This window comes from Plantibacter sp. VKM Ac-2876 (genome assembly GCF_015350715.1).
Classification (GTDB): domain Bacteria; phylum Actinomycetota; class Actinomycetes; order Actinomycetales; family Microbacteriaceae; genus Plantibacter; species Plantibacter auratus.
The window spans coordinates 169,911-398,957 of sequence record NZ_JADKSI010000004.1; the positions used below are offsets into that span (position 1 = coordinate 169,911).

Consider the following 229,047-nt stretch of genomic DNA (forward strand, 5'->3'; position numbering starts at 1 on the left):
GCGGACGCGGACATCGCGCTCCAAGCGGCCAAGGGCATCCAGGACGGCCTGCTCGACCACCCCGTCGAGACGACGCCGCGCCTGCGCCCGACGGCGAGCATCGGGATCGCCTTGACCGACTACCTCGGATACGACGTCGCCGTCCTCACGCGTGCCGCCAGTGATGCCAGCCTGCGTGCTTCGGCGGACGGCGGGAACCGTACGGTCCTCGCCTCGTCGTCGCCGCCGGCGGGCCGCTGACGGCTCGGATCGAGCCCGGTCAGGCGGGCGGGGCGATCGCGATCGTGAGCGTGTCCACCGCCGTCTGCTTGGCATACTCGGCAGACGTCGGCGTCGCCTGCACCAGCAGCTCGTAGGTGATCGTCAAGGTGACGCCCGTGGCGGCACTGTCCACCTCGGGGAGGACGAACGTCTGGCTGTAGCTGTACGGAGCCTTGATGAGGTACCCCGGAGCCACCGTCGACTGGTCGGTGAACGGCGCGGGCGATTCCAGTTGCCCCTTGGGCCCGTGGACGGTCGTGGTGAGCGTCACCCGCGACAGGTAGAGCGCCTGGAGGTCGTCGGGGTTGAGGACACCGCTCAGCGAGAAGCTCACGGGCTTGTTGACGTCGGCCGTCCACGCATCCATCGACAGCGTGGACCAGTAGTCGACCGTGAGGGTCGCGGAGCCGGCCGTCAGCGTGTGCTTGGCGCTCCCGCTGGCGAGTTCGTTCGTGATCGCACTCACGGTGGGCCTCGGCGTCTTCGACGCACGCGGCGAGCTGGTCGGCTGCGCACCCGGCTCCTCCCACGGAGGCGTGCCGCAGGCGCTCAGCCCGAGGACGAGAGCGGCGGCGGTCGCGGCCTGGAGGGCGTGCCTGACGTGCCGGTTCCGGACCGGGCTGGGGTGGTTCGACATGAGGCTCCTGGCGGGTTTCGGAGGGATGATCGAGTGGCCCTCGAGGGTCCGCATGACCCACGAACTGGGGCCAGCGCGAATCTTGAGGAAATCCTGAGGCGACGCTATCGCATTCACGCGCGAAAGCCGCGCCCAACGCGGCAGAGTTGCAACTGCAGCGCGACCCGCTGCGATCGGCCTACTCGGAACAGGACCCCTGATGTCAGAACTCGAAGCGCGACCGGACGACGTCCGTCCCACCGCCAAGCAGGCCGACCCTCGGTACATTCAGACGCAGCCGCTTCTCGCGCCCGAACTTGAAGCGTATGCCAATGAATTCATCGACTCGGTCAACTCGCTCCCCGAGTACCGGGCGACCATCGGGTGCATCATTCCCGCCTACAACGAGGAGGAGTCGCTGCCGGCAGTGCTCGCCTCCCTCCTCGAGCAGACGCGGATGCCCGACGTGATCCATGTGGTCATCAACAACACCACGGACCGCTCGGTCGACGTCGCAGCTCCCTACGCCGGCCCGCACTCGCGAGTCGACGAGGACGGCTACGAGCAGTTCACCGAGGTCTTCATCCACGACATCGGGAAGAACCCCGACAAGAAGGTGGGCGCGCTCAACTACGGCTTCACGCTCGTCGAAGGCTACGACTACCTGCTCGGTGTCGACGGCGACACGGTCGCCGATCCGACCGCGATCGAATCGCTCGAGGCGGAGATCGTCTCCGACAGTCGCATCGGCGGTATCTCCGCGATCTTCTCGATCGACGACGAGCCGTTCAAGAAGCAGATCGTCCCGGCGTTCCTCATCGCCGGCCAGCGCACGCAGTTCGCCGCGTTCAACATGCAGAACATGCTCCGAGGCCGCAACATGGCCGTGCTCGGCGGGCAGTACTCGATCTTCTCCGTCCAGGCCCTGCGCGACGCCATGGAGCAGAACCACCAGTCCACCCCGTGGGTCAAGGACTCCGAGGTGGAGGACTCGCTCCTGTCCCTGCAGATCAAGAGCGCCGGCTACCTCACCAAGATCAGCGCCCGTGCCCGTGCCGACGTCGGTGGGATGACCACCGTCCGGTCGCTCGACGCCCAGCAGGTCAAGTGGAACTACGGCGCGATCGAGCTCATGTGGCCCGGCCAGCGCGGCGACACCAAGGGCCAGCCGTTCCACCCGAACCTGCGACTCCGGTGGCTCGAGAACGCGGAGATGCTCCTCAACATCGTCACGCGCATCCTCTTCGTCGTGCTGCTCGCCGGCTCGCTGTCGATCCACGCCTTCGTGTTCAGCCCCGTGTGGCTCATCCCGCCGCTGGTCGCGATCTTCCTCAACCTGCGCATCGCACTGTCGATGAAGAAGCGGAACGCACGCGACATCCTCTTCGCGGTCCTCATCTTCCCGGCCGAGTTCTACATGTGGATCCGCATGGGGCACTTCATCCGCGCCTGGTCGAAGTTCGCCTCGAACAAGAAGGTCGACAACTGGGCCGAGCAGGCGAAGGCAGAACGAGGCTCGGGCAACGCGCACCTCGCACCGCTCCTGTTCGTCCTCGCCGCCATCATCGCGATCGTCGCGGTCTGGACCCAGCTCTCCCCCGTCGTCCAGTCCACGATCCTCTGGGCGGGATGGCCGGTGCTCGGGGTCATCACCGTGCTGCAGACACTCAGCATGTTCGGCAAGCTCATCCGTCGTCAGCGCGGCTACCGGGTGTGACGTCCCCCGACCCGGGCACGGTCGACGCCGACGAACTGCGCAGGTTGCTCCGAGAACTCTCGGGCGACCTGCGCAGTCGTCGTCGGTTCGTCCAGACCTATGTCGAGATGTGGCCCACCCGTCTGGCTCGCCTGGGAGCGGCGCTCGACGCCCACGACGTCGACGAGTCCAAGGTCGTCCTCCTCAGCATCCGCTCCTCCAGCGTCATGCTCGGCGTGATCGGGGTGGCCGGACTCGCGAGTGCAGGGCTCCAAGCGATCGAGCTCGGGCAACTCGAACGCGCGCGGGAGATCCACACCGCCCTCCAGGAGGCCGGCCGTCGCAGCTGCGAACGCCTGCTCGAACTCGACGCGGCGGACGCGGCGGAATCCTGAGCTCCGGCCACCGGGCGACCTTCGTCGCCGGTGAGGCTCCGTCCCGGTCGGGACCGCGGCGGTCTCAGTCGTCGGAGGTCATGCGGTAGCCGACGCCGCGCACCGTCTCGATGAACCGCGGGGCCACGGTGCTGTCCGCGAGCTTCCGTCGCAGGTTGGCGAGATGCACCTCGATCGCGCGCTTGTCGGCTTCGCTGACGTAGTAGGCCGTGATGTAACTCTCGCCACGGAGCATGAGCGCGAGGTCCGCCTTGCTGCGCACCCGCCGGCGGGACTCCATCAGTGCCTGCAACAGGTCGAACTCGCTGCGCGTGAGGTCCACCTCGGTGCCGTCCACCTCGACGATGCGGGTGGCCGAACTGAGCTTCAGACCGCGGTGGACGAGCCACCCCTCGCCGTCGTCGGACGCTGCGGCGGCCGGTTGCATGATGATCGGGACGACCGACTGACCGACGGGCGCGACATGACGCGCGACGGTCTCGTGGACGATCGTGGGGTCGGGCGACGACACCTGCTGCTGCAACGGCGGTGCGGGGACCTGAGCCTGGGCGACGGGAGCCGGCGCGATCGCGGTCGGAGCCGGCTGCGCCGGAGCCGCCGGGGCGTCGGCCGGAGCCTCACCGTTCGCGCGAGGCCGACGGAGCATCGCCTCGATACGGGCACGGAGCTCGCGCGGACGGAAGGGCTTGGTCATGTAGTCGTCGGCGCCGGAATCGAGGCCCTGCAGGGTGTCGATCTCGTCGCCGCGGGCGGTGAGCATGACGATGTAGGTGGAGCTGATTGCTCGGATGCGCTTGGCCGCCTCGAACCCGTCGATACCCGGCATGCTGACGTCGAGGGTCGTGACGAGCGGGTTGTGCGTCCGCACCGCCTCGACGCCGTCGAGACCGTTCGCCGCGGACACCGTTTCGAAGCCGGCCTGCTCGAGGACGGTCTCGAGGAGTTGGCGGATGTCCGCGTCGTCTTCGATGACGACCGCGGTCCGACGTTCGCTCAGCTGTTCGGTCACGATGCCCCTACCCGTTCCACCCGTCAGCGACGTGCCGGATGTGGCCGTTCCCGACTCACCACGCGCTGAATCCCTTGGCCAGTTGCACGGCCTGCTCCGGCCACCATACCCCAGCAAGGGGGCCACCGTTGCACGCTCCGTCGCTCTCGCCGGGGGCTTTCACCCAGAGGTTCGCGTCGAGGTGTTCGGCCTGCGCGGTGAGGGGCTGCTGCCCCACCGTCCGGCCGGACGGGTTGCACCATTCGCCGTTCGAGCCGCTGCCGTTCCGAGAGGTGTCGATCACGTAATGAGCGCCGTCGAGGAGGCCACTCAGTTCCTCCGCATAGGCGATCTCGTCCTCGGTCGTGTTGTAGTTGGAGACGTTGGTGGCGAAGCCCGTGGCGTCAGCGACACCGGCCTCCCGGAGGAGCTCGGCCATCTCGGCGGGCGGTCGCCAGTCGGAGTGCCCACCGTCGAGGTACACGGGGACGGATGCGTCCGCGAACTGCTCGGTCGCGGCTGCCAGTTGCCGCATCCGCGCGGTGCGGTCACCACAGTCCGGCGCGAGCGCGACGGCGTCCGGTTCGAGGATGACGGCGACGCGATGATCCGCGACGGCGGCGACGATCTCGGCGATCCAGTCCTGGTACTCGTCACTCGACAACCCACCTGCGGACTGGTTGCCGCAGTCCCGCTCCGGGATGCCGTAGACGGTGAAGACCGGCATGGAGCCTGCACGCTCGGCTGACCGGACGACCTCGGAGACGGTGTCCTGGACCGTGTTCATGGGATAGCGCTCCGGGACGAGCCAGATCGCCGTCGGCTCCGCGGCGAGCCGTGACGCTGCCGCGAGCTGGTCGGCGACATCGGCCGGGTCTCCGTCTGACCCACCACTCGTGCCGGTCGTGGCGGAGCTCGACGGTTCCTCGGTCGTGGCGACCTGATCGGCCGTGGCGGCGCGGGCGGCCAGTGAGGAGGGATCGACGTACAACTGCGCTCCGTCGAACGGCCCGGCGGCGGCGTTCGGGACGCGGCTCACGAGCGACACCGCGAGCGCACCACCGGCGAGGAGGACGGCGACGACGCCGAGGGCGACGGCCGTCCGGGTACGTCGTCGGTCGCGGGGCGTTCTCGGCACGGATCCTCCTGCATGGTCATCCGCAATTGTGCCCGACAAAGTCCCGCCGCGGTGCCGATTCCCGCGAATCCGTGCCCCGAGTGGGGGACGTGTTCGCTCAGTGGCCGCACTGACGGCCCGGGGACGCGCCGAGCTCCGCCAGCGACACGCGACTGGGACTGCACACCAGGGCCCGCTCCGCAACGTTGTCCGGATCGCCGCGGCTCCCTACCCTTGATGATCGGAGCGACGCAGGGTCGCCCCAGGGCCCGAGGAGCGCACACGTGAGCACGAAGACCATCCCCACCTCCGACGCGGCCGCAGGTGGTGCGCCCGCGAAGGTCATCCCGTGGGTGCTCGGGCCCTCCCTCGTCGTCATCCTCGGCGTCGCGCTGTTCTCGATCCTGCTCCCGAAGCAGGCCGAGTCCGTCTTCGGCTCGATCCAGTCCGGCATCATCGGGAGTCTCGGGTGGTACTACGTCCTCCTCGTCGCGGCCTTCGTCATCGTCGCCATCGTCTTCGCCGTGTCGAAGTTCGGCGACATCAAGCTCGGCAAGGACGACGACGAACCGGAGTTCTCGCTCCTGTCCTGGTTCTCCATGCTCTTCGCCGCCGGCATGGGCATCGGGCTCGTCTTCTACGGCGTCGGTGAACCGCTGACGCACTTCCTCGAGCCGCGCCCCGGCGTCACAGGGTCCGAGCAGTCCCTCGCCCAACAGGCGATGAGTCAGACGTACCTGCACTGGGGACTCCACGCCTGGTCGATCTATGCGGTCGTCGGTGTGGCCCTGGCCTACGCCGTGCACCGCAAGGGACGGCCGATGTCGATCCGCTGGGCGATCGAACCACTCCTCGGCAAGCGCGTGCAGGGCGGCTGGGGCAACGCGATCGACACCATCGCCGTCATCGGCACCGTCTTCGGCGTCGCGACCTCGCTCGGGCTCGGCGTGCTGCAGATCTCCGCAGGACTCGGCTACACGGGCATCGCCGAGCCGAACATCCTCACCCAGGTCATCCTCATCCTCGTGATCACCGGTGTCACGATCTTCTCCCTCGTCTCCGGCGTGCACAAGGGCATGAAGTGGCTCTCGAACACCAACCTGATCCTCGCCGGGCTCCTCCTGTTCTTCGTCCTGTTCGCCGGCCCGACGCTGTTCCTGTTGCGCGAGTGGGTGCAGTCGATGGGCGCGTACCTCCAGAACGTGGTCGGACTGACCTTCAACGTCTCCGCGTACCAGGGTGCTGCCGGCGAGGCCTGGCAGTCCTCGTGGACGACCTTCTACTGGGGCTGGTGGATGTCGTGGGCACCCTTCGTCGGCGTCTTCATCGCCCGCATCTCGAAGGGGCGCACCGTGCGGCAGTTCGTGCTCGGCGTCCTCCTCGTCCCGACCCTCGTGACCTTCCTCTGGTTCGCCGTGCTCGGCGGCACCGCCATCATGCAGTCGCTGGAGGGGCGTGACTTCAGCGGTGCGGACGGTCCCGTCGACCTCAACACCGCCCTGTTCAACATGCTCGCCGGCCTCCCCGGTGGATCGATCGCGACCGTCGGCGCCCTGCTGCTCATCCTCCTGTTCTTCGTGACCTCGGCCGACTCGGGATCACTCGTGATGGGCATGCTCACGACCGGCGGGACCGAGCCGAGGAACCGGGTCCGGATCGCCTGGGCACTCGTGACGAGCCTCCTGGCCATCTCGCTCCTCATCGCGGGTGGTCTCGCGTCGATGCAGACGGCGGCGATCATCACCGCGCTGCCCTTCAGCGTCGTGATCATCCTCATGTGCGTCTCGTCGTTCAAGGCCTTCGGCATCGAGGTGCGACGGGAGCAGCGGGCGAAGCGCCGCCTGTTCGCCGCAGAGCTCACCGAGAGCGTCTCAGCCGACGTGAGCGAACAGCTGTCGGACCAGGTCTCGGAGCAGGTCACGGAGCACTTCGGCACGATGACCGCCCAGCTCGACCTCCGGCAGCTCGCGTCTCCGGACGCCCCGGGATCATCGGCCGTGTCCTCGGACCCGAAGCAGCAGGACCCGAAGCAGCGCCGCTCGAAGGACTGACCGGGCGGCTCAACCGACGGGGAAGCGGTCCGAGATCCAGGCCGCTTCCTCGGCGGTCGGCGACCACCCCGAACCGGCCGCGGCGTTCGCGCGGATCTGCTCCGGAGTGGTCGCGCCGGCGATGACACTCGTGAGCCCGTCTTGGGCGAGCAACCAGCCGAAGGTCGCCTCGAGCATGGAGATGCCGCGCTCGTCGCAGAAGGCCTGGTAGGCCTCGATCGCGTCCCAGGGCGCCGTGTCGAGCAGGTGCTTGCGCTGGCGCATGATGCGGCTGTCGGCCGGCCCGCCGTCGCGGGAGAACTTCCCCGTGAACAGGCCGTTGTAGAGCGGGAAGTACGGGAGGAAGCCGACGCCGGCGGCGCGCATGGCCGGGAACAGCTCGCGCTCCGCGCCCCGGACGAGCAGGCTGTACTCGTTCTGGGCCGAGATGAAGGCGGGGTGGCCGGCGGTACGAGCCGCCCAGTCCGCCTCGGTCAGCTGCCAACCGGCGAAGTTCGAGTGGCCGGCGTAGCGGATCTTCCCTTCGTGGACGAGCTCGTCCAGGGCCGCGATCGTCTCCTCGATCGGCGTGAACGGGTCTGGCGTGTGCAGCTGGTACAGGTCGATCCAGTCGGTGCCCAGGCGGCGGAGCGAGCCCTCGACCGCCAGCCGGATGTAGCGACGGGAGCCCTTGGCCCCCCAGTTCGGGATCGGGCTCTCGTAGTCCACATGGCCGAACTTGGTCGCGAGCACGATCTCATCCCGCCGTCCGGCGATCGCCTGCCCGAGGAGTTCTTCGCTCAGCCCGTACTCCCGGCCGTAGATGTCGGCGGTGTCGAAGAGGGTGACCCCGGCGTCGATGGCCGCGTCGACGACGGCTCGCGTGCCGTCCAGGCTCTCGGTGACCGTGCCCTCGCGTCCGAAGTTGTTGCAGCCGATGCCGACCGCTGAGACGAGGAGGCCGCTGCGACCGAGTGGGCGATAGCTGAGATCAGACATGCATCCAGGCTAGCCCGAGCGTCCTCCACAGGCACCCGTCGGCCCCCGACGCCGCGGCCAGGCCCACGTGACGCATCGCGCCGATCACGGGCTTCCTACGCTCGGTGCATGACCACACACCTCACCATCAGCGATCCCGTACTCCCCTGCTCCGTCATCGCCGACCCGACCGCCGAGTGCTTCCTCAGGATGCCGACACCGGTGGGGCGGATCGAGCTCCGCTCCGTCGACGACGCGGTCTCAGCCGTGCGCTTCGAGCACCACGGGCGACTCCCCCTCGACGGAGTGGACGAACGTCCCACCGCGGTCCTCCTCGACGCCGCGGAGCAGATCGACGAGTACTTCCGCGGACGACGCACCGTGTTCGACCTCCCGCTCGTCACGACCGGCACGCAGTTCCAGCAGGCGGTCTGGTCGGCGCTCGGCGAGGTGCCGTTCGGCGACACCATCGGGTACGGAGCCCTTGCGGCCGCGGCCGGTGCCCCGCAGGGCGGCCGGGCGGCCGGCCAGGCGGTTCGGGCGAACACCATCGCGCTCCTCATCCCGTGTCATCGCGTCCTCGGAACCGGGCGGATCGTGACGGGCTATTCTGGCGGGGACGGACCGGCCACCAAACGCTGGCTCCTCGACCACGAAGGGATCCCGTACCGCCGATGAGTCCAACCTCCCCGACCATCGTCGGCACCGACGGCCTGACCCGCTGCGCGTGGGCCGGGACGGACGCGGAGTACCAGCGCTATCACGACGAGGAGTGGGGCGTGCCGCTCCACGGACAGCGGCAGGTCTTCGAGAAGATCAGTCTCGAGGGGTTCCAGGCCGGGCTCTCCTGGATCACGATCCTTCGAAAGCGACCGGCCTTCCGGGAACGGTTCCACGGCTTCGACCTCGAAGCCGTCGCAGCCATGACGGAGGCTGATGTCGAGAGCCTGCTCGATGACGCCCGGATCATCCGGCACCGCGGGAAGATCAGCGCGGTCATCGGCAATGCCCGCACCGCCCTCGAGCTGGGCGACGACCTGGACGAGCTCCTCTGGAGCTTCGCTCCCCCGCCACGGCCCGCACGGTTCGCTCAGTGGACGGAGGTCCCCGCGGTGACCCCCGAGTCCACCGCGCTCAGCGCCCACCTGCGGAAGCGCGGCTACCGGTTCGTCGGCCCGACGACGATGTACGCCCTCATGCAGTCCGGAGGGCTCGTCGACGACCACCTCGTCGGCTGCTGGCGCTCCGAGAGCGCTCCCTGATCCGGAGGGGTCAGACGACGAGGGCGAGCTCGGTCACCCGACCGTCGTCGGCACGGGCGTGGACGTCGAGCACCCATCCGGTCGATCGCGCCCAGTCGAGCAACGAGTCGACATCAGGGTGGTCGACACCGGCCTCCAACAGCGCGCGAGTGAACCGGCCCTTGCCCTGCTTGTTGAAGTGGTTGAGCGCGCGACGGCGGCCATCGTCGCCGACCGTGAGCACGCGCAGGTAGACGGCACCGACACGGTCCGGCAGCGGTCCAAGCGCCGCATAGCCTTCCGAGCGCAGGTCCAACAGGACACCCGGGACGGCGTTCAACTCGCGGGCGACGGGCCCCGCCCAGTGCCGCTTGAGCACGAACCCCGGGAGCCTGGAATCGTGGGAGAGCCGATAGGCCGGAATGGGATCGAGCGCGCCGACCGGGCCGAGCAACGCCGAGTGCACGACCAGATGCCGAGCGGCGAACCGTCGGGCGTCCGGCGCGAGCGTGGCCGCGTCGAGCGCGTCGTACAGCACCCCCGTGTACCGGTCGATCGCCGGCATCGTCGAGGACGTCGCCGCCACACGGTTGCGCTGGACCTCACCGAGCTGCTTGGGGCCGAGCTTCAGAGCCTTCACCGTCGCGGTCTCATCGGCAGCGAGCGACACCAGGGCGTCGACGACATCGTTCCGGGACGAGGAGAGCCCTGGAAACCGCAGCAGGGCGGTGTCCAGGGCTCGTCCGTCGCCGCCGTCCCGCTTCGTCTCCGAAGGGGGAAGGAGGATCAGCACCGAATCAGGAGCTGGTCACGAGCGTGGCGTTGCCGGCCACGACGGTGACGGTGTTGTTCTCGACCGACAGGAAGCCGTCTTCAGCGTTCGCGACGATCTTCGAGCCGTCTTCGAGCGTGACACGGACCTCACCGGCGGCGAGGATGGCCAGCATCGGCTCGTGGCCGGGCAGGATACCGATCTCGCCGTCGACGGTCTTGGCGATCAACTGGCGTGCCGGGCCCGACCACACTTCGTGGTCGGCCGCGACGACGCTCACGGTCAGAGGAGCGGAGGCCATGACTAGCCGTTCTCCTTCTGGATCTGAGCCCACTTCTCTTCGACGTCGGAGATGGCACCGACGTTGAAGAAGGCCTGCTCGGCCACGTGGTCGAACTCACCCTTGGCGATGGCGTCGAACGACTCGATCGTCTCCTTGAGCGGAACGGTCGAACCCTCGACACCGGTGAACTTCTTCGCCATGTAGGTGTTCTGCGAGAGGAACTGCTGGATCCGGCGCGCACGCGACACCGTGATCTTGTCTTCCTCGGAGAGCTCGTCGACACCGAGGATGGCGATGATCTCCTGCAGTTCCTTGTTCTTCTGGAGGATCTGCTTGACCGTGGTGGCGACGCGGTAGTGGTCGGCACCCAGGTAGCGGGGGTCGAGGATACGGCTCGTCGAGGTCAGCGGGTCGACGGCCGGGTACAGACCCTTCGACGCGATCTCACGGGAGAGCTCGGTCGTCGCGTCGAGGTGCGCGAAGGTGGTCGCCGGTGCCGGGTCGGTGTAGTCGTCGGCGGGGACGTAGATCGCCTGCAGCGAGGTGATCGAGTGACCACGCGTCGAGGTGATGCGCTCCTGGAGGAGACCCATCTCGTCGGCGAGGTTCGGCTGGTACCCCACGGCGGACGGCATACGACCGAGCAGGGTCGACACCTCGGAACCGGCCTGGGTGAAGCGGAAGATGTTGTCGATGAAGAGCAGCACGTCCTGCTTCTGGACGTCGCGGAAGTACTCCGCCATCGTCAGCGCGGAGAGGGCGACGCGGAGACGCGTTCCCGGCGGCTCGTCCATCTGGCCGAACACGAGGGCCGTCTTCTCGAAGACACCCGCCTCTTCCATCTCGTGGATGAGGTCGTTGCCCTCACGGGTGCGCTCACCGACACCGGCGAACACCGACACACCACCGTGGTCCTGCGCGACGCGCTGGATCATCTCCTGGATGAGGACGGTCTTGCCGACACCGGCACCACCGAAGAGACCGATCTTGCCACCGAGGACGTACGGCGTCAGGAGGTCGATGACCTTGATGCCGGTCTCGAACAGCTGCGTCTTCGATTCGAGCTGGTCGAACGACGGCGGCTGGCGGTGGATCGGCCAGCGCTCGGTGATCTCGATCTGCTCGCCGGGCTCGGCGTTGAGCACCTCGCCGATGACGTTGAAGACCTTGCCCTTGGTGACGTCGCCGACGGGCACCGAGATGGGCGAACCCGTGTCAGTGACCTCCTGGCCGCGGACGAGGCCGTCCGTCGGGTTCAGGGCGATGGCGCGCACGAGGTCGTCGCCGAGGTGCTGTGCGACCTCGAGCGTGAGGACCATCGTCTGCTCACCGATCACGACGCTGGTCTTCAGGGCGTTGTAGATGCCCGGGATCGCGTCGTGCGGGAACTCGATGTCGACGACCGGGCCGGTGACGCGGGAGATGCGGCCGACGGCGCCGGCCTTCACCTCTGCAGCGCCCTGCTCGGCAGTTGCGGTGGGAGTCATGTTCTTCTCTTCTCTGTCTCTACAGATACGTGTGCGTGTTGCGATGACTAGGACGAGAGCGCGTCTGCGCCGCCAACGATTTCGGAAATCTGCTGGGTGATCTCGGCCTGCCTCGCGTTGTTGCGGAGGCGGGTGTAGTCGGTGATGAGCTTGTCGGCGTTGTCGCTGGCCGACTTCATCGCCTTCTGCGTCGCGGCGTGCTTCGCGGCGGAGGACTGCAACAGCGCGTTGAAGATCCGGCTCTCGATGTAGTTCGGGAGCAGTGCATCGAGCACGCTCTCGGCATCCGGCTCGAACTCGTACAGCGGCAGCACAGCGGTGTCGGTGGGCTCCTCGACGCCTTCGACGACCTCGAGCGGCAGGAGACGGACGACCTCGGGGGTCTGCGTCATCATGCTCACGAGGCGGTTGTAGACGATGTGGATCTCGTCGACGCCACCCTCGGAGGCGTCCGTGAGGAACGCCTTGAGGATGGACTCGCTGATCTCCTGCGCCGTGGCGAAGTCGGGGTTCTCCGTGTTGCCGACCCACTCCCCTGCAGCCTGCATCCGTCGGAACGTGAAGTAGGCGACGGCCTTCCGGCCCACGAGGTAGTGCGTGACGTCCTTGCCCTGGCTGCGCAGGAGCTCGGTCAGCTCGGCGGCCTCACGGAGGACCTGCGAGTTGAAGGCGCCGGCGAGGCCTCGGTCGGATGCGAACACGACGACCGCAGCCCGCTCAACCTTCTCCGGCTCGGTCGTGAGCACGTGGTCGACGTTGGAGTACGTCGCGACGGCGGACACGGCACGAGTGATCGCACGAGAATAGGGTCCGGAAGCCGCCACCCGCGCCTGCGCCTTCTGGATGCGCGACGCGGCGATGAGCTCCATCGCCTTCGTGATCTTCTTGGTCGTCTGCGCAGACTTGATCTTCTGCGTGTAGACCCGGAGTTGAGCGCCCATGGACTAGCGGCGACCCTTCACGATCTTCTCCTGGTTGACGTCTTCAACCGGGAGCTCCTCGACCTGCTCCGAACCGAGGGCAGCGCCCTCGCCCGTCTGGAACTCGAGCTTGAACTGGTCGACAGCGGCATCGAGCTTCGAGACGGTGTCGTCGTCGAGCACGTTCGTGTCGCGCAGCGTGGTGAGGACCTCGGTGTTCCGACCCAGGTAGTCGAGCAGTTCGCGCTCGAAGCGGAGGACGTCCTCGACCGGGACGTCGTCCAGCTTGCCCTTGGTTCCGGCCCAGATCGAGACGACCTGCTCCTCGACGGGGTACGGCGAGTACTGCGGCTGCTTGAGCAGCTCGGTGAGGCGGGCGCCACGGGCGAGCTGACGGCGGCTGGCCGCGTCGAGGTCGGAGGCGAACATCGCGAACGCCTCGAGCGAGCGGTACTGCGCGAGCTCGAGCTTCAGCGTTCCGGAGACCTTCTTGATGCTCTTCACCTGAGCATCGCCACCGACGCGCGAGACGGAGATACCGACGTCGACCGCGGGGCGCTGGTTGGAGTTGAAGAGATCGGACTGCAGGAAGATCTGGCCGTCGGTGATGGAGATCACGTTGGTCGGGATGTACGCGGAGACGTCGTTCGCCTTGGTCTCGATGATGGGCAGACCCGTCATCGAACCGGCGCCGAGCTCGTCGGACAGCTTCGCGCAACGCTCCAGCAGACGGGAGTGCAGGTAGAAGACGTCACCCGGGTAGGCCTCGCGTCCCGGCGGACGACGGAGGAGCAGGGAGACGGCACGGTAGGCCTCGGCCTGCTTCGACAGGTCGTCGAAGATGATCAGGACGTGCTTGCCCTCGTACATCCAGTGCTGGCCGATGGCCGAACCGGTGTACGGAGCGAGGTACTTGAAGCCGGCCGGGTCGGACGCAGGCGAGGCGACGATCGTCGTGTACTCGAGCGCGCCGGCCTCTTCCAGCGCACCCTTGACGGAGGCGATGGTCGAGCCCTTCTGGCCGATGGCGACGTAGATGCAGCGCACCTGCTTGTTGACGTCGCCCGACTCCCAGTTGGCCTTCTGGTTGATGATGGTGTCGATCGCGATCGCGGTCTTGCCGGTCTGGCGGTCGCCGATGATCAGCTGGCGCTGGCCACGGCCGACGGGGATCATGGCGTCGATCGCCTTGATGCCGGTCTGGAGCGGCTCGTGAACCGACTTGCGCTGCATGACGCCGGGAGCCTGGAGCTCCAGTGCGCGGCGGCCGGTGCTGGCGATCTCGCCGAGGCCGTCGATCGGGTTGCCGAGCGTGTCGACGACACGGCCGAGGTAGCCGTCGCCGACGGGGACCGAGAGGACCTCGCCCGTGCGGGTGACGTCCATGCCTTCGACGATCTCGTCGAACTCACCGAGGACGACGACGCCGATCTCGTGCTCGTCGAGGTTCAGCGCGAGGCCGAGGGTGCCGTTCGCGAAGCGGAGGAGCTCGTTCGCCATGGCGCCCGGGAGGCCCTCGACGTGGGCGATGCCGTCAGCGGCATCGATCACGCGTCCGACCTCGGTGGCCGCGGCGGTGCCGGGCTCGTAGGCCTTGACGAAGTCCTTGAGAGCATCCCGGATCTCGTCTGGGCTGATCGTGAGTTCTGCCATCATGTTCCTTTTGGTTGTGGAACCCGGGGGTTCCGAGAGGTGCGATCCGTCAGGATCAACGTCTTGAGTTGTGGAGACCGTCGGGCCGGTCCCCGCGCTGCACGGGCCGTTATCCGGCCAGTTGCAGACGGAGGTCGTTCAGTCGGGCAGCGAGGCTGCCGTCGATGACGTCGTCCCCGAGCTGCACGCGCAGTCCACCGACGACGGCGGGGTCGATCACCTGGTTGATCTTCACCTGACGGCCGTAGGCCGTGGCGAGGTGGCGCTCGAGGCGCTGGAGCTGCGACGCCTCGATCGGTGCGGCTGCCGTGACCGTGGCGACCGCGAGGCCCTGCTGGTCGGCGACGATGCCTGATGCGTACCGGAGCAGTTCTCCGATCCGACGGTCTCGCGGCTGCTGCACGAGCTGACCGACGATGCTGACGGTCTGCGGGCTCGCCTTGCCCGCGAGGAGGGACGCCGCGAGGGCGCCCTTCGCAGCGGACGAGCCGAGCTTGCTGCTGAGGGCGAGTTCGAGTTCGTGGTTGCTCGACACGAGCTTCCCGAACTCGAACAGCTCGGCCTCGATGTCGCCCTGAGCGCCGGCGGAGATCGAGGCGGCCCGGAGGCCGAGCTCCTCGATGCCTGCGAGTAGGTCGGCCTCGCTGGACCAGCGGCCGGAGACGACGGTCTGCAGCAGGCCGAGCGCCTGAGCGCTCAGCTGGGTGCCGAAGATCCGCTCGACGACGGTGCGCTTGGCACCGGCGTCGGCTGCGGGGTCGCTGAGCGCCGCGCTCAGGTGGCTCGAGCCGCCGATGGCCCGGCCCGCTGCGAACAGTCCGTCCGCGGTGGCCAGATCGGCCCCGGCGCCGAGGGCGGCGAGGGCCTCCTTCGACGAGGCGAGTGCTTCTCTGGTCGCGCTTCCCATTACTTGGCTGCCTTCTCCGACGCTTCGAGGTCCGCGAGGAACCGGTCGACGACCGCCGTGGCCTTCGCGTCGTCGTTCAGCGTCTCGCCGATGACGCCGCTGGCCAGGTCGAGTGCGAGCGTGCCGACCTCGGCACGCAGCGACACGACGGCCGCCTGACGCTCGGCTTCGATCTGTGCCTGAGCGCTCGCGGTGACGCGAGCGGCTTCGACCGTGGCCTGCTCCTTGAGCTCGGCGAGGATCGTCTGACCCTCGACACGAGCCTGCTCGCGGATGCGGCCGGCTTCCTGACGGGCCTCGGCGAGCTGAGCGTTGTACTGCTCGAGCGCCGCTTCGGCCTGCTTCTGCGCTTCATCGGCCTTGGCGATGTTGCCCTCGATGGCCGCTGCGCGGTCGTCGAGGAGCTTCTGCACCTTGGGCAGGACCAGCTTCCAGAAGAAGCCGAGGATGATGATGAAGACGACGGCAGACCAGAAGATGTCGTAGAACGCTGGGATGAGAGGGTTCGTCGGAGCGCCCTCTTCAGCAGCGATGATCACTGCATCAAACATCTTGCCTCCTTCGGAGATGTGAAAGGGGGCTTAGACGAAGATGAAGTAGGTCGCGATGCCGATGAAGGCGAGCGCCTCGGTGAAGGCGATACCGATCCACATGAGGACCTGGAGACGACCACCCAGCTCGGGCTGACGCGCGGTGCCTTCGATCGTCTTGCCGACGACGATACCCACACCGATGGCGGGGCCGATGGCTGCGAGACCGTAACCGACCGTCGCGATGTTTCCTTCAAGGGCGGCGAGAACGGTAGTTGCGTCCACGTTTGTTTCCTTCCGTTGGGTGAGACCTGGCGGGTGCCGGGCTCGATTAGTGCTCTTCTGCGACCGCGAGCTGGATGTAGACCGCGGTGAGGAGGGTGAAGACGTAGGCCTGGAGGACTGCGACCAGGAGTTCGAAGAGGGTGAAGACGAGGCCGAAGGCCAGCGTCCCGACACCCATCAGGGCGAACCATCCGCCGAGGTTCACGATGAAGAACTGCGTCGCCGCGAAGAACAGGACGAGGAGCAGGTGCCCGACGATCATGTTCATGAGGAGTCGGAGCGTCAGTGTGAGCGGGCGGATGACGAAGGTCGAGATGAGCTCGATCGGCGTGACGATGATGTACACCGGCCACGGCACCCCGGAGGGGAAGAGGGAGTTCTTGAAGAACTTGCCCGGGCTCTTCTTGATACCGGCGTAGATGAAGGTGACGTAGGACACCAGCGCGAGCACCAGCGGGACACCGATGACCGAGGTACCGGCCAGGTTCAGCCCGGGGATGATGCCCGTCAGGTTCATCGCGAGGACCATGAAGAAGATGGTCGTCAGGATCGGCAGGAACCGGAGGCCGTCCTTCTTGCCGAGCAGGTCTTCCGCGATGTTGACGCGGACGAAGCCGAGCCCCATCTCGGCGAGGCTCTGCGCGCGGCCGGGCACGAGGCGCATCTTGCGCGTCGACAGCCAGAAGAACAGGAGGAGGGCGATCACCGCGATGAAGCGGATCAGGATGACCCGGTTGATCGCGAAGGGCGTGCCCTCGAAGAGGATGATGTCAGGGAAGAACTCGTCGATCGACGGACCGTGGAACTCGCCATCTTCGGCGGCCATCGGTGCGATCAGGTGCACGGCGTTAGCGAACAGCACGTATCTCCAGTTTCGGGGGCGTGGAGCAGAGCTCTCGCGGCGACGAACAGGGGGGATGTCTCCTCGCCGCACGCCGAAGCGGTGCTAGTGGGAGGATTCGTTGACGAGTCTAGCAAGGAAACCGGGCGCCGACGAACCCAGGGGTGGTATTCCACGACTATATTCCGAGCCGCGACCTCGGGTGCGCCTGGGATACCGGTTCCGGCATGCTCCCGCGCGACCTGGATGCGTCCGCAGCGTCAGCCCTGGTCGGAGTCCTGTGGCGATGCCTTCGGAAGGATGTCGTCCGAGACGTAGGGCACCCGCACCTTCGCCGCCACGACGGCGTCGATCACGAGCGAGCCGACGACGCCGACGATGACGCTCCCGAACAGGATCGGTGCGTTGACCCAGGGCTGGTCCTTCAGGATGAAGCCCAGGACGAGGAAGATGACGAACTTCACGAGCCAGCTGCCCATCACCACCCCGAACAGGATGCCGACGAAGAACTCCTGGCCGGACCAGCGGTTGGCGAAGAGGATGCTCACCGAGGTGATGCCGAGGAACACGAGCGCCATCGCGGTGCCGATGAGCGCGCTCGTCAGCCCGCGGGAGCCGTCGACGCTCCAGCCGACCACTCCCCCGACGACGGCGATCACGAGCGCGAGGAGCGCGCTGTACCGGAGTGCCGTGCGGAAGACCCGGTTGGCGCTCGCGTGCGAGCCGGCCTGGGCGGGAGGAGTCATGGGTGCTGGTCCTTCTTGGCGAGAGAGTCGAGGGTGTCGAGGGTGTCGCCGCTCACGGGCGCCTCGGGGTCGCGCTGCCCGGAGGCCTCGTCGAGCCGATCGTACAGCGCCGACCCGGGAGCCCCCTCCGTGCCGACGTCCACGCGCTGCGCGAGCCGGTCGGCCCGCCTGCGGCGACCGATCGGCAGGAGGGTGAAGGCCGTGCAGGTGACGACGCCCACGGAGACGAAGAGCACGGCCAGCCAGGTCGGGGCCGCGAAGAACGCCAGGCATCCGACGGAGATGACGACCGTCCAGCCGTAGAAGATGAGGACGGCGTGCACCTGGCTGTGACCGAGGTCGAGCAGCCGGTGGTGGAGGTGCATCCGGTCGGCGCTGAACGGCGACTTGCCGGCGCGGAGACGACGGAGGACGGCCAGCACGAAGTCGGCGAGCGGCACGACCAGGATGGCGAACGGGAGCAGGATCGGGATGAACGCTGGCAACAGTTGCGTGCGGCCGAGGGCGGCCGGGTCGACCTGGCCGGTCACGGCGGCTGCGGAGGTCGCCATGAGGAGTCCGACGAGCAGGGCACCGGCGTCGCCCATGAACAGCCTTGCGGGGTGCCAGTTGAGCGGGAGGAAACCGAGGCAGGCACCGACGAGGATCGCGGCGATCAGCGAGGCCAGGTTGAAGTAGTCGCTCGCCCCGGTGGAGGTCACGAGCAGCTGGGTGTAGACGAAGAACACGGTGTTCGCGATGACGGCGACACCGGCGACGAGCCCGTCGAGCCCGTCGACGAAGTTGATCGCGTTCATCACGAGCACGATCGCGAAGACCGTCATCGAGAAGGACACCCACGACGAGCCGACCGTCAGGCCGCCGATGGGCAAGGAGTAGATCTGCACACCGAGCCAGGCGACGAGCCCTGCCGCCATGAACTGCGCGGCGAGCTTGATCATCCAGTCGAGGTCCCACAGGTCGTCGGCGACGCCGATCCCGACGATGAACAGGGCGGCTCCGAGGATCGCCAGCACCGGCTCAGGATCGGCGAACACGAGGTCGAAGAACGGCAGCTGCCAGGCCACGCCGAAGGCGACGAGGATGCCGATGAACATCGCGACCCCGCCGAGGCGCGGCGTCGGCGTCTGGTGGACGTCGCGTTCGCGGATCGGTGGGTGGAGACCGTACTTCACGCCGACCCGCCGCGCGAGGTGCGCGAAGCCGAAGGTGATGCCCGCGCTCACGACGAGCACGATCAGGTACCCGGAGAACTGGTTCATGGCTCGCGAGGCTCGGGGAGCAGATCGCCCACCACGTCGCGGATCGCCTCGCGGGAGACGGCTCCGTCGCGCAGGACGACGATCCGTTCGTCGGCCGTGCCGAGGCGGGTCGCGTCGATGATCGTCGACGACTGCTCGCCGCTCTCGCCGCCGTCCAGGTAGACCGAGACCGAGTCGCCGAGCATCTCGAGCGCGGCGGCGGCGGAGGTGGCGGCCGGTCGCCCGGTGAGGTTCGCCGAGGAGACCGCGAGCGGGCCGGTGTCCTGCAGGAGTTCGAGGGTCACCGGGTTCGACGGCATCCGGAGCGCGACCGTACCGGCGGTCTCGCCGAGGTCCCAGGCGAGGGAGGGCTGGGCCTCGAGCACGATGGTCAGGCCGCCGGGCCAGAACGCCTCGACGAGCCGGTGCACGGCATCGGGCACGGACGCCGCCAAAGCCTCGAGCGTGTTCACACCCGAGACGAGGACGGGCGGCGGTGATTGCCGGGTCCGACCCTTCGCGTCGAGCAGGCGCTGTACCGCGGCCGGCGAGAACGCGTCGGCGGCCACACCGTAGACCGTGTCGGTCGGGAGCACGACCAGCTCACCCCGGGCCAGGGCCGTCCGAGCCAGGCGCATCCCGGCGAGCAGCTGCGCGTGATCCTGGCAATCGAAGGTCTGCGGCATGTGGTGGGTCCTGGCTGAACGGGGCCGCCGATCGGTGATCAGTCGGCCGGATGATCGGGGTGACGACGCTCAATCATAGCCTCGGGCGTCTTCCGAGCAGTCTGGGCAGGCACAGGTAGACGGCGAGGACGAGCAGGATGCCGAGGACGGCGAGGACCTGGAGGGGCCAGGCGCCCGTCGCGACGACCACCCCGAGGAGCCCGGTGGCGAGGGTCGCGACGCTGACGACGGCGGTGGACCCGAGGTGACCGAGTCCGCCGGCGGCGAGACGCTGGTACACGTGGCTGCGATGCGCCTCGTGCAGCGGCTCCCCCCGCCGCCAGCGCGCGATGATCGTCGTCCCGGTGTCGGCGACGTACACGAGGACCGGGCCGATCAGCGCGACGAAGGAGATACCGCTGAAGGCCGCGTAGATGGCGACCGCGACGAGGGAGCCGCCGAGGAGGTAGCTGCCGACGTCGCCGAGGAACATCCGGCGCCGAGCGAGGTTCCACGGCAGGAACCCGAGGAACGCGGCCGCCACGACGAGGCCGGCTGCCGTGACGCCCGGGAGTCCGGCCACGGCGCCGAGGCCGGCGTAGAACCCGCCGACGACCGTGCCGTGCATCGAGGAGATGCCGTTGACGCCGTCCATGAAGTTCGCGATGTTCGTGTAGGCGACGAGCGCCACGATCCCGAGCGGGATCCACCAGAAACTCGCGGCCATCGAGACGACGAGCACCCAGGTCGCCACGAGTCCGAGCACGACCTGCAACCCGAAGCGCACCCGGACGGGGAGTCCGCGGACGTCCTCCACGGCTCCGATGGCCGCGTTCACGATCGACACGGCGGCGACGATCCAGAGCGGCAGGCTGTGGAGCAGGACCGCGGCCGTACCGAGACCGACGGCGACCGCGACGGCGACGCCGATCCCTCCCCCGCGGATCGTCGGGGTGACGTGCATGGATCGGTGGTTCGGCGTGTCGACGACCGCCCGACGGATGAGGATCGGGCGGATGGCGAGCTGGGACAAGAGGCTCACGACGAGCGCGAGCACCCCCGCCAGGATGGCAACCGTCATTGCACCAGGTGGTGGGTGCCGGCGCCCTCGTCGGCGATCGTCTCCCGCCAGACGTCGATGTCGAGCAGTGCCGGGTCGAGCGGCTGGATCCGCGTGTGCGAGACCTTCGGGTGCTTCGAGCGGTCGGCGATCTCGTCGGTGTCGATGAGGACCTCGTGCAGCTTCTCGCCGTGCCGGAGACCGGTGTACACGATCTCGACGTCCTTGCCGGACGCGGCGATCATGCGCTTGGCGACGTCGAGGATGCGGACCGGACGGCCCATGTCGAGGATGAGGACCTCGCCCGGGTCGCCGATCGCGCCGGCCTGGATGACGAGCTTCGACGCTTCGGGGATCGTCATGAAGAAGCGGGTGACGTCGGGGTGCGTGACCGTGACCGGACCGCCGGCCTCGATCTGGGCGGTGAACGCCGGGATGGCGGAGCCGCGGCTGCCGATGACGTTGCCGAACCGGACCGAGAGGTAGCGCGCGTCGGTCTCCTGGGCGCTCATCCAGGCGGTGAGCTTCTCGGCGATGCGTTTGCTGTAGCCGAGGACGGTCGTCGGGTTCGCGGCCTTGTCGGTCGAGATGTTGACGAAGGTGCCGACGCCGACGGCCCGCGCCGCGTTCAGCACGTTCAGGGTGCCGAGGACGTTGTTCTTCCAGGCCTCGTCGGGGTACTGCTCGAGCATCGGAGCGTGCTTCAACGCTGCCGCGTGGAAGACGACGTCGGGACGGCGGTCCTCGAAGATCTCCATGAGCGACGGGAGGTCGCGGATGTCGGCGAGCACGACCTCCTTGGTGTCGAGCAGACCGTGTCCGGAGATCGAGAGCTGCGTGGTGTGGAGCCCCGTCTCGTCGCGGTCGAGCAGGACGAGCTCCGCCGGGCCGAACTGGTTGACCTGACGGGCGATCTCGGAGCCGATGGATCCGCCGGCACCGGTGACGAGCACGCGCTTGCCGGTGAGGTACCCCGCGATGCTCTCGACCTGCAGGTCGACGGTGTTGCGGCCGATGAAGTCCTCGACGTTGAGGTCGCGCAGGCTCGGCGCGCTCTCGCCCGTCCCGGGAGCCAGCATCGTGTCGATGGGAGGGACGACGAGCACCCGGAGCTTCGCTTCGTCGGCTCGCTCACTGACCTGGCGGATGAAGTCGTTGTCGACGTCTGCGATGCTGATGATGAGCGCCTGCGCCCCAGTGCGTTTGACGGCCGCGACCAGGTCGGCTCCCGTGCCGACCACGGCGACGGAGGCGATGCGGAAGTTGCGCTTCGAGGGGTCGTCGTCGATGACACCCACCGGGAGGTAGGGCGACTGCGGGTCGCGCATGAGCCGAGGGATGATCGACATCCCCAGCGCACCGGCTCCGTAGACGAGGACGCGCTGCGCCTCGATCGGCCGGCTGCGGCTGTCGACGAAGAGTCGCTTGACGTAGCGCGTGATGCCCATGAAGACGATCGCGAACGGGAACGCGATCACCGTGGTGGACCGTGGAACCCCCCACGCGACGCCGAACACCGCGTTGACCGCGATGAGGATCGCGGTGACGATCAGCGCGACGACGATGAGCTGTTTCGCCTCGTAGAAGCTGCCGAAGCTGTGCAGGCCGTGGTAGTAGCTCCACAGGTAGGCCACGACGAGCTGGGCGACCACGGCGATGACGCACAGGAGGACCGTCCCCACGAGGGCCACGCGCTCGTACTCGAGCTCGAACCGGACGAGCTGGGCGACCACGATGGCGAGCACCCAGCACAGTGCGTCGAGGGCGGTCTTCGCGGCGAAACGAGGACCGGGCGCCTGCGTCCATCTACGGGGGGCGTCGGGGAGCGTGGAGGTCATAACGTGTCGATCCTACCGATCGCCGGCTTCGCGTTGGCTGCGCACGGACTGCGCGTCGGGGCCGGGCGCACCGCGCTCCGCCGCGAGGGCTGCGATCGAGGACCGGAGACCGTCGTCCGTCGCCGTCGGCATGCGCTCGTGCCCGAGTGCACCGAGCAGTCGGGCACCGGAGACGCGGTAGTCCTCGGTGAGCTTCGCGAGACGCCCGGAGTTGAGCGGCACGGCGGAGACGCGATCGCCGACGGCGGCCGCCAGCCGCACGAGGGCCGGTGGGAGCGCCAGGCGACGGACACGGCGACCGGTGACCTCGGCGATGAGGCTGACGAGGTGCCCCGTCGACACGGGCTCGTCGTCGGCGACGAGGTAGACACCCGTCGTGACGGCGGGCGTGTCGATGATGCTCGTGATCGCCCACGTGAGGTTGTGGATCGACACGAAGCTGCGCTCGTTGCGGAAGGCGTCGAGCGGGTACGGGATACCGCGGGACAGCAGGCCGAAGAGGAGGCGCAGGTTGCCCTTGTCCCCCGGCCCGTGCACCATCGTCGGACGGAGGACGATCGTCCGGCGACCGGCGGGCGGTTCGACGGCGAGCAGGAGCCGCTCGGCTGCGAGCTTCGACTTCCCGTACGGGGTCACCGGGTGGGGCTCGGCGGACTCGTCGAGCACGCCGTCGACCGTCGCCTCGTTCACCGCGGCGACGCTGCTCAGCTGGATGAAGGTGGTGGCGTCCGACGCGAGGAAGGCGACGTACGCGCGTTCGGCGAGGTCGGTGTTGATCCGGCGATACACCTCGGGAGAGGCGGTGCCGTCGAGGTCGTGCGCCTTCCCGGCGAGGTTCACCACGACGTCGACGTCCGCGGGGAAGGGCTCCCCTGTCCACCCGCGCAACGAGAACGGCACGACCTCGTGGCCGGCCGCCTCGAGGACGGGGACGAGGTTCGTCCCGATGAAGCCGGTCGCACCGGTCACGAGCACTCGGCTCATCGTCCGAACCATCCCCACGTGCGGAAGTACACGAAGGCCCCCTGGATCGAGTACCACATCAGCTTCCGGTTGTGATGCGAGCCCTTCGCGAAGTGGTGGTGGATCGTCGCGCCGGGGTAGTACGCGGTCCGGGACACCTGGAGGAAGCGTCGGGTGAGGTCGGCGTCCTCGATGTACATGAAGATCCGCTCGTCGAAGAAGCCGACGCGGTGCAGGGTCGAGGTCCGGAGGAACATGAAGCACCCTGAGAGGTAGGGCACGTCGAACATCGTCTTGTTGTAGTCGTGCGCCGGGTTCTCGTCGATGTCGCGGTACTCGTAGCGGGCCATGCGCTTCGCGACGAGCGGCTTCAGCGGGCCGGGCAGGAACCGGCGGGCGAACAGGTCGAAGACGGAGGGGTTCCGCTTCACCAGGTACTGGAGGGATCCGTCGGGGTACAGCACCTTCGGCATGACGTGCCCGACCTCGGGGTGCTCGAGCATGAACTCGTGGAGCTGCTCGATCGCCTCCGGCTCGAAGTACACGTCCGGGTTGACCACCATGTGGAACTTCGAGCGCCCGAGGACCTTCGCGATCGCGAGGTTGTGTGCGGCGCCGAAGCCGGGGTTCGAGGGGTTGTGCAGGTACTCGACCCGCGGGTCGTCCGCGAGGTCGCGGAGCTCGTCCGTCGGCGAGTTGTCGACGAGGTAGAGCGTCTCGACGAGCGGACTCCCGAGGGTCGAGTCGATGGCCGCACGCAGCTTGTCGCGATCGTTCCGGTACATGACGATGCAGGCGGTCACAGGACGGTCCACGGTTCACCCTCTCCGGCGGCGGGGACGGCACCGCCGAGGCACGACGGACGTGGGCCCGACGCGCCTGGTCAGTCTACGTGCTGCCCGCGTCCGGTCCTGGGAGCCCGGGGCCGCATACTGGAGTGGTGCCAGAGCGTGTGTTCTTCTTCGACTGCGACAAGACCCTGTACGACTACGACTTCCGGAAACGCCTCCCGGCGCTCTCCCGGTTGACGGGCGTGAGCCAGTACCGGCTCGCGAAGCTGTGGTGGGTCGGCGGGCATGAGGCCGCGGCCAACATCGGCGAGTACCCCACAAGCGACGACTATCTGGCGGTGTTCGCCGAGGTCACCGGGTACCCGCTGTCCCTCGAGGAGTGGCGCGAGGCCCGCGCGGCGGCGATGACGCCGGTTCCCGGCGTCCTGGCCACCCTCGCCCGTGCCGCGACCCTCGGCACGGTCTCCCTGCTGTCGAACAATCCGATCCCGTTCCGGGACTCCTTCGCGCAGCTGGCTCCCGAAGCCGCAGCCCTCCTCGGCGAGAACGACCTCGTGTCCGCCGTCCTCGGAGCGGAGAAGCCCGAGCCCCGTGTCTACACCCGCGCGCTCAGCCGGTACGGCGTCGCACCCGGCCGCACCATGCTCATCGACGACTCCGCAGCGAACTGCGCGGGCGCCGAGGCCGTGGGAATGCACGCGTTCCGACTGACGAAGGACGCCTCAGGTGCCTTCGACGTCGCGGGACTCGACGCCGCGGTCGACGCCTTCGTGGCGGCCACCGGGTAACACCCGCCCGCCGCTGAGATCGGCGATGCCGGGACCGACGGGTCAGCGGATCGCGATGGTGGTGCGGTCGCGGGTGGTGAGGTCGCGGTGCGTCGCCGCCGCGTGCCAGCCGTCGGCCGTGAGCAGCTCGCGGATGGCCTGCCCCTGGAGTTCACCGTGCTCGATGATGAGCGTGCCGCCCCGGTGGAGCAGGCGCTGCGCGGTGGCGGACACCTGACGCACCACGTCGAGACCGTCCGGCCCGCCGTACAGCGCTGCCGAGGGGTCGTGGAAACGCACTTCGGGATCGCGCGGGATCGCGTCGTCCGGGACGTACGGGGGGTTCGAGATCACGACGTCCACCGAGCCGTCGAGCTCGTGGAAGGCGTCGGCGAGGTGCTCGAAGACGACGGTGGCGTTGTCGGCACCGGATTCGGCGAAGTTCCGTCTCGCCCAGATGAACGCCTCGACCGAGTTCTCGGTCGCGTAGATCGCCGCGTTCGGGACCTCGGTCGCCATCGCCAGCGCGATCGCTCCACTGCCGGTGCCGAGGTCGACGCCGATGGGCCGAGGGATCGGAACGGCTCGGAGCGCGTCGATCGCGAACTGCACGACCGACTCGGTCTCGGGGCGCGGCACGAAGACGCCTGGTCCGACCGCGAGTTCCATCGAACGGAACGCGGCGCGACCCGTGATGTGCTGCAGCGGTTCGCGCGCGGCCCGACGCTCGACCAGCTCGGCGAACACGGTGCGCTCCTCGGCGTCGAGCACGCGACCGGTGATCGCCGCGGCCTGCACGGCACCACGACCGAGGCCGAGCACGTGTCCGAGGAGGAGCTCGGCGTCGACGTCGGGTGACGGCACGGCCGCACGGGTGAGGATCTCGACGGCGTGTTGGCGCGCGAGTTCGACGGTCGCAGGGTGGCCGGCGGACGGGGTGTCTGCGGCGGCGGCGGCGGAAGGGGTGCTGGGCATGAGCGAGGTCATCATCTGGGGCGGCCTGGTCGGGTGGGCCGCACCGAGCCTACCCCACCGCCTCGGTGCGGCCGCGGGCCGGCAACCCTCGTCGTCACACGGGACACCGCCGATCGACCAGGTCGTAGGCTGAACCGAGCCCCGTTCGAGGAAGAGGAACACCGTGACCGGCACCGTCTACACCGACATCACCCAGGCCTACGGCCGCACCCCGCTCGTCCGTCTGAACCGCATCGCCGAGGGTGTCGGCGCGACCGTCCTGGCGAAGCTGGAGTTCTACAACCCCGGATCGAGTGTCAAGGACCGCCTGGGCATCGCGCTCGTCGATGCGGCGGAGGCCTCGGGCCAGCTGCAGCCAGGAGGGACCATCGTCGAGTCGACGAGCGGGAACACCGGCATTGCGCTCGCCCTCGTGGGAGCCGCGCGGGGCTACCGGGTCATCCTCACGATGCCCGCCTCGATGAGCAAGGAACGCCGGACCCTCCTCCGCGCCTACGGTGCCGAGCTCGTCCTCACCGATCCGACGAAGGGGATGGCGAACGCCGTGCAGGAGGCGCAGCGCATCGTCGCCGAGAACCCCGGTGCCGTCTGGGTCAGGCAGTTCGAGAACGAGGCGAACCCCGCCATCCACCGGCGGACGACCGCACCCGAGATCTGGGAGGACACCGCGGGCACGGTCGACGCGTTCGTCGCGGGCATCGGGACGGGCGGGACGATCACCGGCGTCGGGGGCTGGCTCCGCGAGCACAACCCCGACGTGCAGATCATCGCCGTGGAACCCGCGGACTCCCCGCTGCTCAGCGAGGGTCGCGCCGGTGGACACAAGATCCAGGGCATCGGCCCGAACTTCGTGCCCGACATCCTCGACACCTCGTTGTTCAGCGAGATCATCCCGGTCGAGACCGACACGGCCTACGCGACCGCACGACGCCTCGCGACCGACGACGGCATCATCGGCGGCATGTCCTCCGGCGCCGCGGTGTGGGCGGCCCTCGAGGTCGGACGCCGTCCGGAGATGGCCGGCAAGACCATCGTCGTCATCATCCCCGACGCGGGCGAGCGCTACCTGTCGACGACGATGTACGACGACCTGCGCGACTAGGCTCGACGCATGGGAATGCTGTCGCGGGTCCGCGAGGACATCGGTGCCGCACGCGCACACGATCCGGCGGCCCGCGGCACCATCGAGATCGCACTCAGCTACTCCGGGCTGCACGCCGTCTGGGCCTACCGCGTGAACCACCGACTGTGGCGCCGCGGCTTCCGCACCCTCGCCCGGTTCGGCTCGCAGTTCACCCGGTTCCTCACGGGGGTCGAGATCCACCCCGGCGCCCGGATCGGCAGGCGGTTCTTCATCGACCACGGTATGGGCGTCGTCATCGGCGAGACGACCGAGGTGGGCGACGACGTCATGATCTTCCACGGTGTGACCCTCGGCGGGAAGAGCCGCGGCGTCGGCAAGCGCCACCCGACCATCGGCGACGGCGTCGCCGTCGGTGCCGGGGCGAAGATCCTCGGGCCCATCCGGATCGGTGCCGGCACCATCGTCGGCGCGAACGCCGTCGTCACCAAGGCGTGCCCACCCCGCAGCCTGCTGCTCGGCGTCCCGGCGGTCGAGCGCCCGCGCGGGAGCGGTACGCACGGTCTCGCGTTGCTCGATCCCGAGTACCACATCTGATCCGCGCGAGGTGAGGCGATCCGTCGCCCACGCCTCCCCCGGACGACGATCTCCCGCATCCCACCCGCATCCCGCTCCTCGAGAGGTCCCCATGAGTCTCATCCGCCTGCACGACGTCACCGTCCGGTTCGAGGAGCGCCCGGTGCTCCGCGACGTCTTCTTCCGGCTCGAGCCAGGCGACCGGGTCGGGCTCATCGGCCGGAACGGCTCCGGCAAGTCCACCCTCCTGAAGCTCGCCCTCGACCAGCTCCAGCCGGACTCGGGCACCGTGACCATCGAGGACGGGACGCGGATCGGGTACTTCTCGCAGTTCTCGGAGCTCGACGGCAGCGCCACCATCACCGAGGTCCTCGAAGGACTCTTCGGCCACATCCACGCCATCGAGGCGGAACTCGCGTCCATCGACGCCGCGATCGCCGCCGACCCGAACGACCTCGACGGGATGACGAAGCTCATCGAACGGCAGGCCGAGCTCTTCGAGGAGATGGAGCGCCAGGACGGCTGGGACTACCAGCGCCACATCGACACCGCCCTCACCACGCTCGGCTTCGACGCCGCGCGCCGCGTGCTCCCCATCGACTCCCTCTCCGGCGGCTGGCGCAACCGCGCGGCGCTCGCGAAGATCCTCCTCGAGCGCCCGGACGTCCTGCTCCTCGACGAGCCGACGAACTTCCTCGACGTCGCGGGGGTCGAGTGGCTCGAATCCTGGTTCGGCTCGTTCCGCGGCGCGGCCATCGTCGTCTCGCACGACCGGACCTTCCTCGACGCCGTGGTCACCCGCATCGTCGAGGTCGAGAACTTCCACCTCCACGAGTACCCCGGCAGCTTCGACGAGTACGTCGTCCAGAAGCAGTTCCGACTCAAGAGCCTCGAGGCGCAGTTCGTCCACGAGTCCGAGCTGCTCGCCTTCGAGGCCGAGGGCATCTCGGACCGTCGCGAGGCGGCCAAGGCCGCCGGGAAGAAGGACCTCTCCTCACAGCTGGCGAAGATCAAGAAGGCCAGGCCGCCGCGCCCGGTCGACGACATCATCACCGACATCTACGGCGGCCTGCACATCAAGGACACGCTCTGCCGGATCCAGGGGCTCACGAAGGCCTACGGCGAGCACACGCTGTTCGACGGGCTCGACCTCGAGATCGGCCGCCGCGAACGCATCGTCGTCCACGGACCGAACGGCGCGGGCAAGTCCACCTTCCTCCGGATCCTCGAGGGCGACGAACGCCCCGACGCCGGTCACGTCACGTGGACCGGCGGGGTCCGATACGCGTCCTACAACCAGATGGTCGACGAGCTGGACCTCACCGACACGGTGGCGCACGCCGTCGGTGCCATGCCCGACAGCCTCGCCTTCGCGGCGACGAAGAAGTCGGTGAACCGCTTCCTCGGCATGTTCCAGTTCTCCGACGCCGACCTCAAGCAGAAGATCGGCATGCTCTCGGGTGGGCAGCGCGCCCGCGTCGCCATGGCCCAGTGCCTGCTCTCCGGAGCTTCGGTGCTCCTCCTCGACGAGCCGACGAACCACCTGGACCTCGCGAGCACGCAGGTGATGGAGCGCGCTCTCGTGCACTTCCCCGGCGCCATCGTCGTGGTCAGCCACGACCGGTTCTTCGCCGACAAGGTCGCGACGAAGCGACTGCGCATCGGCTGAACGAACGAGAACGCAGTCGTGGTCGTCATCCGAGCGGGATGACGACCACGACTGCGTTCTCGAGTCCTAGTCCTGGTCGCCGATGTCGGCCAGGCGCGCTTCCTCGTCGGCGGTGATCGCCGATTCGATGATCGGCCCGAGCGCGCCGTTCATGACGCCGTCGAGGTTGTACGCCTTGTACCCGGTCCGGTGGTCGGCGATGCGGTTCTCTGGGAAGTTGTAGGTGCGGATGCGCTCGGAGCGGTCCATCGTGCGGATCTGCGTCTTGCGGGCCGCGCTGTCGAGTGCCGCCTGCTCCTCCTGCTGACGCGCGAGGATCCGTGCGCGGAGGACGCGCATACCGGCCTCACGGTTCTGCAGCTGGCTCTTCTCGTTCTGCATCGACACCACGATGCCGGTCGGCAGGTGGGTGATGCGCACCGCGGAGTCCGTGGTGTTGACCGACTGACCGCCGGGGCCGCTCGACCGGTAGACGTCGATCTTCAGGTCGTTCTGACTGATCTCGACCTCCTCCGGCTCATCGACCTCGGGGAAGACGAGGACACCCGTGGTGGAGGTGTGGATGCGGCCCTGGGACTCGGTGGCCGGCACACGCTGCACGCGGTGCACGCCGCCCTCGTACTTGAGGTGCGCCCAGACCCCCTGCGACGGGTCGGTCGCGTTGGACTTGATCGCCACCTGGACGTCCTTGTAGCCGCCGAGGTCGCTCTCGGTGCGTTCGAGGAGCTCGGTCTTCCACCCCTTGGACTCCGCGTAGTGCAGGTACATCCGGAGCAGGTCGGCGGCGAAGAGCGCGCTCTCGGCGCCGCCTTCGCCACCCTTGATCTCCATGATGACGTCGCGGCCGTCGTCGGGGTCGCGCGGGATGAGGAGACGGCGGAGCTTCTCCTGGTTGGTCACCAGCAGCTCTTCGAGCACCGGCACCTCCTCGGCGAACGCCTCGTCCTCCTTGGCGAGTTCCCGAGCGGCGTCGAGGTCCTCCTGCGTCGCCTGCCAGGTGTGGTAGGCCGCGATGATCTTCGACAGCTCGGCGTAGCGGCGGTTGATCTTCTTCGACCGTGCGGGGTCGGCATGGACCGCCGGGTCGGCGAGCTGATCCTGGAGATCCTTGTGCTCGGCGACGAGCGTCTCAACTGATTCGAACATCGTTCTCTTCCTTCATCACCATCATGCGGCACCGGGGGCGAAACGGGACCGACCCCACCCGTTCCCGATGCCGGAGCGGCGCGGGTACGGATGGGGTCGGTCGGGACCGCTAGCGGTGGTTGTTCTCGTGTCCGTGGCTGTGCGAGGTCGGTGCGGGCATCGACTTCTGCATCTGGACAAGGAACTCCACGTTGGACGTGGTCTCCTTCAGCTTGCCGAGGACGACCTCGAGGGCCTGCTGCTGGTCGAGGCCGGCGAGGGCACGACGCAGCTTCCAGGTGACCTTGACCTCGTCGGGGGCGAGCAGCATCTCCTCGCGGCGGGTCGAGGACGCGTTGACGTCCACGGCCGGGAAGATCCGCTTGTCGGCGAGCTGGCGCGAGAGCCGGAGCTCCGAGTTGCCGGTGCCCTTGAACTCCTCGAAGATGACCTCGTCCATCTTGGAACCGGTCTCGACGAGCGCGGTCGCGAGGATCGTGAGGGATCCGCCGTTCTCGATGTTGCGAGCGGCACCGAAGAAGCGCTTCGGCGGGTACAGCGCCGCGGCGTCGACACCACCGGAGAGGATCCGACCCGAGGCGGGTGCGGCCAGGTTGTAGGCACGACCGAGACGCGTGATCGAGTCGAGCAGCACGACGACGTCGTGGCCGAGCTCGACGAGACGCTTGGCGCGCTCGATCGCGAGTTCGGCGACCGTCGTGTGGTCCTCGGCCGGCCGGTCGAAGGTGGAGGCGATGACCTCACCCTTCACCGTGCGCTGCATGTCGGTGACCTCTTCGGGACGCTCGTCGACGAGCACGACCATGAGGTGGACCTCAGGGTTGTTGATCGAGATCGCGTTGGCGATCTGCTGCAGGACGATGGTCTTCCCGGCCTTCGGCGGGGCGACGATCAGGCCGCGCTGGCCCTTGCCGATCGGTGCGACGAGGTCGATGATGCGCTGCGTGAGCTTCGTCTGCTCCGTCTCGAGACGGAGACGCTCCTGCGGGTACAGCGGGGTCAGCTTGCCGAACTCGACGCGTGCGCCGGCCTCGTCGACGGACAGGCCGTTGACGGAGTCGACCTTGACGATCGCGTTGTACTTCTGGCGGCTGCTGCTGTCGTTGTCGCGCGGCTGACGGATGGCCCCGACGACGGCGTCGCCCTTGCGCAGGTGGTACTTCTTCACCTGGCCGAGGGAGACGTAGACGTCGTTGGTGCCCGGGAGATAGCCGGAGGTGCGCACGAAGGCGTAGTTGTCGAGGACGTCGAGGATACCGGCGACCGGGATGAGGACGTCGTCCTCGGCGATCTCGGGCTCGACGTCGTCGTTCTGCACGGATCCGCGACGCTTGCGGTCGCGGTAGCGGCTGCGGCCGCCACGACCCTCGGACTCGTCGCCCGGTGCGCCCTGGTTGCCCTGACCGCCCTGGTTGCCGCGGTTCTGCCCCTGCTGCTCCTGCTTGGCGTCGGCCTTCTGGCCGGCGTCGGCGTTCTGGCCACCGTTGTTCTGGTTGCCGTTGTTCTGGCCGCCGTTGTTCTGGTTGCGGCCACGGCCGCGACCGCGACGCCCGCCGGACGACTGGCCGTCCTGCTGCTCGCCGTCCTGGGTGTCGTCGGCGTCCGTGTTGGCGGCGTCGTCGTTCGAGTCCTGCTCGGAGGCGTTCTGTGCTGCGCGGTGCTGCTCGCCGCCGGCCTGCTCGCCGGCGCCCTGCTCAGCCGTGTTCTGCTCGGCGTCGTCGGCGTTGCGGTCACGATCGCGTCCGCGACCACGGCGGTTGCCTCGTGAACGCCTCGGGGTCTGCTCGGGGGTCGTCTCGTCGGCGCTCTGCGTCTCGGCGGTCGCGGCGGCGTCGTCGGACTGCTCGGCGGGAGCCGCGTCGGCCGGAGCGGACGGTGCCTCGGCCTCGACCGGGGCGGGTGCGGCAGCCGGCGCAGCCGGTGCCTCGACGACGGGAGCGCCGACGATCGGGGTCGCGTTCGGGGCGACGGTGGCCGTCGTGGCCCGGCGGGACTTGCGTCGCGCCGGCGGGGCCGCCTTCTCGGCGCCGAAGGCCTGGTCGAGCGCGAGGTCGAGCTCGGGCAGCTTGGACTGCACCGGTGCCTCCGGCGCGACTTCGAGCGCGGAGACCGACTCGATGACGTCGGCGGTCTCGGTGGCCGCGGCGTCGGTGTCGGTGTCGGTGCTGTTCTGGATGGTCTGGATGGCTTCGACCAGCTCGCCCTTGCGGAGCTTCGAGGCTCCGGCCACTCCGAGAGCGGCGGCGAGACGCTGCAGGTCGGCGACCTTGAGCGTCTTCGGGTCGGCATCCAGCGAGACGCCTGAGGCGCCTTCGTTGACGTCTGTCACGTGTGTCTTCCTTCCCTTGCGTCGAGACAGAGCTGTCTCGCGCAGGCGGCGATCGCACCGGAATCCTGTGCGGCGAGTGGGTGATGTTCACACGACGCAGAGCCTGTGCGGATAGCCCGGTGCGACGACCCGGCGGAGCGCTGCTCAGCAGGATGGAAACACGGTGGGACCCGAACAGACGCGATCAATTGGTGCGAAAGCGATGATTGTGCGGAATTGCCCCGGAAGCCGGTTACGCCGGAGAGGCGGGGTGGGCCGGGTGCCCTCCCACTGTAGCACCCTTGAAGTCGACCGCGAGCATGAGCGACTGCCACGGGGTGGTGGCGTGCTCGGCGACCAGCGCGGTGGCTTCGAGGCGTCGTCCGGGATCGTCCGCGAGGACGAGGATCGACGGGCCGGCGCCGGACACGACGGCGGCGAAGCCGTGCTCGCGCAGCAGCGTGATGAGGGTGTTCGTCTCGGGCATCGCGGCGGCGCGGTAGCTCTGGTGGAGCCGATCCTCGGTGGCCGCGAGCAGGAGCTCGGGGCTCTGCGTGAGCGCGGCGACGAGGAGCGCCGAACGGGAGACGTTGAACGCGGCGTCGGCGTGCGGCACGTTGGCGGGCTGCAGGCTGCGGGCGAGTTCCGTGGACATCGTGTGCTCGGGGACGAGCACGAGCGGCGAGACCCCGCGGTGGACGATGAGCTTCTTGTGCTGTGGACCTTCGTCCGTCGTCCAGGCGATCGTCAGACCGCCGAACAGCGCCGGAGCGACGTTGTCGGGGTGACCCTCCATCTCCGTCGCGAGCCGGAGGAGGTCGTCCGGACCGAGCTCGACCCGACCCTCGAGGAGCCCCTTCGCCGCCATGATGCCGGAGACGATCGCGGCGCCCGAGGAACCGAGGCCGCGGCCGTGCGGGATGACGTTCCGCGCGACGACGTCGAGACCGGGGAGGTCGTGGCCGTAGGCACGCAGAGCGTGTGCGATCGCGGTGATCACGAGGTTCGACGCGTCGGTCGGCACCTCGCCGGCGCCGACGCCGATGACCTCCACGAACACGCCCGGCTCCTCGCGGACCGTGAGGGTCAGCTCGTCGTACAGGGCGAGCGCCAGACCGAGCGTGTCGAAGCCGGGGCCGAGGTTGGCGGTGGTCGCCGGCACCTTCACGGTGACGGTGCGTCCGATCGCAAGCGGTTCGGTGTGACTCATAGGGATGCCTGCAATCTGGTGAGAGGTCGGCGAGCGACGCGGTCGGTGGTCGTGCGGTTCGGCACCTACTCGGCTCCTTCGACCCGGAGCACGGACACGACCCGCTCGACATGGGCGTTCGAGGCGAGCTGCTCGACCGTGGCCGCGAGGGCCGATTCGAGCGCCCGGTGGGTGCCGATGACCAGGGTAGCGGTCGACAGCGTCCCGTCCGAGGAGGCCACGGACTGCTGGAAGGTCTCGACCGAGACGCCGCCGTCGCTGAGGATCCCCGCGACCGCGGCGAGCACGCCGGGTTCGTCGGCCACCTCGAGGGTCACCTGGTATCGCGTCGTGACGCGGCCGATCTCGAGGACCGGCAGGTCGGCGTGCGTGGACTCGCCGACACCGGGACCGCCGGCGACGTGACGGCGGGCCGCCGAGACGAGGTCGCCGAGCACCGCGGAGGCGGTCTCCTTGCCGCCGGCGCCGGCGCCGTAGAACATCAGGCTCCCGGCGTTCTCGGCCTCCACGAACACGGCGTTGTTGCCGCCGTGCACTGCGGCGAGCGGGTGCTCCCGACCGATGAGCGCCGGGTAGACGCGGGCGGACAGGCCCTCCTCGCCGGTGGTCTCGTCGACGATCCGCTCGGCGATCGCGAGCAGCTTGATGACGTAGCCCTCGCTGCGGGCGAGGTCGACCTGCGCCTTCGTGATGCCGGTGATGCCCTCACGGTGGACGGCCTCGACGGGGACGGTGGTGTGGAAGGCGAGACTCGCCAGGATGGTCGCCTTCTGCGCCGCGTCGTAGCCCTCGACGTCGAGGGTCGGGTCGGCCTCGAGGTACCCGAGCTCGCTCGCGACGGCCGCCGCGTCCTCCATCGTGTCGCCGAAGCGGTCCATCCGGTCGAGCATGTAGTTCGTGCTGCCGTTGACGATGCCGAGCACCCGGTTGATGCGGTCGCCCGCGAGGCTCTCCCGCAGTGGCCGGATGATCGGGATCGCCGCGGCGACGGCCGCCTCGTAGTACAGCTGGGCGCCGACCTGCTCAGCGGCGTCGAACAGTTCAGGGCCGTGCGTCGCGAGCAGCGCCTTGTTGGCGGTGACGATGTCGGCACCGGCGTTGATGGCCTGCAGGATGTGACTGCGCGCGGGCTCGATGCCGCCGATGAGTTCGATCACGATGTCGGCGCTCAGGATGAGCTGCTCGGCATCGGTCGTGTACAGCTCCTTCGGCAGGTCGACGTCGCGAGGTGCGTCGACGTCGCGCACGGCGATGCCGATGAGCTCGAGGCTCGCTCCGGCGCGGGACGCCAGTTCGTCGGCGTGCTCGAGCAGCAGACGCGCCACCTGCGAGCCCACCGATCCGGCGCCCAGCAGGGCGACCTTCAGTCCGCGGTATTCGATCATTCCGTGTCCAATCCCGCATCGCGGCTGAGGAGGTCGTGCTCGGTCTCGCCCCGCACGATGACGCGGGCCGCGCCACCCGACACGGCGACGACGGCCGGGCGACCGAGGTAGTTGTAGTTGCTCGCGAGGGACCAGCAGTAGGCCCCGGTCGCGGGGACGGCCAGGAGGTCGCCGTCGCGGACGTCGGCCGGCAGGTAGTCGGCGTTCACGACGATGTCGCCCGACTCGCAGTGCTTGCCGGCGATCCGGACGAGCGCGGGGGACGCTTCGCTCACGCGATCGGCGATCCGGACCGCGTAGTCCGCGCCGTACAGCGACGGCCGGGCGTTGTCGCTCATCCCGCCGTCGACGCTGACGTAGCGTCGGACGGCCGTCTCGCCCTCGTCGTTCCAGGCGACCACGACGTCCTTGATCGTGCCGACCTCGTAGAGCGTGATGCCGGCGCCGCCGATGATCGCGCGTCCCGGTTCGAAGGCGAGCTTCGGGATCCGGACGCCGTGGAGGTCTGCCGCAGCCTGGACACCGGCGAGGATGTCCGCCGCGAGCTGCTCGATCGGCGTCGGGTCGTCGGCGCTGGTGTAGGCGATGCCGAAGCCGCCACCGAGGTTGAGCTCGGGCACGGGGCCGCCCTCGAGCAGGCGCGCGTGCAGGGCGAGCAGGCGAGCGGCTGATTCGGCGAACCCGTCGGACCCGAAGATCTGCGAGCCGATGTGGCAGTGGAGTCCGAGGAAGTCGAGCGAGGCGTGGGCCCGGATGCGCGCCACGGCGTCGGCGGCGTCCTCGAGCGGCAGGCCGAACTTCTGGTCCTCGTGGGCGGTCGCGAGGTACTCGTGCGTGTGGGCGTGGACGCCGCTGTTCACGCGCAGCCGCACCGACTGGACCCGGCCGGCGCGCTCGGCCGCCGCAGCGACGCGGTCGATCTCGGTGAGGCTGTCGAGCACGATCGCGCCGATCCCGACACCCACGGCTCGCTCGATCTCCGCGACCGACTTGTTGTTGCCGTGGAAGCCCAGCTGGGCCGGGTCGGTTCCGGCGGCGAGTGCGACGGCGAGTTCTCCACCGCTGCAGATGTCGATGCGGAGGCCCTCCGCCGTCATCCACCGCGCGACCTCGGCCGAGAGGAACGCCTTCCCCGCGTAGTAGACGGCGACACTCGTGCCGCGGGCCGCCGCTTCACGCTCGAACGCCTCCCTCAGCGTGCGGGCGCGGGCCCGCGCGTCGTCCTCGTCGACGACGTAGAGCGGCGTGCCGAAGCGCTCCTGGAGCGTGCGGACGTCGACGCCGCCGAGCCGCAGGAGGCCGTCGGTGTCGCGGGCGGCCGAGGCCGGCCACACGGCCGGATCGAGCGCGTTCGGATCGACGGGCTCGGCGAGCCAGTCGGGGGCGAGGGGGTTTCTGGCCACGGGGGTGTCCTGAGTCCTGTTGAGCGGAAAAGGAGGTTCTCGTTGGGCGAGCGGACCCGGTTTGGCCCCTGAAGCACCGATTTGCAGAGCACCGATGAAGGTGGATGCGCACGACCCGGTGGTTGGTGATCCCGGTCGTCCGCACCCATCGCCGCTCGGTTGGAACGACTGTGGTGGAACACGGGCCGGAGGGCCCGACGGCACACCTCACCGCCCGGTCGGAGCAGTGGGTGTGTGGAAAGTCTAGCGAGACGCGCGTGACCGTGCAGCATCGTGACGTCGGGTGGCCCGCTCCCCTCCCCCGCCGGGTGGCGGGGCGAGGCTCAGTCGCAGCTGCCGAGCGTCTGCAGCGACGCCTCGTCGAGGCGGAGCGTCGTCGACGTCAGGGTGGCGGTCGCCGCCTCCGGCGTCACCGCGAGTCCATCGAGGTCGACCCCCTCGGGCAGGTACTGGGCGACGCAGATGCTCGGCGGGTCGCCCTGCAGGAAGCCGGTCACGAGCGCCCGCAGGTCGATGACGCCGAGGAGGCCGGTGTCGACGTTGACGGACGTCGGCATGAGGTTCACGCGGTCGACCGTGGTGGTCGGCGCCACGGAGAAGTCGTACGGGATCGTGAACCCGAGGACGGTCGCCTCGCCCGCGTATCCGATCTCGTCGTCGCCGAGGGTGAGCGTGCCCTGGAGCCCGGCCGTCTTGGCGAGGTCCGCCGCTCCGGCAGCGTCGATCCTGATGGTCGCCACCACCCGACCGATGGTCTGCTCCGGGTCGAGGGGGACCCGGTCCGCACTGACCCGGAGGTCCAGCGGGACGCCGTCGACGCTCGCGTCCGGTGCACGCAGGTCGACGTGCTCGAATGTTCCGGTGAAGTACTGGGCGATGACCGAGGCACCGCCGATCGACACGGCGACGTCCGCGTCGACGTTCTCGGGCAGGCTCTGCTCGATCTGCGTCGCGACGCGCTCCTCGGCGACGCCGCGCACGATCGTGTCGGCGATCAGGAACGCGCCGACGAGGACGACGAGCACCCCGACGACGATGACGATCGGAAGCCAGGGACGCCTGCGCTTGCCCGACGGTTGCTGCTCACTCATGTTCCGAGGGTAGCGAACCGTCGTCTCCGGGGCCGCGTCAGCAGGCCTGGTCGAGCTCGACCTCCGGCATGTCGAGCACCCTGCCGCTGAATCGCTCCCAGTCGGCAGCAGAGGTGGGGTACAAGGCAGCCAACGTGAACCCTTCCAGCTCGGTGAGGTTCGAGTCCTCCAAGGAACTCTTCGTCAGGACCTCCGGGGAGGTGAACGCCGCACGAACCGGGTCACCGGGGATGACGAACGCCGGCGCGACGGTCTTCCCGCCCTCGCCCCGGACGACGACGGAGAGTGCCCCGTCGATCTGCAGCGTGCTCGTGCCCACCTCCTCGAGCTCGATCTCGAACAGCGCGCACTGCACCGGGGGCGAGACGATGTTCTGGAGGTAGTCCATGGTGCCGACGCTGCCGGCGTGCAGGCCGTCGGGGAACCGCAGGCGGATCGAGACGCCGGACCCTTCCGTCCCGAAGGGTGCGAACGCTCGGAGGTCCACGGCCGACGCGGAGGTCGCGCTCGGCGTCGCGGTGCCGGGAACGCCCGAGCCCTGGCCGACACAGCCGGAGAGCGACAGGGCCGCCGCGATCACGACGACGACGAGGGACGGGCGGGAGGTGAGGCTGCGCATCCTGTCACGCTACCGAAGGACTCACCGCTCGGACAGCGCACACCGGAGATCGGCGCGAGCGCAGGACCGTTCCCGAGGGACCGTCCTGCGCTCGCGCCGTTCTCCTGCTGCGGGGAAGCTACATGCGCTCCGGCGCGGAGACGCCGAGGAGCGCCAGCCCGTTGCGGATGACGGTGCCGGTCGCCTCGTTCAGCCAGAGACGCGTGCGGTGCAGGTCGGTGACCGGCTCCTCCCCCATCGGGACGACGCGGCAGCTGTCGTACCACTTGTGGTACAGGCTCGCGGTCTCCTCCAGGTGCCGGGCGACGCGGTGCGGCTCGCGCAGCTGTGCGGCCTGCGCGACGATCCGCGGGAACTCCTGGAGGACGCCGAGGAGCGCCGACTCCGTCTCGTGGACGAGCAGCTCCGGTGCGAAGGCGCTGCGGTCGACCCCGGCCGAGGCGGCGTTGCGCGCCACCGAGTTCGTGCGGGCGTGCGCGTACTGGACGTAGAACACGGGGTTGTCGTTCGTCCGGCTGCGGAGCTGCTCCGGGTCGAGGGCCAACGGCGAATCGGCCGGGTAGCGACCGAGCGAGTACCGCAGGGCGTCCGTCCCGATCCAGGCCTGCAGGTCGTCCAGCTCGATGATGTTGCCAGCGCGCTTGGAGAGTCGGGCGCCGTTCACGCTCACGAGCTGCCCGATGAGCACCTCGATGTCGCGGTCCGGGTCGTCTCCGGCCGCACCCGCGAGCGCCTTCAACCGGTGGACGTACCCGTGGTGGTCGGCACCGAGCAGGTAGATCTTGTGCTGGAAGCCGCGGTCGCCTTTGTTCAGGTAGTACGCGGCGTCGGCGGCGAAGTAGGTGTAGACGCCGTTGGAGCGACGGATGACGCGGTTCTTGTCGTCGCCGAAGTCCGTCGTGCGCACCCAGACGGCGCCCTCCTCGTCGAACACGTGCCCCTGCTCGCGCAACCGGTCCACGGCCTGGTCGATGAGGCTCGTGCCGTCCTCGCCCGTCGCGTGCAGGGTGCGCTCGCTGAACCAGACGTCGAAGTGGACGTTGAAGCGCTCGAGGGACGCGCGGATCTCACCGAGCTGCAGGGCGTAGGCGCGTTCCCGCGCGACCTCACGGGCGTCCGGACGCTCGAGGAGGTCGGGGATCTCGGCCAGCACGGTCTTCGCGAGGTCGCCGATGTACGCCCCGGGATAGCCGCCCTCAGGCGTCGGCTCACCCTTGGCCGCGGCGAGGATCGAGTCCGCGAAGGTGTCCATCTGGTTGCCGGCGTCGTTGATGTAGTACTCGCTGACGAGCGTCGCACCGGACGCGCTCAGCACGCGGGCCAGGGAGTCGCCGAGCGCGGCCCAGCGCGTGTGGCCGATGTGCAGCGGGCCGGTCGGGTTGGCCGAGACGAACTCGATGTTGATGGTCTGACCGGCGAGGCTGTCGTTGCGGCCGAACGCGTCGCCGGCGTCGACGATCACCTTCGCGAGCGCACCCGCGGCAGCGGCGTCGAGACGCACGTTGATGAACCCGGGGCCGGCGACCTCGACCGAGGCGACACCGTCGACCTGCACGAGCGCGTCGGCGAACTCCTGCGCGAGCTCGCGCGGGTTGGCCCCCACCCGCTTCGCGAGCTTCATCGCGATGTTGCAGGCCCAGTCGCCGTGATCGCGGTTCTTCGGACGCTCCAGCACCACGTCGTCGACCGACACCGCGACCTCGTCGGTGATGCCCGCCGCCTCGCGTCGTCGTTCGACGATCGGAACGACGATGGCGTGCAGGGCGGAGGCGAGGTCTTCAGGAGTCACGAGGAGCGATTCTACCCGGGCGCGTCGCACCGGCGACACGGTGGGCCTCGGGGGCGACCGTCAGGCGAGCACGACCGCCTGCGCCGGGTCGTCGGCGGGCAGGACGTCGATCAGGGCGTCGATCCGCATGTCCTCGACGGTCACGTTGCCGTGGTGGTTGCTCAACCAGGCCACGTCCGCGGCGTCGCGTCCGGTGGCGATGCGGACGAGCGACTGACGCGGTGCCAGGCCCGTCGCGTCGACCACGTGCCAGGCGCCGTCGACGAAGCCCTCGGCCACCGCGTGGAAGTCCATGGGGACGAGACCCGGGGCGTAGACCGCGGCGTACCGGGCCGGGATGTCGAGCGCCCGCAGCATCGCGATGGTCAGGTGCGCGAAGTCCCGGCACACACCACGGCCCGCGGCCAGGGTCGACACCGCACTGTCCGACACGGTCGTGGAGCCGGAGACGTAGGAGAGGTGTCGTCCGACCCAGGCCGCCACCCACGGCAGCACCTGCAGACCGCCGGAAACCGTGCCGTCCTCGTGCAGGCGACGGTGCTCGAGCAGGTAGCCGAGCTCGGAACGCGCGAGCGAGAACAGCGCGTCCGACTCGCAGTACCGGCTGGGACGGAGGTACGTCACGGTCTCTAGTGCGTCCACGGGACGCGGCACGGCCTGCCCGACGACCACCGCCTCGTAGTCGACCTGCAACCGGCCGGGCTCGGCGATGACCCGGTGGAGTCGTGTGTCGTCCGGGCCCACGATCTCGGTGACGGCGCACGGGCCGTCCGAGGAGTGCACCTGCAGTCGCTCGCTCGCCAGCGGGGTGCCGCCGGCTGCAGCGATGGAGAAGATGAGGTCGGCTCGATCGTGCACCCGCAGATCGAGCGACGCGGTCAGGGTGCGCTGCATGACCTCATTGTCCCACGCGACCGGGGACGCTGATCCCGCACGCCTCCGGTACCGGCGTGGGTCCCGACTCTGGTAGCTTGGACACGTTCCGCCTTCGTAGCTCAGCGGAAGAGCGCTTCCCTCCGGAGGAAGAAGTCGCTGGTTCGAATCCAGTCGAGGGCACCATCACCATCTCGCGAGGTCCTGCTTCGCGTCGCTCCGACTCCGGGACGCGGGGGCCATGCACCGAGCCGATCCCCTCCCGAAGCCGACGACCCGCTTCCTGCGCTGGGCCAGCGCCGCTGAGCTCGACCTCGCCGGCACGGCCGCCCGGCTGGACGCGTCCGCCCGCGACCGCCTCGACGCCTCGACCGCGACCGCGGCCCGTCGGTTCCTGTTCGGTCGCGCACTGCTCGTGCGCACCGTCGCGGAGACGATCGGCACCGACCCCGAGCGGATCGAGGTCACGGCGGTCTGCCCGGACTGCGGTCTCGCGCACGGACGACCACGGGTGCGCTTCGGAGACCGGACCGTCCACGTGAGCGTCTCCCACACCGCCGACGCCTCCGCGGTCGCGGTGTCGATCGAGCACCCTGTCGGTGTCGACGTCGAACGGCTCGACGCGGCCCGGTTCACCGGGGTCGAGGACGTCGCCCTCACCCCCGCGGAACGGGAGCAGTGGCAGCGGCTGCCGGACCGACGACGCTTGCGGGCGCTCGCCGAGCGCTGGACGGCGAAGGAAGCCGTGACGAAGGCTCTCGGTACGGGCCTCATGACCGATCCGGCGACGATCGACCTCGGGCCGGATGCCGCACCGCACGTCACCGAGACCGCTGGCCGCCGCTTCGTCGTCGACCACCCGGATACCGCGCCGGGATTCGTCGTCGCGACGGCCCTCCTGCTCCCCTGACCCGGTTCAGCCGACGGGGAACGGCGGGAGCGCCTCCTGGAAGAGCCACGCGTCGAGGAGCGGCTCGACCGGTGCCGGCGCATGTCGATCGGCCGTCCGGACGAAGTCGTCCGTCGACACGCTCGAGTGCCGGAAGGATGCCACCCAGTCACGCAGGAGGTCGAAGAACGCCTCGTCACCGAGCAGTCGACGCACGGCGTGCAGGGCGATCGCGCCCCGCTTGTAGACCCGGTCGTCGAACATGTCCGCGGGTCCCGGGTCGCCGACGACGAGGTCCTGCGGTGCCCGTCGGAGCGCTGCGTAGTGCGCCCGGGCACAGGCGTCGGCGCTCTCGGCCCCCGACTCCTCCGACCACAGCCACTCGGCGTAGCAGGCGAAGCCCTCGTGCAACCAGATGTCCCGCCAGGTGGCGATCGTCAGGCTGTTCCCGAACCACTGGTGGGCGAGCTCGTGCGCGATCAACCGCTCCGAACCGCTGACGCCGTCGACGTGGTTGCGGCCGAACACGCTCATCCCCTGCGCCTCGAGGGGGATCTCCAGCACGTCGTCGGTGACGACGACGCCGTAGCTGCCGAAGGGGTAGGGGCCGAAGGCACGCTCGAAGCACGCCAGCATGTCGACCTGGTCGGCGAAGTCGTGTCGGAACCGCGCGGTGAGGTCGCGCGGCAGGTGTGCGACGACCGGCACCGTGCTCGTCGCGACCCGAGCGCTGACGGCGAGCCGCTGGTACCGGCCGATCTGCACCGTCGCGAGGTAGGCGGCCATCGGTTCGGGCTGCTCGTAGACCCACGTGGTCCGGCTCGCGCGGGCGACCCGCGACACCAGCTCCCCGGGGGCGACGACCGTGTACGCCGACGACGCCGTGACACTGATGCGGTAGGACGACTTGTCCGAGGGGTGGTCGTTGCAGGGGAACCAACTCGATGCGCCGCACGGCTGGGACGCCACGATGACGCCGTCCTCGAGTTCCTCCCAGCCGATCTCGCCCCAGGGGCTGCGCACGGGACGGGGCGCACCCGAGTACCGGACGAGCACGGAGAACTCGGCGCCGTCCGCGATGGTGTTCCGGGGCGTCAGCGTGAGCTTGCCCGAGCCGTGCGTCCGCTTCGCGTCGACCCCGTCGACCTGGACACGGGTGACGCGCAGCGCGGCGAGGTCGAGCGAGAACCGCGTGAGCTCCTCCGTCGCGACGGCGGTGAGTCGAGCCGTCCCGGACAGGGCGTTTCGGTCGACGTCGTAGTCGAACTCCAGCTCGTACCGGACGACGCGGTAGCCACGGTTCCCGCTGGAGGGCGTGTAGGGGTCGCCTGCGCTCCGCAGACGGGCGAGAGCCTCCCCCATCAGGACGCGACCTGGGGCTCCCGGTACTCCGCCGTCGTCACCTCGCGCCACGGGCCGATCGGGTTGCCGCTCCACCGGGTGCCCGCGGGGACGCGTTCGCCGCGCATGACGAGCGAGGCCGGTCCGACCGTCGCGTCGTCGTCGATCCGCGCTCCGGGGAGGATGACGCTGTGCGGCCCGAGCGTGGCGCCCGATGCGAGTTCGACCTGATCCATACTCATGATTCGATCATGGAACAGGTGCGTTTGCACAACGCAGCCCCGGTTGACCGTCGCGCCGTCGCCGAGTCGGACGAGGTCGGCCTCCGGCAGCCAGTAGCTCTCGCACCAGACCCCACGACCGATGCGGGCACCGAGCGAGCGCAACCACCAGGTGAGGGCGGGGGTGCCGGTGGCGGGGGCCGCGAACCAGGGTGCCGCGACCATCTCGACGAAGGTGTCGGACACCTCGTTGCGCCAGATGAACGAGGACCAGAGCGGGTGCTCCCCTGTGCGGATCGGGCCGACGATCACCCATTTGGCGACGGTCGTGATCCCCGCCGCGACCGCGCCGGCGGCCAGGAGCACGGCTCCGCTGACGGCGATCGCGACACCGAGACCCCAGGTGTCGGCGAACCAGGCGAGCGCGAGGAGCACCAGGAGCGCGATGCCGGTCGTCACCATGACGGGGACGATGCGGCAGAGTTCCCACAGTGCGCGGGCGATCCGGAGCCGGAGCGGCGGGTCGTAGGTCCGGTCGAGATCGGCGTCGGACACCTGCCGCCGGAGTCGCATCGGTGGGCTTCCGAGCCAGGACGAGCCGGACTTGGCCTTCCGCGGTGCGGCCGACAGCACGGCGACGAGCCCGTTCTTCGGAACGTGCATGCCGGGGCCCGCCATGCCGGAGTTGCCGAGGAAGGCGCGCTTGCCGACGGACGCACCGGCGATCCGCATCCACCCGCCACCGAGCTCGTAGGAGGCCACCATCGTGTCGTCCGCGAGGAACGCACCGTCGCCGACGGTCGTCATCCGCGGGAGGAGGAGGACCGTCGACGCCTCCACGTTGCGCCCGACCTTCGCCCCGAGCAGGCGGAGCCAGACGGGCGTGAAGAGGCTCGCGTACAGGGGGAAGAGGAGGGTGCGCGCGGCGTCCAGGAGCCGCTCCGTTGCCCACACCTGCCAACCGACCCGACTGCGCACCGGGAAGTAGCCCTCGCTGAGACCGAGGCCGAGCAGCCGGACGAGGCCGATCGTGCTGATCGCCAGGACGACGAACCACACGAGGGTGGCGACGGGCACCCAGAGGAGCGCGCGCCAGGAGAACTCGAGCAGACTGGTCGCGCCCGACGCGCCGGCCGCCACGACCGCCGCCGCCAGCACGAAGGCGAGGAACGGCAGCACCGACAGCAGCGCCGATCCCGCGCCGTACGCGAACAGCCAGCGTCGGCGACGCGGGGGTCGTTCGGTCGGCCACACCGGTTTCGCCTTGCCGACGCGGACGGCGGGCGACCCCGACCACAGGTGTCCGGAGGGGACGCGGCCGAAGACGGACGATCCCGGCGCGATCTCCGCACGCTTGCCGATCCGGGTGCCGGCGAGCAGGGTGCTGCGAGCGCCCACCGTGCTCTCCGCGCCGATGTGGACGTGGCCGAGCCGGAGTGTGTCGCCGTCGACCCAGTAGCCGCGGAGGTCGACCTCGGGCTCGATCGATGCGCGCGCCCCGACGGTGAGGAACCCGGTGACGGGCGGCACGCTGTGGAGGTCCGTGTCGGCACCGATCTTCGCGCCGAGCGCCCTGGCGTAGCCCGAGATCCAGGGGGCTCCGGCGAGACTCACCGCGCCGACCGTGTCGGCGACGCGTTCGGCGAGCCAGAGTCGCACATGGACCGAGCCGCCGCGCGGGTAGTCGCCCGGGCGGACGCCGACGAGGAGGAGCTTCGCCGCGACGACGGAGATCGCCATGCGTCCGATCGGGGTGATGACCACGAGGAAGCCGAGGGCGATCCACCACCAGGAGACCTTGGGGAGGTACGGGACGTCCGCGACGAGGCCGAGGACCCGACTGCCGGCGAGCAGGTACACGAGCCACCGGAGTCCGACGAGGATGAGGAGCGGGACACCCAGGAGGGTCTGCGCCCACTGGGTCGCGAGCGGCGTCGGGAGCACGGGGTCCGCGACGGCCGCCCGACTGCGACGCTCGGGGCGTCGGCCGTCGAGTTCGGCGGCCATCGCGCCGAGTCGGGGGTGGCCGTAGATGTCGGCGACGGTGAACTCGGCATCGCGGGTGCGGATGAGTGACACGAGCTGCGCCGCGGCCAGGCTGCCGCCGCCCAGGCTGAAGAAGTTGTCGCTCTCGGCCGTGACCCGGACGCCGAGGACGGCCGTCCACTGCTCGGCGAGCCACGCGGCGGTGCCGGACAGGGTCGAGGCGTCCTCCCCGTCGGCGGCGCCGAGCGGCCACGGCAGCGCGGCCCGGTCGACCTTGCCGGAGGTACGGGTGGGCAGCTCGCCGACGACCGCGAGGAGCGGGACGAGCGGTGCCGGGAGCTGCTCACGGAGGGTGTCGAGCGCCCGCTCGACGGAGAACCCGTCGCGGTCGGGCACCGCGAGGTACCCCACGAGGACGGCGTTCCCGGCGGCGGTGCGCTGGACGGCTGCTGCCGCACCCGAGACGCCCGGCAGCGCCTGCAAGGCGGCCTCGATCTCCCCGAGTTCCACGCGCCGACCGCCGATCTTCACCTGATCGTCCGCGCGCCCCTGGAACACGAGTCCTGCGGCCTCGTAGCGGACGAGGTCGCCGCTCCGGTACGCCCGCGACCACCCGATGCTCGGCATGGGCGCATACCGTTCGGCGTCCTTGGCCGGGTCGAGGTACCGGGCGAGTCCGACGCCGCCGATGATGAGTTCGCCGACGCCGCCCTGCTCGACCGGGACGCCCTCGGCGTCGACCACGGCGAGGTCCCACCCGTCGAGTGGCAGCCCGATGCGCACGGGCTGCTCGCCGGTCAGCAGCGCGGCGCAGGCGACGACGGTGGCCTCGGTGGGTCCATAGGTGTTCCAGACCTCGCGACCGTCCACGGCGAGCCGGGCGGCGAGCTCCGGCGGGCAGGCCTCGCCGCCGAAGATGAGCATGCGGATGTTCTCGAGGGATTCGGCGGGCCACATCGCCGCCAGCGTGGGCACCGTCGACACCACGGTGATGCCCTTCGCGGTGAGCCAGGGTCCGAGGTCCATGCCGCTGCGGACGAGCGAGCGCGGCGCCGGGACCAGGCACGCGCCGTGTCCCCAGGCGAGCCACATCTCCTCGCAGGACGCGTCGAAGGCGACGGACAGGCCGGCCAGCACACGATCACCGGGGCCGAGCGGTTCGGCCTGGAGGAAGATCCGCGCCTCGGCGTCGACGAACGCGGCGGCAGAGCGGTGCGAGACGGCGACGCCCTTCGGCGTGCCCGTCGAGCCGGAGGTGAAGATGATCCAGGAGTCGTCGTCGAGTCGCGGTGGTTCGAGGACCGGGATCGCGCGGGTGCCCGGGTGGGGTGCCGCGCCCGTCGCGAGTTGCACCCGGTCGGGATCGGCGCCGTCATCGGCCGGGTCCTCCGTTCCGCGGCGCGAGCGTTCGAAGACACCGCCGTCGACCAAGACGCCGACGACGGCCGCCTCACCGAACACGAGTCGTGCCCGCTCCTCCGGGTCGTCGGCGTCGACGGGGACGTAGGCCGCTCCCGTGAACAGGATCCCGAGGATCCCGAGGTAGAGGTCGCGGGTGCCCGAGGCGATCCGGACACCGACCCGGTCACCGCGGCGGACCCCGGCGGCGAACAGCCCGGCCGCGACCCGCTCGGCGCTGAGGACGAGCTCGCGGTAGCTGAGCGCCCCCTCCGCGTCCTCGATCGCCGAGGCTTCGGGGTGCGACGCGGCGACGTCACGGAGGACGTCGAGGAGGGTGCGCTCGGCCGGTGCGCGCACGCCACCGAGCAGCGCGGGCTGCCGCTCGATGAGGAGGGCGGTGCTGGTGTCGGCGTCCATACGCGATCCCCTGTCGTCCGGCTGTTCAGCGCCGCCAACGGTAGGCAGCGCGCATGGACGGTTGGTGAACACCAGTCAACCGCCAGATGTCGTGGAATCGTCGGCGACGCTCCGTCGGCCCCCGGCATCCTCGGAGGACGCGCGCCTACCATGGCCTGCATGACCATCGACTACTCCGTGCCCCAGGAACGCCAGCTCGTGACCGCCATCCCCGGCCCCCGATCGCTCGCCCTCACGGAACGGCGCCGCCGGGCGGTGTCGCGCGGTGCCGGCAACCTCGCGCCGGTGTGGATGGACCACGGCTCCGGCGGCATCCTCGTGGACGTCGACGGCAACCACATCATCGACCTCGGAACGGGCATCGGCGTGACGACCATCGGGCACGCCAACCCCGACGTCGCCGCGGCGGCAGCCGAGCAGGCCACGAAGCTCACGCACACGCTCTTCACCGTGACGCCCTACGAGAACTACCTGCGCGTCGCGGAGAAGCTGTCCGAGATCACGCCGGGCGACTTCGAGAAGCGCTCGATCCTCCTGAACTCCGGTGCCGAAGCCGTCGAGAACGCGGTGAAGATCGCGAAGAAGTACACCGGACGTCGCGCGATCGTCGCCCTCGACCACGCCTTCCACGGGCGCACGAACCTGACGATGGCGATGACCTACCGGCCTGCGCCCGAGCGCCTCGGGTTCGGCCCGTTCCCGGGTGAGATCTACAGTGTCCCGCTCTCCTACCCCTTCCGCGACGGACTCGACGGAGCGGCGGCTGCCGAGGTGACGATCGACTACATCGAGCGGCACATCGGTGCGAGCGAGGTCGCCGCGTTCTTCGCCGAACCGGTCCTCGGCGACGGCGGCATCGTCATCCCCGCGCCCGGCTACTTCGCGCGCATCAGCGAGTGGTGCACCGAGAACGGGATCGTGTTCGTCGCCGACGAGATCCAGGCCGGCATCGGACGCACCGGCGCCTGGTACTCGATCGAGCACCACGGTGTCGTGCCCGATCTCATCACGAGTGCCAAGGGCATCGCCGGCGGCTTCCCGCTGTCGGCCGTGACCGGGCGCGCCGAGATCATGGACGCCGTCCAGCCCGGTGGTATCGGCGGCACCTTCGGCGGCAACCCGGTGTCCACGGCGGCCGCGCTCGCGACGTTCGAGGTCATCGAGCGCGAGGACCTGCTGGGCGAGGCACGTCGGGTGGAGGCGACCCTGCGATCGCTCATGGGTGACTGGGCCGAGCGGTTCGACATCGTCGGCGAGGTCCGGATCATCGGTGCGATGGCCGGCGTCGAGTTCGTCGTCCCCGGCACGAAGCAGCCGCACCCCACGGCGCTGCAGACCGTCATCGACGCGGCGATCGCCCAGGGGGTGCTCGTCCTCGACGCCGGCTCCTGGGACTCGGTGCTGCGACTCCTCCCGAGCGCGGTCATGTCCGACGAGCTCCTCCGCGACGCGGTGTCCGTCCTCGAAGACGCCCTGGGTCAGGTCTCCTCCTAGCGGCAGCGGTCGCGCGGGCGGCTCAGTCGACGGTGACGAAGTCGATGAGCTGCTCGACGCGACCGAGGAGCTCCGGCTCGAGGTCGTTGAAGGTCCGGACCTGACCGAGGATGCGCTTCCAGGCACGGGCGATGTCGGCCTGCGAGTCGTGCGGCCAGCCGAACGCCTGACAGATGCCCTTCTTCCACTCGATGGAGCGAGGGATGGTCGGCCACTCGCGCAGGCCGACCCTGGCGGGCTTCACGGCCTGCCAGACGTCGACGTACGGGTGCCCGACGATGAGGACGTTCCGGCCGTTCGGTCCGGCCATGACGGCGTCGGCGATCCGCTGCTCCTTCGAGCCGGGGACCAGATGGTCGACGAGGACGCCGACACGACGGTCGGGGCCCGGCCGGAACTCGGCGAGCGCGGCGTCGAGGTGGTCGACGCCCGCGAGGTACTCGACGACGACGCCTTCCACGCGGAGGTCGTCGCCCCAGACCCGCTCGACGAGTTCCGCGTCGTGGCGGCCCTCGACGAAGATCCGGCTCGCGCGAGCCACCCGAGCAGTCGTCTCCACCGCGAAGGAGCCGGAAGCGGTGCGCGCCCGCCCCGTCGGTGCACGCTTCGGCACGACGAGGACGACGGGCTCGCCCTCGAGGAGGAACCCCGCCCCCATCGGGAACACGCGCCGCTTGCCGCGGTAGTCCTCGAGCTCGACCGTCTTCGCCTCGACGCGCGTGATCGCGCCGCAGAAGCCGCCGAGTTCCTCGACCACGAGGTCGGTCACCGCCTCGACCTCGCGGGCCACCACGCGGTTCTTCTTCCGCCAGTCCCCCGCGAGGACGTCCTGACCGTACCTGTCTTCGAACACCCGTCAACGCTAACCAACCCTCCGACCTTTCTCAGGACGGCCTCGGCGTGGCGCGGCCGACACGCCGCAATCCAACCTCGACACGCCGACGCCGTCCTGAGTTGGGGACAGGTCGAGCGGTGGGTCGCCTGCAGCGGGAGGGCCTCCTGGCATGCGAAGCCGCCCGGCGCGGAGACACGCCCCGACTACGCTGCGGCGCGCTCGGCCTCGCGGGCGAGACCGCCGAGCAGGAGCCCGAGCTGGTCGTCGACGGTGCCGGGGTCCTCCGGGTGCCACTGCACACCGGTGATCGGCAGGGTGCGGTGCTCGACCGCTTCGACGGTGCCGTCGGAGGCCCAGGCGACGGCGCGGAGGCCTTCGCCCAGTTCGCCGACCGACTGGTGGTGGGCGCTCTGCACCTGGAGGTGACGGGCACCGAGTCGGAACGCGAGAGCACTCGAGGGGTCGAGCTCGACCTCGTGCGGGGTCATGCTCTCATCGACCGGGACGCCCTCGTTGCGGTGGGCGCTGTGCTCACCGAGGTCCTGCACGAGCGTCCCACCGAGGGCGACGTTGATGATCTGGTGACCGCGGCAGATCCCGAGCAGCGGTGTGCCCCGCTCGGCGGCGCGACGGGCGACCGCCAGCTGGGCGCGGTCGGCCTCGGGGAAGTGCTGACCCTCGGCGCGGTAGCCGGTGGTTCCGCCGTACTGGGCGGGATCGATGTCGGCGCCGCCCATGATGACGACAGCGGAAGCCCCGTCGGTCGAGGCGAGGAGCGCATCGGTGCCGAGGTCGTGCGCGGCCAACCGGGTCACGCGCCAGCCGGCCCGTTCGGCGGCGGCGATGGTCCGTCCGACGAGGATCTGCACGTACTCGTGGTACGCCTGGTCGTCCTCACGGAACCTGGTGACCTCGACGAGCGCCAGCATGGGTGAGACGTGTCCTTGCATGATGCTCCTTCCAGGGGTTCCGTGAGGTGACTCGACCAGTCTCGCCGGGCAGACGCCCTCGCGCGAGTGGCCGCGTCACGGTCGGTAACAGAGTCCGTCACGGTCGGTGACAGCGTCACGTTCGGTGTCGCCGAAGCACCGTCACCGCTGTATAGCACAGCTCCGGTTCGGTGCGCCTGCTGGGAGCCCGCTGTAGAGATGTCGGGGGCCCGGACCTAGACTCGGAACCGAGCCGCGGGGTGGGGCTCCAGGGTCCGAACGAGTGACGAGGTGGCCGATGCGGGTTCGCTGGGCGGTATCGATCTGGGCGTTCTGCGTGGCCGTGCTCCTCGGAGCGGGAGCCACCGCCGCCTGGGCGGAGAGCCCGGTGCAGCTCGGCGCCGGGCGCGTGTCCGACAGCGCGGGTGTCCTCAGCAGCGGTGAGGTCTCCGAGATCACGACGGCCGTCGACGACCTGGCCGCGGATCACGGCGTCGACCTCTGGGTGGTCTACGTGCCGACCTTCACCGACCCGAGTGACGCCGAGTCCTGGGCGAACCAGACCGCCAAGGACAACAACCTCGGACCGAACCAGTACCTGCTGGCCGTGGCGACCGAGGACCGCGCCTACTACCTCTCCGGCGACTCCAGTGGACCGGTGAGCGGCGATCAGCTGACCGATATCGAGCAGCAGCGCATCCTGCCGCAGCTGCGTGACGAGAACTGGGCCGGCGCCGGCGTCGCTGCCGCCGAAGGCCTGGGTGCCGCCGTCGGCGGCGGGTCGATCGGGGGCACCGGTAGCGGATCAGGCGGCTCGACCGGGTGGCTGACCATCCTGCTGATCGTGGTCGTCGCCGTCGTGGCCGTCGTCCTCCTGGTCGTCTTCCTCCGCCGGCGACGCGCTGCGGACGGCGACGGCGCGGTGACCGCGGGCCGGCAGGGGGCACCGGTCGACCCGCTGACCATCGCCCCGATCCCCGAGCTCGAACGACTCGCCGGCAGTGCGCTCGTCCAGACCGACGACGCCGTCCGGACGAGCGAGGAGGAGCTCGGCTTCGCCACCGCCTCCTACGGCGAACCGGCCACGGCCGCGTTCACCGCCGCGCTCGCAGGAGCGAAGGACGACCTCTCGCAGGCCTTCGCACTCAAGCAGCGGCTCGACGACGCCGAGCCGGACACGGAGCAGCAACAGCGCGACTGGAACCTCCAGATCATCCGGCTCTGCGAGCACGCGAACCACGTGCTCGACGAACAGGCCGCCTCGTTCGACGAGCTCCGCGCGCTCGAGAAGAACGCGCCCGCCGCGGTCGAGGAGCTGCGAGCCAGGGCGGCCGCGGCCGGACCGACGGTGACGGCCGCGCAAGACGCGGTGCACGCCCTGCAGACGCGCTACAGCCCCGACGCCCTCATCACCGTGATCGACAACCCGGCGCAGGCGACCGAGCGACTCGCCTTCGCCACCGCGGCGATCTCCGACGCAGCTGCACGGCTCGCCGCCGGTGACTCCGGCGAGGCCGCCGTCGGCATCCGCGCCGCGGAGGAAGCGCTCGACCAGGCCACCCAGCTCACCGGGGCCGTGAAGCGGCTGCAGGCGGATCTGACGACCGCCGAGCAGCACCTCGCCGCCAGACTGGCCGAATTGGACGGGGACGTCGCCGCGGCGGGCGGCCAATCCGACCCGACCGGCACGCTCGCCGCAGCGGTCGCGAGCACCACCGCGACGGTCTCCCAGGTGCGCGGCGCGCTCGGCGCACCGAACAACCCGATCGCCCTCCTCGCCCGCCTGGATGCGGCGAACACGCAGATCGACGGCGCGCTCCAGGGGGTGCGCACCGCGGCGGAGCAGCGACAACGCGCTGCAGCCGCCCTCGGGCAGACCCTGCAGACGGCGGGCGCGCAGGTGTCGGCTGCAGAGGACTTCATCGTCTCGCGGCGCGGAGCCGTCGGCCCGGAGGCCCGGACGCGCCTCGCCGAGGCCGGCCGCACCCTCGTGCAGGCCCAGGGCCTCGCCGCCACCGACCCGACGCAGGCGCTCTCCCTCGCCCAGCGCGCCAACTCGCTCGCGAGTCAAGCGGTGCAGCTCGCCCAGGCCGACCTCGGGCAGTTCCAGAGCCAGTCGGCGGGCGGACTCGACGGCGTGTTCGGCGGCGGCCAGGGGCAGCAGGGTGGCAACGGGATGCTCGGTGCCGTCCTCGGCGGCATCCTGATCAACTCCGTCCTCGGCGGCGGCGGTTCCCGTTCCGGCGGCGGCATGTTCGGTGGCGGAGGATCGAGCGGCGGCATGTTCGGCGGCGGCTCCGGTCGCTCACGCAGCGCCGGCAGCTTCGGTGGCGGCGGCACCCGTTCCCGACGCGGTGGCGGTCGCTTCTGATCCGCTGCACCACCCACCTCATCACCAGACACCGACCGACACGACCCAGCAGGACACGAGAGAGGAACCACACCATGGCAGAGAAGCAGTCCATCTTCGGACGCATCGCCCAGCTGACCAAGGCCAACATCAACGCGCTGCTCGACTCCGCCGAGGACCCGCAGAAGATGCTCGACCAGATGGTCCGGGACTACACGAACTCGATCGCCGACGCCGAGAGCGCGATCGCCGAGACGATCGGCAACCTCCGGCTCCTCGAGCAGGACCACCAGCAGGACGTCGAGGCGGCCTCCGAGTGGGGCACCAAGGCGCTGGCCGCGAGTCGCAAGGCCGACGAATACCGTCAGGCGGGTAACGCCGCGGACGCCGACAAGTTCGACAACCTCGCGAAGATCGCGCTCCAGCGCCAGATCGGCGCCGAGAACGAGGCCAAACAGGCCGAGCCGCAGCTGGCCTCGCAGACGAAGGTCGTCGAGCAGCTGAAGAACGGCCTCAACGGCATGAAGACGAAGCTCGAGCAGCTGAAGACGAAGCGCAGCGAACTCGTCGCCCGGGCCAAGACCGCGGAGGCCCAGCGCAAGGTCGCGGATGCGGTCGGCAGCATCGACATCATGGACCCGACGAGCGACCTGAGCCGCTACGAGGACAAGATCCGCCGCGAGGAGGCGAAGGTGCTCGGCCAGCAGGAGCTCGCCGCGTCGAGTCTCGACGCGCAGTTCAACGACCTCGAGGACCTCGGCGAGTTGACCGAGGTCGAGGCCCGGCTCGCCGCACTGAAGGGTGGAGGTTCCACGTCACCCGCGATCGAGTCCTCCGGCCCCGAGTACACGCCGAACGCCGGCCAGTAGTGCCGATCCGGCGGGCCCTCGGGACCTCCCGAGGGCCCGTCGCCCTCGCATCCTCGCACCACCTCCAGGAAGGCACCGCATGACGAAGTTCGTCGTCGTCCCTCAGTGGCAGGGCTCCGGCTCGTCCAGGGCCATGCAGTTGATCGATGGAGCCGAGGCGATCCGTGGCGACCTGCCCACGACGGCCACGACACTCGTCCACGTGCCGACCGAGGCCGGCGAGGCCCTCGACACCGACATCCGGCGCGCCAGTTCCCTCGTGACGACCGCGGAACTCCAACGTCAGGCGCTCGTCGGGATCGACGAGCCCGTCATCACCATCGGTGGGGACTGCGGCGTCGAACTCGCGTCGGTCGGTGAGGCCCTCCGACGCGACCCCGGCATCGCCGTCGTCTGGTTCGACGCCCACGGCGACCTCAACACCCCGCTCAGCTCGCCGTCCGGGTCGTTCAGCGGCATGGTCGCCCGGGCACTGACCGGCGAAGGTGCCGCGATGCTGCTGCCCGAGGCCCCACTCGATCCCGCCCGACTCGTCCTCGTGGGGGTGCGTGACCTCGACGACGGTGAACTCGCCCACATCGAGGAGCGTGGCATCCCCATGGTCTCCTCGGTGATGACGAGCGCCGCGGAGGTGGTCGCCGCCGTCGAGGCGACGGGCGCCGACCGCGTCTACCTGCACGTGGACGTCGACGTCCTCGACCCCGCCGTCATCGCCGGCGTCAGCTCGGCCGTCCCCTTCGGTCTCGAACTCGACACCCTGCTCGACTGCATCACCGCCCTCCGCGCCCGGTTCGGCTTCGCCGGGGCCGGGGTCACGGGCTTCTCGCCCGGCTCCCCCGACGCCGCAGCCGACGACCTCGGCACCATCCTCCGCATCATCGGCGCGATCAGTCGCGAACCGAAACCAGACAGCACCAACCCGACAGGAGTCACCCCATGAGCCGTACCGTCGATCTCGTCGTCATCGGAGCCGGACCCGTCGGCGAGAACGTCGCCGACTACGCCCACAAGAGTGGTCTGAGCGTCGTCATCGTCGAGAGCGAACTGGTCGGCGGTGAGTGCTCCTACTGGGCCTGCATGCCGTCCAAGGCCCTCATCCGCTCGGGGGCCGCCCTGCGGGCCGCCAAGCGCACGGGTGGAGCCATCCCCGAGGACACCGCGCTCGATCCGCTCAAGGTCCTCGCGCGACGGGACTCGTTCACGAGTGACTGGTCGGACGACGGCCAGGTCGAGTGGCTCGAGGGCGCCGGCATCGAGCTGGTGCGTGGGCACGGTCGCCTGACCGGCCAGCGGGAGGTCACCGTGACGGCCGCCGACGGCTCGACGACCGTGCTCACGGCGACGCACGCCGTCGCGGTCTGCACCGGCTCCGCCGCGCTCCTTCCCGACATCCCCGGGCTGTCGGCGGTGGAGCCGTGGACGAGCCGCGAGGCCACGAGCGTCCAGACCCTGCCCGAGTCCGTCGCCTTCCTCGGTGGCGGCGTCGTCGCCGTCGAGCTCGCGACCGCCTACCGGTCACTCGGGGTCGACGTCACACTCGTCGCCCGCAGCGGCCTGCTCGGCAACACCGAGCCGTTCGCCGGCGAGTTCGTCGAGTCCTCCCTGCGTGAACTCGGCGTGACGATCGTGCACGCCTCCCCCACCGCCGTCTCCCGGGCCGCCGACGGTGCCGTCACGCTCGAGTTCGACGACCGGGACGCGGTGACGACGGCGGAACTCGTCGTGGCCACCGGCCGGACGCCCCGGACGGACGACCTCGGGCTCGAGACCGTCGGCCTGGAACCGGGTGCCTGGATCGAGGTCGACGATCAGCTCCTCGCTCACGGCAGCGACTGGCTCTACGCCGTCGGCGACGTCAACCACCGGGCTCTCCTGACGCACCAGGGCAAGTACCAGGCACGCGCCGCGGGCGCGGTCATCGCGGCACGGGCGAACGGCGAGGACGTCGACACCAGCCCGTGGGGCGACCACGCGGCGACCGCCGACCACCGTGCCGTGCCGCAGGTCGTCTTCTCCGAGCCCGAGGTCGCCGCCGTCGGACTCACGGCCGCGCAGGCGGAGGCGGCGGGGATCGACCACCGGGTGGTCGACTACGACCTCGGTGGCATCGCGGGCTCGAGCCTCCACGCCGACGGCTACACCGGGCAGGCGAGGATGGTCGTCGACGAGGAGCGCGGCGTGATCATCGGGATGACCTTCGTGGGTCAGGACGTCGCCGAACTCGTCCACGCCGCGACGATCGCCGTCGTCGGTGAGGTGCCGCTGCACCGCCTCTGGCACGCGGTGCCGTCCTACCCGACGATGAGCGAGATCTGGCTGCGACTCCTCGAGACCTACCGGAGCGGTGCGTGACCCGTCCCGGCGACGTCGACGAGCCGCGGAGCCGTCGTTCCGGCGGCCCGTGGCTCGACTCACCCCTGAGCCGCATCGGGTACTGGTACGCCACGCTCACCGGGCTCGTCTGGGGCGCACTCTGGAGCACCGGCCCGGTCGAACGGCGGGGCGGGATGATCGTCTTCCGCGGGATGCCGTCGTGGACGTTCGGCCGAGGTGGCTCATGCGTCGGCGGGGTGTACCTCACCGACCGGAACGTGTCGACCCGGGTGCTCGAACACGAGGCGGTGCACAAGCGGCAGTGGCAGCGGTACGGCATGCTCTTCCCGCTGATGTACGCGATCGCCGGTCGAGATCCGCTCCGGAACCGGTTCGAGATCGAAGCCGGTCTCGAAGCGGGAGGCTACCTGCCGAAGCGCAGCTGACGAGCGTCGCGGCGTCCGCGCGATGCCGAGCCGGTTCGAGGCCGTGTCAGTGCGATGCGCGCTCGACCGAGCTCGAGCGCTGACGCGCGCCGATGCTCGCCAGCGTCATCCTGAGGTCGTTCCGGAGACCCGTCAGGTGCTCCGTCTCGCCGCCGATCCACACGTGGTAGTCGGCCGCGTCGTGTCCGTCGACGTCGAGCATCTCGCTCGCCCAGGCCCGGGTCGCTCGCGCGACGGCCTGACCGCGTGCGCACCGGCTGCCCGTTCCGGGTTCCCCCGAACGCGCTGCACGGACGAGCCACGTCACGACGACGCGTCCCGGCGAATCGAGCGTGGCGATGGATGCGGCGTCGTCGACCTCGACGAACACCTGACCGCGGGCGCAGATGGGGAGCAGCGCGAGGACCTCCGCCAGCTCGCCGACCGACGACTCGTCGCCCGCGAGCAGCACGTGGCGTGCGTCCGCGACGGCGAACTCCGCCGGATCTTCGAAATAGCTCACGCGATCAGTATAGGCGAGCCTAAGCTCACTTCGATCCCCTGCGCAGGGTCTTCCAAGGCGGCGGAGCACATCACGATCCGATCACTCTGTGACGCCCCCTGACACCGTGGCTGGCACCACACACGTCGACTGGGTACGCTCGCTGGAGCCCCAGCGATGCGGCTTTCCGGACGCGGTCCAGTATTCACGCGGCCCAAGCGGGAATGCCCGCTGCCCGGAACCGGTTGTGCGTCTCCAGATGCCGGCCACTCCAGCATCCCCGAAAGGACCTCCATGCGTCATCGTCAGCTGCGTCGTCAGCTCCTCACCGCCGCGATCGCGGTCACCGGCGCCGCCCTCGTCCTCACCGGCTGCGCAGGCCCGACCGCGACGCCGACGCCCGACGCCGACGCGACCCTGCGGGTCGGTCTCGTCCTGGAGCCCTCAGACCTCAACATCCGCACCACCTCGGGCGCCGCGCTCGACCAGATCCTCATCGACAACGTCTACCAGGGCCTCGTGTCCCGCACCGAGGACAACCAGATCGTCGACACGCTCGCGAAGAGCCACGACATCAGCGCCGACGGTCTCACCTACACCTTCGTCCTCCGCGACGGCGTGACCTTCCACGACGGCGCCGCCCTGACCGCGGCCGACGTCGTCGACTCCATCACGCAGGTGCAGCAGGACCCGACGTTCGTCGACAACGTGGCGCTTCAGAAGGTCGCCTCGATCACGGCCGTCGACGACTCGACCGTGCAGTTGCAGCTCACCTCGCCCGACTCCAACCTGTTGTGGACCCTGACCGGACGCGCAGGACTCGTGCTGGAGTCGGGCGCCACCAACGACCTGTCGACGACCGCCAACGGCACCGGGCCGTTCACCCTGAAAACGTGGAAGCAGGGCGACAGCATCACCTTCGACCGGAACGCGAAGTACTGGGGCGACGCTCCGAAGGTCAAGGAGGTCGTCTTCAGCTACATCCCCGACGCCTCCTCCGCCGTCAACGCCACCCTCGCCGGCGAACTCGACGTGCAGACGGCGCTCGACGCGAACCTCAAGGACCAGATCACCCGCGCCGACGGGTTCAGCATCACCGAAGGCAAGACGACCGACAAGTACACCCTCGCGTTCAACAACCAGCGCGCTCCCCTGAACGACCCCCTCGTCCGGCAGGCGCTCCGCTCCGCCATCGACCACGCCGCGATCGTCGAGGCCGTCGGCGGCGCCGCGGTCGAGCAGTATGGACCGATCCCCGAGCTCGACCCGGGCTACGAGAACCTCAGCGAGCTCGTGAAGTACGACCCGGACCAGGCGAAGGCGCTGCTCGCCCAGGCCGGCCAGGAGAACCTGTCGCTGACGCTCACGATCCCGAGCTTCTACGGCACCTCGGTGGCCAACGTCCTGGTGTCCGAGTTCAAGGCCATCGGCGTCACCCTCACGGTGAAGAGCGTCGAGTTCCCGACCTGGCTGAACGACGTCTACACGAACAAGGACTACGACCTCAGCTACGTGAACCACGTCGAGGCGCGCGACTTCCAGAACTGGGCGAACCCGAACTACTACTTCGGCTACGACAACGCGCAGGTCCAGTCGCTCTATGCTGAATCCGTAGCGGCGACCGACCCGGCCGTCGCAGCCCAGAAGCTCAAGGAGGCGGCGTACCTCGTGTCGAAGGACAACGCCGCCGACTGGCTCTACACCGCGATCACCCTCACGGTGGTGCGCGACGGCGTGACCGGCTTCCCCGTGGACTCGGTCAACTCGCGCATCGACCTGGCGAAGGTCGCCGTGACCGGGTGACCCGCTTCATCCTGACGAGGCTGGTGCTCCTCCTCGTCGGGCTCCTCGCCGCGAGCGCCCTGATCTTCTTCACCATCAGGGTGCTCCCGGGCGACGTCGCCCAGGTCATCGCCGGAACGGACGCGACGCCCGAAGCGGTCGCCGCGATCCGCGAACAGTTGGGACTCGGCCAGCCCGTCCTCCTGCAATACCTCGACTGGATCGGCGGGTTGCTCCGCGGCGATCTCGGGAACTCGCTCATCACGGGCACCCCCGTCGCCAGCGAACTCGCCCAGAAGGCGCAGGTGACCGTCCCGCTCGGCATCATGGCCCTCGCGATCGCCCTCGCGTTCAGTGTGCCGCTCGGGGTGCTGGCGGCCGTCCGGCGCACCCGCGCGACGGGCGTCGTCATCTCCTTCGCGTCGCAGGGGCTCGCCGCTGTCCCGGTCGTCTGGGCCGGCATGATGCTCGTGCTCCTCTTCGCCGTCGTACTCGGTTGGCTCCCGGCGCAGGGCTTCCCGCGCGCGGGCTGGAACGATCCGCTGGCGGCGATCCGCGCCCTCCTCCTCCCGGCACTCACGATCGGCGTCGTCGAGGGCGCGGTCCTGCTGCGCTTCGTCCGTTCCGCCGCCCTCGACGCGATCGGCCAGGACTACGTCCGGACGGCGGCGGCGAAGGGGCTGACCCGTTCGCAGGCACTCATCCGCCATGGGCTGCCGAACGTGGCGCTCTCGGTCGTCACCGTGCTCGGGCTCCAGATCGCCGGGCTCATCGTCGGCAGCGTCATCATCGAACAGCTCTTCACCCTCCCGGGCATCGGGCGCATGCTCGTCGCCGACGTCGGCAACCGTGACCTCGTGAAGGTGCAGGGCGAGCTCCTCGTCCTCACCGGGGTGGTCCTCGTGATCGGTGCCGTCGTGGACGTCGTCCACCGTCTCGCAGACCCCCGACTCCGAGAACGGGAGCGGACCACATGACCGCCCGTCAGGATCACCCGCGCCGGCGCGCGGGATCAGGCGGACTCCGCACACTCATGTCCGGCCCGGCCGGTGTGTTCGGACTCGTCGTCGTCGCCCTCCTCCTCCTGAGCGCCGGCGTCTCCTTCCTCTGGACGCCGTACGACCCCCAGCTCACCGATCCGTTCGCGAAGTGGCTGGCTCCGTCGCCGGCCCATCTGCTCGGCACGGACGAGGTCGGTCGCGACATCTTCAGCCTGCTGCTCGTCGGTGCGCGGGTGACCGTGGCCGTCGCGATCGGTTCCGCAGTCGTCTCGACGGTCATCGGGGTCGCCCTCGCCGCCCTCGGTTCGCTCACGCGGCGCTGGGTCCGGGAGACGGTCGCGGTGCTGATCGACATCCTCATCGCGTTCCCGACCCTCCTCATCGCCATGATGATCGCCTCGGTCTTCGGCGGCTCGCTGTGGGTCGTCATCTGGGCGGTTGGTATCAGCTTCGGTGTGAACATCGCCCGGGTGACCCGCCCCGAGATCCGCCGGGTCTCGCACAGCGAGTACGTGCTCGCCGGCAAGGCCGCCGGTCTCGGACCGGTGAGGAACCTGACGCGGCATCTGCTGCCGAACGTCGCACCGGTGTTCATCGTCCAGCTGTCGTGGTCGATGGCGGTCGCGGTGCTCGCCGAGGCGGGCCTGTCGTACCTCGGCTACGGCGCCCCCTCCAGTGTCCCGTCCTGGGGTCGGATGCTCAGTGAGCTGCAGACCTACCTCGCCGTGCACCCGCTGTCGGTGCTGTGGCCGGGGCTCGCCATCACCATCACGGTCCTCGCCCTCAACCTGCTGGGCGACGCCCTCCGGGACGCGACCGATCCGACCCTCGGTCGCCGAGGGCCCGCCTCGACCCCCACCTCGCCGCAGGGGGTGACCGCATGAGTCTCGACGTCCAGGACCTCGTCGTCACGCTCGGCGGCCGCCGGGTCGTCGACGGCGTGAGCTTCAGCGTGCCGGCGGGCGCACGGTTCGGCCTCATCGGCGAGTCCGGATCCGGGAAGTCGCTGACGGCGCTGGCGATCCTCGGACTGCTCCCGGACGGCGCGTCGGTGAGCGGCAGCATCCGCTGGCAGGGCGAGGAGCTCCTCGGCCGTGACGACCGCGAACTCGCGCGGATCCGCGGGCGTGAGATCGGGATCGTGTTCCAGGAGCCTCGGACGGCGCTCAACCCGATCCGCACCATCGGACGCCAGATCGGCGAGCCGCTGCGCATCCACGAGGGGCTGTCGAAACGGGAGGCGCTCGACCGGGCCGTCGAACTCGCCGCGCGGGTCCGTCTGCCCGACCCCGAGCGCATCGTCCGGCGGTATCCGCACCAGCTGTCGGGCGGGCAACGCCAGCGGGTCGCGGCCGCCATCGCCCTCGCCTGCGGACCCTCCCTGCTCATCGCGGACGAGCCGACCACGGCGCTCGACGTCACCATCCAGTCGGAGATCCTCGGCCTCTTCGAGCGTCTCGTGAGCGAGACCGGGGCGTCCCTCGTCTTCATCACGCACGACCTCGCGGTCCTCTCCCGGATCGCCAGTGACGCCGTGGTGCTCGCGCAGGGGAAGGTCGTCGAGGCCGGGCCCGTCGCACAGCTGCTCTCGACGCCGGTGTCGCCCGTGACGCAGCGGCTGTTGGCCGCCGCGAAGACCATGAGCTGGAAGGGCGAGGACGATGACTGAGCCGCTGCTCCAGGCCCAGGGCCTCGGACGGGTCTACACCAACCCGCGAGAGTCGCTCTTCCAGCGACCGAGCCGCACCGTCGCGCTGCACCCGAGCGACCTCGTCGTTGCCCCCGGTGAGGCCGTCGGCATCATCGGTGAGTCCGGGTCGGGCAAGTCGACGCTCGTCCGCCTCCTGCTCGCGCTCGACACCCCGAGCTCGGGGTCCGTGGCGTTCGACGGCCGTCCCGTCAGCGCCACGGCGAGCGCCAGGAGTCTGCACTGGTTCCGTCGACAGACGGGCGTGGTGTTCCAGGACCCGTACGCATCACTCGACCCGCGCATGAGCGTCGGGCGGATCGTCGCCGAGCCGCTCTCGGCGCTCGGGATCGAGGGCGACCACCGTTCCCGGGTCCGCGCGGTGCTCCGGCTCGTCGGGCTCGACGCCGACGCGGCCGACCGTTTCCCGCACGAGTTCTCCGGCGGTCAGCGCCAGCGCATCGCCCTCTCGCGCGCGATCGTGCACCGCCCGCGCCTCCTCGTCGGCGACGAACCGCTCAGCGCGCTCGACGTCACCGTCCGCGCGCAGATCCTCGAGTTGCTCGGCGGGCTGCGTCAGGAGCTCGGGTTGGCGATCGTGCTCGTCTCACACGACATCGGCGTGGTGCAGCATCTCTGCGACCGGGTCGTCGTCATGCGCGACGGGGCGATCGTGGAGGAGGGCCCGGTCGCCAAGGTCCTCAGTCGACCCTCGCACCCGTACACGACCCAGCTGCTCGCCTCGGTCCCCCGCCTCTGACACCGTCCCGATCCCTGAGCCTGTCGAAGGGCCTCAGGCCGGCGGGTCCGCCAGGCGCCGGTGCCGGCGCAGGGCCGCGCGCTGGCTCGGCGACTCACCGTGCAGGACGAGCCCCACGATCCACAGGACCACCCGGGTCGCCGTCACGACCGGCAGCGGGATCGGGCCGAGATGGGCGGTGCGGAGCCCGAGGATGCGGCGGTACTCGGGTGGGATCGTCGCGACGGCTCCCGCGAAGAGGATCCCGTAGGCGGGGAGCAGCGAGCGGTCGAGCGGCGGTCGTCGGAGGAACGCCAGGGTCTCGTCCACCCGCGGGCCGCCGGTCAGCTCGCCCGCGTCGAGGTACCCGCGCAGCTGCCTGGCCAATTCCGCCTCGGAGCGGGGCGGGTCGACGACGCCCATGAGTTCGCCCGCGAGTGCCCAGTCGGCCACATAGGCGTCCGCACCACCGGGGATCCGACCGCCCCAGGTCTGTCGCACGCTCAAGAAGGCGTCGGTGAACGCCAGGTGCACCCAGCGCAGGAGGTCCGGGTCGTTGGCCGCGTACGGGCGCACCACGCCATGGGCGTCGAGGTACTCCCCGACGACGCGTTCGTGGAGCTTGAGCACGTAGTCGCTCGTCCGACGGGCCGTTTCGCGATCGCCGTAGGTGACGGTGAAGATCCAGCGGATGGTGCCGTCCAGCCGTCCGAGCGGGTCCTCCCGGTACCGGGACCAGTCGTGCACGCCGGCGAGCGCCCCGGGGTGGGCCGCCTGCAGGAGGAGCGCCCGGATGCCGGCGACCATGGTCTCGACACCGCCGTGCACCGTCCAGGCCGCGGAGTCGGGCGTGAAGAACCCTGCGTCGGTGCCGTCCTCGAGATCGAGCGTCCACTGCGGCGGGCGGTCCTGCTCCACCGCGAAGACCGCGAGGATGCGTGAGCGGAGCCCGGCGAGCAGGCGGGTGCGCAGGCGGGAGACCGGTCGCCGTCCGGTGCCGACATCCACCACTCGATCGTCCTCCACTCGCCGTCACGACGAGCCTACGTCGGGATGCCGGTGGCCCCACCCGTAGGGGGATCATCTCCTCCATCCCGGTCCCTGAGCCTGTCGAAGGGCGCCTCGGCAGGGCCTCGGTCACCGGGCGGGCTTGCGCGCTTCGATGAGGGTTCGGGAGGAGTGCGCGACGAACGGGCCGTCCTCCTGCAGGGACCGGTGCAGCTCCTGCAGGCGGTCGAGGTACCGCGCGGAGGTGAATCCGGGCACCATCCAGATCACTTTGCGCAGGAACCAGACGATCGCACCGACGTCGTGGAACTCGATCCGCAGCCGTTCGGTCCGCAGCTCCACGATCTCGAGTCCGGCGGCGCGGGCACCGTGGGCCTCGTCGTCAGGGTGACGTGCTCGACGGACGGCTTCGGGCTGCGGGCCGAGGAAGGCCTCGACGAGTTCGAACACGCTCGCCGGTCCGACGTGCTGGGCGAGGTAGCCTCCTCCCGGCGCGATCACCCGCGCCACGTCGGCCCAGTCCACAGCGACGGGATGCCGGCTCGACACGAGCGCGAACGAGTCGTCCGCGAACGGCAGTGGAGCACCCTCCTCCGTGCGAACGACGACGACCCCGCGCGGGTGCAGGCGGGCGGCGGCTCGGGCGAGGTTCGGTGGCCAGGACTCGGTGGCGGCCGCGAGCGGTGGGAGCACCGGCGCCGTGTCGAGCACCTCTCCCCCGCCGGTCTCGAGGTCGAGCGAGGACGGGACGTCGGCCAGACGTCTCCCGAGCAGCTCCGAGAACCGCCAGGAGGGGCGCGCCTCACTGGCTCGGCCGTCGAGCCACGAGAAGTCCCATCCGTCGACCGAGGCGGCGTCGGCCTCGGCGACGAGGTCGTCGAACGATCGTGACATGGTCTCCTCCGTGCGTGGCTCCGTGGTCGGTGCGCTCATCCGACGGCCTCGAACCGGCTCGGATCGAGCCGGTCGACGTCGAACCGCGGCACCGCGTCGAGCAGCTCCCGAGTGTACGCGTGCTGCGGATGCCCGAGGACGGCCGAGGCCGGGCCCGACTCGACGACGCGCCCGGTCGACAGCACCGTCACCTCGTCGGCGATCTGCCGGACGAGACCGAGGTCGTGCGAGATGAACAGGTAGCTGAGCGCGTGCTCGTCCCGGAGGTCGAGGAGCAGTTCGACGATCTGCGCCTGCACCGAGACGTCGAGCGCCGAGGTGGGCTCGTCGAGGACGAGCACCGACGGCGCGAGGACGAGCGTCCTCGCGAGTGCGACCCGCTGGCGCTGACCGCCCGACACCTCCCGTGCACGACGCCCCAGTGCACTCGCGGGGAGGGCGACCTGGTCGAGGATGGTCGCGACGCGGCGCCGGCGTTCGGCGGCGCTCCGCACCCCGTGGATCCGCAGTGGCTCCTCGATGATCTGTCCGACGGTGTACCGCGGATCGACCGCCGAGAGCGGGTTCTGGTAGACCAGCTGGAGGTCGCGCGCGAAGGGGTTGGCGACGGCGTTGTCCCGCGGGAGTTCCCGGCCGGCGACCCGCACCGAGCCGTCGTCGAAGGAGGTGAGCCCGGCGACGATGCGCGCGAGCGTCGATTTGCCCGACCCGGACTCGCCGACGAGCGCGTGGATCGAACGCGGACGGAGGACGAGCGACGCGCCGTCGAGTGCGGGCGGCGCCTGCGGATCGCGTCCGAACCGTTTGGACACGTGCGACACCTCGACCACCGCGGGCGCCGCGTTCGTCCCGCCGCGCTGCTCCGCCTGCACCTGCTCGGCCGCAGCGCTGATGCGTTCCCGGTAGCGCAAGGGCGAGGACGCGGGTGAGTCCGAGAGCAGCCCCACCGTGTAGGGGTGCCGCGGTGCGAGCAACACCTCCTCGGCCGGGCCCGACTCGCGGACGTTCCCGTCCTGCAGGACCACGATCGCGTCGCTGCGCTCCTGCGCCAGCGCCAGGTCGTGGGTGATGAAGAGGATCCCGAGCCCGAGCTCCTGCCGGAGGCCGTCGAGGAGGTCGAGGATGCGCCGCTGGACGGTCACGTCGAGCGCGGACGTCGGCTCGTCGGCGATGAGCAGCTTGGGGCTCGCCGCGATGGCGATCGCGATGAGCACCCGCTGCAACTGCCCGCCCGAGAGCTCGTGCGGGTAGGACCGCACGCGGACCGCGGCCTGACGGATGCCCACATGCTCGAGCAGCTCGATGACGCGCGCGGGGACCTCCGAGCGCGGGGTGTCGCCCGCCACCTGGACCGCGTGGGCGATCTGGACGCCGATCCTCTGCAGCGGGTCGAGTGAACTCAGCGGATCCTGCGGGATGAAACCGAGCGTCGAACCGCGCAGGGGGCGCCACTGCTTCCGGGAGAAGTCGGCCACCTCGTGTCCGGCGACGGCGACCCGACCCGCGGTGACCGAGCCGTTGCCCGGGAGGAGCCCCGCGACCGCCCGGGCGATCGTGCTCTTCCCCGAACCGGACTGGCCCACGAGCGACACCGTCTCGCCGCGCCCGACCTGGAACGACACGTCGCGCACCGTGTCGGTCGGCCCCCTCGAACCACGCGTCCGGTATCCGACGGCGAGTCCGTCGACGAGCAACGGCACCGGAGCCGCGTCGACGACGTGGAGTGCGCTGTGCTGCAGGGCTGCCTGGTTCATGCGGTGGTCCTCTCGCGGGTGAGTCGGCTGAGACGGCTGATGGCGAGCACGGTGACGGCGATCACGAGGCCCGGGACGACGACGAGCCATGGCGAGGACACGACGTACTGACGACCCTCGGAGACGAGCAGGCCCCACTCCGGGTCGGGCGGCGGAGCTCCGTACCCGAGGAAGCTGAGCGAGGAGATCCAGATGATCGCGAGGCCGAACTGGAGGGCCGTGAGCGACAGCACCGCGGAGTACGAGTTCGGGAAGACGTGCTTCGCGAGGACGTACGCCCGCGAACCGCCGAGATGGTGACTCGCCTCGACGAACGGCAGGTCCTTCACCGTCAACACCTCGGAGCGCATGATCCTGGTGAACCCCGCGATCGAGGAGATCCCCACGGCGACGGCCGCGTTCAGGGTGCCGAAGCCGAGCGCCACGACGACGACCATCGCGAGGAGCAGCCCGGGGATCGAGAGCAGCACGTCGACGATCCGGCTGATGACGGCGTCGACGAGACCGCCGAACGACGCGGCGACGAGCCCGAGGACCGTGCCGGCGCCGAGACCGATGAGGACGGCGACCGCCGAGCCGAGCAGGGTCCGACCGGTGCCGTGGATCACCCGCGACAGCAGGTCGCGACCGAGGGAGTCGGTTCCGAACCAGTGCGCGACCGATGGAGCGGCGAGCGCGTTGGCGTCGTCGGGCTCGAGCGGGTCGTGCGGCGTGAGGAGGCCGGGTGCGACCACGGACACGAGGACGAGACCGACCACGATGATCGCCAGGACGTCAGCGACCCCGAGGCGGCCGAGGAGTCGACGGAACGCGTCCGGTCCGTCGTCGGCCGCGGTGACGTCGCGGTCCGGTTGGAGTCGGAGACTCATGCGTCCACGCTCGCTTTCGTCGGGATACCGTCGGGCACCGCCGTCCCCGTCGCCGCCGCTGTCGCGACAGCCGGCCTGGCGAGGCGGGAGCGTCGGGACCGCCCATGCCCCGGGCGGACGATGCGCGGGTCGAGGACGGGGTAGACGAGGTCGGTCACGAGGTTGATGCCGACGTAGATGGAGGAGATGAGGATGACGACGGCCAGGATCACCGGGGTGTCCTGATCGCGCACGCTCTCGAAGGTGATGAATCCGAGGCCGGTGCGGGTGAACACGGCCTCGACGACGACGGCGCCGGCCAGCAGCTCTCCGACGACGAGGGCGAGCATCGTGATCGACGGGATCGCACCGTTCTTCAGGACGTGGCCGAGCGCGATCCGGACCTCGCTCGTCCCCTTCGCGCGGAGCACGGCGACGAAGGGTTCGTCCGCGGCCTTCCGGAGTCCCTGGATCAACACCTGCGTCAACGGACCGTTGACGGCGAGCGCCAGGGTCAGTGCCGGGAGCACGTAGGACACGAAGCCCTGATCGCGCACCGACGACACCCAGCCGAGCTGGAACGAGAAGATCGCGAGGAGCACGAAGCCGATGAGGAAGCTCGGCGCGGAGATCGAGGCGATGGGCGCCGAGGCCGCGATGCTCCTGATCGCCTTGACGGGGCCGTACACGGCGGTGAGCGCGATCGCGAGCGACAGCACGATCGTCATGACGAACGCCACGCCCGCGAGCACGGTCGTGTCCGAGAAGCCCTGCGCGACGAGGTCCGACACGGCACGACCGCTCACGAGCGAGTAGCCGAGGTCCCCGTGGAGGAGCCGACCGACCGTCAGCGCGAACTGCTCGATCGGCGACAGGTCGAAGTGGTAGTACGCCCGCAGCGCCTCGCCGGCGGACGGGGGCAGTGGGTTGAGCGGGCTCGTCAGCTTGTTCTCGATGGGGTCGCCGGGCAGGACGAAGAGGGTGAAGAAGACGAGCGTGTAGACGAGGGCGATCACGAGGAGCGCCTGGGCGACGCGCCTGATCACGTACTCGCGGTACTGCCGGCGTCGCGTGTCCGCCGCGCTGGCGTTCGGATGCTGGTTGGACATGTGGGGCCTCCTCTCGGAAGGGACGGGACCGGAGACGGGAGGGCCGTCCGATCGACGGCCCTCCCGCACGCTCAGTCCTCGATCGAGGTGTTGTAGAACTCCGGCAGGGCGCCGTCGGTGAGGGAGAAGCCCTTCACCCGCTGCTGGGTGACGAACACCTGGCTGTCGTTGAGGATCGGGACGACGTAGGCCTGGTCGATCAGGTGGTCCTGGATCTGGCCGAGGATCGCCGCGCGGGTGTCGTCGTCGGTCGCGGCGTTCTGCGCGTCGAGCAGCGACTGCAGGGTCGTGTCGGCGCCGGCGAGACCGAGGAGGTCGGAGCCGTCCTTGCTGTAGTACTCGCTGAGGCCCTTCGAGGGGTCCGGGTGCGGCCAACCGACCCGGAGCGCACCGACATCCGGGTCCGCGAACGCGGTCGCCCAGTAGGTGGAGTAGTCGAGCTCATTGAGCGACAGCTCGATCCCGACGTCCTTGAACTGGTTCTGGATCTGCTGGAAGAGGCTCTTCGCCGTGTTGTCGTAGACGTCGATGTAGGTCTTCACCGTGAGCCGCTCGCCGCCCTTCGTGCGGTAGCCGTCCGCGTCGCGCTCGGTCCAGCCGGCTCCGTCGAGGAGGCTGTTCGCCGCATCCGGGTCGTAGGCGAACTTCGCCGATTCGTCGACGTAGCCGAAGGTGCCCGGCGACAGCACCGACGTCGCGGGCGTCCAGCTGTCGGTGTACTGCGTCTCGATGATCTGCTCACGGTCGATCGCGTGCAGCAGCGCCTTGCGGACGTCGACGTCGTCGAGGAACGGCGCCTGGCTGCGGAGGAACCACTGGTTGCTGAGACCGACACCCGTCTTGGACACGATGTCGTAGCCGGCGTCGACGAGCCCCTGCTCCTCACTCGGCTGGACGTAGCGGATGACGTCCGCCTCGCCCGACTTCAGGGTGCCGAGCCGGACGCTGTCCTCTTGCACGGGGATGACCGTGACCGAGGCGAGGTGCGCCTCGCCCTGGTTCGGGGAGGACGGCGGGGCCCAGGCGTAGCCCTCACGACGGTCGAGCACGATCTCCTTGCCGTAGGTCTCGGAGGCGACGACGAAGGGACCGGAGCCGATGAGGTTCACGAACTTCGACTGCTCCTCCTTGCTCGCATCGATCGTGGCGTCGGCGACGAGCCCGGATCCCCACCCGGTGAGCACGTTGAGGAAGGGCGCGTACGGCGCGGCGAGGACGACGGTGACGGTGCTGGTCGCATCGTCCGGCGTCGCGACGAGACCGGGCGGGAACTGCGCGTTCGGGGTCGTCCCCTTCGCCTCGTCGCCGGTCGACTGCCAGTTCAGGTTCTTCGCGACGCTCGAGGCGTCGACGGCGGTGCCGTCGCTGTAGGTGACGCCGTCACGGATCACGAAGGTGTACGTGAGACCGTCGGGGCTGACGGTCCAGGAGTCGGCGATCCATGGTTCGAGTTCGCCCGTCTCCGCGTTCCGGTAGAGCAGGCGGTCGGTGATGTTCTGCTGGAGCGCACGGGTCTGCCACGTGCCCGCCTCCTGCACCTGCGCCGAGGTGGGGATCTCCGCGTCGAGGTAGGTGAGGCTGCCACCGTCCGCGTCGGACGAGGCCGACGCCGCCGAGCAGCCGGTCAGCGCGATGCTCACGGCGACGAGGGCTGCGGCGGCGAGTCGTGCTCGCCGTCTGGTGGTTCGGGTCATGACGGGTACTCCTGTGGGTCGGGGTGGTCCGGTGCTGTGCCGGTGTGGTTGCCCATCCTGGACGGCGCACCGGGCCACCCCGCCGCTCTGTTACGACAGGTTTCCCGCGGGTTCCCTCGATGACGCCGTGTGACCGTCGAGCGCCCTCTCGTGCTGGTCGCCGAGGTTCCGTCCACCGCGGTACCGCGCGGCCGGGTGGTCTGACGGGAGCCGGGCGGCTCCCCCGGTCAGCCGCTCACGGAGCGTCTCCCCCGGTCGATACGCGTCGCGCAGTCGCCCTCTGCGACGCAGCTCCGGCACGACGAGTTCGACGAAGTCGGTGAGCGTGTCGAGGCTGTGGTACTGCCGCAGGTTGATGCCGTCGATACCGACCTCGTCCAACCATCGCTCGATCTCGTCGGCGACGACCTCGGGGGTGCCGACAGCGAAGAAGTCCCGTTCGAGGTCGCTGCCGACCCGGCTGACGAAGTCGCCGACGGTGCCGGCCGTCACCTGGGGCGGGAGGGCGTCCGCCGGGACCCCCTCTGCGGCGAGCGCCTCGGCGACCGTCCGATCCTCCGGGTGCGCCTGAGGGTCGAACGGGAGGCTCGCGTGCACGAACCGGCCGACGAGGCTCGCGTGCTCCCGGTATTCCGCGGCCTTCGCCTCGGCCTCCTCCTGCGTCGGAGCGACGATGACGGCGGCTTGGACGACGATCTTCAGTGCGGCCCCGTCGCGTCCGTTGTCGGCCGCTGCCGCACGGAACCGCTCGAGGAGGGGTCCTGCACCACCAGGCCCCCGCACGCCCGTGAACACCGCTTCGGCGTGCCGTCCGGCGAACGCGATGCCGGCCGGTGAGGCGGTCGCGGTGTAGAGCAGCGGCGTCCGCTGCGCGCTCGGCTCGGACAGGTGCGGTCCGGCGACCTGGAAGTAGCGCCCGACGTGATCGATGTACCGCACCTTGTCGGGGTCGGAGTAGACGCCGGCCTCACGGTCACGGACGACGGCGTCGTCGTCCCACGAGCCCTCCCAGAGCTTGTAGAGGACATCGAGGTACTCCTCGGCGATCGCGAACCGTTCGTCGTGCGGGATCTCCTCGGCGAGGCCGAAGTTCCGTGCGGCGTTGGGCAGGTACGAGGTGACGATGTTCCACGCGACGCGGCCGTTCGTCAGGTGGTCGAGGGTGCTCATGCGACGGGCGAAGGCGAACGGCGGCTCGTAGCTCGTCGAGAAGGTGATGCCGAAGCCGAGGTGCTCGGTCACGGCGGCCATCGCGGGGACGACGAGCAGCGGGTCGTTGTTCGGGATCTGCAGGCCCTCGCGCAGGGCGTCGGCCGGGCCGCCACGGAACACGTCGTAGGTGCCGACCACGTCCGCGATGAAGATCGCGTCGAACCCGCCCGCCTCAGCCGTCCGGGCGAGTGTCGTCCAGTACCGGATGTCGGTGTACTGGTCGCGTCGGTTGTCCGGCAGGCGCCAGAGGCCGTGGGTGATGTGGCTCACGCAGTTCATCTCGAACAGGTTGAGGATGAGCTGCTTGGGGCTGGACTGCGTTGGGCTGGACTGTGCGCTGATGATCGACTCCTCCGGTGGAGCGGCGATCGGTCCGTCCGGACCGGGCCGCCTGAGCACCCTAGGCGCAGCGGGAGGGACGAGGTCCGGCCGCCGTGTCACATCCCGTCATACGCCACCGGGCGACGCGAGGGCGACGATCGGTCAGCGGGCGACGGACGGGACGCGGTCCTGCCAGCGCAGTCGCCGCTCCAGTTGCGCACCGAGGGCGAGCAGGGTCGCCTCGCCTCCGGGGCGCCCGATCAGCTGGACACCCATCGGCAGCCCCTCGGACGTCTCGTGCACCGGGAGCGTGATGGCCGGCAAGCCGGTCGCGTTCACGAAGGAGGTGTGCGGCGCGTAGCGCACCTGCTGCTCGAAGTTCAGCTCGGGCGAGCCCTGGTCGTACCACCCGATCGGCCGTGGTGTCTGGGCGAGGGCCGGCGTGATGATCGCGTCGAACGGCGCGAACTGCGCGAGGACGCTGCGCTCGAACCGGTGGAGACTGGCGAGCGTCTCCATGAGCCGGGTCGCCGGCAGCGCCCGACCGCGCTCGACGAGGGACCTCGTGATGGGTTCGAGGAGCGCCAGCTCCGCCTCCGAGGACGCCGGGACACCGGCCGCCGAGGCCTGCCAGATCGTCGTGAAGTCGGCCGGGTACCGTTCGGCGTCGCGGAGGGTGAGCTCCTCCAGGCCGTGCCCCATCGCGGTGAACGCCCGGGTGGCGACGTCGACGGCCGCGAGGGCCTCCGGGTCGACCGCCAGCTCGAAGGCGCTGTCCCAGGGTGAGCCGTCGAGGACCGCCAACTGGAACCGGCCCTCACCGCGCACGGCGTGCCCGAGCAGTGGTCCGTCGTCGGCGTCGGGTGCGCGCAGCGTGAAGTGGTGGTCGATGCGTCCGTGCACGCGCTCGATCATCGCGTCGAGCAGGAGCGCCGCGTCGGCGACGGTCCGGGCGATCGGCCCGGGGACGACGAGGCCGGCGAGTCGGTCGACACCGGAGCCCGCGGGGACGAGCCCCCTCGTGGGCTTCAGACCGACGAGCCCGCAGGCGGCCGCCGGGATGCGGACGGAGCCGCCGCCGTCGGAGCCGGGGGCGAACGGGAGGAGCCGCGCGGCGACGGCGGCTGCGGCCCCGCCACTCGACCCCGCCGCTCCGCGGTCGAGGGCCCACGGGTTCCGGGTCGGTATCCCGTGGAGCGGCTCCGTGTAGCCGTAGAGCCCGAACTCCGGGGTCGCGGTCTTCCCGAGGCTCACCGCACCGGCCCGGTCGAGGACGGTGACCAGTTCGTCGTCCGTCGTCGCCACGAGATCCGCTGTGAGCCGCGACCCGAAGCGGACGGGCTGACCGGCACGGGACACGAGGTCCTTGTCGCCGATCGGGAGTCCCCACAGCGGTGCGGTCCGAGGAAGCGCGTCGACCGCCTCCACGCGTTCGGCGAGCGATCCGGCGGCGACCGAGGTGAAGGCGCCGATCGCGTCGTCGAGGCGTTCGATCCGGTCGAGGTAGTGCCGGGCGAGCTCCGTCGGTGAGACCTCGTCCCGCTGCAACGCCTGCCACTGCTCGAGCGCCGTCAGCTCGTGGAGTTCCGCCATGCGACCAGCCTAGAGGCGGCGGTCTCCGGTGGTCCCCGTTCCCGGGCCGTTCCGGTCCCTGAGCCTGTCGAAGGGCGTCGACCGGTTCAGCGCTTCAGGGACTTCTGGAGGAGGACCGTGCCGATCCAGCGGCCGAACTTGAACCCGACTCGGCCCATGCGGCCCACCTCGGTGAACCCGAACTTCTCGTGCAGGGCGATCGACGACTCGGCGCCCTTGTCGGCGATGACGGCCAGCATCTCCTTGAGCCCGGCGGCCTTCGAGCGCTCGATGAGCTCACCGAGCAGATCGGTGCCGAGGCCCTTGCCGGTCGCCGCGGCTCCGAGGTAGATCGAGCTCTCCACCGTGAACCGGTACGCGCGCTTCTGCTTCCACGGCGCACACAGCGCGTACCCGAGGATCTGCCCGGTCGGGTTGACGGCGACGATGAACGGGAGCTGGAGCCGCTGCAGGTAGGCGAACTTGGAGCGCCACTCGGCGAGGGTCATCGCGTCCTCGTCGAAGGTGACCATGCTGTTGGCGACGTAGTGGTTGTAGATCGCCCGGATGTCGGGCAGGTCGGCCGCAGTGGCGTCGCGCATCGTGAAGGCGAACGGCGTCTCGGGGGTCGGCGGCTTGCGCAGGTGCGGCGGCAGCCGGCGCCTCGGCTCGTACTCCTCTTCCAGCATCCCCCAAGCCTAACGAGGGGGTGGGTCGGCGGACAGCCCTTGCGGCCGACGCCACGACCCGGTCGTCAGTCGAGCGACCAGTCGATCGGGTCCACGCCGCGGGAGACGAGGAAGTCGTTCGTGCGGCTGAACGGCTTGGAGCCGAAGAAGCCCCGCGAGGCGGAGAGCGGACTCGGGTGCGCCGAGACGATGACGTGGCGGTCGGGGTCGGTCGATGATTCGAGCAGCGGTGCCAGTCGTTCGGCGTCCTTGCCCCAGAGGATCGACACGAGCGGTGCGGGGCGTGCGGCGAGCGCGCGGATCGCCTGTTCCGTGATCGCCTCCCAACCGTGTCGGCGGTGCGACCCGGCGGAACCCGCCTCGACCGTGAGGACGCGGTTGAGGAGCAGCACGCCCTGTCGGGTCCACGAACTGAGATCACCGTGCTCCGGCGTCGGGACGCCGAGGTCCTCGCGGAGTTCCCGGTGGATGTTCGCGAGGCTGCGCGGCAGCGGGCGCACCTCCCGGTCCGCGGCGAACGACAGACCGATCGGATGACCCGGCGTCGGGTACGGATCCTGCCCGACGATGAGGACCCGGACCGCGCTGAACGGCGTGCGGAAGGCCCGCAGGACGAGCTCGGGTGCCGGCAACCATCGGGCGCCGGCCGCCGCTTGGGCCGCGAGCCAGTGGTCGATCGTCGTGAGGTCGTCCGCGACGGGTGCGAGCGCGTCGGCCCAGCCCTCGTCCATCGACCCCGCTGCGGCGAGCTGTGCCGGGCTGCCGCCGAGGATGCCGTCCGTCATGGACTACTGCTGCTGCGGCTGCTCGGCGCCGATCGTGCGGACGACGACCCCGTGCTCGGCGGTGAAGACCTGCCAGACACTGCCGCCACCGAGGACGGAGAGCGCCCCCTGCCCGACGACGAGCGCCGTGTTCTCGTCGATCGCGACACCACCGTCGACGACCCCGGCCTCCGTCGCGGCGACGAGGCGCCCGAGGGTGCCCCACTGTGCGGCGTGCGCCTCGACGGCGATGTCGACGAGCCCGAGACCGTCGCCGATCGTGACCTCGTCGAGTTCCTCGGACGCCGCCTCGGGGCTCACGGGGACCTCACCGACACGCCATCCGCCGATGATCGCGTGCTCGGCGGCGATCATCGCCCCGGCCGAGATACCGAGGTAGGGCAGACCGGACGCCACGAGGCGTCGGATGTCGGTGGCGACCGGCGCGACCGCCTCCGCGTAGGCCGAGGGCAGCCCACCGCCGACGACGATCCCGTCGACCTCGGCCAGCTGAGCCTGCGCGACCACGCCGCCCTCGCGGACGACCACGCGGATCGCCTCGATCTCACCGGAGCGTGCCACGGCGCGTTCCAGGGCGGCGGACTGCTCGAGCCCGTCGCCGTCGTGCACGACGACGATCGCGATGCGCGGGGCCAACCGACCGGCGACGACCGCGAGCGCGGCCGCCTCGGCGATGAACGCTGCGTAGACGGTCGACTCGGTCTCTGGGGCGGCCGGACCGCCGAGGAGGAAAACACTCACCCTGAGACCCTACCCGGCACCCCGGATCAGGCGGGGACGATCAGGCCGTGATCGTCGGCAGCGTCGACCAGGGGAAGGAGATCCAGCGGTCGACGCGCTTCCACACGTAGTCGGGACGGAGCACCGTCTGCGGCTTCTCGTACAGCGTCACCGTGCGGACCTCCGCACCGCTCGCCTGCATGAGTTCCAGCACCATCGCGAGCGTGCGACCCGAGTCGGACACGTCGTCGACGAGCAGCACCCGGCTCCCCGGCAACCCGGCCACGTCGAGCAGCGGCGGGAGCACGACGGGCTCGGGGAGACGCGCGTCGACCCCGGTGTAGAACTCGACGTTCAGCGCGCCGCACGCCTTCACGTCGAGGGCGTAGGCGATGGCACCGGCGAGCAGGAGCCCGCCGCGCGCGATCGCGACGACGGAGTCGGGCCGGAACCCGCTCGCGACGATCGCACTGGACAGTTCGCGGGCCGCGTCACCGAACGTGGGCCAGTCGAGGACCTCTCGCTCCGGGGACGCTGCGCTGGGGTTCTCGGTCGACATCCTCCAACGCTATCCTGCCGGCCGGGCCGCCTGTACCATCCCCACATGGCGCGAGACAGCACGACGACCGGCGGAGCCTCGGCGACCGGATGGCGGACGTCGATCCGTGGTTCGGCAGCGGGCATCACCGCAGGACTCATCGGCTGGTTGTTCCTCGTCGAGATCACGAGCGGTGTCCTGCAGGGCTACTACGTCCCACTCATCCCCGACCTCGTCGAGCACCTGGGCATCCACGACGCGGACTTCAACTGGTTCGAGGCCGCGCAGCTGCTGTTGTCGGCGCTCGTCGTGCCCATCCTCGCGAAGCTCGGAGACATGTTCGGGCACAAGCGGGTCCTCCTCGTCTCCACCGTGCTGACGGCCGGCGCCAGCTGGTGGCTCGTCGTCGCCGGGGACTTCTGGTCGTTCCTCGCGGCCTGGGCGCTGCAGGGCTTCTACGTCGTGTGGCTGCCACTCGAGATCGCACTCATCTTCGAGCGGGGCCGTCGCTCCGGCACCGGGGCCTCGCAGACCCGCCGGGCCGCCGGGCTCCTCGTCGTAGCGCTCGAGGCCGGGGCCATCATCGGTGCGCTGTCGAGTGGACGCATCCTCACCGCCCTCGGCGGCGACATCCCGCTCACGATGATGCTGCCGGCCGTCGCGGTGACCCTCGTCTTCTTCGCCATCCTCTTCGGCGTCCCCGAGTCCGAACCCCTGCCGGGCAGGACCCTGGACCTCGCGGGCTTCGTGCTCCTCAGCCTCGCGCTCCTCCTCATCACCTCGGGGCTCACCTTCCTGCGACTCAACGGTCCGCAGACGTGGTGGGTGTGGGGGCTCATCGCGATCGGCGTACTCGCGTTCCTGCCGTTCGGGCGACATGAACTGCGGCAGCCCGACCCGGCGATCGACCTCCGGGTGCTCCGGCAACCGAACATGTGGCCGGTGCAACTGACCGCAGGGCTGATCGGGATCAGCCTGCTCGGCGCCCAGGCCCCGCTCAGCACTTATGCGGGGACACCCCGGGAGAACGGGTACGGGCTGGGGCTCGACGCCGGCGACATCTCCACGCTCATCGGCGCCTACCTGATCTCGATGATCGTCGGTGCGCTCCTGTTCCCACTCGTGTCGCGCTGGGCGACGCCTCGGATCGCGCTCATCATCGCCGCCTCACTCGTCGCGGTCGGGTACCTGCTGTTCCTCCCGTTCCACCTCGAGACGTGGCAGGTCTTCCTGAACATGGCGATCGCGGGGCTCGGCTCCGGTGCTCTCGTCGGCGCCATGCCGGCCGCGGCCGCGGCCGCCGCACCTCGCGGGCAGACGGGTGTCGCATCGGCGCTGACCAACACGACGAAGACGATCGGCGGCTCCTTCGCCTCGGCCGTCTTCGGCGTGGTGCTCTTCGCCGGCGCCGCGCAGGCCGTCACCGCCGGGGCGTCGAGCCTGTCCGGCTACCTCACGGTCTGGGCGATCTGCGGGGCGGGGGCGCTCGTCGCCGCCGTCCTGCTCTGCTTCGTCCCGAAACTCGCCTTCGCGGACGCGGCCCCGGTCGACGCGGGACCCGAGCCACGCACCGATCCCGCTGCTGAGCGCCCGACCGGTCCCTGAGCTCCCAACCGGTCCCTGAGCCTGTCGAAGGGGTTCTACTCCGCGACGCGCAACGGTCCCTTCGCCAGGCGGTACGGGGCGGCCTGGGCGACCGGCTTGATCGTGATGAGGTCGAGGTTGACGTGCGGCGGCAGCGAGGTCGCGTGGACGATGGCCTCGGCGACGTCGTCGGCCGAGAGCGGATCCGGCACGTCCTCGTAGACGGCGTCGGCGCGGTCCTGGTCGCCACCGAAGCGCACGAGCGAGAACTCCTCCGTGTGCACCATGCCCGGCGCCACCTCGATCACCCTGATGGGTTCGCCGTTGAGCTCGAGCCGCAGCACCTCGAAGAGCGCGCGCTCGGCGAACTTCGCCGCGTTGTACCCGCCGCCACCCACGTAGGCGACGTGGCCCGCGATCGAGGTGACACCGATGATGGTGGCGGCGCCACCCTCCGGGATGCTCCGACGGAGGATCGGCAGGAGCGCCTGGACCACGCGCTTCGTGCCGAGGACGTTGATGTCGAACATGCGCCGCCAGTCCTCCGCGTCTCCGTCCTCGACGGACGCGAGGCCGAAGGCACCGCCCGCGTTGTTGACGAGCGCCTGGGCGCCGCCGAGCTCCTCCACCCGGGCGGCGAGCGCGTCGACGTCCGCCTGCACGGTCAGGTCGGCGACGACCGCAGTGCCGCCGATGTCCGCGACGAGCGCCTCGAGCCGCTCCGCACGGCGGGCCACCGCCACGACGTCCCAACCGTCGGCCGCGAAACGCCTCGCCGTCGCCTCCCCGATCCCTGAACTCGCACCGGTCACCACCACACGTCTCGTCGTCATGCCTCCAGGGTAGCCACCGGGCCGAGCCGTTACGCCGTGTGTCCGCGCGGTTGGCGCGTGCAGGTGGGGCCGGTAGCCTCGGGGTCACGACGGAGCACCACCCGGAGCCACGCCCGGCGACATCGCTGTCGGACCGAGCGGCCACACCGGCGACACCCATCACCCGAGCAGCACCGACCACCCGAGCAGAGGGGACCATCCACCATGAGCGATGCCACGAACGACTGGAAGTTCGAGACGAAGCAGATCCACTCCGGAGCCGCGCCCGACCCGGTCACGAAGGCTCGGGCCACGCCGATCTACCAGACGACGAGCTACGTGTTCGACAACGCCGACCACGCGAAGAACCTCTTCGCCCTCGCGGAGTTCGGCAACATCTACACGCGCATCCAGAACCCGACGCAGGCCGTCGTCGAGGAGCGCCTGACCGCGCTCGAGGGCGGCAGCGGTGCCCTCCTCCTCGCCTCCGGGCAGGCGGCGGAGGCCTCGGCGGTCCTCAACATCGCGCAGGCGGGCGACCACATCGTGTCGTCCTCGTCGATCTACGGCGGCACGTACAACCTCTTCAAGTACACGCTCGCGAAGCTCGGCATCGAGACCACCTTCGTGGAGAACCAGGACGACGCCGAGGAGTGGCAGCGTGCGGTGCGCCCGAACACGAAGCTGTTCTTCGCGGAGACCATCGGCAACCCGAAGATCAACATCCTCGACATCCGCCTCGTCGCCGACGTCGCGCACGAGGCCGGCGTCCCGCTGATCGTCGACAACACGATCGCCACCCCGTACCTCATCCGTCCCTTCGAGCACGGAGCGGACATCATCGTCCACTCGGCGACGAAGTTCCTCGGCGGTCACGGCACGGTCATCGGCGGGGTCATCGTCGACGGCGGCACCTTCTCCTGGACCGGGCACGCGGACAAGTTCCCGGGCCTCACGACCCCGGACCCCTCGTACCACGGCGCGGTCTACACGGACGCCGTGGGTGACGCGCTCGCCTACATCATCAAGGCGCGCGTGCAGCTCCTGCGCGACCTGGGTGCGGCCATCGCCCCGGCGAGCGCCTGGCAGCTCATCCAGGGCATCGAGACGCTCAGCCTCCGCATCGAGCGCCACGTGCAGAACGCCCAGCAGGTCGCCGAGTGGCTCGACGCCCACCCCGACATCGCGAGCGTCAACTACTCGGGTCTGCCGTCGAGCCCCTGGTACGCGGCGGCCAACCAGTACGCCCCGAAGGGTGTCGGAGCGGTCCTGTCGTTCGAGCTGAAGGGCGGGGTCGACGCCGGCCGCGCCTTCGTGAACTCGCTGCAGTTGTTCTCACACCTCGCGAACATCGGCGACGTCCGTTCGCTCGTCATCCACCCGGCGTCGACGACGCACTCGCAGCTCACCCCGGAGCAGCAGCTCACGGCCGGCGTCACGCCCGGGCTCGTGCGGCTCTCGGTGGGACTCGAGAACATCGACGACATCACGGCCGACCTCCAGGCCGGTCTGACCGCCGCGAAGCAGGTCGTCGAGGCCGCCCGGGTCTGATTCCGTCCCGAGGCGTCCCCCTCCCGGGTTGCGCCAGCGCGGTGCGCTGACGCGAGCGCACCCCACAACCGCGAGCGCGGGTCTCCAGAGACCCGCGCTCGCGTCGTTCGTCGCGCACTCGGGCCGGTCCCGCGTCACTCGAGCCCGTTCCCCGTCGCCCGAGCCCGTTCCGGCGCGCCGATGCCGGCGGGAGCACACTCGCGTCAGCGCACCGCGCCGACCACGACCGATCGGGTGACGTAACACGGCCGGTCGACGCCTCCGGGCACGCCACAATGGAGACCTATGGACTGGCAGACCCCGGAAGACAGCGTGCCCTCCCGCTTCGTGACCGAAGCCGAGGTCGGCGCCCTGCTCGCGAACCCGCCCTCGAGCGGCGCCTGGCGCGACGGCGACCGGCCGGGCGACCGGCTCTTCGCCCCGCTCGGCCGACTCGACTTCGAGCACGGCGGGAGCATCCCGCACGCCAGACTCGCCTACGAGACCTGGGGCACGCTCGACGACGACGGCGGCAACGCGGTCCTCGTCCTCCATGCGCTCACGGGAGACAGCCACGTCCTCGGTGGCGCCGGGAACGGACACGCGACCGCCGGGTGGTGGGCCGGCATCGTCGGTCCGGGACTCGCCGTCGACACGGACCGCTGGTTCGTCGTCGCGCCGAACATGATCGGCGGCTGCCAGGGCAGCACCGGCCCCTCCTCCTTCGCACCCGACGGCGTCGAGTGGGGTTCGCGGTTCCCGTACACCTCCATCCGCGACCAGGTCGAGGCCCAGCACCGACTGCTCGGCCACCTCGGACTCGACCGCTGGGCCGCGGTGATCGGCGGGTCGATGGGCGGCATGCACGCCCTCGAGTGGGCCGCCACCCACCCGGAGCTCGTCGACCGACTGGCCGTGATCGCCGCACCCCCGGTCACGACGGCGGACCAGATCTCGCTGAACTTCGTGCAGCTCGAAGCGGTCCGCACGGACCCGCATTTCCAGGGCGGCGACTACTACGACGCCCCGGACGGCGAGGGCCCGCACCGCGGCCTCGCGCTCGCCCGCCGGATGGCCCTGCTCAACTACCGCAGCCCGGGTGAGTTGAACGCCCGGTTCGAGCGCAGCTGGCAGTCGAGCGTGAGCCCGCTCGGGCACGGCGGACGCTTCGCCGTCGAGTCCTACCTCGACTTCCACGGCAACAAGTTCACCCGACGCTTCGACGCCGGGAGCTACGTGACCCTCGTCGAGGCGATGAACTCGCACGACGTCGGACGCGATCGCGGCGGCGTCGGCGCGGCGCTGCGGGCCTACACCGGTCCGTCACTCGTGCTCGGGATCGACAGCGACCGACTCTTCCCGGTCAGCGGGCAGGAGGAGATCGCGCTCCATCTCCCCGGCAACCTCGACGGCACCCGACCGTCGGTCCTCCGGTCCGACTTCGGACACGACGGCTTCCTCATCGAGAACGCGCTGGTCGCCCCGCATCTCAGCCGGCTCCTCGCCGTCTGACAGCCGCGCCCCGTCTGTCCGACACCCGTTCCGCGGCGGTCGTGTCACCCGATAAGGTGACTCCTCAGAGGAGCGTGAGCATGGATCGGGTGGCGAGGACCCAGCGACGGCTGCTGCTGCGTACGACGCGTCTCTTCGGACTCGCGGGGTGCGTCACGGCCGCGATGATCCTCAGCGTCCCGGGCGTCGTCTCAGGAGGTCGGTACACCGTCCTCCTCGTCCTCGTCGCCGCCCTCGCGCTCACCCACGTGGCCGCCGAGCAGTACGACGGCCGTCGGTGGGTGGTGCTGGTGTTCCTGGTCGGTGTCGGGGTCGTCATCGTGATCGGTCTGTCCGACGGGAACACCGGCCAGGTCGGCTCCGCCAGCGCGATCGCCGCGATCACCTCCCTCGGCATGGGCGCCGTCGCGGCCCGACTCGTGCCGCTCCGGCGCACCTGGCCGTTGCTCCTGACCGCGTTCGTCGTGACGGCGGTCACCAGCATCGTCGTCACCGGGCCAACCGCGCTCACGGTCCCGACCATCGGCCTGACCGCGGTCGTGTGGGTCGCGATCGGTGCCTTCGGCGGGTGGCTCGACACGAGCATCCCGCGGCTCATCCGCCGGGTCGACACCATCGGCAACGCCTACAACGCCGAGCGGCTCGCGAGCCAGGCCGAATCACAGCGACGCCAGGACGCACGACTGCTGCACGACACCGCGCTCGCGACCCTCACGATGCTCGCCCACTCCGGACGCGGCGTCGACGCCGCAGCCCTCCGTTCGCAGGCCGGGAACGACGCGCATCTGCTCCGCAGCCTCCGCCTCGGCGAGGAGCTCAGCCCCGTCTCCTCCGGCTCGTACATCCTCCAGCGGGGTGCCGACTTCACCCTCGACGAAGGTATCGAGGCGGTGACGGACCGGTTCGCCGGGCTCGGTCTCACGGTCAACGTCTACGGCGGTGGACAGGCGAACCTCGACCCACGTGTGCGGGAGGCCTTCCTCCTCGCGCTCGGGGAGTGCCTGGAGAACGTCCGGCGTCACTCCGGCGTCGACTCGGCCGACGTCACGGTCTCGATCGACGAGCTGACCGCCCGACTCCTCATCACCGACACCGGCACCGGGTTCGATCCGTCGGCCGTGCCGGACGGCCACCTCGGCGTCGCGGAATCGGTCGTCGCGCGCATCCAGGAGGTCGGTGGGCAGGCGCGCGTCTTCTCCTCCCCGGGGGCCGGGACGACCGTCATCCTGGAGGTCCCGCAAGCATGAGTGTCGACGCCTTCGTTGAGGCCACCGGGCCGACCCGGCGCTACCGCCATCGGCGCGCCATTGACCGGCAGCGCTCGTCACTCGGAACGACACAGCTCGGCATCGGACTGTCGGTGTCCGGCCTCATCCTCGTCGTCTACGCCGCGATCCGCTTCGTCGGATCGGTCCACCACTACCCGCGACCACTGCTCAGCGTCGTCGCCTGGCTCCTGCTCACCGCGGCGATCGCGTCGACCTTCCTCCTGCTCCGCCGTTCCGCGTTCCACCTCTCGGACCGGCTGTTCGTCGCGCTCCTGATCCAGCTGGTGGTGGTCGCCGCGCTCGACCTCGCGAGCGTCTGGAGTCGCGACGCCGTGGGGGTCTATCCGACGGCGGCAGCGGCGGTCGGCGGCGTCCTGCTCGCGGTCGTCACCCTCCGCCCGGTCCGCGACATCGCCGCCGCGACCGTGGTGCTCGGGCTGATGCTCGTGGGGTCGATCCTCACGGTCACGCGGACCCAGACCGCGACGCTCGGGGCCGAGCTGCTCTTCGCCGCGGTCGCCGTCGTCCCGCCGCTCATCGCCTGCGCGATCGTCTCCCAGTACCGCCGGATCGTCCGCCTCGAACTCGACCGGGTCATGGTCGCCTCCACCGTCGCGAGCGTCCGGGACGCACTCGGGTTCTTCGACTCGGAGGAACTCGTCACCCTCGACCTCGAAGCGGAGGAGCTGTTCGTCGGTGTCGCCGACGGCTCGGTCGACCTCCCGCTCAGCCCCGAGCTCGCCGCGCGGGCCTCGCGCCTGGCGACCGAGCTCCGACGTCATCTCATGTCCGAGGGCAAGGAGTCCTGGCTCGAGCACGCGTTCCAGGAGTCGTCCGTGTTGTCCGACAGCGCGACCCTGCGCGACCCTGAGCGACTCGCGACGTATCTCGCAACGGATCAGCGGGATGGACTGCTCTCTGCAGTATGGTTGCTCCTCGGGGAAGCAGATGCGCAGAGTGCCAGGGCTGTGCTGACGCTCGGACCGGTCGACCGCTCCGAACGACCGGGCCGATCAGGTGCGCTCGTCATCCCGATCGTCCTCGAAGCGGTCGGAGTGCAACGTGCCAAGGTGGATCCCGCGGTGTGGGAAGCGCTCGGACGAGTGGGCAGCTCTACGGACACGTACCAGAAATCCCGGATCAGGATCGAGATCGACAGCACCGTCGACAATCCTGCTGCGGGCCAGCGGAAAGGGGAACGCCAATGACGTCACAGGAGTCTCGCATCAGGGTCGGCATCGTCGATGATCACCGGATGCTGCTCGGTGCGCTCACCGAGTGGATCAGGAGCGTCGCCGACGACATCGAACTCGTCGTCGTGACCCCCTCCTGGCCGGAGCTGCTGACGCACCCCGCCTTCCCCGTCGACGTCCTGCTCCTCGACGTCGACCTCAAGGACAACGTCCCGGTCGCCGTGAAGCTCGCGACGCTGAAGACCACCGGCGTCACGACCGTGCTCATGAGCACCTACAGCGACCCGGCGGTCGTCCGCGAGGCGTTGGCTGCCGGCGCCCTGGGCTACCTCGCGAAGAGCGAGGACGCCGAGACCATCGTGCACGCCCTCCGTGCGGCGTCACGCGGTGAGTCCTACATCTCCCCCGAGCTCGATCTCGCACTCGCGAGCGGCGCCTCCGGCACCGGCCCCCGCCTCAGCGCGCAGGAGCGACGTGTCATGGCACTGTACGCCGCCGGTGAGCCCGTGAAGATGGTCGCCGAGAGCCTCGGCATCTCCGACGAGACCGCGAAGAGCTACCTCAAGCGCATCCGCGAGAAGTACCGCAACGCCGGCATCGACGTCGGCACCAAGGTCGCCCTGCGCAAGCGGGCGATCCTCGACGGCATCATCGTCGACTAGCAGCGCGGTGCGCCGACGCGAGCGCGCGGGGATCGGTGCCAGCGCGGTGCGCTGACGCGAGACCGCACTGTTCGGCGTGATCGCTACCCGGAGACGTCAGCGCGAGTCTCCGGAGACCCGCGCTGACGCGTGCGGGGCGCGCTCGCGCGAGCGCCCCGCGCTGGGCACCACGCCCACAACCCCACCCACGGGACGCGATCGGCGCCGGGAGGGGCCGGTCAGACGGGGATCGGTGCCGTCGGCGGGTTGCGGTCCGCGATCCGGCGCTCCTCGGCGTCGTTCGCCCGCAGGAGTTCGCGGCGGAGCTGCCGTCGTTCGACCGTGAAGCTCGTGATGACGATCCCGAGACCGATCACGGTCAGCGCCACACCGGTCCAGACCGGGGCGAGGTAGCCGAGGCCACCGGCGATGACCACACCGCCGAGGAAGGCGCCGAGCGCGTTGCCGATGTTCAGCGCCGAGTGGTTGAGCGCGGCGGCGAGCGACTGGCTGTCACCCGCGACGTCCATGAGCCTCGTCTGGATGGCCGGACCGAGGCCCTGCGACGCGAAGCCGACCGCGAAGACGAAGAGGAACATGGTCGGGGTCCACGTCGCGGTGAGCGCCAGGGCGGTCAGGACCACGATCATGAGCGCGAAGAAGACGATGAGGGCCCGCTTCACCCCGCGGTCCGCGAGATGCCCACCGACCAGGTTGCCGATCGTCATGCCGACCCCCATGGTCGCGAGCGCCCAGGGGACGAGCGTCGCCGACTCCCCCGCGACCTCGGTCACGAGGGGCGCGAGATAGCTGTAGACGGCGAAGAGCCCGCCGAACCCGATGGACCCGAACCCGAGCACGAACCACACCTGGCCGCGTCGGAAGACACGGAGTTCCCGACGCATCGTCTGCTGCGGGTTGCCCGCCTGCACCGGCACGGCGAACCAGATGGTCACGGTCGCGAGCGCGAAGATGCCGGTGACGATGAGGTAGGCGGAGCGCCACCCGAACTCCTGGCCCACCCAGGTCGCGAACGGCACGCCCACGACGTTCGCGATCGTCAGCCCGGTCATGACGAGCGCGACACCCTTGCCGCGCTTCCCGGGCCCCATGAGACTCGCAGCGACGAGGGCGGCCATGCCGAAGTACGCGCCGTGCGGCAGGGCCGCGACGAACCGGGCGAGGAGGACGAGGCCGAAGCTCGGCAGGAGCGCAGACGCGAGCGTGCCGACGGTGAACGCGACACCCAGCCAGAGCAGGACGATCTTGCGCCGGTATCGCGCGACGAGCGCGGCGATCGTCGGCGCACCGACCACGACGCCGAGCGCGTACGCCGTGATCAACCAGGCGGCTTGCGCGTTCGCCTGCTCCTGGCTGCGCGCGGCCAGCTCGGGCAGGAGATCGGTCGCGATGTTCGGCAGCAGACCCATCGCCACGAACTCGGTCGTGCCGATGCCGAAGGCCCCGACGGCGAGCGCGAGGATGGCAAGACGAACACGGGTCGGCGACAGCTGCGTCGACCCGTCCAGGATGGTGGGCATGGATCGAGTGTACGGGAATCCTCGAATCGATTCGAGTCCTCGACCGACGAAACCGGACGACCGCTGCCCGATGGGCTCAGCCGTCGTTCTCGAGCGCGGCGTCGAGGCGGTCGAGCTTGGCGGTCAGCTCACCCGTGTAGCCGGGACGGATGTCGGCCTTGAGGACGAGCGAGACCCGGCTGCCGTAGGCGCCGACCGCCTCGGTGGCGTCCTTGATGACCGCGAACACCTCGTCCCACTCCCCCTCGATGGTCGTGAACATGGAGTCGGTCCGGTTGGGCAGGCCGGACTCGCGGACGATCCGCACGGCCGCGGCGACCGCGTCGTGCACGGAACCGTCCGAGTTGCCGGTGCCGCTGGGGGCGACGGAGAAGGCGACGAGCATGGTCACTCCTTGTGGGTTCGAGCGGGGACGGGGATGGACGCCGAGGAGACGTCCTCGTCATGGTGTGACGGGGCGAACAGTGCGTGGACGGCCCAGCCGGCGAGGACCAGGTAGGCGAGGTTGCGGACCGTCAGCACCGTCACGAGGACCGGGTCGACGTTGAGCAACCACAGGTACAGATAGGGGTAGACGAGCTGCGTGAGCGCGGCGATCATCAGCGCGAGCACGGCCGGCGCGAGGAAGCGCCGACGCTGCAGGACGATCCCGAGGATGACCGGTGCCGCCAACCACATCGCGAACTGCGGCGACCCGACCTTGTTGAAGATGATGAGCGTGAGCACGAAGAGGAGCGACAACGGCGCGAGCACCTGCACGAGGGGGCGTCCGGACCGCACCGCGAGCACCCCGAGGAGCACCGCGCCGGCGACGGCGAGGCCGAGGAGCGGCGTCATGACGGCGATCGCCGTGTCGACGCCCGGGCCGGTCACCTGGAAGGTCAGGATGTCGCGGTCGTAGTAGACGAAGCTCTGCGGGACACCCAGGACGGCGAGCCACAGGTAGGCGTTGCCGATGGGCGACTCGATCTGGAGACCACGTCCGGTCTGCTCCGTCACGAAGCTGACCGCGTTCGCACCGCCGAGCACGAGGCCGACCCCGAGGACCACGACCGACGTCGCCGCCGCCGCGATCAGGACCCGTCCGCGATGGCGGTGCGCCAGGACGATCGCGCCGATCAGCGCAGCCGGCCAGATCTTCATCCAGGCGGCGAGCGTCAAAAGGACGGCGGCGACCCGCGGGCGGCCGGCGACCCAGAGGAGCCCGACGATCGCGATGGGGACGGTCACGGAGTCGATCCGGGCGAGCGCGATCGGTCCGAGCAGGAGGAGGAACGCGAGCCACCACCATGCCGCGATCAGCCGTGGGCGCGAGTGGCCGTTGCCGAGGAGGACCGCGAACGCCCCGGCGTTCATCGCGGTCACCAGCAGGAGCCAGCCGACGCCGTACCAGGCACTGCCGAGTAGCAGCGGGATCAGCATCGGCACGATCGCGAGGATCGGATAGACCCAGGGCTGGTCGATGGCGGGGATCGGGCCACCGGACGTCGCCTGTTCGACCCACGGCCGGTACACGAGGACGACGTCGCCGAGCGGGAGACCCTCAGCCACGAGGCACAGCCACCCGACGAGGAGGTGCACGAGGCCGAACCCGCACCAGAGGAGCCAACGCCGCATCACGTGGACCATCCTAGGCTCGTGCCGCCGATGGAACCGGTCCGCCACTCGCTCGACGCCCGAGCTGGTCGGCTCCGCGAGCCTGCTGATCAGTACCCGCTGAAGGCGTCGGTGCGGACGTGTCCGACGCCGATCCCGCGCAGGGCGGGCTTCAGGGCCTCGATCATCGCGGGCGGACCGGAGATGAAGACCTCCCGCTCGGCAAGGTCGGGGACGGCCTCGGCGAGGCGCTCGTGGTCGAGGCGCCCGGGTCCGAGGCCACGCCAGCCGTCCGGCAGCCGGACGTCGTCCGTCGGTCCCACGACGAGCACCGGTGTCCCCCAGGTCTCGAGCTCGGCCGCGTAGGCGAGCTCCTGCGGGTCGGACACGACGTAGACGAGGACGACGTCACGCTGGTCGGCACGGAGGTGCAGCCGGGAGAGCTGGCTGGCGAACGGGGTGATCCCGATCCCGGCGGCGATGAGCAGGATCGGCTTGCTCGTGTCCTTCGGCAGGACGAAGTCGCCCCACACGCCGGTCGCCGAGAGGCTCGCGCCGACGGGCAGCGCGTTCAGCGCCCGCTTGAAGCTACTGGCCCGCTCGGGCACACGCATGGCCACGCGGATCGTACGGTCGTCGTCGGGCGGCGAGGAGATGCTGAAGACGCGCCTCGAACCGCGGACGTCGGCCCCACGGTGCGGCAACGACAGCTCGAGGTACTGGCCGGCCGCGAACGGGATCGACCGCTTCGAGCTGAACCGGTACTCGACCGCCGTCGGGGTGAGCGCGCGGGTGCCTTCGAGCGTCAGTCGCATCCCCCGACGACGGGCGACGGCGAAGGCCAGCACGTTGCCCACGATGAGCGCGAGCTCGGGGGTCGACGCCACCTGGCCGAGCATGAACGGGATGGAGAACAGCACCGCGACGATCGCCGCCTCGGCGAGCTGCTGCCAGCGCCGCGGTGGAAGCGTGAGCGGCTCGGTGAGCATGAACGCTGCGAGGAAGAGGATCGGGTACGACGTGAGCGGTGCCAGCAGTGCCGGTCCCAGCTCTTGACCGCCGGTGACGAGCCGGACGGTGACGAGCGCCCAGGAGAACACGATGAAGACGAGTGCCATCGTGAGTCGCTTCGTCCGGATGAGGACGAGGCCGCCGAGGATGACGACACCGGGCAGCAGCCACGGGTTGGCGACCCACCAGACCGACGGTGACACACCGGGGAGGGTGACGTAGCTCGCCAGCACGCTCATCACGAGCGCGGCGATGGCCGCCGGGTTGAGGACGTGTCGGCCTCGGATCGCGAGCAGGTACTTCGACGCCGAGGCGACCGTGGCGGCGAGGGCGATCCAGGCCAGCGCGGTGGGCTCGCTCGTCGGCCACAGGATGAAGAACAGCAGGAGGGAGGTGATGACGGACGACTCGCTGTGCGGCTGCACCTGGAACAGCGCGCCGAACAGGCGGTTCGTCAGGTAGCCGACGACGAGCAGCGTTGCCAGGGTGGCGAGGAGCTCGAGCGGCTTGTAGAACACCTGCCCGAACAGCGACAGCACGAAGGCGTAGATCGCGAGGGTGCCGAGTGACAGCGTCACGAGGCGGTACATGGTGACCCGCCCGAGGACGGTGCCGAAGAAGGAGCCGGTGCGGCCGTTCATGTGCGGTCTGCTTTCTGGGAGATGGTGCCGTCCGGGCTCAAGCCCTGTGGCGCGTGACTCAGGTGAAGAGTTCGCCGGGGAACCCGACGGACCGGTCGGTGAGACCGGTCGTGAACATACGGACGCTCTCGAAGGTGAACGCCTCCGCCAGGGTCTCGTGGTCGGTGAAGAACAGCGCGGTGGCCAGTCCGTCGGCGACCATCGCGTCAGGGGCGGTGACCCAGGTCGCCGCGACGGTCCTCGTCGGTTCGCCGGTCCGGCCGTCGATGACATGGTGGAGCCCCTCGCCCCAGGCACGACGATTGGTCGCGGAGGCGCACAGGGCTCCGTCGTCGATCGTCGCGACCCCGATGGCCTTCCTGGGATCGTACGGATGCTCGAGCGCGATGCGGAGCGGGTCCGCCGCGTGGGACCCGTGCTCGTGACGCAGGTCGCCCGAGGCGTCGACCGTGAAGGACTCGTGGCCGTGGCTGCGGAGGAGGTCGGCGACGAGGTCGACGAGCCGCCCCTTGCCGGACGCACCGATGTCGATCACGAGCGGGAGGCTCGTCTCGAGCACCTCGCCGTCCCATCGGGCCACGTCGTCCCAGTGCGGGGCGGCGACCGGCGGGCCCTGGGGGACGAGTGAGTAGGAGGCGTCGTAGCCGAGCCGTTCGAGCGAGGTGCCGATGAACGGCGTCACGGCTCCGGCGGTGGCATCGTGCAGATGCCGGTACGTGTCGAGCAGTGCGACCGCATCCTCGCGCGCGTCATCGGGGAAGGCGGTCGAGACCGGGCCGGCGGCGAACCGCGCGATGAACGCGTCGTCCCGGAACCTCGACCAGGTCCGGTCGAACCGGTCGATGCACGCGGCGACGGCCTCAGCGGTCTCGGGCTCGAGCGGGAGCGCCGTGTCGAGCTCCCATCCGGTGCCGATCGCCTCGAAGCGCAGTGTCGTCTCGCTCATCGTCGGTCCGTCCCCGCGGCTCAGCCCTTCGCTTCGGTCTTGATCGTGTCGATGGCCGCGTTGAAGCCGCCGCTCGTGAGCGAGGAACCGGCGACCTTGGAGACCTTGAGGCTGTCGATGTCCTTGCCGACCACCTCGGCTGCGATCCCGGAGATGAACTCCGCCTGGTAGCGCTTGCTGTTCGCGCTCTCGGCGTGCGAGACGACGTCGACCGCCGTGACCTTGTCCTCGGCGAGGGTGACGGTCACCGTGATCGACTCGGTGCCGTTCGGCGACTGGTAGCTGCCGTCCGCGGTGTAGGAGCCGTCCTGGTAGTCGGTGGAGCCGGAGCCCGCCGCGGCGTCGGTGGAGGTGGTCGCCTCCGGCGCCGCCGTGCTCTTCGTCTCGGGCGACGTGGTCGTGGTCGAACTGCCGGCGTCGGCCGCCGAGCAACCGGCCAGGCTGCCGACGAGGGTGAGGCCGGTCAGGGCCGCGAAGGTCGTCTTCTTCGCCGCCACGGACAGGCGTGGCGTGCGGACGGGAGGCTGGGTGGTGGTGGGGTTGCGCATCGTTCAATCTCCTCGGGCGATGTGTGGGCCGCGGTGCGGCGGCCGCCGCGACGAGGTCTCTGCCGCGGTGGCACCAGTGTCCTGAGCTTCCCTATGGGCGAGCTATGAGCGTTCTGGGAGTTGTCCTTCGTCCACCGATGAACGATCGTTCAGCGGAGGAGACCACCGACGACACCGCGCACCGCTTCGGCCACGTCGAGCGCGGCCAGCGGGCCCTCGGCTGCCGCGGCATCCCCGGCGGCCGCGTGCAACAGCACCCCGCTGGCGGCGACGCTCGCCAGGCATCCGGGGTCGGCGAGCACGCGCTCGGCGTTCGTGGCGACGAGCGCACCGATGATCCCGGCCAGGGCGTCGCCGGTGCCGGCGGTCGCGAGCCAGGGCGATCCGCCGGAGACCGTGATGGCGTCACCGTCCGGCGCGACCACGTGGGTCGTGCCGCCCTTCAGCACCACGACGATGCCGAGGCGGGCGGCGACGTCGGCCGCGTACGACACCGGGTCGGCACGGATGGCCTCGACCTCGGCCGGGCTCCCCAGGCCGCTCAACATGGTGGCCAGTTCACCGACGTGGGGTGTGGCCACGATGCGCCACGACTCGTCGACACCGAACGCCCGCTGGTGGGCACCCGCGGCGACGCGACGGAGCGACCCCGCGTCGGCGACGACCGGCTCACCCCCGTGCAGGGCGGCGTCGAGCAGGGAGCTCTCTTCGCGGGTCAGCTTGCCGGGGTCCATGCCGGAGCCGATGAGCCACGCCTGCACGCGCCCCTCCGCCGTCACGATCTCGGGGCGGCGCTGCAGGACGAGGTTCGCCGGTCGGTCCGCGCCGAGGTAACGGACCATGCCGACCCCGGTGCGGATCGCCGCCTCGACGCCGATGACGGCGGCACCCGGATAGCGGTCGGACCCGGTCACGACGCCGAGGACACCCCGGGAGTACTTGTCCGAGTCGGCGTCGGGCACGGCGATCCAGTCGCGTGCGTCGGCAGGGGTCCAGAGTCGCGGTTCGGCCATGCCATCACCCTAGGCCAGTCGTCGCGGAGGACTGACGCTGAGCCGTCGATCGTCGGTCATCCCGGAGGCGGGAATCCGAGCGCGCCCCGGGACGTTGAGCCGGGTGGCGACGCCCGTCGCCCCGAGACCCGAGGAGTTCCGTGCCCCAGCTGTTCGATCCGATCACCATCCGCGACCTCACCATCCCCAACCGTCTGTGGATCGCCCCGATGTGCCAGTACAGCGTCGCCGCCCAGGACGGCGTCCCCACCGACTGGCACCTCATGCACCTCGGCCAGTTCGCGGCGGGCGGCTTCGGCCTCGTCATCTCCGAGGCGGCTGCGATCAGCCCCGAGGGCCGGATCTCGCCCCAGGACGCAGGCATCTGGAACGATGAACAGCGCGACGCCTGGCGACGGATCACCGCGTTCATCACCGAGCAGGGTTCCGTCCCCGGCATCCAGCTCGCACACGCCGGCCGGAAGGCCTCCACGTTCGCCCCCTGGGGCACCGACGGACACGGCAGCGTGCCGATCGAGGAGGGCGGCTGGTCGACCGTCGCTCCGTCGCCCGAGGCATTCCCGGGCTACGCGGTCCCGGAGGCCCTCGACGACGAGGGGATCGACCGCGTCGTCGACGACTTCCGCGCGGCGGCCGTCCGGTCGGTCGACGCCGGCTTCCAGGTGATCGAACTCCACGCGGCGCACGGCTACCTGCTGCACCAGTTCCTCTCACCGCTCGTCAACCACCGCGAGGACGGCTACGGCGGCTCGCTCGAGAACCGGGCCAAGCTCCTCCTCCGGGTCGTCGAAGCGGTTCGCGGGGTCCTCCCGGCCGGTCTCCCGTTGTTCGTCCGGTTCTCGGCCACGGACTGGGTGGACGACGGATGGGACGAACACCAGACCGCGACCGTCGCCGCCTGGTGCGCCGAGCGCGGGGCCGACTTCTTCGACATCTCCACCGGTGGAGCCGTCGGCGGCGTCCGCATCCCGCTCTCCCCCGGGTACCAGGTCCCGTTCGCGGCGCACATCGGTTCGACGGGTGTCGACACGAGCGCCGTCGGGCTCATCACCGACGCCCAGCAGGCCGCGGCCATCGTCGCAGACGGGCAGGCGGAGGCGGTCATGGTCGCCCGCGAGGCGCTCCGTGATCCACACTTCGCGTTGCGCGCCGCGACCGAGCTCGGCGTGGAGGTCGCCTGGCCGGGCCAGTACGAGCGCGCGAAGCCGCGCGCCTGAGCGCGACCCCGGCACGACGACGGCCCGCACGCGATCGCGTGCGGGCCGTCGTCGTCTCAGCGCTCAGGCGTCCGATCAGCGACGCCGGGTGGCGTCCTGGACTTCTCCGACGAGCTCCTCGATGATGTCCTCGAGGAAGAGGACCCCGGTGGTGGCGCCCGCTTCGTCGAACACCCGGGCGACGTGTGCCCCCGAGCGGCGCATCGTGGTCAGTGCGTCTTCGACGTCCGAATCCTCGAACACCGACACGAGCTGCCTGATGTGCTTCGCGGGCACCGGCCGCTCCTCGTCGCCACTGCCGTCGAGGTCGTCGTACCGCAGCACGTCCTTCAGGTGCAGGTAGCCGATCGGCACCGACTCGTCGTCGACGATCACGTACCGCGAGTAGCCGTACTTGGCGACGGCGCGCTCGACGTCCGAGGGGGTGGCCTCCTCCGTGAGCGTGATGAGGCTCCCGAGCGGTAGGGCCACGTCGTGGACCTTCTTCTCGGTGAACTCGAACGCCGCCACGAGCGCACCCGTCGAGTCGGTGAGCACACCCTCGCGGGTGGACTGGTCGACGATGGTCGCCACCTCATCCAGCGTGAACGCACTCGCGGCCTCGTTCTTCGGCTCCACCCGGAACAGGCGGAGGACGGCGTTCGCGGTCGCGTTGAGGGACACGATGATCGGACGGAAGACGCGCGCCACGAAGACGAGCGGCGGAGCGAGCAGCAGGACCGCGCGATCCGGGATCGAGAAGGAGAGGTTCTTCGGGACCATCTCGCCGAAGACCACGTGGAGGTAGGAGACGAGCAGCAGCGCGATGATGAACGCCACCGTGCCGATGGTCTCCTCGGGCCAGCCGGTGAGCGCCAACGGCACTTCCAGCAGATGGTGGATCGCCGGCTCGGAGACGTTCAGGATGAGCAGCGAGCAGACGGTGATGCCCAACTGACTCGTCGCCAACATGAGCGTGGCGTGTTCCATGGCCCACAGCGCGGTCTTGGCGCTCCGGCTCCCCTGCTCGGCGAGGGGTTCGATCTGCGACCGACGCGCGGAGATGACCGCGAACTCGGCACCGACGAAGAAGGCGTTCGCGAGCAGCAGCACCACGAGCCAGGCGATTCCTGCCCAGTCACTCATACGTCACCACCGTCCTCCGACACGACGGGTCTCGGGGTGAATCGGATCCGATCGATCCGTCGGCCGTCGAGTCGCTCGACGCGGAGCGTGCCGTCCTCGAGCTCGAGCTCGTCGCCCGAGACCGCGAGCCGTCCGAGCTCGCTCATGACGTAGCCCGCGACCGTCTCGTACGGACCGTCCTCCGGGACGCGCACGCCGGCGCGCTCGAGGAGCTCGTCGGGACGGAGGCTGCCCGGGAAGGTCGTGGAGTCGCGTCCGCGGACCACCCCGGCACGCGAACGGTCGTGCTCGTCGGCGACCTCGCCCACGAGTTCCTCGACGAGGTCTTCGAGGGTGGTCACGCCGGCGGTGCCGCCGTACTCGTCGACCACGACGGCCATCTGGTATCCGCGTCCGCGCAGCTGCGAGAGCAGCACGTCCAGCTTCATCGTCTCGGGGACCCGCAGGGCCGGCGACTGCAGGGCTGAGACGGGCACCTCGCCGCGTCGGTCGCGCGGGACTGCGATGGCCTGCTTCACATGCACGACACCGGTGATGTCGTCGACGTCGGCATCGGTGACCGGGAAGCGCGAGTGGCCGGTCGACCTCGCGAGGGCGAGCACCGCCTGGGCGGGTTCGCCGCGCTGGATCGACGCGATGCGCGGCCTGGGCGTCATGACGTCCGACGCATCGTGGCTCGAGAAGCGGAGGGTGCGGTTGAGCAGGGTCGCGGTGTCGGCCTCGAGTGTGCCCTCGAGCGCCGATCGACGCACGAGCGACGACAGCTCCTCGGCCGTCCGGGCTCCGGACAGCTCCTCCTTGGGCTCGATGCCCATCGACCGCAGCAAGCCGTTGGCGCTGCCGTTGAGGACGACGATGGCCGGCTTGAACACCCAGGTGAAGGCCGTCTGGAACGGCACGACGAACTTGGCCGTCTGTCGGGGCAACGCGAGCGCGAAGTTCTTCGGGACGAGCTCGCCGATGATCATGCTGAGCAGCGTGGCGAGGGTGATCGCGACGATCGTCGCCACGACGGCGACGACGCCCTCGGGGATCCCGATGGAGCCGAGCGGGCCGGCGAGCATCGACGACAGCGCCGGCTCCATGGTGTAACCGGTGAGGAGGGTGGTCAGGGTGATCCCGAGCTGCGCGCTCGACAGGTGCGTCGAGGTGATCTTGAGCGCTGCGATCGTCATCGTCAGGCGGGTCTCACCACGGTCGCGGCGGGCCTCGAGATCGGCGCGGTCGAGGTTCACGAGCGCGAACTCGGAGGCGACGAAGAAGCCCGTCCCGATGGTCAGTACGAGGCCGACGCCGAGCATGATCCACTCAGACATGACGATCCCGTCCGTGCTGAGCGGGCGATGCCGGAGTGGGGGTACCGTCGCCCGGGTGGGCGGTCGTCTCCCGTGAGCGGGTCAGCACGGGGCTGGGATGGTGGCCGGGGGATCTGTCTGAAGGAGGGTCGTCCATTGTGCGGACGAGTCTATCGGACATCCGCGGCTGTGGACCCCGGATTTCCGGGGTTCTTCTCAGCCTCCGCGAGACGCCGGCGCTCCTCGGCCGCGCGACGCTTCCGACGCCGCACGAGGAGGAACCGCACGCCGATGCACGCCGCGGCGAGCGCCGGGACCCCGCCCGAGACGATCATGCCCACGTGCGCCCCGGCGACCTCGACGAGCCAGCCCATGAGCGGACCGCCGATCGCCTGACCGCCGAGCAGCACGAGGATGTACAGCGACATCACACGGCCACGGATCGCCATGTTGGACGACAGCTGGACGAGTGAGTTCGCCGCCGTGATGAAGAGGAGGTTCGCGACCCCGCCCGCGACGAGCAGGAGGGCGAACGGGAGGAGCACGGGCATCGCCCCGGCGGCCGCCTGCAGGACGCCGACCGCCGCCGCCGCGACGATCACGATGCGCAGGTCCACACCCCCGCGCCTCGTCGACGCGAGCGCCCCGGTCAGCGCGCCGACGGCGACGAGGGCGTTGAGGAACCCGTAGCCGCTCGCGCCGATGTCGAAGACGTCCGACGCGTAGGCGGCGAGCAGGACCGGCAGGTTGAAGGCGAACACCGACATGAACGCGACCATGATGACCGTCCACCGGATGGCAGGCTTCCGCATGGCGTACCCGAGTCCCTCCTTGAGCTGGCCCTTCGCCTTCGCGACGACCGGGGTCGGGACGAGTTCGGAGACACGCATGAGCGCCAGGGTGAGCACGACGCCGGAGCAGGCGAGGGCGTTGATCGCGAAGGACCATCCGGAACCGACGGCGGTGATGAGGACCCCGCCGACGGCCGGACCGACGAGCTGGCCGAGCTGGAAGACGGCGGAGTTGAGGCTGATGGCGTTCCGCAGTCTCGCCGGGCCCACGAGCTCGTTCACGAACACCTGTCGCGCCGGGTTGTCGACGACGGTGACGAGGCCGAGCATGAAGGCGATGACGTAGATGTGCCACACCTCGACCGCGCCGCTGAGCGTCAGGATCGACAGCGCGACCGCGAGGACGGCGGCGAGCGACTGCGTGATCATGAGCAGCACACGCTTGGAGTAGCGGTCCGCGATCACGCCGCCGAGCAGTCCGAACAGCAGCATGGGCGCGAACTGCATCGCGACCGTGATCCCGACGGCGGCGACACTGCCGGAGAGCTCGAGCACGAGCCAGTCCTGCGCGATGCGCTGCATCCCGATCGCGGTCGTCGCGACGATGTGCCCGATCGTGAAGAGACGGAAGTTCGGGACGCGGAGCGAGGAGAAGGTGTCCCGCCAGGCGGGACGCTCCCCCACGATCGGCATGGGGGCGGTGGGCGGTGGTGGAGCGACGGCGGTGTCGGAGGGAGGGGTCACGGAGAGAGCCAGCGTTTCGTATGTCGAGTGCGTGTCGTATGGGTGGAGCCGCGGAGGCCGTCGGCTCCCATCCACGCTATTGCCGACGCGACCATTTCCGAGCAGGATGATCCCTATCAGTCCTATTCGATTCCCGAATGATCGGCTCACGCATGTTCGACCCCGCACTGCTGCGCACCTTCCTGGCCGTCGCCGAGACGAAGAACTTCACGCGCGCCGCCGCGCAGCTCGGGTTGAGCCAGCCGACGGTCAGTCAGCAGATCCGACGGCTCGAGGAGGCCGCCGGCCGGTGGCTCGTCGTCCGGGACACGAGGGCGGTCCGCCTGACCGACAACGGTGACGCGATGGCCGGGTTCGCGCGCAACATCCTCGCTGCACATGCCTCGGCGGAGAGCTACTTCACCGGCTCGGCGATGAGCGGTCGCCTCCGCTTCGGGGCCGCCGACGACCTCGCGATGACCCAGCTCCCCCGGATCCTGCGGCACTTCCGTCAGGGTCACCCGCAGCTGAACCTCGAACTCACCGTGAACCAGAGCGGGCCGCTCTACCGTCGGCTGAAGGCGGGCGCCCTCGACCTCATCTTCATCAAGATGCACCCAGGCCAGAACGAGGGCAAGCTCGTACGGACCGACTCGATGGTCTGGGTCGGTCTCGAGAAGACCACGATCGAACCGGGCCAGCCCGTCCCCCTCATCGCCTACCAGGACCCGAGTCTCTCCCGGCAGCTGGCGATCGACGCCCTCGAGGCCGCCGGGCGCACCTGGCGGATCACCTGCAGTACGCGGGAGGTGAACGGCGTCCTCGCGGCGGTGCGGGCCGGGCTCGGCGTCGCGGTCTTCCCGCGCAGCCTGATCCCGAGCGACCTCGTCATGCTGAGCAACCGGCTGGAACTCCCGCCCCTGGGCGGCGTCGACTTCACCCTGCTCGCGAACCCGTTGGCGGCGGCCGGCCCGGTGGAGGCGCTCTCCTCGGCCATCATGGACCGGTCGCTCGCCTGAGCGAGCACACGGCGGTCAGGCGTCGACGGACTCCGACGCACTGGCGAACGGCGCCGGGATGAGGTAGGTCTCGCGCACCTCGGCCGATTCGTGCGGGCCGCTACCGTCGGGCGCGGTGAAGGGTTCGTCGAACTCGACGATCCACGTCGTCAGCTGTTCGGTCCACACCGAGACGAACGCCGCGGCACGCTGGCGGCCGGGTGCGACGATGACCCCGGAGGCACGCTCCCCCGTCGAGGGATCGGACGCCGGGTCCACGAGCACGAGGACCTGCATGCCGACACCGAACCCGTGCGTCCCACCGTTGACCACCATGGGCCCATCATCCCACCGCGGTCGTGCGAGCCGCACCAGCACCGCGGCTCACCAGGAGACGGGCAGCGCCTTGCCCTCCTCGTACCCGGCGGCCGACTGGACGCCGACGATGGCGCGCTCGTGGAAGCCGGGGACCGAGTCGGCACCCGCGTAGGTGAACGACGAGCGCACACCGGCGGTGATCATGTCGAGGAGGTCCTCGACCGAGGGCCGGAGCGGGTCGATCGTGATGCGGGAGGACGAGATGCCCTCGGCGAAGAGCGTCTTCCGCGCGAGTTCGAACGGGTCGAGTCGGCCGAAGCGCTCGTGCACGGCCTTGGTCGACGCCATGCCCCAGCTCTCCTTGTAGAGCGACCCGTCGGCGGCGCGCTGCAGTTCACCGGGGGCTTCGATCGTGCCGGCGAACCAGGAACCGATCATGACCGAGGACGCACCGGCCGCGAGGGCGAGGGCGACGTCGCGCGGGTAGCGGACGCCACCGTCCGCCCAGACCTTCGCGCCGAGTGCGCGGGCGGTCGCGGCCGTCTCGAGCACGGCCGAGAACTGCGGACGTCCGACCGCCGTCATCATCCGCGTGGTGCACATCGCACCGGGTCCGACACCGACTTTGAGGATGTCCGCACCGGCGTCGACGAGGTCCTGCACCGCGACGGCGGACACGACGTTGCCGGCGACGATCGGGAGGCCGAGACCGAGCGCACGGACGGCCGCGATCGCGCGGAGCATGCCCTCCTGGTGCCCGTGGGCGGTGTCGATCACGAGGACGTCCACCCCGGCGGCGGCGAGCGCCTGCGCCTTGACGGCGACGTCACCGTTGATCCCGATCGCCGCGGCGACCCGCAGCCGGCCCGACGCGTCGAGCGCCGGCGTGTAGATGGTCGACCGGAGCGCGCTCGTCCGGCTGAGGGTGCCGACGACCGCGCCGTGGTGCAGCACGGGCGCGAACTCGAGGTCGGCGGCGACCATGAGGTCGAACGCGGCCCGGCCACCGGTCACGTCGTCGGCGTCGATCGAGGCGAGCGACCCGCGAGCGAGGTCGCCGAGCCGTGCGTCGGGCAGCGCCGTGGCGAGACGTGCGGCCGGGATGCAGCCGGCGAAGGCGTCGCGCTCGTCGTGGAGCACGATGCCGTGACCGGCGACCGCGGGGATCAGGCGCAGGGCGTCGGCCGCGGTCTGATCGGCGCGCATGATCAGCGGGGTGTCGAAGGCGACCGGCTGCTCCTTGACCCAGCGGATCGCCGCGTCGAGCTCCTGGAGCGGCATGTCCTGCGGCAGGACGCCGAGCCCGCCGCGCCGCGCCAGCGCCGCCGCGAGGCGTGGCCCGGTGACGGAGTTCATGTTGGCGGAGACGATCGGGATCGTGGCGCCGGTGCCGTCGTCCGGAGCCAGGTCGACGTCGAGTCGACTCGTGATCCCGGAGCGGCTGGGGACGAGGAACACGTCCGAGTACGTCAGGTCGTGGCTGGGAATCTCACCGATGAACCGCATGAGAACACCGTATCCCGACCGGCGTCCGAGCCGCACCGACGACGGAATGGGTTTAGGCTTGATGACTGGATCGTGCGGGCATGTTCCCTGCCTGCAAACAGTGAGAATTCAACGGAGAGAGTGGGCGATCGACGGTGTCGAGCCAGATGACCGGAGTGGGCGCCGATGACGGCGCAACGAACGAATTCGGAGCCAATGAATGGCTCGTCGACGAGATGTACGAGCAGTACCTCGTCGACAAGGATTCCGTGGACCGCTCCTGGTGGCCGATCCTCGAGCACTACCGGCCGGTGAACGGCGCAGCCCAGGGAACGACGGGCGGCCAGTCGGACGACGGTGCGGCGTCCGCCGGCACCACGGCGTCGGCCCCCGCCCCTGCGGCGGCGGACGAGGCGGCGCGGGTCAACCCGCCGACGGCCCCGATCCAGGTCATCGGCGCGCAGCCGGTCGCCCGCACCACCTCGGTGCAGGCGAAGCCGGCCCCGATCCCGGCCGACGCCCCGATGACGAGCCCGAACCAGGTCCAGCAGCCGAAGAGCGACCAGACCGAACCCGCTCCGGAGGACGTCGACAAGGTCACCGTGCTGAAGGGCATGGCCAAGTCGCTCGCCACCAACATGGACGCGAGCCTGACGGTCCCGACCGCGACGAGCGTGCGCACCATCCCGGCGAAGCTGATGATCGACAACCGCATCGTCATCAACAACCACCTGAAGCGCGCCAGAGGCGGCAAGGTCAGCTTCACCCACCTCATCGGCTGGGCCCTCATCCAGGCGTTGAAGGACTTCCCGAGCCAGAACGTCTACTACGAGGAGACCGACGGCAAGCCCACGGTCGTCGCCCCGGCGCACATCAACCTCGGCATCGCCATCGACCTCCCGAAGCCCGACGGCTCCCGCGCCCTGATGGTGCCGGGCATCAAGCGCGCCGACACCCTCACCTTCAACGAGTACCTCTCCGCGTACGAGGACCTCGTGACCCGCGCCCGCAAGGGCAAGCTCACCGGAGCCGACTTCCAGGGCGTCACGATCTCGCTCACGAACCCCGGTGGCATCGGGACCGTGCACTCGGTCCCCCGCCTCATGAAGGGCCAGGGCTGCATCATCGGCGCCGGTGCCCTCGAGTACCCCGCCGAGTTCCAGGGCGCCTCCGAGCGCACGCTCAACGAGCTGGCGATCGGCAAGACGATCACGCTCACGAGCACCTACGACCACCGCGTCATCCAGGGTGCCGGCTCGGGCGAGTTCCTCAAGGTCGTCCACGAGCTGCTCATCGGCAGCCGCAGCTTCTACCAGGACATCTTCGCCGCGCTCCGCATCCCGTACGACCCGATCCACTGGTCGCCCGACATCAGCGTCGACCTCGCCGACGCCGTCGACAAGACCGCCCGTGTCCAGGAACTCATCAACGCGTTCCGCGTGCGCGGCCACCTCATGGCCGACATCGACCCGCTGGAGTACGTGCAGCGCTCGCACCCCGACCTCGAGATCGAGACCCACGGCCTGACCTTCTGGGACCTCGACCGCGAGTTCGTCACGGGCGCCTTCGGCTCGGCCCGCACGGCCAAGCTGCGCGACATCCTCGGCGTCCTCCGCGACTCGTACTGCCGCACCACGGGCATCGAGTACATGCACATCCAGGACCCCGCGCAGCGCAAGTGGATCCAGAGCAAGGTCGAGCGCAAGTACGAGAAGCCGACGCACGACGAGCAGATGCGCATCCTCGGCAAGCTCAACGAGGCCGAGGCCTTCGAGACCTTCCTGCAGACGAAGTACGTCGGCCAGAAGCGCTTCAGCCTCGAGGGCGGCGAGTCCACCATCGCCCTCCTCGACACCATCCTCCAGGGTGCGTCGCAGGCCCAGCTCGACGAGGTCGCGATCGGTATGGCCCACCGCGGCCGCCTCAACGTCCTCACGAACATCGCCGGCAAGACGTACGGTCAGATCTTCCGCGAGTTCGAGGGAACGCAGGACCCTGCGAGCCACGGTTCCGGCGACGTGAAGTACCACCTCGGCACCGAGGGCACCTTCAAGGCCGAGGACGGCCGCGAGATCCCGGTCTACCTGGCAGCGAACCCCTCGCACCTCGAGGCCGTCAACGGCGTGCTCGAGGGCATCGTCCGCGCGAAGCAGGACCGCGGGCCGATCGGCGCGTTCGGCACCCTTCCGATCCTCATCCACGGCGACGCGGCGATGGCCGGTCAAGGCGTCGTCCTCGAGACGATGCAGCTGTCCCAGCTGCGCGGCTACCGCACGGGCGGCACGGTCCACGTCGTCATCAACAACCAGGTCGGCTTCACCACGCCTCCTGGCGAGGGCCGCTCGTCCATCTACAACACCGACGTCGCGAAGACCATCCAGGCGCCGATCTTCCACGTGAACGGCGACGACCCCGAGGCCGTCGTGCGGGTCGCGGAGCTCGCCTTCGAGTACCGCCAGGAGTTCAAGCGCGACGTCGTCATCGACCTCGTGTGCTACCGCCGACGCGGCCACAACGAGGGCGACGACCCGTCGATGACGCAGCCGCTCATGTACAGCCTCATCGAGGCGAAGCGCTCCGTCCGCAAGCTCTACACCGAGGCGCTCGTCGGCCGTGGCGACATCACCGAGGAGGAGTACGAGGCCGCGCACCGCGACTTCCAGGACCGCCTCGAACGCGCCTTCATGGAGACGCACGCCGAGCAGACCTCGCCGACGCCGATCCCGACCGAGGTCCTCGACGAGGACGGCTACTCCGGCGAACTCGAGACGACCGGCGTCTCCGAGGGCGTCGTGCAGCTCATCGGCGACGCGTTCAACAACAAGCCCGCCGGGTTCACCGTGCACCCGAAGGTGCAGCAGCTCCTCGAGAAGCGTCTCGACATGAGCCGCAACGGCAACATCGACTGGGGCTTCGGAGAACTGCTCGCGCTCGGATCGGTGCTCATCGAGGGCACCCCGGTACGGATGTCCGGACAGGACTCCCGCCGCGGCACCTTCGTGCAGCGCCACGCCGTCCTCCACGACCGGGTCAACGGCCAGGAGTGGCTGCCGCTCGCGAACCTCAGCGACAACCAGGCCCGCTTCTGGATCTACGACTCGCTCCTCAGCGAGTACGCGGTCATGGGCTTCGAGTACGGCTACTCGGTCGAACGTGCCGACGCCCTCGTGCTGTGGGAGGCGCAGTTCGGCGACTTCACCAACGGCGCGCAGACGATCATCGACGAGTTCATCTCCTCCGCCGAGCAGAAGTGGTCGCAGCGATCGAGTGTCACGCTCCTCCTCCCCCACGGCTACGAAGGCCAGGGCCCCGACCACTCGTCCGCGCGGATCGAGCGGTTCCTGCAGCTCTGCGCCGAGGACAACATGACCGTCGCACGGCCGTCGACCCCCGCGTCGTACTTCCACCTCCTGCGTCGCCAGGCGTACGCCCGCCCGCGTCGGCCGCTCGTCGTCTTCACCCCGAAGGCGATGCTGCGTCTGCGTGGCGCGACCAGCCCGGTGGCGGACTTCACCTCCGGCCGCTTCGAGCCGGTGATCGACGACGCACGGATCACCGACAAGGCCGCGGTCAAGCGGGTGCTCCTGCACTCCGGGAAGATCCACTACGACCTCCTCAGCGAGCTGCAGAAGCAGCCGAACGACGAGATCGCCCTCGTCCGCGTCGAGCAGTTCTACCCGGTCCCGGTGGCCGAGCTGAACGCCGTGGTCGCGCAGTACCCGAACGCCGAACTGGTGTGGGTACAGGACGAGCCGGAGAACCAGGGCGCGTGGCCGTTCATCTGCCTGGAGGCTGCCAAGCACCTCGAGGGTCGGACGATCCGCAACGTGTCGCGCACCGCGTCCGCCTCCCCCGCCACGGGTTCGGCGAAGCGTCACGCCGCCGAGCAGGCGGAGCTCCTCCGCACCGCGCTGTCGCTCTGACCTCAGCCGCACGACGACGACCGCCTGTTCCGACAGGCGGTCGTCGTCGTCTGTGTCGTCGTCTGGACGCGGGTGGTCAGCACGGCGACAGCGATCCGTGAGTGGGCGGTGAGCCACCGCCAATAGGCTGACGCCATGGACTTCGCATTCCTCGCCGTCGTCGCGGTGGTGACCATCGTCGCGGTGGCCCGCTTCGCGAACAAGCTGCGCGTGGCAGCCCCACTCATCCTCGTCCTGGTCGGGCTCGCCCTCAGCTATCTGCCGTTCGTGCCGGACGTCGAGGTCAAGCCGGAGTGGATCCTCGCCGGCGTGCTGCCACCGCTCCTCTATTCGGCCGCCGTCAACGTGCCCCTGGTCGACTTCCGCCGCAACCTCAAGGCGATCTCCGGGCTCTCGGTCGTCCTCGTCGTGGTGTCGTCGGTCCTCATCGGCTGGATCCTGTCGACGATCCTCCCCGACCTGAGCCTGGCCGCCGGCATCGCCCTCGGCGCCGTCGTCAGCCCGACCGACGCGGTCGCCGCGACCTCCATCGGCAAGCGGCTGGGCATGCCGTCGCGCCTCGTGAGCGTCCTCGAGGGCGAGAGCCTCGTCAACGACGCCTCGGCCCTCGTCCTCCTGCGCTCCGCCATCGCCGCGACCGCCGGCACGGTCTCGTTGTGGGGTGTCCTGGGCGACTTCGCCTATGCCGTGGCGCTCGCGATCGCGATCGGGATCGTCGTCGGGTTCATCACGGTCCGGATCCGATCCCGCCTCGGCGACCCGGTCCTGACGACGGTCATCTCCTTCGCCGTACCGTTCATCGCGTATCTGCCCGCCGAGCACTTCCACGCCTCAGGCGTCCTGTCGGTTGTGGTCGCAGGACTTTACACCGGGCATCAGAGCGCGAAGTACTTCACCGCCCAGGACCGCATCAGTGAGCGCATCAACTGGCGGACGACGCAGTTCCTCCTCGAGAACGGGGTGTTCCTGCTCATGGGGCTCGAGCTCGAGGCCATCGTCTCGCAGGTGGAGCAGGACGACCTCGGCATCTGGTCGTCGATCGGCCTCGGGTTGCTGACCGCCATGACCCTCATCGTCGTCCGCATCGTGTTCGTCGGCGTCCTCGTCTGGTCGTTGCGACGCGATGAACGGGAAGCCCTTGCCCGGCGGCCGAGACTGGAGCAGGTCTCCGCACGCCTCGAGGAGCATCCGACGGAGAACGCGCGTTCAGCCAAACGCAAGGCCGCCTTCTCGAGGTCGATCGCCCGGCGGAGCGCCGACCTGGACTTCCTGCAACGCGAGGGCCTCGGATGGCGGGGCGGCGCGGTGCTCGCCTGGGCGGGGATGCGCGGCGTCGTCACGATCGCCGCCGCTCAGTCGCTCCCGTTGGACACCCCGTATCGGGCGGAGCTGGTGCTCATCGCGTTCACGGTCGCGATCGTCACCCTCCTGCTCCAGGGCGGTTCCCTCCCGCTCGTCATCCGGCTGACCCGGGTCGGTGGTACGGATGAGCAGGCGGCGATGGCGGAACTGGCCGGTCTCGTGGAGGAGATCTCGACCGTCGGTGTGGCCGCCCTCGACGACCCGCAGCTGCGAACGGACGGCGGGGAGCCGTTCGACTCCGCGGTCGTCGACCGGGTACGCACGAGCAGCCTCATCCGCGTCGAGTCGGCGGCGGAACGCACCGATGCCGGCGTGGGCCCGCACGAGCAGTTCCGACAACTGCGACGCCGAGTGCTCGACGCCGAACGCGATGCGCTCCTCGATGCGCGGGCGACCGGCAGCTACTCCTCCGAGGTGCTGGCGAAGGCGCAGCGGATGCTGGACGTCGAGGAGTCACGCCTCGACGGCGCCGGCTGATGGGGTCGGTCCGCCGTCAGGCGCTCTCGTGGGTGGCCTGGGTGGCCCGCAGCGACGCCAGCACCTGGTTCTTCAGGTCCTCGGGTGCCGTCTCCTTGCACGCCCGCTGCACGGCCTCGGTGAGGGTCTGGGCGACGAGCGCCTCGTTCTGACACTCCGGGCAGTTCGCGAGGTGCTCGCGGATGTCGGCCGCTTCGGTCGTGCACACCTCGTGACGGAGGTACTCCTCGAGGTCCTTCTTGGCCTTGTCGCAGCCGCAGTCGCTCATTTCTTGCTCCCCTGCTTCGTCACGGTGAACCCCCGGGACTCGGCGTAGTCGGCCAACAGGTCGCGCAGGAGTCGTCGGCCACGGTGCAGACGACTCATCACGGTCCCGATGGGCGTTTTCATGATGTCGGCGATCTCCTGGTAGGCGAAGCCCTCCACGTCGGCGAGGTACACCGCGAGGCGGAAGTCCTCCGGGATGGCCTGCAATGCGTTCTTCACGTCGCTGTCCGGCAGGTGATCGATCGCTTCGGCCTCTGCGGAGCGGCTGGAGGTGGCGCTGATCGACTCGGCGCCGCCCAACTGCCAGTCCTCGAGGTCGTCGATGGTGCCCTGGTACGGCTCGCGCTGCTTCTTCCGATACGTGTTGATGTACGTGTTCGTGAGGATGCGGTAGAGCCACGCCTTGAGGTTGGTGCCCTGTTCGAACTGCGCGAACGCGGCGAAGGCCTTCACGAACGTCTCCTGGACGAGGTCCTGAGCGTCCGACGGGTTCTTCGTCATGCGCATGGCAGCGCCGTACAACTGATCGATGAACGGCAGCGCCTGTGCTTCGAACAGTGATCGGGGGTCCGGCTCGGCCGGAAGGGCTTCTGGGTCGACGGAGGTCATCACCGGCCAGTCTACGGCCAGCGCCAGACGGCCGTGATCGGCCTCCGTCACCGGTCGTTCCAGTACCGCTGTGGACATCCGCTCCTCCTTCTGCTCTCGACCCCGACTACTGTTGGAACCAATGTTGACCAATCCGTATTCCGCACCAGATTTCGACGTGTACGGCGATGCCGAACCCGAGCACGACGACGCAGCCTGGCCGGCGCCCGTCGCGGGCGGTCCGGTCGATGCGACCGTCTCGCTCCCGGGCTCGAAGTCGCTCACGAACCGCGAGCTCGTCCTGGCCGCTCTGGCCGACGGGCCCTCCCTCCTGCGCGCCCCGCTCCACTCGATGGACAGCACCAACATGGTCGAGGCGCTCCGCGCACTCGGGACCACCGTCGTCGAGCGACCGGCGTCGGGCGCGTTCGGCAAGGACTGGCTCGTCACGCCGGGCGAGCTGTTCGGCAGCACGACCGTCGAGTGCGGGCTCGCCGGCACCGTCATGCGGTTCGTCCCGCCGCTGGCCGCCCTCGCGCTCGGGCCGACCGTGTTCGACGCCGACCCCTCGGCCAGGAACCGGCCGATGGCCACCATGATCGGCTCGCTCCAGGCGCTCGGCGTCGACATCAGCGACGACGGCCGGAAGGCGCTCCCCTTCACGGTGCACGGCACGGGCACGGTCACGGGTGGCAAGCTCACGATCGACGCGTCGTCGTCGAGCCAGTTCGTGTCCGGCCTCCTGCTGGCCGCAGCCCGCTTCGAGCAGGGCCTCCACCTCGTCCACGAGGGCGAGCGTCTGCCGAGCCTGCCGCACATCGAGATGACCATCGCAGCCCTCGCGGCCCGCGGGGTCACCGTGGAACAGCCCTCCGTCGGTGAGTGGGTCGTCGCCCCCGGCACGATCGCCGCGCTCGACGTCGACCTCGAGCCCGACCTCTCCAACGCCGCACCGTTCCTCGCCGCGGCGCTCGTCACCGGCGGAAGCGTCACGCTCCGCGGCTGGCCCACCTCCACCACCCAGGTCGGTGCCGACCTGGCGGACCTCCTGCCCCGCTTCGGCGCGACGGTCACCCTGGACGGCGACCGCCTCACCGTCACCGGCGGCGAGCGGATCACCGCGGTCGACCTCGACCTGACCACCGGCGGTGAGCTCGCGCCCGCCCTCACCGCGCTCGCGGCACTCGCGGACGGACCGTCGACCATCACAGGCATCGGGCACATCCGTCACCACGAGACCGACCGCCTCGCGGCCCTCGCGACGGAGATCAACAAGCTCGGTGGCGCCGTCACGGAGCTGCCGGACGGTCTCCGCATCGAGCCGCGCCCCCTCCACGGCGGCGAGTGGTCGAGCTACCACGACCACCGCATGGCGACCACGGGAGCGATCCTCGGTCTCGTCGTGCCCGGGGTCACCATCGAGAACGTCGCCACGACCGCGAAGACGCTCCCACAGTTCACCGAACTGTGGCACGCGATGCTCGGGAGCTGAGCCGATGAGCTGGTGGGACGACGGCGTCGACGACGACGAGCCGGAACTCGACGAGTCGAGCATCAGGATGCGGCCGAACCCGAAGGCGAACCGCCCACGGACGAAGACGCGGCCCGAGCACCTCGATGCACTGACCGCACGCGTCCTCGCGGTCGACCGCGGCCGCTACACCGTGCTCCTCGACGAAGGCACGCCCGAGGAGCGCGTCCTGACGTCGACCCGCGCTCGGGAACTCCGCAAGCAGGCCATCGTGACCGGCGACCGGGTCGATGTCGTCGGCGACACCTCGGGTGCCGAGGGCACGCTGTCGCGCATCGTGCGGATCGTGCCGCGCACGACGCTGCTCCGCCGGAGTGGCGACGACACCGACGCCATGGAGCGTGTCGTCGTCGCCAACGCCGACCAGATGCTCATCGTCGTGGCTGCGGCGAACCCCGAGCCACGGGCCCGACTCGTCGACCGCTACCTCGTCGCCGCCTACGACGCGGGGATCACCCCGATCCTCTGCATCACGAAGACGGACCTCCAGGACCCCGACGAGTTCCTCGCGAACTTCGCCGGGCTCGGCCTGCGCGTGTTCCGCAGCCGGGAGGACGACGTCCCCCTGGCCGAGATCACCGAGGCCCTCATCGGCCATGACACGGTCTTCGTCGGCCACTCGGGCGTCGGCAAGTCCACCCTCGTCAACGCCCTCGTTCCGACGGCGGAGCGCGCCACAGGGCATGTGAACGTCGTCACCGGGCGTGGCCGTCACACCTCCTCGTCGACCGTCTCGCTGCGCATCGAGGCGCCCGGAGGATCCGGGTGGGTCATCGACACCCCGGGCGTCCGCTCGTTCGGTCTCGGACACGTCGACACCGCCAACATCCTGAGGTCGTTCACCGACCTCGCGGAGATCGCGCTCGAGTGCCCACGCGGCTGCACCCATCTTCCCGACGCCCCCGACTGCGCGATCATCGAGGCCGTCGCCGAGGGACGGCTCGGAGAGAACGGCCCCGCACGCCTCGACTCGCTCCAGCGGCTGCTGGGGACCTTCGCCACGATCAAAGCCGACCAGTACTCCTGACTAGGCTTGGGGTATGCCTGAAGCAATCCGTCTGTCCGCCGGCGACCCGGCCCCCGCGTTCACCCTCACCGACCAGGACGGCACCAGCGTGTCCCTGTCCGACTTCGCCGGACGACGGGTGATCCTCTACTTCTACCCCGCCGCGATGACGCCCGGCTGCACCACCCAGGCGTGCGACTTCCGCGACAACCTCGCATCGCTCAGCGGTGCCGGGTACGTGGTGCTCGGCGTCTCGAAGGACTCCGTCGAGAAGCTCAAGGCCTTCCAGGAGGAGGACGGGCTCACGTTCCCGCTCCTCAGCGACCCGGAGCTGACGGTCCACCAGGCGTACGGAGCCTACGGTGAGAAGAACTCGTACGGACGCATCGTCACGGGCGTCCTCCGCTCGACGTTCGTCATCGACGAGACGGGCACCCTCACCCTCGCCCGGTACAACGTCAAGGCCACCGGCCACGTGAAGAGCCTCCGCAAGGCCCTCGGCCTCGACGCCTGACGCGTCGCGCTCAGATCTCGCGTCGGGTCACGGCGGCGACCGCCGGCGTGAACAGGAGCCCGAGGACGGCCAGCGACGGCAACAGCAGGAACCACCCGATCGCGGGTTGCGCGAAGACCCCCTGGAACGCGCCGACGGCGACGGCGATCTGCACGAGCTGCCAGGTGACCGCTCCCCCGCGGATCCAGCTCCGTCCGCGGATCGCGCCGAGGGCGAGCGCCGTGACGAACGCCGTGGCGATGAGCAGGATCACGAAGATCGCCAGTGCGCTCGTGAACGAGGCCGGCGTCGCCGCGACCAGCTCGAAGAGGAACCAGGCCGAGAGCCCGATCATGAGCAGCGCCTCCGCGACGAGCAGGACGATGAAGGCCAGCACCGCCGGACGACGAGGCTCCTCAGGGTTCGGAGCGGAGGCGGCGTTTCGATCGGTACTCACAGGGTTCACCCAAACTTGACTATTGATTTGCTCTTACCGATATGAAACCATGTTTGAGGCCGACATGAGGTCCACGAGGGTGTGGACAGATCCCGAATCCCGGACGATCATCCCCCTCGCATTTCGGCTTTCGCTTCCCGAGACCCCTCACTCGGTTGAAGAAATCTCACCATGCAATAAAAGGAGCTCCCCTATGGATTGGCGCGATAAAGCTGCCTGCCTGACCGTCGACCCGGAATTGTTCTTCCCGGTCGGGAACACCGGTCCGGCGGTCGATCAGATCGACAAGGCGAAGGCCGTGTGCGCCACCTGCAGTGTCACGGAGCTGTGCCTCCAGTACGCGCTCGAGACCGGCCAGGACTCCGGTGTGTGGGGCGGCCTCAGCGAAGACGAGCGTCGCGCCCTCAAGCGTCGCGCGGCTCGCGCCCGCCGCGCCTCCTAGTCGCAGACGAGAACCCCGGGTGCCGAACGGCCCCGGGGTTCTCGCATGTCTGCGGCCGTTCGCGACGGCACGGGACCTCAGCTCTTGGCGACCCAGCGCATCGGGATCGCGATCGTGACCTCGGTTCCACTCCCCATGAGCGTGTGCCAGTCGATCGTCCCGCCCAGTTCCCCCTGAATGAGCGTCCGCACGATCTGGGTGCCGAGGCCGGACCCGACCTTCCCCTCCGGGAGCCCCACGCCGTTGTCGCGGACCTGCACGCTCAGCAGCTCGTCCGTGCGGTCGGCCGTGATCTCCACGTCGCCGTCGCGGCCGTTGAGCCCGTGCTCCACCGCGTTGGTGACGAGTTCGGTGAGCGCGAGGGCGAGTGGCGTCGCGTACTCGCTCGGGAGCACGCCGAACGAGCCGGAGGACTTCGGGCGGACCGTGGTGTTGTGGGAGCTCGCCACTTCAGCGATGAGCAGGAGCACGCGCTCGAAGACCTCGTCGAAGTCGACGTTCTGGTTGAGCCCCTCGGACAGCGTGTCGTGCACGACCGCGATGGCGGCCACGCGCCGCATGGCCTGCGTGAGGGCGTCGTGGGCGTCCTCCGAGTGCGTCCGCCTGGCCTGGATCCGCAGGAGCGACGCGACCGTCTGGAGGTTGTTCTTCACCCGGTGGTGGATCTCGCGGATCGTCGCGTCCTTGGTGATGAGTTCCTGCTCCTGGTGACGCAGTTCGCTGACGTCGCGGCAGAGCACGATCGCGCCGACCCGCTCGCCGCGGCTCCGCAACGGGATCGCCCGGAGGGAGACCGTCACGCCCTTGTCCTCGATGTCGGTCCGCCACGGCGCCCGACCGGTGACGACGAGTGGCAGGGACTCGTCGACGGTGACGGTCCCCGTCCCGGAGAGCAGATGGGTCGTGACGTCCGCGAGCGACTCGCCCTCGAGTTCCTCGGCGAATCCGATCCGGTTGAAGGCCGAGAGCGCGTTGGGGCTGGCGAAGGTGACGGTACCGTCGACATCGAGACGGATCAGGCCGTCGCTCGCGCGCGGCGCGCCCCGGCGCGGTCCGGTCGGCGCTCCGAGATCCGGGAAGTCGCCAACCGCGATCATCTCGAACAGGTCGCTCGCGCAGTCGTTGAAGGTGAGTTCCTGGCGGCTGGGCGTGCGAGCCTCACCGAGATTGGTGTGGCGGGTGATGACCGCGATCGGTCCGTCGGCATTGGTCGTCTCGGTCGGCGATATCCGCCGGGCGACGGGTACGGCACGAACCCTGGTCGGGGTCTCCTCGTACCAGTCCGGTGCGGACGACTCGATGATCCGTCCACTCTCGAAACAGTCGGTGACCTGCTTGCGCCATTCCTGCTTGATGGATTGCCCGACGAAGTCGCGATAGAAGAGTGTCGCGGCACTCGACGGACGCGAATGCGCGACCGCTATGAAACTGCCGGAATCGGTCGGTACCCAGATGACGATATCGGCGAACGCCAGATCCGCGAGGAGTTGGCTGTCCGCGAGCAGCATGTGCAGCCACTCCACGTCGGCCGCACTGGAGCGGCCCTGGGCGAGAACGAGATCACTGAGCGTCGACACGATTCCAGTCTAGGCTCGGCCGGCCGACACCGAGTGCGCCGGGCGTGCCCCGATGACCACTGGTCGGGCAGGCCTGGAACGGCGACGGCGCCCAGCGGCCCGTGGGGGGGCCACTGAGCGCCGTCGCCGGACGTGATGCGTCAGTTGGCTGCGCGGTAGGCGTCCTGGACCGCCTGGGGGATGCGTCCGCGCGACGACACGGCGTGCCCGTTCTTCGCGGCCCACTCGCGGATCGCAGCGAGGTTCTCGGCGCTGTTGCGGGTGCTGGTGCTCGAGGTGCGGCGCCCACGCTTGACCGGGCGTCCGGCTCCGATGTAGGGCTTCAGCGACTCGCGGAGGTTCTTCGCATTGTCTGCACCGAGATCGATCTCGTATTCGGTTCCGTCGATCGCGAACCGGACGGTCTCTCCTGCACCGGAAGCGAGTTCGCTGCCGTCGAGATCGTCGATGTATGTGGTGATGACTTTCTGAGCCATGGGGGGTCCTCCTGAAGATATCCGTGGTGAGTCCGACGGTTATCCGATCATATCGAACACCACCAAGGGAATCTGAATACCGACACGATACCGGAGTAATTCATCACCCAACGGATAACGATGCGTCGGAGAAGAATGCAGATGCATATATGGGCGAGCAAATGCATATTCGGTTGATCACCCAATTGTATTGAGCGACTCCGTCGAGACTATTCCGCTCGGCGTGACCGACTCCGCGCACGTCGCCCACGTGCTCCACCCGACGAGCGCCGCGAGCGGTCCCGCACCGGCGCCGGCTCCTGGTCGAGGACGGTGGACACGAACCGCCGCAACGCGACGGGAAGCGCCCCGCGCGGGGCCTGGTCGCGGAGGGTCCTCCCCGCGATCACCGCGGCGTCCACCACCCGTTGGTCCTCCGGCAGGAGCGCGGCCGCCTCGATCCCGCCGAAGCGGGAGAGCGTGGACGCCAGCTGACCGGCCGGGCCGGTACCGAGCGCGACGCCACGCAGCCGGTTCACCACCACCGAGATGCGCGACGGGTCGACGAGTTCGACGAGTTCCGCGTGCCCGCGGAGCAGCCTCGTGACCCCGACCGGGTCAGCCGCACCGACCTCCACCACCCGGTCCGCGGACCCGAGGACGGCGAACGCCGCCCCGTTCCGTCTGGGCGCGAACAGGTCGCTCGAGATCTCCTCGTCCGCCTCCAGACAGAACGCCGTGTCGATCACGATGTCGTCCATCCACGCCCGGCACCGTTCGATGGTCGTCGCGACGCGCTCCGTCGACAGTTCCGTCCAGCGTGCCGCACGGGAGATGCCGGTCAGGACCCGGAACGCGCCGGACGGCGACGGATGGACGACCGCGATCCGCTCGAGCTGCTCGATGTCGAGCGCCCCACTTCCGGCCAATCGGCAGGCCGCGGCGAACCCGGGCGCCTCGTCGAGGAGGCCGAGCATGGCCGCGACGGATGACCCGTATGTGTCCGCGTCGATGAGGACGACCCGGCGTCCGCGCGCGGCCAGCTCGCTGGCGATGCCCGCGGCGACGGTGGTCGTGCCGGGCGACCCGGCCGCGCCCCACACGGCGATGACCCGCCCCGCGGCCTGGGCGACCGGACGAGGGCCGTCGCCGCCGAGGTCGAGCGGCGCGATGCTCCGATCGAGCTCCTCAGGATCGACCGGCAGGAGGACGATGTCGACCAGGCCCAGCCCCGCCGCATGGCGACGCTCGGACTCACCGGACGCGAGCGCCACGACCCTCGTACCCACGCGGTCCGCGAGGTCGATGAGTTCGGCGCGCAGGCGGTCGACCCCGGGTGACACGAGCAGTACGTCGACGGGCGTCCCTGCACCGATGCGCTCGTCGAGTTCGGCTCCGTCGTGACAGCGCCAGGCGACGCGGTGTCCGAGGTCGAGCATCGTCGCGAGGATCTCGCCCTCGATCCGTGGGTCGAGGGCGAGTCCGACACGCAGCATCAGCGTTCGCCGGGCTCGGTGGGGACCACGGACAGCAGGTGCGCTGCCGCCGTCGCCGAGAGCACCGTCGCGACGGCCGAGCGTGGGACGGCGAGCTCGAGGGCGACCGAACCGCGCCCGGACAGGAGCCCTTCGTCCTCGCCGACCCGGACGACCGTCGCGGCCGAGACCAACACCTCCGGCACACCGTAGCCGTCGCCGTCCGGCGCGGCCGCCCAGAGGTCGACGACGGTCCCCGGCACGATGTCGGCTCCGAGCCGCCCGGCCGGTTCGACGACGAGCGTGGTCACGCCGACGGCGCTCGCCTCGCCGAGCGCGTCGAGCGGCACGAGCTCCCCCGCCGCGATCGTCCGCGTGACGACGATTCCCGCCGGCGGTGCCGCTCCGGCTCCGAGGTACCCGCTTTCGACCGATCCCAGACGTGCGTCGATCACCTGGAGTGAGGAGCGGTCGAGCCGCGTTCCGGGCGTCAGCGTCTCGGAGGCCGCATACACCGGGGTCGTCCGGCTCGAGGTCGTGACGAGCCACCACACCCCCAGGATCGACACGACCACCAGCATGAGGCCCACGAGGAAGCGTGGGTCCACCCAGATGCGCGACCGGGACACCTGCCGTCCGCCGACACCATGACGCAGTCCGGCGAGACGGTCGCTCATCCGCTCGCCGCCGTCGCTTCGCGCTCCTCCCGATTCCGATCCGCGTCCCCGCTCGCTTCCCCGCACCGTCTCCTCCTTCATGGGCACCCCGCGCGCCGCCTCCGGTCCCATGCTGCCCGGGCTCCGGACATCGCGCCGAAGTTATCCACAGCCCGGCGGACGATGCTCGCGCGAGAGGATAATCGAGGAATGGAATCGCAGCGCGATGCGGCCCCGCTCGGTCGCTTCCTCACCGTCGCCGACACGGCCGAGGTCTTGAACGTCTCGGCCCAGCACGTGGCCGAGCTCATCTCGAGCGGTGAGCTGCCCGCCATCCGGATCGGGCGCAGCGGACCGTGGCGCATCGAGTTCCCGGCACTCGAAGCCTTCATCAGCGGTCAGTACGAGGAGGCACGTCGTGCAGGCCTCTGGCATCAGGCCCAGCTCACCGAACTCGCCGAGTTCTCCGGCGCACCGATGCTCCGGCCCGTGCCACCCCTCGGCTGAGCCCCGACCCCGGCAGGCGCCCGACGCCACGCCTCAGCCAGCCCGCTCGACGATGACGACCTCCGAGAGCACGACGACGCGGATCTGCTCGACGCTCCGGCTGCGGCGCGGCGACCCCGGCTCGTGGACGGCCAGATCCAGATGGTCGCGGCCCACCCGGTCGATCGTGCCCGCCCAGCTCCCCGTCCGGGTCCGAACGACCACTGCAGCACGGCGCCGGCACAGATCACGGAGCAGGAACGAGACGGTCAGGCGGTCGAGCAGTCGCGGTTCGCGGACCACGACGTCGTCGAGACTCCAATCGACCTGGGTCTGCGTCATGGCGACCGCCGCGATCGCATCGAGCGGGACGACGGCCTCCCGGCCGCCCGGGGTGCCGGAATCAGCCTGCAACCAGTCCTTCCCGATGCTCCGGACCCGCAGCCGCCAGGTCGTCCCGTCGACGAGTTCGACGACGAGCGGTCCTGGTGCGCCGGCATCGCCGCAGAGGGTGACGAGCCGCTCACGCAGGGTGAGACGCCCGCGTCGAAGCCGCTCGGCCTCGACGCGGACGGCGTCGTCGTCGACGGCGAGCTCGTCGTCGAGCTGACCGGCGAGATCGTCGAACAGGCTGTCCCAACGCATACGCCGACGGTAGTGCGCCGAGGTCGGCCGCGTCCTGCGTTCTCCACAGACCCCTGGTACCCGACACCGGAGAACTGACATGATGAGTGTGACATGTCAGATTCTGGTCGCCCGACTCGTGGCGGCCGCCCACCCCTCGGAGGCCCCATGAGCACCGCTGCCCGGCACGACGACGACGAGCCCGAAGCACACACGGCTCGCCTCCGGCCGGCGCCTCCGCTCCCCGAGCGACGCACGCGGGAGGTACGGGCGGCCGCGCGCGCCGGTGCGGACGACTACTTCGCGCCCCAACCGGCGCCCCGAGCCGACCTCCCTGATCCGCGACCGCTGCTCGAGAACCTCACACGGAGCGTGATCGAGGTGATCGCCGGAGCCCGCGACCTCACGCAGCTCGCGCGGTGGATCACCGCCGACGTGCACACCGTTCTGCTGAAGCGCGTGATCCTCGCCGAACGGGCACGACGCGTCCGCGGCGTCCCGGGCACCGTCCCGGTCGTCTCCATCGGCACCGTGACCATCTCCGAGCCACGCGACGGCGTCGTCGAGTCCGTGGTCATCGTCCACGGACGAGCGCGGTCCCGAGCCGTGGCCATCCGACTGGAGGGCTTGGACGGCCGCTGGCGGGCGACCTCGGTGAGCGTGCTCTGACCGGCGTTGCACATCCGCCCGCACCCGACAGACGGGAGCCCTCCGGACCGATGTCACCATGGTCCGGAGGGCTCCCGTTCGTGCCGGCGTGGACTTACTTCTTCTTGCCCTGCTTGCGACGGTCCGAACGGTTGCTCGGAGCAGCCGCAGGCGCCTCGGACTGCTGACCGAAAGCCCCACGCGACGCCTTCGCGGCCGGGGCGGCCTTCGTGGCGGGAGCCGCATCACCTGCGGGACGGTTCGTCTGCTGGAGACGCTGTGCGCGTTCGGTGGCCGCCTTCTCGATCTGCCCGCGCTGGTTGCGGACCTCGACCCCACCCTGCTCGCTCGGAGCGGAGTAGCTGAGCTTCTCGGTGTCGGGGGTCTCCTGCGTCAGGCCCTTGGCCGTGATCGCCGGTGCGGCGGTGCCGGCATCGACCTCACCGGCGACCTCGACCTCGAGGTTGAAGAGGAAGCCGACGCTCTCCTCGCGGATCTGCCCCATCATCTGCTGGAACATCGCGTAGCCCTCACGCTGGTACTCGACCAGCGGGTCGCGCTGCGCCATGGCCCGGAGACCGATGCCGTCCTTCAGGTAGTCCATCTCGTACAGGTGGTCGCGCCAGCGGCGGTCGATCACCTGGAGGACGACGCGGCGCTCGAGCTCGCGCATCGCCGGGGCACCGAGCGACTCCTCGCGGTTGGTGTACGCGAGCTTGGCGTCGGAGAGGATCTCGCGGCGCATGAAGTCGCGGTTGATCCGCCCCTTCGTCCCGGCCTCCTGGACGACCTCGTCGATCGTCAGGCCGACGGGGTAGAGCGTCTTCAGTTCGGCCCAGAGTGCGTCGAAGTCCCAGTCGTCGCCGTTGCCCTCGCCGGTGTGCTCGTCGAGGACGTCGTCGACGACGCTCTCCAGGAACTGCTGTGCACGATCGTGGAGGTCGTCGCCCTCGAGGATGTGGCGGCGGTCGGAGTAGATCGCCTCACGCTGCCGGTTGAGGACGTCGTCGTACTTGAGCACGTTCTTGCGGATCTCCGCGTTCCGCGCCTCGACCTGCGACTGCGCACTGCGGATCGCGCGGCTGACGATCTTCGACTCGATCGCGAGGTCGTCCGGCACGTTCTGACGCCCCATGAGGCTTTCCGCGGCTCCGGCGTTGAAGAGGCGCATGAGGTCGTCGGTGAGGGACAGGTAGAACCGGCTCTCGCCCGGGTCGCCCTGACGACCGGAGCGACCGCGCAGCTGGTTGTCGATGCGGCGCGACTCGTGGCGCTCGGTACCGAGGACGTAGAGTCCGCCGGCGTCGATGACCTTGTCGGCCTCCTCCTTGACCGCGGCCTTCACCTCGGTGAAGACGTCGTCCCACGCGGCCTCGTACTCCTCGGGGGTGTCGATCGGGCTGAGGCCCTTGGCGTTCATCTCCGCGACGGCGAGGAACTCGGCGTTGCCGCCGAGCATGATGTCGGTTCCACGGCCGGCCATGTTGGTGGCGACGGTGACCGAGCCGAGTCGACCGGCCTGGGCGATGATCGCGGCCTCACGCGCGTGGTTCTTCGCGTTGAGGACCTCGTGCTTGACGCCCTTCTTGGCGAGGAGCCTCGAGAGGTACTCGCTCTTCTCGACGCTCGTCGTGCCGACGAGGACCGGCTGGCCCTGCTCGTGGCGCTCGACGATGTCCTCGACGACCTGCGCGAACTTCGCCTCCTCGTTCTTGTAGACGAGGTCGGACTGGTCGATGCGCTGCATCGGGCGGTTGGTCGGGATCGGGACGACGCCGAGCTTGTACGTCGACATGAACTCGGCCGCCTCGGTCTCGGCCGTACCGGTCATGCCGGACAGCTTCTCGTAGAGGCGGAAGTAGTTTTGGAGCGTCACGGTCGCGAGGGTCTGGTTCTCGGCCTGGACGGCGACGCCCTCCTTGGCCTCGATCGCCTGGTGGATGCCCTCGTTGTAGCGACGTCCGACCAGGATGCGGCCGGTGTGCTCATCGACGATGAGCACCTCGCCGTTCATCACGACGTAGTCCTTGTCCTTCTTGAAGAGCGCGCGGGCCTTGATGGCGTTGTTCAAGAAGGAGATGAGCGGGGTGTTCGCCGACTCGTAGAGGTTGTCGATGCCGAGGTAGTCCTCGACCTTCTCGATGCCGGGCTCGAGCACGCCGACGGTGCGCTTCTTCTCGTCGACCTCGAAGTCCTCACCGGGCTCGAGTCGCACCGCGAGCCGCGCGAACTCCTGGAACCAGCGGTTCGCCTCGCCGGAGGCCTTCCCGGAGATGATGAGCGGGGTCCGAGCCTCGTCGATGAGGATGGAGTCGACCTCGTCGACGACGGCGAAGAAGTGACCGCGCTGGACCATGTCCTTCGCCTGCCACGCCATGTTGTCGCGGAGGTAGTCGAACCCGAACTGGTTGTTCGTGCCGTAGGTGATGTCGGCCGCGTACTGCTCGCGGCGCTGCTCCGGCGTCTGACCCTCGACGATCACGCCGGTCGTCATGCCGAGCGCACGGAACACGCGCCCCATGATCTCCGACTGGTACGACGCGAGGTAGTCGTTCACCGTGACGATGTGCACGCCCTTGCCTGCGATGGCGTTGAGGTAGGCCGGGAGGGTCGCGACGAGCGTCTTGCCCTCACCGGTCTTCATCTCGGCGATGTTGCCGAGGTGCAGCGCGGCACCACCCATGATCTGGACGTCGAAGTGGCGCATGCCGATCGTGCGGCGTGCAGCCTCGCGCACCGCGGCGAACGCTTCGGGGAGGAGGTCGTCGAGGGTCTCGCCGTTCTCGAAGCGCTCGCGCAGCTCGACGGTCTCGCTCTTCAGCTCCTCGTCGCTCAACTCCGTGAAGTCGTCCTCGAGGGCATTGACCGCCTTCGTGAGGCTGGTCAGCTTCCGGAGGATGCGACCTTCGCCGACGCGAAGGATCTTCTCAAGTGGTGAGGCCACGAATTGCTCTCCATTACGTGTTCCTGATCTCCGTCCTGGTCGACTGACCGGGACGGACGGGGTGCACCAGAACGGGGCAGTCCTCTGAACATGTTAGCGGGGAGTCCCTTGAGTGGACGCTGTGTATCGAGGGGCGGACGGATGTCGACGGAGCGCCGCCGCAGCGCGGGACGGACGGGTCACTAGGCTGGCGACACCTACGGCGTAGGTATTTCCTGGAGGTTCGATGTCGGTCAAGCACGGTCTGCTCGCGATCCTCGCGCTCGGTGACGACTACGGGTACCGTCTGCGCGGTGAGTTCGACCGGCGGACCACGCCCGACACACCGCTCAACGTCGGCCAGGCCTATGCCACCCTCGATCGCCTCGAGCGGGACGGGCTCGTCGAGCGCGCCGCCGTGGATGCGCAGGGGCATGTCTTCTACCGGATCACCGCCGACGGACGCGACGTCCTCGAACGCTGGTGGGCGTCACCCGTCACGGCGAGCGCCTCGCGGGACGAGCTCCCGAACAAGGTCGCCCTCGCGGCGTCGCTCGACGGCGTCGACGTGTTCGGGGTCATCGCCGTCCAACGCGCGTGGGCGCTCGATCTCGTGCAGCAGCTCGACGCTGATCTGTCGGCGCTCCCTCCGACGCCGCAGGGTGACATCGCGTGGATCGGGCTCGAAGCCAGACGACGACGCTCCCTGGCCGAGCTCGACTGGCTCGAGGCGACCTCGGCACGCCTGCGGGTGCACGACGCCGTCTTCGACGTCGGTACCGACATGCCACGACGCGGCCGCCCGGCGAACCGGGCGACCGCGTCGGTCGGGGTGCAGGACGCTAGTTCGAACCGTCCTCGAGGCTGATCACGCCGTAGTCCCAGCCCTTGCGGCGGTACACGACGCTCGCCCGCTCAGACGAGGCGTCGATGAACAGGAAGAAGTCGTGGCCGACGAGTTCCATGCGGTCGACGGCGTCCTCGACGCTCATCCACTCCGCGGGGAACTCCTTCGTGCGGATGACGACGGGCGAGTACGCCTCCTGCTCCTCGTCCTCGTGGGTCAGCGTCGCGACGCTGCCGGTCGCGACCTGCTCGAGCAGCTCCGGCGCGGCAGGCGTGATGTCGACGCCGCTGAACCCCTCGCTGCTGGCGGCGTGCAGGGACGTGCGGTGCTTGCCACGGTGCTCCTTCTTGCGGTCCTTCGAGCGGCGGACGCGCTCGAGCATCCGCGCGATCGCGAGATCGAAGGCCACGTACTTGTCGGAGCCGGTCGACTCCGCACGGACCAACGGTCCGGGGCCGACGAGCGTCAGCTCGACGCGGTCCTCGCCCTTGCGTCCGTTGGCGTCGTGATGGCGGGACACCTTGATGTCGAGCGACTGCGCCTGCTCGACCAGATGGGCGACCTTCTCCGCCTTCTCGGTCGCGTACTCGCGGAACCGATCTGTGATGCCGAGTCCAAGTCCGACGATGTTGATATCCACGTTCGACCTCCTCATCCGGCTGACCACCCGGTCCCGGGCGGTCCTTTCACGCCGTTCTGCAACCGTAGTGCCCGAGCCTGCGGAAGTCATCAGCGGTGTTCAGGGAACGTTCATCTACCGGCCTCGTGACCCGGCATCCGTTCACGGTCCGACCCTGGCGAGGGCCACGACACCGACCACGAGGCCACCGCCGTCGTGCACCGCCCGGACGGCTTCCCCGACGGTCGCCCCCGTCGTCACGACGTCCTCGACGAGCAGGACACGGCGCCCGTCGAGTCGCCGCGGCGCGACCAGGGCCCCGGCGAGGTTCTCCAGACGCTCCGCCCGGCCGAAGTCCCGCTGGTCGGCCGGCTCCCGTGCCCATCGCAGCGGGCGCGACGGTCTGACGCCGAGCCGGCGCACGAGCTGCTCCACCGGGTGGAAGCCCCGATCGCGGGCGGCGCGTCGCCTGGCAGGAATCGTCGCGATCTCCGGCGAGACGCCGCCCATCGCCCGGCTCGCCTCGAGCACGGCGGACCGGAACGCCGGTTCGAGCGCGGCGGCCAGCGGTCGGACGAGGCCGGTCCGGGCGTCCTCCTTGTAGGCGAGGAGGACGGCGCCGACGAAGGCGTCGTAGCGACGGGCGGCGAGACCGGGGGTACCGTCCGCATCGCTCCATCGCACGAGGTGGGCGTCGTCATCACAGGCCGCCGGCCGGACCAGACGCTCGAGGCAGCCGTCGCACAGCCCACGGTCCGGCGCACCGCATCCGGCGCAGGTGACCGGGACCAGGAGGGCCCACGCGTCCAGGCAGGCTTCGCGGGCATGAGCGAGGGGCGCAGTTCGACTCGACGAGGATCGCATCATCCGATGGTCGCGCCCACGCCGCGCGTCCGGTGGCGCATCGTCCGAGACGCAGACGGCTCCGGCACTCCGGACGCGCTGTGGAGCGCGCTCACTCAGTCGGGCGACCCCAGCTGGGTCGCGATGAACCGGACGTCGCCGCCCGCCTCCTGCCAGCTCGATCCACGGGGCAACAGCAGCCGGCCGTCACTCGTGAGGGCACGCAGTTGCGTCGGCCCGTTGCCCCCGACCAGGTTCGTGACGTCCGCCAACTTCGGCACGGGCGCGGAGCGGCCGCCGATCTGCTGCGTGACGATCGTCGTCGCGTCACCGCCGCCCAGCAGGACGGCGACGGTGATGTCGTCGACCCAGGTGACGGTCGTCGCCTCCGTGGACATCACGCGGAGCTCGACGGGGTCGCCGAGTCGCAACGGCGCGTTCCGGTCACCGCGGATGATCGCGGCGGCCACGAGCCGCGACTGCGTCCCGTCCCGGAGCAGCGCGACGAGACGCGTACCCTCCCGGGACACCTGGATCGAATCGATCGTGGACGCGCCGGTCCAACTCGTCGCGACCTGCACCGTGCCACCCGCGGCGTCGTGCGCGAGCAGTGCGGACGGCGCCGCCGCGGGCACGGTCCAGGTGAAGCCGAACGGGTCCATCGTCGGCGGAAGGAGTCCCGGCCGGTTGTCGACGAGCCGGATGTCGCCGTCGGCCTGGATCACCGTGACACCGGCGGCGGAACGGACCGCGGCCTGGTCATGGTCGGCGGACAACACGGCCGCGTCGGCCCCGGCCGCCACGACCGCCGTCGAGATCCCCGGCACGGCCTCGAGCCGGTTCCCCGAGGCGAAGCCGAACTCGTCCCCGCGCTGGACGAGCGCCCGGGGGTCGACCCGCGGTGCGGCGAGCGACAGCGGCGAGACCGTCTGCGTGGAGTTGCCGACGACGGTGATCGCGACGTTCGAGACGGCGGCGACCCCGCCGACGCTTCCCGACAGCTGCACGAGGCTGCTGCTCAGCTGGAGCTGCATCCGCTGGAGGGTGACGGCGTCCGCCTGCAGGGCCGGTTTGGTCAGGTCCACGCGTGCGGTCCCGGCCTCGACCGGAACGGCGTCGCTCGTGAGCGAGGTCCCCTCGGGGAACGCCGTCGCCACCGCGCCCTTCAGCCACTCCGCCGGTCCGTCGAGCAGCGCCCCCACGATCCTCGTCGCGGTCGACGCCCGCGAGGGGAACCAGCGCTGGTCGGGGACGAGTCGGGTGAAACTCGGGTCGAAGTAGCTCAGTGAGTAGGCCGCGAAGACGTCGGCGAAGGTCGATGACTCGAGGACGATGCCCGGCGGAGCGGCCGCGATCCGCCACTCCCCCCGCACCTGCTCGAAGGTGTAGGTCCAGCTCAGTGGCGACGAGTTCCCCGATTCGCGGTACTCACCGCGGTCGTCGACCGCCGCGACGGGGCTGACGGTGAGTTGCACCGTGTCGGCGACCGGGGCGAACGTGCGGCCGCCCTGGTCGATGGTCACTCCGGCGTCGGGATCCCAGTCGGACCGGAGCGCCGGTGCGAGGAACTCGCGCGCGATCTCGTAGTTGTTCTGCGGGCTCGCGGCGGCGTCGATGAAGCCCCGGAGGATCTGCTCCGGCGTCGCCCCTTCGGCGGGGCCCGGCGCGATGAAGTTGACGTCGACGTCGCCGCCGTCCCCCTCGACGGTGCCACCGTCCTGCACGGAACCGCCCCGCGGGATGCCGACGCAGGCGCTGAGCACCGCCACGAGGAGCATCGGCAGTGCCGCCGCAGCGATCCGACGTATTGCGGATCGTCGTCTCGGCGCTCGTGCGGGGACGTCAACCACGAGCATCCTCCTTGTCGTCGTCGGCCGATCGCACGGTCGGGAGTGAGCGGGTCGTCGGCGCGGTGAGCTCGTCGACGATGGACTCGATCGCATCGTCGGGCGGCAGGCTGATGGGCGAGCGGACGATCTCCGTCCCGGGTTCGCGTGGGATGGTGAGGCGGAAGGACGAGCCCGCGGCGGGCTCCGACCAGACCTCGAGCCACCCCTCGTGCAGGACCGCGTCCTCGAGGGAGATCGCGAGTCCGAGCCCGGTGCCGCCGATGGTCCGCTTGCGGGATGGGTCCGCACGCCAGAAACGGTCGAACACGCGCTCGGTCGCCTCACGCGTCATCCCCTGGCCGTAGTCGCGCACCGCGATCGCGACCGAGGACTCGTTGCTGTCCACCGACACCACGATCGGTTTGCCCTCGCCGTGCTCGATGGCGTTGCCGACGAGGTTGCGCACGATCCGCCGGATGCGCCGCGGGTCCATCGGGACCGCCGAGTAGCCACCCGGTGCGACGATCCGGAGGTCCGAACCGGTCGGCTCCGCGAGCGGGCGGAGCTCCTCCACGACCTCCTCCGCGAGATGGACGAGACTCGTCGGTTCCAGTTCGAGTTCGATGCTCCCGGCGTCGTAGCGGCTGATCTCCAGCAGATCGGCCAGCAGGATCTCGAACCGCCCGACCTGGTCGTGGAGGAGCTCGGCCGTCCGCTCGGTGGCCGGCGGGAAGGAGTCGCGCTGGTCGTAGAGCACGTCGCCGGCCAGGCGGATGGTCGTCAGGGGCGTGCGCAGCTCGTGCGAGACGTCCGACACGAACCGCTGCTGCACGAGCGAGAGCTCCGCGAGTTCCTTGATCTGCTTCTGCATGCTGGCGGCCATCCCGTTGAAGGAGCGGGCGAGGATGGCGAGCTCGTCCTCGCCCTTCTCGGGCATCCGCACGTCCAGGTCGCCGCCGGCGAGGCGTTGACTCGTCTCGGCGGCGAACCGGATCGGTGTCGCGACGAAGCGGACGATGAACCACGCGGCACCACCGACGAGGATCATGAGGCCGACGCCCGCGACGAAGAGGGTCCGTTGGACGAAGCCGAGCGTCTGCTCCGATTCGCTCAGGTCGTAGCCGAGGTAGATCTCGTAGGAGCCGGCGGTCGGCATCGAGACCTCCGAGCCGACGACGATGCCGGCCGTCGACGAGCCGTCGGCCGCGGTGAGGGTGACCGACTGCCACTGGAGCGTGTCCGGGTCGGCCCGAACCGCCTCGGTCAGCGCGTCGGAGATGACGCCGCCACCGAGCCCCGGGGACTCGAAGCCCGGCGGTGTGACCTGACTGAAGTCCTGGCCCGGAGCCCGGTAGGCGGCGATGAGGCTGCTGCCGGAGGTCGTCTGGAGATCGGTCCGCACGGTCCCCATGAGCTGCTGCAGGGCGACGCGCTCGCTGGCGTCGGACGCGTCGAGGATGCTCTGCGCGGACGCGATGGCACGACCGGAGCCTCCGAGCGCCTGCTGCAGTCGGGATTGGAAGAGGTCGTTGCCGATGCTGAACGAGAGGTAGGCACCGGTCAGGAGGATGGCGAGGCCGGAGAGGCCGACCGTGATGGCGACCGTCCGGAACTGCAGCGAGCGCCGCCACTGCGAGCGCACCTGCTGCGGCCACCTCCGCCACAGCCGCCAGTCGGCCGCCCAGCCGGCGAGTCGGGAGGCCATGTCGGATCAGCCGGTGACCGCGCCGGCGCGGTATCCGACGCCACGCACCGTCATGACGATCTTCGGGTTGTCGGGGTCTTCCTCGACCTTGGCGCGGAGCCGCTGCACGTGGACGTTCACGAGCCGGGTGTCGGCCTTGTAGTGGTATCCCCAGACCTGTTCGAGCAGCATCTCGCGAGTGAAGACCTGCTGTGGTTTGCTCGCCAGTGCGAGGAGAAGGTCGAACTCCAGCGGCGTGAGCCCGATGACCCCGTCGGCGCGACGGACCTCGTGGCCCGCGACGTCCACGGTGAGGTCGCCGATGCGGAGGGTCTCCGCGAGGTCGGCGGCCGGTGCCCGCAGCCGCGTGCGGATCCGGGCGACGAGCTCCTTCGGGTTGAACGGCTTCACCATGTAGTCGTCGGCGCCGGACTCGAGCCCCTTCACCACGTCCGCGGTGTCGGACTTCGCGGTCAGCATGATGACCGGGACGCCGGACTCCTGCCGGATCAGGCGGCACACCTCGATCCCGTCGATCCCGGGGAGCATGAGGTCGAGGAGCACGAGGTCGGGCTTGGTGTCGCGGAACGCCTGGAGCGCGCCGCCGCCGTCCGCACAGAACGACGGCTCGAAGCCCTCGGTGCGCAGCACGATGCCGATCATCTCGGCGAGTGCGGTGTCGTCGTCGACGACGAGAATGCGTGCGTTCATAGCTCCGTCTCGGGTGTGACCGGCCGGCCGCGCTGCCTGACCGGTGTCCTTACGTCTCGCCTCAGCGTAGTCGAAGTGTCCAGGAGAACCGCCGAACCGCCGGTCGCGGGGAGGCTCGGTGTGACAACATGGAGGGGTTCGAGACGGCGAGGGGGTGTTGCTGATGGACACGGAACAGCGAGCCGGGGGCGAGATGGGCGATCAGGATCCGAACCCGTGGGCGACGCCGCAGGGGCCACAGCAGCCGGTGGCGCAGGAACCAGCGACACCGCAGCCGCTCCCACCGCAGCAGGGGTATCCGCCGCTGCCGCCGCAGGGAGCACCACAGCAACCCGCGTATCCGCAGCAACAGGGGTACCCGCAGCAGGGATACCCGCAGCAGGGATACCCGCAGCAGCCCGGGTATCCGCCCCAGGCGACGTACCCCCAGCCGGTGTACGGCCAGCAGCCGTACCCGCAGCAGGTCCCGCCCCAGTACACCCAGCCGTATCAGCCGTACCCCCAGGCTCAGCAGCCCGGGTACGGGATTCCCTCCTCGGCGCCGACCGCCGCCTACGACGCGAACCCGTACGCGACCGGTGCGACCTGGGCCCCGGGTCCCCAGCAGGGATGGGCACCACCGCCGAAGCCGGGGCTCATCCCGCTCCGACCGCTGTCCTTCAGCGACCTGTTCGGCGCCCCCTTCCTCGTGCTGCGACGCAACCCGAAGGCGACATTCGGGAGCGCCCTGCTCCTGCAGGGTCTCACCGCCGTCCTCTCCCTCGTCATCGTCGGCCTCGTCACCTGGCTCTCGTTGAGCCGGCTGTCGCAAGCGGCCCCTGGCGAGGAGGACGCCATCAGCGCGGGGGCCGTCACCGCCATCATCCTGTCCTTCCTCATCCCGGTGGCGGTCTCGATCGCCGGTAGCGCGATCCTGCAGGGCATCATCGCGCAAGAGGTCGCTCGCGGCACCCTCGGCGAGAAGCTGCCGCTCGGTGTGCTCTGGCGTCGCACGAAGGCGCGGTTCCTGCCGCTCATCGGCTACACCTTCCTCCTGATCGGTGTCGTGACGGTGTTCATCGCCGTCGCGGTGGGCCTCGGATTCGTGCTGACCGGTCTCGGCGGGACCGCGGGCGTGGTTCTGACGGTGGTCATGGGCATCGGAGCGCTGCTCGTCCTGATCGCCGCTTCCGTGTGGCTCGGGACGAAGTTCTCCCTCACACCGAGCATCATCGTCCTCGAGAACGGCAAGGTCTTCCCCTCGCTCGCTCGCTCCTGGCGCCTGACCGACGGCTATTTCTGGCGGACCTTCGGCGTCCAGTTCCTCGTCTCCTCGGTCGTCAGTGTCGCGTCGCAGGTCGTCGCGACCCCGATCAGCCTGCTCGCGAGTCTCGTCCCCGTGCTGTTCGTCGGGGTGGACTCGGAGGCGACCATGATCGTCGCCACCATCGCCGCGCAGGGCCTGTCATTGCTCGTCTCCGTCATCATCGGCGCGATCACGGTCGTCGTCATCAGTGCCACGTCGGCGGTCATCTATGTGGACCTGCGAATGCGCAAGGAGGGGCTCGACCTCGACCTCGCGCGGTTCGTCGAGGCGCGTGCTGGCGGTCGCGAGACGGTCGACAACCCCTTCGACGCCGCCGCCGGAGGCAAAGCGACCCGATGAGCCCGCTGTTCCTCGCGTCGCGCCTCGACGTCCCGCTCGTCCCGGATGCACCGGGCGCCCGGGACCTCCTGCAGCGTGAGCTGTCGAAGCCCGAGTACCAGACGGCGCAACCGTCGTTGTGGGACATCGTGTCGAAGGCGTTCTGGGACTGGGTGAACTCCCTCCGGGTGCCGGGTGAGGGCCCCTTCACCGGCCTGTTCCCGATCATCGCGATGACCGTGGTCGTCGTCGGGATCGTCATCGCGTTCATCGTGTGGGGCGTCCCCCGCCTCAACCGGCGGAGCGCCCGCCAGCTCGACCTCTTCGGCGAACGCGACGATCGGACCGCCGAGCGGTTGCGCCAGGACGCGAGGTCCGCCGCCGCGGCCGGCGACTGGACCCTCGCGCTCCAGGAGCTGTATCGGGCGATCGCTCGCGGACTGTCCGAGCGGACGATCGTCGTGGTCACCCCCGGCACGACGGCGCACGGTTTCGCCGCCCGGGCTGCGGCCGCGTTCCCGCAGGACGGGCGCGCGCTCGCGGAAGCCGCGGACGTCTTCGACGCCGTCCGCTACCTCGAGGCGACGGGTACCGAAGCACAGTACCGGGAGCTCGAAGCGCTCGACGCGCGGCTCTCCGTCGCCGCGCCGCAGCTCCTCGCCGACCCCGAGGAGCTGGTCCGGTGACGCTCACGACGAAGCCCACGGGGCATGGGCAGCCCGAGCCCGACGTCGCCACACCACGGCTGCGGACCCGGCTGCGACGGAACCGGTTCTGGATCATCGCGGCGGTCTTCGCGGTCGGGATCGCCCTCGTGCTCATGTTCGCGACGCGAGGCGCGTCGATCGACGCGGCGCTGCTCAGTCCGGGCAACCAGACCCCGAACGGCGGACGCGCGCTCGCGCAGGTGCTCCGTCAGGAGGGTGTCACCGTGACGGAGACCACCACGCTCGACGCGACGCTCGAGGCGGTCGAGGACACCGACAGCACCGTCCTCCTGTTCGATCCCAGCGGGCTGCTCGACGCCTCGCAGCTCGAGCGGTTGGGCGACGCCGACGCCGGACTCGTCGTCGTCACCCCCCGGGCCGCGGCGCTCCGCACCCTGTTCCCCGGCGTCTCGTTCGCGGGCAGCTCGGACGCCACCGACGTCCTGTCGTCCGACTGCGGCGACCCCACCGCCGAGCGGGCGGGGACGGTCACCGGTGGCTGGACGCTGTACACGACCACCGACGCCGACGCCGAGGGCTGCTTCACCGCCGACAGCGGCGGGAGCGCGGTCGTGACCCAGACGGACGGCGCACGGGTGCTCCTCGGCTCCGCCGACGCCCTGACGAACGACGTCGTCGACCGTGCGGGGAACGCCGCCCTCGCGCTCGGCCTGCTCGGCTCCACCGAGCAGTTGGTCTGGTACCTGCCGAGCCTCGCCGACGTGCCGGTCACCGGTCCCCCGAGCCTCGACGAGCTGACGCCGAGCTGGGTCGCCGGAGTCACCGGCACCGTCGTCATCACGGCGATCCTGGCCATGTTCTGGCGCGGGCGACGCTTCGGCCCGCTCGTCATCGAGGACCTGCCCGTCGCGGTCCGCGCAAGCGAGACGATGGAGGGGCGCGCGCGCCTCTACCAGCGGTCCGGCAACCGTCAGCGGGCACTCGACGCGCTGCGGATCGGCACCGTGTCTCGCCTCGCGGTCGCCGCAGGCCTCTCCCGCCACGCATCGGTCGTCGAGGTCGCCGACACGGTCGCCGGAGTCGCCGGACTCGACCCTCGGCACGTGCGGTCCGTCCTGCTCGACGCCGTACCGACGAGCGACGCCGACCTCGTCTCCCTGTCCGATCACCTGCTCGATCTCGAAGCCGCCGTCGCGCGCGCCACGGACCTCACCGGAAGGAACCATCCATGACCGACGCCCCCGTGCCAGGATCCACCGCACCGAACCCCGACGACCTCCGGCGAGCACTCGCCCAGGTCCGCGTCGAGGTCGGCAAGGCCGTCGTGGGTCAGGACGCCGCCGTCACCGGGCTCGTCATCGCGCTCCTCGCCAAGGGCCACGCGCTCCTCGAGGGTGTGCCCGGCGTCGCGAAAACGCTCCTCGTCCGATCGCTCAGCCACGCGCTGAGTCTGGACACGAAGCGCGTGCAGTTCACGCCCGACCTCATGCCCGGCGACGTCACGGGCTCCCTCGTCTACGACGCCAAGACCGGTGAGTTCGAGTTCCGCGAGGGCCCGGTGTTCACGAACATCCTGCTCGCCGACGAGATCAACCGAACGCCCCCGAAGACCCAGTCCGCCCTGCTGGAGGCGATGGAGGAGCGCCAGGTCAGCGTCGACGGCCGTTCGCTGCCACTTCCGGACCCGTTCATCGTGGCCGCCACGCAGAACCCGATCGAGTACGAGGGCACCTACACGCTCCCCGAGGCGCAGCTCGACCGCTTCCTGCTGAAGCTCGTCCTCGGCGTGCCCGAGCGCGACGTCGAGGTGGAGGTGCTCCGGCGGCACTCCGCCGGGTTCAGCCCGCGCGACCTCACGGCTGCGGGTGTCACCCCGGTCATGGGCGCGGCCGATCTGCGGGCGGCGCAGCTCGAGGTCGGACGCGTGGGGGCCAGCGCCGACGTCCTCGCCTACATCGTCGACCTCGCGCGCGCCACGCGGCGCAGCCCGTCCGTCCGGCTCGGGGTCAGCCCTCGAGGGACGACCGCCCTCCTCGCATCGGCGAAGGCCTGGGCCTGGCTGAGCGGCTACCAGTCCATCACCCCCGACCACGTGCAGACGATGGTCCTCCCGGTGTGGCGGCACCGTATGCAGCTGCGACCCGAGGCCGAGCTCGAAGGTGTCTCGGTCGACGCCATCCTGCGGTCGATCATGCAGCAGGTGCAGGTGCCCATCTAGATGGCCGTCACCGGGAGGTTCGTCGCGCTCGTCGCGTTCGGCATCGTGCCGATCGTGGTGCTCGGCGTGCTCACAGGCGACGCAGCTCCGGCGTTCATCGCGTGGCTCATCCTCGCCGCCGCGCTCGGAGCGCTCGACCTCGTGGTCGCCGGTTCGCCTCGGGACATCGTCCTGCAGCGGCAGCTGCCGTCCCGGGTCAGGCTCGGCGACTCGGCCACGAGCACACTCTTCCTGACGAACCGCGGAGGTCGCCGCGTCCGGGCGCTGGTGCGCGACGCCTGGCAGCCGTCCGCCGGCGCGCCCACCCAGCGCCTGCGCGTCGACCTCCCGCCCGGCGAGCGGCGGAGCGTCAGCCTGGTGCTCACCCCGTTCCGTCGGGGCGAGCGACGGGTGTCCCAGGTCACGGTGCGGTCGTTCGGTCCGCTCGGTCTCCTCGCACGACAGGCGACGCTGAACAGCGCCGGGCATCTCCGGGTCCTGCCGGCGTTCGCCTCCCGGAAGCACCTGCCGAGTCGGATCGCCCGCCTCCGCGAACTCGACGGAGCGACGAGCGTCATGGTCCGCGGTCAGGGCACCGAGTTCGACTCCCTGCGCGAGTACGTGCGAGGCGACGACGTCCGTTCGATCGACTGGCGCGCCACAGCGCGACGCGGCGACGTCATGATCCGCACCTGGCGGCCCGAGCGTGACCGCCGGGTCGTCATCGTCACCGACACCGGCCGCACCTCCGCTGCCCGCATCGCCGATGAGCCGCGCATCGACACGGCGTTCGAAGCCGCGCTCCTGCTGGCCGCGCTCGCCACGAGAGCCGGGGACCGCATCGACTATCTCGCCTACGACCGTCGGGTGCGTGGTCGCGTCCAGGGCGCGACCGGTGCCGAACTCCTCTCGAGGATGGTCGATGCGATGGCGCTCGTCGACCCGGAACTCATCGAGACCGACTGGGACGCCGTCCCCGGCCAGGTCAGACAGATCACGAACCAGCGCGCCCTCGTCGTCCTGCAGACCTCGATCGACGCCCCCGGGGCCGCGCGCGGGCTCCTCGCCGTCCTCCCCCAGCTCACGCAGCGCCACACGGTGGTCGTGACGAGCGTCGTCGACCCGGCGACCCTCGAGGCCACGCGCGACCGCGGCGACCGCGAGACCGTGTACCGCGCCGCTGCGGCCGAACGCGCCCTGCTGGACATCGAACGCGTGTCGGCGGCGATCAGACAGCTCGGGGCCGACGTCGTCACCGGTTCGCCGGAGACCCTGCCCCCGGCGCTCGCCGACGCCTACATCGCGCTCAAGGCCTCCGGTCGGCTCTAGCCCGATCCGTCGCCGATCGGTCGGGTCCCTCCGCGTGCCGGCGGGACCCGGGAGGACGGATCAGCGGCCCTTGCGCTTCTTGCGGCGTTCCCGGGCGAGCTCCTCCTGCTTGGCCTTCCGCGCAGCGAGCTGGGCGCCTCGGCTCGTCCCGGCGGCGGTGCCCTGGGTCGAACCGGCCTTCGGCTTCTTCCGTCGTCTCGCGGCCTGCTGCGGTGCAGGAGCGGCGGCCTGCTCGGTCGGGGCGGACCGTCGCGAGCTGTTGGCCGTGCGTCCGCGCACGATGCCGATGAACTCCTCCACGGCTTCGTCCTCGCGGTCCTGCGGCCAGACCAGCACGACCGGGATCGACGGAAGATCGGCGATCGGACGGTACTCCACGTCCTTCCGCTGATGCAGTCGCGCGACCGACTGCGGGACCACGACGATCCCGACCTCGGACGCGGCCAGTTCGACCGCCGCCTCCGGGTCGTCGGTCAACGGGGCCGCCGGGGCGTCGAACCCGAGCACGGCGGCACGTTCGGCCCACTCGAGGACGAGCGGCGTCATGATCAGCTGCTCGTCGGCGAGCGCGGCCATCCCGACCGTGTCCTCGGCTCCGAGGGCAGCGCCCTTGGCGAAGACGACGACGGGGAGCTCCTCGAACAGGGCGATCGTGTTCAGCCCGTCATGGTCGATCGGGACCCGGGCGAGCACGACGTCCGCCGCACCGGAGGCCAGGACCGCTCGCTGCTCGTCGAGGTCCACCCGGATCAGGCGGAGTTCGTCGTCCGGACGGCGCTCGCTCCAGATGCGCGCCCACTTCCCCGGGTTCACACCACGCGCGTAGGCGACGGTCAGCGCCGGCGGGACGATCTCCGGCACCGTGTCGGCACCGAGCCCGTCGTCGCCGACCTCGATCCCGTCGACCTGGTCGTCCTGCCTGTCCATCGAAGCCTCCACTGCTCGGCTTGCCACACTACTGCAGCTCAGTCGACGGGTGATCCGGCCGGTTGGGCGAGGACACCGCAGCGAGGTACGCTGAGCGGATGGGTGCGAGCGAACAGATCATGAAACCGGCGACCGCGGCGAAGAAGCTCGGGGTCTACCTGCCGGCGACCCCGGCGTCGTTCCAGGAGGAGCCGATCACGCGGTCGGCGTTCCTCGAACTGCAGGCGAACCCGGCGGACTGGCTCGTCGAGCTCCGCAAGAACGGACCGCACCCGCGCGACGTCGTCGCCCGCAAGCTGGGCGTGTCGACCTCCGGTCTGGCTCGCGCCGAGATCACCGAGGCGTTGACCACCGAACAGATCCAGGAGCTCCTCCGCACGCTGCCCGCCTGGCTCGTGCAGGAGCGCGCCGTCCATGCTGAGGTGAACGCCGAGAACGCCCGGGTCAACGCCAGGAACGCCGAGCGCCGCGCACGATCCGAAGCCGGCGAGTAGCCGTCAGCCGGCGACGATCCGCTTCGCGCCGGCCTCGAACTCAGCCAGGTCGCCCCGCTCCCCCGAGCGGTACGCGCGACCGCCCCACCAGCACATGTAGGTCAGGAACGCGGCGAGCGCTCCCCCGCCGATGAGCATCTTGACCGCCCACGGCCACGGTGCCGGCGTCACGAAGCCCTCGACGAGCCCCGAGACGAAGAGCACGATCACCAGCCCGATGGCGATCGTGAACAGCGCTCGACCCTCCTCGGCGAGCGCCTGGCCCCTCGTCCGTGGCCCCGGTGCCACCCAGGCCCAGAAGATGCGGAGACCCGCCGCCGCCGCGACGAACACCGCCGTGAGCTCGAGCATGCCGTGCGGGAGGATGTATTCGAAGAACACGTCGCCCTTGCCGTAGGCGAACATCACCCCCGCGGCCTGCCCGACCCCCTGGGCGTTGGTGACGATGATGTACGGGACCCAGACACCGCTGATGCCGAACGCGACGCATTGCGCTGCGATCCACGCGTTGTTCGTCCACACCTGGCCGGCGAAGCTCGCCGCCGGGTTGTCGGAGTAGTAGGCGACGAAGTCGTCCTCGACGTACTGCTTGAGCTGGGCGTCGGTACCGAGGTTCGCGAGGACCTGCGGGTTGCCGGCGATCCACACGGCGTACAGGGTCGCGATGACGACCGTCGCGACCGCGACCGCGAGGGTCACCCACCTGACCCGGTAGAGCGCGGCCGGGAGCGACAGGACGAAGAACCGCGGAACACTCGACAACACGTTCGCGCTGGCCCCGGTGAACCGGAGGCGCGCCCGCGACAGCGACACCGAGAGCCGGTCGCCGACGAGGGTCGATCCGGCCGTGGTCTTGATCGCGGAGAGCTGGGTCGCCCCGGCTTGATAGCGGTCGATCAGCTCATCGGCCTCCGGCCCGCTGAAGAACCGCTGCTTGCCGAGCGCGTCGAGGCGGTCCCATTCCTGGCGGTGGGCTGCGGAGTAGGCGTCGAGGTCCATCGGAGCCATGCTACGCGTTGGCGGCGCTCCATGGCCGGTCCCCCGCGCATCTGCTTGAATGGAGCACATGTCCGAACCGGCCCGGGTCCCGCTGCACGAGACGACGCTGGACGACGGCACCGAGCTGATCACCGGCGAGGCGGTCGCCCTCGACGTGCGGCCCACCGGATTCATCCTGCGCGCGGCGGGCGCCATCATCGACTACGTGGTGTCGATCCTCGTGTTCGTCGGCCTCATGCTCGCGATGTTCTCCTGGATCCTGTCCGGGGTCGCCATGGACACCGCGATGTTCACCGCCATCGTGCTCGGCCTGACGGTGCTCTGCCTCGTCGTCCTGCCGGCAGCGGTCGAGATCGCCACCCGCGGACGGTCGCTCGGCAGACTGGTCGTCGGTGCCCGCATCGTCCGGGACGACGGGGGTGCACCCGGCTTCCGGCACGCGTTCATCCGTGCCCTCACCGGGTACTTCGAGATCTACGCCACAGCCGGCGGCATCGCCGCACTCACCGGCCTGCTCAGTGCTCGCTCGAAGCGTCTGGGCGACGTGCTCGCCGGGACCTACAGTCAACGTGAGCGTCTGCCGCGGGTGGTGGAGCCCGTCGCGATGATCCCACCGCAGCTCGCCGCTTGGGCCGGCGGTGCCGACGTGGCCCGGCTGCCCGATCCGCTGGCGCGGCGCGTCACCCAGTTCCTCAAGCAGGCCGGATCGCTCACCCCGGCCACGAGGACCCGATTGGCGGCCGAACTCGCGGCAGAGGTGTCCCGATTCGTGTCGCCACTGCCGATCGCTCCGCCGGAGGCGTTCCTCGTCGGGGTCTCCGTCATCCGCCGGGAGCGCGAGTACCAGGCCCAGCTCGCGGCCCGTCAGCGCCTGTCGCTCCTCCAGCCGGTGCTCAGCGGTCAGCCGCACCGGTTCCCCGACCGCTGAGGCGGGGAACCGGCGGCACCGCCTAGTAGCGGTAGTGGTCGACCTTGTACGGGCCCTCGACCGGCACACCGATGTAGTCGGCCTGCTCGCCCGTGAGCGTCGTCAGCTGCACGCCGAGCGCGTCGAGGTGCAGGCGAGCGACCTTCTCGTCGAGGTGCTTCGGCAGCACGTACACGCCGATCGGGTACTCCTCGATCCGCGTCCAGAGCTCGAGCTGAGCGAGCACCTGGTTCGTGAACGAGTTGCTCATCACGAACGAGGGGTGCCCCGTCGCGTTCCCGAGGTTCATGAGTCGTCCCTCGCTGAGCACGAGGACGCTGCGCCCGGTGGGGAGGCGCCACTCGTGGACCTGGGGCTTGATCTCGATCTTCTCGGCGCCCTCGAGCGCCTCGAGGGAGGCCATGTCGATCTCGTTGTCGAAGTGCCCGACGTTCGAGACGATCGCGAGGTGCTTGAGCGCGAGGATGTGGTCGAGGGTGACGACGTTGAAGTTGCCGGTGCACGTCACGATGATGTCGACCTGGTCGGCGACGCTCTCGAGGGTCGCGACCTGGAAGCCGTCCATCGACGCCTGGAGGGCGCAGATCGGGTCGACCTCGGAGACGATGACCCGAGCGCCCTGGCCGCGGAGGGCCTCGGCCGCGCCCTTGCCGACGTCGCCGTAGCCCGCGACGAAGACGACCTTGCCACCGATGAGCACGTCGGTCGCGCGGTTGAGGCCGTCCGGCAGCGAGTGCCGGATGCCGTACTTGTTGTCGAACTTGCTCTTCGTGACCGAGTCGTTCACGTTGATCGCGGGGAACAGCAGTTCACCCTGCTTCGCCAGCTCGTAGAGGCGGTGGACACCGGTGGTGGTCTCCTCGGTCACCCCGAGGATGTCGGCGGCGACCTTCGTCCAACGGTCGCTGCTGCCGGCGAGCGAGCGACGGAGCACGTCGAGGACGATGCTGTACTCGTGGCTGTCGGCGTCGGTCGTATCGGGGACCGCTCCCGCCAGCTCGAACCGACGGCCCTGGTGGACGAGCATGCTCGCGTCGCCACCGTCGTCGAGGATGAGGTTGGGGCCGGTCCACTCGGCGCCGGCCGTGGCCGCTTCGGTCGACCAGTCGAAGATCTGCTCGGTGCACCACCAGTACTCTTCGAGCGTCTCGCCCTTCCAGGCGAAGACCGGCACGCCGGCGGGCGCTTCGACGGTCCCGTGCGGACCGACGGCGACGGCTGCCGCCGCCTCGTCCTGGGTCGAGAAGATGTTGCAGCTCGCCCAGCGCACCTGGGCACCGAGCGCGACGAGCGTCTCGATGAGCACCGCGGTCTGCACCGTCATGTGCAGCGAACCGGCGATACGGGCGCCGGCGAGCGGCTGGCTCGCGCCGAACTCCTCGCGGAGGGCCATCAGGCCGGGCATCTCGTTCTCGGCGAGGCGGAGTTGGTGTCGGCCGGCCTCAGCGAGCGACAGGTCGGCCACCTTGTAGGGCAGGGTGGTCGTGGGGGCAGACGGTGCGGAAGAACTCATGACGCCATTCTCGCAGACCGTCACGCGTCGTGGACCTTCATGTCGGCCCCGAGATCGGCACGGCGCGGTGGGATGCCGCTGGTCAGGAGCCGTAGCCGACGTCGCCGAGGACGCTGTGCTTCACGACGCTCCAGCCCTGCGGCACGCTCAGCCGCACGGCGTGGATGGAGCAGAGGTCGTAGCTGTGCGGGCTCTTCTCGATGCTGAGCGGACCGAGGACGGCCATCGAGTCACGGTAGTCGTAGGTCAGCGTCGCCACGGGCTCGCGCGAGCAGCCGACCTTCGAACACATCCTGTCAACCATTTGCCCCAGCGTAGCCCGCGGGCGACGGCGGCACCGTCCGGCTCGCCGGTCGAGCGGGTCTGAACCGGGCCGCCGACGACACCTAGACTGGACGCATGGCGCAGGCTGACGAGGAGACGCGAGGCGCCCTCTCGCGCCGCCGATCACGGCACGGTCGCAACGGTCGTTCGAGCGTCGTCGGACCGGACGTGCCACCGATCGACACCCGGATCGACCAGTTCGACCTGACGGTCGCCACCACCGCCGACTACCTCCGCGGAGCCTGGCCCGCCGAACTCGCCGACGTCCGGTTCGAGGTCGGCGCGATGCCGGCGCAGAACTCCGGGACGGACGGCGTCGACCGCTGGTTCGTCGACCGAGCACGCCGACGCATCATCCTGTACCGGTTGCCCATCCAGCGGATGAGCAAGCTCCACCGGAACGACGAGCTGCATCAGCGCATGATGGTGGAGAGCTGCGTGTTCCGCGCCGTCGCCGAACTCCTCGGCAAGGACCCCTGGGACCTCGGGCCGGAACGCTACCGGTTCCTTTGACCCGAGGCCGCCGCGGTCAGCGCGGGTAGACGCTGATCGGCGCCGCCAGCGGGTTCGGCGGTATGACCGGCAGCGACGTGAGCCGCCCCGCCGCAGCGAGACTGATCGAGGCGTGGAGGCCGTCGGCCCCGGCGAGGACGTAGCTCTGACCGGCGCCGACGCCGATCGTCACCGCCGCTCCGGCTCCGACCTTCGTCGTGGTCTCCTTGCCGTCAGCCCCCGTCAACGTGAGTTCGGCGTCGGAGCCAGACGGGTTGAAGACGTGGAGCTTCTGCCCCGGCCCGGTGGGGACCGTGAAGGCTGCGGTGTCGTCGAGTGCGGGTGTCGCTCCGAACCAGGCGAAGTCCTCGAGCGTTCCGCCGCGCGAGTTCGTCCTGGCCGCCGCGACCACCGGTCGGGTCGAGGTGACCTCCAGCGAGAACTCACCGGCCGGGAGTTCGGCCAGGGCGATCTCACCGGGAACGCCCGGCTGGATGGTCGCGTCGATGACGATCGGTTCGTCTTTCGCGTTCTCTCGGGTGGCGGTGATGACGACGTCGGCGGGCTCGGATCCCGGCGCGAACAGTCTGAGGGCCGTGGCCCGGTCGTCGACGGACGCGGTGTCGGAGCTCGCCCCTGCGGCCGCGGGGGCCGTGACGATGACGCCAGGGATCACCAGGTCGGTCGACGGCGACGCGGTCGGCCCCTGGACCTCGACACCACCGGGGGTCAGGACGCGGACCGTGCTCTGCTGGAGCGCGGCCACCACCTGGCCGCCCTCGCTCGTCACATGCACGACCGGGGTCGGCTCGTTGGGTGCGAGGCCGGTGAGGGCGATCACCCGCTGCGTGCCGGTGGCGACGACGATCCCGGCGGCACCCGGAGCGTCGATCCGCCCGGCGGCGCCGAAGACCTCGAGGGTCACGTTCGCATCGACGGCCGACGGATTGCTCAGGAGGACCAGTGTGGTGCGACCGATGTCACTCGATCCGCCGACGAGCCAGCTCTCGGCCGATGCCGGCGTGCAGGCGGCGGCGGCCAGGCCGGCGACCTCGGCTTCGGCGGCGATCTGCGACTGCGCACCGCTCAGGGGCGTCACCGTCCCGTCGGTCGCGCCGGGGACGGTGACCACCGTGGGTCCGCCGTCCGCCGCGCCGCTCGTGTTGTCGGGTGCGGCGAGCTCACTCGTCGTCGGCGTCACCCCGTTCGCTCCGAAGTCGACACTCGCCGGGCCGAACGAGCCGGCTGCCGTCGCCGCCGTCGCGTCCTGGGCCAGGGCGAGCAGCGGCCCCGGGCACACGACCGACTGGTCGCCGGCCACCGGGGTGACTCGGATGTCCTGAGGGGCGATCTCCACCGTCGGCAGGGGCAACTGCCCGGCCGCTGCGATCGTGACCGCGGCGATCCCGATGCCGACGAGGCCGGTGACGATCCGACCGGAGGTGATGGCGACTCCGCGCTTACTGGGCATGCGGCTGCTCCGTTCCCGGGGTGTCCCGGCGGGTGGTGTCGGGATCCGGCGACGTCTCGGTCGGGTCACTCGGATCCGGATCGGACACGGCGGCATCGCCCATGGCGACCGCCGGTTCGTCGGGGACCTGGTCGGCTGTGGTGTTCGTGTCGGCGTCGGCGTCGGCGTCTGGAGTCGACCCGGCCACGTCGCGGTCCGTGTCGAGGGTGTCGTCCGTGACCGGCACGGTTCCATCGCGAGCGACGGTGTCGTCGGCCGACCCGGTGTCGACGGTCGATGCACGGTCGTCGACGGACTCGGCGTCATCGGCTGGTTCGGCTTTCACCGCCGCTGGCGCGGACGCCTCGGCGGAGGCCTGCCCCCGACGCCACCAGCGCGGCTTGGACGGGCGGCTCGACGCGTCAGCGGTGGTGGTGGCCGACTCGGAACCCTCCGCCTCGTCGTCGAGATCGGCGGTCGGTTCCTCGTCGTCGTATGTGCCGGTCGCCTCGTCGTCGATCACCGCGACCGCCGCCCCGGATGCGGCCGCCTTGCGGGCAGCACGACCCTTCAGCTTCACGGGCTTCCGGGATCCCGCGCGGTACCCGTCGCGGGACGCACCGTTGGGGATGCTCAGGAGCAGGGTGATGAGGAACACGACGCCCAGACCGACACCGATGAGGGTTCCGAGCACGTTCGACGTCGGGAGCTCGGGACCGGTGCCGACGTCCGCGACGGTGCGCCAGAGTGTGCCGCTCGTCGTGTCACCGACGGCGACCAGCGCCGCGTTGGCGTCGAGCGCACTCGCCGCACGACCGGCGGTCTGACCCGCCACCGTCTGCTCCTCGCCGTCGGCGACCGGCGACAGCAGCACGAAGGCGATACCGTGCTCGACGAGGGTCTCCGTCGGGTCCAGTCCGCTCTGCGACGCGAGGTTGCCGGCGAGCTCCGCGACGACGCGGTCGTCCGAGGACACGCCGGGGGCCGTCTGGGCGATGGTCGACTGGCCGTCGAGCGTCTCCCCCTGGCCACGGATGACGACCGCGGTGATGGTGCCGTCGTCGCCGGGCGTGATGACGAGGGTGCCGAGCCGAGGATCGGTCTGCGTCGCGGCCGTCACGTAGGCGGGCAGCTGGCGACCGGAGCTCTCACGGACCACCGAGGTGCCGAGAGGCTGGGCGAGGGCGAGCGGGAGGGCGATCACCGCGGCGGCGAGGACCATGACGAGCGCCGGAACCGCCCGGAACCGTGGGATGCGGTCCAGGCCGAGGGTCGCAGCACCCACGATCCCGAGCCAGTACAGGCTGATCGCCGCGCCGGCCCAGACGGGGACGGCCGTTCCGGCGGCCGAGGCGAGGAGGAGATGCGTGGCGAACACGGCCGACACGAGTCCGAGGAACGCCGCGATGAGCAACGGGACGGCCCGTCGGGACCCCGGGAGGAACAGGGCCAGCAGTGCGACGATCGCGAGCGGCGCGAGCAGCGCGGGCACCACGATGGCGGGAGCCGCACCCGGCAGCCCGAGCGCTGCACCGAGCTGGCTCCATCCACCCAGGCTGCCGCCGGGGAAGCCGAGGGACAGTTGCCAGCCCGACGCCGCGGTCGCAGGCGTCGCGACACCGGGGTCGGCGAGGATTCCGAGCCAGTTGTTCCGGTGGAGCCCCTGCTGCCAGATGAGCGGAGCGAACAGCGCGATCGCGGGGATCGGGACGAGGCCGACCCTGGCGACACCCCGACCGGCGAAGACCATCGCGACGACCCAGATGACGAGCAACGCCGGGGCGAGGGACGGCGAGCTCGCGACGATCGCGGCGAACAGGAAGGCGCTCGTGCCGGCTGCGGCCCACGACCGGGACGCGACCACACCCGCGTAGAAGAGCCACGGCAGCAGGACGTGGACGATGACGGCCGCGGGACGGCCATCGGCGAGCGCGGTCAGGAGCGTCGGGGCGAGCGCCCAGAGCAGCGCCGCCACCGCACGCGGACCGCTGCGCTCCGTGAGCCGGGTGGCGGCGAACCAGGCGCCGAGCGCCGAGAGCGGCAGCGCGAGCAGGAAGAGGAGGACCAGGGAGAAGGACGGCTGCCAGAAGGTGATGGTCCCGAGCACTGCGAGGACCGCGCTGAACGGGTCGGCGGCACCGACGAAGCCGAGACCGACGTCGCGCCACCCGAAGCCGATGTGCTGCCAGAGTTCGCCGACCGTCGCCGAGAGCGGCAGGAGTCCGCCACCGGTGAGGTACGTGGCTCCGAGGAGCGGAGCAAGGATCGCCGCTCCGATGACCGCCGTCGCGAGGACGACCCAGGCGCCTCCGCCGGAGAAGAAGCGGAGGTCGCGTTCCTCGCCGATGAAGCCGATCTGCGTCGCCTCCCGCGCGAGCGCGCGTTTGCGTCGGACCTCGTCGAGTCGCATCCTCAGGCCGGCGATGCTCGACCAGCCCAAGGTCCGGTTCTTCGCGAGCTGGCGCCGGGCACTCCCGACCTTCGTCCCGGAGAACGCGACGGCGAACGCCGCCGAGAGCTCGCCCAGCACGAGCTCGGGCTGCTTCTTCACGAAGTGGCCGATGACCCGCAGGATGGCGAGGGGCACGAGGCTGAGCCAGTGCACCGGGACCATGATCCCCGGCGCATAGACGAGACGGCGGTGGAGCTGTGCGGCGCGGGCCTGGCGGTGGCGACGGCGACGCGCGCCGAGCCGGTTCGACCAGGAGGGTCCGGCGATGCCTTCGCCGGCGGAGGCGACACGCGCCGTCGGCACGACCGCGACCAGGTAGCCCGCGAGGCGGGTCCTGATGCAGAAGTCGAGGGCGTCGTCCGCGACGAGGGCCTGGTCGAAGCCGCCCAGCTGGTCCCACAGCTGATGGCGCACGAGCATGCCGGCCGGACCGACCGCCATCACGTCGTTCATCGTGTCGTGCTGGGCCTGGTCGAGCTCGTCCTCGACCACCGGGACCGCCGCACCGAGGGTGGTGATCGTCTCGCCGTAGCGACGGAGGAACGACGCGTCGTCCCAGTCGAGGATCTTCGGGCCGGCCACACCGACGGACGGTGAGACTTCGAGGGCGCCCAACAGTGCGGCGAGCGCCGTCGGCTCAGGAGCCGTGTCCTCCGAGAGCAACCAGAGCATCTGCTCGGCGTCCTCCGGCTGATCGGTGACGCGGACGCCGGCGGCCACGGCCTGCGCGAAGCTGAGGTCCTCGGTCGAGGTCACGAGCTTCATGCCGGGGACGCGACCGAGTTCCTCGATCGTCGCCTCACTCGCGCGGGTGGCGACGGCGATGATCCCGTCCGCCGGACGGGTCTGGGCACGGAGGGCGTCGAGCGTGCGTGCGAGCGGCTCAGAGCCGTCGCGCACCACGAGAATCGCCGTTACTCGGGGAGACATCGGATTCAGACTAAGCGGGTCCGGCCGGAAGAGCGGGAACCGAGCGGGCGCGCCCCGAATCGGGGGCGTTCCGGTGAGCCGGGAGCGGTTCGGTCAGCGTTCGACGGAGCGTCAGACGGCGCGTTTGCGCAGTTTGCGGCGCTCGCGTTCGGACAGGCCGCCCCAGATGCCGAAGCGCTCGTCGTTCGCGAGCGCGTACTCCAGGCACTGCGACTTGACGTCGCAGCTGGTGCAGATCCGCTTCGCGTCGCGCGTGGATCCACCCTTCTCAGGGAAGAACGCCTCGGGGTCGGTCTGCGCGCACAGCGCATCGGTCTGCCAGGAGAGCTGGGTGTCGTCCTCGCCCTCCGCAGCGGGCTGACGGACGCCGGGGACTCCCAGATTGACCGGATCGACGAACCAGTCGTCGGGTACTCCGGCACGATACTCAGGAATCGCCATACCGTCTCCCCACCTACTCGTACCCTGCGCCACGCGGCGCGATACATAATTACACCCTTGTAGTTATGGTCGAGTCAAGTCGCACATCGTAAAGCCTCAATCACGAGGTGAGGGTTCGCGACGCGCCGAGTGTGACCCGAACTGGGTGTCGGGGCCCGTCTGGGCGGATCGTGAGGCCGCGCGACGTCAGTCGGCGGCGCGCCTGGCCCGCCACGCGCTCTCCACCATCTGGCGCAGATCGTGTCGCATCCGCCAGTCGAGATCGCGAGCTGCGAGCGCGCCGGACGCGACGATCCGCGCGGGATCGCCTGGCCTCCGCGGCATGATCTCGGGGGTGAAGTCGATCCCGGTCACCTCCGCCATCGCGGTCATGATCTCGCCGACGCTCGACCCGTCCCCGCTCCCGAGGTTGTAGGCCGCCTCGAGGGGTTCACCCGCATCGAGCCGCTTGGCTGCGGCGACGTGCGCGGCCGCGAGATCCGCGACGTGCAGGTAGTCGCGGACGCAGGTGCCGTCCGGCGTCGGGTAGTCGTCGCCGTTGATGCGGGGGGTGCGTCCGGCGAGGAGCGCGTCGAAGACGAGGGGGAAGAGGTTGTGCGGGCTCGTGTCGTAGACCTCGTCCGTCCCGGATCCGACGACGTTGAAGTACCGCAGCGAGGTGTGACGCAGCCCGGTGGCGACACCCTGGTCGCGGAGCAGCCACTCGCCGATGAGCTTGGACTCGCCGTAGGGCGACTCGGGCGCTTTCGGGGTGTCCTCGGTGACGAGGTCGACGTCCGTGGTCCCGTACACCGCGGCGCTCGACGAGAAGACGATGCGCTCCACCCGGTGCTCCTCCATCGCGGCGAGCAGCATCGCGGTGGCCGTGACGTTCTGGGCGTAGGTGTGGAGCGGGCGCTGCACGGAGACACCCGCGTACTTGTACCCGGCGACGTGGACGACACCGCTCAGCTCGAACTCGGAGAAGGTGCGCTCGAGGACCGAGCCGTCGAGCAGGGTTCCGCGGACGAACGGCACACCCGCAGGGACGAAGCGCTCGTGCCCGCTCGACAGGTCGTCGAGGACGACGACGTCGATCCCCTCCGCCTGGAAGGCCCGAACCACATGGGCTCCGATGTATCCGGCTCCGCCCGTCACCAGCCACGCCACGATGCTTCCTCCAGGGAGTCCTCCACCTGCCGTGCTGCAGACGGAGTGACCAGACTACTGGAGGCGCGTGCGTCGGCGCGGCTGGGGACACGGCGATAGCCGTCGGTCAGGACGGCACGGAGGGTCGCGGCGGAAGCGACGACCGCGACGAGAACGATGATGATGCCGACGACGAGTGCGATGATGGACATGTCTGAAACTCTAGGAATGGCGAAAAACTGCCACCAGTGGCAGGATGGACGCAAATCAGCACATTCCTGCCAAATCGATCATCCGGAGGTCCCATGCTGTCGAAGGTCGCCCTGCTCGCCATCCCGGGGCTGCAACCGTTCGAGTTCAGCGTCGTCTGCGAGGTCTTCGGCATCGACCGGTCGGACCAGGGCGGTCCCGCCTTCGACCTCCGCATCGTCACGAAGGACCCCGGTCCGGTCCGGATGAACCTGAGCGACGACGGTGCGCGGGGCTTCGACATGATCGTCGACGACGACCTGTCGTTCGCGGCCGAGGCGGACCTCGTGGTGATCACCGGTCGTGGTGGATCGCGAGCCGGAGCGGTCGACGAGGCCTACCTCGACGTCCTCCGAGCGGCGGAGGCACGGGGTGCCTGGGTCCTCAGCGTGTGCAGCGGGTCGTTCGTCCTCGGTCAGGCCGGGCTGCTCGACGGTCGGCGCAGCACGACCCACTGGATGTACACCAGCGAGCAGCAGACGATGTTCCCGGGCACCATCGTCGACCCGGACGTGCTGTTCGTCGAGGACCGCAAGGTCATCACGGGCGCGGGGACCGCTGCCGGCATCGACGCGTGTCTGCACCTGGTACGACAGGAGTACGGCGCGGCGAGCGCGAACGTGATCGCCCGCCGGATGGTCGTCCCGCCACAGCGTGACGGCGGTCAGGCGCAGTACGTCCTCTCCCCCGTCGCGGCGCAGCAGTGCGAGTCGCTCGCCCCGGTCGTCGACTGGATGCTCGACCACCTCGCCGAGGACCTGCCCATCGGGCGCCTCGCGCGGCAGGCGCACATGTCCGAGCGGACCTTCGCACGCCGCTTCCGCTCGGAGCTCGGCAGCACGCCGGCCGCCTGGCTGAACCGGCAACGCCTGTTCCGAGCCCAGGAGATGCTCGAACGGACCCACCACGGTGTCGAGCGGATCGCGGCGGACACCGGGTTCGGCACCGCGGCGGTCCTCCGTCACCACTTCGACCGCGTCCTCGGCACGACGCCCGCCGCCTACCGCCGCAGTTTCGGGGTACGGGAGAGCGCCTGAGCCGCGTGGACCGGACCAGCCGGCCGGGCGGTCAGCCCTGGGTGGTCGCCAGGAAGAGGGTCCCGGTTCCGGAGAAGCGCAGCTCCGCCTCGTCGGGCGTGATGAAGGCGTAGCCACCTCGACCGAGCTCGATGGACGAGGTGGCTCCGGTGATCCGCACCGAGCCGTCGACCACGATCGCGATCCCGGGGCCCGGGAGCCGGAACGACGACTCCTGCTCGGACGGCTCATCGGACAGGTCCACGCGCAACAGCTCGAAGTCCGGCACGTCCGGGACGAAGAGGCTGAGTCCCCCACCCAGGTCCGTCGGGGTCAGCCACGGCACCGGCCGCGGCTCGAACTCCAGGACCTCGAGCAGCTCGGGCACGTCGACGTGCTTCGGGGTGAGCCCCCCGCGCAGGACGTTGTCACTCGCCGCCATCAGCTCGACGCCGATGCCGCTGAGGTAGGCGTGGATGTTCCCCGCTGGGAGGTACAGCGCCTCCCCTGCTCGCAACGTCACGAGGTTGAGGAGGAGGGCGACCGCGATGCCGGGATCACCCGGATACTCCTCCGCGAGCCGCCCGACCAGGGCCCGCTCGGCGTCGAACGCGCCCGAACCGGAGGCCGCGGCGGAGACGACGAGGGCGTCGAGCAGCCCGCCGGGGAGCTGTTCGAGCAGGATCCGCACGGTGTCGCGGAGCCCGTCGGGGGCGGCCAGCATCCCCTGGAGCATGGTGATGCGCGCCGCAGCAGCCGGATCGGGTGCCGAGGCCACCAGCTCGGCGAGCAGCGCATCGGTCGCATCGAGCTCGCGGAACCCGCAGAGCGCCTCGAAGCCGTCCCGGAGGGCGACGATGAGTTCCGGCTTGTGGAGCGCGTCCTTGTAGTTGCGGTGCGGAGCGTCGAGCGGCACCCCTCGTGCGTTCTCGGCGGCGAAGCCCGCGGCGGCGCGGTGCAGGTCGGGGTGGGCCTGCAGCGAGAGCGGATGGGCCGCTGCGAGGACCTTGAGGAGGAACGGCAGCGAGCCGTGCCCGCCGAGCGCGGTGGGATCGGCGGCGAGCCAGCGCTCGAGGTCGGCGTGTCCCCCCACCGTCGACGGATCCGCGATCGGCGTCGGCGCCCCGGGGTGTGCGCCGAGCCAGAGTTCCGCCTCCGGACGTCCTGAGCGCTCGGACCCGAGCACCTCCGCGATCGCCGTCGACGACCCCCACGCGTAGTCACGAGGAGTGGCACGGAGCGGCACGAACATGGTGGGGCCCTTTCGACGGACGAGGGTGACGCGCCAGCCGGACCCTGGGGGCGCTTGGCGTCGTCCTACAAGCCGTGCGACGCGGTCGCCCGGCACCGTGCACCAAACTACCAAGCCGTTGTCCGCGCCGAGCACACCTGCCTAGGCTGGCCGGGACGCCGATCCGGCGCCAGCGGACGCAATGGAGCAACGGACCATGATCTTCGAACCCCTCGCCAGCGACTTCTACGGCTTCGAGAGCCTCCTGACGGCTCCCGAGCAGGAGGCCATCGCCCGCCTCCGAGCCTGGGCCGAGACCGAGGCGAAGCCGATCGTGAACGAGTACTGGGAGCGGGCCGAGTTCCCGAAGCACCTCATCACCCCGCTCCTCGAGCTCGACGTCGCCCGGTGGGCCTGGCCGGAGACGACGCCGTTCGAGAACAGCGCCGTGTTCCGCGGCCTCGCCTCGATGGAGCTCTCCCGGATCGACGCGTCGATCTCCACCTTCGTCGGGGTGCAGGACGGTCTCACGATGGGCTCGATCAGCGAGTGCGGCTCCCAGGAGCAGCAGGACGAATGGCTCCCGAAGCTCGCCTCAGGCGAGGTCCTCGGCGCCTTCGGACTCACTGAACCGCAATCGGGGTCGGACAGCGCACAGGGGCTCCGCACCACGGCCACGAGGGACGGCGACGACTGGATCCTGTCCGGCTCGAAACGGTGGATCGGCAACGCGACCTTCAGCGACATCACGATCATCTGGGCGAAGGACACCGCCGACGGTCAAGTGAAGGGCTTCATCGTGCCGACCGACTCCCCCGGCTACTCCGCGACCAAGATCGAGGGCAAGATCAGCCTGCGCATGGTGCAGAACGCCGACATCACCCTCGACAACGTCCGGGTCCCCGAGCGCCTCCGGCTGCAGCACGCGAACTCCTTCCGCGACACGGCGAAGGTACTGCGACTCACCCGCGCCGGCGTCGCCTGGTCGAGTGTCGGCGTCGCTGTCGGCGCGTACGAGGCGGCGGTCGCCTACGCCAAGGAGCGCGTGCAGTTCGGCAAGCCGATCGCGGGCCACCAGCTGATCCAGGACCTCCTCTCGAAGTGCCTCGGGAACATCACGGCATCGATGGCGATGTGCGTCCGGGTCTCGCAGATGCTCGACGAGGGCACCCAGCGCGACGAGCACTCCGCGCTCGCCAAGGCGTTCTGCACCGCGCGGATGCGCGAGACGGTCGCGTGGGCACGGGAGATCATGGGCGGGAACGGCATCGTGCTGGACTACCACGCCGCCCGGTTCTTCGCGGATGCCGAAGCCCTCTACAGCTACGAGGGCACGCGGGAGATGAACGCGCTCATCGTCGGGCGGGCCATCACCGGCACCGCGGCGTTCGTCTGACCACCGCGCTGGACCAGGGCCTCGATGGCGGCCGCAGCCGCTACCCTGGGGGCACGATGCTGTCCACCGAACCCGCCCCGCCCCGCCCGCCGGCAGCGCTGACGACACGCGCGCTCGTCGTCAGGCACGTCGCCGTGTTCGCGACGTTCGCGGTCCTCGCCGGGACGTTCTGGACGAACCTCTTCACCATCTGGGGCTACACGGCGGTGGCACTCGTCTCAGGTGGTGCCGCGCTCGCGTGCCTGATGGTCGTCCGACCGAACTGGCGGCGCACCCGGGTGCCGTGGTCGCTCGTCGGCTACGGGGTGCTGTCGATCGTCTCGCTCGCCTGGTCCGCCTACCCCAGCGGCACAGCCGCGACCCTGCTCGGTGCGGCGCTCTGCACCATCCTCGGCGTGACCCTCGCCGGCTGCTTCACCTGGCCTGAGGTCATCCGGGTCCTCGGACGTGCCGTGACGTGGGTGCTGTCACTCTCCCTCCTCTTCGAGTTCGTCGTCGCAGCGGTCATCCGGCACCCGGTCCTCCCGAACTTCTACGCCGGGGACTCGGCGGACCCGCCCCTGCTCGACTACTGGTCGCGGGACCTGCTGTTCTCCGGAGGACGCATCCAGGGCATCTCGGGGAACGCCAACCTCCTCGCCGTGGTGGCGCTGCTCGGGATCATCGTCTTCGGGCTCCGGCTGGCGGCGCGCCGCGACGAGCCCGGCGCAGCCAGGTTGGCCGGCCCGGAACGTCGCTGGACCCTGCTCATCCGCCTCGGTCTCTCCGTCGTGATGTTCCTCCTGAGCTTCTCGACCACCATCCTGCTCGCCGCCGTGGTGACGGCGGTGGTGCTCGCCGCTGCACTCGCGATCCGTCGGGCACCTCGCCCGGAGGCGAGGACGCCGGTGTACCTCGGCTTCCTCGGCATCGGGGTCGTCGGTGCGGTGGGAGCGGTCGTCTTCCGGACGCAACTCCTCGGCCTGCTCGGGAAGAGCCCGGACCTCACCGGTCGACTCGACATCTGGGCGACCGTGTGGCGCCTCATCGAACAGCGACCGGTCTTCGGTTGGGGCTTCTCGAGCCCGTGGGCACCGTGGGAGCCGCTCTTCACCGACCTCGTCATCCGACGCGGCGTCCGACAGCTCCAGGCGCACAACGCCTGGCTCGACGTCTGGTTCCAACTCGGCGTCGTCGGCCTCGTGCTCTTCGCCGCGGTCGTCCTGTCCATGTTGACCCGCACCTGGTTCCTGGCCGTCGACCGTCCACGCGTCGACCTCGACGCACGGCGACCGTACACGGCCCTCTCGCTCGCCCCCGTCCTCATCGCGGTCTCCCTCGTCGTGCAGTCGGTCGCGGAGAGTCGGCTGCTCATCGAGTCCGGCTGGGTGCTCCTCGTGCTCCTCGTCGTGAAGACCAAGCAGGAACCCGCCTGGCCTGTTCCCACCGTCGCGGCCTCCTCCGACCTCGCACCCGCGCACCGGCGCGACGTCATCGACGGATGAGCCCGGCGTGAGACCGGCGGACTTCGACGCGTTCTCCGTCGCCGCGCGCGTCCTGTCCTCAGCGCCGCTGGCCGCCGCGTTCGCCACCATCGCCGTCGCGACCGCCTTCGGTGAACACCTCGTCACGAGCCTGATCGGTGTCGCCGGGTTCAGCACGATGCTCGTCGGCCTCACGACGATCGGCACGGGTATCCTCCTCGCACGCCTCCCCATCATCGAGTGGCGCGGCCTCCTGCCGATCTCGGTCCTGCTGTTCCTCGCCTGGAGCGCGGTGTCGGTGGTGTGGAGCGCCACGCCCCTCGCGACCCTGCCCGCCATCGGCGGGCAGCTCGCGTGGGCCTTCATCGCCATCGTGATCGCGCTGACCCGCGACACCATCCAGATCGTCCGGGCGACGGGCACCGCCTTCCGCGCGCTCCTCGGCACGTCCCTGGCGCTCGAGATCGTGAGCGGCGTCCTCATCGACACCCCACTGCCGTTCCTCGGGATCAGCGGGAACCTCGCCTTCGGCGGCCCGTTGGAGGGGGTCTTCGGAACCCGGAGCGCCCTCGGCATCGCGGCCCTGCTCGGTCTCGTCACCTTCGTCGTCGAATGGCGGACCCGTTCCGTGCGTCATGGGGTGACGATCGGGTCCATCGCCCTCGCCATCGGGCTCATCCTCGGCACGCGCTCGCCGAGCGTCGCGCTCCTCGCCGCGGCTCTCGGCATCGCGACCGCCGTGCTCTACGTCTTCCGGCAACTCCGACCGGAGCCGCGCCGCACCTGGCAGTTCGTCCTCCTCACCGTCCTCGCGCTCGTCGGCCTCGTCGGGTACCTGTTCCGATCCGAGGTGTTCCGCGTCCTCGGTCTCGGGCTCGAGATCGAGCAGCGCTACGCGCTCTGGCAGGAGACCCTGCGACGCCTGGCCCCGAGCGAGCTCAACGGCTGGGGATGGACGGGCGGCTGGATCTCCGATGCGGTCCCGTACCGGTTCATCGACGCGAGCCTCGGCCGCACGAACGACTCGGCGCTGAACGCCTACCTGGACGTGTACCTGCAGCTCGGACTGATCGGGCTCGCCCTGTTCCTCCTCCTCGGCGGTCTGGCGCTCGTGCGGACCTGGCTCATCGCGACCAACCGGCGCAGCGTCGTGCACGTCTGGGCTGCGCTCATCGTCGTGACCCTGCTCGCATCGGGCGCTGCCGAGAGCAGCCTGCTGCTGAGCGGCGGCTGGCTGCTCCTCGTCGTCTGCGCGGTCATCGGTGCCGGCGGACTGAGCTGGCGGCACAAGCTTCCGGACCGCTGAACCCGGCCCGAGCCGGCACCGGATCACCGTGCATCGGTTCCCGGGGCGACGACCGCCCGCACCGTCTGCGCGAGGATCTTCAGGTCGATCGCGGCCGACCGGTTCTCCACGTAGTACAGGTCGAGATCGACCGAGTCGTCCCAGGAGAGGTTGGACCGCCCGCTGACCTGCCACAGTCCGCTCATACCCGGCTTCACCAGGAGGCGTCGCTGGGCGAGCAGATCGTAGCGTTCGACCTCCCACCCACGGTGCGGCCGCGGGCCGACGAGGCTCATCGAACCCCCGAGGACGTTCAACAACTGCGGGAGCTCGTCGAGCGAGTACTTCCGGAGGATCCGTCCGACCGGGGTCACGAGCGGGTTGTCAGGAGCCTTCGAGAGCAGTTCATCCGCATGCTGCTGCACGGCGAGGGCTGCTCCGGTGTCGGCGTCGGCGGCCATCGAGCGGAACTTCAGGATCTGGAAGGGGCGGCCGCGCAGGCCGACGCGCTCCTGCCGGTACAGCACGGTCCCCCGACTCGTCGTCTTCACCGCGAGCGCGACCGCGAGCATGACCGGGGCCAGCAGCAGGAGCAGCGTTGCGGAACCGATGACGTCGAACGCCCGCTTCGCCGCCGCCTCCAGCCGGGACAGCTCCAGGTGGTCGACATGGATGAGCGGGATGCCGGCCACCGCCTGGAGGTACAGGCGGGTCGAGGCCACCCCCGTGAGCGTCGGCGCGATGATGAACTTCACCCCGCGTTCGCTGAGGTCCCAACCCAGGCGGCGGAGCTCGACGGGGGTGAGTTCGACAGGGCCGACGAGGATCACGGTGTCCGCTTGGACCTCCATCGCGGCCTCGAGGATCGACGGTCGTCCGGCGAGGACCGGGGCGTCCGCGATGCGCGCATCGTCGTCGACGCCCGGGGTCGCGACGCCCACCACCCGATGCCCTGCCCAGTCGCCCCGGCGCATGCGCTCGGCGACGTGCACCGCGTGGTCGCGGTCACCCACGAGCAGCGTGCGGTAGACGAGTGCGCTTCCGCGTCGCCGCGCACGGAGGTGCCGACGGGCACCCCAGCGGACCGCCAGGAGGAGGGCGACCCCGAGCGGCAGGGCCGTGAGCAGGAACCCGCGTCCGATCTCGAGCTTGAGAAGGTAGGACGCCATCGCCACCGCGCCGAAGACCGTCGTCGTCACGACCACGACCCGTCGATACGGCGTCCAACCGTCCGCCAGGACCCGCGGATGGCGCGACCGGGCCGCTGCCAGGGGCGACCACCACGCGACGGCGAGCGCGAGGGTGACCGCCGGGTAGCCGACATCGAGGCGCCCGAACGGCCCGACGACCTCCACGGTCCCGCGCCAGTACGCGTCCCACCACAGGAGCTGGGTCACGCTGAGCGCCAGCGTGACGGCCAGGAGGTCGAGGACGAGGACCATGCGCGAGCACCGTCGCTCCCAGCAGCGGCGGGCTTCGACGAAGGGCATGACGGTGACCTCCCTGGGGATGTTCTGGTGTGCATCGGATCGAGCCTCGGCGCGCACGGGTCGCGGCGGACGAGGTCGATCGCCGGAGCGCGAGACGACCCGGCGACAATCGAGCATAATGTATTCGACCAACTGAAGTATCCGATTCCAGCGCAACGCTCGGTGTCGATCCGAACGGAGCACCCATGCCCTACCTCGAGACCATGCGACAGCGCACCGAAGCCTCCTTCGTCGAGCTGCATCGCGGCGTCACCGAACTCCACTACACCCAGTTCCCCGATCACCGGAACTCGGGCGACTCGGCCATCGCGCTCGGACAGGCCAGGTTCTGGCGCGCACACGACATCGCCGTCCGCACGACCTCGAGCGCCGGCAGCATGCCGGAGCGGGTCCGGGACTCGTCGATCCCGGTCCTCATCCAGGGCGGCGGCAACCTCGGAGGCCTCTACCCGGTGCTGAGCGAGGCTCGCTACGAACTCGCGGAGCGACTCCCAGCCGACACCTTGCTCATCCAGGCACCGCAGTCGGTCGTCTTCCCCACGGACGCAGACCGCCGAGCGTTCTCCCGACGGTTCGCCGCCCGGCCCAACCTGCGGGTCGCCGTGCGCGACCAGACCTCCTACGACCTCCTCCGCGACGAGGTCGAGGACCTCAGCCTCTCGCCGGACGCGGTGCATCTCCTCGGCCCGATCAGCGCCCCCGAACCGACGCAGCGACGCATCGTCATCGCCCGGACGGACGATGAGACCGCGGGTGGGCTCGCGGGCTCCGAGAGCGCCGACTGGCCGGCCGACCCCCTGGACCTCCGAGCGCATGAGTGGCTCGGCTGGCGGGCGGCGAAGCACCCGGAATTGAAACCCCTCATGGAGCGCGACCATGCGACGTGGATGCGGCGAGCCGAACGTCGCTTCGACGCCGCCGTCCGGCTGATCGCCCGCGGCGAGGTGGTCGTCACCGATCGCCTCCACGCCATGCTCATCGGGCTGCAGATGGGCCGCCGGGTCGTCGCGCTCGACAACAACAACCGCAAGCTGTCGAACTACGCGGAGACCTGGTTCGGTGACCTCCAGCCGAGGTTGCGCTTCGAGCACACGATCCGTCCGTGACCTCCGGACAGCCTTCCGCGCACCTGACGCGGCGGGACGCGGCCAGGGCCCGCGCGGAGGCCAGCGCCCACCGCGCCGTGTGGCGCCGGCAGCTGACGCAACGGACGCCCGATATCGGCGGGCGGGAACGTGACCGCCCGCTCGTCGGCGGTTCGCTCCTCCTGATCGCCTCGCTCCTCGCGCTCGCCTGGGTGGCAGCCGAGCAACCAGGACTGCCCGGGCACTTCGCGAACGACGAGGGCACGATCATCAGCGTGAACCGGGGGACGTTCACCGAGGCCGACTCGTCGTTCCGGCTCATCGCCGCGGTCTACCGCTGGATGGGCCTGGCCGAGCTGCCGACGCTCGCCGCCCTCGTCGGTGTCGCGAGCTACCTGCTCGTCCTGACGGTGGCGATCTCATGCCGGACGACGACGGCCGAGTGGGTGGACTGGGCCATCATCATCAGCTGCGTCGCGCTCGCCGCCGTCTACCACGGCGCGTACACGAAGGACCTGCTGACCGTGGGCGCGGTACTCGCCCTCATCGCCCACCGCGGACGAGGTCTGTCGGCCGAGCTGGTGCCGGTGGCCGCGATGCTGCTGTACGCCCAGGGCTTCCGCACGTACTGGTTCCTCGTGGCCGGCCTCTATCTGGCGCTCCGTCTCGCGCTGCGGGCGCGGCGCGGCTGGACAGCCACCCTGGCGGTCGTCCTCGTGCTCTACGCCGGGCTCTCCGTCGTCTTCCCGCTGGTCGTCGGTGTCGACCTCGACCACTACCGCCTGACGGTGAACGAGCACCGCACCGCGGAATCGGTCAACACCCTGATCGTGCAGTTCTCCCCCGGTGCCGGCCCCGTGTCCGGGTTCGTCAACAGTGTCCTCACCTTCGCCTCGTTCATCATCCCGATCCCGCTGATGCTCCGCGGCGGGGCGATCTACCTCGTCGTGGCGCTCGTCCTGCTCGTCATCTGGGGATCACTCATCGCCGCGATCCGGTCGGCGAGGATCCGAGCGCCCCGCGGCTCGTCGGTCCTCACGGCGTTCCAGAACCGGTTGTTCGCGGCGATCCTCGCGTTCCTGATCGTGCAGTCGATCTTCGAGCCGGACTACGGCTCGTTCCTCCGGCATCTCACGCCGATGCTGATCGTCGCCGTGTGCCTCCTCCTGAGCCTGCGGCCCGGTGCTACGGCAGCCGCGACCCGCACGGATCAGCGACGAACGGGCACGACGGATGCTGCCGCGACGCGCACGTCGGCTGCAACGCGCGCCCAGGAGAACGGACCCGCTGCAGCGAGCACCCCCGCCGCGGAGAGCGCCTGGTAACGACCGGCGTCGGCGAGGATCTGCTCCAGCGCGTCGGCGAGCGCGGTCGACGTCACCGCCGTGGCCACGATGCCCGATCCTGACGCGATCGCCTGCTCGGCGAGGCCGCCGACCGGAGTCACGACCGAGGGCACCCCGAGCGCCATCGCGTAGGCGAGCACACCGGACTGACTGGCCTCGGTGTACGGCAGGAGAGCGATGTCGAACCCGCCGACCACCTGCGCGATCTCCTCCTGGTTGACCCAACGGTTCTCGAGCTCGTCGTCCTCGTGTCGGAGGAGGTCGAGGGCGTCGTCGGTCCCGGACCCGACGACCCGCAACCGGACCCGGATCCCGCGGCGGCGCAGTTCGGTGATCGCTCCCACCCCGAGACCGAGCCCCTTGTACGCCGACAGACGACCGAAGCATCCGACGACCGGAACACCCTCCCGGTACGTCGACCGGACCACGGCATGGCCCGCGTCGACACGGTACGCGGCGTGGACGGTCTCGTGGACGCGGTCCGCGCGGAACTCACCACGGGACGTGAGGGCGGCGGCGACCGGCCCGGAGAACACGATCGCTCCGTCCGCCGCCCGGCGCTCGGCACGACGCAGGAGGTGCTCGAGCCGCGAGAAGTCCCCGGGGTGCATGGTCGCGTCATGGACGCAGAGCAGACTCCGACGACCGCCGAAGCGGAACACGGGCGCGACCACCCCCTGCCAGAGCTGCTCCATGGCGATGACGACGACGTCGATGCGATGCCGCCGGAGGAACCGGTCGAGCCGGAGCGCCGTCCAGAGGAGGCGCGGGAGGCCGAGCGCGGCGCCGCGCTTGTCGCGATACGTGCGGATCGTGAAGGACGGCACCCCGAGGCCGACGAACCGCTCCGCCACCTCGGCGTCGAGGGAATAGGACACGACGACATCGCAGCCGTCCTCCTGAAGCGCCTGAGCCAGTTCCTGGGCGAAGAGCGGGCCTCCCCCGGTCCGACCCCACTGCACGACCGCGACGCGCATCAGGCCACCTGCGGTATCCGATAGGCCTCGGCGAGGGCCGCCCGTTGGCGGGCCGGCGTGTGATCCTTGAGTCGTTCCGACCAGCGGGAGACGTTCCGCTCCGCCCAGGCGGCGAACGCCTGCGGTCCGGCCAGCCGACTGGCGACCATCGCCTCGAGCCCGCCCTCGAGGGTGAGGGCGTCCGGGAGCGTCCCGAACGCGGCGATCGGCCGGACGAGCGTCGGGACACCGGCCTGCACCGCCTCCAGGACGGCGAGCGGGAACCCTTCCCAGGCGGCGGTATGGAGGTAGACGTCGCTCTGCGCGAGCCGCCTGCCCACCTCGGCGTGCGGGATCCAACCGGTGACGTGCACACCGGAGGCCTCCAACCGGCCGACGTCGTCGTCCGCGCCACCTCCCATCCAGACCGGGACCACCTCGATACCTCGCGCACTGATCGACGCCGCGACGTCGGCGAACCGCATCGGATCCTTCTGTGGAGCGATGCGTCCGAGACTCGCGACCAGTAGCGGCCGGTGCAGCTCCACCTCGTTCCAGCGAGCGCCGGGAGGCGGAACCGCGACCACGTTCGGCACGTGGACCACCCGTGGCCGCAATGGTCCGCGCCGTTCCGCCGCCGCTGCTTCGCCCTCGGAACAGGCGGCGACGGTCTCGACGTTGAAGGACAGCAACCATTCGGCGGCGCGGAACGCACGGCGGCTCCAGAGGGAGAGGTCGGCGCGCTCGAACGCGTAGCAGTGCGGGGTGTAGACGATGCGGGTCCGTGGCGAGCTGCGCAGGGCGACCCGCGCGTACGCACCGGCGAAGCTCGAGTGGGCGTGCACGATGTCGGCCCCGGTACGACGGCGCACCCGCCGGATCGCCCGCACGGCAGCGAGCGGTCGCCGCCCGAGCGCGGTCACGGAGGCGAAGCAGTCGGACAGCGTCTCGTCGAGCGGGGCGCCGTCCGGGATCTGCGCGAGCAGGTGATGTTCGACACCCGGCGGTGAATTCCGCACGTAGGCCTCGATCGCCACGGGAATCCCACCCGCATAGCAGTCGGTGACGTGGAGCACGGTCACCCTGTCGGCTGCTCGTCGAACGGGAGGTGCGGAAGGACGACGGTCATCGGTCTCGTATCTCACATGTTGTATGTTAGACGACGGGAAAGTTGGTCACCTCGCCCATGCCAGATCCGGAGGCCCGTGTACTCGATCGTCATCCCCTGCCGTAACGGCTCGGGTACCCTCGCCACGCAACTCGAAGCCCTGCTCGCTCAGCGCTCGCCCGGCGACATCGAGATCGTCGTCGCCGACAACGGCTCCGTCGACGACACCGCAGCACTCGTCCGCCGGTTCAGTGAGGTGGACGGGCGCGTCCGCCTCGTCGACGCGAGCGGCAGGCCAGGTATCAACCACGCTCGCAACGCCGGTGTCCGGGCATCACGGGGTTCAGCGGTGCTGCTCTGCGACGCCGACGACGTCGTCCAGGTCGGATGGATCGAGGCTCACCGGCGCGCGCTGGAAACCGGCGCGGACTGCGTCGGCGGCGCGCTCGAGCGGACCCTCCCGGACGGTACGAAGTTGGGGAGGCAGGAGGCGGTCAGCACCGTGCACGGCTTCCATCCATGGCCGGCCGGAGCGAACTGTGGTTTCCAACGACGGGTGTTCGACCGGCTCGGTGGATTCGACGAGACCCTGCTCGGCGGCGGCGACGAGACGGACTTCTTCTGGCGGGCGGCGGCGGCCGGTCACCCGACCACCGCAGTCCCTGAGGCCGTGGTCGAGTACCGACTTCGCGGTGACCTTCGAGCCGTGGCTCGGCAGTTCTTCGGCTACGGCCGGGGAACGGTGCGGTTGTTCCGACGACACCGCGGGCTGGGCATGCCGCGATCATTCGGCTGGGAGCTCCCCATCGTTCTGGTCGTCGGAGCGCTGCAGGTCATCATCCCGAGCCGCGACGGCACGCGGCGTCGACGCGGTGTCGAGCGGCTCTCGTCGAGAGCAGGGCGCGTGGTCGAGAGCCTGCGATCGAGGACGTGGTACCTGTGATCACGACGATCGAGGCCGCCGACGGCGACCTAGACCCCGCCGACGCGACGACCGCGCTCGCCGACCGACGCGCGGGTCGACCGCCATGCCTGTGAGCGGACGATGATCCATCTCGCCTGGGCGATCGTCGAGCGGATCCTTCCCCGGGTGGCGTCGGCGCTCGTCATGCTCGTCCTGGCCGCCCGGCTCACGCCGTCCCTCGTCGGCATGTACGCGTGGATGGTCCTCGCCCTCACGCTGGTCCAGACCGTCGGTGACACGGCCGCGCGGCAGACCGCGGTCGTCCACGGAGGCTCCGAGGCCGGGGACCGGTTCGTCCGCCGGTTCCGGGTCTGGTCCGCGCTGATCGGAGGCGCCGCGCTCGCCGTGACCGTCGGAGCCCTGCTCCTGACACATCACGCGGAGGACCGATGGCAGGCGATCGCCCTCGCGCCGTTCGTCCTCGTCCCGGCGGCTTCGGCCGTGGGCATCGACGCCCTGGTCCGCCTGCAGCGAGCCGGGAGATGGAAGGAGATCGCATCGCATCAGGCGTGGTCGTCGACAGCCTCCCTGCTCTGCAGCGTGCCGACCCTCCTGGCGACGGGATCGCTGCTCGCCAGCGCCCTGCAGGCGATGCTCGCGGAGTCGGGGTTCGCCCTGCTCAACCGGCGACGTGCTGCGCGACTCCCCCGCGCGTCCGCCGCTGGCGCGCGTTCCCGCGAACCGACTGTGAACGTCCTGAGCGACTACCTGCACACGGCGCTGTTCTCACTCCTCGGTTGGGGACAGGGACAGACCGACCGCCTCTCGATCGGCGCTCTCGCGGGCGGGGCACGCCTGGGCCAGTACGCGTTCGCCATGTCGCTGTCGCGGAGCATCGGCGACGCGGCGGCGCTGGCTGCGATCAACGTCCTCCGGCCGGTCCTCGCCGAGGTGGCACGCGACGGCCGGGGGTCCGAGATCGTCGCGGTCACGGAGGCTTCGCTCCGACGATCGCTGGTCCTGGCGGTCGTGGCCGCCGTGGCGACGAGCATCGGGGTTGAGCTGCTCGTGAACCCCTTCCTCGCGGACGACTGGGACCCCGCCCTCGCACTCGTCCCCGTCCTCGCCCTGTCGGTCGCGCCCTCGGTCGTCGCCTGGTCGGTCACGGCGGTCCTCCAGGCCGAAAGCCGGATGCGCTGGGCGAGTCCGATCAAGGCGGTCGGCGTGCTGCTGTCCCTCCCGGTCGGCGTCGTCGCCCTTCACGACCTGCAGCTCGCGGCCTGGCTCGTGAACGCCCGGGAGCTCGTCGTGATGGCGCTGCTCCTCCTCGCCGCGCATCATCGGGCGCCCTGGCGGGGCGGCCTCATCGCCCTCGGCGTCGTCCTGGTCGGCGCGGCCGTGTGGCATTTGACCCGAGGCTAGGCCGGCTGCAGCAGGTCCCTCACGATGTCCAGTGCCCCCTGGCTCGCATACCGCTGGTACTCGCCGCGGGGAGCACGCAGCATGACGGGGAGGATCCGTCGCCACCGAGCCGGGGCGAGATCGGCCCGGAACCGCTCGAAGGCCGCTTTGGCGACGACGGCCGAGCGATCGGCGAGCGGTGCGGGCTCACGGGCCTCGTCGAGCCAGGAAGCGAGCCCGGCGACGCGATCTGCGATGTCGCGGTTGCGCTGGCGCCCCGGCTGCATCAGCCTCGAGACCTTGTACGCCAGCGTCGGCTCGACGATCCCGATCTGGTTCGCGCCGTGCTGTCGGTAGTCGACGAGGGGTTCGTCCAGCAGCTCGATCGGGCCACGCGACGCGGCCACGATCGCCAACCACTCGTCGTGCACCCACGGAGCGGGGAACGGTACGGCTGCGTCGAAGACCTCGCGCCGGAGCATCGCGGTCGCACCGGTGACCAGATTGCGTCGCAGCAACACGCCGAAGGCATCACCAGCCCGGATCCCGTCGCGTTCGTGCGGGCCGATCGACAGCGACGCGAAGAGCGTGGTGCCGAGGGACACCCCGTCGGCTCCGACGAGCCGGGCGTCCGAGCACACCATCTGCAGCTCCGGACGCGCGTCGAAGGCGGCCAGGGCACGCTCGACGCGGTCGGGCCGCCACACGTCGTCCTGATCGGAGAGGACGATCAGGCTCCCCGTGGTCGCGCGGATCGCCCCCTCGAAGTTCTTCGTGACGCCGAGTGGACTCGGATTCCGCAGGACGCGCACCGGGACGGACGACTCAGCGGCGAAGCGCTCGACGATGGCGGATGTCCCGTCAGTCGAACCGTCGTCGCTGACCACGATCTCGCCCGGGAGCACGGTCTGCGCGAGCATGCTGGCCAACTGCTCTTCGAGGAACACGGCGCCGTTGTAGGTGCACAGGGCGACGGAGACGCGTCCGTCGACTGCTGCTGTTGCTGGCATGGACCCGCCCCTCACCGCTCATCGGACCGCGGACCAGCCTATCCCGACCGCCCCACTGGTATCCTCGTGCCTTATGCCCCGCGTAGCCGTCGACCTCCTCTCGTACACCGGAACGAAAGGCGGTATGGAGACATACGCGCGCGAGCTGTACCGCGAGATCGGCCGACTCGGCAGTGAATTCGAGTTCGTCGGACTCGCCAGCAAAGAGGGATACCAGCTCGACCGTTCCTGGTTCCCCGGGGACATGATCGACACCGGTATCAGCGGCGAGAACCGCTTCCGGTGGGCGATCGGCGAGCTCTGGTCGATCGGTCGCATCGCGAAGCGTCACCGTGCGGATCTGTTGCACTGCCCGGCTCTGCTCGGTCCTGCCCGGAGCAGCATGCCCACCGTGATCTCCATGCACGACATGCTCTACTGGAGCCAGCCCCAGATGATGAGCACCCCGGCATTCACGGAACCCGTGAAGTTCATGGAGCGCCTGGGTGCACGGAACGCCAGCCGGATGATCACCATCAGTGAGGTGTCCCGGCGCGAGATCATCACCTACCTCGGCTTCCCGGCAGACCGCATCGACCTCATCCCCCTCGCCGGAACCGCCCTGCCGATGGGCGAACGACGACCGGACAAGGAGCGCCCCTTCATCCTGGCGACGGGCAACCGGCGACCGCACAAGAACTGGGCTGGTCTCATCAGGGCGTTGCCGCTCGTTGACGAGGCGATCCGCCCTCGGGTGGTCATCACCGGCAGCCACGGCGAGGACCCTCTGCGCGCCGTCGTCGACGAGGTCGGCATGCACGACTGGGTCGAGCTGCGATCCTGGTTGACCAGCGAGGAACTCGGTCACCTCTACGAGACCGCGACCGCGCTCGCCATGCCGTCGTTCCACGACGGCTTCAGCCTGCCCGCCCTCGAGGCCATGATGGCGGGCCTCCCCGTGCTCATCTCCGACATCCCCGTGTACCGGGAGGTCGCCGGCGATGCGGCCGAGTACTTCGATCCCCATTCGCTCGAGTCGATCGCCACTGCCATGACGACGGCGGTCAGTGACCCCGCACGGATGGCCGAACTCGCCGATCAGGGCAGGGAACGCGCCAAGCAGTTCTCCTGGGAACGCGTGGCGACACGCACACTCGAGACCTTCTGGACCACGCTCGCCTGACACGGCCGCGGCTGGACGACGGGCCACCGCCATCCAGCCGCGTCGCCTTACTCCGACTGCGGCTGGATGACCGGGATGGACTCGGTGTCGGCCGGGCCGAGCGCGATGGTCGGCATCGAGACGGTGATGAGTGAGCCGTCGGCACGGCGGCTGCCCTCGATGTCGCTCGCGCTCGGCTCGCCGACGAGGTGCGGACCCTGGTTGTCGAGCGGCACGGTGACCGTCGTCCCCGCCTCGACGAGCACGTTGCCACCCCCGACGACGAACGAGGCGGAATCGCCCTCCTCGACGGTGAACCGCATCTCGGTGCGCCGGACGGAGATGCGCACCCGAGTGCCCTTGACGGTGAGCCGGAAGGTGATGCCCTGCCAGTCGACCGGCAGACGCGGCGAGAAGGAGATCACGCCGCCGTGGTCGCGCATCCCGGCGAAGCCGAGCACGAGCGCACTCCACACGCCACCGGTGGAGGCGACGTGCACGCCGTCCGGGGTGTTGCGGTGCAGGTTCGCGAGGTCGACGAACAGCGCCGACCAGAAGTACTTGAGCGCGAGCCGCTGGTACCCGACCTCGGCGGCGATGATCGACTGCACGACCGCCGACAGGGTCGAGTCGCCCGTCGTCAGCGGATCGTAGTAGTCGAAGTCGGCGAGCTTCTCCTCGTCGGTGAAGTGGTCGCCCTGCAGGAGCAGCGCCAGCACGACGTCCGCCTGCTTGAGCACCTGGAACCGGTAGATGACGAGCGGGTGGAAGTGCAGGAGCAGCGGGAGGTGCTCAGGAGGGGTGTGATCGAGGTCCCACAGCTCCTTCTCGAGGAACTGGGCGTCCTGCGGGTGGATGCCGAGCCGCTTGTCGAAGGGGATGTGCATGTGCTCGGCGGCACGCTGCCACTCGCGGACCTCGGCGTCGTCGAGCGACAGCCGCGTGACCAGGCGTTCGAAGGAGGCCGGATCGTCCTCGCGGAGGCGCTCCACGGCCTCGACGGCCGACAGCAGGTTAGACCGCGCCATGACGTTCGTGTAGAGGTTGTCGTTCACGACGGTCGTGTACTCGTCGGGCCCGGTGACCCCGTAGATGTGGAACGAGTCCTTGCCGTTCGCACGCCAGAAGCCCAGGTCGGCCCACATGCGCGCCGTCTCGACGAAGATGTCGACGGCTCCGCGGGCGAGGAAGTCCTCATCCCCCGTCGCCGCGACGTACTGCCGCAGCGCGTAGGAGATGTCGGCGTCGATGTGGTACTGCGCCGTGCCGGCCGCGTAGTACGCGGACGACTCGAGCCCGTTGATCGTGCGCCACGGGAACAGGGCACCGTGCTGGTTGAGCTCGGTCGCGCGGGAGCGGGCGGCGTCGAGCATGTTCTGACGGAACCGGAGGGCGTTCCGCGCGACGAGCGGCGCCGTGTAGCTGAGGAACGGGAGGACGTAGACCTCGGTGTCCCAGAAGTAGTGGCCGCCGTACCCGGAGCCGGACACGCCCTTCGCCGCGACACCGCCGCCGTCCGTGCGTGCGGACGCCTGCGCCAGCTGGAAGAGGTTCCAACGCGTCGCCTGCTGGATCGCCGGCTGTCCGTGGACCTCGACGTCGGAGCGCGCCCAGAAGTCCTCGAGCCACAGCTCCTGGTTGCGGATCGCCGATTCGATGCCGTTCTCAGCGGAACGGTCGAGCGTGCGGGCACAGCGGTCGGCGAGTTCCTTCGGAGGGACGGCGTTGGACGTGTGGTAGCTGATGATCTTCGTGAGCTTCGTGGGCACACCCGCGCGACCGCGGATCGTGTACACGTGCTTCGCGAGGTCGGCCTCGATGTGCGTCGAGACCTCGTACTCGTTCTCGGTCTCGATCGTGTGGTCGGCGCCGGCCACGATCGTCATCCCGGAGTTCGTCGTCTGGTAACCGAGCATGGCGCGCGGACCGTCGATGAGCTTGTACCGCGGCTGCAGCACCCGCTCGGTGAGGGACTCCGCCTTGCGCGGGTCACCCATCCCCGGCTCGGGTGCGTTCGTGAGGTAGTCGTCCTGACGGTCCTGCCGGTTGATGATCTGGCTGGAGAGCACGAGCGAGGCGTCCGCGTCGAGCAACGTGACCTCGTAGTCGAGGACCGCGAGATGGCGATCGGTGAAGGACACCATGCGACGGGAGCGGATGTGGACCCGCTTGCCCGACGGCGTCCGCCATTCGAGTTCACGGCTGAGGACACCGGTCTTGAAGTCGAGGCGACGCTCGAAGCTCAGGAGGTCGGCGTCGTTGAGGATCAGCGGCTCGTCGTCGACGTAGAGGCGGACGACCTTCGTGTCGGGTGCGTTGACGATCGTCTGACCGACGCGGGCGAAGCCGAACGCCTCCTCGGCGTGACGGATCGGCCAGGTCTCGTGGAACCCGTTGATGAACGTCCCGTGGACGTGGCCGTCGCGGCCCTCCTCGACGTTGCCGCGGAAACCGAGGTAGCCGTTGCCGAGCGCGAACAGGGTCTCGGTCGTGCCCTCGTCGTCCGCGTCGACATGGGTCTCGACGAGCGCCCAGTCGTCGAGCGGGAACCGGTGACGGTCGAGCGGGTCGCTGGTGATGTGGTTCATGCCTGGTCCTCGGAGGAGTCGTGGGGTGCCGTGGGGGTCTGGGAGTCGGCCGGATCGTCCGGCCCGGCTGTTCGCGAGGTCGACCGCAGCGGTTCGACGAGGTCGGCGAGGTCGTCGACCACGATGTCGGCACCCGCATCGATGAGCGCCTGGTGCCCGATGCCGCGGTCGACGCCGAGCACGAGACCGAAGTCGCCACGTCGACCGGCCTCGACCCCGGAGTGCGCGTCCTCGACGACGACGCATTCAGACGGCGCGTAACCGAGCAGACGACCGGCCTCGACGTAGGTGTCCGGCGCGGGCTTGCCGGCGATCCCCTCGCGCGCGGCGACGACGCCGTCCATCACAACCGGGAACCGCTCACGGAGCCCTGCCGCTCGGAGGACGACCTCGGCGTTCTTGGAACTCGACACCACGGCGACCTCGAGCCCTGCCTGCTCGACCGTGTCGAGGAAGGTCGACGATCCCGGGTACGCGGCGATGCCGTCCGCTTCCAGGACGGCCGTGAACACCGAGTTCTTCCGGTTGCCGAGACCGCACACGGTCTCCAGCTCAGGCGCGTCGGTCGGTGAACCCTCGGGGAGCGTGATGCCGCGTGACGCGAGCATCGCGCGCACCCCGTCGTACCGAGGTTTGCCGTCGATGTACTGGAAGTAGTCGGCGTCGGTGTACGGCTCGGTGATCCCGTGGGCGAGGAGCTCGTCGGTGAAGAGCTTCGCCCAGGCGTGCATGTGGATCTCGGCGGTCGGGGTGATGACGCCGTCGAGGTCGAACAGCACCGCCCGGCAGCCGAGGAGCCGCGCGGCCGCCTCGTCGAGGGTCAGGACGTCGTTCGATGGCGCGTTGATCGGCTGAGTCACGGTGCACGGTCCTCGTCGGTTTGGGGGAAGAGGTGGACAGTGGAACGGAAGCTGCTGCGGACCGGTGGGGCGGCCGCGCAGACCCAGCCTAGGAGAGTTTGGCCACGACGTCGTACACGCGGTCGATACCGGCGTGGACCGGGAAGTGGTGGTTGCCGACGAACAGCCCGTCCTCGTGGATCTTGTCGGCGGCGGGGAGTTCGGCCGGGACCTTCGCGTCGAGGTACTTCATGACCGGGTTCTTCGTGAAGTTGCCCGCCACGATGGGCCGTGACTCGATCCCAGCGGCAGCGAACGCCTGCACGACCTCCTTGCGTCGGCCTGCGAGCGCGCCTTCGAGCACGAGGGAGAAGCCGAACCAGCTGCTCTCGCCCTGCTCGCGCTGGATGCGCACGGAATCGAGGTCGGCGAAGCGTTCCGTCCAGTACACGGCGTTCTCCCGACGACCCGCGATGAGCTGTGGGACCTTCTGGATCTGCTCGATGCCGATCGCGCCGGACATCTCGAGCGGACGGACGTTGTAACCGGGAAGGACGAACCGGAAGAGGTCGTCCCACTCGTCGCCCGACTTGTCGTGGACGGCGTTCTTCTCGGGGAGTCCACGGGTCCAGCCGTGGGCCCGCAGCGAGATGAGCATCTGCGCCGTGGCCTCGTCGTCCGTCAGGATCATCCCGCCCTCCATCGTCGAGATGTGGTGGGAGAAGAAGGCGCTGAACGTGCCCATCGCTCCGACCGTTCCGGCGAACCGACCGTCGTCCTTCGCGCCGAGCGACTCGCAGTTGTCCTCCAGCAGGAGGAGACCGTGACGTTCGGCGAGTGCCGTGAGCGCCGCGAAGTCGTTCGGGTTGCCGAGGAGGTTGACCGCGAAGATCGCCTTGGTGCGCGGGGTGATGGCGGCCTCGGCGAGCGACAGGTCCAGGTTGAGGGTGTCGACGTCGATGTCGACGAAGCTCGGGATGAGGCCGTACTGCTGAAGCGGGTAGTAGGTGGTGGCCCACGACACGGCGGGCACCAAGACCTCGTCGCCCGCCTGCAGGTCGACCCGGTCGTCGAGGACGGCTGCGGCGATCGCGAGGAGGTTCGCGCTCGACCCGGAGTTGACCATGACGCCGAACCCGGCGCCGAATGCACTGGCGAAATCGCGCTCGAACTGCGCGACGAGCGGGCCCATGGTGAAGCGGCCGCTGTCGACGACGCGCTGGATCGCGGCGTACTCCGCGGCATCCCAGGAGGAGGTGGCGAGGGGGAAACCGGAGTCGAAGGTGTCGTCGGTCATGCTGTCTGTGGCTCCTGAGCTGCGAGGTAGGCGTGGTAGCTCGCGGCGACGCCGGCCGCGAGCGGGGTGGTGGGGTTCCAGCCGAGCGCACGGGCGGCGGCCGAATCGAGCAGGCGCTGGTGCACGCCGGAAGGCTTGGTGGCGTCGTACCGGAAGTGACCGGTGAAGCCGGCGGCGCGACCGGCTGCTTCGTAGTACTCGGTGATGCTGTGGTCGACACCCGGCCCGAGGTTGAGCGTGACGGGCCATGCGTCGAGTGAGCCGAGCTGCGTGACGAGCCACGCCGCGAGGTCGGGCGTGTAGGTGAATTCGCGTCGGGCGGTGCCGTCGCCCCAGACCTCGACCTCATCGGAGCCGCTCGTCACGGCGGCGTGCACCTTGCCGAGGGCGGCGGCGATGAGGTGCGCCTGACCGTGGGTGTAGTCGTCGCCCGGGCCGTAGAGGTTCGACGGCACTGCTGCGCGATACGCGAACCCGTACTGCCGACTCGCGTACTCGCAGAGCTTCGTCCCGGCGATCTTCGCGAGCGCATATCCCTCGTTCGCGCCCTCCAGCGTGCCGCTGAGGAGCGCGTCCTCACCGATCGGCTGTGGGAGCCCCTCGGGGTAGATCGCCGCGCTCGACACATAGAGCAGCTCGGGGACACCGACGTCGATCGCGCCTCGGATGACCGAGGTGTCGATCATGAGGTTGTCGAGCAGGAAGTCGGTGGGGCGCTGCAGCTTCGCCTGGATGCCGGCGACCTTCGCTGCGGTGTGCACGATCGCGTCCGGCGCCGTCCGACCGATGAGGGCTGCGACGGCGGCGCGATCGGTGAGGTCGGCGTCCGAGCGCGTCGCCACGATCAGCTCGTCGGCGGCGCGGAGCGTGGGCCAGACCTCGGCGATGCTCGAACCGAGCATGCCGGCACCACCCGTGAGGAGGACGCGCACCGCGCCTAGACCTCCGCGGTGTCGATGTAGGGCTTGCCCGACGCCTCGAGCTCGGCGACGTCGGAGTCGACCATGATCTGCGCGAGGCGCGGTGGCAGCACCTTCGGGGTCCAGCCGAGGACCGACTCGGCCTTCGCGTAGTCGCCGATCAGCGCGTCGACCTCGGTGGGACGGAGGTAGCGCTCATCGAACTTGACGTACTTCTCCCAGTCGAGGTCGAGCCGCTCGAAGGAGAACTGGAGGAAGTCCTTGACCGTGTACGCGGTGTTGGTGGCGAGGACGAAGTCGGTCGGTTCGTCGGCCTGCAGCATCCGCCACATGCCCTCGACGTAGTCGGGCGCGTAGCCCCAGTCACGGACGGCGTCGAGGTTGCCCATGTACAGGAAGTCCTGCTGGCCGGCGGCGATGCGCGCGGCGGCACGGGTGATCTTGCGGGTCACGAAGGTGCCACCACGTCGCGGCGACTCGTGGTTGAAGAGGATGCCGTTGACCGCGAACATGCCGTAGGCCTCACGGTAGTTCCGGGTGATCCAGTAGGAGTAGACCTTCGCGACGCCATAGGGCGAACGCGGGTAGAACGGAGTCTCCTCGTTCTGCGGCGGCGGCGTCGCACCGAACATCTCGGAGCTCGAGGCCTGGTAGAAGCGGCAGTGGAGACCGATCTGGCGGATGGCCTCGAGGAGTCGGACCGTCCCGATGCCGGTCGTGTCGCCCGTGTACTCCGGCTCGTCGAAGCTGACCCGCACGTGCGACTGGGCGGCGAGGTTGTAGACCTCGTCGGGCTGGATCTCGGCGAGCAGCGTCGCCAGGCGCGAGCCGTCGGCCAGGTCGGCAAAGTGCAACTGGAGCCTGGGCGAACCGTCGTGGGTCGCCTCGGGGTCGTAGATGTGGTCGATCCGGCCGGTGTTGAAGGTGGACGCGCGCCGCACGAAGCCGTGCACCTCGTACCCCTTCGACAGCAGGAGTTCTGCGAGGTAGCTGCCGTCCTGGCCGGTGATACCGGTGATGACGGCCTTCTTGGTGGTGACGCCTGTCGTGGCCGGGGCCGCCGGGGCTGATGTCTCAGTCATGGAAGACCACTCTACCCGGGCCGTGGTCCCGTTCGGGCTGCCCTCCCCGTCCGGAAGCTTGCTACCGTACCGGGGTGACGCTCGACATCATGATGCCTTTCTACGGCCGCTTCGACCACTTCCGCACAGCGGTGCTGAGCGTGCTCGCGCAGACCGATCCGGACTGGCGGTTGGTCGTGGTCGACGACGTCTATCCGGACACGGCACCGGGCGAGTGGCTGCAGTCGCTCGGCGACGATCGCATCGTGTACCTCCGCAATGAACGCAACCTCGGGGTGAGCGGCAACTTCGACCGCTGCATCGAACTCGTGACGGCGGAACGGTGTGTCCTCATGGGGTGCGACGACGAGCTCCTCCCGGAGTACGTGGCGCGGATGGCGACCGTCGCGGCGCGATTCCCCGACGTCGACCTCATCCAGCCCGGTGTCGAAGTGATCGACGAGACCGGACAGGTCGTCCGACCACTGGGCGACCGGATCAAGGCGATCCTCCGACCCGCCGCACCCGAGCCGGTCCAGCTCGCCGGCGAGCGACTCACGGCCAGTCTGCTCCGCGGCAACTGGGCGTACTTCCCGTCCGTGTGCTGGCGGGTCGAGTCGGTTCGGCGCTTCGGGTTCCGGGCCGATCTGCACGTGGTCCAGGATCTCGCCCTGATGATGGAGATCTTCCGCGCCGGCGGCACCCTCGTGCTCGACGACACCACGGTCTTCCGGTATCGCCGACACAGCGGGAGTGTGTCCTCCTACACCGCCGTGGACGGCAAGCGCTTCCAACAGGAGCGCACGGTGTTCGCGGAGGAGGCCGCCCGACAGGCGGCACTCGGCTGGAACCGGGCATCTCGAGTCGCCCGGGCGCACATCACCTCACGGCTCAACGCGGCCCTGCAACTCCCCAAGGCAGCGCTCGCCCGGGACACAGCGGGACTGCGCATCCTGCTCCGGCACACCTTCGCCTGATCAGCCCGTCGCACGGATCGACCGAGCTCTCCCTGAGTAGGATTGCCTCATGCCGCACCAGCTCGAACGCACGCTCATCGTCATGCCGGCGCTCAACGAGGAGGCGTCCGTCGCCGCCGTGGTGCGCGAGGTCCAGGACAAGCTGCCGGGTGTCGCGATCCTCGTCGTGAACGACGGCTCGACCGATGACACCACCGTCCAGGCGAGGTCCGCGGGCGCCGTCGTGGCCGAGCTACCGTTCAACCTCGGTGTCGGCGGCGCGATGCGGGTCGGCTTCAAGTACGCCCTCGAGCATGGGTACCGCAACGTCGTGCAGGTCGATTCGGACGGGCAGCACGACCCGGCAGGCGTCCTGCAGCTCCTCGATGAACTGGCGACCGCCGACCTCGTCCTCGGCGCACGGTTCGCGGGTGCAGGCAACTACGAGGTGCGAGGACCACGCAAGTGGGCGATGGTCGTGCTCTCCGGCGTCCTCAGCCGCGTCGCGCGGACGAGGCTCACCGACACGACGAGCGGCTTCCGCGCGACGGGACCTCGGGCGGTCCGGCTCTTCGCCGAGCACTACCCGGCCGAATACCTCGGTGACACGATCGAATCGCTCGTGATCGCCGCACGCGCCGGGTGCGTCATCCGCCAGGTGCCCGTGGCCATGCGGCCCCGCGCTGGCGGCACTCCGTCGCACAACCCGTTCAAAGCCGCGACCTACCTGGCCCGTGCCGGTCTCGCGCTCGTGTTCGCGCTCATCCGACCGCCGGTCGCGCTGCAAGGAGAGGTGGTGACCGCATGATGCCCCTCGGCACCTACATCCTGGGCATCGTCGCCGCCCTGTTCACGCTCGGGGTCGTCATCGAGATGCTCCGACGCCGCAGGATGCGTGAGCGCCACGCCGTGTGGTGGCTCGTCGCCGGCTCCCTCGCGCTCATCATCGGTGTCTTCCCCCAGGTGCTCGCCGGTGTCGCCGTCGCGATCGGCGTGGAGATCCCGACGAACCTCGTGTTCTTCGTGAGCATCCTGGTCCTCTTCCTCGTGAGCATCCAACACAGTTCGGAGCTCACCACGCTCGAGCAGCGGAGTCGCACGCTCGCCGAGGAGAGCGCCCTGCAGGATCTGCGGATCACCGATCTGGAACGCCGACTCGCCGACGGCGCACAGGGCGAGGGCCACGGCACCGCCTGACCACTGCAGCGCCTGACACCGGCAGCGTCTGAGCGCCCCTCAGGAAGCGACCGGGCGTCCGCGCAGGAGTCCGGCCACGTGCACGACGAGCCCGGCGACCGGTCCGACCGTGAGCGCCAGGAGCGTCCGCTCGTGGAGGCCGAGCGGAAGCAGGAGCGTGGCGACCATCGCGAGCGCGGCGACGATCCATCCCGCCGCGAAGGCGGTGTGCTGCGACCGTGAGAGCGTCGCGGACCCGGTCACGCACAGCGCGCCGACGAGCCCGGCCGTTGCGACGAGCAGCCCGATCGTCCCGCCCGCGAGGACGTCGGAGCGCCCGAACACGACGGAGAGCGCCCACGGACCGAGCCACCACGCGAGCAAACCCAGCACCCCCGCCGCCACGATGACGAGGACGACCATCCGGAGGACCCATCCGAGCACGGCGTCCGCGTGCGAACGGAACACGATGACGAGGTAACTCTGCAGCGCCAGGACGACGATGACGATGGGCGCCCGGGTCAGCGTGATGGCGTAGGTGAGCGATCCGAAGGCGTTCGGCGAGACGGTGTCACCCGTGGCCTGGATGACGAGGGGAAGCCCGCTCACCATCACACCGGTCGCGGCGGAGGCGACCACCGTCCGCAGCACGTTCCAGCTGAGGGCCGTCGGACCGACGTCGATGCCGAAGCGGCCGACCACCCCGCGACGGACGAACGGCCAGAGGATGAGCGGCGTCAGCACGAACGGCGCGGCGACACCCCAGGCGAGCAGCGTCGTGTCGTCGGTCACCAGGAGGAGTCCACCGACGATCACGAACCGCAGGAGCCCGTCGACGATCGTCAGCGCTGCAACCGAGGTCCAGAGTGAGAGGCCGTAGAGGACGCCGGCCGTCGCAGCCACGATCACGTAGGCGGCGAGTCCGATGACGAGCTGCGGGACCAGTGCCCAGCCGTCGTCGGGGAAGACAGCCCCGACCCACAGCCATGCGGTCGCGGCGACGAGTGCGGCAGCGACTGCGGACGCGGCGAGGGCGAAGTTCCGGACGACGGGCGCGCGGGGCGAGGTCTCGACCGTGCCCGAGACCGGATGTGTCGCCCGGGCCACCTCCTGTTGCACCCCGGAGAGGGCGCTGACCAGGAGGTAGAGCGCAGACCAGAAGACGGAGAACGGCGCGTACGCCGCCGTTCCGAGCGCCGCCCCGGTCACGATCTGCAGCAGGTAGCCCGCGCCGCCGCCGACGGCGGTCGCGACGAGGATGAGGACGGCGCCGTTGGGTCCGCGACGCACGGCGTCGGCGGGCATGGCGCTACCGGGAGCCGACACGCCGGTCCTCGACGGGAGGGTGCAGAACGAGAGGCACGGAGTGGGATCCTTCGCTTGGGACGGACGACATTCGATGGTACCGCCGCACCGGCCGCCGCCCAGGTCGGCGGGTAGACTGACGCAGCAGACCAGACCGAACGCGCGGCCAGATGCAGCGCGTGCACCCTGATTGGACCAGCCGCCCATGGCCTCAGCCCCATCCGTCCCACCGATCGACGACCGGGAACGGGGGGCACGCCCGGCTGGTGGCCTCGTCCGCCGGTTCCTCATCGTGTTCGCGTTCGCGTGGATCGTCTGCACGGCGATCACGAGCGCCTGGGCGCTGACGACCCCGCTCGCGGCAGCACCCGACGAGCCGGCGCACATCGTCAAGGCCGCTTCGGTGGCACGCGGGCAGCTCGTCGGACCCTCGACACCGAAGGGCAACGTCGTGCAGGTGCCGTCGTACATCGCCTGGACCAACAATCAGACCTGCACCGCCTTCACCGAGACGGTCACGGCGGACTGCGTCACACAGGTGCCGGGCGACCCGACCACCCTCGTCGACATCACCACCACGGCCGGACTCTACAACCCGCTGTACTACGTGCTCGTCGGCTGGCCGTCGCTCGTCTTCGACGATTCGACCGGCATCTTCGCCATGCGTGTCATGAGCGCACTGGTCTGTTCGTTCTTCCTCGCCGTGGCCTTCGCGCTCATCGCCACCTGGCGCCATCGCGCCCTGCCCGTCATCGCGTTCCTGACCGCGGCGACACCGGTCACCCTGTTCCTGGCAGGGACCATCAACCCGAACGGACTCGAGGTCACCGCGATGATGGCGGCCGTCGTCGGGCTGCTGACGATCACCACGAGACAGTCCGCGGCCCCGTTGTGGCTCCCCTTGAGCGCTCTCGTGGTCGGCGGCGTCTTCGCAGCCAACACGCGTGGCCTGTCGCCGCTGTGGCTCGCGATGGCCATCGCAGCGGCACTCGTGCTGCTGCCCGGTCGGGATCTCCTCGCGCTGCTGAAGCGCCGTTCGGTGCAGGTGACGATCGTGTTGGTCGCGCTCGGTACGGCCGCCGCGGCGGCGTGGCTGCTCGGATCGAACTCCCTCGCGATGGCCGTCGACCCCAACGCGCCCCCTCCCCCGTACCCGCACGTCGGCGACGCGCCCATCGTCGGGGTCGCGGTCATCCTCGATCTCACCTTCTACTACGCGGCACAGATGATCGGTGAATTCGGCTGGCTCGACACGCCCGCCCCCGACGCGGTGTTCTTCATCTGGCCGGCCGTCATCGGCCTGCTCCTCCTCGGCGCCGGTGTCCTCCTCCGCGGGCGTCGACTGGTCGTCGCGGTGCTGCTCATGGCGGCCGTCGTCTTCGTCCCCGCGCTCCTCCAGGGCGTGTGGGTGACGTCGGGCGGCATCATCTGGCAGGGCCGGTATACGCTGCCGCTGTTCGCGCTGCTCCTCCTGACGATCGGCGCGTTGCTCGCGGAGCACGGGTCGAAGCTCGAGCGTTCGGTCCGACGACGCCTCATCGTGATCCTGATCGCCGCGCTCGGGTTCGCGCAGTTCCTCAGCTACATCGGGGCGCTCCGTCGCTACAGCATCGGCGACACCGGGGGCAGCTGGCTCGCGATGATCACCCGGCCGGAATGGGCGCCTCCGGGTGGCATGACGCTCTGGCTCGTCATCGGCGTCGTCACGATCGGTGCAGCCTGCGTCGGCGCCGCCCGGGTCGCGCTGCGCATGCCGAGCGAGGATGAGCTCGTGACCGCGCGCTGACGCCCCTCCCCCGCTGCGGACGACGAAGGCGCCGACACCCTGGAGGGTGTCGGCGCCTTCGTCGTGTCGTCCCGGTCAGTTCACACGGACCGTCGTGCAGCCGAAGAGGACGTTCTTGCCAGTGTTGAACACCGCGGTCCCGATCCCGTAGCCACAGACCTTGTAGTCTCCAGCGGCCGTCACCGGGATCGACTCGCTGAGCCCGTGCGCACCGCCGTAGGCGGGATAGATGCGGGCGATGTCCGAACGCACCTTGTCAGCCTGGAACGCGTACCCCTTGACCGTCCCGTCGGGCGCCGTGACATAGACGTGCATCTGGATCGGCGTCTTCGGGATCTGCGCGTCTACCGTCCACCCGGAGACGGACAGCGAGGCGTTCCCCGCAGCCGTCGACCCGGAGACCTGCGCTCCGTCGAAGGACCCGACCGGGTAGCTCGTCCCCACCGTCACCGTACGGCACCCGATCGTGGAGTTCATCCCGACGCTCAGTGGTGACACGGCGATCCCGTGGGTGCACACCTGGTAGTCACCGGGAACCGTTACCGGGAAGGACTCCGAGAAGCCGTGCGGCCCCGTGGCACCGTACACGCGGTTGACATCGTCCCGCTGACCGGCGGAGCCTCGTACGTAGCCGGTCCGCTTGCCAGACGGGTCGGTGATATACACGTGGACCGGGATCGAGGTGCTCAGGGCACCGCGATCGAGAGTCCATCCACCGACGTTGATCGACGCGCCCGTGGGGCTCTGGGTCACGTCGACCAGGTCGAGACTGCCCGCCGGGAAGTCCTTCACGAGGTCGACGGCCACGCAGCCGAGCTCCGTGTTCACGCCGACGTTCTGCCAGAACTTGGCGATGCTGTAGGCGCAGACCTCGTATCGCCCGCCGGCGGAGACCGGGAAGCTCCGACTGAACCCGTGGGCAGCGCCCGCCCCGGGGTACACATTGGCGACATCGGGACGTGATGCGGACGCCGTCATCGCGGTGCCCGGACGCTGCCCGTCAGGCTGCTTGACGTAGATGTGCACGTCATTCGAAACCGACCGCGCGTCAGGGTCCATCGCCCACCCTGCTACGTAGAGCGCCGTCGACGAACCGCTTCCGGTAACCCGGACCGCGTCGAGTGAACCGATCGGCGCATCCTGCGGCACGGTCACCGATTTGCATCCGAGCAACCGGTTGGCGCTCAAACCGATCCCGTACACGCAAGCGGTGTAGGTCCCCCCGCGCGTGACAGTGATGTTGGTGCTGTAGCCGTGGGCCTCACCGGCGCCCGGGTACGCGCGGGCGACATCCGGTCTGGATTTGTTCGCCTGCATGACCGACCCCTTGGTCGAGCCGTCCGGGTAGGTCAGGTACACGTGCGCCTCGAGCGATGCGGAGGTGCGGTTGAGGTCCAGGGTCCAGCCCGACAGGGAAATGGTCGCATCGTTCGCCCCGACGTTGACGCTCAACGCGTCGTAAGCACCTGCAGGGTTCAGCACCCCATTGGTCGGTCCGAACCAGTCGGTGTAGATGCGGAAGAAGTTCCGATTGCCGTACGCACTGCATCCGTCGCCCGTGCCGTACAGGTTGGCGAGCGCGGCGGCATTCGGCTGGTACGGCGTGTAGTTGTACAGCCCCGCCGTCGCGGCGTTCTCGATGAAGACGTTACTGGATCCGCATGAGGCGGTCGGTGAGAACCGGACGGCGTTCACGCGACCGGGGACGTGGTTCCATCGGGTCGGGTTGGCCTGGTAGTTCTTGAACTGCAGTGCCGCCGCGTACACCTGGTTGAAGAACCCGTAGTAGGTCGTGTCGCAGTCGGCTGTGTCCGGGCACCCGTAACCGGTTGCACTGCGGTACTGCCGATCGCTCGGCCAGGTGTCGGTGATCAGACCCTGTTCCTTCTCGATGAGGACGATCATCGCCTTCTGGCTGATCCCGCAGGCCGCACCCACCTTGGAGATGATGCTCGCCGCGGACTCGCGACCGGAACCCGCGTAGGCGGCGCATCGGCCGGACACGGCTGCCCGGGAGGGAGTGGCCTGAGCGTAGTCCTTCAGGCAGGTGTATCCGGCGCGACAGGTCGGGACCGCGCGGTTGAGGAAGTCCTGAACGGCAGGAGCACTCATGGCTCCGCCGTCGTAGAAGAGCTGGTCACTGATGATCGAGCCGGCCCGGAAGTCGGACCCGTTGGCGGCCTCGGCGCTCGGAGCGACGGCCGGTGCGACCGTCAACACGCCGACGAGGAGAGCGAAGACCGTCGCGATGACGATGAGTGGGCTGCGGCGCGTCATGGTACCTCCACCGTCAGCGGCTCCGAGGTGAGCGCTCCGGTCTTGTCCGATTGGTAGGAGAGGACGGCCGTCCACGTCCCGCTGGTGAAGTCGCTGATCTGGGTCTGAACGGTGCCGCACGACGTCGTCTTCGAGTCGGCGAGTCCCTCGCTCGTGACGATCACATCCGGGCCCGAGCCGGAGAACGTGAAGGTGCAGGTCCCGCCGTTCTCGATGACGCCGGCGATGTAGCCGGATGCCGAGACTGTCGTACCGTCGGGGTCGACCCCGGCGAACACCATGACGGCGTCGAGCGGGATCGGTTCCGGATCCTCCGTCTTGAAGGTGGGTTCGACGCCTGGAAGCAGAGTCGGGCTCGTCGTCGGGCTTGCGCTCGACTGCGCCGGATCACCGCCGAAGCAGCCGGTCAGACCGACGCCGACGAGCAGAGCCGTCACCACGCAGGCCGCTGGGCGTATGCGCCACTCGGTCATCAGTCCTCCTCGGCACGCCGGATGTGCCCCTTTCAGGGTACCGGGTCCGAATCGGCTGTCGATGACCTGATCGACGGCGCGTCGACCGAGATCAGACCCAATCGGGTGTACTGGATGAGGATCGAGTGCGCTTGGAGGCGTACGGATGGTACGCGTCGTCTGGGTGCTCCGGAAGGAAGGGGTCACGGTAGATGACACCCCAGCGAGCTCGGACGGTGTTGAGCTCCCACTCGTGCACGACGGCGAGACGGGTCTTCGACTCGTAGTGGAAGAGCTGCACTCGAGCGAGGTAGAGGATGCGCAATCCGGCGTTGCTCACCTTGAGCGAGAGGTCGACGTCGTTGAAGTTCAGCGGCAACGCCTCGGTGACCCCGCCGATGCTGGCATAGGTGTCCCGACGGAGTGCCGCACAGGCGGCGGTGACCCCGGAAACCTCGCGGTCGACTTTGAGCGCCGCCGACGGCCCGGGCTCGCCGAACCGGTACCCGGTCATGGGGTGGGAGAACCCACGGTTGGCGTAGCGGTGGCCGGCGTGCTGGATGAGGCCGTCCTCGTACACGAGCTGCGCGCCGGTCATCCCGACATCCTGCTGACGGAGCGGAGCGACGAGCTCGACGAGGAACCCGTCCGAGATGACCTCGACGTCGTCGTTGAGCAGGACGATCATGTCGCCCCGGCTCTCGACGAAACCGACGTTGCACTTCTCCCCATAGTTGAACGGGCGGTCGAACGGGACCAGGGTGAGCCGATCGCCGGCGATCTCCCGCAGGAGGTCGAGGACCGTCTCAGGTGTCGTCAGGTCGTAGACCACGACGATCTCCAGGTCGACATCACCGGCGTGTTCGATCACCGAACGGACGGCGCCGACGACGAAGACCCGCTCGACGCCGTGGATGACGCCTGAGCTCCCCCGCGTGGGGATGATCACGCTGACCGACGTGGCCGGGTCGAGCGCTCGACGGACACGATACGTGTTCGGCCAGTCACCCCGTTCGGCGGTGGCGTCGATGCCGACCCGCTCGAGGTGCGCGCCGACCGCTCGGACGCCGGCGTCCCAGGTATACGGCTTCGCTCCGCTCGAGGACGCCGTCGACTCCGGAAGCGCACGCCAGTGGTACAGGACTTCGGGGATGTGGTGCACGACGCGGGCGCGTTCCGTGACCTTCAGGGCGAGGTCATGGTCTTGCGAACCGTCGTTGGCGCTGTCGAAACCGCCCACCGCCCGCACGATGTCCAGACGCATGACCGACAGGTGTCCGAGATACATGTGGGAACGGAGACGCTCTGGAGACCAGTCGGGCTTCTTGAAGACGTCGTAGTGGTAGCCCTCGAGGTCGACCTTGTCCTCATCGGTGTACACGTAGTCGATGCGGTCGTCCGCGGCGATCGCCTGCGCGACCTGGGCGAGCGCGCCGTGGCCGAGCAGGTCGTCGTGGTCGACGAGCACGAGGAACCGGCCCGTGGCCGCTGCGATGCCGTCGTTCGAGGCCGCCGAGATGCCGCCGTTCACCCCACGGGCGACGACGATGATCCGATCGTCCTCGGCCGCCAGCTCGCGCAGGGTGACGAGCACCGCGGGATCGGGGGACACGTCGTCGACGAGGATGAGTTCCCAGTCGCGGAACGCCTGCCTCCGAACCGAGTCGACCATCTGCCGCAGCATGTCGATCGGGGGGTTGTAGACCGGAGTGACCACACTGAACAGTGGAGTTGTCACGAGCGGCGCACCACCGAGCGGATCCCACTGATGGGCTTGATGACGGCTGAGCCGAGCTTCCAGGTGGTCGAAGCGAGGATCTGATCGACCTCGGTGCGCGTTCGCGCATCGCGCAGTTCGAGCGCGAGGCGGTGGTCGCGCAGGAGTTTGTGCACCTCGTGCACGAGCCCTTCGCGCTCATCCTCGAGCTGATCGACCCTTGCGAAGGCGACAGCGAGCTCGGTGTCGGCCATGCGCTCCACCTCCGCTCGGAGCGTGTCGCGCTCGGCCGCGAGACCGATGATCCGATCGGCATCGAGCAGCACTCGATGCTGCAGTGCCTTGACCTGGGCCACGAGGTCGTCGACGCTCCGTCCCGCGGGCTGCATCCACAACGCCCCGTCGTCGGGCGTCGTCCCCTCGTGTGCTGCCTGCTCGTCAACCATGTCCGTGCACCTTCCTGATGGACGCCCTCACAGCGCCGGATGTCTAAACGTTGTCGGCGTCGCGCTTGCGCTGCTGACGCGCGGCGAACCGCTCGACGACGACCTTCGGGCCGCCGTTCTTGAGGTAGTACGCCACCCGGTCGACGTCGCGCCGCACGCCGGTGCGCCGCGGTGGCGTCTGCTGCTGACGGGAGGACGACAGGACCACCGGCTTCGCGCCGGGCTCGGCGGGGGCCTTGTCTGCAGCGAGCCGGGGGTTCCGGACGAACTCGACGAGCGGGGCGAGCGCGCTCGACCAGACGAACCGCTCGCGGACGAGCTGCACGTTCGCCCTCGCAGCCTCGCGGGACGCGTCGTCGAACAAGACGTGCTCGATCGCGGCCATGAGCGCTCCCTGGTCGCGCTCGGGCACCGCCACCCCGAGCGTCTGCTCGCGGACGAGATCACCGAACGAGTCACCCTCGGTCGTCACGATCGGCAGTCCGGCCCACAGGTAGTCGAGGATGCGGGTACGGAAGGAGAACGTGGTCTCGACGTGCTGGAAGTGGGTCGAGATCCCGAGGTCGGCTTCGAGGAGGTAGTTGTGGCGGTCGTCGTATGCGACCCACGAGTCGTTGAAGAACACGTGGGTGCCGGTCAGACCCAGTTCGTCGCTCAACGCACGGGCCGCGACCACCGCGGGCATCTCGGGGACGGAGGGGTTCGGGTGCTTCGTACCCATGAAGAACAACCGCAGGTCCGGGTGCTGCTTGGCGAGCTCGCCGACCGCACGGATCACGATTCCCGGGTCGAACCAGTCGTAGATGCCGCCGCCCCAGATGATGACCTTGTCGTCGACACCGATGCCCGGGACGACACCGCGCAACGCGGGACGGGTGTGCTCGGGACGGCCGGCCGGAATGCCGAACGGAGCGATTGCGATGAGGGTCTCGAGATCCTCGTCGCGGGTGTACGTGTACGGGTTGATGCGCCCGAGCGCCGCCATCTGTCCCAGCCAGAAGTGCCGCTGACGCTCGCTCGCGCAGAGGAAGAAGTCACCGCGGGCCAGCTGATGGTTGAGGACGTCCGTGGCGTCGGAGACCTGGTCGCCCCAGGTGACGAGGTTGTCGCTCTTCCCCTGCTCCAGCTGCTCGAGGTGGAGCGGGTCGTACACGTCGATAACGAGCACCTTGGAGGTGGTCTCGAGGGCCGGGAACAGTGCGAGTGCGTGCCCCTGCAGGATGATGACGTCGGCCCACTTCTCGTGCGGCTTCATGCTCGCCGGGCGGTGGTGCGAGACCACGTCGAGTTCGAAGCGCTCGCTCTCGACGGAGACACCGGTCATGCTCACGAGACGGACGTCGTGCTCGTCGGCGAGGGTGTCGGCCATGTTCCAGGCGCGGATCGCCGGACCGGCCATCTTGGCACCGATCGGGTCGCCGGTGATGATGAGCACGCGGCGTCGAAGCGGCTCGTCGAGGACGTTCAGCGAGGAGACGATCTTGTCGTACCCCTCGAGGTAGCTCTCGATCGGGTACGCGGGCTCGTCGATGTTGCCGAGCAGGAGCCGCAACTGGCGGTCGGAACGGGTACGGGTCGCCTGCACCAGCGCACGGTCCTTCGCGAGCTCCGGCAGGTTCTCCACGACCTGGTCGATGGCGTTGACACCGGCGAGGAGCTGCTTGGAGAGCATCGAGGCCGGGCTGCCGTCGTCGTCCTTCGACTTGCGCAGGTCCAGGGCCGTCGTGTCCATCTTCGCTCGACCGGTGGCGCGACGCGTCGCGAGCAGCAGGGCTGCCGCGAACGAGCGGCTGAGGGCCTCGTCGTCGAGGTTCTTGTAGAGCGTGTAGAGGGCGTTGCGCTCGAGCAGGTAGGTCTCGAAGTAGTTGCCGAACTTCTCCATCGACGCGTGGTGCTTGTGGAACGCCAGCGATTTCGGCTGGAACCGGAACCGGTAGCCGAGGAGGTTCAAGCGCCAGCCGAGGTCGACGTCCTCGTAGAACATGAAGTAGCGGTCGTCGAACCCTCCGAGTTGTTCGAAGAGCTCGGCCCGGACGAACATCGCCGCGCCGGTGCCGAACAGGACGTCCTTCTCGACGCTCCACTCGGGTCGGTCGTGTTCACCGGCGTGCGGTTTGTACCCCATGCCGTACCACGTGAGCGCCGAGCCCACGTAGTCGACGCGTTCACCCTCCCAGTCGAGCACCTTGCTCGCGACGGCGCCGATGTCCTTGCTCTCGGCGAAGGTGTCCATCGCCGCGTTGATCCACTGGTCGTCGGGGCGTGCATCGTTGTTGAGGAAGGCGACGAATTCACCGCTCGACTTCGAGACGCCGAGGTTGCAACCACCGGTGAAGCCGCCGTTGACCTTGGAGGGCACGATCGTCGCGAGGTCCCCTAGGGTGGCGAGCTGCTCGAGGCTGTCGTCGCCGGAGCCGTTCTCGACCACGATGATCTCGAGGCGGTCCTGCGGGAAGTCGATTTCGCGGAGCGTCCGCACGCACTGGATCGTGTCCGCGGATCCGCGGTAGTTCACCAGGATGACGGATACGACGCCCGGACGTCTCTTACGTGTGTTCTTCACTCTTGCTCCTCGACATATCCTGTCCTCGACAGACCTGCCGAGTGTATCGTTCCGCACCTGGGCGGCGGTTCGGACCGCCGCCCGCTCAGGTCAGCCGGCGTTCTCACCGAGGCTGTTGAGGTATGCGGCGATCGTCGGAGCGGCCTCACCGCTCTCCACGAGTTCGCCGTGCCGCAACCAGGCCGCGTGATCGCACATCTGCTGCACCGTGTCCATCGAGTGGCTCACCAGGATGACCGTCTTGCCCTGCTGCTTGTACTCGACGAACTTCTGACGGCATTTCTCCTGGAACTCCGCGTCGCCGACCGCGAGGACCTCGTCCACGACGAGGACGTCGGGGTCGACGTTGATCGCGACGGAGAAGCCCAGACGCACGTACATGCCGGACGAGTAGTTCTTCACCGGCTGGTCGATGAACTGCTCGACGCCGGAGAAGTCGATGATCGTGTCGAGCTTGCGCTCGATCTCCTTCCGCGACATCCCGAGGATCGACCCGTTCAGGAAGATGTTGTCCCGCCCGGAGAGTTCCGGGTGGAATCCCGAGCCGACCTCGAGCAGCGCGGCGAGCTTGCCGCGCGCGGTGATCGACCCCTGCTCCGGATAGTAGATCTTGGCGAGGCACTTGAGCAGCGTCGACTTGCCCGAGCCGTTCGACCCGATGAGACCGAAGGTCGATCCTTCAGGCACCTCGAACCCGACGTTCTTGAGCGCCCAGAAGTCCTCGTGGACGGAACGACGGCGGCGCATGATGGCCGACTTGATGCTCTGGTTGCGCTCGTGGTAGAGCCGGAACTTCTTGCTGACGTCGTCGACGACGACTGCTGCGGTGCTCACAGGGCCTCCGCCAATCTCTTCTCGTGCCGACGGAAGACGAGCAGGCCCACGGTGAAGGACACGAGCGCCCAGGCGGCGATGGTGAGCAGGTCCGCGGGGTCGGGGAACCGGTTGTCGTAGAGGAGGTTCCGGAACACGGCCACGAAGTGCTCGAGCGGGTTGATGCGATAGATGTCGATGATCGTGATCGGCGTGCCGAACAGCGGTCCGTACTTGTCGGACTGCGCCTGGACGAGCGAGATCGGGTAGATGATCGGCGTCGCGTACATCCAGATCTGCATGATGATGCCCATGAAGTACTGCGTGTCGCGGAAGTAGACGTTGGCGATGGACAGCATCAGTGCGAGGCCCGCGGCGAAGATCGCCAGGAGGACCATGGTGAGCACGACGAGCGGCAGCCACGGCAGGACGAACGCACCGAGCAGGCTCAGCGCGATGCAGAGCACGGCCATCTCGAACAACCAGTTGAAGCCGATGGCACCGACCGCGGAGATCGGGAGCACGATGCGCGAGAAGTACACCTTCTGGATCAGTCCGGTGTTCGCGATGAGCGAGCCCATACCGGTGTTGACCACGTTCGAGAAGAACATCCAGGGCAGGAGCCCGCAAAGGAGCCAGAGTGCGAAGATGTGCAGCCCACTCGGGTCGCCCGTCTGCAGGGGAACCTGGAAGATGAACGAGAACACGAAGGTGTAGATGAGCATCTGCGCCAGCGGGTTCGCCAAGGACCATAGCTGGCCGAAGATGGTTCGCTTGTACTGGCCGCGGATGTCGCGGAGGGTGAGGTTCGCGAGGAGCTCGCGGGATCCGAGGATCTCCTTGACGTAGCTCATCGCACCCCGGGGGTCGGGCGTGAAGACATGCTGACCAATCTAACCTAGAAGTCCTGGGTCACCGCTCAGGAGCGATCGCCGGCGGCGGCGGAAGAGGAACCCCTCGATCACGACGAGGACCACGGCGACCAGCAGTGATGCCGCAGTCACCCGCAGACCGACCTGCTGCCCGGGAACCGTGTACTGCAGCACGACGCGGTGCTCACCGGTCGGCACCGCGACCGCCGCAGCGGCGTGTTCGGCCGGCAGCAGCTCGACGGGCTTCCCGTCGACCGTCGCGGTCCAACCGGGCCGGCGAAGCGAGTCCGCGACCACGACCCAGCCCGCGCCATCCGCCACGACGTCGATCTCCATACGGGTGGTGTCGCTGGGAAGGACGGTGACCGTTGCCGTCGATCCCGCTTCGTCACTCGAGCCCTCCGGCGCATCCTTCTGACGTTCCAGGAGGACGGCCGCTCTCGGCAGGGAGCCGCTCGCCATCCGCGCGACCTGCTCGGCCGGGTCCGCCTCCGTCACATGCGTCGACGCCCATCTGATCCGATCCAGGGCCGTCGTCCGCTCATAGACGGTGGCGTCACCAGTGTGCGCGATCCGGAGCCCGTCATCGGCCGGGCGGACGAGGGACATCCCCAGTCGGCCCGAGGGATCGGCTGCGACCGGTGCCGGTGTCTGGATGCTGTCGAACCGGAGCTCGGCCACCCAGGCGCGATCAGCCGGGATGTCCTCGCCTGCGACGGCAACCGATTGATCGGCGGTCAACGCCGGCAACCAGGTCGTCGTCGACGCGATCCGCTCGTCGGTCGCGGCATCTCGGATGTCGAGCGTGATCCTCACCCCGTCGGGATCGTCCTCCCCCACGACGCTGTCCGGCAGGGCGAACACCACGCCTCGCACCGCGCCGGACTGCACCGCTGAACGTATTCGATCACCGTCGGCGACCTGCACTCGACTGGTCCGGTCGATGACCCCCTCCGGCTGGCCGAGGACCGTGGCCTCCGGGTCGTCGACGACGTACTTGACGGCGAGTCGGTCCAGGATCGGTGAGCGGATCGAGGTCGCGAGATCCCCGGACCGCAGAGCGGAGTAGGTCCGACTGAAGAAGGCATTCGGCTCGACCGCCTCCAGGAGATCCTGCCACTCGCTCGTGTGGAACGCGTGTCCGCCGACGGAACGGAGCCGGTCGATCGTGTTCGTTCCGGGCAGCATCGTCTGATCCACGGAGGCGTACCGGCTCTCCCCGAGCTCGCGCTCCAGAAAACGATGCGTTGCCGTGCTCGGGTAGACCGTTTCGGGAGGCGACTGCGGCCACCACTCGTTCGCGACGACGACCGCCGGCACGACGAGCATGATCGGGAGGATGCAGCCCGCGAGAATGCCGACACGTCGGCCACCGAGCCAGGCGGCGACGATGACGAGGACGGCGAAGGCGGCGAACGCCCCGACCACTCCGATGTGTTCGCGCATCGCGGGGATGACGTCGACGGGCAGCGTCCAGAGCGTGTTGCGAACCGTGAACGCCGCGACGCACCCGATGACGACGACGACGACGAGCGCCAGGATCCGCCACCAGAGGTGACGTCTCGGCCGAGCGCGCCGCAGGAGACGCACTTCCGCTCGAAGGGAGGTCGGATCGATCACCGCGGCGAAGCCGACCGCCGCGAGCAGCGCCAGGAAGAACCCGACGAGCACCCGCAGCCGCGCGATCGGGTTGTTGGAGAAGACCGGGAGCTCCTGGAACGCCGCGAGGATCGGACCGCCCACGAAGGTGAGCACGATACTGAGCGCGAGCGCGACGACGACGAAGGTCGAACTCGGGCGAAGTCGCCGGCCCCGGGGGACGATCAGACCGGCGGCGGCGACCAGGGCCAGTGCTCCGACGCCGATGTACGACAACCGCTCGATCGGATTCCCGGACCCCCAGGTGAGCCCGGCGTCGACATCTCCGACCACCTCCGGCACGACGAGCGACGCGAGGTCGCCCCAGTGCAGTGATGCGCCAGAGGTGGCCGCTCGGGCGGACAGGTCGAGGACACTCGACGCGTTCACCGCGAACGGAACGAGCTGCCACGCGGAGAGCCCGACGCCGAGCACGACGCCGGCGGCACCCGTGCCGACTGCGGACAGCACCCCCCGCCATCGCCGTCGGACGACGATCGACCTTACGAGCAGGTAGGCGCCTCCCGCATAGAGCGCGTAGCCGGTGACCGCCGGGAAACCACCGAGGAGGAGCGAGGCGACCACGAGACCCAGGATGGCCACATCGACCGGCCGGGGACGGATCGCGATGCGGTCGAGCGCCCAGAACAACAACGGCAGCAATGCCGCCACACGGGTCTGCGGCCAGTTCGTCCAGGAGATCATGAATCCGGACGACGCGAAGATGAGACTCGCGACCGCCCAGCTCGCGTTCGGCAGCCTCCAGCGCCGCAGGAGCAAGGACATGCCGAGGGTGATGACGACGATCTCGAGCAGCTTCACGTACCCGGGTGCGGCGCTCACCGGGAGGAACCACCACGGCAGCGACAGCGGGGAGTACACCCCCGAGTTCGGCAGGCCGGCAAGCTCGGCGCCACCCGCCGCGTACGGATTCCAGGCCGCGAACGAGCCTTCTCGCGCGGCCTCGACGATCAGGGCGGTCTGCGGCACCACGGTGTCGATCGTGTCGCCGATGAAGCGGTTCGTCGGATCCTGGACCATCGCGATCGTGGACTGCCACGGGGCGAAGGAGACCAGCAGGTCGGTACCGAGGAAACTCGTCACACCGATGAGAGCGGGTCCGATGGTGCAGACGACGAAAGCGACGAGCGCACTCCACGCGACAACCGAGACGATGAGCGTCCCCCGGTGTGACGCGGCGATGGTTGCCACTCGCGGCGCGGGCACCCCGACAGTAGGTCGCGATCGTTGCACAGCGCTCCTCGATCCCGTCCGCATCAAAGCTCCCAGTATGCCTCACCCCTCCGGGGAGCGACGAGCGGGCAACCGTCCGAACACACGCGGGGGTCCGGTCGGAGCAACGACCTGACGGATCCGACGGTACTGTGGGATCTGTCGTATCGCCTACCGTTCCGGAAGTCTCGAATGAAGCTCTTTGTCCAGATCCCGTGCCTGAACGAAGAGGAGACCCTTCCGCTCGTCCTCGAGTCGATTCCGACCTCGATCCCGGGCATCGACGAGATCGAGATCCTCATCATCGACGACGGGTCGACCGACCGCACGATCGAGGTCGCCAAGGCCTACGGCGTGAAGCACTTCGTGAAGCACTCGACGAACATGGGACTGGCCCGGTCGTTCCGCGACGGCGTCGACTACGCCCTCCTCCACGGTGCGGACATCGTGGTGAACACGGACGGCGACAACCAGTACCCGCAGGAGCGCATCGGCGACCTGGTCCAGCCCATCCTCGCGGGTGAGGCCGAGATCGTCGTGGCGGACCGGCAGACGGCACTCATCGAGCACTTCTCCCCGTTCAAGAAGGCGATGCAGCGCTTCGGGAGCTTCATCGTCAACAAGGCGGCGAAGACGACGCTCCCGGATGCGGCCAGCGGGTTCCGCGCGTACTCGAAGTACTCCCTCATCCGGCTCAACGTGGTCACGAAGTTCAGCTACTGCATGGAGACGATCATCCAGGCGGGCAACAAACGCCTGGCGATCACGAGCATCCCGGTCACGACGAACCCGAAGACGCGCGAGTCACGACTGTTCCGCTCCATCGGCGAGCACATGTACCAGTCGGGCGTCGCCATCGTGCGGGCCTTCCTGATGTACCGGCCCTATGTCGTGTTCGCCGGGCTCGGACTCCTGCTGCTGCTCGCGGGGCTCACCCCGTTCGTCCGGTACCTCATCCTCACGATCGTCCAGGACGAGGGGAACCACCTCCAGAGCCTGCTCGTCGGGGCGACGCTGCTGATGGGCGCGCTCCTGTCCTTCGCCATCGGTGTGGTCGCCGACCTCACCAGGATCAACCGCACGCTCAACGAGGAGATGCTCGACTACCTCAAGCTGCAGCGGTACGGCGGCTGAGCCATGGTGCGCAGCCTCGTCATCGGCGGCAACGGGTTCCTCGGCGGACCACTCGTGGACGCCCTCGTCGAACGCGGTCATGACGTGACGGTGTTCGACCGGTTCCGATCCCCGCGGAACTTCGACACGCGCGACGCGACGATCGTGGCCGGAGACTTCTTCGACCGCAGCGACCTCGCAGCCGCGGTCCGCGGTCAGGACCTCGTGTTCCACTTCCTCTCCACGACCGCGCCGGCGACCTCTGAGAACGACCCTTCGCTCGATCTCCGCACCAACGTAGGGCAGACCGTCGAGCTCCTGGGACTGTGTGCCGACGCCGAGATCGAACGGTTCTACTTCGCCTCCACCGGTGGCGCGATCTACGGCGATCAGGGTCTCGAACGATACCGGGAGACCGACCCGGCCCTCCCCCGCTCCCCGTACGCCATCGGGAAGCTCACGATCGAGCACTACCTCCGGTACTTCCGTGTCAAGCGTGGGCTCGACGCGGTGTCACTCCGCATCTCGAATCCGTACGGGCCCGGTCAGCACCCCGGCCGGCGCCAGGGCCTCATCCCCATCGCGCTCGCGAACATCGCGACCGGCGACGCTGTGGTCCGCTACGGCGACGGCAGCATGGTGCGCGACTACCTCTACATCGACGACGCGATCGAGATGATCGCCCGGATCGTCGACGGTGACCCTGCACACTCGGTCTACAACATCGGGAGTGGCGTCGGACACACGGTCTCGGAGGTCCTGGACGCCATCGCACGGGTCGTCGGCCGACCACTGGACATCACTCCGCGACCCGTCCCGAGCACGTTCGTCGAGACCGTCGTGCTCGAGACCGCGCGCTACCGCGCCGAATTCGGCGTCCCTCCGACGACCCCTCTCGAGCGCGGCATCGCCTCGACCTGGGAACAACTCGAACGACGCTGACCGATCAGTCGGACGAACGACGACCGGCGGCACCCAGCACGTCGTGCAGCAGCGCGCGGTATCGGGAGCCGATCGCCTCGATCGAGAACTGCTCCGCGTGGGTCGCGGCTGCCGCGCCGAGTCGTGCCCGGAGATCGGGATCGTCAGCGAGCCGCTGGATCGCCCGGAGTAAGGCGGCAGCATCCCGATCGGGCACGACCAGGCCGGTCGCGTCGTCGAGCACGACCTCGTTCAGCCCCGGCAGATCGGTCGCGATGATGGCGCGGCCGGCACGCATCGCCTCGAGCAACGCGACCGGAAGACCGTCCTGATCGCCGGAGGTGGAGGCGACCGACGGGAAGACGACCACGTCGGCACGTCGATACGCAGCGAACAGCTCCGTGCGCCCCTGCTGGCCGATGAAGACCACCGGTAGGCCGGAGGCCTCCGTTTCGAGGGCGGTCCGCAGCGGCCCGTCGCCCACGATTTCGAGTTCCAGCGACCCGGCCGGAGCCCGGCGGACGGCCTCGATGAGGTAGGACAGACCCTTCTTCTCGACGAGTCGTCCGACGAACATCAGGCGGGTGGTCGCCACCCCTGGCACCGGTGCCGCGACCTCGCCCGCTCCTGCTGGCACCGACGCAGGCACCGGAGGCAGATCGGCACCCATCGGGATGACCTGGACGCGGGCAGGCGCGGCGCCCAAGGCGATCACGCGGTCACGCATGTCGGCGTTCATGACGGTCACCGCGCCCGCCCGACGCACGATCCGCGCCTTCAGCGCCCGCAGCGGAGCGGCGTTCAGGGCATACAGGTCGCCGCCGAGAGTCGTCACGAGCTGCGGGACGCGTCGTCCGCCGAGCAGGGCCACGACCCCCTGCGGGATGATCCAATGCACGTGGAGGACGTCGGGCCGGAACTCTCGGAGCGCACGCCGGAGCGCCACCAATTGAGCGAGGAACAGCCCCGGGACCTGCAGCCAGCGAACCGGCTTCGCGCGGAGGTTCTCGATGATGGCGCCGTCTGCGAGGTCTTCCCAGCGCTTCGGGAAATACGGGTAGCGCGTGACGTGCAGGTCACCATCCTGCTCGTCCGATGCGGCCCCTGACACCCGTGGTACGAGGACCCGGGTGTCGAAGTCGAGGGATTCCTGCAGAGCCAGGTCCCTCACGAACGCCGGCACCCCGTCGCCCCGACGGGCGGGGAACGTGGAGGCGAGGACGAGGAGACGGGGACGTGGCACGGGACCTCCGGATCGGGCGGGTGCTCCCATCGACGTACGGCGATCGCCGCACGCACCGGCTGTGGACGCCGTGGGAGATAATGGGCATCTGCCATGAACAAGCTTACCCAGGTCAAACGGCCCCTCCAGATCGCCTTCGCGGTGGTCGTCATCGGCTTCATCACGTGGACCGTCATCCGGAGCTGGGACGACTTCGTCTCGAGCGTGCTCACGATGCAACCGGTCTGGCTGCTCGGTTCTCTCGTGGCCGGCTTCCTCGGCGTCTTCTTCTCGATGCTCGCCTGGCGGGCCGTCGTGATGGCCTTCGGCTACAGCATCTCGGTGCGGGACGCCTCGCACGTCGTGTTCGTGTCCCAGATCGGCAAGTACCTGCCTGGCGGTGTGTGGCCCATCGTCGCCGGCAGCCAGCTCGGCGCGCGCGCGGGCATCCCGGCGGGGGTCACGGCGATCACCCTCACGGCGCAGCTGTTGGTGAGCCTCATCGCCGGCTCCACCGTCGCCGCCGGCGCGTTCCTGGCGTTCCCGACACTCGCTGCGTCCTACGGCTGGCTCGTCGTCCTCGCGGTCGCCGTCGGCGTGATCGCCCTCCTGCCGCCGGTCCTCACGAGGATCATCGGGTTCGCCTTCCGCCTCCTCCGCAGGAAGGACTCATTGCCGCCCATCCGGGCGCTCCCGCTGTCCGCCGCGATCGGATGGTCGCTCATCAGCTGGGCGTGCTTCGGCGTCCATCTCTGGACCATCGTCACGTCGCTGGGCACGTTCGATCCGGGACTGCTCCCGCTCGCGATCTCCGGCTACGCCCTGGCCTGGGTCGCGGGGTTCCTCGCGATCATCGCGCCTGCCGGTGCGGGCGTGCGGGAGGCGATCCTCGCGCTCGTGCTCACCAACGTCGTCGCCGCGGGCTCGGTGCTGGGCATCGTGCTGGTGAGCCGGTTCGGACTCATCATCGTCGACGTCGTCGTGTGCCTCTACGCACTCGCCACCACACACATCAGGCCCGGCACCGCAGCGGTCGGACGACCTGATGCGGCTCCGGGCCCGGAGTGAGGGTGTGCGCTCAGCGCGGGACCACGAGGGTCACGCCTGCGCGAGCAGGGTCTGCAGGTACCGGCCGTAACCGCTCTTCACGAGTGGTGCGGCGAGGACGGCGAGCTGCTTGTCGTCGATCCATCCGGCACGCCAGGCGATCTCCTCGATGCACCCGACCTTGAACCCCTGTCGGTCTTCGATGACGCGCACGTACTCGGACGCCTGCATCATGGACTCGAAGGTTCCGGTGTCGAGCCAGGCGGTCCCGCGGTCGAGGACCTGGACCTGCAGGGAACCCTGCTCGAGGTAACGCTCGTTCACCGTCGAGATCTCGAGCTCACCACGCGCTGAGGGCTCGATCGTCTTCGCGATCTCGACGACCGAGTTGTCGTAGAAGTACAGACCGGGAACGGCGTAGTTGCTCTTCGGCTTCGCCGGCTTCTCCTCGATCGAGATCGCGGTGAAATCGTCGTCGAACTCCACGACGCCGTAGGCGGTCGGGTCGGCGACCTGGTAGGCGAAGATCAGCGCACCGTCGATGCTGTTGTGGTTGCGGAGGGCGGAACCGAGACCCGTGCCGTGGAAGATGTTGTCCCCGAGGACGAGCGCGACGCTCTCGTCACCGATGAACTCCTCACCGATGATGAAGGCCTGGGCGAGTCCGTCGGGCGAGGGCTGGACCGCGTACTCGATGCGGATGCCGAGGTCGGCCCCCGTACCGAGCAGCGCACGGAACTGCTCGTTGTACTCCGGCGTCGTGATGATGAGGATCTCGTCGATCCCCGCCATCATCAGCGTCGACAGGGGGTAGTAGATCATCGGCTTGTCGTAGATGGGCATCAGCTGCTTCGAGATGCCCTTGGTGATCGGCCACAGACGCGTGCCGGATCCTCCGGCCAGAATGATTCCTCGCATAACTCATGCAGTCTAGTCGGAGTTCGCGTCGGCGATCTGACGGCGACGAAGCACCCGTGGGTGCCGACGTTCAGTCGCCGCGACGCCGTACCGCTCCGCTGAACTTCCGCACCGGTGCCGTGAGCTTCCAACTCGTGCTCGATCGAACGGCCTCGAGCTGCTGACGGAGGCCGAGGGCTTCCGCCGCCGCGGCGGCAGCACGCTGTTCCGCCTGTGCGAGTTCGCCCTCCCGGCGAGCGAGCGCCTCCCGCGCCGCAGCGTCCTCGTTCCGGCCGTTGACGATGCCCGAGAGGTCGGCGCCGAGCCGCTCGTACGCGTCACGGACCCGCTCGGGTTCCTGAGCTGCGGCCTCGAAGAACCGCACCATCGTGTCGGGCAGGGCCGAACCGACGCCCAGGACGCCGAGGCCATGGTTGTGCTCGAACGTGAAGGAGGGGTGCCTGGTCTTGATCTCATCCCAGAAGCGCCAGACGCCGAACCCCTCCTGGTGCTCCGAGATGTCGTGGAAGAGGACCACGGCCCGATCGGAGAGCTTGGGCCGCCAGGACTCATAGTCGTGGATGACGTCTTCGTATCCGTGACGACCGTCGATGTGCAGGAGGTCGATCGTGCCATCTGCGAACTGGTCGACCGAGTCGTCGAAATAGCCGCGCAACAGGGTCGACGATGCGGAGAACTCGCGGCTGTTCACCCCCGCGACGTACTCGTACACCTCTTCTCCGTAGGCACCGGCCTGGTCATCTCCCTGCCAGGTGTCGAGCGCGAACGTCTTCGTGTCCAACCCGAGGCGACGGAACGCCTCGCAGAAGGCGAAGTAGGAGTAGCCGTAGTGGGTGCCGAGTTCGGCGAAGACGCGCGGTCGGACGGCATCGGCGATCCAGAAGGCGAACGGGGCGTGCTCGACCCACGCCGAGAGTGGGAAGAACCTCGGCTGCCAGAAGGCCGCGTGACCGAGCCAGTCCGGCTCGATCACCACGGATGCCGAGCCGACGAGCGACCGGTTGGCGGGCTCGCTCATACGATCAGCTCGACCGGAGCGACGCGTAGAACGCGCGGGCGTCGTCCCACGTCGGCAGCAGGCCGGCCGCTGCCGCCTCCGACAGGCCGGGAGCCTCGGTGTCCTTCGGCGACAGGAGTGGCGTTCCAGCCGCCTCCGGGATCACGAGCCCGATCTCCGGGTCGAGCGGGTTGATGCCATGCTCGCGGTCAGGACGGTACACGTCGGTGACGAGGTAGCTGACGGTCGCATCGTCGGTCAGCGCCACGAAGCAGTGCCCGAGCCCCTCGGAGATGAAGATCGCCTTGCGGTCGGTGTCGTCGAGCAGCACCGAGTCGACCTGGCCGAACGTCGGCGAACCGACGCGGATGTCGACGACGTAGTCGAGGACCGCGCCGCGCGTCGCCGTGACGTACTTCGCCTGCCCGATCGGGATGTCGGCGAAGTGGATGCCACGGACGGAGCCGCGCTTGGACACGGACGTGTTCGACTGGGCGAGCTTGATCGAGCGACCGCTCGCCTCCTCGAGCTTGTCGAAGCGGTACCACTCCAGGAAGACACCTCGGTCGTCGCCGAACTGCTTCGGCGTGATCTCGTAGCTGTCTGGGACGTTCAGTTCTCGGATCTGCACCCGGCGATCCTACCAATCCGTCGACTGCCGCGGCACTCTGTGACAACGCTCACAGCGCACGGAACGGCGTCCCCTGTGATACTCGAACGATCGGTTTCGTCGTTTGGGAGCAACATGGAGCGCCTCAAGAGGCTCGCAGAGCGCGTCTGGTTCGGCATCGCGCAGTACGCGCTCAAGTTCGGCGTCGTCGGGCTCATCGGGTTCGGCATCGACATCGCCCTGTTCAACCTGCTGCGGCTCGGCGTGTTCGGACACGATCACGCCCTGCAGTCGCCCATCGGGGCGAAGGCCGTCAGCGTCTCGGTCGCCATCGTCTTCAACTGGATCGGCAATCGCTACTGGACGTTCCGGGAGCACCGTCGCAAGAACTTCCTCCTCGAGCTCGTCGAGTACGTGGTCGTGTCGCTCGGCGGCATGGGGATCGCGCTCCTCTGCCTCTACATCAGCCACTACGTTCTCGGGTACGACACGCTCCTCGCCGACAACATCGCGAGCAACGTCATCGGGCTGGGCCTCGGCACGCTGTTCCGGTTCGCGTTGTACCGCTACTGGGTCTACGGGCACCATCGCAAGGACGGTCTCGCATCGGCAGCCCGCGTCGAGGAAGCACAGCGGACGATCTTCGAAGAACCCACACCGCGGACCGGCACGGTCAGGGAGCCGACAGACCGCCCCCTCGGCTGAGGCGGACACCGGCTCTGCGGCGGCGCGGGGTGTCCGGTCTCGGCCGTCCAGATCGCCCGAAGCCCCACAGGTTACGATGACTTCGCCCCATCGGAGAGGAACCACACCTTGTCTTATCTCATCACCGGAGCCTCCGGCATGCTCGGCCATGACCTGCAGGAGGCCCTCGCGGGCCGTCCGGTCACCGCCCTCGGCCGCGCCGAGCTCGACGTCACGGATCTCGAGGCCGTCCGCGCCGCCGTGGCCGGCCACTCGGCGGTCATCAACGCCGCCGCCTACACGAAGGTCGACGACGCCGAATCGAACGAGGCCGACGCGGCCGCGGTGAACGCCATCGGAGCTCGCAACCTCGCGGTGGCCGCTCGTGAAGCCGGAGCGAAGCTGGTCCAGGTGTCCACCGACTACGTCTTCGACGGCTCCGCCACCTCGCCGTACCAGGAGGACCACCCGCTCGCGCCGATCAGCGCCTACGGTCGCACGAAAGCCGACGGGGAGCGAGCCGTCCTCGCCGAGCACCCGAACGGCGGCTACATCGTCCGGACGGCGTGGCTCTACGGCAAGAACGGACCGAACTTCGCCGCGACGATGGCGAAGCTGGCGTCGAACGGCGTCGATCCGGCCGTCGTGACCGACCAGCTGGGACAGCCGACCTGGACGGCGGACCTGGCTGCGCAGATCGTCGCGCTGCTCGACGCTGACGCGCCGGCCGGGGTGTACCACGGCACGAACGCCGGACAAGCCTCCTGGTACGAGTTCGCACAGGCCGTCTTCGCGGCGGTCGGCGCGGACCCTGCCCGGGTCTCCCCCACCGACAGCTCTGCGTTCGTCCGTCCCGCGCCGCGTCCCGCCTACTCGGTGCTGGGTCACGACGCTTGGGCCGTCGCAGGTCTGGCGCCGATGCGCGACTGGCGCGAGGCCTTCGACGCAGCGACGCAGCACGGCGTCGTGACGGCACCGTGACGACGCTCCGGGTCGTCGTCGACCAGATCGTCGCTCCGGTGGCCGGCGGTGTCGGCCGGTACTCCGAGGAGCTCACCCGCGAGATCATCGCGAGCGCCCCTCCCGGCTGCGACGTCGAAGGCATCGTCTCCGCGGTGTCGAAGGAGAAGGTCGACCTCCTCGAGTCGAAGCTGCCGGGCCTCGCAGCCCTGCACCGTACGACGCTGCCCCGACGTGAGCTCAGCGCCGCCTGGCAGCTCGGTATCGTCACGCCGGGCGCCGGCAACGGCATGGTGCACGCGCCGGGTCTCCTCGCTCCGCTCAGCAGGCACGACCGCATGAACGACGGCAATCAGATCGTCGTCACCATCCATGACACGCTCGCCTGGTCGCACCCGTCCTCGCTGACGCCCTTGTCGGTCAGCTGGCAGAAGGCCATGGTGAAACGCGCCCGAAAACACGCCGACGCCATCGTCGTCCCGACCCACGCCGTGGCAGACGAACTGCGTCAGATCATCGACCTCGGCGACCGGGTCCGCGTCATCGGAGGCGCCGCCGCATCGACCCTCGCCCTCCCCACGGATGCCGACGGCCGAGCACGGACGCTCGACCTCCCCTCGGAGTACCTCGTCTCGGTCGGCTCACTCGACCCGCGTCGCGGCATCACAGAGCTCATCACCGGGCTCGGTCGTCCGGGAGCGCCTGACCTGCCGCTCCTCATCGTCGGCACCGACAGTTGGGGAGACGTCACGCTCGCGCAGGTCGCCGACGAGGCCGGTCTTCCGGAGGGCCGCGTGCGAGCACTCGGATTCCTCGACGACGCCGACCTGGCCGTCGTCCTCGACCGCGCCACCGCACTCGTGTACCCGAGTCTGGCCGAGGGTTTCGGCCTCCCGCTCGTCGAGGCCTTCCGCTTCGGCACTCCCGTCATCCACTCCGACGTGCCCGCGCTCGTCGAGGTCGGCGGCGGAGCCGGTGTCGTCGTCGAGTCCGGCGCGAAGGGCTACGCGGACCGTCTGATCGCCACCATCAACGACGTCGTCGGGGACAGTGAACGACTCGCTCGTCTGCGGATCCTCGGCATGGACCGCGAGCAGGCGTTCAGCTGGCGTGACTCCGCAGAGCGCGTCTGGCAGTTGCACGCCGAGATCTGACCGGTCCCGGTGGGCCGGTCGCGGGGTCAACCCGCGTCGGTCGGGTCCGCGGTCGGTGTCGGCGGCCAGAGCGTGTCCTGGACGGTCTGCTTGATGAGCCCGTAGTCGGGCTCGGTGGGGTCGATGAGCGGCGGCACGAACTCCACGCTCGCGAGGCCGGCGGTCTTCGTCTTCCCGGCGAGGTTCACGAAGTACCCGAGCATCGACTGCGGGACATCCGTCTTCACGACGTCCGGGCTCGCCGCGGCGATCTCCTGGAAGCGCAACAGGACGTTCGTCGGGTTGAACTGCTTGAGCATCGCGTCCTGGAGTTCGCGCTGGCGCGCGATCCGGTCGTAGTCGCTCGTCGAGTGCCTGGAGCGCGCGTACATGAGTGCCGTCCGACCGTCCATGACCTGCTTACCGGGCTCGATCCACTCGGTGACGTCGTTGAGGTCCTCATCGCCGTCCATCGGGAGCCGCTGCGTCGGCGTCATGGTGATACCGCCGAGCGCGTCGATGAGCGTCGCGAAGCCCTGCATGTCCACCAGGACGTAGTACTGGATCTTCAGGCCGGTCGCGCCTTCGGCCGCCTGCTTCATGGCCTCGATGCCGGGCTCGCTCCCCGCGGCCTCGGCCTTCGGGAACAGTTCGGGGTTCTTGAGCTGGATCTCCGTGTAGATCGAGTTGAGCTGGCAGACGTCGACGTCGCAATCGTCTTCATAGCCGTAGCCGTTCGGATACAGCGAAGCCATCTCGGACCCCTCCGGGAACGGCACGGGATCGAGGTCACGCGGGAGCCCGAATGCGGTCGCTTTGCCCGTCTCGGCGTTGACGGCGACGACCGAGGTGCTGTCGGGTCGCAGTCCCTCACGGTCGGCGCCGGCGTCACCCCCGAGGAGGAGGAAGGTGTAGTACCCGTCGACCGGGTCGACCGGGGCGGTCTGAGCGAAGATCGAGCCGATCGTGCCACGTGCCGAGCCCGCCACGACCGCACCGTAGCCCGCTGTCCCGGCGACGGCGACGAGCGCCAACGTGGCGAAGAGCGCGACACCGAGCCGCGCGTTCGGAGAGGCTCGGACGAGGCGGACGAGGCGCAGGGTGTCGAGCGTGAGAATGACCCACAGGATGGCGTAGAGAGCGAGGAGCACCTGCACGGCGGTCAAGGTGAACCAGTTCGTCGCGATGGTGATGACCGGGGCGGGCCACAGCAGGTAGGCGACAACGGCCACGATCGCGAGCACCCAGAGTGACAGGGTGCAGAAGAGTCCGAACCGCCCGAGCTTCCGGTTCCCGGCGAGCACCTGTGCAGAGCCGGGGATCAGGAGGTTGAGGACGACGAGCCACCAGGCACGCTTCGTCATCACCTCGCGTGAACGGGTGTCGGGATACCGCATCGGCTTCGCGGCGGTGGCTGCACTCGTCATAGCTGCGCTTTGAGGTTCCGGTTCTTCTCCTCGACGGAGTCGGCGAGGGCCTCGGCATAGGCGACGAGCGCCTGGTGCAGGGCGTCGTCGGCCGTGGCGAGGATTTTGACGGCGATCAGCGCGGCGTTCTTCGCTCCGCCGATCGAGACGGTCGCGACTGGCACGCCCGCGGGCATCTGCACGATCGACAGGAGCGAATCGAGGCCGTCGAGGCGGGAGAGCGGCACCGGCACGCCGACGACCGGGAGCGTGGTCACGGAGGCGAGCATTCCGGGAAGGTGCGCCGCGCCGCCGGCTCCGGCGATGACGACCTTCACGCCACGGCCGTGGGCGGCCTTGCCGTAGGCGATCATCTTCTCGGGCGTGCGGTGGGCCGACAGCACCTCGACCTCGAACGGCACGCCGAAGTCGCGGAGCACCTGCGCCGCATCGCTCATGACGTTCCAGTCGGAGTCCGAGCCCATCACGACGCCGACGAGCGGCGGGGCGTCAAGGGACGGGGCGGAGTTCTCGGGCATGAGCACCATCGTAGATCGCGGTGCCTGAAGATCGGCTCAGGACGCACCGCAGCCGGCGGACAAGCCCTCGCCCAGGCGCCCCCCAGTCCGGGGACGCCTCCGTACCGCCCAGCGCACCGATCGACAGGTGTCTGGGACAATCGGCGGATGAGCACGCCGACCGCGGATGGATCCGCATCACGCCAGGAGCCACCCAGCCAGCGCGAGCTGCGGCGGTGGCGCGGGTACCTCGCCGACGAACGCGCCGAAGCCGCCGTCTACCGGGATCTCGCCGGCCGGCGGAGCGGTGAGGAGCGCGACATCCTGCTCGCGCTCGCGGAGGCCGAGAAACGTCACGAGTCGCACTGGATCGCCCTGCTCGGGGACGACATCGGGAAGCCGCAACGCGGTGACCTGCGGACCAGGCTGCTCGGCTGGCTCGCGAGGCGGTTCGGATCCGTCTTCGTCCTGGCGCTCGTCCAGCGCGCCGAGTCCCGCTCGCCCTACGCGACCGAACGGGCGGCCACCGAACGCATGGCCGCCGACGAGCAGATCCACGAGGAGGTCGTCCGGGGCCTGGCCGCCCGAGGACGCAACCGCCTGTCCGGAACCTTCCGGGCGGCCGTGTTCGGAGCGAACGACGGACTCGTCTCGAACCTCGCGCTCGTCATCGGCATGAGCGCCACCGGCGTCGGCAACGGCGTCGTCCTCGCCGCCGGGCTCGCGGGCCTCCTGGCGGGCGCGCTGTCGATGGGAGCCGGCGAGTACGTCTCGGTCCGGTCGCAGCGGGAACTGCTCGAGGCGTCCAGCCCCAACCCGGCGGCCGACGATGCCTTCCCCCACCTCGACGTCGACGCGAACGAACTCGCGCTCGTCTATCGGGCCCGTGGCATGGAGGTCGGCGAGGCCGAGGCCCACGCAGCGGACGTCCTGGCCCGCGTCGGCGCCGGCACCTACCAGCGCGAGGCCCGGACGGCTATGGAGCACGAGGCCATCGGGACCGGGCTCGGCGCCGCGCTCTCGAGCTTCTGCTTCTTCGCGTCGGGCGCCGTCATCCCGGTCCTGCCCTACCTGTTCGGGCTGCAGGGTGTCGCTGCGCTCCTCATCGCCGCGCTCCTGGTCGGGGTGGCCCTCCTCGGCACCGGCGCCGTCGTCGGGCTCCTCTCCGGCGGGCCACCGCTCCGCCGGGCACTGCGACAACTCGCGATCGGGTACGGCGCAGCCGCAGCGACCTACGTGCTCGGCCTGCTCTTCGGCGCGAACGTCGGCTGACCGGCCGCCGGCCCTCCGCCGCGCGACACCGCGCGCCACCGCGTGCCGATGCGAACCCGTCATCTGCCGTCCACGAGTGCGTCACCGGCGTTCCCTACGCTGAGCCATCCGTCCGTCGACCCGGGCGGTGGAGGAGGGCGCGTGAGGCAGGTGCAGGACCGGACCGGTGCGTCTCCCCTCCTCGGAGCGGTTCCGCGCACGCAGCCCGACATCCAATTGCTCCGCGCGATCGCCGTCCTGTCCGTCGTCGTCTTCCACCTGTCGTCGAGCCTCCTGCCCGGCGGGTACGTCGGCGTCGACGTGTTCTTCGTCGTCAGCGGGTACCTGATCACGAGCCACCTCGCACGCCAGGCCGACGAGACGGGCCGCGTCGACCTCCCGGCGTTCTGGGCCCGCCGGATACGGCGACTCCTGCCGGCCGCCCTGCTCGTCCTCGCCGTCACCGCCGTCCTCATCTGGCGGTTCGCTCCGCCGAGCGCCTGGACGCAGTTCTTCACCGAGACCGTGGCGAGCGCGACCTCCTGGGAGAACTGGTTCCTGGTCGGGAGCTCCGTGGACTATCTCGCACAGGGCAGCGCCGCGTCACCGGTCCAGCACTTCTGGTCGCTCTCCGTCGAAGAACAGTTCTACCTCGGCTGGCCGCTCGTCGTCGTGCTGTGCGTGTGGCTCACCAGGCGTCGACCGTCGGACCTCCGCCGCACCCTCGGTGTTGCGCTCGGGATCATCGGTGCCACCTCACTCCTGTGCTCGATCCTGTACACGGCGGCGGATCCGGCACCGGCGTACTTCGCCACACCGACCCGTGCCTGGGAGTTCGCGGCCGGCGGTCTGCTCGCGCTCCTCGGGCCGGTCGTGGTCGTGCACCGCACCCGGTGGCGGACGGCCTCCGGTGTCCTCGGCGTCGTCCTCCTGGCGGTCGCGCTGGTCACCTTCACCGAGCGGACGGCGTTCCCCGGGATCGCCGCCGCCCTCCCGGTCCTCGGGACGCTCCTCGTGATCGTCGGTGGGTCGTCGACCCACCGATGGTCCGTGACGACCCTTGCGCGCACACGTGCGTCGCTCCTCTTCGGCGATCTCTCCTATTCGCTGTATCTGTGGCACTGGCCGCTCATCGTGGTCGCGCCGTGGGTGCTCGGCGTGCCCGTCGCGCTCGGCGATCCGCTCGGTTGGGCGATCGCTGCCGCACTCCTGGTCGTCGCCGTGGTCCTCGCCGCGCTGACGAAACGCTTCGTCGAGGACCCCGTCCGACGAGCCCCCGTCCTCGCGCACGCGCGCTCCGCACGGACCGTCCTGGCGGCTGGCGCGGCGACCGCGCTCGTGCTCTGCATCCCGACGGCGGGGTTGCTGACCGTCGCCGCCGAGGAACGCGCCCTCGCGAGCACCGTGGACGCCTACGTCGCGGACGGCGAGCCGTGTTTCGGTGCCGATGCGGCCGTGTCGGGCTGCACCAACCCGGCGTTGGCGGACGAACTCCTGCCGCCGCTCTCGGTGCGGACCGAGGACACGGGTGACACCTTCCGGTGTTCCGCGGCGGCCGACGCGCCGGACTTCCCCGGCTGCACCTTCGGTTCCGATCGCCCGGACGCCACGCGGGTCGCGCTCACCGGGAACTCGCACGCCACGATGCTCATCCCCGGCCTCGTCGACCAGCTCGAGGCACGCAATTGGCGGCTCGACGTGTACGTCGGCAAGGGCTGTGAGTGGCGGGAGCCGGGACCGGACGACTCGGCGGCCTGTGTCGCGCGACGGACGCTCCTGCAGCAGGCGTTCACGGGTGAGCGGCCGTACGACATCATCCTGGTGACCTCGAAGAGTCCGGACGAGACCTCGGTGGCCGAGCAGGCCGCGATCCGCGGCGCGACGCTCGCGGCCTGGAGACCGGTGCTCGAGCAGGGGACGTCGATCGTGGTGCTGCGGGACAATCCGCGCGTGCCGACCGAGGCCGCGGCCTGCGTCGACCGCGCGAGCGCCGCCGAGCTCATCGCGGGGGCGTGCGCCTTCCCCGTGGCCGAGGCATACCCGACGTTCGACCTGAACACCGCCACGGCGGCGATGACCGACGGTGCCGTGCCGGTCGTGGATCTCGGCGAGCTGTACTGCGCGGCGGGGACCTGTCCGCTCGCCGTCGGGAACGTGCTCGTCTATCGCGATCTGCACCACATCACGGCCAGCTGGTCGCGGACCCTGGGCCCGTTCCTCGTCGACCGGATCCGAGCCGCCACCTCCCGAGGGTGACCAGTCCCTGATCGGGTGGAGTGCCAGCGCGGTGCGCTGACGCGAGCGCGGCGGAACCGGCGTCGGCGCGGTGCGCTGACGCGAGCGCGGCGGAACCGGCACGAGCGCGGGGCAGACGCGTGAGCGCGCCCCTCCGGAGACCCGCGCTCACGTCCCCGACCCGCGGTGACGTCAGCGCACCGCGCTGGCGACCACTCGGGAGAGCTCGGGCGCGGGAGCGGTCAGGCGGAGGTGGGCTCGTACTGCCGGCGGTCGCCGACGACGCCCGCGAAACGGAACGGCGCACCGGTCTCGCGCGGACGGTCCGAGTCGTGGACGTCGGCCGACGCCGCGTCCTCAAGAAGCTGCAGGTAGCGGGCGTCGTCGACGACCGTCCTGGCATCGAGCTGCGCACGGTTCGCGTCGCTCCGCAGAGCCGAGCGGTAGCCCGGACGCACGATGCCGCTGAAGCACTCCGCGACCGCACCAGAGCCGTAGCTGAGGAACGCGATGCGCCGACCGGTGAGGTCGTCGTCGCCGTCGAGCAGCGCCAGCAGCGCGAGGTACACGGAGGCCGTGTAGCTGTTCCCGATCCGGCGGTTGTACCCGGTCGTCGGCTCGATCTGTGCGTCCAACTCCTCCTGGGTGCGCTCGGAGCCGAGCGACTTGGCCAGGTGCCGGTGCGCCTTGATCGCCATCTTCGTGAACGGCTGGTGGTAGCAGAAGTGGTCGACCTCGGAGAAGTCCGCTCCGCCGCGCGACCGGTAGTCCGCCCAGGCCCCCTCGATGGCGTCCTGGTAGGCGGAGATGGACAGCTTGCCGTCGACGATCGCCGTCGCACTGTGGTTCGGGCGCCAGAAGTCCATGACGTCCTGCGTGTAGACGCCGGTCGCGGTCTCGAGCTCGAGGACGGCCGGATCGGCGGCCACGAGCATGGCGACGGCCCCGGCACCCTGCGTCGGCTCGGCGTTGGAGTGCAGTTCGTACCGCGCGACGTCGCTCGCGATCACGAGGACGGTCTCCTCGGGGTTCCGCGCCACGAGCGCAGCCGCGAACTGCAGTGCCGCGGTGGCCGAATAGCAGGCCTGCTTGAGCTCGACCACGCGGACCGCCTGCGGCAGGCCGAGCAGCCGGTGAACGTAGACGCCAGCGGACTTCGACTGGTCGATCCCGGACTCGGTGGCGAACAGGACGGTCCGGAGGCGGTCGCTGCCGTGGCGTTCGATGATCGGCGCCGCAGCGGCGGCGGCCATCGTGACGATGTCCTCGTCGGCGGCGGGGACGCTCATCTCGCTCTGGCCGAGACCGATGTAGTACTTGGCGGGTTCGACACCGAAGCGCCCGGCGAGCTCGGCGAGGTCGATGCGGTTCGCCCCGGTCGCGAAGGCGATGTCGTCGATGCCGACGGCGGGGCTGCTGGTCTGGTTGGTGTTCACGTGCGGGGTGCTCCGTTCGAGCGTCGACGATGCACCGGTCCCCCGGTGCGGTGGGAGGGTCAGGCGGGCGCGCCGGCTGCGGTCTGCGCGCTGCGTTCGAGCTTCAGGTGGGCGGCCATGAGCTCGCCGGGGTTGGTCTGCGCGGCGAGGAGTGACAGTTCGCCACACCAGACGGCGGCAGCACACAGGACGGCGAGTCGCCGGGCGTTGGCGCCGGGTTCACGGTCCTCGCGGCACCCGAGGCGGGTGAGGTTCTCCTCGACGAAGCCGAGCCCCTTGCCGTTGCCGACCGTGCCGACGATGAGGTTCGGCAGGGTGCAGGAGAAGTAGAGGTCGCCGTCGTGGACCTCGGCGTGCGTGACGCCCTGCGAGCCCTCGACGATGTTCGCCGCGTCCTGGCCGGTCGCCAGGTAGAACGCGAGCAGCATGTTGGCGTAGTGGGCGTTCGCGCTGCGCAGGCCACCGGCGAGGATCGTCCCGACGAGGTTCTTGCGCACGTTCAGCTGCACGATCTGCTCGGGCGTCGTGTGCAGGAACCGCTCGACGATCGCCCGCGGGATCGTCATCTCGGTGACGACGTTCTTGCCGCGACCCAGGATGCCGTTGACCGCGGTCGCCTTCTTGTCGGAGCAGAAGTTGCCGGAGATCGAGCCGTAGCGGAGCATCGGCCAACGCTCCATGATGTACGGCATGAGACGGTCCGCCGCGAGCGTGACCATGTTGTGCCCGGACGCGTCACCCGTGCGGAACTCGAGGCGCAGGAAGAGCAGGTTGCCGGCGATCTGCGAGTTGATCTCGATGAGTTCTGCGAAGTGACTCGACTGGGCGACGACGGCCTGCAGCTCGGGCAGGCTGCGCTCGATCTCGCGGAGCGCCTGCAGGGCGTCGCCGGCGGAGTCGACCTCGAACAGGACGGAGCGGCTCATCCGCTCGTCGACGAGGGTCGCGCGGATGCCGCCGGGGACCATGGAGGAGATGCGGGCGCCCCGGCGCACCGACGGCCAGAGCGGGCTCTCGTAGGTGGCGAGCGGAACCTCCTGCTCGCCCTCCATGACGTTGCCGCTCAGGTGGAGCGGGCCGATCCACTTGAGTGGGACCGGTGCGACGCCGTCGGGTTCGTTGCTCATGCGTGGGGTTCCGTTCCGCCCCGGAGGACGTCGTGCTGCTCGGCGAAGGCACGAGCGTAGGTGGATCTGATGGATTCGACCGCGTCGTCGTCGGTACGGCTGATCTCCGACGGCCCCCACGGGCTGTGGGCGGCGTCGATGAGTCCGGTCGGCGGGTGCACCGTGAGCGGGAGCCGCTCGATGCCGTGCGCCGACCAGTCGTCTTCCAGGGCGGCGGTGGAGACGGACTGGCCGATGAACGCGATCCCGCAGTCGCCACCACCGGCACCGGACGACTTGGCCGCCCCGCCGAGACGCTCGGCGGCGTCGCAGAGCTGAGCAAGCGCGGCGGTCTCGATGTCGACACCGGCGTCGCGTCCGAGACCGGCGAGCGTCGCGCGCGCGGAGCGGACGGCGCCGAGCACGAGGGCCGGGTCCTCGTCGTTCAAGCCGATCGTGAGGGCGTCGACGGCGGCGCGGCTGGCCGCGAGGAAGGAGGTGTAGTGGGCGGTCTCCGCCCACTTGCGGGACTGCAGTTCGTCGACGAGACGCGTGGTCGAGGCGGGCTCGCCGGTCCAGCCGACGAGGAGCCGGAGCGAGGTGGGCGGCGACAGGCGCTCGAGCCCTAGCTCGGCCCAGGGGTCGCGGAGGGCGGCGAGCACCCCTTCGCGGTGGCGCACCTCCCGCAGCCGGGCCCGATCGGGCGAGGTGTAGCGGAGCCAGCCGCCGAACATGCTCGCCGCGAGGTCGCCCCCGGAGGCTGCCGGCGCGACGTCGATGGTGGCGAGGATCGCGAGCTTGAGCATCTGCGTGCGGGTGAGGTCGAGCTGGTAGAACTCGTCGAGGGCGCGGATGGTGGCGGTCGTCACGGCCGCACTCGAGCCGAGGCCGAACTTCCGGCCGCTCGCGTCGTCGAGCTCACTGGTGATGGACAGCGCGGAGAACCGCTGCGCGACGCCGAGCTCGGCGACGAGGGTCTCCATCGTGCTCACGGCGGAGAGGACGTGGTCGAGCGGGCGTTCCTCGTGCTCGACGACGACCCCGTTGCGGTTGCGCCGCCAGATGATGGGCGCTCGGCCGTACTGGTCGGAGAAGATGCGGCCCTCGTGCTCGCTCGCCTCGAGTCGGACGGTGACGCACCGGTCGACCGCGACGAGGATGGAGGGGTGCCCTGGTTCGACGACGGCGTACTCGCCGGCCACGAAGAGCTTGCCGGGCGCCTTGATCTCGATCATCGCGCTCCTTCCGTTGTCTGCTCGCCCGCCGATCCGCCGGGCTCCGAGGTGATGAGCCTCGCGCCCCGTCCGGCTCTGGCGGGGATGACGCCGATGTCGGGCTGCGCCTCGAGGATCCGAGTCGCGAGCTCGTCGACCGCGTCGGCTCGACACAGGATCTTCACGTTCGGGCCGGCGTCCATCGTCGCATAGCATTCGAGGCCGTCGCCTCTGAGGTTTGCGACGAGATCGAGCAGTTCCACGCTCGCCGGTCCCCAGTACCGGACCGGCGGCTCGGCGCCGAGCATCGTGGCGTGCATCCGCATCGCGTTCCGCTCGGCGATCGTGCCCACCGCGGTGAAGTCGGCGCGGGCGATCGCGGCGAGCATCTCCTCGAGTTCGACGGGGGTGCGTTCGACCCAGGCGGGGTAGTACGGGGAGGTGTCGACCGTGCGCCGCATGCCGTCGCGGCTGGAGACCGACTTGGCCCGGGCGTCGAGGACGGTGAGGACCATGCCGAGCTCGAGTCCGGGCGCGGGCACCGCCTCGGCGAAGGAGCTCTCGTCGTCGTGCCCGGCGTGCCAGACGGCGATCCCGTCGAAGATCGAACGGGAAGCCGATCCCGAGCCACGGCGGGCCAGCCGGGAGAGGGCACGCCGATCGAGGTCGAGTCCGAACGCGGTCGACGCGGCGAGCGCCAGTGCAGCGAAGCCGGAGGCCGAGGAGGCGAGGCCGGCGCCCGTGGGGATCTCGTTGTGGGAGTCGACGGTGACGCGCTCGTCTCGGCCGGCGAGCGCGCGCACGAGGTCGATGAAGCGCGTGACGCGGGAGCGGGCGGTGCCCTCGAGGGCTCGTCCGCCGAGGAGCACGACGTCGTCGGCTGCGTCCGTCAGTCGCACCGTCGTCGTCGTGGGCGCTGCGTCGAGGGTCAGTGAGAGGCTTCCGGTCCACGGGAGGATGAGCGCCTCGTCCCGCTTGCCCCAGTACTTGACGAGGGCGATGTTGGGGTTGGCGAGCGCGGTCGCGCCGCCCTCCTCCGAGGCGGTCGTCGCGAGCTGTTGCGGGGTCAGGGTCACGCGTAGTCCTCCGCGTCGATCGTCCAGGTGCCGAGTGCTCCGGCCTCGAGGAGGGCTTGCGAGATGCGTCGGGCTGACGCGGGGTCTGCGGCGAGGGTGATGATGCATCCGCCCTGCCCGCCGCCCGTGAGCTTCGCGCCGAGGGCGCCGTTCGCCGCGGCGACCGCGATGAGCGCGGTGATGGCGGGGTGGCCGGCGCCGAGTTCGTCGAGGACGACCTGCGCCGCGTTCATGCGGGTCCCGAGGTCGTCGCGGCGGTCCGCGGCGAGGTCGGCGACGCCCGCCACGGTCCCGCGTTCGAGCTCGGCCAGGAGCGCGTGACCACGCTCGGGGTGCAGCTCGACGAAGGCTCTGACGTCGGCGACCGCCTTCCGGGTCGACCCGCGCGCGCCGGTGTCGGCCACGACGAAGCTGCCGCCGAAGCGGATCGGCGGATGGTCGACCCGGCCGGCGGTGAAGAGGATGGGCGTCGAGGCGCTCGTGGCCCGGGCGTCGAGACCACTGGGCGTCCCGTGGGCGACGCGTTCGCCGCGCTGCACGAGCTCGAACCGGTCGGCGTCGTCGAGCGCCACGCCGTGGAGGTCGGCGACGGCGTCCACGATCGCGTTGGCTGCTGCGGCGCTCGAACCGAGGCCCCGTCCGATCGGCAGCGTCCCGCGGACGACGACCTCGACACCGGCCGGTGCCGCACCGACGTGCGACAGGGTTTCGAGGACGGTGGTCCCGAGCGGGTCGGAGGCGTCGAGCGGGCCGAGCGAGATCTCGGTGTCGAGGACCGAGGCCCCGTCGATGCGTCGGGCGGTCGCCTCGACCCGGAGCGACGGGATGGGCAGGGCGACGGCTGGAGACCCGTAGACGACGGCGTGCTCGCCGAGCAGGATCGCCTTGGCGTGCGCGAAGCCGCGACCGGTCGCAGCCGTGTGCTCTGTCGTCATCTCACCATTCTGGTCCGAAAAACATGCAGCTGGCTGCACATCGGTCGTCCGGTCGCGATCCGATCCACCCCGGGCCGACTCGTGAGCCGTCCCGCAGCGCATCCGGGCGCTGCACGATGGGCCGTCGACGGGAGCCGCCGGAGCGCTCACGGCGTGTCCCATGCGTACCGGAAACACCCAGCCTACGCCGAACAGCCCGGTTCGGCTCGTTACGGTTGAGTGGGCGGGACGGCCCGGTTAGGATCGGAACACCTCCATTCATGCAGACGACGGCCGCCGCACCCAGCGCCCGCGTCGACACGGACCCACCCTCCAGCGACGTAGATCCGGTCCCGTCATCTCACCGTCTCCGGGCCGTCCAGCGCCCGCATTCCGAGGGGTACCCCGTCGTGATCTCGTCTTCCGTCCCACCGCGCCCGCGCACCGCCGCACCATCGCCCCTGCCCGACCTCGTCGATCGCCAGACCGACAAGAGCGACTGCGGCGTCGGCTTCATCACCCGCAAGGACGGCGTGCAGAGCCACGACGTCATCGCACTCGGCGACACCGCCCTGTGCGCCATCCCCCACCGCGGCGGCATGTCCTCGGAGGGTGTCGGCGACGGAGCGGGCGTGCAGATCGACCTCTCGGTCGACTTCTTCAGCTCCCTCGTCGGCAAGCCGCTCGTCGCCGGACGGTTCGGCGTCGCGAACGTCTTCCTCCCGGTCGACCACGGTCGGATCGGCGACGCCGAGGCGCTCATCGAACGCTCGCTGGGCGAGGCCGGCTTCACCGTGCTGCTCGCCCGTGCCGTGCCGACGGTCGACGCCGTCCTGCGCCCGAAGGCCGTGCAGTACCAGCTGCCGATCCGGCAGTGGATCTTCGAGCCCTCGGACGACGCCTCCACGGAGGACCTCGACCGGCGCGCGCACGCGGCCCTGCTCGCGATCGAGGCGACCGCCTACACGGACCTCACCCTCGACGGCCTGTACCCGCTGTCGCTCAGCACGCGCACCCAGGTCCTCAAGGGACGCCTCAACTCCGGCGAGGTCATCCCGTACTTCGCCGACCTGGCCGACCCGCTGCACCGGGTCAGAACCCTCGCCTTCCACACCCGGTTCTCGACGAACACCGCTCCCCACCCGTCGATGGCGCAGCCCTTCCGACTCATGGCGCACAACGGCGAGCTCAACACCGACCGCAAGAACCGTCTGTCCGAGACGGCGCTGGCGGCGTCACGTGGCCGGAAGATCATCCGGGCCAGGGGCCAGTCGGACAGCTCGCGACTCGACCAGACGCTGCACAGCCGCGTCGTCGAGGACGGCCTCGAACTGCTCGAGGCGGTCGTGTCGGTCATGCCCCCGGCCTGGGAGAACGATCGCACGCTGAGCCGCGAGGTTCGGGCGATGCTCGAGTACTTCTCGCTCGTCGAGGAGAAGAACGACGGCCCGGCCGCGCTCATCTTCAACGACGGCACGACCGTCGGCGCCCGCCTCGACCGCCTCGGCCTGCGCCCGTTGCGCAGCGTCGAGACGGCGGACTACCTCTGCGTCACCTCCGAGGCCGGGCAGCTGCCGTTCCCGGACGACGAGGTGGTCCACCGCGGTCGCATCGAGGCCGGCGGCATGCTCGCCTACGACCACCGCACGGGCACGCGCCTCCGCACGGGCGAGGCGCTCGAACTCCTCGCGGCGCGCAAGGACTACCCGGCGATGCTCGCCGCATCGGCCACCGACCTCGACGCGCTCGAGGACCGGGGTGTGCCGGTGCCGGCACCGACGGCCTCGGCGGACGACGCCTTCGCCTACCGCGGTGGGCTGAGCCAGGTGCAGCGCTACGTCGCCTACTCCCTCAACCAGGAGAGCTTCCGGTTCATGACGGACCCGATGCTCGCCTCGGGCAAGGAGCGGATCTCGGCGATGGGCTACGGCAACGCCATCAACGCCCTGTCCGACCAGGAGGGCGGCCTGGCGAAGTACTTCTCGCAGCGCTTCGCCCAGGTGACCAACCCGCCGCTCGACAGCATCCGTGAGGCGGACGGCATGACCCTCCGGGTCGCGCTCGGCCCGAAGCCCGGCAGCGGCACGATCGGAACGAAGCAGCTCGTCCTCCGATCCCCCATCGTCAGCGAGGACGAACTGCGGCGCCTCAGCGCTCAGCACGAGTCGCCGGTCGCATGGTTCGACATCCTCTACCGGCCCGAGGTGGACGCGCAGGCGAACGCCGACGCGCTCGAGGCCGCCGTCGAGCGCGTGGCCGCGGAGGTCGCCGGGTTCGCCGCAGAGAACGGCGGCATCGCGATCCTCAGCGACCGCGGCGTCCACGCGGAGGGTGCCGCCCTGCCACTCATCCTGGTCGTGGCGGCCGTCAACCAGCGACTCATCGACGACGGCCTCCGGCTCCGCGTGTCGCTCGTGGTCGACAGCGGCCAGCTTCCGTCCTCGCACCACGTCGCCTCAGCCCTCGGCTTCGGCGCGTCCGCGGTGCACCCGCTCGCGGTCCGTCTCCGTGCCGAACAGCAGCACCCCGACGACGTCGAGGCCGCGTTCCGCCGGTTCGCCTACGCCGCCGAGAAGTCGCTCCTCAAGACCATGGGCCGGGTCGGCCTCTGCACCGTCGAGAGCTACATCGGCGGCGAGTTCTTCGAGCCGAACTACCTCGACACGAGCGACCCCGTGCTCGCGCGCGCCTTCCCGCACCTCCGCGCCCCCGTCGGCGGCGTCGGGTTCGCCGGGATCGCCCGGACGGCGAGCGCCTGGCACCAGCGCGCCCTGACCACGTCGAGCGACGCGGATGTCCCGCTCCTCGGCCTGTTCAAGGAACGCGCCGAGGGGGCGGGCCACTCCTACGGGACGACCGCGGTCCGCGGCTTCGTCGACCTCACCGAGGAGCCCGTCCAGCTGCCGCGAGCAGACACCACGGCCGTCGACCGCGACGGCGGCACGCTCGGTGACGACCCGCTGCGCCTCCACACCATCGGGAACCTCGAGGACGCGTTCGGGATCGACGACGACGCCTACCAGCACACCTCCTTCGACGCCCTCGACGACGACGAGATCGACGCCTTCACCATCACGCCCGGCTACCGCTCCTTCGTCCAGTCGATGACCACCGAGCGGCGCCGTCGCCCGGCAGCCCTCCGCGACGTGCTCGTGCTGCCCGAGGACATCACCCGGCTGACCACCCCGGAGGAGTTCGCGCGCGAGCTCGACCGGCTCGGCCCCGTCGGCAACTCCTCGATCGTCGTCCGCGGTCTGCGTGCGACACGGACCGAGCAGGGGCGGCACCGGCTGCAGCTCACGGGACCGCTCGCGGGCGACCTCACGCGGGTCTCGGCGCTCGGCGAGTACTACGTCCACCGTTTCGGCGGCGAGGTGACGGGGCACTGGATCTCCGGTGGCGACCTCATCGTGGAGGCGACGGGGTCCGCCGACGACTACTTCTCGATGCTCGTCGAGGGTGCCGAGAGCATCTCGACCGACCTCGTCCAGCCAGCGAGCGAGATCACCCGATCCCTCGCGTCCGGGGCGATGAGCCACGGCGCGCTCGTGGCGACCGCGCACGAGGCGGTCGCGCACGGCACCAACATGGTCGGCGGGATGTCGAACAGTGGCGAGGGCGGCGAACACCTGTCCCGCTACGGGACGATCCGCGGCTCACGCATCAAGCAGTTCGCCTCCGGGCGCTTCGGTGTCTGGGCCGGCTACCTCGCCGACCCGATGCTGCAGGAGCTCGAGATCAAGATCGGCCAGGGCGCCAAGCCCGGCGAGGGCGGTCAGCTCCCGGCTCCCAAGGTGACGGTGGACATCGCCGCCGCCCGGGGTGGCACGCCCGGCATCGAGCTCGTCTCGCCGCCGCCGCACCACGACACCTACTCGATCGAGGACCTCGCGCAGCTCATCCACGACTGCAAGGCGGCACGGGTCCGCGTCGTCGTCAAGCTCGTCTCCTCCGAGGGCATCGGCACGATCGCCGTCGGCGTCGCCAAGGCCGGTGCCGACGTCATCAACGTGGCCGGCAACACCGGTGGGACCGGCGCAGCCGCCGTGACGAGCCTCAAGTACGCCGGACGCAGCGCCGAGATCGGCATCGCCGAGGTCCACCAGGCCCTCAGCGCGAACGGTCTGCGGTCGAAGGTCACCCTGCGCTGCTCCGGCGCGCACCAGACCGGTCGCGACGTCGTCATCTCCGCCCTGCTCGGCGGCGACAGCTTCGAGTTCGGGACCACCGCGCTCATGATGCTCAAGTGCGTCATGGCGAAGAACTGCAACGTGAAGTGCCCGGCTGGTCTCACGACCAACCCGGAGACCTTCGACGGCGACCCGCGTGCGCTCGCGCAGTACCTCCTGAACATCGCGCACGACGTCCGCGAGCGGCTCGCCATCCTCGGCCTCCGCTCGCTCCGCGAAGCCCGCGGTCGCACCGACCTCCTCCACCTCGTCGACCACCCGGCGGCCGTCGCAGACCTCGATCTGCGGGCCATGCTCGCGGTCGTCCCCGAGGTCGTCGTCACCGACCCCGTGTACCTGGAGAAGGACTTCACGCTCGACGACGCCCTCATCGAGCGGGTACGGGCAGGACTCTTCGACGACGGCCGGACGACGCTCGACCTGGGCGCCGAGGACACCGACGGCGGGATCCGACTCGGCAACCGCTGGCGTTCCGTGGGCGGGCAGCTCGCGATCGACCTCGAGCGCATCCTCAACCACGAGCTCGACGACGCCCAGGCGGCGGCCATCCCCTCGGTCGTCACCGACGACCGCGGCCACCGTTCGCTCGCCGCAGACACCGTGACCATCCGCACCGAACACTCGGCGGGACAGTCGTACGCGGCGTTCTGCGTCGACGGCCTGCACTGGCGGCACACCGGCACCTGCAACGACGGCGTCGGGAAGAGCGCATCCGGCGGCACCATCGCGATCCTCTCCCCCGGCGGCGGCAGCTCGGAGGACGGCGGCAACGTCCTCATCGGCAACTTCGCGCTCTTCGGGGCGACCGGTGGCCGCACCTTCGTCCAGGGCGAGGCCGGCGACCGCTTCGCCGTCCGCAACTCGGGCGCCACCGCGGTCGTCGAGGGCGTCGGCGACTACGCCTGCGAGTACATGACCAACGGCGCCGTGCTGAACCTCGGCGGCTTCGGGATCGGCTTCGGCAACGGGATGAGCGGTGGCTTCGTCTACCAGTACGACCCGCGGGGCGAACTGCCGAGCAAGGTCAGCGCGGACTCGCTCCTCCTCGGATCGATCACCGAGGGCGAGCAGGCCGCGTTCCACGAGGCCGCCGTGCTCCTCCTGCTGGAGTGGCACGTCGAGGCGACCGGCTCGCCGCTCGCCTCCCGGTTGCTCGCCGAGTGGGACACGGCGAGGCACCAGTTCGTGTTCGGCATGCCCCGCGCGCTGCTGCTCTACCAGGACAGCGACGCGATCCTCGCGGCCAAGAGCCGCAAGGAACTCCTCGACGAGCTCGGCGCGGCCCTCGCGGCGCAGCAGCTCCGCACCTTCAAGCTCGACTACCGCGACCGCCGGCCGGTCCGCGGCGGTCGCGCCCCCGGACTCGGCGAGCCCGCGGCGGACCCGCAGGACGTCTACGCACTCCTCACGAGCTACACGGTGCTGAAGCTCGCCCAGGAGGTCGCGCTGTCCCGCACGCCCGGCGTCGACGACCCGTCGCACCCGCTCGTGCAGGCGAGCGTCCGCACGCTCATCCTCACCGAGGACTTCTTCGTCATGCAGCGGGTGCAGCGGGCGGCTCGAGAGCTGCTCGAACGGTACGACGACGGAGCGCTCGCCGCCATGATCGCAGCGAAGCGGCTCCACGACTACACGGAGGCCCTGCGGCTGCGGAACGTGCGGTCGATCGACCACCCGGGCACCACTGGGTGGATCATGCACCAGCACGCCAAGAACCGTGCCCGATCCGCAGCGACCGGTGGCACCGAAGCACTCCTTGCATCGGCCGCTCTGGCCGAACTGACGCTGGCGGGTGGCCGATGAGCGCGCCCGGCCCGGAGGGGATCATGACCGAGACACGGACACCGACGGCGATCGGATCGAGCCCGGTGCTCTTCGAGGCGCTCGCCGCGCTCGGAAGCAGTGCCGACGACCCGTTCATCCCCGCGGACGCGCCCTTCAGCCCCGAGCAGCGGGTCTGGCTCGCCGGATTCCTGGCAGGGGTCCGCTCCAGCGCGATCGACGCCACCGACGCCGGTGGCCGCACGCCGCAGCTCGCCCTGCACGTGCTCGTCGGGACGCAGACGGGCACTGCGGAGGCCATCGCGGAGGATCTCGGCCGAGCCGCCTCCGGCTACGGCGTGGCGGTGACGACGATCGGACTCGACGACGTCGAGGTCGACCGGCTCCCGACGATGGGACACGTCGTCGTCATCACCTCCACGTACGGCGAAGGTGAGATGCCCGACAACGCCGAACTGTTCTGGGAGACGCTCCAGGCGAGCACCGCACCACGCCTCGACGGCCTGAAGTTCTCCGTGCTCGCGCTCGGCGACTCCGGATACGACGGGTTCTGCCAGGCGGGCAAGCTCATCGACACGCGGCTGGAGCAGCTCGGCGCGGAACGCATCCTCGCCCGCGTGGACTGTGACGTCGACTACGAGGAGCCCGCCGCGGCGTGGACCACGCAGGCGCTGTCGCTCTTCGGCGCCCTCGCCCCGACGGACGCCGACGCAGCACCCGCTCCCGCGCCGGCCGCCAAACCGGCGAAGAAGCCCGGCCGCACGCGTTCACCGTGGACCCGCAAGACGCCGTACGGCGCGACCCTCGCCGTCAACCGCGTCCTGTCCGGCCCGGCCTCGTCGAAGGAGATCCGGCACTACGAGTTCGACCTTGGCGACAGCGGCATCGAGTACGCGGCCGGCGACGCCCTCGGCGTCATGCCGAGCAACGACCCGGCGCTCGTCGACGCCATCATCGCCGAACTGGACGCGACCGCGGACGAGTCGGTCGACGGCTCGACCCTGGCGGACCGGCTCACCCACGGGTTCGAGATCCGTACCCCGTCGAAGGACCTCGTGGCCGAACTCGCCGACCGCGCGCCGGACTCGGAGCTGGCGGGGATCCTCGCGCTCGCCCAGGCGGAGACGCTCGACTCCTGGTTGCGCGACCGCGACATCCTCGACCTCCTGCGCTCCACCGCGGTCCGGTTCGACGCCGCCTCGCTCCTCGACGTGCTGCGTCCGCTCCAGCACCGCGCGTACTCGATCTCCTCCAGTCCGCTGGCGGCCGACGGGCGCGTGCACCTCACCGTCGCGAGCGTCCGGTACGCGGTCGGCGACCGTCTGCACGGCGGCGTCGCGTCGACGCATCTCGCCGACCGGGTCGCGGAGGGTGCCACGAGCGGGATCTTCGTCTCCGCGAACGCGGGCTTCAGGGTGCCGTCGGACGACGATGCGCCGCTCATCATGGTCGGCCCGGGAACCGGGATCGCACCGTTCCGCTCGTTCCTCCAGGAGCGCCGCGAGCGCGGGGCCACCGGTCGGAACTGGCTGTTCTTCGGCGACCAGCACCGGGCACACGACTTCATCTACGAGGACGAACTCGGCGAGCTGCTCACCGGAGGGGTGCTGGATCGTCTGGACCTCGCGTTCTCCCGGGACCAGCGCGAGAAGGTGTACGTCCAGACCCGGATGCGCGAGAACGGCAAGGAGCTCTACGCCTGGCTCGAGGAGGGCGGCCACTTCGCCGTCTGCGGCGACGCCTCGCGGATGGCGAAGGACGTCGACCAGGCGCTGCACGAGCTCATCGCCGAACACGGCGGGCGTTCGACGGAGGCCGCAGCCGAGTACGTGCACACGCTCAAGCGCGAGAAGCGCTACATCCGCGACGTGTACTGAGGCGCTGCGGGCTCGTGAGCAGGGCCCTTCGACAGGCTCAGGGACCGGTCATCGGCCCCTGAGCCCGGCCCTCGGTCCCTGAGCTCGTCGAAGGGCGGTCGGGTCAGGCGTTCTCGGCGCCGAGCAACGCCGCGGCGGCGCGTGCCTCGTACACGACGTCGTCGAGGTCGTCGCCCGCGACGTTGACGTGGCCGACCTTGCGCCCGGGGCGCGGGTCCTTGCCGTAGTTGTGCACCTTCGCCAGCGGGTGCGCACCGAGGACCTGCGGGTAACGGTCGTCGAGCGTCCCCTCGGCGGGCCCGCCGAGCACGTTCACCATGACGGTCCAATCGCGGTGACAGCCCGTCCAGCCGAGGGGCAGGTCGAGGACGGCGCGCAGGTGCTGCTCGAACTGGCTCGTGACGCTGCCGTCCTGCGTCCAGTGCCCGCTGTTGTGCGGACGCATGGCGAGTTCGTTGATGAGCAGGCGGTCGTCGTCGGTCTCGAAGAGTTCGACGGCCAGGACCCCGGTCACCCCGAGCGCGGTCGCGACGGTCACGGCGATCTCCTCCGCGGTGTCGGCGAGCCGGCCCGCCGAGCCGGGAGCCGGAGCGATGACCTCGCTGCACACCCCGCCGAGCTGCACGGTCTCGACGACGCGCCACGGCACCACCTCGCCGGACGGGCGACGGGCGACGAGCTGGGCGAGCTCGCGCCGGAACGACACCAGCTCCTCGACGAGCAGCGCACCGCCGTTGGCGTCCTCGGAGAGCGCCGTGAACCAGTCGTCGACCTCGTTCGGTCCGTGGACGACGCGGACGCCCTTGCCGTCGTAGCCACCACGCGGCGTCTTCACGACGCCCTTCCCGCCGTGCTCGGCGAGGAAGGCGGCGAGCTCCTCCTGGTCGTGCACACGCGCCCAGTCGGGCACCGGCAGTCCGAGCTCCGTGAGGCGTTCGCGCATGAGCAGCTTGTCCTGGGCGACGGCGAGCGCGTCCGGTCCCGGGTGCACCTGCACGCCGGCGTCGACGAGCGCCCGCAGGACGTGCTGCGGCACGTGCTCGTGGTCGAAGGTGATGACGTCGACCGTCTCGGCGAAGGCGAGCACCGTGTCGGCGTCGCGGTAGTCGCCCACCTCGACGGTGGCGAGCCGGGCGGACATGCCCTCCTGCTCGGCGAGCACCCGGATGTCGAGCCCGAGGTTCACGGCCGCAGGCACCATCATCCTGGCCAGCTGACCGCCGCCGATCACTCCGACGCGAATGCTCATGGGTTCACTCCAGCTCTCCGGCGACCGGCCGGCGGGTCTCGTTTCGGCAGGCGGGACGAGCGGATCCGGAGGCGGATCGGCGGGTGCCCCGACTCGAACATCGTACCGGCCGGGCGCGCCCCGCACCGGTCAGCGTCGGACCGGTGGCTGCTGCATCGGAGGCGGTGCGGCCGGGTACGGCGCGGCGATGCTCTGGTTCTCGGCGACGAGCTCGTGCAGGGCGTTCTGGACGAGGACCGCACCGGGCACGTCCCGCAGGACGACCGGCACCTCGCCACCGCTCGTCACCCGGACGTTGCCGCTCCCGAAGGCGCTCTGCACCCAGCTCTTGTGCACGGTGATGCCGTAGCCGCGGGCGTGGTAGAGCTCCTGGCGCGTCCGCACGAAGAACCCGCGACGGACGATCAGTCGCCGGGTCGTGATCACGTAGCGGACCGACAGCCAGGCGATGAACGGCAGGACGCAGGCGACCAGCACGATCACCCCGCCGCCGATGAGGACGGCCCAGTTCTGCCACTCGAGGTCGAACGAGCCGAAGAAGTACGCACCGGTGCCGCTCACCGCGATGAGCAGGAGGGCGGGGAGCAGGAGCCGCCGGGCATGCGGACGCAGGCGTGCGACCACACGTTCGGTCGCCGCCGCGGGAGGAGCCGGCCTGCCCGGCCCCGTCATACCGGGATCAGCCATACTCCCATTCTTAGCAGTCGCGGGAACCCGCCGCCTGCTCCCACCCCGCCCGTCGGCGATCCCGAGCATCCGTGCATCGATCGCCCGGCTAGCATGAAGGCGTGAAACCGGCCGACAGCACCGCACCGACGGCGCAGCAACCCGGCGTCGTCGGGTCGTTCCTCGAGGGGATCGGCATCCTCTTCGGCGGATTCCGCCTCTGGGGCACCTCGCCGAAGCGCATGCTGCTCGGCATGGTCCCCGCCGCGATCGTGGGCGTCGTGTTCATCGCGTTGCTCGTCCTCCTCGGCGTCAACGCCGCCATGATCGTCGACTGGGCGACACCGTTCGCCGACACCTGGGACGAGCCGTACCGCTCGTCCATCCGGGTGGCCGCCGCGGTGGCGTTGGTGGCCGTCGCCGTCGTGGTGATGCTGTACGCCTACGCCGCAGCGACGCTCCTCGTCGGCGATCCCTTCTACGAGCGGATCTGGGCCGACGTCGAACGCACCCTCGGCGACGCTCCTCCGGAGTCGGGTGAGTCCGCATGGCACGGCCTCCTCACCGGTGTCACCCGGGCGCTCGGCCTGCTCCTGCTCACCATCCCGACGGCGGCCGTCCTCTTCCTCCTCGGCTTCGTCCCGGTGATCGGCCAGACGGTGGTCCCGGTGCTCGGGCTCGCCGTGAGCGGTTGGTTCCTCGCCCTCGAACTGACGGGCTACGCGTTCGACGCGAGGGGATTGTCGTTGCGCGACCGCCGCCGGACCCTCGCCAGGAGACGCGCCCGCACCCTGGGCTTCGGGATGACGGTCGCGGTCCTCTTCCTCGTGCCGGTCCTGTCCGTCCTGGTCATGCCGGCAGCCGTCTCCGGCGCGACGGTGCTCGCACGCCGGTCCCTCACCGAACAGGCGGGGACGCTCAGCGCACGTGCGTGACGTCGCCGGCCGCCACTGCGACCGGCGCACCACCGCCGGTCGGTCGGACGACGAGCCGCCCGTCCACGTCGATCCGCTCGGCCGTGCCGGTCAGGACGTCGCCGCCGGGGAGTTCCACCCGCACCGAGCTGTCCAACGTCACGCATCGCTCGGTGACCGCCGCTCGGAGCCCGCTGGCCTCGGCATCACCGGACGCCGCCAGGTAGGCGTCGTACAGGGTGCCGAACGCACGCAGGTAGCCGACGAGGACGGTGTCCGGGTCAGGATCGACGAGACCGGCGAGCGCGAGCGAGGTCGACCGGTCGGTCGGCAGTTCCTCGGCACGCTGACGGAGGTTGACACCGGTCCCGAGGATCACCGCGTCCCCACTCGGCAGCAACTCGGCGAGGATGCCGGACACCTTCCGGCCGCCGATGAGCACGTCGTTCGGCCACTTCACGTCGGCGGACACCCCGAGCTCCCGGAGCGACTCCGCGAGCGCCGCACCCGCGAGGAGCGGGAGCCAGCCGTAGGCCCGCAGTGGAAGCGGATCACCCGACGGAGTGACCGGCCGGAGCAGGACCGACACGGCGAGTGACGTTCCGGGTGGCACCGTCCACACGCGACCGAGGCGGCCTCGTCCCCCGCGCTGGTCGTCGGTGAGGACCACCGAGCGGTCGGGCCACGCGTCACCGCCGTCCTCGCGCACGCGTCGGGCGAGTTCGTCGTTGGTCGAGCCGGCGTGGGCGAGGATCTCGAGGCGTGGCACGAGGGCGGCGGTGAGGGGCAGATCCATGGCACAACCCTACTGAGGCCGGTCGTCGGCGCCCGCGTCGCCCATCGGCACGCTTGGACGATGCTGACAACGGATCGGCGCGCCGCTTGTACCCGATCGTCAACGGGTCGGCCGGGGGACCACCGGGTAAGGTGAAAGCGTGACCGACGAAACCACCTCCGGCCCTGACCTGTACACGACGGCCGGGAAGCTCGCCGACCTCAAGAACCGCTATCACGAGGCCGTGACGGCGAGCGGCGAAGCCGCCATCGAGAAGCAGCACAAGAAGGGCAAGCTCACCGCGCGGGAGCGCATCGAGCAGCTGCTCGACCACGGCAGCTTCGTCGAACTCGACGAGTTCGTGCGGCACCGCACGACCGCCTTCGGCATGGACCGCTCACGGCCGTACGGCGATGCCGTCGTCACCGGCACCGGCACCATCCACGGCCGCCAGGTCGCCGTGTACTCGCAGGACTTCACCATCTTCGGCGGTTCGCTCGGCGAGGTCGCCGGCGACAAGATCATCAAGATCATGGACCTCGCCTTGAAGACGGGCGTCCCGATCATCGGCATGCTCGACTCCGGCGGCGCGCGCATCCAGGAGGGCGTCGTCGCGCTCGGCAAGTACGGCGAGATCTTCCGACGCAACACGCAGGCCTCCGGGGTCATCCCGCAGATCTCCATCATCATGGGTCCGGCGGCCGGTGGCGCCGTCTACTCCCCCGCACTCACCGACTTCGTCATCATGGTCGACAAGACCAGCCAGATGTTCGTCACCGGGCCCGACGTCATCAAGACCGTCACGGGCGAGGACGTCGGCATGGAGGAGCTCGGCGGCGGGTACACGCACAACACCCGCTCGGGCGTCGCCCACTACCTCGCGAGCGACGAGCCGGACGCCCTCGACTACGCCCGCACCCTCGTCGGCTTCCTGCCCGACAACAACCTGTCCGAGGCCACGGTGTTCGACGTCGAGGTGGAGCTGGAGACGACGGACGAGGACCGTCGCCTCAACACGCTCATCCCCGACTCGCCGAACCAGCCCTACGACGTGAAGACCGTCATCGAGCACGTCGTCGACGACGCGGACTTCCTCGAGGTCCAGCCGCTCTTCGCGCCGAACATCGTCATCGGTTTCGCGCGCGTCGAGGGACGGTCGGTCGGTGTCATCGCCAACCAGCCCTCCCAGATGGCCGGGACGCTCAACATCGAAGCGGGCGAGAAGGCGAGTCGGTTCGTCCGGTTCTGCGATGCGTTCAGCATCCCGATCCTCACCCTGGTCGACGTCCCCGGCTACCTGCCCGGCACCGACCAGGAGTGGACCGGCGTCATCCGCCGCGGCGCGAAGCTCCTCTACGCCTACGCCGAGGCCACGGTACCCCTGGTCACCGTCATCCTGCGCAAGGCCTACGGCGGCGCCTACATCGTCATGGGCTCGAAGCAGCTCGGGGCCGACATCAACCTCGCCTGGCCTACTGCCGAGATCGCGGTGATGGGCGGGCAGGGTGCCGTCAACATCCTGTACCGCGGCGAGATCAAGCGGGCCGAGGAGGCCGGCGAGGACGTCGCCGCCGTGCGCACGCGCCTCGCGAACGAGTACACCTACAACGTGGCGAGCCCGTTCCTCGCCGCTGAGCGCGGCGAGCTGGACGGCGTCATCGAGCCGGCGGCCACGCGGGTCTCGGTCATCAAGGCGCTCCGCGCGCTCCGGACGAAGCGTGCGAGCCTGCCCGCCAAGAAGCACGGGAACATCCCGCTGTGAGCACCGGCGCCGAGCCGAGCACGACCGAGCCGTCGTCGATCGATCTCCGGATCGAGCGCGGTACCCCGACCGACGAGGAGCTCGCGGCACTCACCGCGGTGCTCAGCGTGGCGATCGCCGAACAGGCGCTGCGCGACGCCGACACCGCCCCGGCACCCCGCGTCCCGTCGACGTGGGAGCGGACGAGGCGGAACCTCCGTACGGGGATCACCGTGGGCCCAGGACACTGGCGCGCGTTCACGGGCTGAGCCGTCTCGACGGACGACCCACCGGTTGCCCCTCGCGGCGCGCGGTGCTGTCCCCCGTTCGTGTCCTCCATAGTGCCGACTGTCGGGGGTACCCCTGATGGGGGATGATCATTCTCGACAGTTGAGTCTCATCGAGACCACTTCACCAGCTCCTGCTCCATCTAGGGTAAGCGGGCAGGAGTTCGGGGGCGGGTCAGAGCGGTATTCGGGTTACCGCTCTGACCCACGAACGTCACGGAGGGCCAGCATCGGGTGCTGGCCCTCCTTTCGTTCGTCCGGGACCAGGCACTTCGACACGCTCAGTGACCGGGCGAGGTGCGCTCGGATGCGTTCCGGTCCGTTGGCTCGTCGAAGGGCACACGGAGAACCTCCCGCTCCGGTGACCTTCCCCCGGCCCCTGAGTAACCTCCTCCGGTCCCTGAGCAACTCCCTCCGGTCCCTGAGCAACCCCCTCCGGTCCCTGAGCAACCCCCTCCGGTCCCTGAGCCTGTCGAAGGGCACACGAGGACACTTCCTCAACCGAGACGACTCAGCATCTGGAATGTCAGTGGTCCATGGTGGACTGGAGTCATGACCGAAACCACCACGACCGCGATCCGCGTCGGCGATGAGCACGCCGCGCAGCTCGCGGAGTTCTCGGACCATTACGCGGACATCCAGCGGCGTCGCGCCAACCTGGACGCCGAGGAGGCTCGGCTGCTGGCCCGCTCTGCCGCATACGCGGACGCCTTCGCCGACGCCACGGTCCCGGCGATCTTCCCGCCCGCTGAGCGCCAGGCACTCTCCCGCCGCTCCACCTGTGCGGCACTCGCGATGGCGACTCGCACCCCCGAACAGACGGTCCAGCGCGCGACCAACGACGCCGAACGCCTCGTCGACGAAGCCCCAGCCGTGCTTGCGTCCCTCGAGGCCGGTCGCATCTCAGCGCGGCACGCGCAGACCATCATCGACCAACTCAGTGACGTGCCGACCGCGGGGCGGGCGGCGTTCCTCGCTGAGGTACTACAGGTCGCGGAGGAGACGACCAACGCGAACCTCCGCAGGCGCGCCCGCATCCTGCGCGAGCGACTCCACCCCGAGTCCATCACCGCCCGAGCGGTCCGCTCCGAGGCCGACCGCAGGGTCGAGTTCGAACCGGCCGCCGACGGCATGGCGTGGGTGCACCTGTTCACCACGGCGCCGATCGCGCAGGGCATCATCGAGCGGATCGAGGCGGCCGCCGCCGAGTCCCGCTCAGCAGGTGACACCCGCACCTGCGCCCAGCTCCAGGCGGACGCCCTCGCGGCCCTCGCCCTCACCGGTGTCACGCCCGACGACCTCATGTCGAGCCGGTGCTCCCGCACCCGATCGAGGTCCAGGAGCACATCAAGCCCACGGTGCAGATCACGGTCCCGGCGTTGAGCATGGCCGGCGTCAGCGACGCACCGGCCAAACTGGACGGCTACGGCCCGATCGATCCCGAGACCACCGCCCGGCTCGCGGTGAACGCGCCCAGCTTCACCCGGATCCTCGTCCAGCCAGAGACGGGTGCGGTCTTGTCGGTTGGGCGGAATCAGTACCGGGTTCCCGCCGACCTCCAACGGGCAGTGCGGCTTCGGGACGGCACCTGTCGGGCGCCGGGCTGCGGGCGACGCGCCAGGGCGTGTGATCTCGATCATTCGGTCGCTTGGGAAGACGGCGGGACGACAGATGTCGGCAACCTCGCCTGCCTGTGTCGACATCACCATCGGATGAAGCATCTCCCCGGGTGGAACCTGGACCACAAACCCGGCGGGGTCCTCGAGTGGACGACACCCGACGGGAAGCGCTACCGCACCGAACCGGACCCTGCACCGTTCTGACCAGTTCCGATCCCTGAGCTGTGCCGCACTTCGACAAGCTCAGTGACCAGGAAAAGTGCGCCCGGAGCGTCTCGGTCCCTGAGCCTGTCGAAGGGTGTTGCACCGTCGGAGCGGTTCAGTCCTCGTCGGACACGCCGACCGCACCCACGCCAGCACGGGAGCCGTCGCGCGGGATCTCGAGCCAGACGTCGAGTTCCTCGTCGTCGTCGTCCGGACCCGCAGCGACGCCCGGTTCGCGGTGCACCGCGCGCAGGCCGACCACGGTCACCGCGACGCGCTCGTCGTCCGGGACGCTCCGCACGATGAGGCGCGTGGCGTGCGAGGCGGCGAGCGCTTCGGCGATCTGCTCGTGGATCGCGTCGAGGACGCCGGCGTCCAGCTCCTCGAGGCCGCCTTCGTCCAGCATGTTCACGATCGCGCCGCGCCGACGGGCCGCGAGCACTTCGGCCCGGACCGGGTCGCTCAGGAGGTGTCGCCCGCGGATCTCGTCGCGGAGACTGGCCTCCAGCGTCCGGCACTCCGTACGATCGGCCACCGACAGCCTGCCGCCGTTGGCGATGATCGTGCGGAGCATCGGGGTCGCCAGGCGGCCCGTCTGACTGAGGCGTCGTCGCCGCTCGTGCACGTGCGCGTACTGCGCCGCCTGCCAGTCCGAGGTCGCATGCTCCGCCTGCGTGAGGCGCTCGGCGTCGTGCTGCGCCCCGGCGATCGATCGGGTGAGCACACTCGCGAGGACGACCCAGATGAGGCTGCCCGTGACACCCATCCCGAGCGCCAGTCCCGGACCCGCCCACAGGAGCGACTGGACCGTGAGGAAGACGATCCCGATGTAGGCGACCGCCTCCCGCTGCCGGACCACGGTGATCGTCATCAGTGTCCCGATCGACGCGACGTGCCAGGTGGCGTACCCGTTGTTCCGCGTGGGGTCGAGCTGGCTGGTCACGAGCAACGGGACGATGATCGCGGTCGCGAGGTTGATGCTCGCGAGCCACGACGGCATGCGCGTCGTGCCCATCGGCCAGAGACTCAGGACGCTCGCGACGGCGTAGACGAGCATTGCGATGAGGACCGGGACGACGTCGCGGGGTGTCTCGAGCGTCAGCGCCGCACGGAGCAGATGGTACGCCGAGAACAGGGCGGCGAGGATGACGAGGGCGTACCGCGGTGCCGGGGTCACGAGCCGTGCTCCGGTGACCACTCGATGCGGATCACGGCACCCTCACCCGGACGGGAGATCACCGTCGAGCGTCCGCCGACCGCGGCGACGCGCTCGACGATCGAGACCTTCAGCCCGAGCCGCTCCTCGGCGACCTGCTCGGGGCAGAACCCGACGCCGTCGTCGCCGACGATGACGCAGACGCCGCCGGAGACCGTGCCCTCGATGGACAGGCTCCGCGCCACTCCCGAACCCGCGTGCTCGACGCTGTTGACCATCGCCTGCACCGTCGCCCAGTAGACCGCGTTCGCGACCGTGACGGGCAGGACCCGGCCGGAGGCCCCCTCGACCGTGACGGAGAACGGCTCACCGAGCATCGACGCGGCCGCACGCAGCCGTTCGATGAGTTCGGCGAGACCGGTGACCTCGTCCTCGTTCGTCATCGGCGCTCCGACACCCTCGAGCTGTTCGATCGCGACCCGCGCCATCATGACGGCGAGCGCCTCCGACTTCGGGGTCAGCGCCCGATCCGCGGCGAGCAGGGAGGCGAGGACGCTGTCGTGGACGATCGAATCGACCTCGACGCGCTCCACCTCCGTGGCGTGCTGCTTGACGGCCGCGTCGTAGGTCGCGAGGGCGGCCGCCCTCGCGATGTCGACCCGACCGGCCAGCACACGGAACAGCCCGACGAGGACGACGATGAGCCCACCGATGATCGTCGCGTACGAAGCGTCGAGCGCACCGATCTCGAAGGACGCCGGCGCGAAGTCGGCGTCGATGACGCGGTTGACGCCGTACATGACCGAGGTCACGACGAGGTACACGATGGCCCCCCGCAACTGCAGCGGGATGCAGGCGAACGCGACGGCGATCGTGCAGAGGTACCAGATCCACGGTTCCTGGTTGATGTCCGCCGACGCCTGCGCGTTCACCGCCGGCCAGATGAGGAGGGCCACGAAGAACACTGCGGCGAAGACCCCGGAGGCGATGCGGTGGTGCCACAGGAAGAAGCAGCAGATGATGGCGCCGAACATCGTCCCGAAGACGAGGGAGACGTAGAGCACGCCGAACCAGCCGGTGATCTGGACACCCTGTCCGAGCGTGGTGAACGCGGTCTGCAGTCCGAAGACGAGTCCGATGATCGCGACCGAACGGCCGAGGAGGCGTTCGAAGTTCGCGGTGTTCAGCATCCGGCGCTGAACCTGGGCATCTCTCGTGGTCGCGGGGATCGCGGGATGCCTGGTCGGTGCCCGGAAGCTAGGAGACATCCGTCCCGCCTTGATCGAGGCCGGGGAGGATCCCGTCCTCGACCGCTCGGCGGAGCAGGTCGACCTTCGTCGGTGCCGGGCGCCCCACCTCGACGTACTTCACCCGGATGCGGTCGATGTGCTCTCGGGCCGTGGAGTAGGCGATGCCGAGCTGCATGGCGACGGTCTTCAGCGGCAGGCCGGACGCGTAGAGGTGCAGGACGTCGCGCTCGCGACGGCCCAGCTGCGCCCGCGCGAAGTCGCTGTCGGCGTCGATCGCGCTCGCCCACTCGATGTTGTTCAGCGCCTCGCCACGGGCCACCGTGCCGATGGCGGCGATGACCGTGTCCGTCGGCGACGACTTGGGGATGACCCCGGACGCTCCGGCGGCCAGCGCCTCGCGCACCAGTGCGACCCGATCGGCGATGGAATGGATGAGGACGTGCGCCCCCACCGCCTGCACCGCGTGGATGTTCGAGGTCGGCGTACTGCCGTCGGAGAGCGAGAGGTCGAGCACGACCACGTCGGGCACCACACCGTTCAACGCGGCGATGCACTCGACGGCGGTCGGGGCACTCGCCACGACCTGATACCCGGCGTGCGCACACACCGCTTCGATCCCGAGCCTGACGGACTCGTGATCATCAATGATTGCGACGGTCACCACGGCACCATCGTAGCGAGTGACGGACCCGCCGGGCGCGACGGCCTGATCGCGAGTCGCCTCCGTCGGCACGGGCCCGCTCAAGCCGTTCGCGAGAAGCCCGCGACGGCCTCGAGGTGGTGCGTGTTGGGGAACAGGTCGTAGGCCGCGAGGTGGTCGAGCTCGTAGCCCTGCTCCGCCAGGAGGGCGACGTCGCGGGACAGCGCGATGGGGTCGCAGGCGACGTAGACGATCGACGCGGGCCGCAGCTCGCCGAGCATGGCCACGATCTCCGCGCCGGCCCCCGAGCGCGGCGGGTCGAGCACGACGGTCGCGGTGGCGTACCGGGACCGCTCGATCCGACTGCCCGTCGCGATCTCCGACCGCAGGAAGGCGTCGACCTTCGCGGTGACGGCCTGTGCGCCCACCCACTCGGACAGGTTCTCGCCCGCGTACTCGGTGGCTCGTTCGTCACTCTCCACGGTCGTGATGCGGGTGGTGGAGCCGAAGCGGTCCCCCACACCCGCGGCCAGGAGGCCGACACCGCCGTAGAGGTCGAGGTTCGCGGCGCGCGGGTCGAAGCGCGCGTCGTCGATGGCCGCCGACACGGCCTGCTGGAGGGTCGTCGCAGCCTGACGGTGGACCTGCCAGAATCCGTTCGCGTCGACGATGAACTCGCGCTCGCCGACGAGCTCACGGATCGGGTCTGCCGCCGGACGGACCGGCTTCGGTCCCCCGCGCCGACCGCGCCCGCCACCGCGTCGGCGGTCGCCGCCTCCTGCCTCGTCCGCGCGGGTGAGCACGCGGACCGTCCCGGTGGACGAGGCGACGATGTCGACGGAGGTGGTGCCGTGCGGCAACTCCTCGAGCTTGGCCGCTTCGGCCACCGCTTCGATCGCGAGCGGCAGGTCGTCGACGGGGACGACGTGGTGGGATCTCGAGGCGTAAGGACCGATGTTGCCGTGCTGGTCGACGTGCAGGGAGACCCTCGTCCGCCACCGGGTGCCGTCGGGCGTCTCGCCGTCGACCGCGGCGACCGTGAACTCGGGAGCGACTCCGGCGAACCGCTCGAGCCCTTCCGCGAGGACCTGGTGCTTCAACGCGCGCTGGTGGGCGAGCTCGATGTGTCCGAACTCCGCTCCCCCGGCCCGCTCGCTCGGCTCGCGGTCGACGGAGGCCTCGGCCCAGACGTGCGGACGGCGGTGCTCGGACGGCGTGAGGACCTCCAGGGTCTCCGCCCGCCAGAAGCGCTTCTCGTTCTCGTCGACGATGCGTGCCCGCACGCGCTCACCGGGGAGCGTGTCGGGGACGAAGACCACCCGGCCCTCGTGCCGGGCGACGAAGACACCCCCGTGGGCTACGTTGGTGATGTCCAGTTCCACGGTGCGTGCAGTCGTCGTGCTCATGCGTCGAGCATGTCACACGGGCGGCTGCGGGGAGTCCACCGTCCACTGCAGAAGGAACCGTCATGCGCCTCACGCTCGCCTCCACGTCACCGGCCAGACTCGCCCTACTGCGGTCGAGTGGCATCGAGCCGATCGTCGTCCCGTCGTCCGTCGACGAGGAACAGGCCGTCGACGACGCGACCCTCGCCGCGGGTGCACCGCTCGCCCCCGACGAGGTCGTGGCACTCCTCGCCCGGGCGAAGGCGGAGGCCGCTCTGGCCGTCGTGCGCGAACGCGGCGACGCGGTCGACCTCATCCTCGGCGGCGACTCGGTCTTCGTCCTCGACGGCGTCGTCCACGGCAAGCCGCACACTCCCGAGCGCGCCCGCGAACGCTGGCACGCCCAGCGCGGGAGGACGGGGACCCTGTACTCCGGTCACTGGCTCATCGACTGCACCGGAGCCTCGCCGGTCGGGATCGGTGCGGTCGCGAGCGCCGAGGTGTCGTTCGCCGACGACCTCGACGACGCCGAGATCGACGCCTACATCGCATCGGGTGAGCCCCTGGCGGTGGCGGGGGCGTTCACGATCGACAGTCTGGGCGCCGCCTTCATCACTCGCATCGAGGGCGATCCGTCGACGGTCGTCGGCCTCTCGCTCCCGACCCTGCGGCGTCTCGTCCGCACGTTGGGACACGACTGGCACGAGCTCCGCAACCGGCGCGGCGCCCTTTGACGACCCGGCTCTTGTAGAGGCGGCACGTCGTTCCTGCGGCTTTTTTGTGCGTGTGAGCCAAAGGCTCACCCGGGCCTCCCGGTAGGCTCGTGGACTGTGCCACGTATAACCAAGGTCCTCATCGCCAACCGTGGCGAGATCGCCGTCCGCGTCATCCGAGCCGCGAAGGACAGCGGGATCGCCTCCGTCGCCGTCTACGCCGACCAGGATCGCGACGCCATGCACGCCCGACTCGCCGACGAGGCCTACGCCCTCGACGGGACGACGAGCGCGGAGACGTACCTCGTCATCGACAAGCTCCTGTCCATCGCCCGACGGTCCGGCGCCGACGCCGTCCACCCGGGCTACGGCTTCCTCGCCGAGAACGCGGACTTCGCGCGCGCCGTCATGGCCGCGGGGCTGATCTGGATCGGCCCGTCGCCCGAGGCCATCGAGCGGCTCGGCGACAAGGTCTCCGCCCGCCACGTGGCCGAGAAGGTGGGCGCTCCGCTCGCCCCCGGCACGCTCAACCCCGTCTCGGGTGCCGAGGAGGTGCTCGACTTCGTCGACATCCACGGCCTGCCCGTCGCCATCAAGGCGGCGTTCGGCGGCGGCGGTCGCGGCCTGAAGGTCGCCCGTGAGCGCGAGGAGGTCGCCGAACTCTTCGAGTCGGCCACCCGCGAGGCCATCGCAGCCTTCGGCCGGGGCGAGTGCTTCGTCGAGAAGTACCTCGACCAGCCGCGCCATGTCGAAACGCAGTGCCTCGCCGATGCGCACGGCAACGTGGTCGTCGTCTCCACCCGCGACTGCTCGCTGCAGCGTCGCCACCAGAAGCTCGTCGAAGAGGCACCGGCACCCTTCCTCACCGACGACCAGGTGACGGAGCTCTACCGCGCGTCGAAGGCGATCCTCAAAGAGGTCGGCTACCTCGGTGCCGGCACCTGCGAGTTCCTCATCGGCAAGGACGGCACCGTCTCCTTCCTCGAGGTCAACACCCGCCTGCAGGTCGAGCACCCGGTCTCCGAGGAGATCACCGGCATCGACCTCGTCCGCGAGCAGTTCCGTCTCGCCGAGGGCGGCGTCCTCGACTACGACGACCCGCAGCCGAGCGGCCACTCCTTCGAGTTCCGCATCAACGGCGAGGACCCGGGACGGGGCTTCCTCCCGCAGCCGGGCCCGATCCACGTCTTCAAGACCTTCGGCGGCCCCGGTGTCCGCCTCGACTCCGGCGTCACTGCCGGCGACACGATCTCGGGGGCGTTCGACTCGCTCCTCGGCAAGATCATCGTCACGGGTCGCACCCGCGAGGAGGCGCTCGAACGCAGCCGCCGCGCACTCGACGAGTTCGAGGTCGCCGGCCTCCCCACCGTCATCCCCTTCCACCGCAAGATCGTCCGCGACCCCGCGTTCACCGCGGAGGACGGCACGTTCGGCGTCTACACCCGATGGATCGAGACGGAGTTCGTCAACGACATCGAGCCCTGGGACGGATCGATCGATGCGCAGCAGGCGCCTGCTGCCCGCTCGACGGTGGTCGTCGAGGTCGGCGGCAAGCGGCTCGAGGTCAGCCTTCCGGGCGGACAACTGGGGCTGAACGTCGGTGCACCGGTGGCCGCTCCCGCTCCGCACCGCCGCGGTGGTGCAGCGGTGGTCTCTGGTGCGACGGGTGATTCCGTCTCGGCGCCCATGCAGGCGACCATCGTGAAGCTCGCGGTCGCCGAGGGCGATGTCGTCGTGAAGGGCGACCTCGTCGTCGTCCTCGAGGCGATGAAGATGGAACAGCCCATCACGGCGCACAAGGACGGCACGGTCGGCGCGATCGACGCGACGGTCGGTGCCACGGTCTCCTCGGGTCACCAGCTCCTCACCATCAGCTGACCCGACCGGCGCCTTCGGGCGTCGCATCGGACCCGGCGACGATACGCTGAGCAGGTGTCAGCAGCCGACCTCCTCGAAGACGCGTTGGATCGTGTGGCGGACTTCGACGCCGCCGGTGCGATCGCGCTGCTCGAGGCAGAGCCGCAGTCGGCGTCCGATCCCCGCGTCCTCGCCCTCCTGTCCTACGCCCGGTTCACCACCGCCGACTTCGCGGGTTGTCGCCGGGACGCGGTGGATGCACTCGCCGCCTCGACGCACTCCGACCGGACGACGCGCCTGCTCGTGCTCGGAGCCGCCGGGCTGGCCCTCGGGTCGGACCGCTCGTCCGGCTCGGAGCTGGAGGGGTGCTTCGCGGAGGCGGACGCCCTCGTCGACGACGGCGGCGACCTCGAACCGACCCTGGCCTGGCTCGTCGGGTACCTGCTCGTCGAGGGTGCCGTCGTCAACGTCCTGATCCACGCCGCCCGGCGCTTCGCCGACGCGTTCGCCGACGACATCGCCGCCACCCCGGGCCGCTTGTACCGGACACTCGTCGACGGGGTCCTTGCCCGCCTCCTGCTCAACGAGGGACGCGTCGCCGAGGCAGAGGCCGCCGCGCTCGCGATGTTCGAGCGGGCCGGGAGCGGACCGACCGCCCTGTACGCGGAGGCCGTGCAGTGCCTCGTCGCCGGGAACCGTGCCGAGCAGGGGGCGACCAGGACGCTCGCACGCCGCGTCCGTCAGGCCATCCCCGAACCCACGGGCGCCTTCCAGACGACGTGCTACCTCCTCGTCGGCTACGGTCTCGCCGCCCTCGCGGACGACCACGGCGCCGCAGCCCTCGCGCGGAGCGCTTCGGGGAACGACTTCAGCGGCCTGTCCGTCCAGGACCGGGCCCTCGCGATCGAGCTGCTCGTCGCGAGCGCCTTCCTCGACCGCGACATCGTCGAATCGGAACGCCTCATCGGCTTCATCGCCGCCGACGTCGACCGCAGGGTCCCCGGGCCGGCCATCCTCCGGATGCAGTGCAAGCTCGAACTCCTCCGTGGGCGACCCGCCGAGGCGCTGGCGCTCGCGCGCACGGCGACCACCCGCGCGTTGGCCGACGGCCGCATACTGGAAGCCGGGATCGGTGAGATCCTCGCGACGCGTGCCCTCATCGCCATGTCCGACCGGACGCAGGCCGTCCGTGAGTTGGCCGCGCTCGCCGAGCAGGCGGTCCGCGGCGGGCACACCGCCGCCACCCGCTCCGCAGCCCGCGAGCTGAAGGCGATCGGTCGACGTCTCGCGCCGGTCGCGGGATCCGGTTGGGACGGACTGTCGCCGCGCGAACGCGAGGTCGCCCTGCTCTCCGCGGAGGGCAACTCGACGGCGGAGATCGCGTCCGTCCTCCAGCTCTCCTCGCGCACGGTCGACGCGCACGTCACCCGGGTGCTCGCCGCGTTCGGGATCGTGTCCCGCCGCCAGCTCCCCTCACGACTCCCGGCCACGCTGCCGTTGACCGCCGTCCCCGTCCCGACCGCGCCGCTGACGCCCCGACAGCGGGATCTCACCGAACTCGTCGCGGACGGCCTGTCGAACGACGAGATTGCGACGGCCCTCGGCATCTCCCGCAAGACCGTGGAGAAGCACCTGAGCGCCGTCTTCCACGCCTGGGGCGTGCGCTCGCGGGTCGCCGTCGCACGCATCGTGCTCGCGAACCGCGATCGGTGAACCGCGGCGCCTCGCCGACGGTTCGACGAGGACGACGCCTATTCGACGATGTGCATGGCGCGCGCCGCGTCGGTGATCGACCCGGTCAGAGACGGGTAGACCGTGAAGGCACGCGCGACC

The 229,047-nt window shown here is 69.9% G+C and carries 199 protein-coding genes and 1 tRNA gene (2 of these 200 running past the window's edge); 79 read left to right on the plus strand and 121 right to left on the minus strand.

Going from position 1 to position 229,047, the window contains the following annotated elements; translation table 11 throughout:
* Window positions 1–240: the 3' end of a diguanylate cyclase domain-containing protein gene (locus ITJ62_RS17295; protein ID WP_194604838.1), read on the plus strand. 936 nt of this gene lie to the left of the window's left edge; 240 of the gene's 1,176 nt are visible here — the last part of the coding sequence; its start codon lies beyond the left edge, outside the window; its stop codon occupies window positions 238–240.
* Window positions 241–259: 19 nt separating this feature from the next.
* On the opposite strand, the gene ITJ62_RS17300 is transcribed toward ITJ62_RS17295, so the two are convergent.
* Window positions 260–898, minus strand: a complete 639-nt coding sequence (locus ITJ62_RS17300) for a hypothetical protein (RefSeq protein ID WP_228498752.1) — start codon at window positions 896–898, stop codon at window positions 260–262.
* A 199-nt stretch (window positions 899–1,097) separates the two neighbouring features.
* On the opposite strand from ITJ62_RS17300, the gene ITJ62_RS17305 reads away from it, so the two are divergent.
* Both ITJ62_RS17305 and ITJ62_RS17310 read left to right on the plus strand, forming a co-directional pair.
* A complete protein-coding gene (locus ITJ62_RS17305) occupies window positions 1,098–2,594 on the plus strand; it encodes a glycosyltransferase family 2 protein (RefSeq protein ID WP_194604840.1) in 1,497 nt (498 codons plus the stop codon).
* Window positions 2,591–2,968, plus strand: a complete 378-nt coding sequence (locus ITJ62_RS17310) for a hypothetical protein (protein ID WP_194604843.1) — start codon at window positions 2,591–2,593, stop codon at window positions 2,966–2,968. The genes ITJ62_RS17305 and ITJ62_RS17310 overlap by 4 nt, the downstream gene beginning before the upstream one ends.
* Window positions 2,969–3,032: 64 nt before the next feature.
* Here the strand turns inward: ITJ62_RS17310 and ITJ62_RS17315 are convergent, their stop codons facing one another.
* Both ITJ62_RS17315 and ITJ62_RS17320 read right to left on the minus strand, forming a co-directional pair.
* A complete protein-coding gene (locus ITJ62_RS17315; RefSeq protein ID WP_370581984.1) occupies window positions 3,033–3,977 on the minus strand; it encodes a response regulator transcription factor in 945 nt (314 codons plus the stop codon).
* A 55-nt stretch (window positions 3,978–4,032) separates the two neighbouring features.
* Window positions 4,033–5,094, minus strand: coding sequence for a glycoside hydrolase family 6 protein (locus ITJ62_RS17320; RefSeq protein WP_194604846.1), 1,062 nt, complete (start codon window positions 5,092–5,094; stop codon window positions 4,033–4,035).
* A 263-nt stretch (window positions 5,095–5,357) separates the two neighbouring features.
* On the opposite strand from ITJ62_RS17320, the gene ITJ62_RS17325 reads away from it, so the two are divergent.
* The gene (locus ITJ62_RS17325) at window positions 5,358–7,124 is read left to right on the plus strand and encodes a BCCT family transporter (RefSeq protein WP_370581986.1); all 1,767 of its coding nucleotides are present in this window, start codon (window positions 5,358–5,360) and stop codon (window positions 7,122–7,124) included.
* A gap of 9 nt (window positions 7,125–7,133) precedes the next feature.
* Here the strand turns inward: ITJ62_RS17325 and ITJ62_RS17330 are convergent, their stop codons facing one another.
* Entirely contained in the window at window positions 7,134–8,102 is a 969-nt protein-coding gene (locus ITJ62_RS17330; protein WP_194604848.1) for an aldo/keto reductase, read from the minus strand.
* A 108-nt stretch (window positions 8,103–8,210) separates the two neighbouring features.
* On the opposite strand from ITJ62_RS17330, the gene ITJ62_RS17335 reads away from it, so the two are divergent.
* A complete protein-coding gene (locus ITJ62_RS17335; RefSeq protein WP_228498755.1) occupies window positions 8,211–8,759 on the plus strand; it encodes a methylated-DNA--[protein]-cysteine S-methyltransferase in 549 nt (182 codons plus the stop codon).
* Window positions 8,756–9,343 (plus strand): DNA-3-methyladenine glycosylase I, encoded by a 588-nt coding sequence (locus ITJ62_RS17340; RefSeq protein ID WP_194604851.1) that lies wholly within the window; start codon window positions 8,756–8,758, stop codon window positions 9,341–9,343. Before ITJ62_RS17335 ends, ITJ62_RS17340 begins: the two co-directional genes overlap by 4 nt.
* Window positions 9,344–9,353: 10 nt before the next feature.
* Here ITJ62_RS17340 and ITJ62_RS17345 read toward each other — a convergent pair whose 3' ends face one another.
* From ITJ62_RS17345 to ITJ62_RS17420, 16 genes are all read right to left on the minus strand, one after another.
* Window positions 9,354–10,115 (minus strand): peroxide stress protein YaaA, encoded by a 762-nt coding sequence (locus ITJ62_RS17345; RefSeq protein WP_194604854.1) that lies wholly within the window; start codon window positions 10,113–10,115, stop codon window positions 9,354–9,356.
* A 4-nt stretch (window positions 10,116–10,119) separates the two neighbouring features.
* The gene (locus ITJ62_RS17350) at window positions 10,120–10,395 is read right to left on the minus strand and encodes a F0F1 ATP synthase subunit epsilon (protein WP_064295316.1); all 276 of its coding nucleotides are present in this window, start codon (window positions 10,393–10,395) and stop codon (window positions 10,120–10,122) included.
* A 2-nt stretch (window positions 10,396–10,397) separates the two neighbouring features.
* A complete protein-coding gene (atpD, locus tag ITJ62_RS17355) occupies window positions 10,398–11,864 on the minus strand; it encodes a F0F1 ATP synthase subunit beta (protein WP_064295315.1) in 1,467 nt (488 codons plus the stop codon).
* 47 nt (window positions 11,865–11,911) lie between these two features.
* Window positions 11,912–12,805, minus strand: coding sequence for a F0F1 ATP synthase subunit gamma (locus tag ITJ62_RS17360; protein WP_064295314.1), 894 nt, complete (start codon window positions 12,803–12,805; stop codon window positions 11,912–11,914).
* 3 nt (window positions 12,806–12,808) lie between these two features.
* Window positions 12,809–14,437, minus strand: coding sequence for a F0F1 ATP synthase subunit alpha (gene atpA / locus ITJ62_RS17365; protein ID WP_071262368.1), 1,629 nt, complete (start codon window positions 14,435–14,437; stop codon window positions 12,809–12,811).
* A gap of 109 nt (window positions 14,438–14,546) precedes the next feature.
* Window positions 14,547–15,344 carry a F0F1 ATP synthase subunit delta gene (locus ITJ62_RS17370; protein ID WP_071262369.1) on the minus strand — a complete coding sequence of 266 codons (798 nt, stop codon included), beginning with the start codon at window positions 15,342–15,344 and terminating at the stop codon, window positions 14,547–14,549.
* Entirely contained in the window at window positions 15,344–15,895 is a 552-nt protein-coding gene (locus ITJ62_RS17375; protein ID WP_194604858.1) for a F0F1 ATP synthase subunit B, read from the minus strand. The genes ITJ62_RS17370 and ITJ62_RS17375 overlap by 1 nt, the downstream gene beginning before the upstream one ends.
* 30 nt (window positions 15,896–15,925) lie before the next feature.
* Window positions 15,926–16,159, minus strand: a complete 234-nt coding sequence (atpE, locus tag ITJ62_RS17380) for an ATP synthase F0 subunit C (protein WP_064295310.1) — start codon at window positions 16,157–16,159, stop codon at window positions 15,926–15,928.
* Window positions 16,160–16,205: 46 nt separating this feature from the next.
* Window positions 16,206–16,985, minus strand: a complete 780-nt coding sequence (gene atpB, locus ITJ62_RS17385; RefSeq protein ID WP_175117868.1) for a F0F1 ATP synthase subunit A — start codon at window positions 16,983–16,985, stop codon at window positions 16,206–16,208.
* A 275-nt stretch (window positions 16,986–17,260) separates the two neighbouring features.
* On the minus strand, window positions 17,261–17,746 hold the full coding sequence (locus tag ITJ62_RS17390; protein ID WP_085513235.1) for a hypothetical protein: 486 nt from the start codon (window positions 17,744–17,746) through the stop codon (window positions 17,261–17,263).
* The gene (locus ITJ62_RS17395; RefSeq protein WP_194604861.1) at window positions 17,743–19,008 is read right to left on the minus strand and encodes an MraY family glycosyltransferase; all 1,266 of its coding nucleotides are present in this window, start codon (window positions 19,006–19,008) and stop codon (window positions 17,743–17,745) included. The genes ITJ62_RS17390 and ITJ62_RS17395 overlap by 4 nt, the downstream gene beginning before the upstream one ends.
* Window positions 19,005–19,673: an L-threonylcarbamoyladenylate synthase gene (locus tag ITJ62_RS17400; protein WP_085513240.1), complete on the minus strand. Its 669-nt coding sequence runs from the start codon at window positions 19,671–19,673 to the stop codon at window positions 19,005–19,007. The genes ITJ62_RS17395 and ITJ62_RS17400 overlap by 4 nt, the downstream gene beginning before the upstream one ends.
* A 73-nt stretch (window positions 19,674–19,746) precedes the next feature.
* Window positions 19,747–20,733, minus strand: coding sequence for a glycosyltransferase family 4 protein (locus tag ITJ62_RS17405; protein ID WP_194604864.1), 987 nt, complete (start codon window positions 20,731–20,733; stop codon window positions 19,747–19,749).
* The gene (locus ITJ62_RS17410; protein WP_194604866.1) at window positions 20,730–22,550 is read right to left on the minus strand and encodes a nucleoside-diphosphate sugar epimerase/dehydratase; all 1,821 of its coding nucleotides are present in this window, start codon (window positions 22,548–22,550) and stop codon (window positions 20,730–20,732) included. Before ITJ62_RS17410 ends, ITJ62_RS17405 begins: the two co-directional genes overlap by 4 nt.
* Window positions 22,551–22,562: 12 nt before the next feature.
* Window positions 22,563–23,534 (minus strand): NAD-dependent epimerase/dehydratase family protein, encoded by a 972-nt coding sequence (locus ITJ62_RS17415; RefSeq protein ID WP_194604869.1) that lies wholly within the window; start codon window positions 23,532–23,534, stop codon window positions 22,563–22,565.
* A complete protein-coding gene (locus tag ITJ62_RS17420; RefSeq protein ID WP_194604872.1) occupies window positions 23,531–24,328 on the minus strand; it encodes a glycosyltransferase family 2 protein in 798 nt (265 codons plus the stop codon). Before ITJ62_RS17420 ends, ITJ62_RS17415 begins: the two co-directional genes overlap by 4 nt.
* Window positions 24,329–24,453: 125 nt before the next feature.
* Between ITJ62_RS17420 and ITJ62_RS17425 the strand changes: the two genes are divergently transcribed.
* Window positions 24,454–25,092: an HAD-IA family hydrolase gene (locus ITJ62_RS17425; RefSeq protein ID WP_370581987.1), complete on the plus strand. Its 639-nt coding sequence runs from the start codon at window positions 24,454–24,456 to the stop codon at window positions 25,090–25,092.
* 42 nt (window positions 25,093–25,134) lie between these two features.
* Here the strand turns inward: ITJ62_RS17425 and prmC are convergent, their stop codons facing one another.
* Entirely contained in the window at window positions 25,135–26,046 is a 912-nt protein-coding gene (prmC, locus tag ITJ62_RS17430; RefSeq protein ID WP_228498757.1) for a peptide chain release factor N(5)-glutamine methyltransferase, read from the minus strand.
* 163 nt (window positions 26,047–26,209) lie between these two features.
* Here prmC and cysK point away from each other — a divergent pair, with 163 nt between their 5' ends.
* The 3 genes from cysK to ITJ62_RS17445 all read left to right on the plus strand — a co-directional run bounded on the left by cysK (window position 26,210) and on the right by ITJ62_RS17445 (window position 29,372).
* The gene (gene cysK, locus ITJ62_RS17435; RefSeq protein ID WP_064295302.1) at window positions 26,210–27,148 is read left to right on the plus strand and encodes a cysteine synthase A; all 939 of its coding nucleotides are present in this window, start codon (window positions 26,210–26,212) and stop codon (window positions 27,146–27,148) included.
* Window positions 27,149–27,157: 9 nt separating this feature from the next.
* Window positions 27,158–27,724, plus strand: a complete 567-nt coding sequence (gene epsC / locus ITJ62_RS17440) for a serine O-acetyltransferase EpsC (RefSeq protein WP_194604878.1) — start codon at window positions 27,158–27,160, stop codon at window positions 27,722–27,724.
* 91 nt (window positions 27,725–27,815) lie between these two features.
* On the plus strand, window positions 27,816–29,372 hold the full coding sequence (locus tag ITJ62_RS17445) for an ABC-F family ATP-binding cassette domain-containing protein (protein WP_194604881.1): 1,557 nt from the start codon (window positions 27,816–27,818) through the stop codon (window positions 29,370–29,372).
* Between the two features lie 66 nt (window positions 29,373–29,438).
* Here ITJ62_RS17445 and prfA read toward each other — a convergent pair whose 3' ends face one another.
* The 9 genes from prfA to ITJ62_RS17490 all read right to left on the minus strand — a co-directional run bounded on the left by prfA (window position 29,439) and on the right by ITJ62_RS17490 (window position 41,217).
* Window positions 29,439–30,518, minus strand: a complete 1,080-nt coding sequence (gene prfA / locus ITJ62_RS17450; protein ID WP_071262434.1) for a peptide chain release factor 1 — start codon at window positions 30,516–30,518, stop codon at window positions 29,439–29,441.
* Window positions 30,519–30,627: 109 nt separating this feature from the next.
* A complete protein-coding gene (rho, locus tag ITJ62_RS17455) occupies window positions 30,628–32,847 on the minus strand; it encodes a transcription termination factor Rho (protein ID WP_194604884.1) in 2,220 nt (739 codons plus the stop codon).
* Window positions 32,848–33,079: 232 nt separating this feature from the next.
* Window positions 33,080–34,036, minus strand: coding sequence for a homoserine kinase (gene thrB / locus ITJ62_RS17460; protein WP_194604887.1), 957 nt, complete (start codon window positions 34,034–34,036; stop codon window positions 33,080–33,082).
* 65 nt (window positions 34,037–34,101) lie between these two features.
* A complete protein-coding gene (locus tag ITJ62_RS17465; RefSeq protein ID WP_079002763.1) occupies window positions 34,102–35,421 on the minus strand; it encodes a homoserine dehydrogenase in 1,320 nt (439 codons plus the stop codon).
* Window positions 35,418–36,824, minus strand: coding sequence for a diaminopimelate decarboxylase (lysA, locus tag ITJ62_RS17470; protein ID WP_194604889.1), 1,407 nt, complete (start codon window positions 36,822–36,824; stop codon window positions 35,418–35,420). The genes ITJ62_RS17465 and lysA overlap by 4 nt, the downstream gene beginning before the upstream one ends.
* A gap of 323 nt (window positions 36,825–37,147) precedes the next feature.
* Entirely contained in the window at window positions 37,148–37,915 is a 768-nt protein-coding gene (locus ITJ62_RS17475; protein ID WP_194604892.1) for a DUF2993 domain-containing protein, read from the minus strand.
* Window positions 37,916–37,952: 37 nt separating this feature from the next.
* Window positions 37,953–38,534 carry a hypothetical protein gene (locus ITJ62_RS17480; RefSeq protein WP_194604895.1) on the minus strand — a complete coding sequence of 194 codons (582 nt, stop codon included), beginning with the start codon at window positions 38,532–38,534 and terminating at the stop codon, window positions 37,953–37,955.
* A gap of 118 nt (window positions 38,535–38,652) precedes the next feature.
* Window positions 38,653–40,323 carry an arginine--tRNA ligase gene (locus ITJ62_RS17485; RefSeq protein ID WP_194604899.1) on the minus strand — a complete coding sequence of 557 codons (1,671 nt, stop codon included), beginning with the start codon at window positions 40,321–40,323 and terminating at the stop codon, window positions 38,653–38,655.
* A gap of 60 nt (window positions 40,324–40,383) precedes the next feature.
* Window positions 40,384–41,217: a transglutaminase family protein gene (locus tag ITJ62_RS17490; RefSeq protein ID WP_086473968.1), complete on the minus strand. Its 834-nt coding sequence runs from the start codon at window positions 41,215–41,217 to the stop codon at window positions 40,384–40,386.
* Window positions 41,218–41,307: 90 nt separating this feature from the next.
* Between ITJ62_RS17490 and ITJ62_RS17495 the strand changes: the two genes are divergently transcribed.
* Together ITJ62_RS17495 and ITJ62_RS17500 are read left to right on the plus strand one after the other, a co-directional pair.
* Window positions 41,308–41,382, plus strand: a tRNA-Arg gene (locus ITJ62_RS17495).
* A 55-nt stretch (window positions 41,383–41,437) separates the two neighbouring features.
* Window positions 41,438–42,106, plus strand: coding sequence for a 4'-phosphopantetheinyl transferase superfamily protein (locus tag ITJ62_RS17500; RefSeq protein ID WP_194604902.1), 669 nt, complete (start codon window positions 41,438–41,440; stop codon window positions 42,104–42,106).
* A 6-nt stretch (window positions 42,107–42,112) separates the two neighbouring features.
* Here ITJ62_RS17500 and ITJ62_RS17505 read toward each other — a convergent pair whose 3' ends face one another.
* Both ITJ62_RS17505 and ITJ62_RS17510 read right to left on the minus strand, forming a co-directional pair.
* The gene (locus ITJ62_RS17505; protein WP_194604905.1) at window positions 42,113–43,447 is read right to left on the minus strand and encodes a M1 family metallopeptidase; all 1,335 of its coding nucleotides are present in this window, start codon (window positions 43,445–43,447) and stop codon (window positions 42,113–42,115) included.
* A complete protein-coding gene (locus ITJ62_RS17510) occupies window positions 43,447–47,451 on the minus strand; it encodes a Pls/PosA family non-ribosomal peptide synthetase (RefSeq protein ID WP_194604908.1) in 4,005 nt (1,334 codons plus the stop codon). The genes ITJ62_RS17505 and ITJ62_RS17510 overlap by 1 nt, the downstream gene beginning before the upstream one ends.
* Before the next feature lie 159 nt (window positions 47,452–47,610).
* On the opposite strand from ITJ62_RS17510, the gene ITJ62_RS17515 reads away from it, so the two are divergent.
* A complete protein-coding gene (locus ITJ62_RS17515) occupies window positions 47,611–48,945 on the plus strand; it encodes an aminotransferase class III-fold pyridoxal phosphate-dependent enzyme (protein ID WP_370581989.1) in 1,335 nt (444 codons plus the stop codon).
* 22 nt (window positions 48,946–48,967) lie between these two features.
* Here the strand turns inward: ITJ62_RS17515 and ITJ62_RS17520 are convergent, their stop codons facing one another.
* Together ITJ62_RS17520 and ITJ62_RS17525 are read right to left on the minus strand one after the other, a co-directional pair.
* Window positions 48,968–49,798 (minus strand): DUF3097 domain-containing protein, encoded by an 831-nt coding sequence (locus ITJ62_RS17520; RefSeq protein ID WP_071262446.1) that lies wholly within the window; start codon window positions 49,796–49,798, stop codon window positions 48,968–48,970.
* A gap of 185 nt (window positions 49,799–49,983) precedes the next feature.
* Window positions 49,984–50,730 (minus strand): gamma-glutamyl-gamma-aminobutyrate hydrolase family protein, encoded by a 747-nt coding sequence (locus ITJ62_RS17525; RefSeq protein WP_194604914.1) that lies wholly within the window; start codon window positions 50,728–50,730, stop codon window positions 49,984–49,986.
* Window positions 50,731–51,046: 316 nt separating this feature from the next.
* On the opposite strand from ITJ62_RS17525, the gene ITJ62_RS17530 reads away from it, so the two are divergent.
* The 5 genes from ITJ62_RS17530 (at window position 51,047) to ITJ62_RS17550 (ending at window position 56,687) form a co-directional block, all read left to right on the plus strand.
* Window positions 51,047–53,080 (plus strand): TPM domain-containing protein, encoded by a 2,034-nt coding sequence (locus ITJ62_RS17530; protein ID WP_370581990.1) that lies wholly within the window; start codon window positions 51,047–51,049, stop codon window positions 53,078–53,080.
* Between the two features lie 74 nt (window positions 53,081–53,154).
* Window positions 53,155–53,928: a PspA/IM30 family protein gene (locus ITJ62_RS17535; protein WP_085513287.1), complete on the plus strand. Its 774-nt coding sequence runs from the start codon at window positions 53,155–53,157 to the stop codon at window positions 53,926–53,928.
* 79 nt (window positions 53,929–54,007) lie between these two features.
* Window positions 54,008–54,868: an arginase family protein gene (locus tag ITJ62_RS17540; protein ID WP_194604917.1), complete on the plus strand. Its 861-nt coding sequence runs from the start codon at window positions 54,008–54,010 to the stop codon at window positions 54,866–54,868.
* The gene (locus ITJ62_RS17545; protein WP_194604920.1) at window positions 54,865–56,280 is read left to right on the plus strand and encodes an NAD(P)/FAD-dependent oxidoreductase; all 1,416 of its coding nucleotides are present in this window, start codon (window positions 54,865–54,867) and stop codon (window positions 56,278–56,280) included. Before ITJ62_RS17540 ends, ITJ62_RS17545 begins: the two co-directional genes overlap by 4 nt.
* Window positions 56,277–56,687: a Fe-S oxidoreductase gene (locus tag ITJ62_RS17550; RefSeq protein ID WP_370581991.1), complete on the plus strand. Its 411-nt coding sequence runs from the start codon at window positions 56,277–56,279 to the stop codon at window positions 56,685–56,687. Before ITJ62_RS17545 ends, ITJ62_RS17550 begins: the two co-directional genes overlap by 4 nt.
* Before the next feature lie 46 nt (window positions 56,688–56,733).
* Here the strand turns inward: ITJ62_RS17550 and ITJ62_RS17555 are convergent, their stop codons facing one another.
* Window positions 56,734–57,189, minus strand: a complete 456-nt coding sequence (locus ITJ62_RS17555; RefSeq protein ID WP_194604923.1) for an SIP domain-containing protein — start codon at window positions 57,187–57,189, stop codon at window positions 56,734–56,736.
* Between the two features lie 273 nt (window positions 57,190–57,462).
* Here ITJ62_RS17555 and ITJ62_RS17560 point away from each other — a divergent pair, with 273 nt between their 5' ends.
* From ITJ62_RS17560 to ITJ62_RS17580, 5 genes are read left to right on the plus strand one after another with little or no spacing between them, the layout of a single operon-like run.
* The gene (locus tag ITJ62_RS17560; protein ID WP_194604925.1) at window positions 57,463–58,971 is read left to right on the plus strand and encodes an ABC transporter substrate-binding protein; all 1,509 of its coding nucleotides are present in this window, start codon (window positions 57,463–57,465) and stop codon (window positions 58,969–58,971) included.
* A complete protein-coding gene (locus ITJ62_RS17565; protein WP_194604930.1) occupies window positions 58,968–59,927 on the plus strand; it encodes an ABC transporter permease in 960 nt (319 codons plus the stop codon). The genes ITJ62_RS17560 and ITJ62_RS17565 overlap by 4 nt, the downstream gene beginning before the upstream one ends.
* A complete protein-coding gene (locus tag ITJ62_RS17570; protein WP_370581992.1) occupies window positions 59,924–60,835 on the plus strand; it encodes an ABC transporter permease in 912 nt (303 codons plus the stop codon). The genes ITJ62_RS17565 and ITJ62_RS17570 overlap by 4 nt, the downstream gene beginning before the upstream one ends.
* Complete coding sequence (locus tag ITJ62_RS17575; protein ID WP_086473981.1) at window positions 60,832–61,620, plus strand: ABC transporter ATP-binding protein; 789 nt, start codon at window positions 60,832–60,834, stop codon at window positions 61,618–61,620. The genes ITJ62_RS17570 and ITJ62_RS17575 overlap by 4 nt, the downstream gene beginning before the upstream one ends.
* Entirely contained in the window at window positions 61,613–62,398 is a 786-nt protein-coding gene (locus ITJ62_RS17580) for an ABC transporter ATP-binding protein (protein WP_194604933.1), read from the plus strand. Before ITJ62_RS17575 ends, ITJ62_RS17580 begins: the two co-directional genes overlap by 8 nt.
* A 33-nt stretch (window positions 62,399–62,431) precedes the next feature.
* On the opposite strand, the gene ITJ62_RS17585 is transcribed toward ITJ62_RS17580, so the two are convergent.
* From ITJ62_RS17585 to ITJ62_RS17640, 12 genes are all read right to left on the minus strand, one after another.
* The gene (locus ITJ62_RS17585; RefSeq protein ID WP_370581993.1) at window positions 62,432–63,385 is read right to left on the minus strand and encodes an oxygenase MpaB family protein; all 954 of its coding nucleotides are present in this window, start codon (window positions 63,383–63,385) and stop codon (window positions 62,432–62,434) included.
* A gap of 129 nt (window positions 63,386–63,514) precedes the next feature.
* On the minus strand, window positions 63,515–64,279 hold the full coding sequence (locus ITJ62_RS17590) for an SAM-dependent methyltransferase (protein WP_194604936.1): 765 nt from the start codon (window positions 64,277–64,279) through the stop codon (window positions 63,515–63,517).
* A gap of 35 nt (window positions 64,280–64,314) precedes the next feature.
* Window positions 64,315–66,033 carry an ABC transporter ATP-binding protein gene (locus ITJ62_RS17595; RefSeq protein WP_194604939.1) on the minus strand — a complete coding sequence of 573 codons (1,719 nt, stop codon included), beginning with the start codon at window positions 66,031–66,033 and terminating at the stop codon, window positions 64,315–64,317.
* Window positions 66,030–66,902: an ABC transporter permease gene (locus tag ITJ62_RS17600; RefSeq protein WP_194604943.1), complete on the minus strand. Its 873-nt coding sequence runs from the start codon at window positions 66,900–66,902 to the stop codon at window positions 66,030–66,032. The genes ITJ62_RS17595 and ITJ62_RS17600 overlap by 4 nt, the downstream gene beginning before the upstream one ends.
* Window positions 66,899–67,990: an ABC transporter permease gene (locus ITJ62_RS17605; protein ID WP_228498759.1), complete on the minus strand. Its 1,092-nt coding sequence runs from the start codon at window positions 67,988–67,990 to the stop codon at window positions 66,899–66,901. The genes ITJ62_RS17600 and ITJ62_RS17605 overlap by 4 nt, the downstream gene beginning before the upstream one ends.
* Window positions 67,991–68,061: 71 nt before the next feature.
* Window positions 68,062–69,684: an ABC transporter substrate-binding protein gene (locus ITJ62_RS17610; protein WP_194604945.1), complete on the minus strand. Its 1,623-nt coding sequence runs from the start codon at window positions 69,682–69,684 to the stop codon at window positions 68,062–68,064.
* A gap of 90 nt (window positions 69,685–69,774) precedes the next feature.
* Complete coding sequence (locus ITJ62_RS17615; RefSeq protein WP_370582011.1) at window positions 69,775–71,265, minus strand: NtaA/DmoA family FMN-dependent monooxygenase; 1,491 nt, start codon at window positions 71,263–71,265, stop codon at window positions 69,775–69,777.
* A gap of 114 nt (window positions 71,266–71,379) precedes the next feature.
* Window positions 71,380–72,810: an amidase gene (locus tag ITJ62_RS17620; protein ID WP_194604949.1), complete on the minus strand. Its 1,431-nt coding sequence runs from the start codon at window positions 72,808–72,810 to the stop codon at window positions 71,380–71,382.
* A gap of 86 nt (window positions 72,811–72,896) precedes the next feature.
* Window positions 72,897–73,478 (minus strand): GNAT family N-acetyltransferase, encoded by a 582-nt coding sequence (locus ITJ62_RS17625; RefSeq protein WP_079707223.1) that lies wholly within the window; start codon window positions 73,476–73,478, stop codon window positions 72,897–72,899.
* Window positions 73,479–73,543: 65 nt separating this feature from the next.
* Window positions 73,544–74,263 carry a uracil-DNA glycosylase gene (locus ITJ62_RS17630; protein ID WP_194604952.1) on the minus strand — a complete coding sequence of 240 codons (720 nt, stop codon included), beginning with the start codon at window positions 74,261–74,263 and terminating at the stop codon, window positions 73,544–73,546.
* A 3-nt stretch (window positions 74,264–74,266) separates the two neighbouring features.
* Window positions 74,267–75,004, minus strand: a complete 738-nt coding sequence (locus ITJ62_RS17635) for a Type 1 glutamine amidotransferase-like domain-containing protein (protein ID WP_064295268.1) — start codon at window positions 75,002–75,004, stop codon at window positions 74,267–74,269.
* Window positions 75,005–75,044: 40 nt separating this feature from the next.
* Window positions 75,045–75,542, minus strand: coding sequence for a phosphoribosyltransferase (locus ITJ62_RS17640; protein ID WP_071262460.1), 498 nt, complete (start codon window positions 75,540–75,542; stop codon window positions 75,045–75,047).
* A gap of 45 nt (window positions 75,543–75,587) precedes the next feature.
* Between ITJ62_RS17640 and ITJ62_RS17645 the strand changes: the two genes are divergently transcribed.
* Window positions 75,588–77,126, plus strand: a complete 1,539-nt coding sequence (locus tag ITJ62_RS17645) for an MFS transporter (protein WP_194604954.1) — start codon at window positions 75,588–75,590, stop codon at window positions 77,124–77,126.
* A 35-nt stretch (window positions 77,127–77,161) separates the two neighbouring features.
* Here the strand turns inward: ITJ62_RS17645 and ITJ62_RS17650 are convergent, their stop codons facing one another.
* Window positions 77,162–77,938: an SDR family oxidoreductase gene (locus ITJ62_RS17650; protein ID WP_194604957.1), complete on the minus strand. Its 777-nt coding sequence runs from the start codon at window positions 77,936–77,938 to the stop codon at window positions 77,162–77,164.
* Window positions 77,939–78,142: 204 nt separating this feature from the next.
* On the opposite strand from ITJ62_RS17650, the gene ITJ62_RS17655 reads away from it, so the two are divergent.
* From ITJ62_RS17655 to ITJ62_RS17675, 5 genes are all read left to right on the plus strand, one after another.
* Window positions 78,143–79,468, plus strand: a complete 1,326-nt coding sequence (locus ITJ62_RS17655) for a bifunctional o-acetylhomoserine/o-acetylserine sulfhydrylase (protein ID WP_194604960.1) — start codon at window positions 78,143–78,145, stop codon at window positions 79,466–79,468.
* A 285-nt stretch (window positions 79,469–79,753) separates the two neighbouring features.
* Window positions 79,754–80,959: a homoserine O-acetyltransferase gene (locus ITJ62_RS17660; RefSeq protein ID WP_194604963.1), complete on the plus strand. Its 1,206-nt coding sequence runs from the start codon at window positions 79,754–79,756 to the stop codon at window positions 80,957–80,959.
* Window positions 80,960–81,048: 89 nt separating this feature from the next.
* Complete coding sequence (locus ITJ62_RS17665) at window positions 81,049–82,206, plus strand: sensor histidine kinase (RefSeq protein ID WP_194604966.1); 1,158 nt, start codon at window positions 81,049–81,051, stop codon at window positions 82,204–82,206.
* Window positions 82,203–83,435 (plus strand): hypothetical protein, encoded by a 1,233-nt coding sequence (locus ITJ62_RS17670; RefSeq protein WP_194604969.1) that lies wholly within the window; start codon window positions 82,203–82,205, stop codon window positions 83,433–83,435. The genes ITJ62_RS17665 and ITJ62_RS17670 overlap by 4 nt, the downstream gene beginning before the upstream one ends.
* A complete protein-coding gene (locus ITJ62_RS17675; RefSeq protein WP_056012577.1) occupies window positions 83,432–84,082 on the plus strand; it encodes a response regulator transcription factor in 651 nt (216 codons plus the stop codon). Before ITJ62_RS17670 ends, ITJ62_RS17675 begins: the two co-directional genes overlap by 4 nt.
* Before the next feature lie 218 nt (window positions 84,083–84,300).
* Here the strand turns inward: ITJ62_RS17675 and ITJ62_RS17680 are convergent, their stop codons facing one another.
* From ITJ62_RS17680 to ITJ62_RS17710, 7 genes are all read right to left on the minus strand, one after another.
* Entirely contained in the window at window positions 84,301–85,602 is a 1,302-nt protein-coding gene (locus ITJ62_RS17680; RefSeq protein WP_194604972.1) for an MFS transporter, read from the minus strand.
* Between the two features lie 76 nt (window positions 85,603–85,678).
* Window positions 85,679–85,987: a thiamine-binding protein gene (locus ITJ62_RS17685; RefSeq protein WP_064295260.1), complete on the minus strand. Its 309-nt coding sequence runs from the start codon at window positions 85,985–85,987 to the stop codon at window positions 85,679–85,681.
* Between the two features lie 2 nt (window positions 85,988–85,989).
* The gene (locus ITJ62_RS17690; protein WP_228498761.1) at window positions 85,990–87,219 is read right to left on the minus strand and encodes a glycosyltransferase 87 family protein; all 1,230 of its coding nucleotides are present in this window, start codon (window positions 87,217–87,219) and stop codon (window positions 85,990–85,992) included.
* Window positions 87,220–87,308: 89 nt separating this feature from the next.
* Window positions 87,309–88,850, minus strand: coding sequence for an FAD-dependent oxidoreductase (locus tag ITJ62_RS17695; RefSeq protein WP_194604978.1), 1,542 nt, complete (start codon window positions 88,848–88,850; stop codon window positions 87,309–87,311).
* 58 nt (window positions 88,851–88,908) lie between these two features.
* Complete coding sequence (locus tag ITJ62_RS17700; RefSeq protein ID WP_194604981.1) at window positions 88,909–89,796, minus strand: FAD:protein FMN transferase; 888 nt, start codon at window positions 89,794–89,796, stop codon at window positions 88,909–88,911.
* A gap of 20 nt (window positions 89,797–89,816) precedes the next feature.
* Window positions 89,817–90,344, minus strand: coding sequence for an FMN-binding protein (locus ITJ62_RS17705; RefSeq protein ID WP_194604983.1), 528 nt, complete (start codon window positions 90,342–90,344; stop codon window positions 89,817–89,819).
* A 149-nt stretch (window positions 90,345–90,493) separates the two neighbouring features.
* Complete coding sequence (locus ITJ62_RS17710) at window positions 90,494–91,357, minus strand: ADP/ATP-dependent (S)-NAD(P)H-hydrate dehydratase (RefSeq protein WP_194604986.1); 864 nt, start codon at window positions 91,355–91,357, stop codon at window positions 90,494–90,496.
* A gap of 140 nt (window positions 91,358–91,497) precedes the next feature.
* On the opposite strand from ITJ62_RS17710, the gene ITJ62_RS17715 reads away from it, so the two are divergent.
* A complete protein-coding gene (locus ITJ62_RS17715) occupies window positions 91,498–92,574 on the plus strand; it encodes an NADH:flavin oxidoreductase/NADH oxidase (RefSeq protein WP_137243332.1) in 1,077 nt (358 codons plus the stop codon).
* 75 nt (window positions 92,575–92,649) lie between these two features.
* Here ITJ62_RS17715 and ITJ62_RS17720 read toward each other — a convergent pair whose 3' ends face one another.
* From ITJ62_RS17720 to ITJ62_RS17730, 3 genes are all read right to left on the minus strand, one after another.
* The gene (locus tag ITJ62_RS17720; RefSeq protein ID WP_064295254.1) at window positions 92,650–93,699 is read right to left on the minus strand and encodes a hemolysin family protein; all 1,050 of its coding nucleotides are present in this window, start codon (window positions 93,697–93,699) and stop codon (window positions 92,650–92,652) included.
* A complete protein-coding gene (locus tag ITJ62_RS17725; protein WP_137243333.1) occupies window positions 93,696–95,015 on the minus strand; it encodes a hemolysin family protein in 1,320 nt (439 codons plus the stop codon). Before ITJ62_RS17725 ends, ITJ62_RS17720 begins: the two co-directional genes overlap by 4 nt.
* Window positions 95,016–95,164: 149 nt before the next feature.
* A complete protein-coding gene (locus ITJ62_RS17730; RefSeq protein ID WP_194605398.1) occupies window positions 95,165–96,478 on the minus strand; it encodes an MFS transporter in 1,314 nt (437 codons plus the stop codon).
* A gap of 203 nt (window positions 96,479–96,681) precedes the next feature.
* Between ITJ62_RS17730 and ITJ62_RS17735 the strand changes: the two genes are divergently transcribed.
* A complete protein-coding gene (locus ITJ62_RS17735) occupies window positions 96,682–97,527 on the plus strand; it encodes a LysR substrate-binding domain-containing protein (protein ID WP_194605401.1) in 846 nt (281 codons plus the stop codon).
* A 15-nt stretch (window positions 97,528–97,542) separates the two neighbouring features.
* Here ITJ62_RS17735 and ITJ62_RS17740 read toward each other — a convergent pair whose 3' ends face one another.
* A complete protein-coding gene (locus tag ITJ62_RS17740) occupies window positions 97,543–97,842 on the minus strand; it encodes a hypothetical protein (RefSeq protein WP_194604989.1) in 300 nt (99 codons plus the stop codon).
* Between the two features lie 48 nt (window positions 97,843–97,890).
* The gene (locus ITJ62_RS17745) at window positions 97,891–99,330 is read right to left on the minus strand and encodes a GuaB1 family IMP dehydrogenase-related protein (RefSeq protein ID WP_071262471.1); all 1,440 of its coding nucleotides are present in this window, start codon (window positions 99,328–99,330) and stop codon (window positions 97,891–97,893) included.
* 134 nt (window positions 99,331–99,464) lie between these two features.
* Here ITJ62_RS17745 and ITJ62_RS17750 point away from each other — a divergent pair, with 134 nt between their 5' ends.
* Window positions 99,465–103,232 carry a multifunctional oxoglutarate decarboxylase/oxoglutarate dehydrogenase thiamine pyrophosphate-binding subunit/dihydrolipoyllysine-residue succinyltransferase subunit gene (locus tag ITJ62_RS17750; RefSeq protein WP_194604991.1) on the plus strand — a complete coding sequence of 1,256 codons (3,768 nt, stop codon included), beginning with the start codon at window positions 99,465–99,467 and terminating at the stop codon, window positions 103,230–103,232.
* A gap of 135 nt (window positions 103,233–103,367) precedes the next feature.
* Window positions 103,368–105,071: a sodium:proton antiporter gene (locus ITJ62_RS17755; RefSeq protein ID WP_194604994.1), complete on the plus strand. Its 1,704-nt coding sequence runs from the start codon at window positions 103,368–103,370 to the stop codon at window positions 105,069–105,071.
* Between the two features lie 16 nt (window positions 105,072–105,087).
* Here ITJ62_RS17755 and ITJ62_RS17760 read toward each other — a convergent pair whose 3' ends face one another.
* Window positions 105,088–105,339, minus strand: coding sequence for a zf-HC2 domain-containing protein (locus tag ITJ62_RS17760; RefSeq protein ID WP_079707242.1), 252 nt, complete (start codon window positions 105,337–105,339; stop codon window positions 105,088–105,090).
* The gene (locus ITJ62_RS17765; RefSeq protein ID WP_079707243.1) at window positions 105,336–106,025 is read right to left on the minus strand and encodes a sigma-70 family RNA polymerase sigma factor; all 690 of its coding nucleotides are present in this window, start codon (window positions 106,023–106,025) and stop codon (window positions 105,336–105,338) included. Before ITJ62_RS17765 ends, ITJ62_RS17760 begins: the two co-directional genes overlap by 4 nt.
* Before the next feature lie 43 nt (window positions 106,026–106,068).
* Between ITJ62_RS17765 and aroA the strand changes: the two genes are divergently transcribed.
* Genes aroA through bcp form a run of 3 tightly spaced genes read left to right on the plus strand, consistent with a single transcriptional unit; the run spans window position 106,069 to window position 108,977 of the window.
* A complete protein-coding gene (gene aroA, locus ITJ62_RS17770) occupies window positions 106,069–107,418 on the plus strand; it encodes a 3-phosphoshikimate 1-carboxyvinyltransferase (protein ID WP_194604998.1) in 1,350 nt (449 codons plus the stop codon).
* Between the two features lie 4 nt (window positions 107,419–107,422).
* Window positions 107,423–108,484 (plus strand): ribosome small subunit-dependent GTPase A, encoded by a 1,062-nt coding sequence (gene rsgA, locus ITJ62_RS17775; protein WP_194605001.1) that lies wholly within the window; start codon window positions 107,423–107,425, stop codon window positions 108,482–108,484.
* A gap of 13 nt (window positions 108,485–108,497) precedes the next feature.
* A complete protein-coding gene (bcp, locus tag ITJ62_RS17780) occupies window positions 108,498–108,977 on the plus strand; it encodes a thioredoxin-dependent thiol peroxidase (RefSeq protein WP_194605003.1) in 480 nt (159 codons plus the stop codon).
* Window positions 108,978–108,987: 10 nt separating this feature from the next.
* Here the strand turns inward: bcp and ITJ62_RS17785 are convergent, their stop codons facing one another.
* On the minus strand, window positions 108,988–109,413 hold the full coding sequence (locus ITJ62_RS17785) for a hypothetical protein (protein WP_194605006.1): 426 nt from the start codon (window positions 109,411–109,413) through the stop codon (window positions 108,988–108,990).
* Between the two features lie 193 nt (window positions 109,414–109,606).
* On the opposite strand from ITJ62_RS17785, the gene ITJ62_RS17790 reads away from it, so the two are divergent.
* On the plus strand, window positions 109,607–109,855 hold the full coding sequence (locus ITJ62_RS17790) for a WhiB family transcriptional regulator (RefSeq protein ID WP_056012627.1): 249 nt from the start codon (window positions 109,607–109,609) through the stop codon (window positions 109,853–109,855).
* Window positions 109,856–109,932: 77 nt separating this feature from the next.
* Here the strand turns inward: ITJ62_RS17790 and ITJ62_RS17795 are convergent, their stop codons facing one another.
* The 4 genes from ITJ62_RS17795 to ITJ62_RS17810 all read right to left on the minus strand — a co-directional run bounded on the left by ITJ62_RS17795 (window position 109,933) and on the right by ITJ62_RS17810 (window position 114,039).
* Window positions 109,933–111,432, minus strand: coding sequence for a sensor histidine kinase (locus tag ITJ62_RS17795; protein ID WP_079002802.1), 1,500 nt, complete (start codon window positions 111,430–111,432; stop codon window positions 109,933–109,935).
* A 140-nt stretch (window positions 111,433–111,572) separates the two neighbouring features.
* The gene (locus ITJ62_RS17800; protein WP_085513359.1) at window positions 111,573–111,908 is read right to left on the minus strand and encodes an Lsr2 family protein; all 336 of its coding nucleotides are present in this window, start codon (window positions 111,906–111,908) and stop codon (window positions 111,573–111,575) included.
* Window positions 111,909–112,117: 209 nt separating this feature from the next.
* Window positions 112,118–113,383: a P-loop NTPase gene (locus ITJ62_RS17805; RefSeq protein ID WP_194605009.1), complete on the minus strand. Its 1,266-nt coding sequence runs from the start codon at window positions 113,381–113,383 to the stop codon at window positions 112,118–112,120.
* Entirely contained in the window at window positions 113,383–114,039 is a 657-nt protein-coding gene (locus ITJ62_RS17810) for a hypothetical protein (protein ID WP_137243340.1), read from the minus strand. The genes ITJ62_RS17805 and ITJ62_RS17810 overlap by 1 nt, the downstream gene beginning before the upstream one ends.
* Window positions 114,040–114,228: 189 nt before the next feature.
* On the opposite strand from ITJ62_RS17810, the gene ITJ62_RS17815 reads away from it, so the two are divergent.
* Window positions 114,229–114,525: a helix-turn-helix domain-containing protein gene (locus ITJ62_RS17815; RefSeq protein WP_064295239.1), complete on the plus strand. Its 297-nt coding sequence runs from the start codon at window positions 114,229–114,231 to the stop codon at window positions 114,523–114,525.
* A 33-nt stretch (window positions 114,526–114,558) separates the two neighbouring features.
* Here ITJ62_RS17815 and ITJ62_RS17820 read toward each other — a convergent pair whose 3' ends face one another.
* Window positions 114,559–115,149 carry a hypothetical protein gene (locus tag ITJ62_RS17820; RefSeq protein WP_194605011.1) on the minus strand — a complete coding sequence of 197 codons (591 nt, stop codon included), beginning with the start codon at window positions 115,147–115,149 and terminating at the stop codon, window positions 114,559–114,561.
* A 147-nt stretch (window positions 115,150–115,296) separates the two neighbouring features.
* Here ITJ62_RS17820 and ITJ62_RS17825 point away from each other — a divergent pair, with 147 nt between their 5' ends.
* A complete protein-coding gene (locus ITJ62_RS17825) occupies window positions 115,297–115,797 on the plus strand; it encodes an Rv3235 family protein (RefSeq protein ID WP_194605014.1) in 501 nt (166 codons plus the stop codon).
* 94 nt (window positions 115,798–115,891) lie between these two features.
* Here ITJ62_RS17825 and secA read toward each other — a convergent pair whose 3' ends face one another.
* Window positions 115,892–118,720, minus strand: a complete 2,829-nt coding sequence (gene secA / locus ITJ62_RS17830) for a preprotein translocase subunit SecA (protein WP_137243342.1) — start codon at window positions 118,718–118,720, stop codon at window positions 115,892–115,894.
* Between the two features lie 226 nt (window positions 118,721–118,946).
* Between secA and ITJ62_RS17835 the strand changes: the two genes are divergently transcribed.
* Window positions 118,947–119,567, plus strand: coding sequence for a PadR family transcriptional regulator (locus tag ITJ62_RS17835; protein WP_194605017.1), 621 nt, complete (start codon window positions 118,947–118,949; stop codon window positions 119,565–119,567).
* On the opposite strand, the gene hpf is transcribed toward ITJ62_RS17835, so the two are convergent.
* The 5 genes from hpf to mtrA form a co-directional block, all read right to left on the minus strand.
* Entirely contained in the window at window positions 119,542–120,186 is a 645-nt protein-coding gene (hpf, locus tag ITJ62_RS17840) for a ribosome hibernation-promoting factor, HPF/YfiA family (RefSeq protein ID WP_064295235.1), read from the minus strand. The two genes, ITJ62_RS17835 and hpf, sit on opposite strands and share 26 nt — an antisense overlap.
* A 141-nt stretch (window positions 120,187–120,327) precedes the next feature.
* Window positions 120,328–120,849, minus strand: coding sequence for a phosphoribosyltransferase family protein (locus ITJ62_RS17845; protein ID WP_194605021.1), 522 nt, complete (start codon window positions 120,847–120,849; stop codon window positions 120,328–120,330).
* A gap of 275 nt (window positions 120,850–121,124) precedes the next feature.
* Window positions 121,125–122,858: an LpqB family beta-propeller domain-containing protein gene (locus tag ITJ62_RS17850; protein WP_194605024.1), complete on the minus strand. Its 1,734-nt coding sequence runs from the start codon at window positions 122,856–122,858 to the stop codon at window positions 121,125–121,127.
* Window positions 122,851–124,542, minus strand: coding sequence for an MtrAB system histidine kinase MtrB (gene mtrB / locus ITJ62_RS17855; RefSeq protein ID WP_194605027.1), 1,692 nt, complete (start codon window positions 124,540–124,542; stop codon window positions 122,851–122,853). Before mtrB ends, ITJ62_RS17850 begins: the two co-directional genes overlap by 8 nt.
* A 6-nt stretch (window positions 124,543–124,548) precedes the next feature.
* Window positions 124,549–125,232 (minus strand): MtrAB system response regulator MtrA, encoded by a 684-nt coding sequence (mtrA, locus tag ITJ62_RS17860; protein ID WP_064295232.1) that lies wholly within the window; start codon window positions 125,230–125,232, stop codon window positions 124,549–124,551.
* A gap of 163 nt (window positions 125,233–125,395) precedes the next feature.
* Here mtrA and ITJ62_RS17865 point away from each other — a divergent pair, with 163 nt between their 5' ends.
* From ITJ62_RS17865 to ITJ62_RS17885, 5 genes are read left to right on the plus strand one after another with little or no spacing between them, the layout of a single operon-like run.
* Entirely contained in the window at window positions 125,396–126,877 is a 1,482-nt protein-coding gene (locus ITJ62_RS17865) for a hypothetical protein (protein WP_194605030.1), read from the plus strand.
* Window positions 126,874–127,542, plus strand: coding sequence for a DUF4129 domain-containing protein (locus tag ITJ62_RS17870; RefSeq protein WP_194605033.1), 669 nt, complete (start codon window positions 126,874–126,876; stop codon window positions 127,540–127,542). Before ITJ62_RS17865 ends, ITJ62_RS17870 begins: the two co-directional genes overlap by 4 nt.
* The gene (locus ITJ62_RS17875; protein ID WP_194605035.1) at window positions 127,539–128,756 is read left to right on the plus strand and encodes a DUF4350 domain-containing protein; all 1,218 of its coding nucleotides are present in this window, start codon (window positions 127,539–127,541) and stop codon (window positions 128,754–128,756) included. Before ITJ62_RS17870 ends, ITJ62_RS17875 begins: the two co-directional genes overlap by 4 nt.
* On the plus strand, window positions 128,753–129,742 hold the full coding sequence (locus ITJ62_RS17880) for a MoxR family ATPase (RefSeq protein ID WP_194605038.1): 990 nt from the start codon (window positions 128,753–128,755) through the stop codon (window positions 129,740–129,742). Before ITJ62_RS17875 ends, ITJ62_RS17880 begins: the two co-directional genes overlap by 4 nt.
* A complete protein-coding gene (locus tag ITJ62_RS17885) occupies window positions 129,743–131,050 on the plus strand; it encodes a DUF58 domain-containing protein (RefSeq protein ID WP_194605041.1) in 1,308 nt (435 codons plus the stop codon).
* Between the two features lie 60 nt (window positions 131,051–131,110).
* Here the strand turns inward: ITJ62_RS17885 and ITJ62_RS17890 are convergent, their stop codons facing one another.
* Window positions 131,111–131,977, minus strand: coding sequence for a LysR family substrate-binding domain-containing protein (locus ITJ62_RS17890; protein WP_194605043.1), 867 nt, complete (start codon window positions 131,975–131,977; stop codon window positions 131,111–131,113).
* A 98-nt stretch (window positions 131,978–132,075) separates the two neighbouring features.
* On the opposite strand from ITJ62_RS17890, the gene ITJ62_RS17895 reads away from it, so the two are divergent.
* Window positions 132,076–132,471, plus strand: a complete 396-nt coding sequence (locus ITJ62_RS17895; RefSeq protein WP_056012681.1) for a DUF5997 family protein — start codon at window positions 132,076–132,078, stop codon at window positions 132,469–132,471.
* Window positions 132,472–132,474: 3 nt separating this feature from the next.
* Here ITJ62_RS17895 and ITJ62_RS17900 read toward each other — a convergent pair whose 3' ends face one another.
* Window positions 132,475–133,470, minus strand: a complete 996-nt coding sequence (locus ITJ62_RS17900; protein WP_194605046.1) for a stage II sporulation protein M — start codon at window positions 133,468–133,470, stop codon at window positions 132,475–132,477.
* A gap of 67 nt (window positions 133,471–133,537) precedes the next feature.
* On the opposite strand from ITJ62_RS17900, the gene ITJ62_RS17905 reads away from it, so the two are divergent.
* Window positions 133,538–134,398, plus strand: a complete 861-nt coding sequence (locus ITJ62_RS17905; protein WP_085513390.1) for an RDD family protein — start codon at window positions 133,538–133,540, stop codon at window positions 134,396–134,398.
* A 22-nt stretch (window positions 134,399–134,420) separates the two neighbouring features.
* Here the strand turns inward: ITJ62_RS17905 and ahcY are convergent, their stop codons facing one another.
* Both ahcY and ITJ62_RS17915 read right to left on the minus strand, forming a co-directional pair.
* Window positions 134,421–135,911, minus strand: coding sequence for an adenosylhomocysteinase (gene ahcY, locus ITJ62_RS17910; protein WP_121292048.1), 1,491 nt, complete (start codon window positions 135,909–135,911; stop codon window positions 134,421–134,423).
* 82 nt (window positions 135,912–135,993) lie between these two features.
* Entirely contained in the window at window positions 135,994–136,203 is a 210-nt protein-coding gene (locus ITJ62_RS17915; protein WP_369808449.1) for a DUF3499 family protein, read from the minus strand.
* Window positions 136,204–136,310: 107 nt separating this feature from the next.
* Here ITJ62_RS17915 and ITJ62_RS17920 point away from each other — a divergent pair, with 107 nt between their 5' ends.
* Window positions 136,311–136,748, plus strand: a complete 438-nt coding sequence (locus ITJ62_RS17920; protein WP_064295223.1) for a metallopeptidase family protein — start codon at window positions 136,311–136,313, stop codon at window positions 136,746–136,748.
* A gap of 16 nt (window positions 136,749–136,764) precedes the next feature.
* Here the strand turns inward: ITJ62_RS17920 and ITJ62_RS17925 are convergent, their stop codons facing one another.
* From ITJ62_RS17925 to ITJ62_RS17945, 5 genes are all read right to left on the minus strand, one after another.
* Complete coding sequence (locus ITJ62_RS17925) at window positions 136,765–138,198, minus strand: DUF5719 family protein (protein WP_194605049.1); 1,434 nt, start codon at window positions 138,196–138,198, stop codon at window positions 136,765–136,767.
* Window positions 138,188–141,559 carry a glycosyltransferase gene (locus tag ITJ62_RS17930; protein ID WP_194605052.1) on the minus strand — a complete coding sequence of 1,124 codons (3,372 nt, stop codon included), beginning with the start codon at window positions 141,557–141,559 and terminating at the stop codon, window positions 138,188–138,190. Before ITJ62_RS17930 ends, ITJ62_RS17925 begins: the two co-directional genes overlap by 11 nt.
* A 111-nt stretch (window positions 141,560–141,670) precedes the next feature.
* Window positions 141,671–142,000, minus strand: coding sequence for a WhiB family transcriptional regulator (locus tag ITJ62_RS17935; protein WP_079002812.1), 330 nt, complete (start codon window positions 141,998–142,000; stop codon window positions 141,671–141,673).
* Window positions 142,001–142,186: 186 nt separating this feature from the next.
* Window positions 142,187–143,149, minus strand: a complete 963-nt coding sequence (gene galE / locus ITJ62_RS17940) for a UDP-glucose 4-epimerase GalE (RefSeq protein ID WP_194605055.1) — start codon at window positions 143,147–143,149, stop codon at window positions 142,187–142,189.
* Entirely contained in the window at window positions 143,134–143,340 is a 207-nt protein-coding gene (locus ITJ62_RS17945) for a hypothetical protein (RefSeq protein WP_194605058.1), read from the minus strand. The genes galE and ITJ62_RS17945 overlap by 16 nt, the downstream gene beginning before the upstream one ends.
* A 93-nt stretch (window positions 143,341–143,433) precedes the next feature.
* Between ITJ62_RS17945 and ITJ62_RS17950 the strand changes: the two genes are divergently transcribed.
* Window positions 143,434–144,414 carry a GlxA family transcriptional regulator gene (locus ITJ62_RS17950; RefSeq protein WP_194605060.1) on the plus strand — a complete coding sequence of 327 codons (981 nt, stop codon included), beginning with the start codon at window positions 143,434–143,436 and terminating at the stop codon, window positions 144,412–144,414.
* Window positions 144,415–144,445: 31 nt separating this feature from the next.
* Here the strand turns inward: ITJ62_RS17950 and manA are convergent, their stop codons facing one another.
* Window positions 144,446–145,645: a mannose-6-phosphate isomerase, class I gene (gene manA, locus ITJ62_RS17955; RefSeq protein ID WP_194605063.1), complete on the minus strand. Its 1,200-nt coding sequence runs from the start codon at window positions 145,643–145,645 to the stop codon at window positions 144,446–144,448.
* Window positions 145,646–145,841: 196 nt separating this feature from the next.
* On the opposite strand from manA, the gene ITJ62_RS17960 reads away from it, so the two are divergent.
* Genes ITJ62_RS17960 through ITJ62_RS17970 form a run of 3 tightly spaced genes read left to right on the plus strand, consistent with a single transcriptional unit; the run spans window position 145,842 to window position 149,789 of the window.
* On the plus strand, window positions 145,842–147,020 hold the full coding sequence (locus ITJ62_RS17960; protein WP_079003975.1) for an acyl-CoA dehydrogenase family protein: 1,179 nt from the start codon (window positions 145,842–145,844) through the stop codon (window positions 147,018–147,020).
* Between the two features lie 56 nt (window positions 147,021–147,076).
* Window positions 147,077–148,504, plus strand: coding sequence for an O-antigen ligase (locus ITJ62_RS17965; RefSeq protein WP_194605066.1), 1,428 nt, complete (start codon window positions 147,077–147,079; stop codon window positions 148,502–148,504).
* A 7-nt stretch (window positions 148,505–148,511) separates the two neighbouring features.
* On the plus strand, window positions 148,512–149,789 hold the full coding sequence (locus ITJ62_RS17970; protein WP_194605069.1) for an O-antigen ligase family protein: 1,278 nt from the start codon (window positions 148,512–148,514) through the stop codon (window positions 149,787–149,789).
* A gap of 23 nt (window positions 149,790–149,812) precedes the next feature.
* On the opposite strand, the gene ITJ62_RS17975 is transcribed toward ITJ62_RS17970, so the two are convergent.
* A complete protein-coding gene (locus ITJ62_RS17975) occupies window positions 149,813–151,258 on the minus strand; it encodes a sugar transferase (RefSeq protein WP_194605072.1) in 1,446 nt (481 codons plus the stop codon).
* A 185-nt stretch (window positions 151,259–151,443) separates the two neighbouring features.
* Here ITJ62_RS17975 and ITJ62_RS17980 point away from each other — a divergent pair, with 185 nt between their 5' ends.
* Both ITJ62_RS17980 and ITJ62_RS17985 read left to right on the plus strand, forming a co-directional pair.
* The gene (locus ITJ62_RS17980) at window positions 151,444–152,364 is read left to right on the plus strand and encodes a polysaccharide pyruvyl transferase family protein (protein ID WP_194605075.1); all 921 of its coding nucleotides are present in this window, start codon (window positions 151,444–151,446) and stop codon (window positions 152,362–152,364) included.
* On the plus strand, window positions 152,361–153,668 hold the full coding sequence (locus tag ITJ62_RS17985) for a hypothetical protein (RefSeq protein ID WP_194605078.1): 1,308 nt from the start codon (window positions 152,361–152,363) through the stop codon (window positions 153,666–153,668). The genes ITJ62_RS17980 and ITJ62_RS17985 overlap by 4 nt, the downstream gene beginning before the upstream one ends.
* Here the strand turns inward: ITJ62_RS17985 and ITJ62_RS17990 are convergent.
* Window positions 153,554–154,666: a glycosyltransferase family 4 protein gene (locus tag ITJ62_RS17990; protein ID WP_194605081.1), complete on the minus strand. Its 1,113-nt coding sequence runs from the start codon at window positions 154,664–154,666 to the stop codon at window positions 153,554–153,556. The genes ITJ62_RS17985 and ITJ62_RS17990 overlap by 115 nt on opposite strands.
* Window positions 154,666–155,727: a glycosyltransferase family 4 protein gene (locus ITJ62_RS19390; protein WP_194605084.1), complete on the minus strand. Its 1,062-nt coding sequence runs from the start codon at window positions 155,725–155,727 to the stop codon at window positions 154,666–154,668. Before ITJ62_RS19390 ends, ITJ62_RS17990 begins: the two co-directional genes overlap by 1 nt.
* Before the next feature lie 123 nt (window positions 155,728–155,850).
* Between ITJ62_RS19390 and ITJ62_RS18000 the strand changes: the two genes are divergently transcribed.
* Window positions 155,851–156,696, plus strand: coding sequence for a glycosyltransferase (locus ITJ62_RS18000; protein ID WP_194605087.1), 846 nt, complete (start codon window positions 155,851–155,853; stop codon window positions 156,694–156,696).
* Between the two features lie 102 nt (window positions 156,697–156,798).
* Window positions 156,799–158,079 (plus strand): lipopolysaccharide biosynthesis protein, encoded by a 1,281-nt coding sequence (locus tag ITJ62_RS18005; RefSeq protein WP_194605090.1) that lies wholly within the window; start codon window positions 156,799–156,801, stop codon window positions 158,077–158,079.
* On the opposite strand, the gene ITJ62_RS18010 is transcribed toward ITJ62_RS18005, so the two are convergent.
* The gene (locus ITJ62_RS18010) at window positions 158,076–159,068 is read right to left on the minus strand and encodes a glycosyltransferase family 2 protein (protein ID WP_194605094.1); all 993 of its coding nucleotides are present in this window, start codon (window positions 159,066–159,068) and stop codon (window positions 158,076–158,078) included. The two genes, ITJ62_RS18005 and ITJ62_RS18010, sit on opposite strands and share 4 nt — an antisense overlap.
* A 124-nt stretch (window positions 159,069–159,192) precedes the next feature.
* On the opposite strand from ITJ62_RS18010, the gene ITJ62_RS18015 reads away from it, so the two are divergent.
* The gene (locus ITJ62_RS18015; protein ID WP_228498766.1) at window positions 159,193–160,230 is read left to right on the plus strand and encodes a glycosyltransferase family 1 protein; all 1,038 of its coding nucleotides are present in this window, start codon (window positions 159,193–159,195) and stop codon (window positions 160,228–160,230) included.
* Window positions 160,231–160,277: 47 nt separating this feature from the next.
* Here the strand turns inward: ITJ62_RS18015 and ITJ62_RS18020 are convergent, their stop codons facing one another.
* The 5 genes from ITJ62_RS18020 to gmd all read right to left on the minus strand — a co-directional run bounded on the left by ITJ62_RS18020 (window position 160,278) and on the right by gmd (window position 166,935).
* On the minus strand, window positions 160,278–162,797 hold the full coding sequence (locus ITJ62_RS18020) for a glycoside hydrolase family 65 protein (protein WP_137243373.1): 2,520 nt from the start codon (window positions 162,795–162,797) through the stop codon (window positions 160,278–160,280).
* Window positions 162,794–163,621: an HAD family phosphatase gene (locus ITJ62_RS18025; RefSeq protein ID WP_194605404.1), complete on the minus strand. Its 828-nt coding sequence runs from the start codon at window positions 163,619–163,621 to the stop codon at window positions 162,794–162,796. The genes ITJ62_RS18020 and ITJ62_RS18025 overlap by 4 nt, the downstream gene beginning before the upstream one ends.
* 124 nt (window positions 163,622–163,745) lie before the next feature.
* Window positions 163,746–164,933: a DegT/DnrJ/EryC1/StrS aminotransferase family protein gene (locus ITJ62_RS18030; protein ID WP_194605100.1), complete on the minus strand. Its 1,188-nt coding sequence runs from the start codon at window positions 164,931–164,933 to the stop codon at window positions 163,746–163,748.
* On the minus strand, window positions 164,930–165,865 hold the full coding sequence (locus ITJ62_RS18035; RefSeq protein ID WP_194605103.1) for an NAD-dependent epimerase/dehydratase family protein: 936 nt from the start codon (window positions 165,863–165,865) through the stop codon (window positions 164,930–164,932). The genes ITJ62_RS18030 and ITJ62_RS18035 overlap by 4 nt, the downstream gene beginning before the upstream one ends.
* Window positions 165,866–165,870: 5 nt before the next feature.
* On the minus strand, window positions 165,871–166,935 hold the full coding sequence (gene gmd, locus ITJ62_RS18040) for a GDP-mannose 4,6-dehydratase (RefSeq protein ID WP_064295204.1): 1,065 nt from the start codon (window positions 166,933–166,935) through the stop codon (window positions 165,871–165,873).
* Window positions 166,936–167,009: 74 nt separating this feature from the next.
* Between gmd and ITJ62_RS18045 the strand changes: the two genes are divergently transcribed.
* Genes ITJ62_RS18045 through ITJ62_RS18055 form a run of 3 tightly spaced genes read left to right on the plus strand, consistent with a single transcriptional unit; the run spans window position 167,010 to window position 169,067 of the window.
* Window positions 167,010–167,891: a glycosyltransferase gene (locus tag ITJ62_RS18045; RefSeq protein WP_194605106.1), complete on the plus strand. Its 882-nt coding sequence runs from the start codon at window positions 167,010–167,012 to the stop codon at window positions 167,889–167,891.
* Between the two features lie 49 nt (window positions 167,892–167,940).
* The gene (locus ITJ62_RS18050; protein WP_194605108.1) at window positions 167,941–168,678 is read left to right on the plus strand and encodes a glycosyltransferase family 2 protein; all 738 of its coding nucleotides are present in this window, start codon (window positions 167,941–167,943) and stop codon (window positions 168,676–168,678) included.
* The gene (locus ITJ62_RS18055; RefSeq protein ID WP_228498768.1) at window positions 168,675–169,067 is read left to right on the plus strand and encodes a DUF2304 domain-containing protein; all 393 of its coding nucleotides are present in this window, start codon (window positions 168,675–168,677) and stop codon (window positions 169,065–169,067) included. The genes ITJ62_RS18050 and ITJ62_RS18055 overlap by 4 nt, the downstream gene beginning before the upstream one ends.
* A 39-nt stretch (window positions 169,068–169,106) precedes the next feature.
* Here ITJ62_RS18055 and ITJ62_RS18060 read toward each other — a convergent pair whose 3' ends face one another.
* Window positions 169,107–170,351 (minus strand): hypothetical protein, encoded by a 1,245-nt coding sequence (locus ITJ62_RS18060; RefSeq protein WP_228498770.1) that lies wholly within the window; start codon window positions 170,349–170,351, stop codon window positions 169,107–169,109.
* 205 nt (window positions 170,352–170,556) lie between these two features.
* On the opposite strand from ITJ62_RS18060, the gene ITJ62_RS18065 reads away from it, so the two are divergent.
* Window positions 170,557–172,137, plus strand: coding sequence for a DUF2142 domain-containing protein (locus ITJ62_RS18065; protein ID WP_194605116.1), 1,581 nt, complete (start codon window positions 170,557–170,559; stop codon window positions 172,135–172,137).
* Window positions 172,138–172,212: 75 nt separating this feature from the next.
* On the opposite strand, the gene ITJ62_RS18070 is transcribed toward ITJ62_RS18065, so the two are convergent.
* The 8 genes from ITJ62_RS18070 to ITJ62_RS18105 form a co-directional block, all read right to left on the minus strand.
* A complete protein-coding gene (locus tag ITJ62_RS18070) occupies window positions 172,213–174,414 on the minus strand; it encodes a hypothetical protein (RefSeq protein WP_194605135.1) in 2,202 nt (733 codons plus the stop codon).
* Window positions 174,411–174,887 (minus strand): hypothetical protein, encoded by a 477-nt coding sequence (locus tag ITJ62_RS18075; RefSeq protein WP_194605138.1) that lies wholly within the window; start codon window positions 174,885–174,887, stop codon window positions 174,411–174,413. The genes ITJ62_RS18070 and ITJ62_RS18075 overlap by 4 nt, the downstream gene beginning before the upstream one ends.
* 91 nt (window positions 174,888–174,978) lie before the next feature.
* Window positions 174,979–176,604, minus strand: a complete 1,626-nt coding sequence (locus ITJ62_RS18080) for a glycosyltransferase (protein ID WP_370581999.1) — start codon at window positions 176,602–176,604, stop codon at window positions 174,979–174,981.
* A complete protein-coding gene (locus ITJ62_RS18085) occupies window positions 176,601–177,029 on the minus strand; it encodes a hypothetical protein (protein ID WP_194605141.1) in 429 nt (142 codons plus the stop codon). Before ITJ62_RS18085 ends, ITJ62_RS18080 begins: the two co-directional genes overlap by 4 nt.
* Before the next feature lie 43 nt (window positions 177,030–177,072).
* On the minus strand, window positions 177,073–179,592 hold the full coding sequence (locus ITJ62_RS19395; RefSeq protein WP_194605144.1) for a glycosyltransferase: 2,520 nt from the start codon (window positions 179,590–179,592) through the stop codon (window positions 177,073–177,075).
* Between the two features lie 90 nt (window positions 179,593–179,682).
* Window positions 179,683–180,426 carry an ABC transporter ATP-binding protein gene (locus tag ITJ62_RS18095; RefSeq protein WP_229939008.1) on the minus strand — a complete coding sequence of 248 codons (744 nt, stop codon included), beginning with the start codon at window positions 180,424–180,426 and terminating at the stop codon, window positions 179,683–179,685.
* A complete protein-coding gene (locus ITJ62_RS18100) occupies window positions 180,423–181,259 on the minus strand; it encodes an ABC transporter permease (protein ID WP_064295194.1) in 837 nt (278 codons plus the stop codon). Before ITJ62_RS18100 ends, ITJ62_RS18095 begins: the two co-directional genes overlap by 4 nt.
* A 39-nt stretch (window positions 181,260–181,298) precedes the next feature.
* Window positions 181,299–184,127: a YfhO family protein gene (locus ITJ62_RS18105; protein ID WP_194605147.1), complete on the minus strand. Its 2,829-nt coding sequence runs from the start codon at window positions 184,125–184,127 to the stop codon at window positions 181,299–181,301.
* 213 nt (window positions 184,128–184,340) lie between these two features.
* On the opposite strand from ITJ62_RS18105, the gene ITJ62_RS18110 reads away from it, so the two are divergent.
* Window positions 184,341–185,282, plus strand: coding sequence for a glycosyltransferase family 2 protein (locus tag ITJ62_RS18110; RefSeq protein ID WP_194605149.1), 942 nt, complete (start codon window positions 184,341–184,343; stop codon window positions 185,280–185,282).
* A 3-nt stretch (window positions 185,283–185,285) separates the two neighbouring features.
* Entirely contained in the window at window positions 185,286–186,203 is a 918-nt protein-coding gene (locus ITJ62_RS18115; protein WP_194605152.1) for an NAD-dependent epimerase/dehydratase family protein, read from the plus strand.
* A 4-nt stretch (window positions 186,204–186,207) separates the two neighbouring features.
* Here ITJ62_RS18115 and ITJ62_RS18120 read toward each other — a convergent pair whose 3' ends face one another.
* Window positions 186,208–187,425 (minus strand): glycosyltransferase, encoded by a 1,218-nt coding sequence (locus ITJ62_RS18120; RefSeq protein WP_194605155.1) that lies wholly within the window; start codon window positions 187,423–187,425, stop codon window positions 186,208–186,210.
* Window positions 187,426–187,518: 93 nt separating this feature from the next.
* On the opposite strand from ITJ62_RS18120, the gene ITJ62_RS18125 reads away from it, so the two are divergent.
* A complete protein-coding gene (locus tag ITJ62_RS18125; RefSeq protein ID WP_194605172.1) occupies window positions 187,519–188,472 on the plus strand; it encodes a lysylphosphatidylglycerol synthase domain-containing protein in 954 nt (317 codons plus the stop codon).
* Between the two features lie 30 nt (window positions 188,473–188,502).
* On the opposite strand, the gene rfbA is transcribed toward ITJ62_RS18125, so the two are convergent.
* The 3 genes from rfbA to ITJ62_RS18140 all read right to left on the minus strand — a co-directional run bounded on the left by rfbA (window position 188,503) and on the right by ITJ62_RS18140 (window position 190,997).
* A complete protein-coding gene (gene rfbA, locus ITJ62_RS18130; protein ID WP_138944769.1) occupies window positions 188,503–189,369 on the minus strand; it encodes a glucose-1-phosphate thymidylyltransferase RfbA in 867 nt (288 codons plus the stop codon).
* Between the two features lie 70 nt (window positions 189,370–189,439).
* Window positions 189,440–190,387, minus strand: coding sequence for a class I SAM-dependent methyltransferase (locus ITJ62_RS18135; protein ID WP_194605175.1), 948 nt, complete (start codon window positions 190,385–190,387; stop codon window positions 189,440–189,442).
* A 4-nt stretch (window positions 190,388–190,391) separates the two neighbouring features.
* A complete protein-coding gene (locus ITJ62_RS18140; RefSeq protein WP_194605178.1) occupies window positions 190,392–190,997 on the minus strand; it encodes a dTDP-4-dehydrorhamnose 3,5-epimerase in 606 nt (201 codons plus the stop codon).
* Window positions 190,998–191,111: 114 nt separating this feature from the next.
* On the opposite strand from ITJ62_RS18140, the gene ITJ62_RS18145 reads away from it, so the two are divergent.
* From ITJ62_RS18145 to ITJ62_RS18155, 3 genes are all read left to right on the plus strand, one after another.
* Window positions 191,112–191,681, plus strand: a complete 570-nt coding sequence (locus tag ITJ62_RS18145; RefSeq protein WP_194605181.1) for a GtrA family protein — start codon at window positions 191,112–191,114, stop codon at window positions 191,679–191,681.
* A 108-nt stretch (window positions 191,682–191,789) separates the two neighbouring features.
* Window positions 191,790–192,641, plus strand: coding sequence for a dTDP-4-dehydrorhamnose reductase (rfbD, locus tag ITJ62_RS18150; protein WP_194605183.1), 852 nt, complete (start codon window positions 191,790–191,792; stop codon window positions 192,639–192,641).
* A complete protein-coding gene (locus ITJ62_RS18155) occupies window positions 192,638–193,774 on the plus strand; it encodes a glycosyltransferase family 1 protein (protein ID WP_194605186.1) in 1,137 nt (378 codons plus the stop codon). The genes rfbD and ITJ62_RS18155 overlap by 4 nt, the downstream gene beginning before the upstream one ends.
* A gap of 26 nt (window positions 193,775–193,800) precedes the next feature.
* Here ITJ62_RS18155 and ITJ62_RS18160 read toward each other — a convergent pair whose 3' ends face one another.
* Window positions 193,801–195,180, minus strand: a complete 1,380-nt coding sequence (locus ITJ62_RS18160; protein WP_228498775.1) for an LCP family protein — start codon at window positions 195,178–195,180, stop codon at window positions 193,801–193,803.
* Window positions 195,177–195,698, minus strand: a complete 522-nt coding sequence (gene purE, locus ITJ62_RS18165; RefSeq protein ID WP_370582001.1) for a 5-(carboxyamino)imidazole ribonucleotide mutase — start codon at window positions 195,696–195,698, stop codon at window positions 195,177–195,179. The genes ITJ62_RS18160 and purE overlap by 4 nt, the downstream gene beginning before the upstream one ends.
* A 147-nt stretch (window positions 195,699–195,845) precedes the next feature.
* Between purE and ITJ62_RS18170 the strand changes: the two genes are divergently transcribed.
* Together ITJ62_RS18170 and ITJ62_RS18175 are read left to right on the plus strand one after the other, a co-directional pair.
* Window positions 195,846–196,949 carry a VIT1/CCC1 family protein gene (locus tag ITJ62_RS18170; protein WP_194605189.1) on the plus strand — a complete coding sequence of 368 codons (1,104 nt, stop codon included), beginning with the start codon at window positions 195,846–195,848 and terminating at the stop codon, window positions 196,947–196,949.
* A gap of 141 nt (window positions 196,950–197,090) precedes the next feature.
* Window positions 197,091–199,184 carry an acyltransferase family protein gene (locus tag ITJ62_RS18175; protein ID WP_194605192.1) on the plus strand — a complete coding sequence of 698 codons (2,094 nt, stop codon included), beginning with the start codon at window positions 197,091–197,093 and terminating at the stop codon, window positions 199,182–199,184.
* A gap of 221 nt (window positions 199,185–199,405) precedes the next feature.
* Here ITJ62_RS18175 and ITJ62_RS18180 read toward each other — a convergent pair whose 3' ends face one another.
* From ITJ62_RS18180 to mvk, 5 genes are read right to left on the minus strand one after another with little or no spacing between them, the layout of a single operon-like run.
* Window positions 199,406–200,599 carry a hydroxymethylglutaryl-CoA synthase gene (locus ITJ62_RS18180; RefSeq protein WP_194605195.1) on the minus strand — a complete coding sequence of 398 codons (1,194 nt, stop codon included), beginning with the start codon at window positions 200,597–200,599 and terminating at the stop codon, window positions 199,406–199,408.
* A 59-nt stretch (window positions 200,600–200,658) separates the two neighbouring features.
* Window positions 200,659–201,726 carry a hydroxymethylglutaryl-CoA reductase gene (locus tag ITJ62_RS18185; protein WP_079002857.1) on the minus strand — a complete coding sequence of 356 codons (1,068 nt, stop codon included), beginning with the start codon at window positions 201,724–201,726 and terminating at the stop codon, window positions 200,659–200,661.
* Complete coding sequence (locus ITJ62_RS18190) at window positions 201,723–202,940, minus strand: phosphomevalonate kinase (protein WP_071262515.1); 1,218 nt, start codon at window positions 202,938–202,940, stop codon at window positions 201,723–201,725. Before ITJ62_RS18190 ends, ITJ62_RS18185 begins: the two co-directional genes overlap by 4 nt.
* On the minus strand, window positions 202,937–203,995 hold the full coding sequence (gene mvaD, locus ITJ62_RS18195; RefSeq protein WP_370582002.1) for a diphosphomevalonate decarboxylase: 1,059 nt from the start codon (window positions 203,993–203,995) through the stop codon (window positions 202,937–202,939). Before mvaD ends, ITJ62_RS18190 begins: the two co-directional genes overlap by 4 nt.
* Window positions 203,992–204,930 carry a mevalonate kinase gene (gene mvk, locus ITJ62_RS18200; RefSeq protein WP_194605203.1) on the minus strand — a complete coding sequence of 313 codons (939 nt, stop codon included), beginning with the start codon at window positions 204,928–204,930 and terminating at the stop codon, window positions 203,992–203,994. Before mvk ends, mvaD begins: the two co-directional genes overlap by 4 nt.
* A 389-nt stretch (window positions 204,931–205,319) precedes the next feature.
* On the opposite strand from mvk, the gene ITJ62_RS18205 reads away from it, so the two are divergent.
* Window positions 205,320–210,902 (plus strand): glutamate synthase-related protein, encoded by a 5,583-nt coding sequence (locus ITJ62_RS18205; RefSeq protein WP_370582003.1) that lies wholly within the window; start codon window positions 205,320–205,322, stop codon window positions 210,900–210,902.
* 23 nt (window positions 210,903–210,925) lie between these two features.
* Window positions 210,926–212,758 carry a sulfite reductase subunit alpha gene (locus ITJ62_RS18210; RefSeq protein WP_082916047.1) on the plus strand — a complete coding sequence of 611 codons (1,833 nt, stop codon included), beginning with the start codon at window positions 210,926–210,928 and terminating at the stop codon, window positions 212,756–212,758.
* A gap of 103 nt (window positions 212,759–212,861) precedes the next feature.
* Here ITJ62_RS18210 and ITJ62_RS18215 read toward each other — a convergent pair whose 3' ends face one another.
* The gene (locus ITJ62_RS18215; RefSeq protein ID WP_064295173.1) at window positions 212,862–214,007 is read right to left on the minus strand and encodes a 5-(carboxyamino)imidazole ribonucleotide synthase; all 1,146 of its coding nucleotides are present in this window, start codon (window positions 214,005–214,007) and stop codon (window positions 212,862–212,864) included.
* Window positions 214,008–214,136: 129 nt separating this feature from the next.
* Window positions 214,137–214,694: a PH domain-containing protein gene (locus tag ITJ62_RS18220; RefSeq protein WP_194605209.1), complete on the minus strand. Its 558-nt coding sequence runs from the start codon at window positions 214,692–214,694 to the stop codon at window positions 214,137–214,139.
* Between the two features lie 101 nt (window positions 214,695–214,795).
* Between ITJ62_RS18220 and ITJ62_RS18225 the strand changes: the two genes are divergently transcribed.
* On the plus strand, window positions 214,796–215,608 hold the full coding sequence (locus tag ITJ62_RS18225) for an EI24 domain-containing protein (RefSeq protein WP_194605212.1): 813 nt from the start codon (window positions 214,796–214,798) through the stop codon (window positions 215,606–215,608).
* On the opposite strand, the gene ITJ62_RS18230 is transcribed toward ITJ62_RS18225, so the two are convergent.
* Window positions 215,592–216,383 carry a biotin--[acetyl-CoA-carboxylase] ligase gene (locus tag ITJ62_RS18230; protein ID WP_194605215.1) on the minus strand — a complete coding sequence of 264 codons (792 nt, stop codon included), beginning with the start codon at window positions 216,381–216,383 and terminating at the stop codon, window positions 215,592–215,594. The genes ITJ62_RS18225 and ITJ62_RS18230 overlap by 17 nt on opposite strands.
* Window positions 216,384–216,522: 139 nt before the next feature.
* On the opposite strand from ITJ62_RS18230, the gene ITJ62_RS18235 reads away from it, so the two are divergent.
* The 4 genes from ITJ62_RS18235 to ITJ62_RS19400 all read left to right on the plus strand — a co-directional run bounded on the left by ITJ62_RS18235 (window position 216,523) and on the right by ITJ62_RS19400 (window position 220,213).
* On the plus strand, window positions 216,523–218,124 hold the full coding sequence (locus ITJ62_RS18235) for an acyl-CoA carboxylase subunit beta (protein WP_071262519.1): 1,602 nt from the start codon (window positions 216,523–216,525) through the stop codon (window positions 218,122–218,124).
* A complete protein-coding gene (locus tag ITJ62_RS18240; RefSeq protein WP_191941477.1) occupies window positions 218,121–218,372 on the plus strand; it encodes an acyl-CoA carboxylase subunit epsilon in 252 nt (83 codons plus the stop codon). Before ITJ62_RS18235 ends, ITJ62_RS18240 begins: the two co-directional genes overlap by 4 nt.
* Before the next feature lie 570 nt (window positions 218,373–218,942).
* A complete protein-coding gene (locus ITJ62_RS18245; protein ID WP_194605218.1) occupies window positions 218,943–219,773 on the plus strand; it encodes a DUF222 domain-containing protein in 831 nt (276 codons plus the stop codon).
* Between the two features lie 2 nt (window positions 219,774–219,775).
* Window positions 219,776–220,213, plus strand: coding sequence for an HNH endonuclease signature motif containing protein (locus ITJ62_RS19400; RefSeq protein ID WP_370582012.1), 438 nt, complete (start codon window positions 219,776–219,778; stop codon window positions 220,211–220,213).
* Between the two features lie 115 nt (window positions 220,214–220,328).
* Here ITJ62_RS19400 and ITJ62_RS18255 read toward each other — a convergent pair whose 3' ends face one another.
* From ITJ62_RS18255 to ITJ62_RS18270, 4 genes are all read right to left on the minus strand, one after another.
* Window positions 220,329–221,390, minus strand: coding sequence for a hypothetical protein (locus ITJ62_RS18255; protein WP_194605224.1), 1,062 nt, complete (start codon window positions 221,388–221,390; stop codon window positions 220,329–220,331).
* The gene (locus ITJ62_RS18260; RefSeq protein WP_191941480.1) at window positions 221,387–222,559 is read right to left on the minus strand and encodes a sensor histidine kinase; all 1,173 of its coding nucleotides are present in this window, start codon (window positions 222,557–222,559) and stop codon (window positions 221,387–221,389) included. The genes ITJ62_RS18255 and ITJ62_RS18260 overlap by 4 nt, the downstream gene beginning before the upstream one ends.
* 67 nt (window positions 222,560–222,626) lie before the next feature.
* Window positions 222,627–223,283, minus strand: a complete 657-nt coding sequence (locus ITJ62_RS18265) for a response regulator transcription factor (protein WP_064294846.1) — start codon at window positions 223,281–223,283, stop codon at window positions 222,627–222,629.
* 77 nt (window positions 223,284–223,360) lie between these two features.
* On the minus strand, window positions 223,361–224,665 hold the full coding sequence (locus ITJ62_RS18270; protein ID WP_194605226.1) for a class I SAM-dependent RNA methyltransferase: 1,305 nt from the start codon (window positions 224,663–224,665) through the stop codon (window positions 223,361–223,363).
* Between the two features lie 62 nt (window positions 224,666–224,727).
* On the opposite strand from ITJ62_RS18270, the gene ITJ62_RS18275 reads away from it, so the two are divergent.
* From ITJ62_RS18275 to ITJ62_RS19405, 3 genes are all read left to right on the plus strand, one after another.
* A complete protein-coding gene (locus ITJ62_RS18275; RefSeq protein ID WP_194605231.1) occupies window positions 224,728–225,378 on the plus strand; it encodes a nucleoside triphosphate pyrophosphatase in 651 nt (216 codons plus the stop codon).
* Between the two features lie 96 nt (window positions 225,379–225,474).
* Complete coding sequence (locus ITJ62_RS18280; protein ID WP_079707321.1) at window positions 225,475–227,235, plus strand: biotin carboxylase N-terminal domain-containing protein; 1,761 nt, start codon at window positions 225,475–225,477, stop codon at window positions 227,233–227,235.
* A 54-nt stretch (window positions 227,236–227,289) separates the two neighbouring features.
* Entirely contained in the window at window positions 227,290–228,927 is a 1,638-nt protein-coding gene (locus tag ITJ62_RS19405; protein WP_194605234.1) for a LuxR C-terminal-related transcriptional regulator, read from the plus strand.
* A 38-nt stretch (window positions 228,928–228,965) separates the two neighbouring features.
* Here the strand turns inward: ITJ62_RS19405 and ITJ62_RS18290 are convergent, their stop codons facing one another.
* Window positions 228,966–229,047 carry the 3' end of an NAD(P)H-quinone dehydrogenase gene (locus ITJ62_RS18290; protein ID WP_079002871.1) on the minus strand. Its footprint extends 1,355 nt past the window's final position, so only the last 82 of its 1,437 coding nucleotides appear in the window; its start codon lies beyond the right edge, outside the window; its stop codon occupies window positions 228,966–228,968.

What these genes read in the sequence shown, in the direction of transcription:
- ITJ62_RS17300 (WP_228498752.1), bottom strand. Translation starts at nt 898, where the DNA reads ATGTCGAACCACCCCAGCCCGGTCCGGAACCGGCACGTCAGGCACGCC.
- ITJ62_RS17305 (WP_194604840.1), top strand. Translation starts at nt 1,098, where the DNA reads ATGTCAGAACTCGAAGCGCGACCGGACGACGTCCGTCCCACCGCCAAG.
- ITJ62_RS17330 (WP_194604848.1), bottom strand. Translation starts at nt 8,102, where the DNA reads ATGTCTGATCTCAGCTATCGCCCACTCGGTCGCAGCGGCCTCCTCGTC.
- ITJ62_RS17335 (WP_228498755.1), top strand. Translation starts at nt 8,211, where the DNA reads ATGACCACACACCTCACCATCAGCGATCCCGTACTCCCCTGCTCCGTC.
- ITJ62_RS17340 (WP_194604851.1), top strand. Translation starts at nt 8,756, where the DNA reads ATGAGTCCAACCTCCCCGACCATCGTCGGCACCGACGGCCTGACCCGC.
- ITJ62_RS17350 (WP_064295316.1), bottom strand. Translation starts at nt 10,395, where the DNA reads ATGGCCTCCGCTCCTCTGACCGTGAGCGTCGTCGCGGCCGACCACGAA.
- atpD (WP_064295315.1), bottom strand. Translation starts at nt 11,864, where the DNA reads ATGACTCCCACCGCAACTGCCGAGCAGGGCGCTGCAGAGGTGAAGGCC.
- ITJ62_RS17360 (WP_064295314.1), bottom strand. Translation starts at nt 12,805, where the DNA reads ATGGGCGCTCAACTCCGGGTCTACACGCAGAAGATCAAGTCTGCGCAG.
- atpA (WP_071262368.1), bottom strand. Translation starts at nt 14,437, where the DNA reads ATGGCAGAACTCACGATCAGCCCAGACGAGATCCGGGATGCTCTCAAG.
- ITJ62_RS17370 (WP_071262369.1), bottom strand. Translation starts at nt 15,344, where the DNA reads ATGGGAAGCGCGACCAGAGAAGCACTCGCCTCGTCGAAGGAGGCCCTC.
- ITJ62_RS17375 (WP_194604858.1), bottom strand. Translation starts at nt 15,895, where the DNA reads ATGTTTGATGCAGTGATCATCGCTGCTGAAGAGGGCGCTCCGACGAAC.
- atpB (WP_175117868.1), bottom strand. Translation starts at nt 16,985, where the DNA reads ATGGCCGCCGAAGATGGCGAGTTCCACGGTCCGTCGATCGACGAGTTC.
- ITJ62_RS17390 (WP_085513235.1), bottom strand. Translation starts at nt 17,746, where the DNA reads ATGACTCCTCCCGCCCAGGCCGGCTCGCACGCGAGCGCCAACCGGGTC.
- ITJ62_RS17395 (WP_194604861.1), bottom strand. Translation starts at nt 19,008, where the DNA reads ATGAACCAGTTCTCCGGGTACCTGATCGTGCTCGTCGTGAGCGCGGGC.
- ITJ62_RS17400 (WP_085513240.1), bottom strand. Translation starts at nt 19,673, where the DNA reads ATGCCGCAGACCTTCGATTGCCAGGATCACGCGCAGCTGCTCGCCGGG.
- ITJ62_RS17405 (WP_194604864.1), bottom strand. Translation starts at nt 20,733, where the DNA reads ATGACGGTTGCCATCCTGGCGGGGGTGCTCGCGCTCGTCGTGAGCCTC.
- ITJ62_RS17410 (WP_194604866.1), bottom strand. Translation starts at nt 22,550, where the DNA reads ATGACCTCCACGCTCCCCGACGCCCCCCGTAGATGGACGCAGGCGCCC.
- ITJ62_RS17415 (WP_194604869.1), bottom strand. Translation starts at nt 23,534, where the DNA reads ATGAGCCGAGTGCTCGTGACCGGTGCGACCGGCTTCATCGGGACGAAC.
- prmC (WP_228498757.1), bottom strand. Translation starts at nt 26,046, where the DNA reads ATGCCCAGCACCCCTTCCGCCGCCGCCGCCGCAGACACCCCGTCCGCC.
- epsC (WP_194604878.1), top strand. Translation starts at nt 27,158, where the DNA reads ATGGGAATGCTGTCGCGGGTCCGCGAGGACATCGGTGCCGCACGCGCA.
- ITJ62_RS17445 (WP_194604881.1), top strand. Translation starts at nt 27,816, where the DNA reads ATGAGTCTCATCCGCCTGCACGACGTCACCGTCCGGTTCGAGGAGCGC.
- prfA (WP_071262434.1), bottom strand. Translation starts at nt 30,518, where the DNA reads ATGTTCGAATCAGTTGAGACGCTCGTCGCCGAGCACAAGGATCTCCAG.
- thrB (WP_194604887.1), bottom strand. Translation starts at nt 34,036, where the DNA reads ATGAGTCACACCGAACCGCTTGCGATCGGACGCACCGTCACCGTGAAG.
- ITJ62_RS17465 (WP_079002763.1), bottom strand. Translation starts at nt 35,421, where the DNA reads ATGATCGAATACCGCGGACTGAAGGTCGCCCTGCTGGGCGCCGGATCG.
- ITJ62_RS17475 (WP_194604892.1), bottom strand. Translation starts at nt 37,915, where the DNA reads ATGAGTGAGCAGCAACCGTCGGGCAAGCGCAGGCGTCCCTGGCTTCCG.
- ITJ62_RS17480 (WP_194604895.1), bottom strand. Translation starts at nt 38,534, where the DNA reads ATGCGCAGCCTCACCTCCCGCCCGTCCCTCGTCGTCGTCGTGATCGCG.
- ITJ62_RS17490 (WP_086473968.1), bottom strand. Translation starts at nt 41,217, where the DNA reads ATGCAGCGCACCCTGACCGCGTCGCTCGATCTGCGGGTGCACGATCGA.
- ITJ62_RS17500 (WP_194604902.1), top strand. Translation starts at nt 41,438, where the DNA reads ATGCACCGAGCCGATCCCCTCCCGAAGCCGACGACCCGCTTCCTGCGC.
- ITJ62_RS17505 (WP_194604905.1), bottom strand. Translation starts at nt 43,447, where the DNA reads ATGGGGGAGGCTCTCGCCCGTCTGCGGAGCGCAGGCGACCCCTACACG.
- ITJ62_RS17510 (WP_194604908.1), bottom strand. Translation starts at nt 47,451, where the DNA reads ATGGACGCCGACACCAGCACCGCCCTCCTCATCGAGCGGCAGCCCGCG.
- ITJ62_RS17515 (WP_370581989.1), top strand. Translation starts at nt 47,611, where the DNA reads ATGACCATCGACTACTCCGTGCCCCAGGAACGCCAGCTCGTGACCGCC.
- ITJ62_RS17525 (WP_194604914.1), bottom strand. Translation starts at nt 50,730, where the DNA reads ATGCAAGGACACGTCTCACCCATGCTGGCGCTCGTCGAGGTCACCAGG.
- ITJ62_RS17535 (WP_085513287.1), top strand. Translation starts at nt 53,155, where the DNA reads ATGGCAGAGAAGCAGTCCATCTTCGGACGCATCGCCCAGCTGACCAAG.
- ITJ62_RS17540 (WP_194604917.1), top strand. Translation starts at nt 54,008, where the DNA reads ATGACGAAGTTCGTCGTCGTCCCTCAGTGGCAGGGCTCCGGCTCGTCC.
- ITJ62_RS17545 (WP_194604920.1), top strand. Translation starts at nt 54,865, where the DNA reads ATGAGCCGTACCGTCGATCTCGTCGTCATCGGAGCCGGACCCGTCGGC.
- ITJ62_RS17560 (WP_194604925.1), top strand. Translation starts at nt 57,463, where the DNA reads ATGCGTCATCGTCAGCTGCGTCGTCAGCTCCTCACCGCCGCGATCGCG.
- ITJ62_RS17570 (WP_370581992.1), top strand. Translation starts at nt 59,924, where the DNA reads ATGACCGCCCGTCAGGATCACCCGCGCCGGCGCGCGGGATCAGGCGGA.
- ITJ62_RS17575 (WP_086473981.1), top strand. Translation starts at nt 60,832, where the DNA reads ATGAGTCTCGACGTCCAGGACCTCGTCGTCACGCTCGGCGGCCGCCGG.
- ITJ62_RS17580 (WP_194604933.1), top strand. Translation starts at nt 61,613, where the DNA reads ATGACTGAGCCGCTGCTCCAGGCCCAGGGCCTCGGACGGGTCTACACC.
- ITJ62_RS17590 (WP_194604936.1), bottom strand. Translation starts at nt 64,279, where the DNA reads ATGTCACGATCGTTCGACGACCTCGTCGCCGAGGCCGACGCCGCCTCG.
- ITJ62_RS17595 (WP_194604939.1), bottom strand. Translation starts at nt 66,033, where the DNA reads ATGAACCAGGCAGCCCTGCAGCACAGCGCACTCCACGTCGTCGACGCG.
- ITJ62_RS17600 (WP_194604943.1), bottom strand. Translation starts at nt 66,902, where the DNA reads ATGAGTCTCCGACTCCAACCGGACCGCGACGTCACCGCGGCCGACGAC.
- ITJ62_RS17605 (WP_228498759.1), bottom strand. Translation starts at nt 67,990, where the DNA reads ATGTCCAACCAGCATCCGAACGCCAGCGCGGCGGACACGCGACGCCGG.
- ITJ62_RS17610 (WP_194604945.1), bottom strand. Translation starts at nt 69,684, where the DNA reads ATGACCCGAACCACCAGACGGCGAGCACGACTCGCCGCCGCAGCCCTC.
- ITJ62_RS17620 (WP_194604949.1), bottom strand. Translation starts at nt 72,810, where the DNA reads ATGGCGGAACTCCACGAGCTGACGGCGCTCGAGCAGTGGCAGGCGTTG.
- ITJ62_RS17625 (WP_079707223.1), bottom strand. Translation starts at nt 73,478, where the DNA reads ATGCTGGAAGAGGAGTACGAGCCGAGGCGCCGGCTGCCGCCGCACCTG.
- ITJ62_RS17630 (WP_194604952.1), bottom strand. Translation starts at nt 74,263, where the DNA reads ATGACGGACGGCATCCTCGGCGGCAGCCCGGCACAGCTCGCCGCAGCG.
- ITJ62_RS17640 (WP_071262460.1), bottom strand. Translation starts at nt 75,542, where the DNA reads ATGTCGACCGAGAACCCCAGCGCAGCGTCCCCGGAGCGAGAGGTCCTC.
- ITJ62_RS17645 (WP_194604954.1), top strand. Translation starts at nt 75,588, where the DNA reads ATGGCGCGAGACAGCACGACGACCGGCGGAGCCTCGGCGACCGGATGG.
- ITJ62_RS17650 (WP_194604957.1), bottom strand. Translation starts at nt 77,938, where the DNA reads ATGACGACGAGACGTGTGGTGGTGACCGGTGCGAGTTCAGGGATCGGG.
- ITJ62_RS17655 (WP_194604960.1), top strand. Translation starts at nt 78,143, where the DNA reads ATGAGCGATGCCACGAACGACTGGAAGTTCGAGACGAAGCAGATCCAC.
- ITJ62_RS17660 (WP_194604963.1), top strand. Translation starts at nt 79,754, where the DNA reads ATGGACTGGCAGACCCCGGAAGACAGCGTGCCCTCCCGCTTCGTGACC.
- ITJ62_RS17670 (WP_194604969.1), top strand. Translation starts at nt 82,203, where the DNA reads ATGAGTGTCGACGCCTTCGTTGAGGCCACCGGGCCGACCCGGCGCTAC.
- ITJ62_RS17675 (WP_056012577.1), top strand. Translation starts at nt 83,432, where the DNA reads ATGACGTCACAGGAGTCTCGCATCAGGGTCGGCATCGTCGATGATCAC.
- ITJ62_RS17680 (WP_194604972.1), bottom strand. Translation starts at nt 85,602, where the DNA reads ATGCCCACCATCCTGGACGGGTCGACGCAGCTGTCGCCGACCCGTGTT.
- ITJ62_RS17685 (WP_064295260.1), bottom strand. Translation starts at nt 85,987, where the DNA reads ATGCTCGTCGCCTTCTCCGTCGCCCCCAGCGGCACCGGCAACTCGGAC.
- ITJ62_RS17690 (WP_228498761.1), bottom strand. Translation starts at nt 87,219, where the DNA reads ATGCGGCGTTGGCTCCTCTGGTGCGGGTTCGGCCTCGTGCACCTCCTC.
- ITJ62_RS17695 (WP_194604978.1), bottom strand. Translation starts at nt 88,850, where the DNA reads ATGAACGGCCGCACCGGCTCCTTCTTCGGCACCGTCCTCGGGCGGGTC.
- ITJ62_RS17700 (WP_194604981.1), bottom strand. Translation starts at nt 89,796, where the DNA reads ATGAGCGAGACGACACTGCGCTTCGAGGCGATCGGCACCGGATGGGAG.
- ITJ62_RS17705 (WP_194604983.1), bottom strand. Translation starts at nt 90,344, where the DNA reads ATGCGCAACCCCACCACCACCCAGCCTCCCGTCCGCACGCCACGCCTG.
- ITJ62_RS17710 (WP_194604986.1), bottom strand. Translation starts at nt 91,357, where the DNA reads ATGGCCGAACCGCGACTCTGGACCCCTGCCGACGCACGCGACTGGATC.
- ITJ62_RS17720 (WP_064295254.1), bottom strand. Translation starts at nt 93,699, where the DNA reads ATGAGTGACTGGGCAGGAATCGCCTGGCTCGTGGTGCTGCTGCTCGCG.
- ITJ62_RS17725 (WP_137243333.1), bottom strand. Translation starts at nt 95,015, where the DNA reads ATGTCTGAGTGGATCATGCTCGGCGTCGGCCTCGTACTGACCATCGGG.
- ITJ62_RS17730 (WP_194605398.1), bottom strand. Translation starts at nt 96,478, where the DNA reads ATGCCGATCGTGGGGGAGCGTCCCGCCTGGCGGGACACCTTCTCCTCG.
- ITJ62_RS17735 (WP_194605401.1), top strand. Translation starts at nt 96,682, where the DNA reads ATGTTCGACCCCGCACTGCTGCGCACCTTCCTGGCCGTCGCCGAGACG.
- ITJ62_RS17740 (WP_194604989.1), bottom strand. Translation starts at nt 97,842, where the DNA reads ATGGTGGTCAACGGTGGGACGCACGGGTTCGGTGTCGGCATGCAGGTC.
- ITJ62_RS17745 (WP_071262471.1), bottom strand. Translation starts at nt 99,330, where the DNA reads ATGCGGTTCATCGGTGAGATTCCCAGCCACGACCTGACGTACTCGGAC.
- ITJ62_RS17755 (WP_194604994.1), top strand. Translation starts at nt 103,368, where the DNA reads ATGGACTTCGCATTCCTCGCCGTCGTCGCGGTGGTGACCATCGTCGCG.
- ITJ62_RS17760 (WP_079707242.1), bottom strand. Translation starts at nt 105,339, where the DNA reads ATGAGCGACTGCGGCTGCGACAAGGCCAAGAAGGACCTCGAGGAGTAC.
- ITJ62_RS17765 (WP_079707243.1), bottom strand. Translation starts at nt 106,025, where the DNA reads ATGTCCACAGCGGTACTGGAACGACCGGTGACGGAGGCCGATCACGGC.
- aroA (WP_194604998.1), top strand. Translation starts at nt 106,069, where the DNA reads ATGTTGACCAATCCGTATTCCGCACCAGATTTCGACGTGTACGGCGAT.
- rsgA (WP_194605001.1), top strand. Translation starts at nt 107,423, where the DNA reads ATGAGCTGGTGGGACGACGGCGTCGACGACGACGAGCCGGAACTCGAC.
- bcp (WP_194605003.1), top strand. Translation starts at nt 108,498, where the DNA reads ATGCCTGAAGCAATCCGTCTGTCCGCCGGCGACCCGGCCCCCGCGTTC.
- ITJ62_RS17790 (WP_056012627.1), top strand. Translation starts at nt 109,607, where the DNA reads ATGGATTGGCGCGATAAAGCTGCCTGCCTGACCGTCGACCCGGAATTG.
- ITJ62_RS17800 (WP_085513359.1), bottom strand. Translation starts at nt 111,908, where the DNA reads ATGGCTCAGAAAGTCATCACCACATACATCGACGATCTCGACGGCAGC.
- ITJ62_RS17805 (WP_194605009.1), bottom strand. Translation starts at nt 113,383, where the DNA reads ATGCTGCGTGTCGGACTCGCCCTCGACCCACGGATCGAGGGCGAGATC.
- ITJ62_RS17810 (WP_137243340.1), bottom strand. Translation starts at nt 114,039, where the DNA reads ATGAGCGACCGTCTCGCCGGACTGCGTCATGGTGTCGGCGGACGGCAG.
- ITJ62_RS17815 (WP_064295239.1), top strand. Translation starts at nt 114,229, where the DNA reads ATGGAATCGCAGCGCGATGCGGCCCCGCTCGGTCGCTTCCTCACCGTC.
- ITJ62_RS17820 (WP_194605011.1), bottom strand. Translation starts at nt 115,149, where the DNA reads ATGCGTTGGGACAGCCTGTTCGACGATCTCGCCGGTCAGCTCGACGAC.
- ITJ62_RS17825 (WP_194605014.1), top strand. Translation starts at nt 115,297, where the DNA reads ATGAGCACCGCTGCCCGGCACGACGACGACGAGCCCGAAGCACACACG.
- ITJ62_RS17835 (WP_194605017.1), top strand. Translation starts at nt 118,947, where the DNA reads ATGTCGGTCAAGCACGGTCTGCTCGCGATCCTCGCGCTCGGTGACGAC.
- mtrB (WP_194605027.1), bottom strand. Translation starts at nt 124,542, where the DNA reads ATGGCCTCCCGACTCGCCGGCTGGGCGGCCGACTGGCGGCTGTGGCGG.
- mtrA (WP_064295232.1), bottom strand. Translation starts at nt 125,232, where the DNA reads ATGAACGCACGCATTCTCGTCGTCGACGACGACACCGCACTCGCCGAG.
- ITJ62_RS17865 (WP_194605030.1), top strand. Translation starts at nt 125,396, where the DNA reads ATGGACACGGAACAGCGAGCCGGGGGCGAGATGGGCGATCAGGATCCG.
- ITJ62_RS17870 (WP_194605033.1), top strand. Translation starts at nt 126,874, where the DNA reads ATGAGCCCGCTGTTCCTCGCGTCGCGCCTCGACGTCCCGCTCGTCCCG.
- ITJ62_RS17880 (WP_194605038.1), top strand. Translation starts at nt 128,753, where the DNA reads ATGACCGACGCCCCCGTGCCAGGATCCACCGCACCGAACCCCGACGAC.
- ITJ62_RS17885 (WP_194605041.1), top strand. Translation starts at nt 129,743, where the DNA reads ATGGCCGTCACCGGGAGGTTCGTCGCGCTCGTCGCGTTCGGCATCGTG.
- ITJ62_RS17890 (WP_194605043.1), bottom strand. Translation starts at nt 131,977, where the DNA reads ATGGACAGGCAGGACGACCAGGTCGACGGGATCGAGGTCGGCGACGAC.
- ITJ62_RS17895 (WP_056012681.1), top strand. Translation starts at nt 132,076, where the DNA reads ATGGGTGCGAGCGAACAGATCATGAAACCGGCGACCGCGGCGAAGAAG.
- ITJ62_RS17900 (WP_194605046.1), bottom strand. Translation starts at nt 133,470, where the DNA reads ATGGACCTCGACGCCTACTCCGCAGCCCACCGCCAGGAATGGGACCGC.
- ITJ62_RS17905 (WP_085513390.1), top strand. Translation starts at nt 133,538, where the DNA reads ATGTCCGAACCGGCCCGGGTCCCGCTGCACGAGACGACGCTGGACGAC.
- ahcY (WP_121292048.1), bottom strand. Translation starts at nt 135,911, where the DNA reads ATGAGTTCTTCCGCACCGTCTGCCCCCACGACCACCCTGCCCTACAAG.
- ITJ62_RS17915 (WP_369808449.1), bottom strand. Translation starts at nt 136,203, where the DNA reads ATGTGTTCGAAGGTCGGCTGCTCGCGCGAGCCCGTGGCGACGCTGACC.
- ITJ62_RS17920 (WP_064295223.1), top strand. Translation starts at nt 136,311, where the DNA reads ATGGCGCAGGCTGACGAGGAGACGCGAGGCGCCCTCTCGCGCCGCCGA.
- ITJ62_RS17925 (WP_194605049.1), bottom strand. Translation starts at nt 138,198, where the DNA reads ATGCCCAGTAAGCGCGGAGTCGCCATCACCTCCGGTCGGATCGTCACC.
- ITJ62_RS17930 (WP_194605052.1), bottom strand. Translation starts at nt 141,559, where the DNA reads ATGTCTCCCCGAGTAACGGCGATTCTCGTGGTGCGCGACGGCTCTGAG.
- ITJ62_RS17935 (WP_079002812.1), bottom strand. Translation starts at nt 142,000, where the DNA reads ATGGCGATTCCTGAGTATCGTGCCGGAGTACCCGACGACTGGTTCGTC.
- ITJ62_RS17945 (WP_194605058.1), bottom strand. Translation starts at nt 143,340, where the DNA reads ATGTCCATCATCGCACTCGTCGTCGGCATCATCATCGTTCTCGTCGCG.
- ITJ62_RS17950 (WP_194605060.1), top strand. Translation starts at nt 143,434, where the DNA reads ATGCTGTCGAAGGTCGCCCTGCTCGCCATCCCGGGGCTGCAACCGTTC.
- manA (WP_194605063.1), bottom strand. Translation starts at nt 145,645, where the DNA reads ATGTTCGTGCCGCTCCGTGCCACTCCTCGTGACTACGCGTGGGGGTCG.
- ITJ62_RS17960 (WP_079003975.1), top strand. Translation starts at nt 145,842, where the DNA reads ATGATCTTCGAACCCCTCGCCAGCGACTTCTACGGCTTCGAGAGCCTC.
- ITJ62_RS17965 (WP_194605066.1), top strand. Translation starts at nt 147,077, where the DNA reads ATGCTGTCCACCGAACCCGCCCCGCCCCGCCCGCCGGCAGCGCTGACG.
- ITJ62_RS17975 (WP_194605072.1), bottom strand. Translation starts at nt 151,258, where the DNA reads ATGCCCTTCGTCGAAGCCCGCCGCTGCTGGGAGCGACGGTGCTCGCGC.
- ITJ62_RS17980 (WP_194605075.1), top strand. Translation starts at nt 151,444, where the DNA reads ATGCCCTACCTCGAGACCATGCGACAGCGCACCGAAGCCTCCTTCGTC.
- ITJ62_RS17990 (WP_194605081.1), bottom strand. Translation starts at nt 154,666, where the DNA reads ATGCGCGTCGCGGTCGTGCAGTGGGGTCGGACCGGGGGAGGCCCGCTC.
- ITJ62_RS18005 (WP_194605090.1), top strand. Translation starts at nt 156,799, where the DNA reads ATGATCCATCTCGCCTGGGCGATCGTCGAGCGGATCCTTCCCCGGGTG.
- ITJ62_RS18010 (WP_194605094.1), bottom strand. Translation starts at nt 159,068, where the DNA reads ATGCCAGCAACAGCAGCAGTCGACGGACGCGTCTCCGTCGCCCTGTGC.
- ITJ62_RS18015 (WP_228498766.1), top strand. Translation starts at nt 159,193, where the DNA reads ATGGAGACATACGCGCGCGAGCTGTACCGCGAGATCGGCCGACTCGGC.
- ITJ62_RS18020 (WP_137243373.1), bottom strand. Translation starts at nt 162,797, where the DNA reads ATGAACCACATCACCAGCGACCCGCTCGACCGTCACCGGTTCCCGCTC.
- ITJ62_RS18030 (WP_194605100.1), bottom strand. Translation starts at nt 164,933, where the DNA reads ATGACCGACGACACCTTCGACTCCGGTTTCCCCCTCGCCACCTCCTCC.
- gmd (WP_064295204.1), bottom strand. Translation starts at nt 166,935, where the DNA reads ATGACTGAGACATCAGCCCCGGCGGCCCCGGCCACGACAGGCGTCACC.
- ITJ62_RS18050 (WP_194605108.1), top strand. Translation starts at nt 167,941, where the DNA reads ATGCCGCACCAGCTCGAACGCACGCTCATCGTCATGCCGGCGCTCAAC.
- ITJ62_RS18055 (WP_228498768.1), top strand. Translation starts at nt 168,675, where the DNA reads ATGATGCCCCTCGGCACCTACATCCTGGGCATCGTCGCCGCCCTGTTC.
- ITJ62_RS18060 (WP_228498770.1), bottom strand. Translation starts at nt 170,351, where the DNA reads ATGCCCGCCGACGCCGTGCGTCGCGGACCCAACGGCGCCGTCCTCATC.
- ITJ62_RS18065 (WP_194605116.1), top strand. Translation starts at nt 170,557, where the DNA reads ATGGCCTCAGCCCCATCCGTCCCACCGATCGACGACCGGGAACGGGGG.
- ITJ62_RS18070 (WP_194605135.1), bottom strand. Translation starts at nt 174,414, where the DNA reads ATGACGCGCCGCAGCCCACTCATCGTCATCGCGACGGTCTTCGCTCTC.
- ITJ62_RS18075 (WP_194605138.1), bottom strand. Translation starts at nt 174,887, where the DNA reads ATGACCGAGTGGCGCATACGCCCAGCGGCCTGCGTGGTGACGGCTCTG.
- ITJ62_RS18085 (WP_194605141.1), bottom strand. Translation starts at nt 177,029, where the DNA reads ATGGTTGACGAGCAGGCAGCACACGAGGGGACGACGCCCGACGACGGG.
- ITJ62_RS18100 (WP_064295194.1), bottom strand. Translation starts at nt 181,259, where the DNA reads ATGAGCTACGTCAAGGAGATCCTCGGATCCCGCGAGCTCCTCGCGAAC.
- ITJ62_RS18110 (WP_194605149.1), top strand. Translation starts at nt 184,341, where the DNA reads ATGAAGCTCTTTGTCCAGATCCCGTGCCTGAACGAAGAGGAGACCCTT.
- ITJ62_RS18115 (WP_194605152.1), top strand. Translation starts at nt 185,286, where the DNA reads ATGGTGCGCAGCCTCGTCATCGGCGGCAACGGGTTCCTCGGCGGACCA.
- ITJ62_RS18125 (WP_194605172.1), top strand. Translation starts at nt 187,519, where the DNA reads ATGAACAAGCTTACCCAGGTCAAACGGCCCCTCCAGATCGCCTTCGCG.
- rfbA (WP_138944769.1), bottom strand. Translation starts at nt 189,369, where the DNA reads ATGCGAGGAATCATTCTGGCCGGAGGATCCGGCACGCGTCTGTGGCCG.
- ITJ62_RS18135 (WP_194605175.1), bottom strand. Translation starts at nt 190,387, where the DNA reads ATGAGCGAGCCCGCCAACCGGTCGCTCGTCGGCTCGGCATCCGTGGTG.
- ITJ62_RS18145 (WP_194605181.1), top strand. Translation starts at nt 191,112, where the DNA reads ATGGAGCGCCTCAAGAGGCTCGCAGAGCGCGTCTGGTTCGGCATCGCG.
- ITJ62_RS18160 (WP_228498775.1), bottom strand. Translation starts at nt 195,180, where the DNA reads ATGACGAGTGCAGCCACCGCCGCGAAGCCGATGCGGTATCCCGACACC.
- purE (WP_370582001.1), bottom strand. Translation starts at nt 195,698, where the DNA reads ATGCCCGAGAACTCCGCCCCGTCCCTTGACGCCCCGCCGCTCGTCGGC.
- ITJ62_RS18170 (WP_194605189.1), top strand. Translation starts at nt 195,846, where the DNA reads ATGAGCACGCCGACCGCGGATGGATCCGCATCACGCCAGGAGCCACCC.
- ITJ62_RS18185 (WP_079002857.1), bottom strand. Translation starts at nt 201,726, where the DNA reads ATGAGCAACGAACCCGACGGCGTCGCACCGGTCCCACTCAAGTGGATC.
- ITJ62_RS18190 (WP_071262515.1), bottom strand. Translation starts at nt 202,940, where the DNA reads ATGATCGAGATCAAGGCGCCCGGCAAGCTCTTCGTGGCCGGCGAGTAC.
- mvk (WP_194605203.1), bottom strand. Translation starts at nt 204,930, where the DNA reads ATGACGACAGAGCACACGGCTGCGACCGGTCGCGGCTTCGCGCACGCC.
- ITJ62_RS18210 (WP_082916047.1), top strand. Translation starts at nt 210,926, where the DNA reads ATGACCGAGACACGGACACCGACGGCGATCGGATCGAGCCCGGTGCTC.
- ITJ62_RS18215 (WP_064295173.1), bottom strand. Translation starts at nt 214,007, where the DNA reads ATGAGCATTCGCGTCGGAGTGATCGGCGGCGGTCAGCTGGCCAGGATG.
- ITJ62_RS18220 (WP_194605209.1), bottom strand. Translation starts at nt 214,694, where the DNA reads ATGGCTGATCCCGGTATGACGGGGCCGGGCAGGCCGGCTCCTCCCGCG.
- ITJ62_RS18230 (WP_194605215.1), bottom strand. Translation starts at nt 216,383, where the DNA reads ATGGATCTGCCCCTCACCGCCGCCCTCGTGCCACGCCTCGAGATCCTC.
- ITJ62_RS18245 (WP_194605218.1), top strand. Translation starts at nt 218,943, where the DNA reads ATGACCGAAACCACCACGACCGCGATCCGCGTCGGCGATGAGCACGCC.
- ITJ62_RS19400 (WP_370582012.1), top strand. Translation starts at nt 219,776, where the DNA reads ATGGCCGGCGTCAGCGACGCACCGGCCAAACTGGACGGCTACGGCCCG.
- ITJ62_RS18260 (WP_191941480.1), bottom strand. Translation starts at nt 222,559, where the DNA reads ATGCTGAACACCGCGAACTTCGAACGCCTCCTCGGCCGTTCGGTCGCG.
- ITJ62_RS18270 (WP_194605226.1), bottom strand. Translation starts at nt 224,665, where the DNA reads ATGAGCACGACGACTGCACGCACCGTGGAACTGGACATCACCAACGTA.
- ITJ62_RS18275 (WP_194605231.1), top strand. Translation starts at nt 224,728, where the DNA reads ATGCGCCTCACGCTCGCCTCCACGTCACCGGCCAGACTCGCCCTACTG.